Genomic DNA, 218,066 nt, shown 5'->3' on the forward strand with positions numbered 1-218,066 from the left:
TTCTAACTCTCTGACTACTTTTTGCTTAAAGCTAATACTATACCGGATCACCGTTTGGACATCTCTTGTCATGGTATTACAGATTTTTTTGTTCTTAAATCTGTCTACTTATGCTAGGACAAGACACCGACTGCTGATAGCTGACCGCTGAAAGCTGATAGCTATTATATCACAAACCCATCCGGCAGTATCGCGCCTTTCTTCACCACTACAATACCATCTTTAATAGTATATAAGGGATGGTCCGAATCCTGCAGGTGGCTGCCGCCGTTAATACGCACATCATTACCAATCCTGCAGTTCTTATCAATAATGGCATTGCGTATATAACATCTTTCACCAATACCCAGTTGCGGTAACCCTCTTTCAGAAGCATTGTTCATATCTTCAAGGGTTTCATAATAGTCGCAACCCATAATATAGGTGCTTACTATAGTGGTACCATAGCCAATACGCGAACGTATGCCCATCACGCTTTTTTCAACCCGCGATGCATTAATGATACAGCCTTCGGCAAGAATAGTTTTCTCCAGTGTTGTGCCACTCACTTTTGCAGGAGGTAACATACGTGGGCGAGTATAAATAGCTTGCTGACTGTCAAATAAATTAAACTGTGGAATATCCTCTGTCAGCGAAATATTTGCTTCGAAAAATGAATAGATATTACCAATATCAGTCCAGTAGCCATCGTACTGATAGCTTGCTACTTTACATGTACTAATAGAATTCGGAATAATTTCTTTGCCAAAATCAGTCGCATCTTTATAGGTATCAAGCAACAGATCAAACAATAATTTCCTGTTGAATATATATATACCCATTGAAGCGAGGTATATTCTGCCTGCTTTCTGCATTTCTTCGCCGGTATCACTTACCCATTCAGGTAACAGTTCTTTTTTGGGCTTTTCAATAAAAGAAGTGATAATATTCTCCTCGTTCGATTTTAATATACCAAACTCAGGTGCTTCTCTTGAACCAACGGGTATTGTTGCAATGGAAATATCAGCGCCTTTTTCCACATGGCTGTCCAGCATTTCGCTGAAATCCATCTGGTACAACTGGTCGCCGGATAATATCAGCACATAATCAAATTCCTGCTGCTGAAGGTGGCGCAATGACTGGCGCACCGCGTCTGCTGTACCCTGGAACCAGCCGGGATTATCAGGTGTTTGCTCAGCCGCAATAATATCTACAAACGCTTTACTGAACCGGCTGAAATAGTAAGTGTTTTTAATATGCTTATTAAGTGAAGCTGAATTAAATTGTGTAAGCACGAACATTCTGCCGATATCGGAATTAAGGCAGTTGGAGATAGGAATGTCCACCAGCCGGTATTTACCGGCAATAGGTACAGCGGGTTTACTCCTGGTTGCAGTAAGGGGCGATAAACGCGTTCCGGCTCCTCCTCCTAATATAACAGCAATCACGCTTTTTTTCATGGTAGAAAATTGATTATGGTGAATTATTAATTTATCTAAATACTTTTTTCCTCTGCCGGTTCATCAGCTTCTGATTCTCCTGTTTCCGGTTCATCAGTTTTTAGGGCTTCCTCCCGGGGCAGTATAGATTCGTACAGCGCTATATATTGTTTTACACTTTGCTGCCAGCTAAAATCTATCTTCATCATTTGTTCTCTTACCTCCTGCACCCGATCTTTATTTTCATATAATTGAACAGCGCGCCATATGCCCTGTGTAATATCACCAACCGCCGCCCAATTGTACACAATACCATAACCATCTTTTTCTCCATAATCAACTACCGTATCTTTCAAGCCTCCGGTTCTTCTCACCATCGGTATTGTACCATACCGCATAGAATACATTTGATTTAACCCGCAGGGTTCTACTCTTGAGGGCATCAGCAAAAAATCTGCGCCCGCATACATTAAATGGCTCAGCGCTTCATTATAGCCAATAAACACACTGTAATCTCCCTGTGATAATCTTTGCAACCCGTTTAACTGTGCTTCTACTTCAGGAAAACCACTTCCCAGGATCAGGAAGTTCATTCTTCTTCCGATATAATAAAAGCTATCGGCAATGGCAGCCGGTAAAATATCCGCACCTTTTTCGCCCACCAGCCTGCCTATAAATACGATCAAAGGCTTTTCTATATCAAGATTAAATCTTTCACAAAGCAATTTTTTGCTTTGTTCTTTTCCTTCAGCTACTGTTTCTACATTGTAATGATTTTCAATATAAGTGTCAGTAGAAGGATCCCACACATCAACGTCAATACCATTTAATATACCCGAGCATTTTCCCTTCTCATATTCAAACAATGCTTCCAGTCCATTAGCGGATTGGCGCATTTCTTCGAGATAGCTTTTACTTACAGTAGTAACCTTCCATGCGCATTTTATGGCAGATGCTAATGGATTGATATTATTCTGCCAGTCGAGCATTCCCCATTTCCAGCTATCCCATGGCGGAAGCAAATAGCTTTTTTCCCAATCCATTGTGCCCTGGTATTGCGCATTATGAATGGTTAATACCGTGCGTATACCTTGCAGGTGCTGATATTTATAACAATACTTAATGATGAAAGGTATGAACCCTGTGTGATGATCATGCACATGAATAATATCAGGATGGTGCGCCCAAACCGATATCCAGTCAACCACAGCAACCTGGAAAGCAGTGAATCTTTCCGTATCATCATCATAACCATATACTTTTTCCCTGTCGAGCAAACCGTTAATATCAACCAGGTAAAGATCGAAACCGAGTTTATTGGTTCGTTCTTTTATAATCGTATAGTCGAACCAGTAATCGCCGATATTTGTCCTGCCTTTATGAACAACATCCCATTCATTATTAATGAGAAACTTTGTTTTATACATAGGCATTACAACCTTGGCAATATGCCCAAGCTCGTTTTGATATTTTGGCAAGGCTCCTACTACATCTCCCAAGCCACCAGCCTTTGCTACAGGATAACATTCGGCACTTACATGAATAATTTCCATCTTGTATGATTAGGTGAGCATTCGTTAATTGAATATAGGAAGGTTTTTCATTTATACCATCATTACATAAAAAAATTATTGGAATAATAAATTACATGTTGTTACAACTTTATTTATCAGGTAAAAGAAAAAGGTCAGAAGAGAAGTTTTACTCTTTTGACCTTCTGCTGTTATTGAGAAGTTTATTGTTAAATCAGCGTGAGATGTGAAATCATAAACGTGAGTAGTTCAGGGTTATCTTATCGCGCCCCAGAAAGCTGAGTGAATACGTTCAACATAACGCTATGAAGCTTTCACCGTTTTTCCTGCTTTATGGCCGGAGATAGCAAAATATAAAATAAAAAGATAGCAGGGCACCATAATCCAGAATGCCTGTTGCAACCCGATTTTTTCACCGAGTCCTGCCCATAACTTAGGTAAGATGCCTCCGCCGGCAATACCAACTATTAATAAAGCCGATCCTGTTTTAGTGAATTTGCCCAGTCCGTCTATAGCTAATGGCCATACTGCAGGCCATATAAGTGCATTTGCCAAACCAAGTAATGCTATAAATAATACAGAAGTATAGCCACTGGTAAATATAGCGCCCAGTGTAAATAATATACCTAAAATAGCAGATAATTTAAGCACTGTTGATTGAGAAACATATTTTGGAATAGTAATAATCCCGATGATATAACCAACAAGCATACCTATCATAGTATAGGTGGTAAAATGTTTTGCCACATCAAGACTTATACCTATTGAATTACCATATAGTTGTATGATATCACCAGCCATTACTTCAACGCCTACGTACAAAAAGATAGATATAAATCCTAACCACAAATAAGAATAGCTGAAAATGCTATCTCTCGATTTCACGCCTGATGTTTCTGCCCCGTCTTCACCTTCAGCTTTTACTTCAGGAAGGTGAGAAAAGTATATGAACAGGGCGAGCAATATTAATACGATCGCAATAATAACATAAGGCATTATCACGCGGGATGCCAGCACATCAAGTTCTGCGGCTTTCTGTGTTGCATCCATTGTTAATAATTTTGTTTTTAAAGCTTCTGAATCTTTAAGCACTATTGCTCCTAAAATCAATGGAGCCAACGCACCCGCACATTTGTTACATATTCCCATTACACTGATACGCTTTGCCGCACTTTCAATAGGGCCAAGAATTGTTATATACGGATTTGAAGCAGTTTGCAAAAGCGCCAGCCCGGTACCGATTACAAATAATGCAAATAAAAACATGCCGAATGTACGGCTGTTAGCTGCAGGAATGAATAATAATGCGCCAGCGGCCATCACAGCCAGTCCGACCATCATTCCTTTTTTAAAACCGGTTAATTTTAACACCCATGAAGAAGGGAATGCCATTACAGCATAAGAGATATAAAATGCAAATGTTACTAATACGGCCTCTTCAGGCGTAAGTTCACAAGCTATACCGAGATAAGGTATTAATGTACTGTTTGCCCATGTTACAAACCCAAAAATAAAAAACAATGCGCCGATAATAAGCAGCGGACCTAAAGAGCTTTTTTGTGGTTGAGGTTGAATAGCGATACCAGAATTAGACATGTTTGATTAAAATTTCCCGAACTTAATAAAGAAATGCGGTAATCGCAGGGAGTTTTTTATTTTTTTTGCTGCAAACGATTGTTATGCTTTAATTTCACCGCCACTTTCTATATTTATCATTCTAACCAGTTTAAAAATGGCTCATCAAAAGCAACCTACTAACTACGGCGCTTTAAGCACGCTTGTCATTGTTTTCTTTTTTTGGGGATTTATTGCTGCCGGCAACGGTATATTCATACCATTTTGTAAACATTATTTTCATTTAGACCAGTTTCAAAGCCAGTTGATTGACTTTGCCTTTTATGGAGCATATTATGTAGGTGCTTTGGCACTTTTTGTTGCTTCCGCGGTAAAGAATAAGGATATAATGAACCACTGGGGCATGAAAACCGGTATTATCTATGGCTTATTAACCAGTGCGGCAGGAGCATTATTCATGTTGCTTTCTTTTAACTTTGGCGGGTTTGCAGGTATACTGGTGTCATTATTTATTATTGGTTTGGGCTTTTCATTGCAACAAACCTCAGCCAATCCTTTTGCCATCGCGCTGGGCGATCCTTCAACAGGGTCGCACAGGCTTAACCTTACAGGTGGTGTTAATTCTTTCGGTACAACTATTGGCCCTATCATAGTAGCCTTGGCGCTTTTTGGCAAAGCAACCGCAGACCAAACAGATATAGCCAATGCATCTATTACATCAATGAACACACTGTATATTGTAGTAGGTGTGTTATTCCTTTTATCTGCTATACTTTTCCGTATGAGCAAAAAACTGCCAAACGTAAAAGAAGAAGACAGCTTTGAACCTGCACCAAAAGCAATGTGGTTACTTATAGCCATCACTGTTGTAATGACAATTGTTTTTGGAATTATTTTCGCCAGTTACCGGGGACTGGCGGCTAATGAAAAATTAAGTCATGATGTGAGTTTGCGAAATATGTGGCTGCTGGTAGCCGGTTTGCTGGTAATGATCATTGGCTTTTTTGGCGCCAATGCCGGCGCACAAAAAAATTCATCCGGCTGGGGAGCAATGAAATACCCGCAATTGATATTGGGCATGCTTGCCATTTTTATGTATGTAGGCGTTGAAGTAACCATACAGAGTAATCTCGGCGAGCTTTTAAAACATCCTGATTTTGGAGGATACAGTGAAAATGATCTTGCACCATTTATTTCAATGTACTGGGGTAGTTTAATGATTGGCAGGTGGACAGGCGCCATAACAGTATTTAACCCTACCAAATCTATGCGCACTATATTATTTATTATAGTTCCTTATATAGCTTTTGGTGTTGTTATTGCAGCCAACCTGGTTGCTGGAAATAATTTCACGCCCTTATATGCGTATGCAGGAGTTGTACTTATACAGATAGCCGGTTTCTTTCTCGGGAAAGAAAAACCTGCTGAGACTCTTATGATATTTGGCGGGTTAGGCGTTGCTGCCATGCTCATCGGGTTATTTACCACAGGTCAAACAGCCATTTACGCATTCTTAAGCGGCGGATTATTCTGCTCAATCATGTGGCCAAGCATATTCTCGCTGGCAATAGCCGGGTTGGGTAAATACACAGCACAGGGTTCCGCATTTTTAGTAATGATGATCCTGGGCGGAGCCATCATTCCGCCATTGCAGGGAAAATTAGCAGACCTTCCTGCCATAGGAATTCATCATTCTTATATTATTCCGGTTATTTGTTTTGCTTATCTTGCGTTCTATGCTTTCAGGGTAAAATCTGTGCTCAAATCGCAGGGAATAGATTACAGCTCCATAGAAGGTGGCGGACACTAAAATTATCATCAGTTCAAACAACCAAACAACTATAAATTAACTATAGAAAGTATGAAGCAGCAGTATGCAATAGGCATCGATATTGGAGGAACAAACACCGTTTTTGGCATAGTAGACCACAGGGGAGATACGCTTTACCGTGGAGCTATTTCGAGTAGAAAACATCAAAATATTGAAGATTATATTCAGGAACTGTATGAAGCTCTTCAGCCCGCTATATTGCAGGTTGGCGGCATTGAAAATATAAAAGGTATTGGAATAGGAGCGCCTAATGGTAACTATTACAGCGGTACTATTGAATATGCGCCCAACCTGATATGGAAGGGCATTATTCCGCTTGCTAAATTAATAACAGAAAAATTTGGGGTGCCTGCGGCTTTAACCAATGATGCAAATGCTGCGGCAGTTGGTGAAATGATGTATGGCGCCGCTAAGGGTATGAAAGATTTTATTATGATCACGCTGGGCACAGGCGTAGGCAGCGGTATTGTAGCAAACGGTCATTTAATATATGGACATGATGGTTTTGCAGGAGAACTGGGGCATACCACTATTATTCCCGGAGGGCGTTTGCACCCAGGTACAAATATGAAAGGCTCCCTGGAAAGTTATGCTTCTGCTACGGGAGTGGCATATACCGCAAGAGAATTTCTTGAACAGCGGCCTGACCAGGATAGTCTTTTAAGAAATTATCCGTTAGACGGCATTGATTCACGTATAGTATACGATTGTGCCATACAGGGAGATACCATTGCTAAAGAAGTATATGAATATACCGGGCAGATCTTGGGGCTTGCACTTTCCAACTTCGTAATGTTTTCTTCGCCTGAGGCGATTATATTATTTGGTGGAATGACCAAAGCCGGCGATCTCATTCTCAAGCCTACACAAAAGCACATGGAAGAAAACCTGTTGCCTATTTTTCAGAATAAGGTAAAACTTATTTTCAGTGAATTAAAAGAAGCGGATGCTGCTATACTTGGTGCAAGCGCTTTGGTTTGGGAAATAAAGGATAGGGTGTAGGGTAAAAGGTGTAAGGAATAAAAACTACAAACAATAAACTACAAACCTCATTCCCCCCCGATTCTTCCATATTTTTTGTGATAAGCAATAATATCTCCGATTACTTCGCTATATGAAAGCATGCCGGATGGCTGCCTGTTTGACTGGAGATATTTACCGTATGCCCAGGTGAAATAAGGCTCAACAGGGTTCTGAAAACTGCGGTAAAAATCTTTCATGGTTTTAACGTCTTTTTTTACTTGCGGGCTTAGCTGTTCTGAAAATTGTTTAGCAGAAATAGAATCCGTTCTCCATAAATTTCTGTTGGCATAAAGGAAGATATCTAAATATGCAGAATACATAAATAGTGAATCGCCTGATGAGGTTGCAGCAATATATCCCACAAAATTGGCTTCGTTTTCTTTAGCATATCCCAATTGATGTGCCACTTCGTGACAGCTCACATAAGGCTGCAAAAAAGCAGGAATGGTAGTGTTTACCTGTGCCTCGCCGGTAAATGGATTATAGTAACCGGAAAAGCCGAGATAATTGCCAATAGTTCCAAAAAACGATGATTTAACAGACTTGTTTTTATATTGCAGAAAAGGATATTGTACAGATGCTTCCTGGTATATGCTGTATGTTTTTTTGAAAACATCAGCAGGTGTTGGGTACGATATCTTTTGATTGATTGATCCTGTTTTACAGGCGTTAACCTTATCAATCAGCAGCATGTTAATTTCTTCAAGCGCTTCCTTTGAATATTCCTGTTGTTCAAGCATCAATTGCGATCTGATACCACTGCGGTCATAATTTAACCCCCATAACATATTGAAGATAATATACAGCATCAAGATTTTTCCAAGTATCCCAAACAGGTATGTTCTTTTAAAAATTGCACCTATACTTTTATTCCGGATATATTTTGTGAGGATTATACATTTCCATATGAAATATAAAATGGCAGAAATATATAGTACATCACCTGCACTAAATGGTATCCAGCCAAAAACAAACCTGAAAAAGGTGCTGATATTACTGTATAATGATGTTGAATAATATTTTTCTACGAGCTGATCATTTGTTGCGAACAGTCGTATACATGCCGCAACACAAAATAGTATTATAACGGATATTCTGTTGTTATTTCCGGGAAATGGTTGTTTCACCTGATGATGATTTAATTAAGCTTCTTGCCGCAATAAAAATAGCCCATAATTGAATGTTACCATTTACGGGATCTGCGATAATTTGTTTTAATGGGGGGTAACAAAATCATTTGATGTTTGTTAATATGCCGGTTACTATTTTTTTAAATGACTAAGTGTGAGATGACTAAGTAAAAGGAGATGTGAAAACTAACATATTAAAGTATTTTAATTTAGTAATTCCTGCAATTGACATCGGGAGTATTATTCCTATACATGCAAGATTACAGCAATAAGAAGAACGATTTTTCGCTTTAACTTAAAATCTAATATTTGTAAATATGTATGCTTCCTTATACCAGTTTGCATCTCTTTTTGCGGCTGTTTCTTTTTTTATACCAATATTACTCCTGTGGGTAAAAGGGCTTATGAAGAATAGAATATTGGTTTGGTTTGGGCTGTACTGGTGTTGGGCCGGACTGGTCAATATTGTTTGTTCTGCAGAAGTGATCAAACAGTCAATGGCTTTAAATATTATTGAACGCTTGTATAATCTTGCAGATATTCCTTTTATGCTTTTCATTTTATATTCCACAACCGAAATTGATGGAATCAGGAAAAGTTTGAGAAAAATTTTAATTCCATTACTATGTGTTGAGATCGGCGCTTCAATTGTTTCTTGGTTTATGAGCGGGGTTGAGACTGTAATTGTGTTTGGAGGAGTGCTGCTTGTATTATACTATGTTTTATGGACAATAATCAGTTATTCCAGGAAGAATTCATTCAGTGAATCGCATACATCTTACCAATATATTTATTACGCTTTATTGTTTGAATATGCTACATCCATCATTACTGTTATTTACAGCTATATTATGCCAGAAAGAGCGAATACGGATGATAGCTTTATGATTTTTTATATTTCCACGATTATAGCTATTGCAACAGCTTCTGCCGGCATACTTACTTACCAGGAACAAAAACCGCAAGAAAAAATAAAGGGGCAAAAATTTCAACCGGAAGCAGAAATAAGATATCTGTAAGCAGGAATATTAAAAAAGCCGTACAACCGTAGAGTCGGGCGTATCTTCATGCTTTCTTGTTTGCTCTTTTTTCTTTTTCAGGTTTTCAGGATCAAATTCGGTTCTGAATGAAATACTTCCTCCTGCGCGGTTGCGCTTACCTGTAGTAGAGAGTGCATCAAAATTACTTCTGTAAAAACAACTTACCCTGAATTTACCGTCCGGGGTAATTTTATATTCGGCAGTAACATCAGGCAAAAAAAGGAAGCTTGTATTTTGAGCATTAAGCGCAGCCTGGGAACCACTGCTTACAAAATTGAAGTCGCTTCCAAAAGTTATGACAAGCTTATCATTCAGTAAGGATTTTATAAACTGCAGGCTAACATTATCCCTTGTAAGATTAACCGTATTACCTAAACCTGTTCCTGTGCCGGTTGGATCTATGGAAGCCCTGGTGTAACTAAAATTTACACTCAGGCTTGGATCTTTGAAAAGCCCATACAACAATGTTTTAAGTGAACTGCTCAGATAGCCGGAGATATATTCTGTAATGGTATTAAATGCAAAAGTGGTTGCATCAGTTTGTTGAACATTGTACTGCCCGATAGGAGCAAAGCTTTTAAATACTATAAGGTATGCTACCTGCTTATTTTTTTCATTGTCATCGTTATTTATACGTTGCAGATCCCCCAGCAGGCGCTGGCTGTTTCTCACATCGCTGTTTCCCGGAAGACTAATATCGAAGCGTATATCCGGTTTGCCAAGTGAACCGGTGAGTGTACATAAAACATCTACATCTGTTCTTTCTCCTCTGAGGCGGGTTACTTCCGGATCAGTAGTTTGTCCTTGCTGTGAGTATAAAGAACTTAATTTTACATCTGTAGCTGCATACTTCGCTTTCAAATTTATTTCTGCCTGGTAAGGATCTCCATCCCATCTTATATAACTTCCTTCATCCGGCATTAAAACAAAGGGCTTTTTAAATATCTCCTGGAAGCTGAACCGGTAGTATCCCCTGTCAATGGTGTATTTGCCATTAATGGTGAAGGGGGCATTAGTTCCGGTTCTCATTCTTAAGTTACCATTACCGGTCGCTTCAATAATATCACCGGTAACTTCATCAAGTACCATATACATCCTGGTGAAATTATTGGCAGTAAGATTCAGGTCAACATTTATTTCAGATGCCAGGCCACTTAATGAATCAAGATTCATTTCCCTTCCATATTGCTTCCAGATAATATAGTCTGCACCGGCGCTCTCTTTTGATGACGATGAAGTGATGAATATGCTTGAGCTATCTACAGGCTCACCGGTTATAGACATGCGCATATCATAATCCGGGCCGCGTAATCTGAAATTAGCTTTTCCCACAGCTTTGCCGTAAAATGTACTGTTGTCTGTTCGTGTAGTATTTAGTAATAATAACCTGTTGGTATTAATGCTGATATTATACACAAAATCTTTAAAGTTATTATGTTCCATATCCCCTGTAAGGATCGCCGCATTAGCCGGAGTTCGGGCACTATGGTGCAGTGTATCATGTAATGTAACCGTGCCAAAATCAATTTTTCCGGGAGAAAATACAATAGTAGCACTATCAATGGTATAGTAGCATTGCGTATATTTTACCCTGAGCCCTGCATCTTTGAGTTGAACGGTTCCTACATATTCCGGGCTGTTTACATTTCCAATCATGCGAAGATTTCCTGTTGCTTTTCCTTTCATATCACCAAATACAACACTCAAATATTGTTCAAGAAAATGAATATTGGTTTTGTCAAAATTTGCCCCGGCATTGATCTGGTGATTTAAAGAATCTGAAGCATCATAGGAACCCGCAATACTGAAATCATAATTGGGATTGCTTGAAATTGCTTCATAAGTGGCTTTTTTGTTCCTGTCATCCCAGGCTCCTGTAATGTCAACCACACCGATTGAATCGTTTTCCAAACGGAATTGCTCGGTCTTCAGGTTGGCAGAAATATACATATTGCGGAATGCATCTTCAAAAGTAACAGAGCCGGTAGCAATACCCTCAAGTTTTGGTTGCTTGGCAATAAAGGGCATAAAATCGCCAATGTTTATTTTTTTCAGTTCTACTACTATATCATCCCATGTGCCCACATCCGAATGGCGGGTTACTACCGATACCTCCTGTTCTCCATTACTGAATTTTACATTTTTAGCATCAACATAAGTTTTACTCAGTGTCAATTCTCCGCCATCATCTATTTTCCATGTTTTATCATTCAATACAATGCTTGAAGGATCAAGATGGATTTTTACGCCATCCTGCAGGTTGGTGATCACTGCTGATAATTTTGCATCATTAATAGTTTGTGTTGCAGCAGTGCTGATATTTAGCTGGGAAACATTATTGGCAGAGGCAATGGTTATTTTGCTCCCAGGGAACTGGAGGCTGTCGTTAACAATAGTATTGCCTATAACGCCGGTTATTTTTAAGCTATCCATATTGCCTAACCCCGTTAACCGGAAGTCCTGGACACCTATATTTTTATAAGAGGCATATGGTATCATGGCGCTGATAGCCATTAAGTTTGTTTGTGAATTCAGTGATCCTACAATAGTGCTGTTATTAAATCCTTTCAGAGCCGGATTAATAAGCGTTAAATACTGATCAATGTTTTTTACATCAAGCTGAAAAAGGAAATTTTGATCATTAATAGGTTTTTTCGGAGGAGGAATGTAAGCAGGGTAGTATTTATTTAAAAACTGTTTTACAACGTCCGGCAATTCACGAATAGTGAAATTCCCCATAAGGAAGGCTGAAGCTTCCGTATTACGTAGTTGCAATATTTTTTGTCTGTCTATTTCATGGGAACTAAGTGTGAGGGTATCAAATACAAAAGTTTGATTGCTTTTTGTTACAGCCACATCATATAGAGAAACTGTTCCTAAAAAATTATCAATATTATCTCCTTTAAAATTCATGTCGAATTTTCCTATCACATTCATATCTGCGGTAGTAAATCCCAAAGTCTGCAGATTGCTTCTTTGTATATCTGCAAAAAAATTAAATTCCGGTTTATCTCCTGTAAAATTAATATCACCATTCAGGTCAATAATCAAATTGGGATCTTTGGCGTTTACTACACCTTTAAACATTTTTTTTTGCATTCTTCCTTTTACGGCTATATCCTGGTAATCATAATTGTTAAATTGCAATTGAGAAAATTTCCCATCTAATTCCGCATCAAGTGAAGAGGAGCTGAAACCTGTTCCCTTAACATCGCCTGTAAACGATACCAATCCCAGATCATCCTCTCCAACTAATTTTCCTATATCGAATTTATTGGTTGAAATTTTACCTGAATACCTCACTGCCCCCCCGGAAGGTATCTTCATATTAATGTCGGAGGTAATAGTGCCAAGATTGGTTTGTATGGTGCCGTATGTAACAAAATCACGGAGAAAGCCGGTAAAGGTTCCTCTAAAACGCAGGTCAGTAATCTGGCTGAGATCTGGTTCTGTAATTTCTTTAAGAGAAGGAACAATGGCAACAACATCACTGTAATTGGTTCTGAAATCATTAGCCCTGAAATCTATATACGTGGAATCTATATCAGGTAAGCCATTCATTTTCAAATTGCCATTAAGGCGGGTGCTTCTCCCGGCTTCTGCAACAAAATCATTTGCTTTAAGATTATCAATTGTTCCGGTTACATTCCCGTCTATTCTTATAAGTTTATTCCATGATTTTAGTTCGGGTGCAAAATAGGCTATGTCGTTCGTGTGCACATTGCTGTTATAGAATCTGCCCTCAAGGCGAACATTGCTGATGAATGATTGCATATCATCATCAAAATCATTGTAGCGCATGGAGTAATACCTCCGGAGATGACTGTAGGGGGTTTTTATATCAAGATTTTCAAAGATCATTGCACCGGGTTCCATCCTGAACTGAGATGTGAGCGAATTCACTACAAAGCCCGACCTTTCTTTTGTACTTAGTGTCATATCCGCAAATAATGTATCCTGTTTAAGCGCTACCTTTTTAAAGTCGCCATTAATGACAAAGAAATGAATATGACTGTCATCAAAATAATCGTAAGTTGCTCTTTTTGTTTTTCTGTCGCTTTTAAATGCACCGTTGGTAATATTCATCTGCTTCACGGTAATATCCCAGCCATCTTCATTAAAAGCAATCGGCAACGAATCCATCTTATTCTTAAAAGCGGCAAGCCTGGGATTTTTGGGGCGTAATGCCGGGTAGTCATATATGGCAAAAACAGGCTCGTTTATATTAAGATCATTAACGTGAATGAATTTTTGCTGAAAATTGATTTTGTCTGCTGTTAAATTAAGCTCTTTTAAATAAAGCATGAGGTCCTGCCCCCGCCACTCATCTATTCTTTTAAAACTAATATTTTTTAAATCAACTTTATCCAGCAATAACGCAAACTGCTTTTTCTTTTTTCCTGTTGAAGGACTTGAAAAATAATCAACCAGGAATTCATAGTTCCATACCGAATCCGTGCGATGCATGTTTACAATTGCATCTTCAAGCCCGATATATTTAATTTCTGCCTGGTCTTTTACAAAAAACCAATCGGTGATGTTTACTTTTATTTTGCCTGCATAGAGCAGCGTATCTTTTTTGTTCTGATCCTGGATGTATACGCCTTCAAGATTCATCGTATTGAAGAGCGCAAAATTTACATGCCGGATAGACACTTCCGTCTCCAGGTCTTTTGATAGTTGATTTGCCGCTATTTTTACAAGAAAATTTTGAAAGAAAGTAGTGTTGATCAATACTGCCATCAAAACTATCAGGAACAGTAATGACAGCACAGTTGTTTTTAATATTTTGAATACAGTTTTCAGGCTGGAGAATTAAGTGTAAAAATAAGTAAATCAAACTGATGGGCAAATTCAATGCCAGCAGTAAATTGCAATTTTTACATTTTTAAAACAGCTTATCGCTGCGTTTTACATTATCGTTAACTTACCGCAAATTATTGTCATGAAATATATTGTTTGGGCTTGCCTGCTTTTAGGGACTTTTGGGGGATACGGACAGGTAAAAACCAGGAAATCAGATATTGTGTTGGTGGTACATGGAGGCGCCGGCACAATATTAAAAAGCCAGATGACACAGGAACTGGAAAAGGAATACACTGACGGATTATCTGAGGCTTTAAAAAAAGGGTATGATATACTTGAAAGAGGAGGTTCTTCTCTTGATGCAGTGGAAGCTGCCATAAAAGTGCTGGAAAACAACCCCTTGTTTAATGCCGGCAAAGGCGCTGTATTTACCAATGAAGGCAAAAATGAGCTGGACGCTTCTATTATGGATGGAAAAACTTTGTCTGCAGGCGCTGTGGCAGGGGTTACAACGGTAAAAAATCCCATCACTGCGGCAAGGGCAGTAATGGAAAAAAGTAATCATGTGATAATGGCTGGTGCAGGCGCGGATAAGTTTGCGGCCCAGGCTGGTCTCGAAATTGTTGACCCATCTTACTTTTTTACCGGGCAAAGATGGAAGGCGCTGCAGCAGGTAAAGAAAGAAGATTCCCTGAAGACAGAATTGGATCATTCCGGCAAAAAAAGTTCATCATACTACTTCACGAATAAAGATTCCAAGTTCGGTACGGTGGGCGCTGTGGCGCTGGATCAATACGGAAACCTTGCCGCTGCAACAAGCACAGGGGGCATGACGAATAAACGGTTTGGAAGGGTAGGGGACTCACCTATTATTGGCGCCGGCACTTATGCTGATAACAATACCTGCGCTATCAGTTGCACGGGTTGGGGAGAGTATTATATACGGCTGGTAATGGCCAAAACCATCAGCGATATGATGGAGTTTGGAAAGATACCTTTAAAAAATGCTGCCGACGAAATGGTAATGAAACGCTTGCCTGCACTCGGTGGTGATGGCGGGCTTATAGCGGTAGACAGCAAGGGTAATATTGCCATGCCTTTTAATACGGAAGGTATGTATAGGGGATTTATGAAGGATGGAAAAGCAGAGGTAAAGATTTATAAGGAGTGATATGCCCACAACTCTTTATAATGCCCGTTTTGTAAAATAAGATATTCGTGAGTGCCTTCTTCTACTAATTTCCCGTTTTTTAGCACCAGAATGGTGTCGCAGTTTTTTATAGTGCTTAACCTGTGAGCGATAATAATGACTGTTTTGCCTGACTGCTTAAACCAATGGAGCGTTTGCTGAATTTTCTCCTCACTTGCGGGGTCGAGGCTGCTGGTGGCTTCATCTAATATCAGTATCTCCGGGTTGCGGTACAATGCCCTGACAATGGCAAGCCTTTGCTTTTGTCCGCCTGATAAATTAGTGCCATGCTCACTTAATACAGCATTATAGGTGGCGGGTAACTTTTCTATAAAGTCATTAACGCCGGTAAGCCGGCACAGGAAAAGGAGCTTTTCCATATCTGGTTCAGCTTCTCCAATAGCAATATTTTCAATGATGGTGCCGGCAAAAAGGTCAATGTTTTGCGGAACAACACCTATCACTCTTCTCAAACTTTTTGTATCTATGTATTGAATATTATAATCACCAATACTGATCTGCCCTTCTTTTACAGGATATAAGTTTTGTAATAACGACATTAAGGTAGATTTACCGCTTCCGCTCTCTCCGACAATAGCCGTACTTTGTCCTTTTTTAATGAATAAGCTGAGTTTTTCAAATACCGTTGTTCTTGTTCCATACCTGAATGTAACATCGGTAAACTTTATGTCGCCGGTAAGGTCAGGCTTTAACATCATTTTGTTTTTATCATCCGCTTCCGTTTCAAGGTCAATGATTTCAAAAAGCCTGTCGGCAGCAATAAGCGCATCCTGGATGTTTTTATTGGCGCCAATCAGGGCTCCGGCAGGGCCGGTTAAATAGCCGATCAAAGCATAAAACGACAGTAGCTCCCCGGGAGATAGCTCGCCTTGTATCACAAAATAACTACCTGCCCATAAAAGAATTATGGTAAAAAGTCGCGTAAAAAAATCAGAGATATTGCCAAGGTGTAAACTATATATACTGGTTTTATAAATAGTTTGCAGCAGCTTATAAAACCGGTTTTCTGTTTTTTCGTTGGCATACTCTTCGAGTCCAAACCGTTTTATGGTTCCTGCCGCATTTAAGCTTTCCACTAACTGCGTTTCCAGTTCGGCGCTGTCTTCCATTAAGGTTCGCTGCCATTTTTTATTAACGATATTGCTTATAAAGTATATCAGGGTATATACCGGTATAATCAGGAGCATGATCAGTGCAAGCTTCCAATAGTATAAAAACATAACCGCTATGGAAAATGCAATGATCAATACGTTTACCACAAGATTTAAGGAAATGTCATTTACAAACATCCTGATCTTTACTGCATCATTTACCCTGCTTATAATTTCACCAACGCGCATGGTATCAAAAAACCTCTGCGGCAGCTTCAGTAAATGTTTGTAATACCCCAATATTAATCTTGCATCTATGCTTTGCCCGGTTCGTAATGCAAATAGTGATTTATAATATCCTATAACCACAGAAAAAATAAGTATCGCGATCATGGCAACACTGAGCAAATTAAGCAGCCGCACATTGCCTTCTATCAGCACAAAGTCTATGAGTTTTTGTAAGTAAATGGAAGAAGATAGCCCCAGGATAGTATATACGACAGCGCCAGCCAATGCCTGTATCATTACAGCGCTATGTGGTTTTATAAGTTGCCAGAACCTTTTTATGTTAGATGTTTTTTGGTTGCCTGCCGCAAAATCATCATTAGGCAATACTAAAATGATCACGCCACTCCATGTTTCTTTAAACGCTTCATGTGTTTGTCTTTGCAGCCTGCCATCTGCCGGATCCATGAAACAAATATGTTTTTTGGTTGCTTTATAGATAACTACATAATGGTGCAACTGGTTTTTTAAAACCAGGTGTGCGATAGCTGGCAGCGGAATTTTAAAAAGACTTTCAAACGGTCCTTTGGCGCCTTTTGCCTGTAACCCAAGCTTTTCAGCAGCTTCAATTAAACCTAAAACATTGGTGCCCCGTTTATCTGTACCCGCATATTGTCTTATACGGCTTACAGGTAATCGCAGTTTATAATGGGCTGCTATTGAGGCCAGGCAGGCTGCCCCACAGTCTGTTATATCTCTCTGCTTAACTTTTATTGCTTTTTTCATAGGCAGCTGTTGGTGGTGCGGCAGGGTTCAGCCAGTCGTCAATTTTGTCAAATAATAACTGCCACAGCGTTCTTTCTGCAACAACAAAGCGGGCTTGCAGCGACAATCCTTTTTTCAGGCGCCCGGTAAATCCGTTTTTTAAATGCAATTGGGTAGTATCAAAAGAGCAACGTACTTTAAAAACCGGTTGGTTATCTATTAGTGTAAAATCGTTATCAATGCTGATTATTTTTCCTGTCAGGATACCGAAATAATTGTAGTCAAAAGCATCCACCTGGAATCTTGCAGGCTGATCGTTTTTCAACAGCCCTATATCCCGGGTATTTACATAACATTCCGCTATTAAGTTACTTTCAGGTGATATGGTAGCAATGGTTTGCCCGGTTTGTATCATATTGCCGGGGTATAAGTTATTTATGCCCTGGATAATGCCGGTAACAGGCGCTTTTATTTCATAATTTTTTTTGTCGGTAAATATTTTAACCCTGGCGGCGCTAAGCTGCGATAACTCAGCTTCATACTTTGACAGTTCCTGCTGCCAGGCGCTGGTCTGCTCTCTTTTTAAAGCCTGGTATGTAGCCTTGAGTTTTTCGCTCTCTACTTCTTTATCAAACATTTCCTTGGGAGCTATTACTTTTTCTTTGGCCAGCATTCTGCTCATCTCCACTTCTTTATTTACTTTCTTTAATGAGGCTTCATGGTCGGCAAGTCGGTAGAGATACCTGGTAAGCTGTTGTTTGTAAACAGGGCTGCTAAGGCTGCTGGCCATTGTATTGCCATGGCCGGAAGTAAGTAACTTCAGGTCGTGTATAAACTGTTTTCGTTGTTCAATATCATAATCATTCGTTATGGCTTGTAAAGGGGTATTGTCGTCTTTGATTTGTACAATTACAGCACCCGATAGCACAGTATCGCCCTCGCTGTAATAAATATTTTCAATGATGCCGGTGGCTAAAGGTTTTATTTCCGTGCGTTCAGTAAATGGCCGCGTAATACCATGTGCTTTGGTGGCAATGCTGGTGTGAATGAATGGAAGTGAGGTTAAGCCTGTTATTACGATAAGTATAATAACTATATAAATAGCGGAAGAAAACGATGGCTGCATTGGTAATAAAATTTAGTACTACTTATACTGCACAGAATTCCATCCATTCTTAAATCCACGTTTTATCTCACCCCAATTTGCAATAAGGCAAATTGCAGTCACAAATAGAATAATTATAACTACAATAGGCCTGGTGTTTTTCCTATTCATAAAATTTTATTTGATCTGTTTGGAATAAGCAATTTTATGTTAAAATGAAAATTGAAACTACTAAAGCGACTATTAACACCCATGTACTGACTTCATTTGAGTTTGTATTGTCACTAATTTCAGTCATTGGTGTTCGTATTGCCTTCAAATAATTTTGCCATATGTAAAAAAGTAAAAGCACGATACTGATGCTTGTTAATATCGAGTTTTGAATGGCTAATTTTTGCTTTACTGAACAATTCATATAGAAAAGCAAAGATTTTCCTGGTAGGCTATTCCAGAATTGGTCTGTTTTATGGTAAGAAATATTCAGATTATCTCCAGATTTACTATCAATTGTAACTTTTCTCAAAAAAAAACCAAAGGCAAAATTTTCAATTGTTACAATTATTTTGCTAAATATATATATAAGTGGAAATGCAAAGCCGGAATAAGCCAGAATTCCCGATAGCCCGTTTTTTATTTTTTTCCAAGTTACTGTTTCATGAGGGTAGTTTTTAAAATATATTTTAAGAACCTCGAAAAACGAGTTGCTATTTCTGAACTGATACTTAGGTTCATTATACTTAAAGCATAGGAACCAAAGTGGAATTGTGTTGAGCACTTGCATTATTATTAAAACGGTAATCAATCCCTTAAAATTTAATGATAATAGCCTCACCCATTTATTACCTTCATATTCTAATGTTGGAGAAACATAATAAGTAGATATGATGTCAAGTATATTGCATACCGTCATTATGCCTATTATTATCCCAAAATATTTACGAGAGTTGTTGTTCATAATTCAATTAGAAAAATATAATCAAACAAGGGGCGTAAATATAATTCACCTTCCCCTTGTTGTTTATAGAGATTAGTACTTAGGAGTTACTATAACAGTATCTCTCTTCACAGTAACAGAACAATTTGTACATTGAACGTTGATTTGCGTACTATTCCCATTACTTTGGCTGGATTGACCGGAACAACCTGCCAATAAAATTGCAGCCCCAATAATTAAAAGGGGGAGAAGCCCACCGTCTATTTCCTGCATTTCGTCTTCCGTCAATGCAGTAAGTACCAGGCATTGCATTTCTATGTTTTTCATTTTACTACTAAGTTTTATTGAAAATATAGTTTTCTCACTGGTACTTAAGGTACTGGTGTGATTTGTAATGTACCGTGATTTGAGTTTGAAATAGAATCTCCAACATTTTGCGCATTAACTTGTACGTTAGTTTGACTAGAGCTTCCATTACTCTGATTGGTTTGCACACAACCTGCCAGTAAAACCACCGCCCCAATAATTAAAAGAGGAAAAATACCACCATCAATATTTGCAGAATCCTCGAGTGAAACGGGAAATAATCCCATTTTTTGTAAGTCAATTGTTTGTGTCATAGTTTTAGCTTTGAAGTGTTTTTAATACCCGTCTTAAGTGTGTTGCGCACACAGGGCATACGGCGGCTCTCCCTTATAGCTCGTCAGCTAATCTTAATGCCTGTTTGCAATTGGTCTTTGCAGGCGGGCAGCCACTAAGGTTACCAATCTTAGCATGCTGAAATTATACTTTAAAATTTGTAATAATAATTTTTCCCATATTTTTTTGTTTGACTATATCAAACTTTGTTTACTTTTAAATCTATCAATTAAATTCAATTCACCTAAAAAGCTAACCATGAATTTAACTGCTGCAATAGGTAAAAGCATAAGACATTACAGGCTCTTAAAAAGCATTAAGTTAGAAACCCTTGCCAAACAGATTGAAGTAAGTAAAGCTACCATGAGCCAGATAGAAAATGGTCAGGTGGAAATAACCATTAGCCGTATTGAGAAAATAGCAAAAGCTTTGGAAGTGGAATATACCACATTAATTACCGTAAAAAACGGTAACATTAAGATATTGAATAAGCCGCTTGATCAGGAATCTGCCGATTATAACCTGAATGTTGACAAAACCATTATAGAAAAAATACTGAACCTTACCGAGGAGGTGATGAAATTAAAGACAAATGAGTAACTAACTATTTGCTCTTATCAGAAACCAACAGGTCATAATCTTTTTTACGAACCAGAAAGTTATCTAAGCTTTTTAATGAAAAAGGTACATTTTTTAATTCAAATATTTTTGAGGAATTGGTAAGCTTTATTTTGTCGAATGCCTGATATTTTATTGTTGTAAGCACTGTGGTATCATTTATGTACGTAGCAACAATATTTGTAAGTATATATATATTCCTGTCGTCTCTGGTTGCTTTAAACGCCCGGAAATTTGTTGATGAATCCTTGGAAAAACTATAGTGTTTATTGTTAAGGTTTAATTGAATAACAGTGTCCTTAAAACTTTCTGCGGTTAATATAATTTGGTCGGGTTTAAAATATTTTATCGAGTCAATAGTAACTAATTGACGCGGTGTGATGCATACAAAAGATGAATTAGTTATTAAAGCAAAAAATAGAAATAGCAGGATAAAGCAACCCGGTTTCATGAAATACTTTATTAGATGGAAGTGAAACGTAATTTATAACTTTCCCGGAAAGAAAAATCCTGCGCTCACAGTTATCATCCTGGGCGCTATACCCGGGCTTAAATCATCATTTACAATATTGCCTAAACCGAAAGCATAACCACCGGTAACAAACCATTTATCTTTTACCTGATAACCAATTTTGCCAACAAGATTCATTTCAAACCTGCCATAAGCCGTATTGGCAAATTTCATTGGTGTTTTTTTTTCTTTACCATTTAAAAAATTTTTTTTATCCGTACCTGCAACAGCAATTGAAACAGAAGGCCCGAACTGAAAGAATAAACCCTCGCCATTATTCCTGGTATCAAATTGTAACAATGCGGGAATTTCAATAAAATGTATTCCCAGTGTATTATTTGCTACAGAATCCCGGAGCACATCATTGTATTGTACAGTAAAACCTTTTAAGCTGTATAACAATTGGGGAACAAAGTATAAATTTTTATCGAAAGGAACTTTCAGAAAAGCACCAACATGTAAACCATATCCGGGCTTTACCGGCACGACGGGCCCTTCAAAAACTTTTACCCTTGCATCTATTTGTTGCAAACCTCCCATAACGCCATAGGATACCTGCGCACCTGTACATAAACTACAGAACAAAACAGCAGAACAAAGAAGTATCTTTTTCATTGAGGTTCTACAAAATTTGCGCAAAAGTAATGGATTGGTGCAAAGTAGGCGAATATAATTCTCAGTTGAATTTTTGATTCATTGTCTTATTAAAATTATCGGATTTTCCTTTTTCTATAGAGAGACTTTCCCATTTGTTTCCTCTAAGCATTTTGCCGATATAAATGATTTGCCCTACATGATGAGGATAATGTGCCAATTGCCTGTTGATGGCATCTGCTACAATTAATGGCTCGCTCCGTATGTAAATAGTTTTTAGAAGATCGGCTTCTTCCAGGCTTTCTAAAGCGTTTAAAAAGCAATACCATCCATTTTTCCATAACTCCAGCAATGCTTCCTTACCGTAATGCTGGTCATTAAATTCTTTATCGCGGTTTCTCCAGGTCTTTTCTCCATCTTCTGTTAAGAAATTAGTCCATCGGCTCAGCATATTACCGCTTACATGTTGAATAATAACAGCCACGCTGTTGGATGATTCATTGGGCTGGTAATAAAAATCCTTCTCATCTAATTGTGCAAAGGTTTTATCTGCCAGTTCCTTGTAATACTTTACTCTTGTTACGGCAGATTGCAGAAATATTTTTGAAAGCGTTTCCATAATAATTGCTGGTTAAATATTATTTGATCGGTAATAAAAGCTTTGCCACATCGTTAATATAATCTTATATATCCCATTTTAATGTTTTTTGATAATGCTTTAAAAATCTGTCATACTCTTCAGTAAAACTTACTTTTTTATGATGTTCAGGTTGATTAAGGATGTATTTGCACACTTTGTCAATATCATTTTTTGAGACAGAAAAAGCCGATGCAGATTGTTGCCAGGCAAATCTCCCCGCACAAAGTTTTTTGTCGTTAATAAATTTTGAAGAACTGTCTCCTACGATTGAAACAAGGGCGGCTTCAGAAATCTTGGGTGAACGGGATACCAGTAAATGAATATGCTCAGGATTAGCATAAATGCTATACATTTTTGAGTTGTTATTGTTAATAATACCAGTAATATATTTTTCTAATTTTTCCCGGAATCTTTCAGTGATCAGCGGCATTCTGTTTTCAGTAATCAGAATAAAATGAGTATAAAGATTGTGGTATTCTACTTTCATGATTAGCTATTAATAAGATAATAAGGTGGACTTATATTCAATTATAGTTACTAAGGTAATAAGGTTTTTAGAATTTACTTCTCTCTTATATAAAAACGGGGCGAAGATTACGGTAGTTGATTTTTGAGTAGTTAATAAGATAATAAGGTGGACTTATGTTCGATTATGGTTACTAAGGTAATAAGGTTTTTAGAATTCACGTCGCTGTTATAAAAAATAGGTGAAGATTACTGTAGCCTATTTTCAGGAGTAGAGGGTGAATGAGTTAATAGGATGGATTTATACTCCAGTTATATGTATTGACCAGTATTTGAATCCACAACTCCGTTGAGTTTAGCTACTTGTTGTCAGACAGTTTATACTTTTTCCTGCAACCCACTCTGTAGCGTGTGGGAGTGGATTGCAGGAAAAAATATTTTAGTAAGAATTTGTAATATTAACTATAACTCTTCTTGGATGTCAGATTAGATCAAATATTAGCTTTTACATATTATATTATACTTAGTAACAAAGCTATACCACATTAATCAACCTTATTATTTTATTCCTGCAGAAGTATTTATCCTTCTGCTTTGCATTGTTATCAAGCATAATTAACACTCAGCCGTACACTGTTAATCATTTTTGTAGAAATACTTACAACGTATAAATTTTATTACCTTAGTAACAAAGCTATACTACACTAATCAACCTTATTATCTTATTCCGGCAAAAGTAATTACCCTCCTGCTTTGCATCAGTATCAAGCATAATCAATGCTCAATGATATGCCGTTAAATATTTTACAGAAATATTACAACGTATAAATTTTATTAACTTAGTAACAAAGTTATGCCGCATTAATCAACCTTATTATTTTATTTCTGCAAAAGTATTTATCCTCCTGCTTTGCATCATTATCAAACATAATTAATACTCAGCCGTACACTGTTAATCATTTTTGTAGAAATATTTACAATGTATAAATTTTATTACCTTAGTAACAAAGCTATACTACACTAATCAACCTTATTATCTTATTCCGGCAAAAGTAATTACCCTCCCGCTTTGCAGCAGTATAAAGCATAATAAACGCTCAATGATATGCCGTCAAATATTTTGCAGAAATATTTACAACGTATAAATTCTATTAACTTAGTAACAAAGCCATACCACACTATTCAACCTTATTATCTTATTCCTGCAAAAGTATTTATCTTCATTATATTAAAGACTATACAGCACCGTTATGAAAAGAATCATTATTTACACTTTACTCGCCAGTGCAGTTTCCGGAATAATATCCTGTGGTGAAAATGGGAAAAAGCCAGATGCTGCTCAAAATGACAGTGATACTTCCATCACCTCTCTTGTTACGGGGAAATATTTTGATAGCTGTATTACGATATTAGCATCTGATGAATTTGAGGGACGAAAGCCTTTTACTTCGGGAGAAGAAAAAACCGTAAGCTATCTCGAGACGCAATATAAAAACCTTGGGCTGCAACCCGGTAATGGTAACAGTTATTTCCAGGAAGTGCCAATGGTTGAAATAACATCTCAACCTTCAGATAAATATTCCATCTCAGGTGCTAAAGGAAAAGTGGAATTAAAATATCTTGATGATTTTGTTGCTGCCACACGTCGCATACAAGACCAGGTAAAAATAGAGAACGCTGAAATGGTTTTTGCAGGATACGGTATTGTGGCGCCGGAGTTTGGATGGAATGACTATGCAGGGTTGGATGTGAAGGGTAAAGTGGTATTGGTGCTGGTAAATGATCCTGGCTTTTTTGACAGCAGCCTGTTTAAAGGCAGAACAATGACCTACTACGGAAGATGGACTTATAAATTTGAAGAAGCTGCAAGGCAGGGTGCAGCAGGCATCATAATCATTCATGATGATAAGCCAGCAAGCTATGGCTGGAATGTTGTTCGCGGAAGTTGGTCAAAATCGAGGTTGTATTTGCAGGCAGAAGATAACAATATGTCGCGTGCCGCAATGGAAGGATGGATCACTATGCCATCGGCAAAAAAAATATTTACACTGGCAGGCATCCCGGATACTCTTATGAAAGCTGCCGGGAAGAAAAATTTTAAAGCTGTGCCGCTTGGTTTAAAATCCTCAGTTATCATCAACAGTACTTTCAAAAAGTCTACTTCTAAAAATGTGCTGGCTTTATTACCGGGAACAGAGCAAAAAGACGAATATATTATTTACACAGCGCATTGGGATCATTTTGGCAAAGGAGAACCGGTAAATGGCGACTCAATATATAATGGGGCGGCTGATAATGCCTCAGGCACTGCCGCCCTGCTTGAAATTGCAAATGCGTTTACTCAGCTTAAAGAGAAACCTAAGCGCTCTGTATTGTTCCTCTCAGTTACCGCGGAAGAACAGGGGTTGCTTGGCTCTGAGTATTATGCGAAGCACCCGGTTTACCCTTCTGAAAAAACAGTAGCGGATATTAATATTGATGTATTGCAACCTTTTGGTAAAATGAAGGATATAGTTGTGGTTGGCAAAGGACAATCTGAATTAGATGAATATATAGAAGCAGCGGCTAAAAAGCAGGGTAGGTATACGCGGGGAGAACCTGATCCTTCCGGCGGCTGGTATTTCAGGTCTGATCACTTCAATTTTGCTAAAATTGGTATACCTTCCTTATATGTTGAGAATGGAAGTGTGTCTGTTGAGCATGGAGAAGAATGGGGAGAAGCGCAAAAAGAAAAATATAACAATGAAAGATACCACAGTCCTGGGGATGAATATAATAAGTCCTGGGATCTGTCTGGCATTATAGATGATATGCGTTTACTCTTTGATGTTGGTTACAGGCTCAGCAATGAGAAAAGTTTTCCTGGATGGAAACCTGGCTCGGAATTTAAAGCCATCAGGGAAAAATAAATATCCACCATACAACGCCAGCATCCTAAAATACGACTCATCTTAAAAACATACAATCATGCTCGAAAATTTATTAGACCTCGTAAAGCAAAATGCAGGAAGTTCAATTATTAACAATCCTGCCATACCCAATGATCGCAATGAGGAAGCGATTACTGAAACTACACATTCTATTGCCGGTGGTTTGCAGGGGTTGCTTTCCCAGGGCGGTGGATTAAAAGATGTATTGAAAATGTTTGGCGGACAGGATGCTGCTACCAATAGTATCAGCCAGCAATTGTCGGGTGGTGTTATTCAAAACCTTATGGACAAATTCGGATTAGACCAGGGGTCAGCAGGAAGCATAGCCGGCGGACTTATCCCTTCTGTGCTGAGCAATCTCGTAGGCAGAACCAATGACCCTAATGATAATGGTTTTGATATTCAGAGTATTTTTAATTCCTTATCGGGTGGACAAACTTCTAATATGAATATCGCAGGTTTATTATCAAAAGTACAGGGTGGGGGATTGGATGTTGACGGTGACGGCGATACAGATTTGCAAGACCTGATGGCTTTGTTTTCAAAAGGTAACAGCGGCGGTAGTATACTTGATAAAGTAAAAGGGCTGTTTGGTAATTAATAATATATTTGCAACTTAATTTTTTAAGGGAATAACCAGTTATTCCCTTTTTTATTGAATGTATTTAACAGTTTAAAAATATAGTGTTATGGCCTGGTTTATATTGATAATTGCAGGATTGTTTGAAGTAGCTTTTACAACCTGTTTAAAAATGAGTGATAACTTTAAAAATCTATGGTGGAGTATTGGCTTTTTTGTTTCCATTACACTTAGTTTTTTGCTGCTTAATAAAGCCATTCAAACTATTCCCATCGGTACCAGCTATGCCGTATGGACTGGCATAGGCGCTGTTGGATCTGTTATAGTAGGCATCGCGCTTTTTAAAGAACCTGCTTCTTTCTGGAGAATGTTTTTTATTTTTCTTCTGATTGCATCTATCGCCGGGCTTAAAATTTCAACTACGGAAGAAAGCTGAACTGAATTACAGTTTCCTGAGTTGTTTTATTTTTTCAAGGTATTCTACATCAACCTGGTCTTTTTTTCTGTTTACTATTTTCTTATTTTGAATGAGATGATTGATGTGCAGGAAAGGGATATGTACATCTTCAATGCTAACAATATTGCTCATGTTATAGCATTCCGAAAATGATAAATCTTCCAGCCCCTTCATCTCTGTCATTATATCCAGCACTATACCTGCAGCATGAAAACTTGTCCATCCCGGAACAAACTGCATGGTTTCAATAGAGGGAAAATCGCCGTAATCAAGTTCTTTGAAAGCTTTGCGCAGGTTAATCCTGTTTTCCGAAGTATCTTCCAGCCACATATCAATATCATCAGTATTGCGATTATAGCCGTAAAAGCGGGTAGCTAAACCGCCAACCATAATAAACCGAACATTGTTATTATTCAATTTTCGCCAGAAATCAAGAAGGTCTTCATCCATTACATCCATAACCAGAAATATTATGATGTAAATTATTGAAGTTTTTTGAACATGGCATTGCGGCGTATCATGCGGGTAAAACTCATTAATTTTTCAACAGGAGCAGCTTCTGCATCCTTAAGTAATCTTTGTTCTTCAGATTCGAAAACAAAACCCGCAGTGCTTTTTGCCGGGGGAGCAGTATACAAAGCGTCAGGTTCATTAACCTGCTCTGGTTGGCTATCGCTGGTATATTGCTTATTTGCTGCCATGCCACAAATTTAAGCCTTATTGGTGTGTTTTGCAATGGGGGTGCATTTAAAATTCACTTCCAATGCTCATATTCGTTAATACGCTTCCGCGTCATCATCTCCTCTTTTGTCAGCAATGGCTTCAAATGTATATGCAGAATCTGTACTTCCTTTATGTATTCTGATTAATTCTGTTCTTCCAATTTGGCCTCGTTGTTCAATGGTATATCCCATTGCTTTAAGTGAATCAATAACAGGTAAAGGAAAATCTCTTTCAACATATACCACGTCCGGCATCCATTGATGATGAAATTTTGGCTTGTTTACAGCGTCTTCAGCGTTGAGCCCAAACTCAGTAACATTAAGTATTGATTGAAAAACAGAAGTAGGTATAGTTGTTCCACCTGGTGTACCTACCACTATAAAGGGTTGATTATGCTTTAAAACTATTGTGGGCGTCATTGAACTAAGCATGCGTTTGCCTGGCTGGATAGCATTGGCTTCAGTGCCCAAAGCACCGTACATATTTGGCACGCCTGGCTTTACGCTGAAGTCATCCATTTCGTTGTTGAGAAAAAATCCCGCACCGCCTACAACAGTTCTGCTGCCGTAACCACCATTAAGTGTGGTGGTTACGGCAACCATATTGCCCCATTTATCTACGATTGAAAGATGTGTTGTTTCTTCACTTTCTTTACCGGTTGTTCCTGCTTTTGTTTGCTGGCTGCTGCCTGCTTTACCCGGTATAAAATCTTTCATTCTTTCTTTTGTATAAGCATCGCTGACAAGTGTTTTAACCGGCACTTTTACAAAGTCGGCATCACCCATGTACTCCGCCCTGTCTGCATAAGAGCGCCGTTCAGCCTCTATCATCAATTGCATGGCAGCGGCAGAGTGAAATCCCATAGCGCCGATATTTTTATCTTCAATCATTCTTAAGCATTGTTGTATAATAATACCACCACTGCTGGGCAAAGGCATAGATATTATTTGATAATCTTTATAGTTAAATACAACAGGATTTCGTTCAGCCGCTTCGTAGTTTTTTAAATCTTCAGGCGAGATAATTCCGTTGGCCCTTTTCATTTCCTCAACAATCAGTTTTGCTGTTTCTCCCTCGTAAAACCCTTTTTTGCCTTCATCACGTATACGCGTTAATGTTAGCGCCAGGTCTTTTTGCAAAAGCGTATCTCCTGCTTTCCAGGCTGTTTGTTTTTGAAAAGCATTAGGCTGCGTATTTAATGCTTTTAAATCGGCTTGTATACTATTCAGGCTGGCAGCCTCGGCTTCAGTTAAGGCAAAGCCATTTTGCGCAAGTTCAATAGCGGGTTGAATCAATTGTTTGAAAGGTAGTTTTGCGTATTGCATGGCAGCAAATAATCCGGCAACGGTTCCCGGAACACCTGCAGCAAGATGGCCATTCTGGCTTTTGTCTAACAGCGGATTGCCGGCACTGTCGAGGTACATATCCCTGGAGGCCTTACCTGGTGCTTTTTCGCGGTAATCTATAGCAATATTTTCTCCGTTGTTTGTTCGTGCCACCATAAAACCCCCGCCTCCAATATTTCCCGCACCTGGATATACTACCGCCAGCGCGAGTTGCGTGGCAATGGCAGCATCAAAAGCATTTCCACCTTGTTTTAGTATTTCAGTGCCCACTATGCTTGCCAGTGGATGTGCGGATACTACTGCGCCATTTGAAGCCGTAATTTTTTTCTGGATAGCATAGGCATACGGATTGACAGTTAATGCACCTGCTTCTTTTTTAGTAACATACTTACAGGAAAATACTAAGACGAGTAACGTTGAAACAAAAAAGTATTTCTTCATCAGATACAATTAATGGCGGAAGTTACGTAAAGAATTTTTTACGAAACAATCCTTTGAGCGTCGTTTCTCCTTAAATTGCCGTATAAAAATTGCAGCATGAGTAAACGGATACTTATTTTATTCTTTTTCTTAATCTCTTTTACAGGGCTGATTGCACAGGTACAATCTCCCGGCGATTTTTTAGGTTATAAGCTTGGTACAAGGTATACTCCACATTTTAAGATTGTAAATTATTTCAATTATCTCGCGGATAAATTACCGGGAACAGTTAAGTTATTGCAATATGGAGAAACCAATGAAGGACGCCCTTTAATCGTTGCATTTATATCGGCACAGGAAAATATTCAGAACCTTGAAAATATACGAAAGAACAATTTACGGTTAGCCAATATGGCTTTGGACAAAATGGCGCCGGTTGAAAACGCTCCGGTTATCGTTTGGCTAAGTTACAATGTGCATGGCAATGAAACTTCTTCTTCCGAAGCTGCCATGAAAACGATATATGATCTTGTAAATACGGATAATGCTTCTGCAAAAGACTGGTTGAAAAATACTGTGGTTGTGATTGACCCCTGTATTAATCCTGATGGGCGCGACCGTTATGTAAACTGGTTTAACAGTGTTGTGGGTAAAAATTATAATCCGCGGATTGATGCAAGAGAGCATCGTGAACCATGGCCCGGCGGAAGAACCAACCACTATAATTTTGATTTGAACCGCGACTGGGCATGGCAAACACAGGTTGAAAGCCGGCAACGGTTGAAATTATACCGCCAGTGGATGCCGCAGATACATGTGGATTACCACGAGCAGGGCATAAATAATCCCTATTATTTTGCACCTGCCGCGCAACCGTATCATGAAATTATTACACCGTGGCAGCGTGAATTTCAATTGAGTATCGGCAAAAACAATGCAAAGTATTTTGACCGGAATGGCTGGTTGTTTTTTACCAAAGAAATATTTGATCTTTATTATCCATCTTACGGTGATACATACCCGATATATAATGGCGCTATTGGTATGACGTATGAGCAGGCCGGCGGCGGAGCAGGAGGATTAGGCGTTTACAAGCAGGAAGGTGATACACTTACGCTTGAAGACCGCATTGCTCATCATTATACAACCGGAATGAGCACTATTGAAATTTCTTCTAAAAACGCGGATAAGCTTATAAAGTCTTTCCGTAAATTTTTTAATGATGCGGTTACAACAGGTACCGGTACATATAAAGCTTTTGTAGTAAAAAACACAGCAGGCACATCTCAAAATATTAACGCTTTACTGGAACTTCTTGATAAAAATGGCATACAATATTCTTCAGGATCTGGTACTGCCAAAGGGTATAATTACTTTAGTGGCAAAGATGAATCATTTACTATCGGTAAAGAAGATGTGGTGATAAGCGCGGTACAACCCAATTCCACACTCGTAAGTGTATTGTTTGAACCCAAAACCGTATTGGTTGATTCTGCTACTTACGATATTACCGCGTGGTCTTTACCATTCATTTATGGCGTTAATGCGTATGCCGTAAAAGAAAAGATCAATGCTGCTGCCGCTTATCCGCAGCCACAAAAAATCAATAATGTTACATCTGAAACTTACGGATATGTAATTCCGTGGGAAGGGATGCAAAGTGCTAAAACAGTGGCGGCACTTATACAGCAAGGTGTTAAATTGAGGTTTGCTTCGAACGAATTTGAAGTAAATGGCAAAACATTTAAACAAGGGTCAATTATTGTTCTTAAGACTGCAAACAATGCAATAAAAGATAGTATATGGAATATTGTAACAAGAGTCTCCAATGAACAAGAGGTTACCGCATTTCCGGTAAATACCGGTTTTGTTGATAAAGGCTACGACTTTGGCAGCTCTAATGTTCGTTATTTAAAACCACCGAAAGTGGCTTTGCTTACAGGCGAAGGAACGGGATCAAATGCAGCAGGCGAAATTTGGTTTTTTCTTGAAAGAGAGTTGAACTATCCTGTTACGCTTATTAATGTAAATGATTTGGCAAGAGCGCAATGGAATGAGATTGATGTATTGATAATGCCTGATGGAAATTATGCGGCGCTCAATGAAAAAGGACGCTTTGATAATATAAAAGACTGGGTAAATAAAGGTGGAAAAATAATCGCGATGGAAAACGCAGTTGCATTCCTGGTAAAAATGGATATTGGGTTGAAATTTAAAAAAGATGAGGATTCTTCTGATAAAAAAGACCCTTACGCGCCATTGAAGAAATTTAGTGATTTTGAACGCGACTATATTTCTTCCACAACACCAGGTTCTATATTAAAAGTACAATTAGATAACAGCCACCCGCTGGCATTTGGCTACCCGGATTACTATTATACTTTAAAGATGGATGATAATGTGTATGAATTCATCAATGAGGGCTGGAATGTGGGTGTAATTAAAAAAGACAATATTGTTGCCGGCTTTGTAGGTGCAAAACTCAAAAAGAAGCTGAATGACGGATTAGTATTTGGCGTTCAGGATGTAAACCGGGGAAATATTGTTTATCTCGCGGATAATGTATTGTTCAGAAATTTCTGGCAGAATGGTAAACTCCTGTTCTGCAATGCCTTATTTATGGTAGGCAGGTAAGCAACATATTATTACCTTTGCGCCCCGATGAAATATACAGCAGAAATCAGCAAGCGGAAAACATTCGCTATTATATCTCACCCGGATGCGGGTAAAACAACGCTTACCGAAAAGCTTTTGCTTTTTGGTGGTGCTATTCAAACAGCAGGAGCTGTAAAAAGCAATAAAATCAAGAAGCATGCTACCAGCGACTTCATGGAAATTGAAAAGCAGCGTGGTATATCTGTAGCAACGAGCGTAATGACTTTTGAATATGAAGGTAAGCTCATCAACCTGCTGGATACGCCCGGTCACAAAGATTTTGCTGAGGATACCTACAGAACGCTCACTGCAGTTGATAGTGTAATACTTGTGGTTGACAGTGTGAATGGGGTAGAAGAACAAACAAGAAGATTGATGGAAGTTTGCCGCATGCGTGATACGCCGGTAATTGTTTTCATCAACAAAATGGACCGCGATGGCAAGCTGCCTTTTGACCTGCTGGAAGAAATCGAAAAGGAACTGCATATACAATTGCACCCCATGACCTGGCCAATCAATAATGGTAAAGAGTTTAAAGGGGTATATAATCTGCACGATAAAAACCTGTTGTTATTTACAGCTAACACCAAGGCCAATGATGAAGATGTTGTGCATATTACGGACTTGTCTGATGCCGCCCTCACTGAAAGAGTAGGGGATAAGGATGCAAGCCAGCTTCGGGAAGATGTGGAATTGATTGACGGCGTATACGGAGAACTTGATGTTGACACCTACCTGCGGGGTAAAACCGCTCCTGTGTTTTTTGGTAGTGCGGTAAATAATTTTGGGGTAAAGGAAATGCTGGATACATTTATCAGGATTGCACCATCTCCTTTATGCCGCCCGACTTCAATTGGCGAAAACTGCCCGGAAGAAGAAAAGTTTAGTGGGTTTGTTTTTAAAATACACGCCAATCTCGATCCGAAACACAGGGACAGGATTGCTTTTTTAAGAGTATGTTCCGGGAAATTTGAACGCAATAAATATTATCACCATGTCCGTCTTGATAAAGACGTTCGGTTCAGCAACCCGTATTCATTTCTTGCCCGGCAGAAAGATGTAATTGAAGAAGCTTATCCCGGCGATGTGGTAGGTTTATTCGATACCGGAAATTTTAAAATCGGTGATACACTTACCGAAGGCGCTGATTTTTATTTTACAGGCATCCCAAGTTTTTCTCCGGAATTATTCAAAGAAGTAGTGAATAAAGACCCGATGAAAACAAAGCAACTGGAAAAAGGGTTGCTGCAATTGACGGATGAAGGTGTTGCGCAATTATTTACACAGCATGGTGGCAATCGTAAAATTATTGGGTGTGTAGGTGATCTCCAGTTTGAAGTAATACAATACCGCTTATTACAGGAATACGGCGCATCCGTTCAGTTTAATGCATTGCCTTTTTATAAAGCCTGCTGGATTACTTCAGACGATAAAAAGAAGCTGGATGATTTCACACGGTTTAAAACCGGTAATGTGGTGATTGATAAAGATGATCAACTGGTATACCTTGCCCAAAGCGAATGGTTCCTGAATACGGAAATTGCCAACAATCCTGCTATCACTTTTCATTTTTCAAGTGAAATACATAAATCGTAAGGTTGATCAGGTAAAACAGGTGCATTCAATAGTAATGGAATGAAGCAATTTTTCAATTCATGTAATTTCTTTCTTTTAATCATTGTGTTGAATGCTTTGTCATGCAGCTCTTCCACCAATAAAGAAGCGATCAAAATAGTCCATCAAAAAGACCAGGAACATAAGCCTGCTACAGCAGCAGACGATATTGACCGTTTTGCTACGCTTACTAAAGAAGATATGCAGTATATTGATCTCATGATAGAAGATGACGCGATGGTTGAAATATATTACAAAGCCAGCGCCGGTGTGCCGGATTATATTGAAGAAATAAAGGCATATCTCAAAGCCAAAAGAACAGGCATAAAACTGATTGCAGTTGAAAATTTCCCCGAAAATATTAAGAAGGAAGGGAAATTTTATATACACGATACCGGCGATCACAGGTATGTGTTATATGTGTTACATTAATGTTGTCTGTAATGTTTACATTCTTTCCGGCACTTCAATACCAAGCAAAGCCATTCCCGATGCGATAACATTCGCCGTCATACGGCAAATACGCAGCCTTAGCTGTTTTTTATTTTCTGATTCTGCTTTAAGCACCCGGTGTTCTGTAACAAATGAATTATACGTTTTGGCAACGTCATAGCAATAATTAACGATCGCGGAAGGGTTATGCTCAGCCGCTGCCTGCGAAATAATTGCCGGATATTTTTCCAGCAGGATAATGATATTTTTTTCCAGGCTTAAAAGTGTTTCGCCAGGCTGCAGCTGGTACGCTGTATCTTCAGCTTCATTCCGCAATATGGCTTTTGCTCTTGCATAAGAAAACTGAACAAATGATGCGGTGAATCCGTGAAAGTCAATGCTCTCTTCAGGGTTAAATACCATTCTTTTTTTAGGGTCAACACGAAGTATGAAAAACTTTAATGCCGCGAGCCCGATGGTATTGTATAATTTTTGCAGTTCTTCTTCTGTAAAATCTTTAACCTTGCCAAGCTCGGCGGTTTTTTCTGCAGCTACTTTTATCATTTCATCTACTATATCATCTGCATCAACAACGGTTCCTTCACGGGTTTTCATTCTGCCGGTAGGTAATTCCACCATACCATAGCTTAAGTGATAAATTCCTTCAGAGGAAGGCAAGCCTAACTTTTCGCAAATCAGCTTAAGCACTTTAAAATGATAGTTTTGTTCATCACCTACCACATAAATGCTCTGATCATATTTAAACTCTTCGTATTTATTTACAGCCAAACCAATGTCCTGGGTAATGTATACTGCGGTACCATCTTTACGCTGTAAAATTTTTTCATCTAATCCGTCAGCAGTAAGGTCTATCCATACGCTGTTATCTTCTTTTTTAAAGAAAATTCCCCTTTTTAATCCGTCATCTACCAGTTTTTTGCCGAGCAGGTAAGTATCGCTCTCGTAGTACATCTTATCAAAATCGCTGCCTATTCTTTGGTAGGTCACTTCAAATCCATCGTAAACCCAACTGTTCATTGTTTTCCAGCATTGTATCACATCAGGTTTCCCGGCTTCCCAATCTACCAGCATTTGCTGCGCGGCCTTCATGATCGGTGCTTCTTTTTCTGCATCTTCTTTGCCCAGTCCATTGTCCACTAATGCTTTTACTTCTTTTTTATACTGCTCTCCAAACATCACATAATAATCGCCCACAAAATGATCTCCTTTTATTCCTGTGCTTTGTGGTGTGGCACCATTGGCAAACCATTGCCAGGCAACCATACTCTTGCAAATATGTATGCCGCGGTCGTTGGCGATGCAGGTTTTTATAATGTCATATCCCTCTGCCTTTAGTATTGCAGCAATGCTCCATCCTAAAAAATTATTGCGCAAATGCCCAAGGTGTAAGGGCTTATTGGTATTGGGAGAAGAGTATTCTACAACAATCTTTTTACCATTTTTTGCTTTGCTGCCATACTGCGCATCAGCATAATTACCTGATAAAACATTATTCCAGTACGCATCTGAAATGGTAAGGTTTAAAAAACCCTTAATCACATTGTATGATGAAAACAGGTGGGAATTTGTATTGATAAGCTGCTCTCCAAGCGCTTTGCCCAAAGCATCCGGCGATTGCTTAAGGGGTTTCAGCAAAGTGAATAAAACAACTGTATAATCACCCTCAAATTCGGGTTTTGTTTGATTGATCTGGAAATCCTTAGCGCTGAATGTTTGTGTATATAATGCTTCCAAAGCCCTGATTACTGCTGATTGTATACCTGGTATAACCGACATTTCCTGTGTTTTAAAGGACTGCAAAAATAAGGATATGTGCGTCAAACGAAGTCAATAGAGCAGAGATTTCACATTTAGAAAAATCTAAAGCGCTTTCAATTGCTAAAAGAGCAAGAGGGTTGTTTAAAAAAATATAGCCTCTTGTGCCGCCATGTATTCCCAATTTCTGAAGCTTATATGAGACTGTTTTACCCGTCGCAAAATGCTTTTAACTGAAATCCGCATGCCTGTGGATTCGCAATATGACGCCATGTGTTTGAGTAATGTACACTTTTCTTTAGCGCTGATTGTAAGCCTAAACAATTTTAGCCTGGAGCAGCCTCTTGCAGACACCAAATAATAGCATAACTTCTTTTTATATACAAAGATTCTCTCAACAGGCAGGCGTTATAAAAGGGGCGGTTTCCCTGAATTTCTAAAGGATAATTAGTACTTTGCTTTTTAAGCCAGGCTTAATAGCAACACAGGCGCCGGGTTCAAAAATTAATTTCTTCTATATTGTTTTTGATTTCCATCTTCCACTTTTAATATACAACCAGGAAAAAGTAAACATGATGATCCAGTACAGCCATTCAGATGCCCAACCCCAGGTAATCGGCATATTGAATTTTTCAAGTACCAGCCAGGTATAAATAGTATATGCCGTTATGGCAATAAATTCTATAGAAAGATTGATGAGGGTATTTCCTGTTCCGGTAACAGCGTTGAGCCATACTGTAGAAAACGACATAATAATCAATGCCGTTGATACTACGCGCAATACCGGGATGGCAGACTGTATAAAAACTTCATCTCTTCCATAAATGGATAAAAACAGTTCGGGAAACAGGTTGAGGAAAATGCAGATGAGGATAGCGAGTCCGGTACTGATATGCACTATTTTATTGATAAGCGGAATAACTTTTTCTTTTAATCCCTGCCCTATAATATTGCTTACCATGGTATTGCTGGTTGCAGCAAAAGCCCAGGTAAATACGCCGAAGAAACCGAAAATATTACGCATGGTATTGGAGATGGCAAGATCTCTTTGCCCATGATGCTCTATCAGGATGTAAAAAAATTCCCAGCTGATTATACTGATGGCGTATTGCAGAATAAGTGGTGATGCCTGTACCAATATCAGTTTGGCGGAAGGCTTATCAATATGAAAGTGATTGTACAGGTGAAATGTTTTGTGAAATTTTTTTGCATGGATTACGGCGAATACTACAAACATTCCGAGGAACTCCGCAATGATTGATGCAATAGCTGCCCCGTTAAAACCAAGCACCGGAAATCCCCAATGCCCGTAAATAAGTGTGTAATCAAGAAAGATATTAGATACAGCTTCAGCAAGCGTGCCTATAATAAGGTAGCGGCTGTTATTAGTGCCAACCAGTAAGGCATTTCTCATCTGGTAGAGGTATAGGAACGGAAGTCCCCATATCCTGATGCGCAAAAATTCAATGCACATTTCATAGGTTTCCTGCGAATGAATGGTATGACGGAATATAACCGGTGCTAAAAAGTAAGTAATAGCGATGCCCATTGCCGCAATACCCAGCGCAATAAATATACCCTGTGAGAAAATTTTACCTATATCATTAATCCTGTTTTCGCCTGCACGCCGCGAAATGAGTGCCTGCAATGCATTGTTCAATCCAAACCCTATACCTCCGAATATCAGGTAAAACACTCCTGTTATACCGGCGGCTCCCAGCTCTTTTTCGCCAAGGCCTGAGAGAAATATATTGTTGGTAATAAAATTAATCTGGGGTACAAGCAGGGATGCGGAAATGGGTAAGGCAATGGTAATGATCTGGCTGTAAGAAAGAGAAACTCTGAGATCAATATTATTGGAAGCTGTAGCCATAAGCAGGCGACAAACCTAAATAAAAAAACAGGTAATTGAATTAAGAGGATCTGTTTAGTCGTAAAATTTATCAATTTATCTTAATCTGTACCGTATGGGCAAGATAACATTAGATAGTTACGGCAGGGTGATAAAAGATGAATATATATGGGCTAATGAGACGGATCCTCCTACATAAAAAAAGCTGGTCAATATGAATTGACCAGCTTTCAGAACTTTCACTAATCATAGAAAGAACGCTTGAATTCAAGCGTTCTTTAAAAGCCAGCATACACATTTAAAATCTAATACTGCCATTGCGTAAAAACCTGAAATGATCCTCATACTGTGTCTGTTCATTTTTACTGTATTGTATACCATGTATAACTTTCCGGCTCAAGCGCAAATGTAAATTCGGCTTCATGTTTCCCGTTAAGCTGCACTGCCTGTTTTTGCTTCCCTTCTTTACTTAGTGTAGCCGTTTGCTTAAGTCCGGTATAATACAGTGGCAGTTGAATAGTGCGGGTAATTTTTTCTTTTAAAGGATTGTATAACATGATCAGCCCCTTGGTGGGCAGCTGAGGATTTACGTGCATAATGCCATCCCAATCTCTTCCATCGGCACGCCTCAGGTGTATAATATCAGCATTAAGAATATCCCTGTACTTTTTATACCAGCTTACTACATTGATAACCGTTTGTTTGGTGGCATCCGTATCATACAATCTCGGGCCGCGATAACAAGCCTGTACGCCTGCACCATAGTATTGCATCATCAGTTGTTCGTAGTCTTTTAAATGATCATGTAATGGTTCAAGTATAGCATCCGGCCCGCCGCCCTGGTATTTGGTAAGCGGTACAAATCCCCAGCTCATTGATGGCGTTTTCTCCCATAAGCCATCATAGATATTCTGGCGGTTCAATATTTTTTGATTTTCTCTCGGCAAAGAAAAATTCACTTCCCGGTAGCCGATCGCTATTTTGTGTGTGCCATCCAAAAAATACCAGTCAGGGGCATTGATGTATACAGCTCTTTCGTTCAGCCACCGGTATAATTCTTTTTGTATTTCCATTTGCCGCCATTGACTGTCATCTAAACCTTTATGCCCGGGGTGTGTTGTTGATGCGCAAACGTCTCCCGGATAAGGGCCATCATTCTCCCATATATTAAAACCGGTTTTAGTAAAAAATAGTTTGATCTTGTCCCGGTATGCCAATCCCCATTTGCTGCCAAAGCAGGGCGCATTACCAAAAAAAGCGCCGCCCGGCTTACCGGTTTTGGGGTCAATTACATCTGTTTCGTCATCTATACGCCGGCTGCTGAATAAGGAATATCCGCCTATCTTAATGTTTTTGCTATGCGCATAATCTGCCAGTTTTTTCCATTTTGCAAGATTAGCTGCTGAAGAATCTTCCATATTCAAATGGCTGCCAAAACTCAGTATCAGCGCTTCATAGCCTGTAGCAGCACATTGATCAATGGCGGTATATACTTCATCATCATTTTTGCTTACCAGATGCATGAATACCGGATTTTCGGTTACCCACGGTGCTGTTATGCGATACATTTTTCTTATTGCCAATCCCCTTCTTTCCCTGTCGTAACTATCCATTAAAAGTTCGTGCGTGCGAACAGAATTAAATGTTTCTCCCGGCTGCAGCTCAATACCCGGAGCTTTTTCCGGGTATATTTCCAGCAGGCAGGGCGTTTGGTAATTGTAGTTTACCTGCGAGGTATATGTACTGTCGGTTTTCCAATGCGTGGTTTGATCACTGATATCGTAACGCATCGCATTGTTAAAAGCATAATTGGTTTCTACATATATACCATGTTGCTTTTTCATTTCTTCCGGCGAGCCCACTACAGCGCTTTCTTCCTCTACCGTGGCTAGAATCTCATTCACCACACGGTTTATTTTAAGTGCGGTTACTCCGTTGTTTTTTATGCTTAGCCATTTTACTATTAAAGGAGCGTTATCATATATTTCGTAGTTAATGATAACGGTTAAGCCGGCTAATTCAGGCAATGTATTATTGTAGATAAAGCTCAGCATTTTACCATCGCCCTTTTGTGTATGAGTTGCCCACCATTTTCCGGGTTTCCAGTTAACGTATTGCGGAATATTGTCCACGCTATATTCTTTTAAATAGAAGCCGGATTGATTTGCAGTAAGCTGCGGCAGCCATTCCGGTAAAAAATAGGCCTGTTCTTTTTGTCCGTATAACCCGCCAACATTATAATCCCTGTCATTGATGGTTATTCGGGCTTCAGCTTTTACGGCACGCAGCAATTGCTGCCCGTTGATCATATTCTGATAATCATAGCACGCAACATCAGGTGTTAACCTGAATATACGTTTTACCAGGCCATTGTATAAAATGATGTCTTTTTTGTCTGCACTTATCCATGCCCCTGCTTTTTGCAAAACGGGAGATATGAGCCAGTCGGTAGTTAATTTCTTTTCATTGGCTTTTTGCCAGACCGGTAAGTTTTGTTGTGCCCTCAGCCCGCCGATAACAACATACAAAAATGAAATCAGCAGTATCCGTTTTTTTGTCATAAAATGCATTGAGTTAGATGGGTTGTATTTTTTTCCGTAATTATTATTCGTTCAATATTGCCCTGGCTTCATCAACCATTTGTTGCGCAGGAATAGTTTTCAATTTTTGAATATCAAACTGTTTTAAAGCCGCTTCTAATTTGCTTAAAGCAACCACATTGCCCAGCCTGGTATATTCATCACGTAAAATCCTTATTTTTTCAAAATCCTGTATGCCTTCAATTAATTTTTCAAAACGTATCGAAGTTTTCGGCCCGGGATAAACCTGGTAGGTATCTCCTGCCGGCCAGGCTTTAAAACGGGAATCGGTTAATGGGTTTACCACCCAACTATTGTATGCCCATCTTAAATAACCTGTAAAACCTTTAGCAGCCGCATACCAGCCAATCCAAACATGCTCTGCAGGAGGCGAAAAGGTAAAGCCATTAGGATAGTTTTCCGTACAGCAGGTATAATATGTACTCGGCTTCCCTTCGGTAATACGCTTTTTTAACACCGCATCAGGAAAAGTAAGGTTAGATGCGATGCAATAGTCGTAAATGTATTTTTCTATTTGCGGATGATAATTGCCGGCAAGCGCGATCTTCCAGTTTTTATCAATGGTTTTAAGTATGCTTATAACCATCTGCATTGATTTCATAGGGCGTTCATCCATCGCGATGGAGGTAATGTCAAACCAGCCTTTTGCTTTAAGGTGTTGTGTAAAATCTCTCAGCATATTCGTCCAGTGCAGGTTATATTCCGCTGTGCCTATTTCGGTTTTTAATACAGTGTCTTTACCGGAAGCTTCATCAAAATAACTGAATGACAGTGCCCAGGGTACCATGCTGTAACAATTGATGCGCTGTTTGATGCCACAGTCCATTACAAAAGCAATGTATTTATCAAATACCGTATAGTCATATCTCCATGAGCCGTCTTTTTGTTTTATCCATCGTATGAGGCTGGGAAAATCATCGTAGGTTTGATGACCCCAGGGTTCATTCATAATGCTTGCTGTAATGCATTTTTGTCCTGCATTTGCAAGCATGGTATAATAAGACCGCATATACTCAAAATGTTTATCACTCCATAACTCAACATTGTGTACACGGGCAATTGCCGCAGGATGTTGCCAGAGGTCAAGATCAAATTTCCATTCAGCGGGTGGGGGTAATACGCGATCTTTTACAAGAATATTATAGTTCAGTGTATATGATTTTCCTGCATTGATTTTTATGGAACCGGAATATTTACCAGGCTCTGCATCAGCAGGCACAGCTACTGTTAACCAAAGCGGCCGAACATTTTTAGCGTTTAATGCAATTTGAGCAACGGTGTCTATCGCATCTGCAATGATAGATGAATCAAAGTCCTGTGGCTTACGGTAGCCGCAGCCACCTGCAAATTCATCTGTAATAACATAGCGAACAAAGCCTGCCTGTATATTGCCGGCGGGTATAGCTTTGTTTTTGCCATTCTTTAATTCGGTTAATGTATAAGTGATGCCGGAAATATCCTGCTTTGTCCATACCAGTATTTGTGTATGTACTTTTTCACCCCTCCATGCGGCGGATGTCCATGTTTTTTGTAGTTGTAATTGTGGCATTACATCTTTGGCATAACGCTGATTACTGCTGGCAAAGCTTACCTCGGTGTTGCTGGTCATTTTTGCCCAGCTTTCTGCAGCCTGAGGCGATGGAATAAAAGGCTCTTCAAATGCTGCAGCGGCAGGTTGGCTGTTTTGCGCTGAGACCGTGGTATACAGGCAGACGGCGAAAATGCTCAGTATCTTTTTCATCAGTATATCAGTTTCTGTTGGTGCTAAAACTACAGGTTTTACCCCGAATATCTCCCGGCAAACGATTGCATTATTTGTTTTATACAAATCAATTATGTTTTACCTTCATGCCATGAGTGAAAAAGTACCTACCATAAAGGAGATTGCCAGAAAACTGAATATTTCTATTTCCACTGTTTCAAGGGCATTGCACGATCACCCCAGCATTGGGTTAAGAACAAAGATGCAGGTGCAGAAGCTTGCTGCTGAAATGAATTATGAGCCTAACCAAACCGCTATACAATTCAAGCAGGGTAAAACCTTTACGATTGGACTTATATTGCCCAACCTGATGGAAGAATATTTTTCGCTGGCGATTAACGGGGTAGAAGAACTTGCTTTTAAAAATAACTATAATGTGCTGATAGGACAAAGTCATGACGACCTGGAGCGTGAGAAAAAGATTGTTGAAACCATGCGCAAGCATCGTGTTGACGGGCTGCTGGTTTCTATCTCAAAGCAAACCGGCTCTATTGAACATTTTGAGCAACTCGATAAATATAAAATACCGGTTGTTTTTTTTGATCGTGTGCCCAATGTGCCGGATATTCATTCTGTATGGTGCAGCCTGTATTACAGTACTATTGATGCCGTTGAACTGTTGTTTAAAAAAGGGCATCAGCGGATTGGCTTTATACAAGGTCCTTTGTCACTCAATATTAAGAATGAAAGATTAGACGGATATATTGAAGCGCATAAACGGAATAAAATCACTTTGCAGGAATCGCTGATAGCCACTACCGATCTGTCTAAAGAATCGACCACGCAGGCACTGGAAAAGTTATTAAGTCTGAAGAATAAACCTACCGCAATACTGGCTTTTAACGACACTGTTGCTTTGGATACTATTCAGTATGCGAAGAAGAAGAAAATGAAGATCAATAAAGACATCAGCGTGGTTAGTTACGCCAATTGGCCTATTACAACCTATCTTGATTATCCGCCGATAGCATCTGTTGAACAGTTTCCATATGAACAGGGAGCCAGGGCAACAGAACTCTTATTCAAACTGCTTAATACAAAATCAGACCAAACCATTCCTTACGAAAACGTGGTTTTAAAAAGCGAGTTGATCATACATTAGGCATATAGCAGGAATAGTAAGGCGCAGTAGAGCATTAGGGGAGTGGTGAGAAAGAAAAATATGTTTTTAGCTGCATTTTCAATATTTTTATTGAAATAGTAATCCTGTATCATTTGTTTTAATCCCGCTTAGTTAAACCTGTTATTGTTTCAACCATTAAATATTGCTTTGCTTCTATGAGGTTTCGCCTTGTTATTATAGCTGCTTTTAAGGAAAGCGTTATTCCCATTAATTACCAGTATCCTTTAAGCGCGGCCATTTACAAAATTATTGAGCGGGCAGACAGCATGTATGCACAGTTTCTGCATAATACCGGTTACCGGCAGAGCGGCTCGCTCAAATCATTTAAGCTGTTTACCTTTTCAGATATAAAAGTGCCTTTTAGCATTAATGGCGACCGTCTTTGCCTGCACTCACCGAAGGTTGAAGTGCAGGTATGCTTTCACCTGCCGCAGGCGGCAGAAAATTTTATCAGGGGTATATTCATAAAGCAGCAACTTGATATTGCGGATAAAAAAAGTAAGGTCCGGTTCGAAATTCAATCTGTGGAATCGCTGCAGGATCCGTTGCAGGTATACAAACCGAAGGAATTGATCAGTATTATACTCAAACCATTGTCTCCCGTTGTGGCAGGTTTGCCTGATGAAAAAGGGAATTATGTTTTTTTAGAACCCGGGGACACCCGGTTTACTGAAAGTTTAGTATACAACTGGCGCAGTAAAATATCTGCCTGTTATGATGCTGTAACCGGCGATGGAGCATTACTGATGATGGAAGTAGTTGCAATAAAAGAGCCTTTCAAATCTAGACTAATTTGGATCAAGGCTGATACACCTGCAATGACAAAAATACGTGGCTGGCTGAATTTTGAATTAAAGGTTACTGCGGAAAGGAGATTTGTGGAGCTGTTGATGAATAGTGGAGTTGGAGTGTATAATAGTATGGGGTGCGGGTGCATGGAGGTGGTTCCCTGAAGGTGATCATCAATTAGGCAATCTCTGCAGTTGCATATTGCCTGGCTGCTATTTTACCATCCGCTACCGGTAAATTACTGCAGGTATGTAATAGCCATATTCTTATATTTGTAGCACACCGAATAACCACCAATTATGGAAAAAACAATACACCAGAAACATTAAGCGCTTTAGAGAAATGATGGGCATCAAGCAGGAAACACTCGCATTGGAGCTGGGCGATGACTGGAACCAGAGAAAGATTTCGCTGCTGGAGCAAAAAGAAGTGATTGAACCTGGTTTACTGGAGCAGGTTGCCAGGGTGTTGAAAGTATCAACTGATGCCATTAAAAATTTTGATGAGGAGAAAGCCGTAAATATTATTTCTAATACTTTTCACGACGAAGCTGTAGCATATGCAGAGCAATACAAATGCAATTTCAATCCTTTAGATAAGTGGGCTGAAGAAATTGCAGAGAACAGAAAACTATATGAGCGCTTACTACAAGCGGAAAAAGAAAAGATGGAATTGCTTCAAAAGCTTTTAGATAAGCACGCATAAAATATTTTGATTACACTTTGTAATTATAAAAATCAGTATATTTAATACTGATTTATCAGTCAACCCTGATCCATTCTATCTTCAGACAAGCCTTGCAATAACCCGCATAGTTGGTTATTAATTATTATTATTATTATTTGTTTTCTGAGGTTGCATTTCAAAATGGCAATAGTTTGCCTGGTTTGAGTTACAGCGGACAGAAAAAATTCTTTTAAATAATGCGTTTCAATATAACCCTTATAGCCCTGCAACTGGCAGCCAGTATTCCAGTCGCTTTGGCTGATGATGATTGCGCCTCTTTATTATACGATCAATACTATAGGCAGAAAGGCAGCTTAAAATCCTTTAAATCTTTTATCTTCTCAGATATACACACCCCTATTAAAATTGTCGATGACAAGCAATATTTATTAACACAGCATGCAGAACTGAAGGTATGTTTCCATCTGCCACAAGCTGCAGGAAATTTTATTAAGGAATTATTCATGCTTAAGTAATTTGAAATTAAATCCGTTGCATAGAAAGAAGTGCAAAAAATGGTCATAAGTGCACATTGGGGTGTGCAGAAAAGACAAAAGTATTACACAATTAAATATGAAGGAGTTTTTCAAAAAGCAGCTCGGTTATTATCCTTACGATTATCAATTAAAAGTAATGGAGGTTTTATTGGCTGGTAGAAATATAATCTTGTCAGTGCCAACTGGAGCAGGCAAAACCTGGGCATCTATTATGCCATTTTTGTATGCTAAGGAAAATACAAACATTCCTTTCCCCAGAAAAATGATATACAGCTTGCCGCTAAGAACTTTGGCGAATTCTATATGTGAGGATGTATCAAAAATAGTTAAAGGCACTTCTATTCAAACGGGTGAATATTCGGAAGACAGATTTTTTGAAAGTGATATTATATTTTCTACCATTGACCAGACTTTGAGCAATTTTTTATGTTTTCCCCTACCGCTCTCTCAAAGGCAAGCTAATGTCAATGCCGGAGCTTTAATCGGTAGCTATTTAGTTTTCGATGAGTTTCATTTGTTGGACGAGAAGTTATCGATGGCTACCACAATCGGCATGTTGAAGATGTTGGAAAATTTAAGCCGGTGCTGTATTATGACCGCAACGCTCAGTGATGGATTCATGCAACTGCTCAAAGAGAACCTAAGCAATTATGAGATAATTACGCTTGATGATTTTCCGGAGGATAAAATAAAAATAGGTTCATTAAAACCTGAAGTGAACAAGAAAGCAATTACCGTCTCTCAGGGAAAGCTATCTGCTAAAAGCATTCTTCAGTCGCATAAGAAAAAGTCAATTGCTATTTGCAATAGGGTGGAAAAAGCACAAGAGGTATATAATCAGTTAATAGAAGAACAGAAACAAAGTTCAGATAACAGAATTAAAAATACTAAAATCATTTGTTTGCATTCCCGCTTTTTCGACAAGGACAGAAAACAAAAAGAGGCACTCTTAAAAGAACTGTTTGGAAAAGACGCTAACGATGAATCTGCCATTCTAATATCTACACAGGTTATTGAAGCAGGTATGGATATTTCCTGCGAGGTTTTGCACACGGAAATTTCTCCTATCAGTTCCTTCTTGCAAAGAGCGGGCAGGTGTGCGAGATTTATTAACCAAACAGGCCTGATATATATCTATGATGTTTTGGAAATTGAGGAGAAAGAAAAACTAACTATTGAACCTGAAGACAAGGAAGATAAAGACGAAATCAGAAAACTTAACAATCAATATTTACCTTACAAGGCTGATGTTTGCAAAAAAACATTTGATGAATTACAGAAATACGCTACACTTGACGGCGACATTCCCAAACTGTTGATTGAAGAAATACTGGGTGACGAAAAGGAAATGCTTACCGGAATGACAACCGGTCAAGATGGCGGCTTTAATCAATCTAAAATAAAACAAAGCTGGGAAAGCTGTACAAAGAACAATTACAGAAATACCATAAGAGATATTCAAAGTGTTGAAATCACACTCATTACTGATGAAATGATTGATGATGTGGTCAAATCTCCCTATCGTTATCAATCCCTCGGAATGTACAAATGGAGTATGGTAGGTTGGCTGAATAAAATCTATAACTCTGAGGATTTTGATGAAGATGATTGGTTGGTTAGAAAATTGGAAGAGTCAAACTTTTTTGATAATGATGAAGGGATAAGCTATACGCTTGCTAAAATTACGGATTTTAATAGTTTGCCTAATCAGATATATGTAAATGCAAAATATTTTGGCTATCACGCTGATTTTGGTTTTAATTGGCAATACCGAAGTAGTTTTAAGAGCATTTCGCCCGAACGAGAATGGAAAGAAAAAGAAGATGAATTTAAACCTCTCCAAAAGGATACTTTTTATCAACACAATATTGGTTTAATGGGCGTGTTGGAAAAAGAGTTTCTAAGAAAAGACAAAAGCAACCTGGATTTTATATTTAAAGAAATAGCTACTTATATAGATGAACCTTCTTTAACCAAAGAAGATTTTATCTGGTTAATTCAACTGATGATAATTCTGCACGATTACGGGAAGCTAAATGAAAGCTGGCAAAAACCGATGCAAAAGTATCAAGCCCTAAAAGAAAATCTTCGTGATGTTTACCACAACGAAGTTTTGGGACATACAGACTATAATGACAAAGATGAACAGGATAAAGCATTAGCCAAACAGGCATTGTTATTTACACGACCTGCCCATGCGGGGGTTGGAGCTTATGCCATGCAGGAAATTATAAGTGATTTGTATGATAATGACTATTTGAAAAGCGGCATTTCCCTGGCGATTTCCCGGCATCATAGCCCATTATCTCTGAGTTATCCAAAATTTGATATTTCAGATAAAAATTACTCAGCAATAAAAGTGCTTTTAAAGAAATTTGGTTTTGACACTATTGATTTACCAAAATTGAATAGGATTGAGAAGATTATTGGCGGACACCAATTTGATGATTGGGAAAAAGAACATTTAGTATATCTTTTTTTTGTCCGGATTCTTAGGCTTTGCGACCAAAAAGCAACTGAAAATTTAAGTTTATACTATAAAGAATTTGATAATGTACAGTAATTTTTACATAAATAAACAGTCCGGCACTTATTCCGAAACATTAGAAGCTTACGGATTAGGAAATCTGTTGTATGAAATTTTACATAGAAATAATGTTAGCGGCATTAAGATTACCATTGAAGATTTGGGTTATCAACATCTAATAAAGACGAATAAGCCCATTACCGAAGCATATATTGACAACCTGCCTTTTTTTCAAATCTTTAAATTCATTAAGAAAGAAGTAAATCAATCAATGCCTACAGGTATTGCGGAATACTTTGACTATCCTGCAAATAAAGCTATACAGGATGATTACAAAGCTAAATTCGCTCAAATTGAAAAGCTAAAATCAGAAGGAGAAAAGAAAGCTGCCAAAAAAGCGCTAAATGAAGAAAAATTATCAGAGTTTGGGAAAAGCATGGACCCGGAGTTTGATGTTTATCGAGAGGCTCAAGGAAATATAAATTACCCTAATTTTCTTTCCTTATTCAGTAATTATTTTGATAATAAATTAAATTTTAAAGAGCTAATTAGGTTAATTATTGTCAACTATTCTGACTCCAACTTTCTATTTGAAAAAATAAAGAAGTTGATTCCAGATAGTTCATCAACTTTCAGCGACTTTATAAAACCCGTTCAGCTATATAATCCAAATCAAGGAAAAGGGAATAATAAAATCAAAGCAAATGGATTTGATTTTTCAAAAGCTACTATTCAATCTAATTGGATTTCAGAATCAATGAAAATATCCGGTGCATTGTCGTATATGGTATGTCAGTATGTAAAAGTTGGTTCCTCCTATGATATGAAGATTTATGTACCTGAATTTAATCAAGTAAGCCTAAAAGGAGCGAGGGATGTTTTAACAGACTTTAAAAAGTACTTAAAAAGTACTTCGCCTATTAAATTAGATATTTTGAATATCCTTGACTTTACAGCTAAGTTTATCAAATATTCCGAGGAGTATAATGGTAAGGTCAATAAAACGCTGAAAGGATTTCATTCTGTTTATCAAAAGGATTTAGGACAAAATAAAGCAGTTGCCAATATTGCATTTATCAACACTCCTGACTTTGTAGAATATAATAATCAAGAAGAAGCACTTGAATGGATAGAGATTTTAGAACAACAGCGAAACCTGATTTCGAATATCAAAGAACTGGGAGATTCCATGCAGGGGTTACAAGCCTATCGAAATTTCTTGGGAAGTATAGGCAATATGGCGTTGGATTATTTTAGTCATTTTTCCTACTGGTATGGTAACTATTTAATGCAACAACTTACAAAAGGAAACAAGTTTGTCAGGACTTTTAAAATTGAACACTTAAATAAATTTTATCAAAATATGAGTACACAAGAATTGAATCTCACTGAGATTATCAAAAACGACGGTTTTGAGGCGGTTGCTAAAGCTATTCGTAAGAGTACAGTGTCTTTGCAGTACACCCCAAAAGATCAACGGAAATTTGAAATCCGTTATGGCTTGGCACAGCAACTTCAAAACAAAGCAAAGTCAAAAGAAGATTTAGCCACATTTATCGGGGAGTTTATTGGAACCTATAATGCCGAAACTGCCCGAAATGCGGAAAAGAATGGCGGAAAGCCTTCAAGAGCTAATGTAAAAGATGAGGAATTAATACAGTTTTATTCGCTTTTGGATAAAAATCCGCCCCGTCTGATCGGAGCATTATTGTCATCTTATGGCTTTGCCTTAAACAAAAAAGAGGCACCTGAAAGTGAAGTTCAGGATGATGAAAACAACCAGGAAGAAAACTAATTTTTAAATTCAAAAAACAAATAAAATGTCAAGCGATACTAAAAAAATAATAGCATCTATCTCTATCAGTGGAGAAATTACATTAAACCTGCATTCTTTAAATAATGAAGGCGGGGAAGGAAATCAAATTATCACACGCCAGGTAACGATTGTAGATAAAGAAGGGCAAACGCATACCGTCAATGCCATTTCTGGCGATATGTTTAAGCATATTCATGCGGTACACCTGGCTCAGATTGCTAAAGAGCAGGGTTTGCCATTAAGTAAATATGCCGAAGCATTAAATCCCAATCGTATTTCGACAGAAGAATTAAAAACATATACAAAGAATGATATTTCAAAAAGTACTGGAACTTCTGCCGATGTGGTTTCAGCTTTAATTGATTTATGTACAGTTTGTGATACACACGGTATATTGATAACCGATAAAGTGGGCGAAAATAAAAACAGTTCAAATACGCCGAGGAAATCTACCATAGAATTTGGCTGGACAGTCGGCATTCCGGGCAAAACAAATACCGAAAGCTATCTGCATACAAAATTGGTAGCAGATGCTTCCGGTGTTAGAGGAGAAAGCAGTAATGAAGGACAAAATATTTTTCACAGACCAGCCAATCATGGAGTATATGCTTTTGTATGCAGCATTGATGTTTATAGAATAGGTTTTAATGATATCAATAGACATTATCCTGATGGTGTGGATAGAGTCAAACGCTATAAAGCTGTAATCCAAAGTCTTTTAAGTTCTTTTATCAATCCTAAAGGAGCTATGACAAGCACCCAGAAACCTCATATCACAGATTTTAAAGGTGTAGTAGCAACTTCAAGCAAATTAACTCCGGCTCCTACAATTAGTGCTATTAATGAAGATTATAGAAGTGAAATAGAAAAGATAGCTGCAAGTATAAATAAGATTGAAAGCAATGCAATTGCAGTAAAAGAATTTAATGGTTTGGGAGAATTGTCTGAAATTCTATCGGAACTGATAAATGCAGAGCCTTATAAAATTTAATAACTATGAGGTTTTCAGTAAAATATCTACCTACTACATTGTTCTCATTAAAAGATAGTAATGCTACCAACTCAGGAGCTAAGTCACTGTTTCTGCCGTCACCCTATGCCATAAAGATGGCTGTATTGAATCAGGCTATAACCGTTGGTGGAGATTTGGAACAATTGGAAGAAAAGAAAAGTAAAGTTTTTGGGTTTATAAGAGATGCCAAAATCAGTTATTACATACAAGATAATAGTTTTTTTAGTGTCAATAATTCGTTTGTTAAGATTCTTAAGCCCGCCCGGGATGGAGGTGGATTTGGACAAACGGTAGCTTTTAGAGAATATCTTTTCTTATCACATGCGTTAGAAATTATTTTTGATATAGACTCTGATGAGCAAAAAGAGTATCTGAAAAAATACCTGCACAAGATTAATTATTTTGGCAAAAAGGGGTGTTTCTTTCAGTTTGTGACATACAATGATAATCCGAATGAACCCAATGTAACTGATTTTGATGCTAAACGGCTCTTACCCGGTGTTTTGCAGGAGTATGACGACTTTGACAGCAAATGTTCATTTGATAGAGTAAATAATTTTTCATCAGCAACTACTAAAAGAGGCAAAAGGGTTATGTTAATTCCGGTTCAAAAAGCGAATAGTTCGAAATCTTACAGTATTTATAGGAAATAAATTCCGACTAAGGTGTGAAATAAAATACAAGATGATTAATATTCTATAAATGCAAATCACCGGTACACATATCGTCTACCTGCACACCTGCCACCGGAAGCTCTGGCTCTTTGCCAGTGGTATTCTGAGAAGTGGCATTCTTAAAGTATTTATTTTTCCATGAAAATCGTATATTTAATATTCATTTTACATGGTAAATATGGAGTTAAAAAGAAACATATACAATGATTTTCAGGAATATATGAAAATATTCCCTGCTACGGGCATTATTGGCCCCAGACAGGTGGGTAAAACCACTTTTGCCAAACAAATGGCCAAAGGCAATAACAATCTGTACCTCGATTTGGAAACCACTGCCGACAGGGAAAAACTTTCCGATCCCCTATTCTTCCTGTCGCAGTTTACCGACCGCTGTGTAATACTGGACGAAATACAGTTTATGCCCGAAATGTTTGCAGCGTTAAGAGGAATAATAGATGCCGACAGGCGGCCGGGCAGGTTTATTCTGCTGGGGTCTGCCTCGCCGGATATTATGCGCAATAGTGCCGATACGCTGGCAGGTCGTATTGGTTATCTGGAGCTAACGCCATTCACCCTGGCAGAAGTGGATGATATGCAAACATTGTGGCTGAGGGGTGGTTTCCCACTTTCTTATCTTGCCGCTACGGATCGTGCAAGTGCTTTGTGGCGACGTAATTTTATTGCAACATATATACAGCGGGATCTGGGACTGCTTGGCCTGCAAACGGATGTGCAAATAATGGATCGCTTCTGGCGGATGTTGGCCAGTATGCAGGGGAATCTGCTGAATGCCACAGACCTGGGGAGGTCACTGGATATTAGCCGTCCCACTGTAATGCGGTATATTGATTTTTTAGAAGGAGCGTTTATGCTTAGGGTATTGCGACCCTGGTTTTCCAACATCAACAAGCGGTTGGTAAAGTCGCCCAAAATTTATATTCGCGACACCGGGTTGCTACACAGTCTACTTGGGCTTGCTACTACCGAAGCATTGCTGAACCATATACAGTTGGGCGCCTCGTGGGAAGGTTTTGTGATAGAACAAATTGCCGGTAACCTGAAAGAAGATGTACAGGTATATTTTTATCGTACCCAGCAGGGGGCGGAATGCGATCTGTTGCTCGAAAAAAACGGGCAGGTTGTAGCGGCCATCGAAATAAAACACGGCCATCATCCTGCAGTAGGCAAAGGTTTTCGTATTTCAATGGAAGATACCCGGGCAAAACATGGGTATATCATTGGTAATGGAGCGGATACTTTTAAAGCAGATGAGGGAGTTACCATTACCAATCTCCCCTATTTTCTAACAACCATTTTACCGGAATTATAATGCAAATCACCGGTACACATATCGCCTACCTGCACACTTGTAACCGCAAGCTGTGGTTATTTGCCAATGGCATCCAGATGGAACACACATCGGAAACGGTAGCTGAAGGAAAACTAATTGCCGAAACTACTTATACCGACAGGGCAAGGAAGTATACGGAATTGTCTGTAGAGGGCATTAAGATAGATTTTTACGATGCAAAAAACAAGGTAGTCCACGAGGTAAAAAAATCTGACAAGGTAGAGCATGCACATATGGCACAGGTGAAATACTACCTGTATGTGTTACAAAAAAATGGCATCGAAAACCCGGAAGCGATTATCGAATATCCCAAATTGAAGCAGACGGAAATGATTGAATGGAATGATGATATTATAAATGAAGCGCAGGAATGGGAACACGCTGTTGCCGGCATTGCAGGGGCTGAAATTTGCCCGCCATTGGTAAAGAAAAACATTTGTAAGAGTTGCAGCTATTATGAATTGTGTTATGTGGGGGAAGATTAATCTGGAAAATGTCTGAACAGGGATTTATGTGATGATGGGATGTAATGGATATATTTTGAAATTGATACCAGGTTGATTTTTCAGGACACCTATTTTTGTCTGGCATCCCAAAACCTAAATGTCCACTAAATCTTTACGCTGATAATAAATAAAAAACAACCATGAAATACGCTGACCTTACAAAAACATAATAGGCTGTGCTTTTAAAGTACATAATACATTAGGTAATGGATTTCAGGAAGTAATTTATCAACGGGCTTTGGAAATAGAAATGCGGAAGAACCACCTGACCTTTTCACGGGAGTTTGAGATGCCGATTTATTATGATAGCATACATATTGGTACAAGAAGAGTAGATTTTTTAATAGCAAACATTATAAGTGTGGAGCTAAAAGCAATTATCAAACTGGAAGACGTTCACCTGGCTCAGGCATTAAATTACCTTGAAGCGTATAACTTGGAAATAGGATTACTGATAAATTTTGGCGCCAGAAGCCTGGAGTATAAGAGACTGACCAATAAAAAACATCCGGATTATCCATCATCCCTACAATCTATTAATCCCCATCATCCCCGTCCAGACAAATGAAAAAGACATACTATCTCTTCAACCCCGGACGCATGAGCCGCAAAGACAATACCCTTAAATTTACACCGGCAGATGAGGAGGGTAATGAATTACCACCAAAATATATTCCCGTGGAGGGCGTGAGCGACCTGTATTGTTTTGGTGCTTTGGATGCCAACAGCGCTTTGTATAATTTTTTAGGTAAGGAGCAGATAGCTGTTCACTTCTTTGACTATTATGAACATTATACCGGCAGCTTTATGCCTAAAGATTATCTGCTGGCCGGAAAAATGCAGATAGAACAGACAAAGCAATATAGCCATGCCGGCAAGCGGATGATCGTTGCGAGGAAATTCGTGGAAGGCGCCGCATTTAATATATTGAAAAACCTGCGCTATTATCAATCGCGTGGAAAGGACTTGCAGACCTGCATTGAAACAATTGAGCATTTCAGCAATAGCATTGCGGGTTGCAACGATGTTGATACGCTGATGGGCGTAGAGGGAAATATCAGGCAGACCTATTATGATGCCTTTGATATTATACTGAACGATTTTGCTATGGATGGTCGCAGTAAACAACCGCCAAAGAATGAAGTGAACGCCCTGGTGTCTTTTGGTAATATGATGTGTTATACCTTATGCCTGGGACAGATATATCATACACAGCTTAATCCCACCATTAGTTTCTTACATGAGCCCGGCTATCGCAGGTATTCATTAGCGTTAGATTTAGCAGAAATATTTAAGCCTATTCTGGTAGACAGAACGATTTTTAAAGTCCTCAACAAAAAAGAAATTCAGGCAAAAGATTTTGATGTGCAGGTAAACAGTGTAATGCTGAAAGATGGTGCCCGCAAAACATTTGTGAGAGCATTTGAAGAAAGACTGAATGAAACCATTAAACACCGATCATTAAACAGGAGTGTGAGCTATAAACACCTGGTGAAATTAGAATGCTATAAGCTGACCAAGCATATTTTGAACATGGAAGAATATAAACCTTTTAAAGCATGGTGGTGACGGGAATTTGAGATTTGAGATTTTAATTTTATAATCAGATGATGTAAAATATTGCAGATGTATATAATCCTGGTATATGATATAGGAGAAAAGCGGGTAGGTAAAATGCTTAAATTGTGCAGGCAGTACCTCAACTGGATACAAAATAGTGTATTTGAAGGAGATATTACTGAAGTGAAGCTGAAAGAATTACAGTATAAAGCGAAAGAGATAATGAATACAGAAGAGGATAGTATGATTGTTTTTAAAAGCCGTGATGCCAAATGGCTGGAAAAAGAAATTGTTGGTAAGGAGAAAAACGAACTGAATACATTTTTATAGTCGTCGGTGACGGTAAAAATTAACGCAAAAAGGTCTTTGACATATTGGTAAAATTCGTATAACCTATGCCATGTAAAAGTTTTAATAGGTTGTCGATGCCTAAGGTGAATCATACTATCAGGCATCGACAATTTTTTTTGATCAAAATCAGTATTTTTGAGATCATAAAGCCTTGATAATAGGCTCTTTTTAGTCGTCGAAGAGGCGACTTTTAATCGAACCAAGTGGAATTGAAATGCGAATAATGATAATTTCTCCCTATTAGATAATGACATCTTTTAATCGAACCAAGTGGAATTGAAATTCCGTTTAAATGACGAATGCAAAAACGGGCACCAACTTTTAATCGAACCAAGTGGAATTGAAATCTACAAAAAAAGGAACGTTTAACAATGTTGTATAGCTTTTAATCGAACCAAGTGGAATTGAAATCACTGTATTATGATGAAGATTAATAGAACTACCATATACTTTTAATCGAACCAAGTGGAATTGAAATCAGGTGAAATCTTACATTGATTCAGAAAGAAACGCTGCTTTTAATCGAACCAAGTGGAATTGAAATTGAACATTAAACTAATTGAAAAACAGGGTAATAATTCTTTTAATCGAACCAAGTGGAATTGAAATCTCCGTCAGAACTTTATGACTGTTTGGTCAATGGCTTTTAATCGAACCAAGTGGAATTGAAATGTGACGGTGATGTTGTTTATTACGGCGATTCCGGCACTTTTAATCGAACCAAGTGGAATTGAAATATACGTACTTCACCACAGTCACAGGCAACGAGGTTCTTTTAATCGAACCAAGTGGAATTGAAATACCCAAAGAAATCTTCTATCAGGATTAGGCTTGCGTTCTTTTAATCGAACCAAGTGGAATTGAAATGACTGCAAAACATTCGGCGAGCTTGCAGATTATTTATCTTTTAATCGAACCAAGTGGAATTGAAATAAAAGAACGGGTTTGGGAAGATGATAGACGCAATTCTTTTAATCGAACCAAGTGGAATTGAAATTGCAGGCGTTTTGATACTTCTTTATATTCTTTACCGCTTTTAATCGAACCAAGTGGAATTGAAATAGACGCGCCGCGCCGTTTTCTGTTTTAAGCACAACCTTTTAATCGAACCAAGTGGAATTGAAATTAAGGATGGCATATCCGCTGTTGTGAGATGGGAACCTTTTAATCGAACCAAGTGGAATTGAAATTAAATTGAGAAAGCTGAGAATGACCAAAAATTGTTTCTTTTAATCGAACCAAGTGGAATTGAAATATGTAATTATAGAGGATAATACTTTTGATGAAATACTTTTAATCGAACCAAGTGGAATTGAAATTTGCAGCGTTATTAAGCTCCCTGCTATGGAGGCGACTTTTAATCGAACCAAGTGGAATTGAAATAGATAAAAGGGGCGGTAGATTTTATAACGAGAAATGCTTTTAATCGAACCAAGTGGAATTGAAATGCCTTTCACTATAGCCAATTAAACCACCGTTAATACTTTTAATCGAACCAAGTGGAATTGAAATTTAGTTGGTTCAATCACCAGCGAAAAGGTACTTATACTTTTAATCGAACCAAGTGGAATTGAAATAATTGTCTGCTTGATATTCTGGCGCTGATTCAAATGCTTTTAATCGAACCAAGTGGAATTGAAATGGGATATTGCAACCTCAGCGGCTTTAACAGGCTTTCTTTTAATCGAACCAAGTGGAATTGAAATGGCTATCCCTCAGCCATATACAGGGCAACCTTATTAAACTTTTAATCGAACCAAGTGGAATTGAAATCAGCGTGAATTAATTGTAACTGGTAATACATTCAGTCTTTTAATCGAACCAAGTGGAATTGAAATGAACCATCATTTAAGTCTGTGTTAAACAGGTCTATTCTTTTAATCGAACCAAGTGGAATTGAAATTGGCAGATATAAAATGTCTACAGTAGGTGAGTGGACTTTTAATCGAACCAAGTGGAATTGAAATAAACCTTTCACTCCTGTTGCGAAAGATGCTGTTATACTTTTAATCGAACCAAGTGGAATTGAAATAAGCGGTTGCGGAAATATTCAATATTGTAGCTATCCTTTTAATCGAACCAAGTGGAATTGAAATAAGTATCAGGGTGGCGTTATTTAAAAAGCACTCATCTTTTAATCGAACCAAGTGGAATTGAAATAGCTCTCCGCATATTCTATTTGACGCTCCTGTAGCTCTTTTAATCGAACCAAGTGGAATTGAAATAAGGCACGGGCAGCAATGTAGACAGCACACAACTCTTTTAATCGAACCAAGTGGAATTGAAATCAAGTAGTAGTGTAGTTTCTGTTACGCTCAACTTTGGCTTTTAATCGAACCAAGTGGAATTGAAATTGTCGACACACAGCGACTCCTTATTTATGCTTACTCTTTTAATCGAACCAAGTGGAATTGAAATGTTTCTGTATCGGGTAACTCAGTAACGGAATACAAACTTTTAATCGAACCAAGTGGAAAAATCACTTTTAATCAAACCAGTAGAATTGAAACTGAATACAGAACATATCTATCGTAACGCTGGATCAAATTATTAATTCGTCCATTTTATCCCTCCAAACCACTGTTTCATCACATTTATCAATTATTACTGGTAGCTACGCTATATTCTTGCGTAAAAAACGATAATAAATGAAGGTACGCTGGCGGCAGCAGGAAATTATTTTTGTAACAGTTGTTGCCTGTTTTCTCTTTCTTCACTTTTTTAATATAAATATAGTTGTTTCGAGAGGGGAGATGGCAGAGCGTGTTGGCGCGGGCTATAATAACCTGGTAACCCGCTATTATTACTACTATGTTTTTCCAAAGCTTATTCCCGCCTTTGCTTTATATGCTTTTTATCTCCTGCTCAACCTGTATGTAATTCCGGTGCTTATTTTAAAGAGGAGATTTTTTATACTCGCTGTCATTACCGGAATATTTATCTGGCTGGCACTCCTCGGTATATATGCGGTGTCTTATTATAGTATCAATATTTATACCTTACTGCAAAATTCCGGTATACCGCTCAGGCGTATTTCGCTGCAATATAGTTTTTCAATAACCGGTATGATTGTTATATGCTATGGAATATATGCCTATGTACGAGAACTGATGATCAGGTCTGTTTCCGCGGATAATGGTAACCGCCCATTCCGGGTAATGCTGATCAATAATATTACCGCGACTGCATTTGCATATATTGCCATACTTTTTCTACTGTTTAATTTCGGATCATTACGCAATGATGGTGTGGCAATATTTTATGTATTTGTTCTTCTGCCGGCTATTGTTATTTGTTTTATTAACGTATACCGGATATTTCCCTACAGGCAGAAAAATGCAATACCGTTCAGGAGGATTATCCCGCAATTGCTTATTGCTCCAACAATATGTTCGCTGCTGGGCTGGCTGCTTTTTTCATTAGGCAGAAATGAATTAACGCCCGGCTTCCTTTTTTTCCTGTTCGCCATATTACTGTTTATTGTTACTCCCATATCCTGGTTGCTTTATGTGTTGCATAAAGAAAGGCTTTCGGAAATGTTAAATCTTCAGAAAGATTTTGGCAAAACCACGGCAGACCTGCAGTTCCTCCGTTCACAAATAAATCCCCATTTTTTGTTTAATGCACTCAATACTATTTATGGAACAGCTTTACAGGAAAGCGCGGATCGTACAGCTGAAGGCGTACAGAAGCTTGGCGATATGATGCGGTTTATGCTGGAAGAAAATCAACAGGATAAGATTCCGCTTGGCAAAGAGCTTACCTACCTTACAAACTATATTGAATTACAAAAATTACGTACGCAAATTTCACCAGACATTGACATTTCTTTCACATCTAAAACCGAACAATGTCATCATGAAATTGCGCCGATGTTGTTAATTCCTTTTGTAGAAAATGCATTTAAGCACGGTATCAGCCTGCAGGAAAAATCATGGATAAGAATTAACATTTCATGCGATACTGAACACCTTTATTTTGATGTTTATAACAGCGTTCATCCCAGGAAGGAAACCGATCCTGAAAAAAACAGGTCGGGCATCGGGCTGGAGAATGTAAAACAACGTTTATCACTTTTATACCCACATCAACATGAACTACAAATCAGATCCACAGCAACAGAATACTTTATTCACCTCACCATCAAACCCTGAGCCTGAACCATCTTCCTGGGATAAAACCCTTTGGTGGATGGCGGCAGCGGATGCTTCCCTGATGAAAGATTGCGGCCCGGATAAATTTCGATATACTGTAATCGGTTATACGGTTATGGCAACATGGTTATTTGCCACCTTAGCCTGGGGTTATTTTTTTTCTACTTTGTTTGATGATATACTGATCATACTTCCTGCAGCCGTTTTTTTTGGTTTTGTTATACTTACGATAGACAGGGGACTGATAGCAGGCTTAAACAGTAATGGTGGTAAAAATAAATGGTTATCGCTTTCATTAAGATTATTGCTGGCGCTTACTATCGGGTTCTTTATTTCGCAGCCTGTTGTATTAATGTTATTTGAAAAAGATATTAACGCGCATTTACCTGTGGTGAAAGAAAAGAAGATAGCGGCTTATACCAAACAGGTGCATGATGAAAATGCGGTAACACTGCAACAGGCAAGAACAGAAATTGAAAGAATACGCAATGAACAAAAAGTAAAGGAGCAGGAAATATCAGACCTTAAGAATGCATACATCAGGGAGACAGATGGCACAGGCGGCTCAGGAAAAATAGGAGAATACACTATTGCAAGGGTAAAAAAAATGGCCTACCTGAAATCTGAAGAGGATTTGATTGCCTGGAAACGCGGTGTGCAGCCGGCGCTCGACAGTGCTCTTGCAAAGGAAAAGGCTACAGAAGCGGTCATACAGCAACGCATAGTCGAATTTGATAAAGGGTTGACCGATGGTTTTTTAACCCGGATTGAAACGCTTGATGACCTGATGATTGTTCATCCTCCTGTTAAATACAGGTATCGCCTGGTTATTATGCTTATCATGATGATCGAATTAATGCCATTGCTCACTAAACTGATGATGCCATCAGGATTATATGAGGAAAAGGTACAGGACGCCATACAGCAAAGAAAGCTATTATGGCAAACAGAAAGAGCCGCCCTGAAAGAAGTAGAAAGATCTTTTTATGAAACCGCGCTAACTACCGACAAACAATTACAGGCTGATGTAATGCACGAAATAAATGAATTGAGAAGAAAACAGGCGGAAGAAGCATTCAGCAGCTGGAAACAAAACCCGGGTAAAGTGCGCCAGTTCTGGGAGCAGCTAAAAAGCAGGTTATTGTATTTTAACAGGAATTAGAAACAACCAGATCATAATGAAATTGCACCGTGATGGAATGAAATTGGAAAAGAAAGCGGGTGCACAAATTTATACCCGACATTTGTGCTGTTTGATAAAACCGGTAAGATGATACAGCCAGGTGCAAAACGTTCAGGAGACGGAGAGCTTTTATATAAAGCACCGGAAGCGGCCTTTATTAAATAATTCAACCAGGAATATTCATGCTTAAAGCCATTGCAATAGATGATGAGCCCATTGCGCTGGAAGTAGTAAAATCTCTGTCAGGCAAAGTTCCTTTTATTGAATTAAAAGCATGCTTTACTAATGCGTTTGAAGCGCTTACCTATTTGCAAAGGGAAAAGATTGATCTTGTTTTCCTTGATATTAAAATGCCTGATATAACAGGCATTGAATGGCTGAAATCGGTGCCGCAGCCACCAATGGTTATCTTCACCACTGCCTACAGCGAACATGCAGTGGAAAGTTTTGAATTAGATGCAGTAGATTACCTGCTGAAACCGTTTTCACTCGCAAGGTTTTTAAAAGCGGCTAATAAAGCAAATGAGCTGGCAAGATTAAAAAACAGGGCTGAAGCAGAGGATACAAAAGATGAATCAGTTTTTATTAAAAGTGGCTATGAGCAGGTAAGGATTTTGCTGAATGAATTGCTGTATGTACAAAGCGCGGGCAATTACCTACATTTTATTTGCACGGGTCAGAAACTGCTTGCCCGTCTTACCATGAATGAAGCGGAATCACTGCTGCCGGCATCTAAATTTACCCGTGTACATCGTTCATATATTATAGCCAATAAGCGTGTTACACGTATTGATAAAAATTCGGTATGGATTGAGCAAACGACTATCCCAATAGGAGCAGGGTATAGCGCTGCACTGGAAAGAATAACAAAAGATAAGTATAAGGTGTAGTTTCTGATAGCTGATAGCTGAAAGCTAACAGCTAACAACAATAACACCCATCTCATCTTACCGGCATTTTCCTATTTTCGCTCTATGCCTAATAACTATTTTCAGTTTAAGCAGTTCACGGTATATCACGATCAATGTGCCATGAAAGTGTGTACAGACGCATGTATACTCGGTGCATGGTTCGCTGAAAAAATTCCGGACAAAAGTCTTGTGCTGGATATTGGTGCCGGTTCAGGATTGCTTACACTGATGCTGGCACAAAAAAATAATGGACATTTTCATGGCATAGAAATAGATTTGCCATCCTTCGGACAATTGCAGCAAAATATCGCGAACAGTAACCGGCATAACCACATCCTTGCTTTTAATGGTGATGCATGTACATACTCATTTCCTACAAAATATAATTTCATTATTACGAATCCTCCTTTCTTTGAAGGAGATCTAAAATCGCCTGATGCACAAAAAAATCTTGCTATGCACAGCACTGCGCTTACGCTCGAAAAGCTGACCGACGTAATTGATGAAAACCTAACCCCAGATGGATCTTTTGGTATATTAATTCCTTATCACAGAACCGAAGCATATATCAGCATTGCCAGGGCAAAAGGTTTTTATCTCTCTGAAAAATTATTGGTTAAGCAAACTCCCGCACATAATTATTTCAGGAGTATTCTGCATTTTACCAGGAAGAAAACTGATGCTGTTCAAACTCATGAGCTTACCATAAAAGATAATAATAACACATACACCGAAGCATTTACAACATTGCTGAAAGACTATTATCTCTATTTATAGTCCTGCATATGTTTTAAGATAATTGTAGTGCATAGTAAGCCTGCCTTTATCTGTTATAGTGGCTTTTTGTATAACCGGTGAGCTCTTGGTCAGCAGGTCTTCCAGTATATATTTTATCAGTTGCTCTCCAAAATATCTTGAGGCGTCTCTCGGTAATTCGTTTGGCAGATTTCCGACAGCCATTACATCAATGGAATTGGGAAGATAAGGAGCTGTTTTTTGAAAAGTATCTCTATCAATGCCATATATAGGGTCTTCGATGGATTGATCACCCATATTAATAGGAATGGAACCACCGGCATCGTCTGTAATATCTGCAATGGTTTGGATAATAAAATCATCATGTTGTATCATTTCTTTTTCAAAAAGCCTCGGCACATCCTTATCCCAGAAAATGCCATTCAATAAAATATCTGTTTGCCTGGAGTAAGGTGAAAATATACTTTCGAATAATCCAGGGTATTCGTGAAATTCAGTTCTGCTATATTTTCCCGTTTTCCTGTTTTTATAAAGATCGGCTCCCTTCAATTGTGTGTATACAGGATATGAAAAACGTTTGGTAAGATATTCGTCAGGCTCCACCTCATGTATACCTACGAGATTCATAATTTCCAGTATACCGTGCGCCACTCTTCCGGAGCCGGTAACCGCTATTTTCACATTCGGTATTCTCAGTCCAAAATAAGTATGGATCAATTCTCTGAAGCTTCTTTGCTTATATACCCTTTCAAGGTTATACAATCCTGTTCGTTTACCATAAGCCATCAGGCCATTATGCGCACCTACCACGCCTGCAAAAAAGCCAAACCCTATTATACGTTGCCCATCATCATGCTCCAGGCATTCATAGTCGATGAGCGTAATATTGTTTTTGATGATAGCCTGTAATAAGTTTTTGTTATGCGGCTGCTCTTTTTTTGTGTGAGAAAAAAAAAGGTAAGTTTTGCCGGCAATTAATTTATGCACCGGTACTTCCTTAATACCGAAAAGAAAATCGCATTCACTCATATCCTCTTTTACTTCAACGCCTGCAGCTATATATTCATTATCTGTAAAGCAGCGGTGTGGTGAAGATTGTGCAATGATCTTTACCTGCTGGTTTTGCTTATGTATCCATTTGCATTGAGCAGGGGTTAAAGCTACCCTGTTATCTGCAGGAATTTTACCTTCACGTATAAGTCCGATCTTGACCATATTCACAAATGTAATGAAAGGCACTACCATAAATTGTTGAAATAGGAACAGAAAAATATTGCAGTTCACATGATAAACTGTAATATTGCACCCCATTTAATGCCCAGATGGCGGAACTGGTAGACGCGTCAGACTCAAAATCTGGTATTCGCAAGGATGTGCAGGTTCGATTCCTGTTCTGGGCACTGTAAAAGCTTTGTAAGTCATTGATTTACAAAGCTTTTTTGTTTTATGCTTGTCAAATAATTGTCACTTTTTTACGCTTTCTACCGCTGTTTTTGACAATCAAATGACAAGCAGCATGACAAGCAGTTTTCTCACATTCTCAGCGCTACTTTTTCTGCGCTTTTTAGAATTACACTATTTAATAGAACACTGCGAATCGTTACCACCATAGTTTCGAATTGAACGAGAGTGTCATCTTCAACTCCATTTTACATTAGTCGATAAACTTGATGGGCAAAAACTAAACATCTCAAAGTCGCTTCATTTTATTTTATTTGAAGATTATCAATGAGGTGTGATTTACTCAGATTTAAAATTGCGCGCATGAACTTCATTCAAATACCAAACAGAAAAAAAGATAAAATATTTTACTACTACGATCTAGGTGGAAGAGGTAAAGGACAAAGACCTGCGACTGGCATATTTACCTATATAAAACCTAAAGACCAGATCCAAAAAAATCATAACAAGGAAGCACGTTTAATATTAGAGACCAAGAAAAGTCAATTTATTATTGAGTCTCAAGCGGTCGGTACCCCTTATATGCCACAACACAAATTCAGAGATAATTTCCTCGACTACTTTGCAGAATATGTGAAGCTTAACAGGAAGAATGACAATAGACACCTGTCCTGCTGCTTTACAAAATTTAAATGCTTTGTAGGTAAAAGTTTTATTTCTCCTATTGAAATAACTGAAAATTTTTGTAAGCGGTTCAGACAATACCTTTTGGATCAATTAACTGGAGAAACTCCGCAAAACTATTTTGCCCGGTTCAAATGGGCTATTGAAGCAGCTACAAGAGATAAATACTTTCTCGTAAATCCAACAAATAAGGTAAGTGCTATAGCCAATCCATCAATTGCATTAAAAGATAATTTAGAAGCAGATGAATATATCAGTTTGCTTGGAACGCCCTGTTGTAACGAAGATGTAAAAGCAGCTTTTACTTTTTCACTTTACACTGCATTAAGGTGGGTAGATGTAAAACATTTAAAATGGTCTGACATTAAAGAGGGTGTGCTTGTTACCCGTATTATCCAACGTAAAACGGGAAAGCCGCTCGTGCTAACGCTACATACTATTGCACTCCGTATTATTGAGCAACAGAGAAAAAAACAAGCAGTAATGCCTCAGGGAAATGATCTTATATTTCATCTACCTACGGCTAACGGTGCAAATAAAATTTTAGGCGAATGGATAAAGAAAGCAGAAATTAATAAAAAAATCACTTGGTCTTGTGCCAGGTTGAGTTTTTCAATTTTGTTACAGGATGAAAGAGTAGATGAGGCTACCGTAGCAAATCTATTAGGACATACAACAACGACTCAAGTCCGTAAAACTTACAAGCGACATCGTCTAAAGCCTCAAACGGAAGCAATAAATGTTCTTCCAACACTAGTTGATGTTCCTTTAGCTCAACCTCAATATAAACAAACACAAAAGATGAAGTATGTTTATAACTATTCTTTAAAGCAAGCTAAATAAGAAATTGAGAGGGTACCCTCTCAATTTCTTATTTTATTTCTAATATGTAATATGTAACTACTACAGCTAGCTGCTAAGAACCATCTTCTTATTTCCCAATACCTTTGCATCTCCTTCCATCATTCTGTCCAACTCTTCTTTCTTATAGTAGCCATTGTTATTTTTATATACACAGTTCTCCTCACATTTTTTTGAAAATTGAGTTCTTCCCAAATTGCAATAGATTAATGCTTCCTCAGTTTTTAAAAAAGGTTTAAAGCAAATAGATATCGCCTTCATCACAATTAACTCCTCTTTTTTAATCATAACTCACTTTTTACTAGGTAATTAAATTAGAAATACTACTTGGCTTCTTTGCCATCGGCTAATACCCCTCGTATATCTCACATAGCGGCACTCATGTAAGTCTCTTAGTAATTTAAAATACGTACGTGAACTGCAAATTTTCGATAATTGTCTTAACTCCCTTCCATAAAATCTTGCAGTCAGGTTATCTTTACTCATCTGCACCATTGCCGCAAATAGAGCAATATGTACAGCACCTATACGCGCATCGGATTGAATAAGATCGAAAAATCTATGTAACAAATTACTTTCCAAAACTTGAGGTGAAAATAAATGTTCGTATTATATGTATTCGCATAATTGCGCACCGTTTCTTCGTTTGGCTTGTGGTGTCTTTTAAACAATCATTTAATGCATAGAGTTAAAGTTCTAGCTCTTTATAAAAAATATATATTTTCAATTTCAACTGAAAATGGTGTTGGCAGGCGATTCATCCTTGATATATACACAAACTAGATCAAATTTCATCTTTCAGTTTTAGCATTTTTGGGAAACCAATTTGTTTAATTATAGTATCTCTATTGCGCCCTGTCTATTGGTACTTTCTTCAATCAACCGCTCTTATATCAAAGTAATAAATCATTATATATCTGTCTTTCGCTTGTACGAAAACGGGCCAAAGCGAAAGCGAAGTTAGCGGTCTATGCACTAACCAAAAGGTTCGTCATAAACACATTGCCTTCCCAAATCTCCCTTCTTTTAAGCCGCGTTCCTTTTGGTGTCTCTCCTTTCTCACATCCGCTTTCTCAGTGCTTTCTTTTTTTCCGTTTTTCTTTTACAAGCCAATTTTTTCACACACGAACACAAAAACAAACAATCATGGAAAGAAAACAAAAAATAAAACTGATGCGGCTTTCATGAGAGATACAAAGGAAACGAAATGCTACCCGTTCAAAGTCCCTGCTATATGCATGGGCAATTTATCTCAATGAAGATATCACCGTTTTTCACCTGACCCGAAAGCACAGCCACCAGCATTATAAAAATAATGTGCAACCCGGTTCACTCACTTTATTCAATTAATAATCAATCATTCATATTTAAAATTTACAGTTATGGAAATCATCGGAAGAGTAACAGCAGACGCAAAAGCAAACACACTTAAAGACGGTCGCACCGTGGTAAATTTTACAGTAGCCATTAACGACAGTTACAAAGCCAAAGGAGTTGAAACACCTGTTAAGGTAACGCAGTTTGTAAACTGTGGTTACTGGATTAATCCCGGTATTGTGCCACACCTCACCAAAGGAACATTGGTAGAGCTATATGGCCGCATAGGGGTAAATGCATGGACAAACACCGAAGGAGAAGCCAAAGCCGGATTAACCTTTCATGTAAACAGTATCAAACTACATGGCGGGAAATATTCAAACCCAACTCCCAAAGAAGCAGCACAACCCGAAGCAACAAAAGAAGATTTACCCTTTTAAACTAATTTCCTTTACCGCTCCGGGAGCATAAACAAAGGAGCGGTTACTATGCAATATTTTAAAAACTGTACAACCATCATAGAAGTAAAAAGCCTGTACAAAAAATTGGCGATGGAACACCATCCCGACCGGGGCGGAGATACGGCTACCATGCAGGTGATTAATACAGAATATGCTTTTGCATGTGCACGACTGGCAAAGGGTGCCGGGTTATCGGATGAAGAAGCCGATACAGAAATAAAGCTTTCCGAAGAATACCGGCAGGTAATTGAAAAGATTATCAACCTACCCGGTATTGTCATTGAGGTAGTCGGTAACTGGATATGGGTTACAGGCAATACCCGCCCCGTTAAGGATACATTGAAAGCAGCCGGATTGTTTTATGCTTCCAAAAAGATAGCCTGGTATTACCGAAATGAAGCCTTTAAAACAAGTGGCAATAATGCACCACTGGAAGAAATCCGTAAACGCTACGGCTCTGAAACCATCCGCACCGGATTTAAAAACAAATCAATTGAACAGCATTAAAACAACGATTATGCAAAAACTAAATCAATACAGCACAAAAATATTTTGTCGTTTGTTGCACAAACTGAACGGACAGCAACACATGAAATTACAGGCCTCCGAATTTATGCCGCTTACTATGGAAAGATTAGACGAGGATATACAAACACCCTACGGTAAAGGCACGTTATACAGTCTATGCCATTACTATGAGCAAAACGGAGATTTAATGAGAGACCCTGAAATGTGTTTTTTGGTAGTAGATAACCGGAAAGAAGAAACAGATTTTGATTTTATTGGTATTTATGCGCAAATGTACCAACAGGATAATTTGGGCTTATATGAAGAAAGTATTCGTATTGATAGCGGCAAACTTACCAGCTATATTAAAGTTTGGCAAAGTGGACATTGCCAATTTGCCAATCAATGGTTAAAGAATATCAGTCAACAGGGATTTTTAAAATAGCCTTATAGACGTTACACGAGCCGGACAATAACAACGCATTGTTCCGGTTTTCGTGCACCCGGCGCACTTTTCTTTTTACAAACGCCACAAAAAGAAAAGTGAACAAAAGAAAAACGCTGAAGCCGGAAGGTAACCGGAGGTTGGCATTTATATTTTTTAAAAGTTATTGCATCTATTATTCCAAAAGATCGGTTGATGGCTGGCTGTACCGGACAAGGAATTTCCGGCATAAACACAGAACCTTTCCACAAGCCCAACATGTATTCCGTTCCTCGCTTGTCCCGGTAGCTGCCACAACCGGGTGGTACTTCCATAATTTTTTTAAACTTTTAAATCTTGAAATTATGGAACAGACTAACACACCTGCCTGGACAGTAGCATCTGAAGTGGAACTAATCTACAAATCAAAAGTAAAAGCATCCGAACGTCCCGCTATCAGATCTTCCAGAGACTGCTATCAGCTTTTTATCAATCAATGGGACGATAATAAGCTGGACTTTGTAGAACAATTTAAAGTCGCATTACTCAACAGAGCAAACCAAGTGCTGGGAATCTATGAAGTGTCCACAGGCGGAGTAAGTGGAACGATTGCAGACCCCAAGTTGATTTTCGTTGCAGCTTTAAAAGCAAACGCTTGCGGAATTTTACTCTGTCACTGCCATCCGTCAGGAAACCTTGCTCCCAGCAAGGCAGATATTAGACTTACTGAAAAAATAGTTGCGGCAGGAAGGTTCTTGGATATAAACATCCTCGATCATATTATACTGTCGAGAGAAGGGTATCTGTCATTTGCAGATGAGGGGTTGTTGTAACCCTTTTTTATGCAATTGATTATTAGATACCTGATGGCAATATGCCATCAGGTAAAATCAAGATCAGCTTATAGAAATAATTCCAATTGAACAATTGAATACTAATGAAAAATATAGAATTGATCCAAGTATTTGGAAAACATTGAAATGAAACATCAACTTACAATGGTATAGATTTGAAAGTAAAAAGGAATTTAATTGTACTCGAAATTTTGATCGTTAGATTTCCCTAATTTGTTATGTTATGACTGTTAAATTAGCTTTTGACGTACTTATCTTTTTTTTGAGACAGTCTATTCAGCCAAAACATTTGTGTGGTATCTTTAATTCTGAAAAGGCTTCCGTATCAAATAATGGTGCTACAATCCCTATATTTTCTTTGTATTAAAGCAAATTTTCGCTCTGCTCCAAACCCCAGTAGATGAATGGCTCCATTCTTTTAAACTCATTTCCGTAACACTGTACCTGGTCATTTCTTTACCGTCATTATATTATTAGTTCAAAACAAAGCTTGGTGTTAAAATAGGTGTATTCATAAGTATTTGCCATATCAAGCTACCTTGTGTTTAGTCGAAACTCAAAAACATATCTTTAATCGGCCTGGCTTTAATCAAATCCGAGTTTTTAACCTTCAAGATTTGCTTTCTTCCACCATTCTTTTCAAAAACTTCAATTACAAGTATCTTGTCGTTTGCAAGCGTAAATTGATCCATCAGAAAAATATTTTGATCTGCGCTGTTGTCTGCAATCTTATCAGCTAATTTATACATACGTAAAGGAATTAGAGACTTCTCCTGAATTACTGTACGTTTTCCTAATTTCCTATCAACCACCTTGAATGTTATAAAATCAACATTGAATGGGATGTTACTACAGTTTTTCAAGTCGGTATGAAAGTAGAGCAACCCGTTATGAATGTAGATTCCTTTTAGCTGGAAGCGGATTCCAAAGGCATCAGCACTGATATGCCTGATTAGCCTCTTGTTCTTTTTGTAGATTCTTTGCATGATTAATCCTGTTAGTGAAGGAGCATTGTTGCCTAATTCTTCAAACAAAACATCATTGTCATTTTCTCCAACAGATTTTTTTTGCATCCGCAATAAGCCATAATTTAATATTGATGGACTTGGATTAAATACAACATTGAAATTGTAAAACCTTCCATCATCAGTGATAACGGAAAAATTGGTTTCTTCTGTAAAATCTTTCTTAGAAGCCTTTATACGTAATACATTTTCTGCGCCTTCAGCCTTTCCTGCGATAAGAAGCTCGCTACCCAGATCCACATACCGGATAACTGCAGGAAAAATAAGGTGAGAAGTTTTGTTATAAGTCACTTCCATTTGGTAAGATTCCACCTTACCAAGTTCTAACTTGGTGACATGTGAAACTGTTTGTGCTTTTGATAAAAAGTACAGACCAATAAGCAAGGTCAGTATCATAATTACTTTGATAATTGGTTTCATATTTCTAATAGTTTTTGATAATTATTTTTTAGATACAAGCAGTACCTCTATTCCCGCTTTTAAGGTCACTTTTTCTGTTTTTATTTTTTTTGATAAATAACCTGATACACCCTGTATAAAACCACGACTCAGATCACCCGCGACCTGTTGTCCAGCCGATTGTGTCATCATGAGGCTTGTACCTGTGGTCTGCCCCATATTGGATGCTACGTCTTTGAGTGCAAGCCTTTCGGAAGAATATGGCACAAATAAACCCGGCTGCCCATTAAGATCGTATGCGGATATATCAACAAGCATAATATTACCCTCCATTTCAATGGAAGATACTTTGAGTTCTATGCGTCCGTTTTGAAATCTTGCATTTGCTGTAAATACAGTTCCTACCGGTATAGTTTGTTTAGATATGATACCCGACTCCAGTAGTCTTAATTTAACTATGCCTTCGCCAGTAACTACAGAAGTTTCTTGCACAACTGCCCGTATACTGTTTCGGGGCTGAGTGACATCCTGCTGTACACCATGCATAACAGCAGTATAAAAATTTCTGTTTCTGTTTTCCATAATACTTACTACAAAAACGCTATCCTCTAGCTCTTGATAAAGCGCTGAAACAACATTCTTTTTGGTAGGATTAAATGCGGAAAAGCTTTCTTTAACTGTGACGGGAGTAGGTGTTTCATCCTTCAATATTTTTGGCTGTTCTGTACTGCTCGTACCCGATGGGAGATATTTGGCTGCCATTTGGTAAGACTTTTCCATAAGCGCCAACTGATTGTCTATATTACCTTGGGGAGAATACTCCTTTTTATCTGAAAGTTGCTGCTTGAGTTCTTCTATTTCCTTGCGCAGTTCTTTGGTTTCCGTATGATCATCCTGGTAGAAAGTATTCAACGCATCTTGGGTATTTTTGTAGCTGTTCAAAACGACATTCTCTTTATTGTGATTATACATATCTGTAGATACACTTTCATCTATTTCATCCCCGGAGATATAGCCTTCTTTCACTTTTACAGTATCTTCATTCCAGTAATCTGATAAAGAAGCAAGAGTGCTTTGCTTTTCCTCGTTCTTTTGCTCCATTTTTGCCTGTTCATAAGCTTTTTGTTTGTCGGATTGCAATCCTGCATCTGTTGCCTCTGGCACTGCATCATTAAGCCCTACATCCTCTACTGTTTTCTTACCATCTGATGGTTTAAAGATCAGGTAAATACAACCTGCAAACACTACAGCCATCAAGGTAAATATGATGGGTTTCTTTAGTAGCTCAAACCTGCCTTGCAAGCTATCATTCAAGTTTTCTTCCTTTTTCTGCTGTTCACTTTCTTGAGTCAACAGGGTTAGTTCTTTATTGCTATTTACGTTCATACACTTTACCTTTAAAGATTTTTGAAATAGAATCAGTTGAATTAATTTCTGGATTTCGGAGGAGCAAGATGGGATTCTCCATATGTTCAATATTCATCCGTTCACCGGGATGCAGTACACTATACCATACTTTTGATAAAACAGTTACATAAATCAATAGGTATACCGCAAATAATAGCAATATGTATTTTTGCTGCTTTTCCAGCGCTAATCCCTTCCAACGATGCCCCAATTTATTCAACCATATACTCAGCTTTCTTTTTGTTGCTTTCACTTTACTTATTTTATCGTTCTATTACTTCCTCATCCTTATTCTGTATCACCCTAAACTTTTCAATATTAAATCCCTGCGGGTTTCTGTCAGAACGAACCGAATTAACGAGATAACAAGATGTTATGAGGCCGCGCTTCGTAATATTGCTGGATCGAATAATAAATTGCTTTGCATAAGTGGTAGTAGCGTATGGATAGTGATCAAAATTGCAAACAACACTATCCACTTCAATACGTTGCTGCACATTGCCCGATATAATACGGTTATAATATCCCTTTTCTGACAGGTCTTTATAGTAATCAAATACTGATTTGTCGGCGAGATTAAAAGCTCGTTGCATATTACCTTCAATAGCATTCTTATCCGGCGCCAGCGTGAAGAACAGTTCATGAAAGCGCCTTACATGCTCTCTTGCTTCCACAGGACGATTTATAGATGCGTCCTGTGAAAGTGCTACTATAAGTGATTTGCCATTGTCCATCACATATACTTTCTGACGTTGCAATTCTGCAAAGTGATAAGACTGCCAAACAGCGTAACTCGTGACGAGAATGCACAATATGGCAAAGACTATAGCATATAATCTGATTTGCTTAAAGCTGTTTTCAACATTTCTTAGTGTTTTAAATTCCATTTGTTAATAATTGAGTTGTTATTTCAATAGTCTGCCAGCGATATTGCCGGTGGCGGATCCGGTACCTGCTCCTGCTATATTTCCTGTTTTCATGGCTGTCTGGTTCACATTACGGGTAAAATTTCCTGCTCCGCCGGCCTGTATGATCCAGCCTGTTACAGTGGGAATAGTGAAATACCCTACAATGCCTATAATCATAAATATGATGTACACCGTGCTGGATGAATCAGGAATAAAATTTGGATCAGATAAGCCATCTATATCTTTTTGAACGATAAGCGACTGTATCTTAGCCAGCATAGAGCTGAACAGATCAGCCACCGGAAGCCATAGATAAACACTGATATACCTGGTAAGCCATTGCGTTAATGTGGACTGAAATCCATCCCATACAGAGATAGCAAATGCAATAGGACCAAGTATAGATAGTACAATTAAAAAAAATGTTCGTATCGTATCTATTACCAGTGCCGCTGCCTGAAAAAGAATTTCCAACAGATCACGAAACCAGTCCTTTATTGCTTTTTCCATTTTATAGGCTTGCCGGTCAATATACATTCCCGTCATAGTGGCGAGATCAGATGGTGACCAACCTAGCTCCTCTAATTTTTTATCAAACGCTTCATCGCTTACGAGATAAGCCGTTTCAGGGTTACGAAGAATAGCTTCCCGATCCAACTGATCCTTTTGCTGCTGTAATTTGTTCAGATCAAGCACCTGGCTTTCTAGTATAGCATGTGTGCCTTTCACTACCGGGCTAAGAATAGCATTCAGACTACCGAGTACTATTGATGGGAAAAACATAATGCAAAGACCTAACGCAAAAGGTCGCAGTAAAGGAAATATATCAATTGGCTCAGCCCGACTGAGTGCCTGCCAGACTTTTAACGCCACATAAAACAAAGCACCAAGCCCGGCAAGTCCCTTAGCTATTGCCGCCATATCCGCCGATAGCGGCAGCATTTCATCATACAATGAGCGCAATAGTTCATGAAGATTATTGAAGTTCATAGCTACCAGTATTTTTGTTCAGCAGTTCCATAGAGATCGATCACTCTTTTAGCATTGTCCTGTTTTTTAGCCCTCAGGTAGCTGACTGAAATGTTCTTATTGGTGTAGTAGCGAACCAGATTGTAATAGTCTTTTACCTCTTGATACACTTTGTCAATAACATCCATTCGCTCCTTGTCGTTAAGGGAGAGGCTGGAAGAAGAAATGATCTGCTTAAGTTCTTTGAGTAGGGCTGTGCTTTCATTGAGCAGTATGGCGTAGCCATTGGCGATAGCAGATAGCTCCTGTGCTGTGAAATTGGGATCATTCATCATCTTCTTAAAACTGGTAACATATAAATCGGCAGCCTCACCCACCAAGAGCACCGTTTGCTGCACTTTTCGCGCATCTTTTACCAGGTCGTTGACGGCCTTAAGTTTATCATAATACTCCTTACCCTGTTTATACACTTTTTCCACCTCCTTAAAATTTTTGATCACATTAGATACAGTGGAAGAAGTTTGGACGATTTCGTTGGCGCTGTTAAGTATACCAGAGATGAGATTACCCGGATCTGTTACAATAAATTGTGCGTTTGCAGATACAGATACTAACAGCATTACATACATTGCTACTATTGCTTTTTTCATTGCTTTACATTTTTGATGATTATTTGATTAATAATTATTGCTTTAGATTTTCCTGCCCCTTTTCCTATAGATTTCCGAGGGCAGTTTCTGCTGGACTTCATTAAGCAGGATAAAAAATTCCTGTAAGCTTTGCGGCTTCTTAGTTGCAACTTTCTGGCAGAGTTTCGCAAAATCCATATCAGACTTACTACCAGGATCAGCTTCAAATACTAGCGCTTTGTCACTTCCAATAGCCAGCGTTATCTTTTCCTTTTCCAACTGATTTGATTTTTAAAATGATTAATAATTGCTTGCCTTTTCACGCCTTTGGAGGGCGATGCGTTTAATGGCTTGTTCTACATTGCCGTCCAGTTCGGACGCCAGTTGCATCACTTCCAGCTTTTCAGTTTCTTCCGTGGTGTAGGCCAAGTATTCTTCGAGCGATACCTCCGTGGCATATACGGCTGAATGCGTACCGCCCAAGCCTATCCATACTTCTTTGTAAAGCCTTGACGGGTCGTTGTTCATATTGATGGAAAGTACCTGCGCCTTTTCCTTGTCCGTCAGTCCGAGCATTGCTTGAATGTCATCGAACTTATTCATGTACTTGCGCTGGTCTAGCAGTATCTTACAGTCGCTGTTGTTAATGATACTTTCTTTGACTATCGGGGATTGAATGATGTCGTCCACTTCCTGCGTAACCACGATGGCTTCACCAAAAAATTTTCGGACGGTCTTAAACAAATACTTGATGTATTCTGCCATGCCCTCTTTCGCTATCGCTTTCCACGCTTCTTCAATCAATATCAGCTTACGCACGCCTTTCAGCCTGCGCATCTTATTGATGAAGACCTCCATAATAATGATGGTCACTATGGGGAATAAAATTTTGTGGTCTTTTATCGCATCAATTTCAAACACGATAAAGCGTTTGGAAAGCAGGTCGAGTTGCTTATTAGAGTTCAGCAGGTAATCGTATTCGCCGCCCTTGTAGTAAGGTTCCAGCACGTTCAGAAAATTGGCGAGGTCAAAATCTTTTTCCCTTACCTGTTTTTCTTCCAGCACCATTTTGTAATCGCCTTTCACATACTCATAGAAGCCGTTGAAAGAGGGATATTCATCGTCTTGCTTAATGCGGTCTATGTAGCCGCTCACAGCATTGGAGAGCGCAACTTCTTCCGAACGTTTCGGCGGTTCGTCATCCCGTTTCCACAGCGTAAGGATGAGCGTTTTGATGCTTTCCCTTTTTTCAATGTCGAATACACCATCATCGGTATAAAAAGGATTGAACGCAATCGGGTTGTCTTCGGTATAAGTGAAATAAACGCCGTCTTCGCCTTTGGTTTTTCCTTTAATCAGTTCGCATAAACCCTGATAGGAATTACCCGTGTCCACGAGCAGGACGTGTGCGCCCTGTTCGTAATATTGCCGCACCATGTGGTTTGTGAAGAAAGATTTCCCCGAACCTGACGGACCAAGTATGAACTTGTTCCGGTTCGTGATGATGCCCCGCTTCATCGGCAAGTCCGATATATCCAGGTGAATAGGTTTCCCCGTCAATCGGTCTGCCATCTTGATACCGAACGGTGAGGGCGAACTCTGGTAGTTGGTTTCTTCGGTGAAGAAACACAACGCAGGCTCAATGAAAGTGTAAAAACTTTCCTCACTCGGAAAGTCGCCTGCATTGCCCGGCATTGCCGCCCAATACAGCGCAGCAACGTCAATGGTATTGTGTCGTGTCTTACATTCCATTAAAGCCAATGCACTACCCGTATCATTCTTTATCTTCTTTAGTTCGTTCGGATCATCCGACCATGCCATTACGTTGAAGTGCGCCCGGATGGAAGACAAGCCAAATGAATGCGCTTCATTCAGGTACTTTTCTATCCACTCTTTATTGATTTGGTTTGCCCGGCTGTACCTTGCCAGCGAGTGCATATTCCTTGCGGACTTTTCAAACTTGCGCAGGTTCTCATCACTGTTATCCAAAAACAAATACTGGTTGTATATGTGGTTGCAGCTTAGCAGCAAACCTACCGGGGCAGCGAAAGACAAAAGGCAATCGCTTCTATCAGTGGATAGCTTTTCGTAACGGGTATTTGCCGATACTGTTCCGGGCAAATCGTCCGTATCGGACAAGGTGTGCAGGCACAGCCTTTTGTTGCCGATACGCACATCTTCGCTTCCCAAAGCGATGTCCTGCATAGCGGTTCCCGCTTCCCTTGACAGGGTAAGGTATTGTTCCAGCAATCCCTGTTTATCGCTTGCGCCGATAATGTCGTCTTCGGTCAGCCGTTCCAGTTTGATAAAGCCGCTATCATTAATAATGCGCTCAAACTGCGCTACCGCTTCCATGAAACGGCGAACGGCTTCTTTATCCCTTATTTCTTTCGGGATAAGAACGCCTTTGCAAAGCGAACTAAAGTTGCTTTGCATCCGCATCCGTTCCTTTGTGGTCTTTGTAAGGAACAGGTAACAGTAGTGGTTTAAAAAAGGACGTTCGTTAAAATGCTGCTGGTAGGACTTCGCCAAAAAACTTAATCCGTACTGCGCAATATCGGGCGCATAGCTTTCCTTAATGTACCAATCCTGTTTGTGGATAATGGAATAATCCGGTAACGTCTTAATAGCCTTGTGCCATGCTGAATGGATGGCATCGTACTCCGCAGAGGCTACCGTAAACAGTTCCGGCAGGTGTACACGAAAGCAAGCCGTGATGTCTGCATCTTTTGAGATGATACAGTTGTGTTCCACCGCCAGTAATGGAAACCTGCTTTCCAGCGTTGTGGCTTTTCCCGTGTTTCTCATAGGGCATCGGGTTTAGGAGTGAACTTCATATAGCGGTGTACAGCCTTGCGGCAGATGATGTATTTCGGGTGCCTTTTCTTTGCGCCCAGCTTCATTAAGCCGTGTTCGCCGTACCTGCCGTTGAGTGAGAATGTTTTCCAGACGATGAGCGATGCACCGCCAGCCCCGATGAACAGGCAGATGTAGGAGTTTGCGCCTGCCATGTACAGTACCATTACGAGGATAAGCACGCCGAGCAAGCCGCCTGCGAAGATGAACAGGTATTGGGCTTTCAGCCCTTTGAACTCAACCGTTCTTCCAATGCCTTTATTGATGTTGTAATTACTCATAGGGCATCGGATTAAAGGAAGAATGAGCGCAGGATGGTAGCTGCAACAATTAAGAAGATACATGCACCAAACCAGCTTGCCGCCGTTTTGGATGTGTCAGGGTCGCCACTGCTGAATTTGTTGTACACCTTTACGCCTCCGATAAGCCCAACCACCGCTCCGATGGCGTAAATTAATTTGGTTGCAGGGTCGAAATAAGAGGTTACCATCTGCGTTGCTTCGTTGATGCCCGCACCTCCATTGCCCTGGGCAAATACACCATAAGCTGACAGCAACGCAACGCCTGTCAGCAACACTTTTTTGCTTTGTCTTTCCATAATTAATCTGAATTATTTTGTTACTGATTTCCCGCTTCCTGCGGGCTTGGCAACAAAAATGTTATGGAAAACAAGGCGTGATAGTGATGTGTCTTTCGGTGGAATTACTTGGCAGTTAGTGGCTGCTAAGGGAATTAATTTATATCTTAGAGGGCTGTGTAAACCCTTGTTAAATTATTATCGGTGTATCTATCTAACATAAAACTTTGGAATTTTAGAAAATTCGGTTCAGAGAGGGAAATAGACCTTGAAAATCCGAATTTGAATTTAAACCTCTCTAACGGTTTGAATGTAATTATTGGCGAAAACGATTCTGGCAAAACAGCTATTATTGATGCTGTTAAACTTGTACTTAAAACTCATAGCTATGATTATATCAGAGTTGAGGATAAAGATTTTTATAGTACTACAAGTCGCTTTAGAATAGAATTGATTTTTGAAAACTTAATACCTGATGAAGCCAAAAACTTCACAGAATGGTTGGGTTGGACAGGAAATAGAGAAAACGCAAAGCCCTTTTTAAAATTAAATTATGATGTAAGGAGGCAAGGAGAGAAAATATTACCTGCAGATGTAAAAGCTGGTGCTGATGATGATGGATACCTTTTAACGGCTGAAGCAAGAGAATATTTAAAGACCACTTACCTAAAACCCTTAAGAGATGCAGAAAATGAATTAGTTGCTAAAAGAAATTCAAGGCTATCACAAATTCTTTTGGGTGATAAGGCATTTAAAGGGAGGGAAAGAAATCATGAACTTGTGCAGATATTTTGCAGTCTTAGCGAAGAACTAAAAAAATATTTTGATGGAGAATTTGAAATTAAAATACCTAATGAATCTGGGGAAGTGCATATACATAAGCCAAAAGAAGGAAAGCAAATCAAAGATAAAATAGACGGTTATATTAAAGAATTTTACGGCAATGATTATGAGACGCAATTTCATGCTTCATCTAATGATATAAAAAGCATTCTTGAAAAACTTACTTTACTTCTGAAAAATGAACTATATCCAGGTTTAGGAACCTTAAACAGATTATTTATGGCAGCAGAACTGCTTCATTTGAGCAAGGAAAATTGGAGTGGTTTACGTTTAGGACTTGTGGAAGAGTTGGAAGCGCATCTTCATCCTCAAGCACAAATGCAGGTAATCGAGACTTTTCAAAAACAAGATGCTATTCAACTTATCCTCACAACGCATAGTCCAAATTTAGCCTCTAAGTTAAAATTAGAAAACCTGATTATTTGTAACAATGGAAATGCCTTCCCAATGGGAGAAGCATATACGCAATTAGGCAAAGACAACTACAAGTTTTTAGAAAAATTTCTTGATACTACGAAATCAAATTTATTTTTTGCCAAAGGTGTGATTTTAGTCGAGGGTTGGGCGGAAGAAATTCTTATTCCGAGCATTGCAAAAGCTATTGGAATTAATCTGACAGAAAAGGGTGTTTCGGTTGTAAATATCGGACACACGGGTTTTGACCATTATGCAAAAATTTATCTGCGAAAGGCAGAACCAAATATGATAATTCCTGTTGCAATAATTACAGATTCTGATATTAGAGAATACGAGAAACAACTGCAATTAGATAATGATGGTAAACCAGTAAAAGATGTAAAGGGTAAAAATCAATATGAATTTATAAAAATTGATGAAGAAACTATTAAGAATGAATCAGGGGATGCGATTAAAAAGATAAGCGAGCAAGGGAAACAAAATGTAAAATACTTTCCTGCACTAAATTGGACGTTGGAATATTCGTTGTTCAAATCGCCGAGTTTAACAAGGGTGTTTCAGACTGCGACAAAAAAAATCCATTCTGATAGCCCTTGGGATAATGACTTTGAAAAAGAGCTTGCTAAAAAACTAATCAATAAAAATTTTGAGAAAACAAAAATTGCTTATGAAATAGCAAATGCTATTGATGAAGATTTAGAGAAGTTCGGAAAGAAAGAAATTGAAGCTAAAACAATTACAATTTCAGAAGACGAAGACGATACGGTTAGTTATCTTGTAAAAGCGATTAAATATGCCACAGGAAATTAACATATCGGATGATGATATTCGCTATGCAGAAAAAATACTTTTATCTGACGGAAAAGAATTTGACGATGAACGAAAAGCATTTATCCGCAATCTTAGTACAATAGATTTACAAGCCGTTCCAGGCAGTGGGAAAACAACAGCTTTGTTAGCAAAGTTGCTTATTATAGAACGGAAACTGCCATTTCCCGATGGGTCAGGAGTTCTTGTTATATCTCATACTAATGCAGCCGTTGACGAAATAAAAGAAAAAATTCAGAAGCATTGCCCCAAACTTTTTTCTTATCCAAATTTTATTGGCACAATACAAAGTTTTGTTGATGAATTCTTGGCTATTCCGTTTTACATTTCAAAGTTTAAGAAAAAACCTATAAGAATAGACAATGAAATATACAACGAAAAGATAAAAAGTTGCCTTGATAAAATTTGGCTACATAGGTTTAATTTAAGCCAAGAAGTCAACAACAAGGTTGCTCATATCAAAAACAACAATGAGGCTTTGTTTTATAATTTTAGGTTTCAATTTTCAAACGAAATCCAATTAGTTAAAAAGTTAAACGATGATATTTTAGAAATTAAAAAGCCGAGAGGCAATACAAGACCTCAAAACTATCGTGATTATACGCAGCAAGAAAAGCGAGACGTGTATAATTGGTTTTTGGAGTTCAAAAAAGTAATTCTCAAATCGGGTATTTTACACTTTGATGACGCTTATTTTTTAGCGGATGTTTACTTGAACAAGATTACAGCTATAAAAAACATTTTACAAAAACGTTTTGCGTATGTTTTTGTAGATGAAATGCAGGATATGGATACTCACCAATATAATTTGCTGGAAAAGACTTTTTATGATGACGGCAACGGCGTTTCGATAATTCAAAGAATTGGCGACAAAAATCAAGCAATTTATCATTCTTCAAATTCTGTTAAAACTGTAGAAGTTTGGCAACTAAGAGCAAATCCTGAAAATATTTTAAACTTAATAGGCAGTCAAAGACTAAGCAAGCCAATTGCAGATGTTGTAAAAAAATTCGCTTTATATAATGATGCCAATTTTGATATAATAGGGTTAAATGAATGTGATATAAAACCACATATTTTAGTTTTTGAAACTGAAACGATTGCAAGTATCATTCCTTGTTTTGCTCAAATAGTAAAGAAATACAAAGAAAATAGCAGGCTGAAATCAAAAAGAGATTTTAAAGACATTAAAGTTGTTTGTTGGAATACAGACTGGAAAGAAGATGAAACAAGTCGCAACGATGCAACAAAACTACGTTTAGAAGATTTTTATAAAGGTTTCAAAAAAGAAAAAGGGAAACCAAAACAAGACTATAATAACCTGAAAAGCTATTTATTATATTACGAGAAAAGGCAGACATTAGAACCTGTTCGGAAAAATGTATTAAACGCTTTTTTGAAAATATTACGACTGGAAAACATCAACACTACAGACGACAGACCCTACACAAAGAAAAAACTAATTGACGTTATACGTGAAAAAGACATTGAAAAAGGCAATAAAAAATATGACGAATTAAATTTTAACCTTTACAATTGGGCAATCGGAATAATCAGAGAAAAAACAAACGAAGTTTGGGAAGGAATAAAAGCATACGTTCCGACTTTGCTTGAAATGTTTGACAAAACAATTTCCAATAGTTCAGATTTCATCAATAATGACAATGTTGAAATTCTCCCAGAAAATGCTGAAGTTTTAGCAATAACCAACCATTACAGAGAAGAGGAGCTTGAAATTGAAATTACAAGCGTTCACGCAGTGAAAGGGCAAACGCATTGTGCGACTTTATATTTAGAATCATGTTATCAAGGGAAACACGAATCTGAAAGATTATCAACACAATTTTTGGGTAATAGTTTTAATGATACAAAAGTTCATCATAAAAGTTCCGTCAAGATGGCTTATGTCGGCTTTTCGCGACCAACGGATTTGCTTTGCATTGCTATTCACAAAGACAGATTTGATAAATTTCTTCGGGATATTAACATTGAGGAATGGGAAATAATAAATGTTTCTTGAAAAGGTAACGAAGTATGATTGATTTTTTTACAAAAGGTGATACGCTGGTTCTACGCTATATTGCTGAATTTGCAAACTCACCTGATTGGGTAAGAGAGACTATTAAAGTCAAAGGTTACGTGAGGCTTAAAAAGACTTTTTATTTTGAAGAAGACGACATTCTAAATGATAGTGAATTTGGCGAGGAAACTAAAATAGATGATTTTGATGACCCTGATACGGAACAAGTCACTTACTTTCTATTCGCAAAACTTACCGGAGATTATTATAAGGTCAAAAAAGGAATACTCATTGATGACTTCGATATATTTATACACAAGGATGTTTCATTAAGTACAATTTTTTTTGTCGCTGATTCAGACGTATCAGTTTTTAGGGTAATCAAGAATATATCCTTAAACAATTTATACTTAGGTGGTGATTATCCAAGTGCTGTACCCATTGAGGAATTTGAAAGGCTCTTAAAATATTTCCCAACTTCTTATGAAAGGAGAAAATATGTTGAAGCACGAATTGCATCCCTGCTAAGGAATTATTTAGACGGCATCAAGGATGCCGAAAAGATATATCAGAAGCATCTAAATACAAAGCTATCTAAACAAGGTACGGATTTAGCTAAAGTTTTTCAGAATGTTGAACTCGTGAAATATCAGACAATCCTTGAAAAATTACAGGAAATGCTAAAAGACGAAAATCAGTATAATGAGCATCAGTGGCAGGAAGAAATTTTACAGATTATTTTGTTACTCTATCCGAAATATATTTTTGCTTTTAAGTCAGTTCCAATACAAGCAAAATTGGCAGATGGAATAAGAGATAAACAGCTTGATTTTCTTTTAGTGGATTCCAATGGATATGTTGATGTTATTGAAATAAAGAAACCTTTTGAGAATGCCATTATGACTAAAGGTTTTTATCGTGAAAATTATATTCCTCTTAGAGAACTTTCAGGAACAGTTATGCAAATTGAAAAATACATTTACTATTTAAACCGCTGGAGTTTAGAAGGAGAGAAATTTTTAAGTACAAAATATAAAACACAATTACCCGAAGGTTTTGATATTAAGATAGCAAATCCAAGTGGAGTAATTATTATGGGGAGAGAAAACAATTTGTCGCCTGGACAAAAAGATGATTTCGAGGTGGTTAAAAGAAAGTATAAAAATATTGTTGACATTATTACTTATGACAATTTATTAGAACGATTACAGTTTACAATTGAACAAATTCGGAAAATTTAATTTTAAATAGCAAATCAAATATTTATTGGATTGCAAACTGAAACGATACTGAATAGAAAACAATTTTTAAACGATTTTTTTAAATGGCGAATTATCAATTACCACCTTTAAAGGACGAAAGATTATTTGAGGAGCTTACCTGCGACCTGTTCAATTTTGTAGAAAATACATCGTCATACGAGAATATAGACTTTCAGACATTTGGTGTGAAAGGTCAAAACCAAAAAGGGATTGATGTCTTTTCCAGTAAAACAAAAACAGTAGTGCAATGTAAGTTGAAAAGCATTGGAAAAAAAGATGAGATTATCAGGAAAAATCTAATTCAGGATATAAATGCCGACTTAGAAAAAGTAAAGGATTTAAGAATTGATTTTGATAAGTTTGTTTTTGTTTCAACATTCCGCGATGATACCCAAATACAGGAATATTTAAGTCAGCTTAAAAATGAACAACAATTGCCATTTCATTTATATTATTGGGGATGGGACACTATAACAAAACATATTGAGCAGTCAGAAGGTCTATTGCAGAAGTACTTCCCTAAGTTTATAAAGAAGACTAAACCAGTAAAGCCAAAACTTGAATTGCCAGAAGGCGCTTTAGGCAAAGAGCTTTCCAAGAAAAACTACATTGATTATCTTAAAAAGAGATATGGAGATTGGAAGCAAATTGAATTAAATAAGAAAGGAGAAAAATTTAATTGGGCAGCATTTACTATTTCGTTATCCAAAAGATATAAGGCTTCCGGGATTAATTATATTGATGTCCGATATTTTGATGATTTTGTAGCGTATCTGAAAAGTCGCATTGACGGAACAATAATGGGGAAAGTAAATAAATCTAAAGGAATAAAAAACTACTCATCGTTTGAAGAGTTTTTAGAAAATCCGATATAAACAAAGGGAAGCTGTCTTATCAGACAAACTCCCCAATGTCGAAACCCTCCAAATCCTTATTCCGCAAATTGGAAGAACTGAAATCCGTCCCGGCGGGGAGGCTCTTATCCAACAACGCTGCAATCTTTCGTGAAGCCCCCTCCATTGAGTTTTCGAGCAGACTAAACAATTCGGTTCCTTGTATGAGCTGAACTATATTGACCGCTTTTTGTTGCAAGGCAGGTTCCAGCACATCCTGCTGTAACAATGCCCCCACGGTGCTTAGTTCATCAAAGGTAACCCCCGTGGCAAACCCATTGTCGCTGTCCGCATTCCCGTATTCGCTCCATTCTTCTTCTTCGTCTTCCAAATCGGGCATACTCCCGAAAACTTCATCCAGTTCTTCCTGCGGAATGACTAACCCCAAAGCCTTTTCTTCGGTTTCTGTTTCAAAATTATCCGGTATGTTTTTGCTTTTATCTGTTTGTCTTTTGCTGGCATTCATTGGCAGTGCGTGGCGTTCCACGGGCTTAGGCAGCCCTATAATATCCGGCAGGTCAGGCGTTTTACTTTCCTGCTTTTCCTGCCTGCGCACCGGCTTATGAATAACTACCTTGTCTTTCAGTAAAAGAACAATGACAATGAGCAAACAGATAACAATTATTATTTCCATAGCTGCACTTATAAAATAGGTTTATACTTATCATTGAAACTTTTGGTGATGTCATCGCCAAACTCATGAAAGTGGTGTTCCAGCACGTTATCGAGATAGGCGTATATGGTTATCTTGTCTTCGCCGATAACCTGTACAATACGGGACAGCCGTTCGTGAAAATCAGGGCGTATGTACACCGACTTCCCATTACGGGCATTGGTTTCCGCTCTTTTGAAAAATGTCTTTTCATAATCCGCTTCGCTGGTTTTTCTGGAACGGCTTCGTTCCCTGCCCACAGGCTTTTCCTGCTCTTTTTCTTCCTGCTTTTGGGATGCTTCGGGCGGTATGTTTAAGCCGTCCTTTTTCACACCATCGGCAATAATGTTCATCAAAAATTCTTCGTCTATCTCCGGGGTGCTTTTCTTTTTATTTTCTTTTTCCATACGGCTTACAATTTCACAGTCCTTAAAAATTCTTCCATAAACAAATCCAGCCGGCAGGCTTTCATTAACCGTTCATCGGCAGGTAGCAAGGTGGAACGGAATACCGTTTTTGCATCGGCTTCGCCCTCCTTGCGAAAACGCTTGCTATCCGTAATGTTGGTGCGCATCAGATGTATGCCCAGGCTGTTGATTAAATCTTCATAGATGCTGTACAATGCCGATTTCTCTCTGCCGTCCACCTGGTTCCAAAACAGGTTGATGCTTTGTATAGCGGTCGTTCCCTGCTTTCGGATAACATCGTTCAATACCTGCGTAAAAATCAACGTGCTTTCCATGACTACACGGTCAGCTATGATAGGCGTAAAAATGTGGTGCATCCCCGCCAGCGTTTTTAATATCCCTGTGGAGTTTACCGTTCCCGGCAGGTCGAAGAAAACCACATCCACCGCAACGGGAGAAGATTGCAGGAATTGCGCTACCTCGTTCAGCACACCGTCTGCCCGGTGCTGCATAACCGGGTAGGCTTTCTTGTTGATGCTCGTAAATTGCTTATGCGCCATTTTCTTAAACACCTCATTACCCATAATGCTGCTCATATCCCTTGCCCTCATTTGCATGAGGCTATGCTGTGGAAAATCGCAGTCGAAGACGGCTACATTATATCCGAGCCTGTAATGTAGCAGACTGGCAACAAGCGTGGTAAAGGTGCTTTTGCCCACGCCTCCCTTTTGGGAGGAAAAGGCGATAAATAAGGGTTGTTTCTTAGTGTCCATTTGTATAACTGTATTTAATTATTCATTTGTTTATATATCGCTATCTGTTTAGAATTGCTTATCTATTCAGGTGCATTGCTACAAAAGCACAACTGCACATTTTTATGTACAGACTTTTGTAGGCAGGTATTTTTGTAAAAGCATATATGCCGTTTTATGCTTGCAACCATATCCGTATGCGGAGAAATGTAGCTGTACATTTTTGACTGCTTATTTGCATGACTGCTTACCTAATCGCATACATCGTTGCTTAACTGCTTATGTATTTCGGTAGCTATGCAGCTACGTTTATACATACCTATCCAGTTAATGCCGGATGCTGATACAAAAGAATGCAGATAGATACCTGCTATTTTAAACCTGTCCTGCTTTGGCGTTTCGTGGAAGCCTTTGGCAGTGTGGCACACTGCAATGCTTTGAATAAGCTCCGCTTATTTTGTAGTGGCTCCAATACAAAAGGGTGAATGGAAAAATCATTACATGATACAGGCAACAGGTGGAACGGCTTGCAGCCGTTTTTTTCTGCTATATCTAATCCCGCCCAAGCGGGATTTTCTGTTCACCCGAACAGAGCAAGTTGTGTTTTGAGGCACTCGGAACGCATTCCGTGCCTCAAAACAACTTGCCCTTGCATGGGGCTTTAAAAACACCCTCCGAAGTCGGGGTTTTGTTGAATTTTAAAATGGATTGGTGATGAGTGAACAGCAGAAGAAAAAACATAACAAAGGTGGTCGCAACCCTAAAGAAAACCCAAGCATCCACCGTTATGTTTTTCGTCTTACAGACGAGGAAAACGCCAAATTCCTTTCGCTTTTTGAAGCATCGGGAGCAGGTAACAAAGCCCAGTTTGTTACCTCCTTACTATTCAGTAAGCCGGTTAAAAGGGTAAAAGTGGATATGGCTGCAATGGATTATTACACCCGGCTAACAACTTTGTTTGGTCAGTTTAGGGCAGTTGGCGTTAATTATAACCAGGTGGTGAAGATACTGTACCGCAATTTTTCGGAGAAGAAAGCCGCCGCATATCTGTTTAAGCTGGAAAAGCAAACGGCAGAACTGGCAACAATATGTCGTGCTATTATGGAACTGACAAGGGAGTTTGAAGCCAAACACCTGAACAAAAGTGGTGAAAGATGATAGCAAAAATAGGTCATGGTGCAAATATGATGGGCGCACTTTCTTACAACCAGCTTAAAGTAGATAAGGAAAACGGGCAGGTTTTAGCCACGCAAAGAATAATGGAAACGCTGGACGGCAGCTATTCGGTGGCACAGTTCTACCGTTCTTTTGAGCCTTACCTCATAGCAAATAAAAGAACGGAAAAACCCGTACTGCATATATCACTTAATCCCGACCCCAGCGATAAGGTAACGGATGAGAACTTTAGGCAGATTGCCAAAGATTACATGGAGCTAATGGGCTACGGCGAACAGCCGTATATCGTATTCAAGCACACCGATATTGAGCGCACCCATATTCATATTGTTTCTACCTGCGTTGACCGTTACGGCAAAAAGATACCCGACACGTTCGAGAAGCTGCGCTCAATGGATGCTTGCAGGGCGTTGGAGCAAAAGTATAACCTGATACCCGCAAAAGAAAAACAGCGCACCGGGAATGAGCAAATATTCCGTCCGGTAGATTATAAAGCAGGGGATGTTAAGAGCCACATGGCATCGGTAGTGCGACACCTTCCAAAGTATTATCAGTATCAAAGTTTCGGTGCGTACAATGCTTTGCTTTCGCTGTTTAATATTAGAGCAGAAGAAGTGAAAGGGGAACTACAGGGGCAGCCCAAACAGGGCATGGTATATTTTGCGCTGAACGAACAGGGCGAAAAAGCCAGCAATCCTTTTAAGGCTTCCCGCTTTGGCAAACATGCAGGGTTGAATGAATTGCAAAACCACTTTGCAGAGGCTAAGGAAAAAATGAAGACAGACCCCGCAAGAGCCGTTTTAAAAAATGCCATTGAAGCAGCGATGCACCTTACCACCAATGAAACTGATTTTAAAAAGCACCTGGTTGAACAAGGCATCAATTCCGTTATACGGCGTACCGATGAGGGGCGCATTTACGGCATAACCTTTATAGACCATGAAAGCCGTACCGTTTGGAACGGTTCAGCTTTGGATAAAAATCTTTCTGCCAATGTGTTTAATGAATGGTGGAAAGAGCAGGCGGTTGAGCAACGCCAAAATGCAGAACAGACCAATACCGCAGATATACCAGCCACAGGTAAGAACATTGCGGATGAAAAAGAAGAAGCCCACGAGCTGTTCGATTTCCTGAATGCAGCACAACCCGGTTATGCTACCGATGATTTAGGATTGATAGACGGATTAGGAGGTTTGCTACCGGAAGTACAGGGCGAGGATTACGAGGAACAGGCATTTGCCAATAAGATGAAGAAGAAAAGAAAACGTAAAAGAGGTCAGTAAGTTTTGCTGTTCATTATGCACTTACGGTTATGAGGACACTTTCAATCCCCAGGCATAGCTCCAATACAAAGTCTCCGGAGCAGTAGGTGTTTTGAACTGATAAATGCCATAGATGTATAATGCAAAAAGTATAAAAGCCCCCCAACTAATCCCAAGACACAATATACCCTGTCGTTCTGCCGGATTGAACATACCTGCAACCAATGATTTTACTATGAATGAGGGAACAATACAGCATAATAACACACAGATTGCCCACGGCAATATCCATAACTTCCGGTTCTTTGCCCGCAGTCCGATAATAGTTCCTTTAAGGAAATAGACAATGCAGAAAATAAGGTAGGTAAATAATAAGGAGAACCCCCAAAGTTTAAATTTGTCGGTTTCGCCTCCCCATAATTTTTGCGACAATAAAAATCCGGCATAAAAGAACACGCCGAAAAGGGCAGCTATTTTTAATACGAAAACAAAAATCTTCACGACCACAAAAATTAGTCCCGTGGCAGATTGACTTTCTTTATTTTTCCGGGCTATATATTCATCTTCACTTTCTCCCGGATAAGCATCAGGATTATTCAAATTCATATCATCCTCCCTTTAATGTCAGTTATTCAAATTGATGATATACTCCAAATGATTTTCAAGTTTATAAATTTAATAAAAATAAACTGTTGTAAAATCTGAACCTGCTTTAAAGCCGCTTAACACCAAACACCGCCACGCAACGCCAATACCTGCCAAATTCTTATAGCCACTATTCAGAGCCTCGAAATTCACCTGCATCACTTCAATTATTGAATTATGCAGGGAGAAGACGATTTGAGAGGGTTAGCCAAAATCATGGCTTTTATGAGAGCCGTAAGCATCATCATGGTATTGATGCACTTTTATTGGTTCTGTTATGGCTTCTTTGCAGAACTTGGCTGGACACTGGAAGTTATCGGAAAGATACTCACCAATTTTAATCGCACCGCCGGACTTTTTTCCAACACTATTTACACCAAAATCTTTTCGCTGGTATTGCTGGTGTTAAGCTGTTTGGGAACAAAGGGCGTAAAGAATGAAAAAATAACATGGACAAAAATCAATACCGCATTAGTCATTGGTTTTGTCCTGTTTTTCCTGAACGCACCCTTACTGAAACTACCGGCAGAGATTGCCATATTCCTGTATATCCTCACGACCTCTTTAGGCTACATCGCTTTAATGGTAGCAGGCGTATGGATGAGCCGGTTACTCCGCAGCAACCTGATGGACGATGTTTTCAATAATGAAAACGAAAGTTTCCAGCAGGAAACCCAACTGATGCAAAATGAATACTCCATTAACCTGCCCACGAAGTTTTATTACAAAGGCAAATGGAACAACGGTTGGGTGAATGTGGTCAACCCTTTTCGTGCCTCAATCGTGTTGGGAACTCCTGGCTCCGGTAAGAGCTATGCCATCGTAAACAACTACATCAAACAACACATCGAAAAGGGTTTTTCGATGTACATATACGATTTCAAGTTCGATGACCTTTCCACCATTGCCTACAATCATTTACTGAAGCATACCGACAAGTATAAGCTAAAGCCGAGGTTTTATGTTATCAATTTTGACGACCCACGCCGGAGCCACCGATGCAACCCGCTTAATCCTGATTTCATGACGGATATATCGGATGCCTATGAAGCAGCCTATACCATTATGCTTAATCTTAACAAGTCGTGGATTTTGAAACAAGGGGATTTTTTCGTGGAGAGCCCAATTATTTTATTGGCTGCAATAATATGGTTTCTTAAAATCTATGATAACGGCAGGTTCTGTACGTTTCCTCATGCTGTTGAATTGCTGAATAAAAAATACGCAGACGTATTTACTATACTCACTTCATACCCTGAACTGGAAAATTATTTATCACCCTTCATGGATGCGTGGCAGGGAGGCGCACAAGACCAATTGCAGGGACAGATAGCATCGGCAAAAATTCCTTTGTCCCGCATGATTAGCCCGCAACTCTATTGGGTAATGACGGGCGATGATTTTTCATTAGACATCAACAATCCCAAAGAGCCGAAAATACTTTGTGTAGGCAACAATCCCGACCGCCAAAATATTTACTCCGCAGCATTGGGCTTGTACAATTCCCGCATTGTAAAACTCATCAACAAGAAAGGGCAATTAAAAAGTTCTGTTATCATAGACGAATTGCCCACGATTTATTTCAGGGGGCTGGATAACCTTATCGCAACTGCACGTAGCAATAAGGTGGCGGTATGCTTGGGCTTCCAGGATTTTAGTCAATTAACCCGTGATTATGGCGACAAGGAAAGCAAGGTTATTCAAAATACAGTCGGTAATATTTTCTCCGGTCAGGTAGTTGGCGAAACCGCCAAAAGCCTAAGCGAGCGTTTCGGTAAAGTGTTGCAGAAACGGCAAAGCATGACCATTAACCGCAATGATAAATCCACTTCCATCTCTACCCAAATGGATAGCCTGATACCCGCCTCCAAAATATCCACACTCACACAAGGCATGTTCGTGGGTGCAGTATCGGATAACTTCAATGAGCGCATTGAGCAAAAGATTTTCCACGCTGAAATTGTGGTGGACAATGACCTGGTTGCCGCAGAAACCAAAGCCTATCAGAAGATACCGCAAATCTTATCCTTTACAGATGAAAAAGGGGAAGATAAAATGAAGCAGGAAATTGAAGCCAATTACAGAAAGATAAAACAGGATGTAGTTCTGGTTATCGAGAGTGAGATGGAACGGATCAAGAACGACCCGGATTTACAACACCTGTTAAGCAATAAGTAAATCTGGCAAAAAGTTTTCACAAACTGTTTTGGCAGTAAAAATATATTATCGTTATATTGCGATAAATAATAGAGGCAATGGGAGTTACAAAGACTGAAATATTTACCGAGCAGCAAAATCGTTTGGCTATCACTTTAAAGGCACTGGCCCATCCTGCACGTATAGCCATCCTGCAATATATCGTTAAGCAAAATGCCTGTATCTGTAATGATCTGGTAGAAGAACTTGGGTTGGCACAAGCAACCATTTCCCAACATTTGAAAGAACTGAAAAGTATAGGCATCATAAAGGGGAATATTGAAGGTACAAGTATTTGTTACTGTATTGATGAAAAAGTATGGCAGCGGGTTAAAAAGGAACTCAATATCTTCTTTGCAGATAACGTGGGCATAGAGAAATGCTGTTGAGCATTTTTTTTGAATACATTAATCGTAATAAAGCAATATAGCAATCAAACAAAAATATCATGAAACTGTCAGAAATCAAAAACATCCTACCAACATTAAATAATGTTGAATTTCAGTTAGAAGACGGAACATTTGTTCCCGAACACTTCCATGTTACCGAAGTAGGAACAGTCACAAAACATTTTATTGACTGTGGTGGAACCATCCGGGATGAGAAAGTGGTAAACTTCCAATTATGGAATGCAGACGATTACGAACACCGTTTGAAGCCAACAAAGCTGCTGAACATCATTAAGCTTTCCGAGGAAAAATTAGGAATGGAAAACGTTGAAATCGAAGTGGAATACCAAAGCAACACCATTGGGAAATACGATCTGGATTTCAACGGTAAAAACTTCGTACTAAAAAGCAAGGCAACAGCTTGTTTAGCGCAGGACGCTTGCGGCATTCCTGCACAAAAGCAAAAAGTAAACCTTTCTGAACTGAAAAACAGTGCTTGCTGCGCACCTAATTCCGGTTGCTGTTAACTAAACCATATAAACAATCAGAGATATGAAAATTGCATTGTTCAGTGACATTCACGCTAATCTTCCTGCATTGGAAGCCTTTTTTAAGGATGTAGAAACAAGAAACCCCGATAGCATTTATTGCCTGGGCGATTTGGTGGGTTATAACATTTGGCCTAACGAAGTAATAAACGAAGTCCGTAAACGTAAAATCCCAACTATTGCGGGCAATTATGATTTTGGCATCGGGCGCATGAGCAATGATTGTGGCTGTGCCTACAAAACCGACCACGAAAAAGCCAACGGCAACGTTTCCATTTCGTTTACCAATTCCATTATACAAGACGAAGAAAGAGCCTTCCTGCGTACACTTCCGGCACACATCAAGGTGGAATTTCAGTTGAACGAAGACAAACTGAACCTGTTTTTGGTTCACGGAAGTCCCCGAAAAATAAACGAGTATCTGTTTGAGGACAGAGAAGAAAAAAGTATGCTTCGCATTATGGAACAGGCGGACGCAGACATTATGTGTTTCGGTCATACGCACAAACCTTACCACCGGATTTTAAATTCAGGCATTGACGGGCAAGACCATTTCCGCCACGCTATAAATATTGGTTCGGTGGGCAAACCCAAAGACGGCAATCCGCAGGGCGGTTATGTAATGCTCACTATCAACAGCAATAGTTCTATCCTCGACAAAGAAAGTATCCGGGTAGAATTTATCCGTTTTGACTATGATATTGAAAAAGCGGCAAAAGCTGTAGAGGAAAGCATACTGCCTGATGAATATGCTGAAAATCTAAGAAGGGGTTACTAAACTAAAATTAAAAGCAATGGAATTTCCAAACGATTTGTATTACTCAAAAGAACATACCTGGTTGCGTGTACAGGATAATACCGGAACCATTGGCATTACGGAATTTGCCCAAAAAGAATTAGGCGAAATAGTATATGCGGACTTATCCAATATCGGGTACAATTTTCAGCAGGATGAGGTTTTCGGTTCTGTTGAAGCCGTAAAAACTGTCAGTGATTTGTTTATGCCTGCTTCGGGAAAAGTCATTGAAACCAACCAACAACTTTTAAAAACACCGACCTTTATTAACGATGATCCTTACGGGAACGGTTGGTTGGTTAAAATAGAAATTCAGGACAATAGCGAACTCAAAAACTTACTTACCGCAGCACAATACGTACAAGTCACAAACAATTAGAACCGATGCAGCCAAAACTAAAATTCCTTGACAGGTACTTAACGCTATGGATTTTTCTTGCCATGATTTTAGGTGTGGGATTAGGTTATTTGTTTCCCAATATTTCAAACGTAACCAACTCCCTTTCCGTAGGTACAACCAATATTCCCTTAGCCATAGGCTTGATACTGATGATGTACCCGCCATTGGCAAAAGTGGATTATTCGCTATTGCCAATGGCGTTTCAGGACAAAAAAGTAATGTCCTTATCCTTATTGCTGAATTGGATAATCAGCCCCGCCTTAATGTTTGTCCTGGCCATCATTTTCCTGAAGAACGAACCTGGTTATATGACCGGCTTAATATTGATTGGATTGGCAAGGTGTATTGCAATGGTTATCGTTTGGAATGATTTGGCGGGCGGTAACAGGGAATATGCGGCTTTATTGGTAGCGTTGAACAGTATCTTTCAGGTAGTGTTTTACAGTTGTTATGCCTGGCTGTTCATCAATGTACTGCCTGCAAAATTAGGCTTGGGGAATTTCAATATTTCCGTACCGATTAAAGATGTTACGGAAAGTGTTTTGATTTATTTAGGCGTACCTTTTTTAGCAGGCTTTTTAAGCCGTTATTTCCTCATAAAATCAAGAGGCAAAGAATGGTACAACAGAAAGTTCATACCTGTTATATCTCCCATTACGCTGTATGCTTTGCTGTTTACCATTGTGTTGATGTTCAGCTTGAAAGGTGACAAAATATTGGAACTACCCTTAGATGTGTTGAGAGTAGCTATTCCGTTAGTCATCTACTTTGTATTGACATTCTTCGTCAGTTTCCTTATCGGTAAGTCATTGAACATCCCTTACGAGAAAAACGCTTCCGTTTCCTTTACGGCCACAGGTAACAATTTTGAATTGGCAATAGCCGTTGCCATTGCAGTTTTCGGCATCCATTCGCAACAGGCATTTGTAGGCGTAATTGGGCCTCTGGTAGAGGTTCCTGTCTTGATCCTGTTGGTACGGGCAAGTTTATGGTTAAAAGGAAGATTATACACACGTAATTAAAGAGAAAAGCTGCTCTATGGGCAGCTTTCTTTTTGTTCTCTTGTCACATGGCTTTCAATCGCGGAGAAGTCCTGTCCGGCACATCATTGATGTTAACCGTTTTGGTTTCCTCTACTGGTGTTTGGGTTTGCGGCTCAGGTGTAATGGATAGTTGTATTTTCCTGTCAATGGCAGCTAATTCCGTTTTGAGTTCACTTAGCTTGTGTTCCTTTGTCCATACACCATTTACTACTTCCCGAAGTACGGGCAGGTCTTTTTGCATAACCTCTACTTTCTTTTGTTCCTGTTCCATCAGTCCCGGTATCTTTTCCAGCGCATTCAAAAAATTAAAAGAAGCTGTTTTGGGATCGGTTGCCATATTTCCGTTGTTGTAGGTGTATTTGATATTGCCTTCGCCCTGAATAAAGAATCGGTTATCCTTAATATCAACACCTTCCTTTTGCGATACTTCCGTTTTCACCAGCAAGGTAAAACCGTACAGGCCGCCGATTTCCTCATACTGCCCTTCAGTGCGGGCTTTTTCCGCCAGTTGGTTCAGCCTGGTGCCGATCTGCTTTGCATCGGCATCAGGCGGCAGGCCGATGAGCTGCACCGGGTTACTTATCGTTCCGTCCTGTGTTTTTTGTATGCGCTTTTGCAGATTTCCCCAATCCATACCCATACGTTCCAGCCGGGAGGTTGCAGCATCCAATGAAGCTGTAATATCTTCCAGCTTGTAGCGGGATGTAAGTTTAGAGCGGGTAAACGCCTGCCGTTCGCTCTCCAGTGAGGCAATCTGTTTCTCCAGTCTTGCCTTTTCCAGCAAGTCGGTATTACCGGAAAGTATCGCCACATATTCCGAGAAGTTCATGCCGGATTTTTCGTCTATGCCGCCCTCATCTATGGTACGCTTGCCGAGGTTATTGCTCTTTAACTGGTCAATGAAAAGCTGTTTGTTGTACAGCAGGTTGAACTTATAACTGTCCAGCGATTTTTCAACGGCATAAATAATTACGTCCACTTTGTTATCGGCAAAGAATTTAGCAATCTCATTGCCTTTGCGGACGGCACGGCCATCCCGTTGGGCAAGATCACTTGGTCGCCACGGGGTATCCAAATGGTGTACGGCTACCGCACGTTTCTGTGCGTTCACGCCGGTTCCCAACATATCCGTAGAGCCGAACAGTACCCTGATCTTGCCTTCGTTCATCGCCTCGATGAACTCTTTGCGCATTTTATCGTTCTTGGCCTCCTGTATAAAACGGATCTCATGGGCCGGAATGCCACAATCCTGTACCAGCTTGCGTTTGATCTCCGCATACACATTCCATTCACCGGACTTGTAGGTTCCCAGGTCGGAAAAGACGAATTGCGTTCCTTTCTGCGCACTGAACTTCTGGTAATACTTCGCTATGTTGGCGGCACAGTGGGAGGCTTTGTTATCGGGATGATCGTCATACTTCGCGCTGACCATCCGCATATCCAATGACATTTTGCGGGCATAGTCTGTAGCGATGAGCATTTTGGCCTTTTCCTCGCTTTCTGACAATTTTGGCCTGCCGAGCAATGTGGCATCACCCGTTTTAGCAAACTCCATCAGCTTTTTGATGAAGACTTCCTGATCCGGTGTAGGCGAGATATTATGCAGTACCTCTTTCTTTTCCGGGCGGTCAATGCCAATATCCTTAGCGGTACGGTAATCGGTTATTTCGGAGTAGAATTGCGCCAGCTCCGGGACTTTAATGAAATAACGGAACCGTTCTTTCTGTACAATGTTGTTGGCTACCGAAAATTCGTAATCGGTAGTCTTCCTTGCATAAATAGCTGCCCAGGCATCAAAGCAATTAATGTCCTGTTTTTCCATCGCCTTCGGGCGCAGGTATTTGAACAGCAGATATAGTTCGGTCAGTGAATTACTGATGGTCGTTCCTGAAAGAAAGGTTGCTCCTAAATCTTTGCCGGTACGTTCCTGAATAGTGCGAATGCCAAAGAGCAGGTTCAGCGCTTTTTGACTGCCCTGCATGTTGCCCAATCCCGCTACACGATCATGCCGGGTATTGAACATCAGGTTTTTGAATCGGTGGCTTTCGTCCACCAGCAGATGGTCAATGCCCATCATCTTAAAATCAACCACATCATCCTTACGGTTGGCAATATCATGTTCCAGTGTTTTGAGCCTTACTTCAAGGTTCTGCTTACGGACGATCACACCTTTGAGCATCGCCCGCGATACCTCTTTGCCCTGTGCGTGTAACGCATCGAGATTCTGCTCCACACTATCCAGCTCCGTTTGCAGGATTTCCTTTTGCAGTTCGGGCGATTGAGGTATCATACCGTATTGGTCATGGGTAAGGATCACGCAATCCCAATCGTTGTTTTTAATATCGCCAAAAATGCGCAGGCGCTTTTGTGGTGTAAAATCTTCCTTGCCAGGATAGAGGATTTTGGCATGAGGGTAAGCCTTGCGGTAGGTTTCCGCTATTTCGTGTACGTTGGCTTTAAGGCCGATAATCATCGGCTTATGCGCCATGCCCAACCGTTTCATTTCCTGCGCCGCAGTACACATGATAAGCGTTTTGCCCGCACCTACTTCGTGGTCGCAGATAGCGCCGCCATTCAGCTTTATCATCCATACAGCATCCTTTTGGCTTGGGTACAAGTCTGCAATGCCGAGCGCTTTCCTGTCCAGTCCCGGAAAGTCCTGATGGCTACCGTTGTATTGAGGACGTACAAAGCAGTTGAAGGTATCGTTGTATTTATCGGTAAGCCGTTTTTTAAACTCATCATTTTGGGCATGGAGCCAGTCACTAAAGGCTTTCCGGATTTCATCAATCTTGGTGTTCGCCATTTGTATGGCTTCCATATCCCGCACTTTTACCTTCTGCTCACCCATCATTACCTTTTTAGTAATATCGGGCGTAGTATTTACCAGGGCGTGTTTGAGCAGGGCTATACCATCATAGGTGCGGCTTTCAGATTTTATTGCATATTTATCCCGTATAAGGACGTTCTTCTGATCGCAGATAACAGAAAAGTCGTCCGTGTTTTCCGTATAGTGTATGCGGACTGTGGTATCAAATAAATGCGAAGCAAAACGGTTATATATTCCTGTGGGTATCCAGCGTTCACCGAGGTTAAAATCCAGTTCTTCAAATTCAATACGCCGTGGCCTTGCTTCAACAAGAGCAGCAAGGCTTTCTCTGGCTTCCGCGTCGCCGGGATGAGCGGACACATACGTTTCTACCTCCTGCGCTTTTTCTACCACATTGCCGGAAATCCACCTTTCGGAAATTTCATATCCCTGTTCTAATGGGTTGAAGAAAATACGCCCGTGCAAGGCCGCTTTCAGGTCATCGGCATTGATGCCACTGATGTGTGACATATAGCCCAAATCCACGTTACCGTATTTGTTCAGTGAGGTGGCCAGCGCCTCATCGGGGTTATCTGTAGCCAGTGTTCCCGTTGAAAAGCTTACAGGGCGCTGGAATATATCGGCTTTGTGTACCACGCCGCCTACCACACGCTCCAGGTAAGGGACTTCCTTGCCGGCACTGTCCGTCTTAATCAGCTTGATGTTTTCGGCACTACTAAAATTGCCGTAACGCTTTACAAAGGCATCGTATAGTCTGTTAAGCGTTTCCCTTTCCTGCTTATGTTCGGTCTGCTGTTCCGCTTCTTTCTGGTAGAGGTCGAGATAGGTATCGCGTATGCCGATATAGGCTTCAGCCTTTGTCTTTTGCATGGAAGGCAACTGCAATGGATGGAACATTGCCTGCCCTTTATCTGTATCAATATCTTTCAGATAGCCAACAAGCCCTTTATCTATGGCAAGGCTATCGTTACGGTGGAATGATTGAATCGTTCCCGCATAAAGAGCGGGTTCAGGCAGGGAATTAACCGCCGCTGGTTTAATCTGTTCGCTGTCATTCAATCCCGAAAACAGATCGCCAATAGCAGCTTGTTTGTTTTCATTTACCGGCTTATTGCCGCCAGCGGGTACAGGGTTGGGTGCAGGTGTAAAAGGTTGCCGTGCGGTGCTGCTAAATAAATCCACCTGACGATTAGTAATGGGTCGTTTCCTTGCGACGGTCTGCTTTTTTGCAGTTGTGATTGTCCTTGCAGGACTGGCAACTGCCACTGCTTGCGCTTCACTTCCAAAAAGATCAAACAAGCTAAGCTGCACCCGCTCGGTAGCAGTATCAGTATTGGTGGAGGAAAATAAATTTTGCGGTTCCTGTTTTATTGCTGCCGCTTGTGACTGTTGTATAATGGGCGGCTGTATAACCTGTGGTGTTTCCGGAATTTGTATTACCGGCTCGTCTTTACGCTGGCCATTGTATAGCCGGACATCCAACCTGTTGGAGAAATCATCGGCAAGCATCTGCTTTAAATCCTGTGCAATGCCTTTTACACCGCCTTCATGTTCGTAGATCCAGGCAGGCTTGCCGTACATATCGGTGTCCCGGTACGGGGAGGTATGTACAATACGTTGCAGGTTCTCAAAGAGAACATTGTTGGTTATATTTTCAGATATAGTGTAGGTCTGGCAAAAGCGTTCTTCCGCTTCTGAAAGCCCTCGTTTACCCGTGTCTTTTTGCAGGATGATTAAATCGCTGCCGACTTCTGTTCCGGCATAATCAGTAAATAGATTGTTAGGCAGGCGCACCGCTGATACAAAGTTATTATCCTGCATGAGCGCCCGGCGTATCGGTTCATTCTTCGGGCTGTTGAGTAAGCCCTGTGAAGTGATAAAGGCCAGTATGCCGCCATCACGCAGCATATCGGTTCCTTTCAGGAAGAAATAATTATGTATGCTTCGGGCGGCCTGTATGCGTGCTGTGTCCTTACTTCTGGAAAAGGAAAGATCGAAAACGGAAGTATCCCCGAAAGGGATATTGCTGGCGACTATATCGTAGCTGTTTTGCTCCCTTTCCGGGATTTCTTCAAAGCCGTTGACACGGATATTCCTGTCCGGGTAAAGCTGTTTTAAAACTTTGCCCGTGAGCAAGTCCTTTTCATAGGCGGCAACATGCTGTGTTTTATTATCTGCGAAGGACTGAATGAAGGAACCTATACCGGCAGAAGGTTCCAGAAACCGTTGAATGCCGATCCCACTATCACGTAGCGCACCGACAATGGTATCAATTACCGCAGGTGGTGTATAGAAGGCAGTAAGCACCGAGCCGCGCATACTGTCCACGTAGCGGTAGTATTGCTTGTCGTCGGCAGCATTTTCGTGTAATAGCTGGTGAAGTTGTTGTGTAAGGGGAAACAGATCCTGCTCCGATTTTACCCATTGGTTAATGGCTCCGGGTGTCTCTATGGGATTAAGCACGAATTTGAGGCCACCGAAACCACTGTATTGAAGGAGCTGTTGCCTCTCGGTTTCGGTAGCCTGGCGTTTCTCTTTTTCTAATGTGAATGCTATGCGTAACGCCTCAATATTCTGCTTCAGGTGTTCCCGTTTACTGAAGGCCATTGTCCTCTATCCAGATTTGAATGGTTCCTGTCAGTTCGGTGTAGAGCAGCTCGTATTCGGGGCTGTCGGCAAACTCTTCCGTGAGCGGGTACTGCTCAAAAACAAGATCGCACACAGGCAGCATCTTCAGGGCAAAGGGGCGTAGTTCCTCATCCGCCATGTTGGTGTCGAACTCATTGCAAACGACCTTGAAAACGGTATCGAATTTTGAGAAGTGCAATCCTTCAAAGAGGATATAATCAGCAATCCCATCGCATTGGGCTATGGGATTGCCTGCCCTGAACGCGCCTTCATAAGCGCTTGCAGCCCACTGTGAACGTTGGTTGATAAAGGTTCTGTCACCTGATAATTCGGGGAAGCTGGTATTGAGCAGCTCTTGCAGTCTTAATGAGAAATAAGACAAGTCTTTTTCTATTGTTGCCATACACGAAATGTTTTTTATTTCTTGATTTTAAAATTAGAGCGGTTAGGATGCGCTTTTGGAGAATGGGCTCGAATTGGCTTTGACTGGCAGCTTTTGACTGAAGGGAAAAGAGGCATGATGAACTAATTTGTATTTTTGTGATTTAAGGTGGCATTAAATACAAATTGTATAATCCTCAGAATTTCATAACTATTATGGCTTTAACAATTTCAATTGTATCTCTACTGATTTCCATGTTGACGTTTTGGTTGACGAGAATTAGAAAAGGTAATTTAAAAATGACACGCCCATCGCTTATATGCTTTCTTGGGCAGAATGGGAATGATGAGCCAAAGGTCTTCATGCGAACATTACTTTATGGGACTGCCGATCAAGGGCAATACATTCAAAATATGTTTATCAGACTTCATCAAGCCGATACAATTCAAAATTTCAATATTTGGGCATACGGTGACAACGGGGTTGTTCGGGGTAGTGGCCTATTTATAAGCAAAAGCGGTATTTCACTCTATCATCATTTTTTACTTCCTAAAAATGGGCAATGGAGCTTTCTGCCTGGCGATTATAAACTTGAAGTGTTTGCTGAAACAGTTAATGCTTCAGCAAAAAAAATATTCGAGCAAAACTTAACTCTGGCTACAGAACAAGCTAACGATATAAAGCAAGGCAAAGCAGTATATTTCGATTGGGCACCCGATACAGAAAAATATGTCTCGTACTCGGACGATAGAAAATATGAAAGTAAATTGAGCAGGAGTGTCTAAATACCATTTAGAAAACTAAGCATTTTGCCGACCTCCGTATCCATCTTAGAGAAAGCAAACCATTTTTTGCCCAGGTCTTTCAATGATGCTCCTATATGATACAGCTCCGTTCCGTCTATAATCAGGAACCGATCATGGGCGTGGGTAAATATCTGAACATCAATAACGGGATATTGGCTGTTATATCTCTGCAAGTCCAGTCGTAGCTGGTTAGTAATGGTCTTTGTGTAGATTGTTGCAGAAATATTTGCATCGCGTTTTCCCAATAGTGTGAGTACAGTATCGTCCACATAGTTGTCGATCAGTATAATAGCCCTTTTTGCACTGCGGATAATATCGCTCACGAAAGTGTAGGCGTCAAATATCTGCCCATCGTAAAAAACTCCTTTCTCAATTTTTAATTGCCCACCTTCAAGGGCTTTAAAGATCTCTTCAAATTTCAGATCGGCTTCCAGTTGTTTCAGTTCTACCTTATCCAGCCTGTGGAACAATGCTGCATGGCTCATGAAAGTTTTACGCATTTCCACAAAAGCATTCATAATCTCAATGCTGACTTTTACAGCCACATCACTTCGCAACACGGCTGATAGCATAGCTATCCCTTGCTCGGTAAATACGTACGGCAAATAGCGCCGGCCCCCTCTGCCAGTGTTTGAGGTTCCAAATTGGAACCTCAAACTTTCTGTTTCGTCATCGGTCAATTGAAAACAGAAGGTTTCGGGGAAGCGCTCAAAATTCCTTTTTACAGCCTTGTTCAAAATTTTAGTTTCAACCTGGTAAAGCGAAGCAAGATCGCTATCCTGTATTACCTGAACACCACGGATGGTATATATCAACGGCTTTATATCTTTTGGGGATATGATAAGACTATTGTTCATTATTTATTCGCTTCGTTGTTTTCAAATTCAAAAGAAGATTCAGCCTTTTCATTCAGAACGATATAGGCATCAAACTTTTTCCCCGATTTGCTTTTCATGCCTTTGATGAGATTCGTTTTTCCCTTTCTGATAAGTTGCTCAATATCCTGTACACTTAACTGTACGCCGCAGATATTACGGAACTGTACCCAACTACAAGCCTCATCGGGGCATTTTACAAGCTTGTCCCTTATGATGAGCTGATGGTTTTTGCACTTCGGGCAAACTACCTCCGGCAGCTTGCCCATGTTTACGGATGTACTGAATAGCTCACGGGTAATAGACGTGGCATACACTTCCATTTCTTTTTGAAAAGAAGCGGCATCCGCTTCACTGTTTTCAATTTTTTGCAAGGCCAGTTCCCATTCGGCAGTCATGGCTACATCGGCAATCTTTTTGTCCTTTACCAGATGGTACACCTGCAATCCCTTTTCGGTAGGGATAAGGGCTTTCTTTTCCCGCTGGATATAGTTGCGTGTAAACAAGGTTTCAATGATGGCGGCCCGTGTAGCAGGCGTACCGATCCCGATGTTCTGCAATGCCTTACGTTCCTCTTCATTCTCTATTTCCTTTCCGGCTGTTTCCATAGCGGATAGCAGGCCCGCTTCGGTATAGAGAACGGGCGGCTTGGTTTTCTTTTCCAACGCCACCGCATTTTTAATTTTCAGCTCATCATCTTTTTTCAGCTCAGGCAGATCCTGCACGGGTTCGGTGTCTTCATCGGAGAAGTTACCTTTGATTGCACGCCAACCAGGTTCAAGAATTTTACAGCCCTTCAATGTGAAGTCATAATGCAATACCAGCACATTCACGTCGGTTATTTCTTTGGAGCAGGCTTGTGAAATGGCCTCCAGCAACCGGAGGGCGATCATATCATAAATGGCATTTTCCTTAGCGGGCAATGCCGAGGGGATTTTATCTGTAATGAGCAGCCCGTGATGGTCTGTTACCTTCAGGTCATTGACAATGCGTTTATTGAAACGCCCCCATTTCATTTTCGATACAGCTTCCTTACAGGAATCCCTGTCGTTCAATGCCCGGACAAGACCGGTGATTTCCGGCCACATATCTTCAGGTATATGCTTGCTGCCAGTGCGTGGATAGGTAATAAATTTCTTTTCGTACAGGCTTTGAGCAATATTCAGCGTTTCTTCGGCAGAAAAGTTCAGCCTTTTATTGGCTTCTTTCTGCAAGCCTGTAAGGTCAAATAACAATGGCGGCTGTTCCGAAACGGTTTTGCTTTCAATGGAGGTTACAGAAGCTGTTCCGCTACGCTGGATGGCCTTCAGTACATCTTCCGCCTGTTTCTTATCGTTCCATTTTGTTTTGGAAAGGCTCTTGAAATCAATGAACTCTTTACGGTGTTCCAACTGGATTTGCCAATAAAGCTGCACATTGAAATTCTTATTGTCGAGGTAGCGTTTGCAAATCAGGGCCAGTGTCGGGGTCTGCACCCTGCCCAATGAATATATACCGCTTCCGGCGGCAATGCTCAATGCCTGTGAAGCGTTAATCCCCACTAACCAATCGGCACGGCTTCTGCCTTTTGCCGCGTGGTACAATCCATCAAATTCGCTACCGGGTTTGAGGTTATCAAAACCTTGTTTAATTGCCTTTTCGGTCAGCGAACTGATCCACAGCCGTTCAAAGGGTTTCGTGCATTTCAGGTATTCATAGATATAGCGGAAGATCAGCTCCCCTTCACGTCCGGCATCGGTAGCCACAATGATACTACTGCAACGGTTGATAACCTGCTCAATAATTTTCAGTTGTTTCAAAGCGCCTGCATCGGACGTATAACCTTTATCCTTTTTTACTTTCCTTACTGTTAATAAAAAGGGATTGGGCAATATCGGTAAGGCGGCTTTCTGAAAACCTGAAAGCCCGTAATCTTCCGGCATACCCAATCCCACCAAATGCCCCAATGCCCAGGTAACATAATAGCCATTACCGGTGAGGAAACCATCTTTCTTTTCAGTAGCTCCTAACAGGCTGGCTATTTCCCGCGCCACACTTGGCTTTTCTGCAATCACTGCTTTCATAACTCATCGTTTTATGTGATTACATTTTTCTACCCCTGGACTTGGCTGGCGTTTGGGGTTTCTCTTGTTTTTCCTGTTGCTTTTTGCTGTCCGGCTCTTTCTGTCCTGATTTCAGCGGCTCCTTAATATTCTTTGTAGCCTCATTGGTCTTGCCTTCAGAGTTAACCGCAGTCTGCGTTTTATGAGCTTCGGCAGGCTGTATCTTCTCTTTCATCTTATTTGGATTGCTGAAAGAGAAATCGGTTCTGCCGGTATCCTTGTTGAAGGTCAGGTAACCTTTGTATTCCTTGCCTTGCTTGTCCATCAATCCGGCTACGTAAATAGTCTGGCCTTCTTTGAACTTCTGGTATTGCTCATTGTCCAGCTCTTTGCCTCTTACGGTTCGCGGCGCTTCCGTCGGCTGACCTTGCGTATTGCTTTGTGTCTGGCGGTTGTTATTGCTCCTGTCAAACAGAAACTCTACATAACGCTTATCAGCATTGAACTGAACATTTGCGTTGAAAGGCTCACCTTTTTTGGAAATCATGCCTTCTATATAAAGCGGCTTGCCTTCCATCAAAGTTTGCTTTTGCTGTTCACTAAGCATTACACCTTTAATTTCATCCGGGATTTTTATCCTGTCGGTACGCAAGGCAACCAGTTCGTTGGTCAGCCTGTCCACGCTGATGATAGAAGGCATGGTTTCACCTGTTTTGGGATTGGTCAGGTCAACAACGCGGCCCATATTGCCGGTTTTAAGCAGGTTATCTTTATCTTCTTTAGTGAACTCATAGCCGAAAAACGGGAAATTAAGATTCGGCTCCTTGCGGATGCCGTGAATAGCAACTACTACTGCTCCCTCGTCATTTTGTTGCAGCGAGAGCCTTGCATCCATACGCGTGACAGCGGTTCCCAGGTTAAGGCTTACCGGCACCAGCTCATTCGTTTTAAAGCCTTTTAATAGAGGATCGAGCAGGTTCAGCTTTTCAAGTCTTTCCTTACTCAATCCGAGATTGGACATAGTTTCCCAATCAATCTGTTCCGGCTTGTAGCGATATTCGCCGGTAGCCGGTGTCGTTTGTGTTGTTTCCATATTACTTTTATTTTCTTGTTTTTGTTCGGGCTTTTCTTCCGGTTTTATTTCAGGCTTTACTTCGTGTTGCTTCATTAGCTGCTCACCCTGTTTGGTAGGTGTGTCAATGTGTTTCTGCATTTCATGTGCAGTATCGGTTGCACCGGCGGCAGATACTTTGAAAAAAGTAAAGTGGGTCGGGTTCTTTAGCTGCCTGAGAAAATTGGAAAAGAAGTTGGAGAAGATGTCACCGTGCTTGTCCACACGCATGAATTCGTTTTGATTTTTCTTATCAGCATCTACGGTTTCGAGTTCGCCATTTTTGCCAATGCCCTTAACCGCTTGGATTTTCTTTTTGTCCTTTTCCAGCACCAGCAGAATATCAGATAGCTGATCCGGGGAATTCTGCTTCACTACGGTTTGATCACTCATAATTTTAATATTTAAAATTTCATTTATCCGAAAATAGAAGTAGGGGTAACATGGATGTTCTGTTGACTTTCTCTGACTTTACTTGTCAGGTATTGTCCTTGGTTTTTCGCAGTGGAGTACTGAATCCATCACGGATAAATTGATGAACATCCGAGAGCTTATAGTAAAGTTTGCCACTAATCGTATAATAGGGCAACCTCCCGGATGAACGATAACGCTGTAATGATCGGTTGCTGATCTTTAACATCTGGAGCAAATCCTGATTGTCCAGCAGTTCTTCTCCGTCAATTACTCTCAATTTATTTTGATCTAATGTGATCTGCTCTTTTAGTATGTCAAAGCGCTCCATAATACGCTGCATCCATGTAATAAATTCTATTCGATCGATATTCATTTAATCAGATTTGAATGAGTTGTTTCTATTACCCCGTAGTCATTTCCGATTGCAAAAAAAATGATTCTGAGAAGTGTTGTCAAGTCCAGAAGGTTCCTGTACCTTTTTGTACCTTATAGGGTAACCGAAAAGATATCCTTAAGGAAATTTAGAATATTCAAACACTGATTGCTGGCAGAGTAGTTAAAGCAATTGAGAAGAATTTAAAAATCCTTTATTTTCCTAATAAGCTTTTCCAATGTCTCAATGGCAATTCTTTTATCTTTTTCTTCGGCTGCATACGCTTTACTACGCATGCCATCATGGGATAGACTTTCCTTAACAGGAGTAGACATGTATGGAACAATTGTCTTAAACAATTCATTTAAGGACTTTGAAATAATTACTTTCTGATCACTAGCTGCCCGTAATATTAATCCTATCTGATCGGAAGAAAGCAGACAAATAATCTTGTGGTTTTTCTCTGACGATGTCGTTAATTCCTTTGCTTTCTCTTCTTTACTTTCAGATTGGGTTTTTGTTGTATTGAGTTTTTGCTGATACGAGATCTCATGCCTGAACCAGTTGTTTATAACAGTTTCGATACTGTGAAAATTTTTATTGTAACTTATATTCGGGATTTTATGAAGTTGGTTAAATGATTTATACAGAAAAAGCAACTTCGCTTTTTTTTCCTCTATGGTATTTTTTTTTCTAATGCTTGATTCAATATATCCAATAAGATAATTGATGTACTCAACACTATTGAAGTTAAGATAAATCAATACAGCATCAATCAATGTGTAAGCTGGTGGACTTTTCTCAGCAAAATCAATTTTTTCAATTTCAGATAACAATTTTTCTTTGTAAATAATATTGCTATGAGTAGTAGTATATTCAAACTTACCTGTATTAATAAAGCTGCTTATTTTATGCGCAATAATATTGAAAGGAATTTGTTGAGGGTTATTGACAGGTACTTTGCCTTGCAGTTTATTTAACCTTAATGACAACTCTTTGCAGAATTTAAGAAAATATGTTTGGGAAACAAACTCATTCATGCTTAAGTATTCAAAATACTTGTATTCAATTAATAATATAAGTTCTTCGGTCAATTGTAATAATGCTTTTGCAATCCTATGAATAGCTCCTTTCTTTAAGCGAACCATCTCAAGATTTAAAATGCATTGTCTTAACATCGTTGTCAGCGTTGAGTAATAATTCCTTATTAATAGCTCTGCTTCACTTCTTGATTGAACTGAGAATACCTGCGTCTGTATTGTTAGGCTTATTTTCAGAAATTCTTCTTCTATTTGATAGAAGATTTTTGTTTCTTCATCTTTAGAGATTCCCAGGAGTTTCCCTTTTTTCGGATTTAGAGTATGGTATACTAAAACATCCAACCAATCCAATGCATATTTCTCCTTATCAGCATTAACATGAATTTCTTTCCAATCCCTATGTTTTATTTCCTGATTGTTTAGCATTAGCTTAAAATATTTGAAACAGTTAATTCATCACTCATCCGTTTATATAATTCATTTAAAAGAAACCAAGGTTTCTTTTAAATAGAATGGCATCAATGAAAGCTATTACAGAGGAGGTGTATTCACTTGCTTTTACAAATGAGTTAAGATTGTTTTGACACAACTAGTATCAACTCAACAAAAGTGGGTACGAAGCATATTCAAATGCTGACAATAAACAGGAGGATGTGAACCTTTTATAGCAGTTGTGAGTTTGTCTTCAGACCAGGGAAAACAAATTGAGCAGATATTAAATATCAAAGTGTTTTAATCCCTACATTTAGCATGTTGTTAAATTACGAAAATAGCTACCTAATTTAATTTTTTTAAGGTATGCGAACTGCTCAAATTGTTATGCGATTAGGATAATATTGAACGACAAATCTCAATATGTTTTTAAAAGAAAAAAATGCTAAAAGGATGGATATTTTTTGCGAATTACTTCCAGCCAGTAAAGCAATTGTTCAGCCTGAAAATTTTTCAGGTCAAAGTTTTGAGAGGTAAATCTGATTGTTCTGTTTTTATTGTTACTGATATATATATAATTTCCACCTGAATAAATTGTATAATCTCCGAGAATATTTTCCGCAATCTTTTTATAATACTGTTGAAATTCACTTTCGGGAAAGTCTGTAAGAACACTTATATTCTCCATTCCGCAAATATACAAACAAAGCAGCAGCGGTAGATTTCAGAGGACGAAAAAACCACTGCTGCCTTGTTGATCATAATTGGTGCCGGACATACTTTTTAACTATTTTCCCAAAACCAACTGCGAAATAGCTATAATGCCCGGACTTAGTATTTTATTCGAATGCAATATAAAAGTAAAACATTAATGACTGTTTCGTTTGTGGGAATTAAATGGAAAATCCCCGCAGAGAACTACAGGGACTTTGAGGTTTTTAGCCTCATTAAACCTTATCCTATGAAAACATAGGAGATGATTAACTTCCCATTTTAGTTGCAAGTAGAAACAAAAGATAACCCTGATAGTTTGTTGCTGTAGATATAACAAACGACATGTTTATAATAAAATAAATAATATTCCTATAACTTGGTTATAGATGTTTTCATAGGTTAGCTAACGCGACTTCTTTAAGTCGAGTTTTATTTTACGAGAATAGTACTGGATTTCTTGATTTTACTAAAAAAATCAATGTAATAAAGGGATATGTGATGGTAATTAGATGGAAAAAAATAAAGCTAACGAAGGGCTGATACCTAGATTGGACCATAACTTCATTTATTTCAAACCTTGGTCTAAAAATAGTATTGACTGCTCTTATATTTCTTAACTGTCAATATAGATTCTATGGGATATCAATAGTGTAACGAACATATTGCATTGAAAACATAGCTAAACATTCATAATCATTTATAATTATTCTTTTTTGTTTTACTGGAATAATTTAATTCTTTGAGTATAACATCAATAATTAGTTGGGGTTCTATATCAAGCAAATTAGCTAAATCAATTACATGTTTAATTGAGAACTCATCAGGTCTGTATAACTTTTGAATGTATCGGCTATGATTAATGCCAAGAGCTTTAGCAATCATAGTTGGATATAATTTTTCTATATCCTTCATTCGCTTAATACTAAAGCTTTGAAACATCAAACGAATTACTTTGTACTGCGTTTCATTTTCTTCCTTGGCCATACCATTATAAAACGAAAAGGTACAGTTGTGAAAAAATGACGTAAGCAATAATTTACTATACGTATTTAATTACTTACGTTTAGTATCTTTTTTAGTATTTTTACTTCGCTATAGATATTTTGCGAATCTTCATAAACTAATTGAAGCTTTCGCTTTGAGTCTCGCTATTGAAACGTCGGAAATTTCAAGACCATGAGACGATAAGCAAGGGCTCACGTTTTGGCGTGGGCTCCCTTATTCGTGGTCAGGCCTCCGACGGCCTCAATAGCGGTAAGTGGAGTTCCATGCCATACTTTTTTAGCATACTTCCGGGCTCAAATTCACTTTTATGCAGCACAAATGCCACAGGCGCAACCATACCATGCAGATGATTATGCCATTGCCTTTAGTAAAGGCGACGAACAGGCGCTTGCCCATTATTTTAGGGAGTTACACCCTGCTCTTACGCTCTATGCCAATCAGTGGGTTAAAGATTTTCCACTGGCGCAAGAAATAGCATCAGAAGCATTTGTAAAAACCTGGCAAAAACATTATAAGTTTAATAGATACGAAGGCATAAAAGCATATTTATATACCATTGTGCGAAGAGACAGCTATAAAGCCTCCAAAAAGTTGTGTCGCTCTGAAACATTTACCAGTGATGTTGTTGATATTGATACACCATTCAGCTTTCTTGTACGTGCAGAAACCTATCACTTTTTGTATGCTGCATTGCAAAAATTATCTCCCGGCAACAAAAGGGTGATCAGCATGTATTATCTTGAAGGTAAAACCACCGGCGAAATTGCACGAGAGCTCAATCTCCATCCACATACCGTACAAACCCAAAAACTTAGGGGTATTAAAGCACTTCAAAAACTACTCTATCCGGGTATTTTAGGCGTTTTGTGTCTGCTGGAAAAAATTTTCTTTTCAACTTTGTAGGGCATTTCTTCATTTGCATACTTTACTATAAAAAGCATGCGCTAATTTAATGTCATGAACAACAATCCATACAGTCATATGGATAAGGACGCCCATCGTGTGGCCTACCTTATTGCCGGATATATACGCAACACACTTAGTAAGGCTGAACATGAAGAGTTGGATGATTGGGTGAATACGAGCGATGCCAATATGAAATTGTTTGAAGACCTGACAGACGAAAGAAATATTGAAGCTAATCTGCAAATGATGGATGGAGCGCAGTCTGAACAAGTTTTTAAAGAGCTGCAGCAACAAGGCCGATTTGAAAAACCAAAAGCCGGGAGGAAGATCAATATGGTATGGATGTCTGCCGCTACGGCAATTATATTATTAGGTGTGTTTCTTTTGTGGCGTTCAACCAATACTTCTTCCTCCCAAAATACCACGCCCCCCATAGCACACAATAATGTGTTGCAGCCGGGAGGTAATAAAGCTACGCTTACGCTACCCGATGGTTCGGTTATAGATCTTGCCAGTATGCAAAATGGTTTTCTTTCCGGTAATACCGCTCAGCATATCTCAAAAGAAAATGATAGCAGACTGGTGTATCAACACTCAAAATATAATAGAGAGGAAGGAATGCATACGCTTACAATTCCTGCTGGTGGGCAATTTCAGCTAACACTAAATGATAACACAAAAGTGTGGCTTAATTCAGAAACGATTTTACGTTACCCTGCCGCATTTTCCGACAACGAGCGCAAAGTTGAACTTACAGGTGAAGCGTATTTTGAAGTATCACCGAATGCTCATGCACCTTTTAAAGTAGTAATGGGTAATAATGATACTGTATCTGTATTGGGCACTCACTTTAATGTGCAAACATACCCCGGTGATAAAGAAAAAGCAGTAACACTTGTTGAAGGCAAGGTGCTGGTGCAAAACAAGATTAATAAAAAAGTATTATTACCAGGCATGCAGGCACGAATTCAAGGTAACTCAATTAACACTATACCAGATTCAGATGTTGAAGAGATTACAGCCTGGAAAAAAGGATTATTTGTATTTCACGATGCACCCATTGAATACATAATGAACCAGGTGGCAAGATGGTACAATGCAAAAGTTGTGTATGAGGGTGAAATTAAGCACCAGTTTAATGCTACTATTAACAGGAATGAGCCTTTGGAAAAGTTGCTTCGCCTCTTGCAGTTAAATGGCTATGTAAAATTTAAAACTGAAAATAATATTATTTATGTATATCCCTGACGACTAATGCAAAAAAGGTAACTCAAATAAAAACCGGAAGTGTAGCGAGCACCTCCGGCGAATGTTCGGGTCAACCCAAAAATCAATTGAGCAAACAACTGTATTAAATAAACCCAAACACTGCAAAAGTATGAAAATAGAAGCTCGTGTTCGAAATCACCTTACCTTATTCTATATGAAACTAATTCCTATGATGTTACTTCTCGTTTGCTTACAGGCTACAACGAGAGGATATGGACAAACAACTGTTACCCTTAACTTAAACAATTCATCTCTGGAGAATGCGCTTAAAGACATAAGTAGTCAGACAGGATATTCATTCATCTACACCCGGGCACAGTTAAAGCATTCTCAAAATATAACAGCTCAGTTAAAAAATATAAGCCTACAGGATGCATTAGATAAATGCTTTTTCAACCAGCCGTTACATTATACGATTGAAGATAAATATGTAGTTGTAATAGATAAACTGGCAAATGGTTCTCCTCTGTCTGAGCAAACTATAGATGTATCTGGAAAGGTTGTTGATGAAAAGAGCAATGCACTTCTTAGAATAACCGTAACTACGCTCAGGTCTAAAAAATCAACCTATACAAATGAAAAAGGAGAGTTTACATTGAAAGATGTTTTTGAAAACGATATCCTTGTATTCACTTCAGTAGGTTATACGAAGGCTGAAATTCCAATTGATAAAAAGACATTTCATAATATAACAATGAAGTTGGTGATAGGGCTACTTGACGAAACTGTTATAATGGCCTATGGCAAAACAACACGTCGTTTGAACACGGGAAATATTGGAAAAGTTAGTTCGGATGTAATCAGTCAACAACCAGTACTTGACCCACTTTCAGCATTGCATGGAAAAGTTCCAGGATTAGTTGTTACACAATCAAGCGGATTGCCAGGCGCTTCAATAAAAATACAGATACGAGGTCAAAACTCATTGACACAAGGATCAGAGCCGCTTATCATTGTTGATGGGGTACCTCTTGCTACAAATAACCAGCCCGTTAATGCTCTCCGGTCTTTACTAAGTGGAGGTGGGCAAATTGAAGCAGGATTAAGCCCAATAGCTGGTATCAATCCGCTTGATATAGAAAGTATAGAAATTCTGAAAGATGCTGACGCAACTGCTATTTATGGAAGTAGAGGAGCAAATGGTGTGCTGCTTATTACTACCAAAAGGGGAGCACCAGGGAAAACTATGGTGTTTGCGAATTTTTACACTTCATGGAGTAAAGTTCCAAAGTTGCCAAAGATGTTAAATACTACAGAGTATTTACAGATGCGCAGAGAGGCATTTGCCAATGATGGCTTAGCGCCATCGGAAAACCCTTCATCACCGGGCTACGCTCCAGATCTCTTTCTTTGGGATACAACAAGAGAAACCAATTTCAGTAAAACAATGCTTGGCAATGCAGCACACAGCTACAACGGGCAAGCGGGACTTTCTGGTGGCAGTGAAAATATGAAGTTTTTCTTTAGTGCCGGACATAACAAAGATGGTACGATCTTCCCGGGAGATATGGGTTCAGATAGAATATCACTTAGCAATAACCTGAATTATAGTACGAATAATAAGAAATTGACATTTCAATTATCTACAAACTACTCCAGTTTAAAAAACAATTTAATTGCATCTTCTTCTCTTAATTCTTTTCTGGCTTTACCGCCTAATACGCCATCACTCTATACTCCTGATGGTAAGCTAAACTGGCAGGAAGGAGGTTATTCATTTACCAACCCATTGGCGTATTTATTGCAAAAATATAATGCAGTAACCGACAATCTCATAAGCAATTTGCAGATCAACTATAAAATCACAAAAGGGCTTTCGATCCGTAGCAGCTTCGGATATAATTCGATACAGGTTTCAGAAAAGTCACTTATGCCTATAGCTTCGCAGGACCCTGCATATAACCCACAAGGTAGCCAGACAATAGCAAATAGCTCTAATAAAGGCTGGATTATTGAACCTCAAACTGAATACGAAACTACAATTGGTAAGGGGAGGCTGAATCTTTTGGTTGGTTCCACTTTTTCGCAACAGAGGCAAAATGTTATAGAAATTAATGCCAGCGGTTATAACAATGATCAATTGATTGACGCTCTTAGTGCAGCATCTTTTATTAATAGTACTAATCGATTTTCTGATTATAAATACACCGCTTTATTTGGAAGAATAAATTATAACTGGCGGCAGAAATACATCATAAATTTTACAGGAAGAAGAGATGGATCAAGTCGCTTTGGACCGGGAAAACGTTTTGCAAATCTTGGGGCAGTAGGGGCTGCCTGGTTGTTTCAAGAAGAGCACCTTATCCAAAAAATATTGCCTTTTCTTAGTTATGGTAAAATACGTGCAAGCTATGGTTTAACGGGGAATGATCAAATTGGGAACTATAAATATTTGGATATGTGGGCAATTGATTACAAAAAATACCAGGAGACCACCGCACTATATCCTTCTGAACTTTTTAATCCGCAATATGGCTGGGAAACAAACAGAAAATTTGAAATATCTTTAGATTTATCCTTTTTAAAAGACAGGATATATTTTTCTTCAACCTACTTTAATAATAAAAGCGGAAATCAATTAGTCAATTACTCATTACCGGCACAAACTGGTTTCGGGAGTATTATCAGTAATTTTCCTGCTGTTGTGGAGAATAAGGGTTTTGAATTTGTGCTTGAGGCAACACCAATTGATATCAAAAATTTTAAATGGTCTTTTGCAGGAAATGTAAGCGTTCCATCTAACAAATTATTATCATTTCCTAACCTAAATACATCAAGTTATCAAACAACATATGTAGAGGGTAAGTCACTGAGCATTATATATAAACTTCACTCACTGGGAGTTGATCCAAGTACCGGAGTTTTCTTATTCGAGGATACCAATAATGATAATATTATATCAATGGGGACTGATTATCAAGTAACGGGAAAAACCGATCCCCGCTTTTACGGAGGAGTCAGAAATACACTTGCATTCAAAAAAATAGAGTTAGACATTTTCTTTGATTTTAGAAAGCAAACAGGTTTTAATTATCTCAATGCCATCTATGGAAACGCTCAAATACCCGGGTTTGCTACTAATCAACCAACATATGTGCTTGAAAGATGGCAGAAGCCGGGAGATTTAAGCATGATTCAGATGTTTACAACAAATAGACGTAGTGCCGCTTATCAAACCAGATCAAATTACAGGTATTCTGATGCGGTCTATAGTGATGCCTCATATATAAGACTAAGAACAATTTCCATCTCCTGGAGACTGCCAACAATAGTATTTAAAAAAATCAGCACAAACAGTTCAAGAATATTTGTATCGGCGCAGAACCTGTTTACCATTTCAAATTATAAAGGCACAGATCCCGAAATACAAAACTATTATTCATTACCATCATTAAGAACTATTGCAATAGGTGCTAAATTAAATTTCTAACAATGAATACAAAAAATCATATAACATTAACCCTCTTCATATTCTTTACAAGTATTACCCAATCATGCAAAAAATTTGTAGAGGTTGACCCACCTATAGATAAGATGAATGCTACAGCAGTTTTTAAAAATGATGTTACGGCGACATCTGCCATACTCGGCATTTATACAACAATGATGGGACCAACATCTCCTGTAATCTCTACCGGAGGAGTGACTTTATATACGGGCTTATCAGCTGATGAGCTTTACAATACGAACCTATCTGATGCAGCAACTTCTGAATTTTTTGACAATGCATTACTCCCTAATAATTCTGTTTTGCTTAACGACTTTTGGTTTAAAGGATACAACATTATTTATGGCACCAATGCCTGTATTGTGGGATTAGAGTTTAATAATGACATTTCAACACCCTTAAGAAATCAGCTTTTGGGAGAAGCTCTCTTTGCAAGATCTTTTATGTATTATTATCTTGTAAATCTATTTGGTGATGTACCTCTGTTGTTAAGTACAGAGTATATTGAAAACGGAAAAAAACAAAGAACTCCGGTATCTCAAATATATGCTCGCATTATTGAAGATTTAAAAACCGCAAGGGACTTACTAGAAACTTCTTATCCTACCAGCGGTCGCGTCCGGCCTAACAAATGGTCAGCAACTGCTCTGCTTTCACGAATCTACCTTACCCTTGGCGAATGGAGTTTTGCTGAGCAGCAAGCGTCTTCTATTATTAATTCAGGGGCTTATTTACTTGAGCAAAATCTTAACAACGTTTTTTTATCGGAAAGTAGTGAGACCATTTGGCAGTTAATGCCTGTAACTTCTGGCTACAATACAGCTGAAGGAAGAACTTTTATACCAACTACATCAGCCACGAACATTCCCACCTTCCCATTAACAAATTATTTGTTGGAAGCATTTGAAAAAGATGATATGAGAAAAGAAAATTGGGTAGGTTCAAAAACCGTATCAGGGCAAACTTATTATTATCCATATAAATATAAAATATGGGATTATGGGCAACCTGTAAGAGAGTATTATGTAGTTTTCCGTTTGGCAGAGCAGTACTTAATACGAGCTGAATGTTATGCACGGCAAGATAAAATCATTGAATCAAAAAACGATCTTAACATAATCAGAAATCGTTCGGGATTAGCTAATACTTTAGCTAACACATCTAAAGAACTCGTGTCTGCAATTGAGAACGAAAGACGCATTGAACTTTTTGCAGAATGGGGACACCGCTGGTTCGACTTAAAAAGAAATAAAAAAGCCTCCGAAATTTTGGCTCTAATAAAACCCGCATGGCAGGTAACTGATACTCTGTACCCTATTCCTTCTGGCGAAATTTTAAAAAATTCTTCTTTACAACAGAATAAAGGTTATTGATAACCGGGAGCTGTTTACAATAATTTAATAAATGATGAAAATTGCATTAAAGGCACAAGCATATATCTGTGAAATAGTTATATTGCTTCTACTAACTATAAGTGCCAAGTCTCAAGGTTTGCAAATTGGAGATAGAATCTCAGATTTCGAGCTAAAAAAAATCATAAACTATAAATCGTCTAGTGCTCGTTTAACTGATTTTACCAACGGCAAAGCACTTTTGATAGACTTTTGGTTTAGTTCTTGTAGTTCTTGTATTGAAAGCTTTACGAAACTCGATTCCTTACAAAATGAATTTCAAGACAATCTAAATATACTCCTAGTCACATACGAACCTAAAGAAAAAGTATTCAAAACATTTAATACGATAAGAAGAATAAGTCATGTAAAACTGCCCACGGTAGTATCAGATACCTTACTACATCTTGCTTTCCCGCATCTCTCTGCTCCCCATCAAATATGGATAGATAAAGATGGGAAAATTATAGCAATTACTGACCATAGCCAACTTATTCGTAAGAATATTCGTGCGTTAATTACAAGCGAAGAGCTAAACCTCCCATTGAAAAAAGATGATTTTAAGTTTTCTTTTGAGTTGCCGCTTGCAAGTATCTTTGCTAACAACAATACAATAAAATATTCTTTTTTCTCCAATTATCAACCAGGCATTCCCTCCTCAAGTGGATTTTACATAGATCCAGAGAGTGGTCTTTTAATAGCAAGGAGCACTAACGTTGATTTTCAAAAATTATATGTACAGGCTTATAATCAATGGGGTAACGATTTTAATTATAATAGAATAATTTTAGAAGATAATGTTTTAGATCGACTTAAACCCAATGGTCAGTCCATTAATTCCTTTTGCTTTGAAATTTGGTGGAAGGATACTTCGAAAGTGAATGCATGCTCAGAAATGCAAATCGAACTAGATCGATTTTTTAAGATTAGAAGTTTCTCGGAAAAGCGGAAAATGCAGTGCATTATTCTAAGAGAAATTGGAGAAAAAAAAAGATATCAATCTCAGCTTGCTTCCGGAATAACAGATGCATATAGTAAGAATGATACGTTATTTTTAGATAATGTTAAATTACGATATCCAATTAAAAATATCCTTAACTATGGCCGTTATGCATGGTCTCCATTTCAATTTATTGATGAGACAAATTATAAAGACCGAGTGAGCATTCAATTGCCTAAGAGATTTGAGAGCATAACTCAGGTGAATCAATTCTTAAAAGATTTTGATCTTGAAGTAAAAATTGAGGATAGATTAATAGATGTTATTGTAATTAAAGATGCTGTCGAAACCCAATAATGTTAAATATTATTACAGAAAAATAATGGCAATTATTGTAAAATGAGTTTTCTCATGTTCCAGTTTCAGAAAGAGGCTACTTCATATCTGAAGTAAGCCTCTTCTAACAAATGTCATTCAAACCTATTGAGGTTTTTGTAAATCCTGAAGTTGAGTTCCCGCGGGTTCATTGTTTACGGTTTTAGATGTCCAAACTTCTGCACAGAATATTTGATCTGCGCCAGGACAAAGTCGACTTTTCAACTCCGCTCTCGTACCAGCACTATCCATAAGAATGCCAGAAGAACTAAATGCATATACTGTACTCATTGATGCTTTTTTTGACAAATCAGAGGGAGTAAACGCAAATGTTATTGCCGACACTGTCAGTGCGAGCAATGCAAAACGATACTTTTTCATTTTTGATTGGTTTTAATTAGAAAAGATGCCTACTATTTTATACAGGTGTTCAGCTATTCCTGTTTATTGCAATAATATTCTTATTTGTTTTTGCAATTATCCAAGCCCAAGCTGCCAATACAATCAAAATTATATTCACTAACAAATGTTGTTTCCACGAAAGAGCTTTCATTATACCTCCGCAATTACATGGCAATTCGCGAGCGAAAAGTATCAAACAGCTAATATATAAAGTGAATACCGTAATCAGAATGAGCGAAAAAAACAAACCCATTGCTCTGGTATTTGAAAAAACAAGCAATCCAACCACAAACAATTCAACTATCGGAATTGTTATTGCTATAAAATTTGCATGATTTACCAAAACAGGTGATTGAACCAAGGCAAGTTTAAATGTTCGGTAATCGATAATTTTATTTACTGCAGTATAGGTATACAGAATAATAAATACCGCGGTGGCTATTTCGGTTATCTTTACTTGCTTAAAACATGAGATCATAAGCATCAGTTTGATAGTATAAAGTTCGACAACATCTTGTTTTATACTACTACAATATAGTTTGCAACTGGCGCTAAAAGTTTTGCGATTGGTATTATTTACGCCTGAGATCCCCGGGAGTAACCCCAAATCGTCTTCGGAAAGCGGTAATAAAGTTTGTTGTGAGAGGATACCCTGCCATCGTGCAGATTTCTTTGATGGGCTTATTGGTATTTAAGATGAGTTCTCGGCTATATTGAAATTTTTGTTCCTGCATCCACTTTCCGATACTTGAGTTAAAATATTGTCGGAAACCTTTCTTGAGCTTGTACTCATTGAGTGCAACAAGTCTGGATAACTTTCTGACAGATGGAGGTTTGCTCGAAATATGGTTGAGTAAAATGTTTTTTGCCTCGTGAATACGATTGATTTCCCATGGAGTAAAGGATAACTTACTAATGTCTTTTCTATAGGCGTTTTCAAGCATGTGATATAATACTTCTCTAACTTTTAAATCAAAATAAAATTGTCTTGTTTTTTCATCATACGGACAACTTAGTATCTGGTTAATTAGTTCCTTGATGGTTACCGGTAACCAGAAAGGTTTTTCTGTAATAAAAGTTCCCCGGTCTGCATTTATGATTGATTTTAAGGCAGGAAAAAAGGGAATTAATTCTCCTAGTAAAATTGGAGAGTAGAAAATATCCATCATACGAAATTCCTTCCCTTCTTTGAAAAAAGAACTACATTCAGACGGTTTTGTATAATAGCAGTTATACTGCCCCTCACGCAAATGAGTTTCTCCGAGGCTAATTATCTTCTTTCTTGCATCATTTTTAAACATCAAGCTGCTATATAAACCTTCTGTATTAATCCATCCTTTTGCATAAAGTCGTTTAAGAAATTTCCCTAGAATAAGTCTTATGCTATATTCTTCCCCCCGAAGTTCTTGAAGTACTAGCTCTGAAAGATTAGATTTAGAAGTATAATATGCTGCTCCAACTATTACTGGCCCATTATAATTTCGGGGAAGGCTTTTAACAAATTCAAGCGGATTGCCACTTTCTGATGTAAGGTTAAATAAATTTGACATAGACAAGGAGATTAAGTGATCCTGGGTATGTAACCAAGTTACCTCTATGCTTTCTTTTTATAATTATTCAAATGACAAGCCTTCAATTTCATTAAATTATAGTCATTAAATTTAGATGTTTGCGATCTAATAGATTATTTTTCGTTTTCGTATGACCCAAAACTGATAAACTTTCTATAAAGCCCCAATCGTATTTCTATCATATTTTTTTTGAGACTATGTTAAGGTGCCCTTTTTAAACCCTCCCACTTTATTACCCAGGAGCCATCTTTAGGAAAGCCGGGTTCAGATACTCTTCCATCATTATCCCATCCTGCAACCATTAAAGCAATCGCATATAATAAGCTTCCGTTCGTAGGAAGATACGGGTATGGATTTCCTCCACCCACAAAACCATGAATATCGAATCCGTTTTTAGGAGAGCCGTGTAGTAACATATCAATTGCAGCTGCAGGTTCACCTAATCTGGCTGCGCTCATTGCAGCCATCGGAAAATCCCAACCCCAGCCGGTATCGAATCTCCATTCGGCTAACACTTTATGGAAAGTTTTTTTCATAATCACACTATCTATGCCATCACCTGGCAGCAATCCGTAAATACCTAATAATGCAGGATGTTCATAATTAAACTTATTCCACATACCCGATACATTTTTCCATTGCACATATAAGCTATCCTGTACCGGAATAGGCTCCAGGCTGGATATTATCTTTTCCCAAAAGGGATCATGTTTACCATTGGTGTTGTATATTAATTGTTGCGCTGTTTTTAATCCATAACGCCAGTAAGCCAACTCAAAAGCACCGCTGCTATCTTTATAATAATCATTATTTTCCGGAACAAATACTATAGGCGGTGCTAATTCATATTGTTTTTTTACGGAATCGTAAACTGCATACGATGCTAAAAAATCAGCAGAAGCGCTAATGATATCTGACCATTTATTGAGGGTGGCTTTTGTAGGGTGAGCCCGATAATCAAGATTGGCAAAGAATATGGGATGGGGCTGTTGCCAAATTAAAAATGCATGTATAGGATGCGGCCATTCATGTCCGTCAGGACCAGTACATTTAGGATACCTGGCGCCGGCGTAGCCTTGCAGTTTAGCCCGTTCTTTTGCTCCTGCAAGGTTTGTTTGATACACTTCCAGGCTTTTATTTAACAATGACCATCTGTTCCAAAGTGCAAAATGTGCACCATGCCATAGTATCATTTCGTAATGAAAACGCCCATACCAACTGTTGTTAACCAAACCCGTTTCTTGTGCTGGATACTGACCTGAAGTATTCAATTTAGTAAGATACTGAGATAGCACAACCCTACGTTCTAATTCTTTCCACCTGGGATCTTTACTACCAGAAAAATCCATAACTCCGCCACTTCTCCAAAACGTTGGCCAATATCGTTCAGATCGTTTTTTTACAGCCAAATAAGATGGAAGAATTGGAAGTGCCCCTACAGGAGCAAATTGAACTACATAATCCAGACTATTATTATCAGACCCTATAATATAATATCGATGTTGCTTCTCTCTCTTCATCTCAACATTGCCTGTCCAATTCACAACAACTTGATATTTCGTACTATCAAGCCTACGATCAAAAACGACCTGCCCCTTTTTATTACTAACCAGTTTCGTACTATGTAAATCAGGCTTGCCGTAATTAGATCCGTTACTAAAAACTTCAAGACTGGCATAAGGAAATTCAATAAATATACCCAATCTTTTTTCCTTTACAAGTGATGATTCTATTCTAAAAGCAATAATATCCTCATTGGGATCTCCTACCGTAGTTACAATTACAGGATTCCCGTCAATTTCAAAACGGCTTACCACGACCGATGTCCATAAATCAACATACTGGTCTGCCCGGAATAAATGTTTTTGTTGCAGTGGCTCACCATTTTCATCTTTATACCAAAGACCAATTCTGCCCAGGTTAAAACGATGCGGATTTCTTTGCAACCATTGGGTAAGCAAGGCCTGGTCAGAATTAGGTAAATCATATGGCACCATTCTACCATTGGTATTAATCATCGTCTTTTTAAAGTCAGTAGCAGACATTCCAACCGGAAGTCGTTCACTATGCCAACTCCAGTTTGACATAGTAGAGAATCGGCTATGTAGAGTTTGCATTCCCGTAATATCAAAACCATAAGCAAAGTCACCATTTCCTACCTGAGATGGACCTTGCTCATCAAGGTTATTTACATGGAAATTATGTCGTTGAACCAACACTTTCCGATCGATAGTTCCATTTTTAAGTTCCTGCCCGCTCACATATACACTACTTGTAAACAAAAAAAACAACATACATATTCTCTGCAATTTCATTCCATCCATCATAAATACAAATTTTAAAAGCAAAGCGTTCCATAACGGAACGCTTTGCCAGCCTATTAATTCCAATCAAAAGTTATTATTTTCTTGTCGAGCTTCCATTTAGCCGGAAATTGATTTTCTAACCAATCTAACGGTTCGGCAACGGGTAAATGACGGGATGCATCAGTAAATGATTGCTTAATAAAATCCTTTTGCTCAACACCTACAGCCTCCGGTTGTGCAGATATAAATAACGGTGTACTGCTTTGCGCAAGCAATTGCATCCATTGCTTATTTTTCTCCCATGGAACAGCAGTAGTTAATCCCACACAATCTCCGTCAGTTTCATAAAAAGTTCGATGCTGTAGCATTCTGAACCCCATTGTATTAACGCCCATTTCTTTAGTACGAATCCATTCCTTTCCGCTTGTATCATCACCCGTTCTATATATCTCAAAAACACCTGCAGACAAATGGCTGATAGTATTACAGCCAATAAGATACATATCAGGTGATGCTTTACGAATTGCTTGATACAAATTCAATAATATCTCTGCATTTGTTTTGGATCTATCATTAAACTGCCAACCAGACTGCGTAATCGACTGACTCATTTCTTTTCCCCATCGTCCGAAAATATCAAAAGTCGTATAATCGTGCTTTACCAGATCAAATCCCCAAACTTTATACAAACGGAAAAGTTGTTGTATATAATTAATGTTTTCATCAAGAGTAGGATCAAGGATTTCACCCCTGTCCTTAATAAATAGTTTGCTATTTGTACCAGATTTTGCCAACAACGGTCTTGTCCATAAACCGGGGCGCATACCCAACTGTCTGATATCTGCTACAAGTTTGGACATATCGCCAAACTTTTCATTTGTTTTACCAAAATCAGTTCCCAATTGCCAACCGTCATCAATAACAGAGAACGGTCTGTTTGAAGTATTTACAGCAAGGGGTGACAGTAATGCTGTATGTTCCAATATGAGCTTTGCTGAATTATTACCGTAAGCAAAATACCAGTCGTTGATGCCATAAACAGGTTGCTTAACCGTAAGAGGTTTATCACACATGAGTTTACAGAATCTTCGGGCTGTAGCGTATACCGTTTCATGGGCACGGCCGGTTGCGGTAACAATATCTACAGCATGTAGCGTTCGGTCACCCAGCAAAACTCCCATTCCACCATTCCTGGTATCAAGATGCAGGTGTAAATTGCCAGACTCCACCTGCCAGGCGCCAAATACATTGCATCCGGTTTTCACACCAAAACAGTTGGTTCCTTTACGACTGTACTCAATACAATACCAAGGCATTTTGCCAGTTGATGAAACGGATTGAAAACCAAGATCTGCATAAGATCTTTCCCATGTATCTCCAAGTATTTTTGCTTCTGCAGAAGTTGAAAAATTCCAGGAAATGCGAATTTCTTCAAGAGAAGATTTGGGAGCCTGAATAAATACCTCCATCACTTTCTTCGCTGCTTTCAATTCCACTACTATATCCTGATATATCCACCTTTGTGAGGATAATGATTGCATTGGAATGTATTCACTCCCCTGCAGGATACTTATGGAATCAGGAAGTTGGATTTTGGTACCTGTTTCTTCATTAGCTTTTGCATATTGCGAAAGCAAAAGGGCGCTTGTTGAGGTGCCCGTAAGCCGAATAAAATTTCGTCTGTTCATTAATAGCCGGTATTTTGTGTAAGTGATCCTTTACTCTTATCTATTTCCGCTCTGGGTATAGGCATCAGATAATTAGCATCAACAAAAATTCTGCTTGCAAGCGTTGTGATAGCATAAGTCTTTAAAGCTCCACTCTTTTTAATATCCATACTAAGCAATGGAGTAGCCTCAGTCTGTAAGGCTATTTTCCACCTGCGCACATCGAAAAAGCGCTGACCTTCAAAAGCAAATTCCACTCTGCGTTCATTTTGGAGACGGCTTCTCAGGGCATCTCCTGATTCGGTAACATCTGGCATTTCCACACCTGGTCTTGAACGTACCATGTTAATATATTCTCTTGCAGTTACTTCATCACCTAACTCTAATTTAGCTTCGGCATAGTTTAATAAAATTTCAGCATAACGGAAGAAAATCCAGGGATTGGTAGGTCTAACTGTAGAGCCGGAAGGAGGAATATTCTCATTCATGAATTTTTTCATGTAATAAGAAGTAAGTGAAGCGTTCCACCCTGCAGTTGCAGCTTCTGGAGAATCTTTACCACCTTCAAAAGTTTCTGTTTCACGCCCTGCCCAAACCGAACCATCGTGCAATATGGATGCATCAAAACGAGGATCACGTCCGGCGTATGGATTATTAGGATCATATCCGGAAGCTGCATTAAGGGTTAGCGAACCGTCTACAGCTACATTATAAGGCAGCAAACCGGTTGCTTTCATCTCGTAAGCGTTAACTAAATTTTGTGTAGGATTGTTTGCGCCAAAACCATCAGAACCATTGCGTCCCTGCCACTGATTAAAGGATGTAGAATTTGCCTGACTAAAATAGCGGGCGAAAATTACCTCCGAAGTATTGCCAAGAAAAGTTAACTGATAATCGCCATTTAAAGAAAATCCAGCATTCAGTAAATCCTCCGCTGCATCTGCTGCAGCTTGCCATTTGGCAGTATTGTGGTCAGGATTATTTTGTATGCTGGCAGCATAAAGCAGCACACGGCTTTTTAGCGCCTTACAGGCATTGGCCGAAGCACGACCCATTTGAGCCGATGGTTGATTAGCTGGCAACAAGCCCGCCGCGTTATCCAATTCGCTTACTATAAAACTTACACATTCATCGTAAGATGCACGGCTTACAGTAAAATCGCCATTCAGTTCAAACACATTGGTAATAATAGGAATACCACCATAACGCCATATGAGATTAGCATAAATATATGCCCTCAGAAAACCCATTTCGCCCTTTACTTGCTTTTTGAAAGCGTCATCGCCCGGAGCGGCCTCAATCTTTTCAAAAAAAATATTGATATCTCTGATATAACTATAAGCGAAGTTGAAATAATTTATCTTGTTAGATATATTAGATACGTTATCGGCTGTTATTTCTCCATTTTGAGCCATACGCATATTAGCCCAGTTGTGAATGTTGTAAGTCTCATCACAAGCTGCTGACATAAGATCCTGTTGAAACTCATGTAATAAAGAACTATAAGAACCATTAACATACAATTGAATAAGAGAAGGATCATTCCAAACATTGGCTTCCGATAATCTGTCGAGCGGAGCCAGTTCAAGCTTATTACAGGACGTCCCCATAACAGCTATGTATACTATATAAAACAGTTTTTTCATTATTTAAGTAGTTTTAGAAAGTGATAGTTGCACCAAAATTTATAACTCTTTGTGGAGGATAATACCAATAGTCAGTAGTTTCAGGGTCGAAGCCAAGTTCCTTCATATGATCAGATAAAATCAACAAATTACTACCGCTTATGTATAAGCGCATCTTTTGCATTCCGGCCTTTTTAACAAGATTCTGAGGTAAGGTGTATCCTAGTTGAAGGTTTCTTAGTTTCAGGAAAGAAGCATTAAAAAGCCATTGAGTTGAACCAGCAGTATTATTATTAAAAACATCATATGAAGCCCGTGGTTGGGTAGCGTTAGTATTTTCAGGAGTCCACCGGCCATTAGCTCTCCAATCCAGAAAGTTGCCTAGAGAGTAACTCATTACCGGGAAATAATCTCCGAAATATGATTTAGCCTTAGCCTGTCCCTGAAGCAAAAATGAAAAATCAAATCCTTCGTACTGAAATGAAGCAGAGAATCCGTAAGTTATTTCCGGTGTAGAAGTCTGGTTAATTCTGATGCGATCAAGCGAGTTAAGTTCACTATCACCATTTACGTCCTCATACTTCAGATCGCCTGGTCTGGCATTAATAAAATGCGGGTACTTGTCAATGTCTGCCTGATCTTTAAACACACCAATTGCATTATAATATAACCCTGCTCCCATAGGACGTCCTGTAGCAAACTGGTAAGGCTCCGCAGCCGGCTGTTCATCACTGAAAACCACCTTATTTCTTACAAAAGCAAAATTCCCTGATAAATTATAGGTCAATCTGCCTTTTCTATCTGCATGATTAAGCACTAACTCAAATCCTTTGTTGTCAACTATTCCGATATTTTCATCAGGCAATGATAAACCTGTATATCCGGGAATAACAGCAGCCCTTTTTGTAAGAATATCTGAGCGCCTGGTTTTAAAATAATCGAAAGTAATGCCGAGCTTTCCGCTCCACAAATCTGCATCAAAACCTATATTAGTGGTTTTGGCTGTTTCCCAGGTAATTCTTGGGTTAGGCGCACCTGACTGAACCAAACCGCTTACATCATTATTGCCGATTACATAGCTGTTGCCGTAGCTGTAGGTTTGTAGATATTGGAAGGCATTAACCAAATCATTTCCCATTAGCCCATAAGACGCCCTTACCTTAAGCAGATTTACAAAACGGATATTATCAAAGAAATGCTCCTTGGAAATTACATATCCTACAGATGCACTTGGGAAATTACCCCAGCGATATTCTTTTGCAAAGTTGGGCGAACCATCCCGGCGAAAAGTGAATTCTGCCAGGTATTTTTCTGAATAATTATATGCAAGTCTCGCAAAGTAATTTTTGCGGGCTCCCTGTGATTCAGAGCCATTGTTGGACTGCTTAGTTTTATCAGTGCTACCCGCAAAGATTTGTGGTAGCGCAGTAGAAACATAATCACTTCTTGAAGCCGTTATATAATTACCACGGTTAGTTTGCTGTTCATAACCGGCCATAGCACTTATATTATGATTCCCAAACTTCCTGTCATAATTTAATCGGCTGGTTAAATACAATCTTGATGCAAATTCTGCCTGATCATTCAGATCCGGATAATTAGCACCTCGTCCTGCTCTTCCCCTTGTTAACTCGCCTGTGTTTGCATCTTTATAATATACATAGGTAGGCAACCTCCATGCTTTGGAAAAGGAATTTGTAGGATCATAGCTACCACTGCCATATAGAGAAAGCCCCTTAATATACGGAATCTTGATAGTGCCGAACAAAGTTGTTTGTAAAATATTTGTTCGGGATGTCTTATATCCATTAGCATCACTTACCCAATTTATAATATTATCATTATCTCTATTAGGTGTTAAATAATCCGTTCCAGGCCAATAAGGAATCCAATTGGGTTGATAAAGGAAAATATGACTATTCAATTCATTCGCACTTTGATATGGATAGTGACCATTATCAAAACGGGCGGCAAGATTCATACCTACTTTGATATTTTCAGACACCTGTACATCAATGTTGGAGCGAAGGTTATATTGTTTAAGTTCAGTCGATCCAAACTTATATTGCCCCTTCTGTCCGATCTCACCAAATGAAATAAAGTATTGAGTTTTACTTGTACCGCCAGACACCGAAACATCTGAACGATGTTGGGGAGTCCAATCTTTCACAATAAAATCATACCAGTTAAAATTTGCAAAACCCTCTTCTGTACCTGCTTTAAATTTTTCAAGATCACTTTCGGAATAACGTGCAGGACGTCCTTCTCCTCTTTCTATCTCATTAAATACATTAAAAAAGGTATAAGAATCTGCCATTTTGGGGTTTCGGGTTGCAGTGGTATATCCCTGATTGTAACTTAAGTTAACTGTTGGCGCATTATTCGCAGAACCTCGTTTAGTTGTAACCAAAATCACACCGTTTGCAGCTCTGGCTCCATAAATGGCTGCCGACGCATCTTTTAATACCGAAATGCTTTCAATATCATTCGGATTAAGCTGACCTATTCCCGAACGCTCTACCCCATCTATAATAACAAGTGGAGAAGAATTCCCTGTAGTACTTCGCCCCCTTATCAGGATATTAGGTTCATCTCTCCCGGGCTCACCCGAACGGTTATTAATAATAACACCGGGTAACTGACCAGCCAATGAATTAGCAATGTTGGTATTAGGATTTTTTACTACATCGCCTCCTTTTAGACTTGTTACAGCTCCAGTAAGTGTAAGTTTTTTCTGCTTACCATAACCAACTACTACAACTTCATTTAATGCAGCCATTTCAGGCTCAAGTTGAATAATAAGGTTTGCCTGATTTCCAACCAATAGCCTTTTAACCTGGAAGCCAATACTTGAAATCTCAATGGTAACAGAGTCTGTATCTTTTGGAAGACTTAAAGTAAATAAACCATTTTTGTTGGAAACACTTCCTGTTTTGGTATTTTGAATAATTATAGATGCATTATCTACAGGATTATTTTTTGCGTCAATGATTTTCCCGCTGACAACCTGTTGTGCATTTACATTCAGGCAAAAAAGAAACATGAGGAGAAACAGCATAATTAAGTGCGGTTTCAAAATCAATTGTACCCATCTTTTGGGTAGGCGTTGAGTCTTTACATTCATTGCAGTAATTTTGTTTTAGCTGGGAAAGTACAGTACTTCTGAATATTATATAGAGCAAGTATATATTTAAGCTATTTGAGTTAATACCTGGCTTTTAAAAATTGATAACCTCAAACAAGGACATTAAAACTTTGCAAACATCAACTTAAATAATCCAGTTATAAGATCAAAACAACCAGGTGTTAACACGAACCTTTTAGCGGTTGTTGATTCTGTATATTTGTAGTTTTTATTATATACACAGTATAAATATCGAAATAATTTTTTCATGCAATTGTCTTTTGGCTTATTTCTTAAAAGTAGGTTACTACAGTTATTTGTGGTAGTTTGGACATTGCAAACCGTTAAGGCACAAGACAGTGCGATTAAGCCTTTTAATAAATTAAGTATTACAGACGGACTTCCTCAATCGTTTATCAGTGGAATGGCTCAGGATAGCGTAGGCTTTGTTTGGGTTGGGACAAGAGATGGATTAGCAAGATATGACGGAAAGAAATTTAAGCTCTTTATGCACAAGCAAGGAGATACGGCAACGTTATCCAATAATATTATAGAAAGTCTATTTCTGGATAGTCGTGATCATCTTTGGATATTATATGAAACAGGAGAAATTGACATATTAAACACCCGGACTGAACATTTGTTTCATCTCTCAAAAGACCCTGTATTAGGCATAATTACTGGAATGATAAAGCCTGGAAAGTCAATAGCGGAGGACAAATCAGGTAATTTTTGGTTAATAACTACCAATGGTGGTGTATTTGTTTATAATCCAAGAAAAATCTCACTGCGTTTTTTTAGTGAACAAAAACTCGGGCTGTCACAAAATAGCATTACTGGAATATTCCCGCATGAAGGCAGTATAGGTTTAGTAACTGACAAAGCGCTTTTTTTTATAAATGACAAACAGGAAATTATTCAAACATTACCCTACACATTTAACAATCCTCATTTGTATGATTCTACCCGTCCATGGAAGGACACTTATACGATCACTACAAAAAATGGCAGTATATTAATAAGAGATTTACACAGGCTAATTCTTTATGATAATCAGGCAAAGCAATTTAAAGAAATATTGCCACCCTCAAAATATAAAGAGGAGGATTACCACATTGCAAAAGACGAACAAGGGCAAGTAATCGTAATATTCCCCCAATATATTTACACACTTTCAAATGATTATAAATTAATTCCCTGGAGAATGCTATCTCGGGAAAACAACTCCTCCGCTATTTCCCTATTTGTAGATCGGTCAGGTATTTTGTGGCTTGGAGGTAATGGCTCAGGAATACAACTGATTAATCTTCGATCATCCGGACTCACTGGTATATCGTATACAAAAAGCTATCATGAAGATCTCCTGAAAAAATATCTGCATGTGCCTGATGCAGATATCAGGAAAAGCTTTCTTGATGGAATGTATCCTTATTATTTTCGTTCTCTTAAAAGCTCTGATGGTAAGATCTGGATCTCAAAAAGCACCAGAGAAACTACAGAAAAGTTATCTCTTCTGTATTACAAAGACGCACATCTGGTATATCCGCCATGGCACTACAGTGAAAGTTTTGAAAATCTCCCGGTGGAAATAAACGCTCTGGCAGAAAGTGCATCTGGAAAATTATGGGGAATGGATTTTTTTTTACATCCTGTTCTATTTAACACAGTGTCATGGGAGGTAACCATTTATCCAGCCATTATTAAAATCAATCATCAATATAATACAACTAGTGTAAGCAGCTTACTCATTGACGGTGAAGATAATTTCTGGATAGGCACAGCATTCGATGGTCTTTTCTATTACAATCACACTCGCAAACAACTAAAGCATTTTACTGCTGCTGACTTACCCGGATCATTACCTTCTAACCAATTAATGAGCATGCTGCAGGATCCTGATAGCAGTAATATTCTATGGATTGGTTCACTTGGCGGTGGGTTAATTAGGTTTAATAAACAAACAGAGAAGTGTCAAACCTTCACCATAAATGATGGATTGCCTAACAATACTATTTATGCAGTTTTGGCAGATCAACAGGGAAATTTATGGTGCAGTACGAATAAAGGAATATTTTCCTTTGGACGAAAAAATTATGCGGTCAGGAGCTTTTCTTCGAGTGACGGTTTACCCTGTGATGAATTTAATCGCTACCACTATTTCCAATTTCCTGACGGGAGAATCAGCTTTGGAGGTATTGAGGGCTTTACGGTATTTTCGCCAGACCAAATTTCTAATGATTCTTTTCAACCAAATGTTGCGTTAACAGGCATCAGCATTAATAACAAAGCAAAAGACTTTGGTTTCGGGGAATCCCCTTTCTCTGCAGCCATTAATAGTCTGCAAGAAATTAGGCTTCCTTATGACCAAAATTTTTTAAGTTTTGAAATGGCTGCTCTTCAGTATAACAATACACAACGACAGCAGTATAGATACATGCTTGAAGGATTTGACAAACAATGGGTCTATGCAGGTACAAATAGTAATGCTACATATACTAATATTCCTCCTGGTAATTATCAATTAAAAATAAACGCAACCAACACTGCTGGTACATGGAGTAATCATTTTAAAAATCTTAAGATAGAAATACAACCTCCTTTCTGGAAAACAAACTGGTTTATAATAACAGCCATTGCTCTGTTAACAGGTATTATCTATTTAGCAGTTCTTTTAAGAATAAAATATGTAAGAAAAGAAGAGCAGCAATTTGCAAACTTTGAAAAACAGGCTACAACGTTAAAAGAACAGGCGTTGCGTGCTCAGATGAACCCTCATTTTATTTTCAACTGTTTGAACTCGATAAAATCTCTGATTCAAGAGGATAGGAAAAAAGAGGCAATCATATATCTTACCACATTTTCCCGGCTAATACGGAATCAACTTAACAATGCACAAGAACTAATCAGCCTTCATTCTGAATTAGAAACCTGCAAACTATATACACAATTGGAAGCGCTTCGCTTTGGGGAGGCAATAACCTGCAATTTTGAAGTTAATAGTAATATTGATCTTTTTTCAGTACAGGTACCACCACTAATTCTCCAACCTTTTATAGAAAATGCCATATGGCATGGAATACTTCCCAATAACGGCGGTTGCGTAACAGTTACCATCTCACAACAGAGTAATCAAATCAATTGCGTAATTGATGATGATGGTATAGGAAGGAAAAGGTCATTAAAAAGTAAATCTAAAGAAATGTCCTCTCATGAAAGTAAAGGGATGCAGCTTGTACAAAATCGTCTAAACCTATATAATGCCGTTAGTCGATATGGTAGTTCAATTGATGTAATTGATAAAACTGACGAAGAGGGAAATGCTACAGGTACCCAAATAATATTAACATTTAAACAAGAGCAATGATCAAAGCCCTTATCATTGATGATGAACTTCCATGCATTAAATCACTGCAAAATGATCTTAGCATTTTTTGTTCACAGGTAACTGTTATTGACACCTGCAGGTCTGCAAAAGATGGTATATTATCTATTAAACGAAATACTCCTGACCTTGTCTTTCTGGATGTAGAAATGCCGTGGATGAATGGTTTCGAAATGCTTGAACTGCTTTCCGATATCAATTTCCATATTATTTTCACAACTGCGTATGACCAGTTTGCTGCAAAAGCATTTAGAGTGAGTGCTATTGATTATTTGTTAAAGCCTATTGATGAAAAAGAATTACAGGAAGCAGTTGAAAAAGTAGAGAAAGCTATTAAAGAAAACCATGACAATGCACGCATCAATAATCTGTTGAACAATTCCAAATCTCCTGTTACTGAGCAAAAAATAGCTATCCCCTATAGAGAGGGATTTGACTTCATCAAAGTAACCGATATAATATATTGTAAAGCAAGTGGGGCATATACTGAAATAATTCTGGGAAATGGAAAAACAATCCTATTATCCCGATCACTCGGCGAAACCGAAGAACTGTTACCAACAGAACTCTTCGATCGGATACACCATTCATACATGGTAAACATACAGCATATTAAACAACTAATGAAGAGCAGTGGCACATTTGTAGTTATGAACAATGGAGATGAATTAAGCGTATCCAAGTCAAGAAAAGAGCAATTAATGGTTAGACTCGGTATTAAATAATGGAGAATCGCAAAAATAAATACGTTTTTTTCCAGGTCTATATTATCCAATTGTACACATATTAAAATTAGAAGTTTGAGAATGTTAAGCACTTAATATATTACGTCATTTTTATCTACAAGTGGTATCTTGAAATTTATGGATCTAATAAAATTATTAAGCATTGAAAAAAAGTATTGTCTTTAATAAAAAAATATTTAAGAAAATAAAATTACTACGATTAACTAAAACTAATATAATTTCTATACTAGGTATATTATTATTGTCTTTTACGTATGAAAAACTCAAAGCGCAAAATCAAACAGACTATAACATTATTCCTTATCCAGCCAAATTGCATCCCAAGCCCGGCAATTTCATCATTGATACCGAGACGACCATTATTGCAGCTGCTGACAGGTTTAGTAATGAAGTAAGACTTTTGCAAAACTATTTAGGTGTAAAAAATTTGAATACAAAAAAGAATGGCACAGGTAATTCCATTGTATTAAAGTATGATACAACTCTTACAACAGAATCCTATACTATCAACATAGATAAAACGAAAATCACTCTTGCAGCAGGGGATAACGCCGGAATGTTTTATGCAACAGAAACCTTGCGCCAGCTATTGGTTACTACTAATAAAACAGCAAAAGAAAATAATTTAATAATACCATGTGTACAGATTGCTGACAACCCTGCTTTTCCCTGGCGCGGTATGATGTTGGATGTATCAAGGCATTTCTTTTCAATATCTTATTTGAAAAAATTTGCTGATATAATGGCAAGGTACAAATTAAATAAGTTACATCTTCATTTAACTGATGATCAGGGATGGCGTATTGAAATAAAGAAGTATCCGCGATTGGCTTTGGAAGGAGCATGGCGTACTTTCAATAATCAGGATAGTGCCTGTATAGAAAAAGCTGTTGCAACAGGAAATACTGATTTTGAATTAGAGAAACAGCATATAAGGGAAAATAACAAAAAAATATTGTATGGCGGCTTTTATACGCAGGAAGAAATGCGTGATTTTATTAGTTATGCAGCAAGTCGTCATATAGAAATAATACCGGAAATTGATATGCCTGGTCACATGATGGCCGCAACTAAAATATATCCGGAACTTACATGCGACACGCTCATCGGCAGCACTGTTGGTGTTTTTTCTAACCCAATATGTCCTTGCAAGCAGGAAGTACTTGAATTTGCACAAAACGTTTTTACCGAAATTACCGAGCTGTTTCCTTCTCGTTATATACACCTTGGAGGAGATGAAGTAAACAAAAAAAACTGGCAGGAATCATCCGTTGTACAAAATTTTATGAAGCAAAAAGGGTTTATAAAAGTAGAACAAGTACAAAGCTACTTTAATAATTATATGCAGGATTTTTTTGCGTCAAAAGGGAAAGTCTTATTAGGATGGGATGAAATCATAGAAGGTGGTGTGGACTCGTCTGCTGCTATAATGTACTGGCGAGGTTGGGTTCCTGAAATGCCGTCTCTTGCTGCAAAGAGACACCATAAAATAATTATGTCACCAAGTGGTCCATTATATTTTGACGCCATTCCGGATGCATTAACGCTACCCGCGGTATACCATTATAATCCTTTTGATAAAGTGTTATACAACTTTAAGAAAACCGATAAACAACTTATATTAGGAGTGCAGGCTAACGTATGGACAGAAATGATTCCTTCCGAAAAAAGGCTCGACTATATGATTATGCCCCGGATGACAGCTTTGTCTGAAATTGGCTGGACGTACAGGTATAATTATACCTCTTATTTAAAAAGATTGGATACGCAATACCGACAATGGGATGAACAAAATATAAATTATCGCCTGCCTGATCTTACAGGATTGGTTGAAAATTATGCCATAATAGGTAAAACGGTTTTTTTTACATCTGCCCCTGATCCTTATTTTAAAATACATTATACAATAGATAGTACTTCGCCCAATATGACGTCCCCAATAATGGACAGTCCCCTTTCTTTAAATAAAGCCACAATGATGAAGATAGCACTTTTTAGCCCCGGGGGGCGCAGGGGTGATACTTATACACTTCATTTTAATGAGCAGCAGTATGCAATACCAGAGACTGTAACCAAACTTAAGGATGGGCTTAATGCCACCTTGCATATAGGCTATTTTACGCTTACAACCAATATTAAAAAACAAGTTGATAGCGTATTTATAGCTAAAGAAATTACAGTTCCACCGCCAATTAAAGTACCGGCTTTTGGATTAAAATTCAAGGGTTACATACAAGTACCCAATACAGGTGTTTATACTTTTTATCTTACCTGCAATGATGGAGCTGTATTGTACATTGGCAACCAGCAGATCATTAATAATGACGGATTACATCCAGACAGATCCAAGGGTGCCCAAATTGGTCTAGAAAAAGGATTACATGCTATTGCGCTTGATTTTATGGACTATGGTGGCGGCTATGTTTTAGACCTTAAATACAGTTTTAATGGAAGTACACCCAAGCCCATTCCGGCCTCATGGCTCAAATCCGGAGAATAATATACAGCAGAAGATAGACCAATAAATACAACAAGTACTTGCTAGCATTTGTTGACGAGATATTATAATAATACTATTATTATTTGTTTAACTCAACCCATTACTATCTGGTGCTGAAAACAACTTTACCTTCCTTCTCTAACTTAGCTTCACGATGCCATTCTGTGTATTTGTATGTTTTATTAGAATAAGAAATACCTGAGGCAGTAGTATCTTGTTTCAAAAGAACTGTATCGCGGTCTAAAACTACTACAACTATATTCTGCACATTGTCAAAACTCAGGTGAATTTTATTTCCATCTGTTCCTTGGAGAGTTGTGTCTACTATATTGTCAAAACTATTTGAATTATTTTGCCCGTCCCCTTTTAACCGAAGTTCTTGTTCGCCTTGTTCTTTTTTGTACGCAGTACAACTCCATAAAGAAAACATAAATGTGATTAATATAAACCATCCTGTACTTCGTTTCATTTTGTTTATTTCAAATTATTGTAAAATTCGGGCAAATAACAGATAACTGGTTATTAGCAGCTATATTTTTTTGCATAACTCAAGAATACTATGAAATAAGAGTTTCCCTTTATAAATACGTCTTAAATATTATTGACAGCTCTATCAAAAATGTTGCAGGTCCTTTTCATAATGTGTCAATTCTTGGGTTATTGAAGGATGCAACAAAATTTACAGCATTTTCAACAATGGATATAATCGCAATAATATCCAGACGGTAGTTTTGATGCTGCTTAAAACAACCGCTATATGTCTCACCGTCATACACAAATTATACTGGCAGATATATTCTTATTAACTGCGTTACCAGTGCTGTCAGTTATTGCAGAACACCAGTTTCATCATACTGATGTTAATACTATTCTTGTAGGAAGATGGTTCATTTTCTGGACGGTAGGAATTCGGCTGTTGGTTGCCGGATTTACACAGGTGATAACCGCTCACAGGCAAGGCAACACTATTTTGTTACGGGGTGATCCTAACGGAGATACTCGTAAAATAATTGGATTAGTAAAAATACTACTTGCCGGACTTGGCTTCTTGTGTATGATTAATAACGAATGGTCGTTGCTTGCTGCTATTACAGTAGGGCTTTATATAGGTCTGGCCGGGTTCCAACATGATTTTAAAAAACCAATTACATGGGAAGACTGGATATATATGATCTACGATCTACTTGTATTCTTAATGATTACGTGTTGCCTGGTATTTTAAAATATTCAATATGACATCCTATAAAAGTGCTGAAAGCCGATTTCACCATATGGGTATTCCTACAACCCAGGTAATGCCTGGAGAGCGATACAGTGCTGCATTTAAAATGTATACATCTGATAGTCCCGGCCAGTTCAGGATACAGTTTCACCGTTTTGAAGAAGACTCTCCCCTTCATCCTATCATCCAGAAATTACCCCATGTAGCTTTTCAGGTAGATAACCTTTTAACTGCAATTGCTAATAAAAAGATATTACTTGGTCCGTATGAACCTATTGCAGGCTATAAGGTAGCTATTATAGATGATGCGGGCGTACCTGTTGAACTAATACAAACCGACCTGACAGCAGAAGCATTATGGAGAAAATCCAGCTCACAAGAAGATCTTGATACAAGCGGATTATCTATTTGAACAATTTTCAACATGGCTCAGCATCTCCCACTCCAAGTAAAATACATCAGGCAAAAAGCACATATATGTTGAGTATAACATCTAATTTTTGGAGTATTTGCCTTGTAGTGCTTAATATTTTTAAAAAAATTAAAACGAAGCAAACAAAACCCCAATTGATGAAATAACTGTTATGGTTATTATTTTATTTACACCATGCCCTTGATTTTCTTTCCATCATGAAAGGAGATATAAACCAAGAATGGATATTTGAAATTATTGCTGACACTATTTTTATGTAGGATTTTCATTACTATTTTTCGATATTATTATTTGTATCAAATATTATATGCTACTATGGGTAAACAGCTCTTATCACTGGTTATGGGTTTTCTGGTTTTAAATTTTTCGCAGGCGCAGGTAAACAAATTAACCTACACCTATACCATAAAGAATGCAGATACACTACAATTGGATATGTATGCCAACGCAGAAAATGGAAATGTTAAAAGCCCATGCCTATTATTTCTTTTCGGTGGCGCGTTTGTTGGCGGACAAAGAAACGACAGCAATTATCATCAATATTTCTATGTACTTGCCCACCATGGCATTAAGGTGATTGCAATAGATTATCGTTTGGGGTTAAAGGGGGTAACTAATCTATCAGTATTTAACACTACTCCTTTAAAACATGCCATTAATATGGCGGTTGACGACCTATTTGATGCTACAAACTGGATATTAAAACATAGTGATAGTGTAGGGATAGATACTTCTAAAATTATATTATCCGGATCAAGCTCGGGCGCCATTACTGTATTACAATCTGAATACATGAAAATAAATGAACAGCAGGAGAGCAAAAAGCTCCCTCCGCAGTTTCAATATGCAGGTGTAATCGCGTTTTCAGGAGCTATACTCAGTTATAAAGGGAAGCCTGCTTATAAAGTAAAGCCTGCCCCCACGCTTTTTTTTCATGGTACCGCCGACAAAATAGTACCGTATAAAAGCATTCGTTTGTTCAATAAAGGAATGTTTGGTTCGTCCAGCATAGCAGATACATATAAAAAGGAGAACTATTCTTATTATATATACAGAGCAGAAGGATTAGGGCATGAAGTTTCTGTAATTCCAATGATTACACAAATTCCATTGATATTAAATTTTATTGATCACTACATTGTAAAAAAACAGCCTTTACAGACCGATATGCTAGTGAATGATCCAAATGAAAAACCTATGCTTACTATTTCTGCCAATGTCTTATTTAAAAAACTGGCAGGTAAATAAACAATGAAATAATATTTACAGTTTTTGCAACACAAGATATATGCGGCGGGTATGGAACAAGCTATTTTTGCAATATCAACAGGAGCTTTTAATGTCATTATAAACAGATTAATTCCGGTTTATCCGAGAGTCAATCATGGGATTACAATACACCTCTATTTTTATGTAAGCAGTTGGTTTTGGTTAGCCCGGGTCTCTACCCGGGCTTTTTATTGCATTAAGTAGAGAGTATTTAATTAACTGAACATCTTACTTTTTTGAATACCATTACATTGGTATAGCCTGGCATCGAAAAATATTTGCTTCAATTTCAATAGTGATTGCAACGGTTGGTATACTATTAATCTTTACTCAAATGTAATTTTGTATCATTAACCGGAGCTGGTTACCAGCTTTAAAAATCCAAACCGTTTCAACGTATCATCCCACCAGGATGCCACACACATCCTCAACTTCCTACCCGGCTTTTGCCGGGATTGTCTTTTCATGAGAAGAAGAGTGGCCTGACCGCCTTTATCCAGTGCCATTCGTATACTACACGTAAGACTCTATTTGTGCGATGAATGGAATACCGATGAAATGGATATGACAAAAATTTATGGAGGGTAACCATGTTATTCAATATCATTCCGTGTGCTATAAGCTGTTGAAGATAATATTTGTCCTAATCAGGCACTAACATAAGGCATGAGTAAATTAGTCAAACCCTCCTTTCAATATATTTTTCTACAATGCACTACCACATTGTACCAGAGTGATTGCGGGAAAATATATATTAATGTTAAGTTAGTTGTGAAAAGTCAGACGATAAAAGTTATAATCTCACGCCTACCCGCTATGTAAGATATAGAGCTATTAACATCAACAGTACCTTGGATTTAAGCAGCAATCAATAAATAAGTCAAAAAACCGGCTCCTTTCGAAGCCGGCTGACCCTATTCCTATCATTCTTAATGAATCTCTTACAAACTCTTGGGGAAGAGTACTGACTCGTCTTTTGTTATTTGAAGTACAATAATTTTACAATTTTTAACCATTTCGGCAAAGTAATTATCAACATCAGGAAATTGCCTTCCATATAACAACATCAGTATCATTTACCTCGTTGTCCTCAAAGAATATGACTTTGATTATGGTATAACCCGGATGATTTTTCTCAATGACCTTCAACACTGTTTCAGACAAATCTGAAACCTGTTTATCCGTACTTGTACCAATCAAATAAAATCATTTAACGGAATTTCCAGCTTGCACCAATATTAACGCTAAGTGTTTGAATATTGTTGAGGTTGTAAACACTTGCCTTATTGGTGGCATACAGGTACTGGGCAGACGCATTCAGGCTCCATTTACTACCAGGTATAAAACTTATTTTTGCACCAACTTCAGGAATAACAGTAAAGCCCCAGTCTGTTGTCCTATCTTCGTATATATTGTAATACTGGCTTTGTTCACCATACAAAGCTCCTGCGCCTACTTTGATATATGGGGATACAAATTTTCCGGCATTAATATATTGGGTAGCAGTTGCCATAATAGGCAATGCAAAAATATAGGTATACATATCGGTGGTAATAGCGCCGGTTTTTGTATGGTAAGTTTGCCTTTCATAATAAGTGTTATAGTTATTCCATCCTATTGCGCCACCCACTGCAAAATTTTTGCAGATAAAAGTGTTGTATCCTATGCTGCCACCGGCCGCATTAAACCCTGTAGCAAAACTGTTGTTCAACGGGGCACCAAGGTTCCAGTTAAGGTATACTTCTGAGTGTCCCTTTTGCTGACCATAGCACACCATGCCTGAAAAAAGTATTAATGAGAATGTTATTATCTTTTTCATAAAAATGATATGTTGTTGTTGATTGTATTATTGTGTACTTTGATGTAAGTAAGGAGACTGTAAAAATGCCTGGTCAACAGTTTTAATACACTGGTCGAGTACAAATGACTTAGAATTTCCAATTTGTCCGCTTCCAATGCCAGTCCATATAATATTTAACTTCTGGTTGGCCACAGCATCTTTCAGATTAGCCATTTCCACAATAAGACTACCTGTTTTTATGGAGTAGCTATACCAATAAGAATTCCAATAAGGATAACCATAAAAATCACCCCAGTAATATGGATCACCATAGCCAGGAAAACCCCACCAGTATCCGGGCGTAACATTAAAAATAGTTCTGTTGCGTATGCCAATTAATTGAATTCCTAAATCTGCGCCGCCTTTATCTCCTGGCATTACCTGTGTATATCCAACGGCTTTCATTTGTTTAGCAACTTCATTAATAATAGTTTGAGCATCCGCATCATACCAAACAGAATCTTTTGGATTTTCGGTAGCCACAGTTATCGTATCACGTATGGCAAATGTTTTAAACGTTGTGAAATGTACAGATGTATCGTATTTTGTTTCTACTACAAAATCACTGGAAAGATTGTCTACCGGAGGTAATTTTTTGCACGATGCAAACGCGGCGAACACAAGTAGTAATGAACTTAAATAGCCACGATTCAACTTTTTCATGTTTACTTAATTATTTTAATGAGGGAAAATGTGTCTGCTTCTTATTTACGAAGCCTTACGATTATTCATTGCGCAATAAAATATCGAGATGCAAAATTGAGAACAAGCCGTTTGGAAGGATATACGTTTTGTGGCGGAAACTATAAAATTTGTTGCTCGGCTATTACATATGTTGCGGGGCTGTAACATATGTTGCAGAAAAAGCGCCCACTAGCGGATCGGGGGAAGAAAGAAATAATAACATTGGCAAAATTACAGCATGGGTTTAACTAGGTCAATAGCTAAAACAGGCTATTGTCTATAAAATATATAAAGCATGTCACCTGATATTATATCTTTTCAGCAATATCCCACCAGTAACCAAAAGGGTCTTTAAGTCGTGCTTTTAAATCACCCCAGAATTGTATTTCAGGTTCAATTAAAATTATGGCGCCAGCATCTCGCATTTCCGTTGTCATTTTTTTTACATCATCTGTGTATAAATAAAAAATGAATGAAGGTACCTGGTTTGTATTAACCGGGGAAAGACGTGTAGAATTCTCCTCCGCTTTATTTACTATAAAATTTGAACCACGGTATCGTATGCGTGCAAAAAGCAGTTCACCATTATCATCCTCCAGTTCAAAAATTGATACCATTTTCATAACCTCTGTATAAAAAGATACAGCTTTGCAAACATCTTCCACGTAAATAGAAGTTGTAAGCCAGTTTAGTCCAGGCCAAGGATGAGGTCGTTGCTCAACATTATCAAACCAGTTTATGTTCTTCATCATTCATATTAATTTAATAACCAATAAAAAGTAATTTAAACAATAATACCCACTTGACACCTATTTGGAACAATAGTTATAATAATTGCGACAAGAATAGTTAAATACCCATTAAACACAGGTAGCGAAATAAAATGGACGCCACTATTATAGTGACGTCCTGGTCAAGGGATAAACGGATTACCTAAACCGTCCCGAATCAAATAATTATAGTAGCATTATTTCATCTCCCATTCTCCCATATCGATCCAATTTATGCGGCGGCCTGAGTGGGAGGTAATATAGGCGCATCTGTTGCAGAATTTTGCTGCTGCACCTGGGGAGGATCATTTTCTTTTGTTTTAAGCACAAGATATGTTGCACTGCTAATACCGGTAAGTGCAAGAAGGGTATCACTTAGCTCGGGTAAAGCTGACACTGCATCAGCACCAGCCAATTTGTATAAGTATACAATGATTGCTATCATAGTCCATGCAAAGTTTTGAAACCGATGCAGACTTATTCCATTATCATCCGAAAGAATGTCTATGAAAAAGCCCTTCGATGGCCTGTTCTGATGGCGAGGACGGTTATCATTGATCTCATTTTTATCGATAACAGAAGATGCTACAGTGGTACCGGCAAAGATTCCCATTAACACTAATGCCGTCTTATTGATAGAATCAAGATTGAGATCACCTTTGCAAAGTGATAAATAAATATAAGCAGATGCAATAATTACTGTCCAGATACCAAACTGTACTTTCGTAAGACTAAATGGAGCATTTGTATGAGAGAGTTTCCATTTTTTATTTTGCTGCAATTGTTGCGCATTTGAATCGAAAGCATCCTGGTCACTAATCTCCTCACGAAGCAGGTTGCTGTAAACAGCAAGAATAAAAAATACAAAGCTGATCAGCGCAATTGAAGCATACATAATTATATGCCTGGCATCGGTAAGCGCTGGGTTGAACAATAAAGATGTCATGATATAAATATTTAAAAATTAAAAAATATGTTTTAAATTTTGATAAAGGAAGCAATTGTGCCGAGGATTGTATTGATGATGGCATTCTTAAATTCATCTATACGTATTTCGGTTATGCCGGCTTGTTTGAGCGCTGCTAGTTCTTCAAAAGCAGATTCTTCCTGCAAAAGGAATTCCAGGTCTTCCTTGGTAAGCGCACCATTTTCTGCTTCCTGCGCCCAGTGCAGCAGGTTCACTTTCATATTGTTAAGTGCGGCCTGCCCTGCTGTTTTAGCTTCTGATAGATAATCCTGCAGGGATTGCTTGGCTACACCTTCCACCCCTGATTTTAAGTCTTCGTATATCTGGTCAAAATTGATAATCATTGTTGAATATTTAAATTTTTAAAAGATGTTTGATTAATTAGTTACCTGCTGTGGTTTAATTTTTCCACTTTCCAGTTGAGATATCTGATCGAAAGAGGCCCCTATAACAATCTGTGATTCTTTTACAAATACATCGTCAAGTTTGCCGTCCTTTTTCCAACGGCTTACAAAACCTCCAAATAAATGGCCCGTGGAATCTTTAAGCAGAACCCACATTTTTTCCGAAATCATGTTTTTAGGGCGATTCTTTTCGTATTCATAGATTTTGTCAATTTCCGTTTGAACTCTTGCAACTTCATCAGCATGCAAAACGAAACTATCTGTAGCATGACTCATTACATTTAGCGCATCTACTTTAATTGCGGTAGTTTGCGAATACGCATATTGATCGAATTTGGAAATAGTGGAACAACCTATCAAAACCAGGAATATTCCAATAATAGTCAAAGATGTTTTTGTCATTTCATTCTTTTTATAGTTAAAAATTATATAGTTGCGTTACTCCAAAGCAATGCTTAGGAAAAAAAACTTTTTTTGTAAAAGATGGAAAAAAATAAAGCAATGAAAAATGAGAATGATTAAGAACCGAATAAGAAGGCCAGATTTTATTGCTTTCCGTTTCCTGTTTGAATAAGCAAATTTATTGCGACTTTCAAAATTGATCAATAGCTATAATAGGCTATTTAATATAATCATTTGCTTAAAACAAAAGAGCTCATTAACACAAAGCAGAGTACTCTAACTTAAATATCTCTAAATAAAAACAAAAAAATCTCTCTCAAATTTTATCAATGTCGATTTGTGTTTAACTCATCTGAATCCTAGACTATTACAGTAATAGCTGAGGATTTTGCCATAAAAAAGCACATCATAATATCAAAACTGACCATTTTAATTACTACTGAAAACAGAAAGCCCCATTTTATAACGATGTAGTCTATCTTCCAATCCATTATATCCACCATTAATGCGGCGAGTAATCAATTTAAAATTCTCAAGATTCATTCCTCCATCAATTGGCTGGTATATATTAATTTTATTGGCTATTGTACTGAGATTTGTTCTCCACCAAAACCAACCAGCACTTAGCGCCGCATACTTCAATTGATCAGGAGAGCACAGATGGATATTTTTTCCACCGAGTAAGGTGGGGTTGTTAACAAAGTCTGCTTGTAATGCAGCACTAAGTAGTTGATAATTATTTCTTCCTGTAATTTGTATTAACCCACGCCCTTTGAACTTTATACCATCACCAGGATACATATTGCCTAAGTCTTTTCGTCCTTCATATGCTTTGCCGCTAGCGAGTTCTTCCGTATAAAATAAACCACCACTTTCATGACTTACCTGTGCAAGAAAACAGAGTTGTTCTACCGGGGTATTAATGTTGTATTTTACAAACACCTCCTTAAAATAAGGTAGGAATATTTCAGCATTTGCGTTTGTAGTACAGGCTGCGACCTTTAATTGATTTATTGTCATAAAAAATCATTTAATTACAAATAATGGAATTGGTTTTCTGTAAAATCTGCTGTATCTCCATATAAGGCTTGTTGCTTACCTGAATATGTTTATGGAAAGGATGATCAAGTGACCATACCAAAAAGAGGCACATTCCCAGACAACCCGAAAAAAACGATAAATATATCCGCTTGAGTTTTAATGAAGCAACATGAAAGAAATATGAAAATACAATGAGTAAAACACTTCCATACTGAAGGATTTGCCAGACTATACCCGGTATCTGGGAACGATTATGGCTTAACCTACTTCGCCTCAACTCAGTTATCTGGCTTAAATCCTCATCCACTACTTTAAAAACATTCCGCTGCAATTCGTTTTTCGGATCAAGTGTCAACAACATCAAACGAATGCAGGGTATTGCGCTCGACTGATTATCAACACCCTCACTTTGCATATTCCACTCATCGTCTCTAACCCGCTGACAATAATTGTATAAGGCTTCATGAATTGGTTGGCGTATAGAATCAGGCATCGTAGAAATATGAGTAATAATATTATTCATCTTATCAGATTCAGCCTGTATCTCCTTTTCAAGATCTTCGTATGCTTCCCATGCTGCCACTATTACAAATGCAAGTATTAATGAATAGATAAGACTGATAGCACCAAACATTACACCCGCCACCTCATTATTTGGGAGTAGTTTCGTATGTCGATGCCATTCGTTAAAAATATATAACCCTAACAAAGAACATAAAATGACTACTGTTACAAATAGAAAACATAGTAACCACGATGGCATCAAATTGGTTATATCATTAAATGTTGCAAGTAGCATATAATATATTTTAGCTTCTGGTAAATACAACCAGACCGATTAAAAATGATAAAAGGGAAATAAGAAAACAAGTGAGAAATGGTTAGCTAAGTGTGATTAATTGCTCGTGTATCTCCTTGTCGGTAACACAAAATTAGAAAGGGGAGATGTGCATCGCAATAGCTAAAACATGCTATTCGGAATATTTATCATAGTAGGATATCTTGATAAAAAAATTATGGCTTGTACAGAAACCCTCTATTGTTATCTTCTGAGTAATGGGTGCATTCCAAATTTTGCACCAATATTCTCCTCCTCAATGTGTGGAGAGAGGATAAATGGGTGAGGGCAGACTCAATATATTATGATAGCTTATGCAACCATTTGATGCTACCACAGATATAATCAGATAAGATGATCATTATGCTGTCTGTATTTCCTGACAATAAAACAAAAAATTGTTGAACACCAATTAAGTTAATTGTTGAAATATAAATACACAAAAAAACACGAGAACAATAAATACTGTACTGTCGTATACTAACACTATGTACTCATTAAAAGTATCGGACTTCCGTGAAAAATTCTGTAATGCCATTAATCCGAAAAAGATAGCCGAAGTAATGGCAGCAAGTAAGCGCCAGTGTTCGTTAATCAGCGAAAGTATTCCCATACATCCCAACGCTATATTGGCAATCCCCAGTTCCCTTATCATCGCATAGTTTTCATTAATATTGATTCTGAATACTTTAATAGCAATATACTCAGGATCGGATACCCGCCAGATTCCCGCAATGAAAAGCCTTATACCCGATGCCCAAAACAAAAACCATTTACCGAACAAAATCCAATGCAGGGTTGTTTCTTCTAGCTTCATTTCTGCAACAACTGAGGCTAGCGGCAATATGCATAAAAATGAAATAGAAATTATTATATTCTGCATATTCTTTTGCTTTGCAATCGGACTGATGGGTATATTATCCTTGCTCTCAAGCTTCATAAAAATCAATTTTAGGGTGGATTAACTTATTTAAAATACAACAATGGCATTTCCTTTAGTAGCATAGTAACACTAAAATTACTATAGAGGTTGACCTCAGGCTTATATTACATGTTGCAGAAACTGTAATTATTGTTTCAATATTGAAAATCAATGGGTAGTTAAAAACAGCGCCGGAAAAACCGGCGCTTTGTGTTTTACACATGAACAATTGCCATGCGATTATCCCCCGTCCTAATATTGTTGACTTGTTTTGAAATACTATAGCGGCTTATTCTAAAAGCTGATACAAAAAAACAAAACATGCAATAAGAGAATTATACGGTTTGTTGCATATTTTATAATATATGGGGTATGAGGTGCTAATATAACCTCAACAAGGCTGCAAGTACAAGCTGAGTACTTATTTCGATTAAAAAAGGGGATGCTCAAATTCAAATCTCTGAAACAGGTTTTGTTTTGATTTTGTGGATATAGTCGCCCGGTGTAAGACCGTACAATTCCCGAAAGCATTTGGTAAAATAAGCGGCACTACCAAAGCCTGATTTATAAGCAGTTTCAGAACTGCTGAAACCTTGCTGTAAGAATAAAGTTGCTTTTTTCAAGCGATAGTTGCGTACCACCTCGGTAGTAGATAACCCAGTAAGGGCTTTTAATTTTCGGTGTAAGCTGCTTCGACTGATATTCATAATACCAGATAATTGATCTACTCCAAACAATGCATCATCCATATGCTCCTCGAGTAATGAATACAATTTTATTAGGAAAATATCTTCTACCACTAGCTCAGGTTCTTGCACCTGTTGACCAGAAGACAACAGTACGCCCTGAAGGAAGTGATCCCTTAGCCTTTGTTGCCTGGCAAGCAGGTTTTGTATACGCAATATTAATTCAGCAGGATGGAAAGGTTTGGTAAGATAGTCATCGGCTCCTATAGAAAGCCCTTCTATAAGATGCTCATGTGCCGTTTTTGCAGTAAGCAAAATTACAGGAATATGTGCTGTTCGGATATCTTCCTTGATTCTTGAAGTAAATTCAAAACCATCCATTATAGGCATCATTACATCGCTGATAATCAGATCGGGCATGGCCGAAAGTGTATATTCCAACCCTTCTGCTCCATTTAATACATGTATTACGTGATACCGCTCGTCTCTTAATATATCCATTACAAAAGCTGCCAGCTCTGTGTTATCTTCTACTAGTAATACATGAGTTGTATTGTCTGCAGTAGCAGCCTTTTCTTCAACCGGCAGATCAGAGTAAGCTTTAGATGCAGTTATCCCCCATTTAACGGGTTCTGCCTCTCGGTATGGCAACAACAATCCAAAACGAGTTCCGGAAGGAGCTGTTACCTGGCTCTGAACCTCTATCTCACCCTGCATCTGATTCACCAGTTCCTTAACCATTGCTAAACCAATACCGGTACCTTTATCAGTAGTTTCTTTCGCAAGCCCGGTAATGCTACCAGCTTGGTAAAAACGGTCAAAAATAAAAGGTAATTTTTCTTCAGCAATGCCTATACCAGTATCAGTAACCGCTAACTGTAGTTGATTGTTTTGTGCGGTAAGGAGCACCTCCACCCGTCCAGTTGCAGGTGTAAATTTTAGTGCATTTGAAACAAGGTTGTATACAATACGTTCTACTGCATCAGGATAAAACCAGCAATCGGTTAAACCCGATTGATCTGCAAAAAACAGATCAATCTGTTTTGATTCTGCATCGTTTTCAAAAGAATGAACCACTGCACCTACTACGTTTCCGGGACTACCCCTTTGTTCATGCAGCTTCATAGCTTTTGCTTCCAACTTTGACAGATCCATAAGCCGGTTAATCAATATGAGTAATTGTTTGGCATTACGTAAAATTATATCTGCCAGGCTATTTTGTCTGCCTGCGTCCACACTAGCAGTTTTTAATTGTTCTGCTGGGCCCAGTATCAGCGTAAGCGGCGTACGAAATTCATGGGTAATATTAGAAAAAAACCTGGATTTCATATCGCCCAGTTCTTTTAGTTGCTGGGTTTCTTTTTCCTTCAGCAGCATTTCTTTCTGCAACACCGCTCTAGTTACTTTAAACCGGATGAACGTCCATATCAACCCGGCAATGATAATACCGTAACATAGGTATGCCATCCAGGAAGCCCACCAGGGCGATTTTATCTTGATGCGAAGTGTTTTAATATAAGGACTCCATTTGCCTGTGGTATTACTTGCATTTACAAGTAAAGTGTAATTGCCTGGCGGAATTTTAGTATAATCTGCTTCACGGTCTTTACCCGCTATAACCCAGTCTTTATTGTAACCTTCCAACTTATACCTGTACAATAAGTCCTGCGGTTGGGTATATTCTAGTCCTGCAAAACTAAAACTAAGCGTATTTTTTTCATATGGCAAAACCAGTTGCTGTGTTGCATTTAGTGGAACAGCCAGGTAGTTATCCTTATCTGATATAGCTATTTCTTTATTGTTGATCTTTAAATTGGTGAGAGCAACAACAGGTTTATAATCATCGTCTTTCATAGAGAGTGGATCAAATTTGATCCAGCCTTCTGTACCGCCAAACACAAGGTGCCCATCGGGGAGCCTTAGATGGTGAAACCGGTTAAACTCCTCACCCGGTAATCCATGTTGGGTTCTGAATATACGCAGGTGCTTGGTGCGCGTTTCAAACTTGCAGATTCCCCGATTGGTACTAAACCATAAATTACCAACAGAGTCGTTTAGGATAGAATAAATAGTATTATCCGGCAGGTTTTCTGCTAGTGAAAACACCTCGCATTGCTGTTTGCTTTTGTCGAAGCGAATCAATCCCTGGTAACTACCTATCCACAAAATATTAGTGTTAGCAGGGTCAGGATGAATGCTTAATAGTTGGTTAGTAGGCAGTGAGCCACGTTTATGCTCCTCTTTGAACTGTTGTATTTGTTTACTGCTTAAATCAATTTGCAGCAATCCATCGTTTTCTGTGGTAATCCAGCAATATTTGCTATCGGCACATATATCCAACGGCAGAAATAATTCGCCAAAACGATCTCTTAACACATGTGGCTCAATAAACGGCTGCCACTTTGAAGATTCAAAATGATATACAAACATCCTGCCATTGAATCCAATAATTAATGGAGAGCCGTCCGCAACGGTGGTGATGCCTTTGATGCCAATTCCTTTTTCTGAATCACTATCGGTAATCGGCACACGAGGCAGTGATACGGGTTTCCTTTGATCCCAGTCGTAATAACATACATACTCTTTTAAAGCGAGGTACAAACGTTGTTTAGAATCGTAAGTACTTCTTAAATGATAGCTTCTTGAAGTAAACACCTGATCGCCGGGCGTCCAGTTAAATTGCTTTTTTAGATCAATACCAAATTCCTGCATCAGCATGTCGGTAGCAAAATCTTCTCTATATTGATAAGAACGAAAGAAAGGTGTTTCAATATCTATCTGTTGAATCCCTTGTGCGTTGGTTCCTAGCCAAATTACACCGGAATGATCTATTAAAAAAGATTTTACATCACCAAAAGAATGCGTAAGCGTATTTCCAACAGAAGCAATACCAGAAACATCGTTGTATGAATATACCTTCCCAAAAGTTTCCAGGTAATCATTTCCATCATTGCCAGAACGTATCCATCGAACACCCAGGTAACCAGCAGACGGGATAGGAATGTTCCTGAAAGTATGCGCAACAGGATTAAAAAAATAGAGCGAACTGCGATCGCCCCACATCAGTTCGCCATTCTTTCTTTCATGAAGGTTGATTGCCACTGCATCAGACTCCGCAAAATCACCATAATCCTGATGATATGGAATTGGCCAGTTAATAAATTTGTTTTGCTTCCTGTCGAATAAACTAATTGCCCGCTGGCTCACCAGCCAAACTTCACTCTTTGAAGTTTCCGTGATAGCTTTCACAGTATCGCCGGGCAGGCTTGAATTAGCACTTGTAAATTGTTGTAACTTTCCTGTACTCCTGTTCCATGTATTAACACCCTGACTTCTGATGATTCCCCAGAAAATTCCTTTGCTATCAATAAGCCACCCCCGGCGCACAAAACGCACACTGTTATCAGAGGGCAGGTTGCCTCTTAATAAATGTGTAATTTTTTCTGTAACCGGGTTGAACATATCAATATGGCCGGATTCGTGCTCAATCCATAACCGGTTAAGTGGATCTTTTTGCATCCAGATAATTACGTTAGAAGCAAGCGAGGAACTATCATAGGGCTGATGTTGAAAAATTCGATAATGTATACCATCAAAACGTGCCAGCCCGTTGCGAGTTCCTATCCAAACAAACGAACTATCATCCTGTACCAATCCTGATACAAAAGATTGTGGTAGTCCGTCTCTGGTGGTAATAGTACGTATAGATTGCGCAGGCAACTGAAAAGAGAATATTGTAAAGAAAAGCACATACAACAATAGCCGTCTTACAAAAGCCTCACCGGACAATTGTTGAGAAAATTTTGTCATGCTATAAATATATTATACTATATTTTTCTGTAGTGCTGTGGCTACCGCTTCGGAGGCACTATGCACTTGTAATTTGTGATAAATATTCTTAATATGATTATTAACCGTAAAAATGGAGATGTTGAGTTGTGCGGCTATCATTTTATGACTAAACCCTTTTACCATATGGGTGAGTATATCCATTTCTCTTTTGGAAAGATTATAGTCTTCATTATTTGAAGTACTTTTTTTAGAGCCGAAATGTTGCAATACACGACGGGCAATAGTGGGTGTCATAGGGGCACCCCCACTCACCACATCACGAATGGCTTCAGTAATTTTGTTATTAGGTGTTTTTTTGAGAATGTATCCATGCGCCCCTTCTTGCAGACATCTAAAAAGATTATCATCATCGTCAAAAACGGTTTGCATAATAATCAATACCTGAGGGTAATGCTGTTGTAACAATTTAACACCTTCAATACCGTTTACCCTTGGCATGTTAATATCCATAAGAACCACATCAGGCGCTTCAAGAATAAAATCTTCAACTATACCAGAACAGTCTTTGAAGTCGCCGATGCAAACCATATCCGTTTCCAGACTTATAACTAATTTAAGTGCTTCACGCCTTTCAGCATGATCGTCAAATACCGCAATTTTTATCATAATAATTCATTAATAATGCGAGCCACCTTTCTTCTGGCATAACAGCTCAAAAAAAGTCTACGAATATTTAAATAATAGGCCGCTGTTTACAAACTCAAATGTTATTGGAATAAATTGGTGACTATAGGTGAGGTACCAGATTGTGTAGTTAATGAACGCAAGTTAAATCAATTACAGCATTATTCAAGTATGTTGATAAAAGGATTATTGTCATAAGAATAAACACTTATATTTTAGTATGATTGGTGAACTTCATTTAACCTATAAAATAGTATGCAGGATTCAAGGCAAATCTCCCTGGAGATAATTTTCTTACCAGTTACAGTATCGTGTAGCCGAAAAACAACACTGCATGCAGTTTAGAATCGTTAGCTCATTAGGTCATAGGTAAACCAAAAAAGTATCACGCAACTTGATGTCTTGGCGATTTCTCCTTTTATATTTTCATATTACCAACCTTTATCTCTTTAATACCATCATTGTAAAGGTGCTACACTAAAGTTAAAACAAAGCAATATACAGATCAAATCACCTATTAATAAATAGTGGCTTACCGTTGTAACATTTCTTATTCGCATATCATTTTCCCATGCATAACCTGTATTACTGATTTCAAAAAATGGCTCATTTAAGCTATTGTCACTGGTTTTGTCTAAAGGTACTTTTGCAATGTAACCTATGGATGCGAATAACAGAATGCTGTAATTGATATAACTCTGCTACTACGCTACAACAGATCGCTCACAACTTGATATCACTTATACATCTGCAAAACTGAGCCACCTATGGATAGAAAGTATAAGGATGCTGCTGCATGCTAGGATATACTATTGTTCGAAAACAACAAAATATTTATGATAGAAAATATAAAATTTAAAATAATTAACGCGACATCAGAACTACCGAAGGATATAGTAGTGATAAATGCTTCAGTTAAATCTGATAATCCAAAAACGTTTTATTATGATCAGGATATTAGCATTGTTCCCTTCGTGTCAAACAATACTTTCCTTAAGTCGGGTAATGTTGATGAAATCATTATTCCTGATGTTAAAAGAGATGATAAAGGAAACAGTCTTCCTTATACTTTTATTATAGCAGAAGCACAAACACTCGCTCCAATAAAATCAGTAACGTTCAAGGCAGACCTGTCTGACTTGGCGGAGTTTACTATTAATGATTTAACCATAAATAAAATTGATGTAGTATTTGATTTTAATAAAAACATCACAGCACTACCAACTTCTGAACTGGCATCGGAATTTGCCGTTTTAGATTACACAAACGATGAAGCGACCAAGGAATATTTTGCTAAAACAAAAAATTACAAGGAGGTTACATTGGATGACTGGTACCTCATTCGCAGTTATTATAACGCATTGCCTTATGGCTGGGCTAATGGAGAAGATCTATATATATACCTCTATGATGGAAGTTTTAAGGACAACCTGGATACAGATATAGCCAAAGCAATTGGTACAATTAAAATAACCAACAATTGGTCGTTACCGCTGCCCTTGGATAAATCCGATGAATTTAAAGTAGAAATTCAATTACACGATGGCATTGTAAAAAAAATGTTTTTTGACAATGGAGTTTTTTATGATACTGAAGAAATAGAGACTGCCAGAGTGCGTCTCGCCGGTTCTTTTATTATTCCAGATCAAATTACTACTGAGCATAAAAAAAATGAAATAGTCACATTTCTCCCAGGTACCATTAATAGCATTCAGGCATTTGGAATTGCGGGGGATGCGCCAAAGGAAGGACGGCAAAATGATGGCGGCTTTCTTGGCCTGTTCGATACGCAAACCGTTGAACAAGTAGGCATCCTCGGAATGTGTTTTATCGGCATTGGTATAGGAATCGGCATTTTGGTGAGGCTCGGGCAATTTATTAATTGGTATAAAAAATACGGTAATCCGGCTATTTCCCAGCAAGAGAGATATGCCCAAACAGAAGCGCTGAAACAATACATAAAAGAACAAATGGTACAGCTTACATCTAATATCCATGAATCTGTTAAAGTTCCTATGCAAAGTGAAATACCGGTAGCGCAGCAGGTGTTTAAAACCTATCAGCTAGAACTCAAAACTTATCAGGCTAAAAATAACATTCGCCAAATGGCAGATGCGCAATCCTATGCTTTGGAATTGATAACAGATAAATATGTCAGTAAAGATTTGGAAATAGCTTCAGATAACCTGATAAGGGTCGGAGAAAAAATTGCGTGTGGCGATGTGAGTGATTTTGAAGGCTGGGTTAGCGAGTCATTGAGTATTCTTGATCACAATGTAGCTACAATTACAGCTGCATATGTTTTCATTGCAAGCGAACTCTATGCAAGTGAAGTAAAGGCTTACAAGAAGTTTATGAAGACATGCGATGATGCACGGATTATTTTAGAGAAAAATCAGAAAGAAGTGAAAGATATTAATTCCGGAGCGGATGAACGTGAAATTATTGAAGAGGAATAGAAAAGAAATATTGTTATATCAGTTTACACAATTACACATAGTCATTAAATATTTATTCAACATTAAATCAACAATCATGGCAAATTCAGCATGGAAGGTTACCAATGGCACAACAAAAAAGAATATTGTAGTCATTAACGCTTCTGTAGACTCAGACTCGCCAAAAGCGTTTTATTACGATCAGAAAATTACTTTGCTCTCTTTTGCTTCAGCTAAAGTTTTAGCACCGGGCAATAGTGACACCATTACTTTACCCGATGTTAATAAGGACAACAGCGGTTACAATCTGCCCTTTACATTTATAATAGCTGACGCGGAAACGCTGGTTCCTCTTAAATCGGTAACATGCAAGGCAGACCTTTCCGACCTTAAGGACTTGATCGTTGACGATAGTGCTGTAAGTGATATAGCCCAGAGTTTTGACTTTCATAAAAATATTGCAGCAGTACCGGGCTCCGAACTGGCAATTAATTTTGCAGCCCTTGACCTGGCGGATGAAAAGGCAGTCAGCAATTTTTTTAATAGCACAGATGATTATAAAAAAGTTACGTTGGACGCCTTGCACCTGGTACAAAGCTACTACAACGCCTTACCATATGGATGGGCAAACGGAAAAGACACTGTTATTTACCTGTACAGCAAAAAAGATGATGACGGATCAGAAGAAGGTACTTTGAGGTCTATCGGTACAGTTAAGATCACCAACGACTGGTTGCAGCCGGTTCCTGTTACCCCAGCGGATCCATTCAAGCTGGAATTGAAATTAGATGGAGAAGATGCAAAACCTTTATACTTTAATAAAGGAATTTTTAGAGATACTCAGGATGCCAGCAAGGCAAAGATATGCCTGGCAGGTTCATTTTTTATACCGAGTTTACTTTTAGATGAAGAAGGCAATGAACAGATGTCCACATATTTAGTAGGCAGTAAAAATGGCATTAGTGTATTTGGATTTGAGAGCGTTGAGCCTGATGGTATTAATGATGATGGGAGCTTTTGGAAATTACTGGATGTAAATAATTTCAGGGATGGATTTACCCTGGCAATGTATGGAGTTGGTATAATTGCTGCCATAGCACTGCTGGTTAAGCTCGGACAATTTTTAAAATGGTGCAAAGAACGAGGTAACCCCGCCATTGATGCAAAGCAGAGAGCCGCACAGGCAGAAAAACTTGAGGGAGAGCTTATTACTGAAATTCGTAACGAGGTACAACAGGTAAATGACGATATTATCGTTCCTCAGCACGACAATATTCAGCCGGCCCAAGCTGATTATAACGTCGAGCAGCTTCGGACAAAAACAAACCAGGGATTCAGGAATATACAGAGAATGTCGGCCGCCCAGGAAAAAATTTTGCTGGCGATAGGATCAAAATGTTCAAGTGCCGTTTTGGAAGACATAACAGATTGTATAGAGCTGGTTAGAAAAAAATGTTTTGCTTTTGATACGGCAAATCCTCAAAGCGTTACGGAATTTCGTTCACAGATGCCTGACATCGTAAAGATGTTGAGAGAAAACGCGTCCCGAATTGTTCTTGCAAAAACAATGGCCATAAAAAGGTTAACTACCACGGAACTGAATGGCTATGAAAGAGCAATGGAAACGTTCGATAACATATTTACTGCGCAGCAAAGGCTGGATAAAGAAATAAAAGACGTTGAGGAAGGAAGGGATGAAAGGGAAATTATTGAAGACCCCGTTATTGAAAATTAATCTTCTTTTTTTTTAAAACAATCAAATTATTAGCAATGGTAAATACAACATGGAAAGTTACCAATAACACGACAAAAATTAGTTTGGTAATCATCAATGCATCGGTTGATTCAGATGCTCCTCAAGCATTCTATTATGATCAAAGTACTTCGCTGCTTCCTTTCTCAGCGTCGAATATTTTAGCACCAGGCACCAGCGATACGATTACTGTACCTGACATAAACAAAGACAAAAATGGATATAGCCTTCCTTTTACATTTATTGTGGCTAATGCTATAACCCTTGCTCCGCTGAAAGCGCTAACATTCAAAGCTGACCTTTCGGATATCAGAGAACTTAGTATAGACGATACTACGCTGAGTGATATTGCTGCTGTTTTTGATTTTAATAAAAACATTACGGCATTTCCGGCATCTGAATTGGCAACAGAATTTGCTGCAATTGATTTTTCCGATGAAGCTGCAGTAAATGAGTTCTTTGCTGTTCATGAAGATTATAAAAAGGTTACATTGGATGCTTTGCACCTGGTACGCAGCTATTACAATGCTTTGCCGTACGGTTGGACCAACGGGAAAGACACTACTATTTATTTGTACAGCGGCGATTATGAAAATGTATCTGACACAGAAAAAGTAAGATCAGTCGGTACTATAAAAATTACAAATGACTGGACACAGCCACTTCCCCTAAGTGTTCCTGACATATTCAGCATGCAGATAAAACTTAATGACGATAGATCAAGGAAGTTGCTATTCAAAGATGGCGCTTTCTGGGACTCTGCCAACACATCATCAGCGAAAGTTGCCTTAGCGGCTTCATTTGTAATTCCAAGCCAGTTAACGCTTGATGATGCAAGTAATAAAATCTGTACATCACTCACCGGTACATTAAATGGAAAAGATGCGTTTGGGTTGGAAGGTGTTTCTCCAACCGACCCTGACGGTAACGGTGGTTTTTTGGAATTATTTGATGTGCATAGTTTTAAAGATGGACTTACACTTGCCATGTATGGTATAGGCATTGCCGTTGCGATAGGACTGCTAGTTAAACTCGGCCAGTTTATAAAATGGTGTAAAGATTATGGCAATCCAACTATTGACCAGAAGGAAAGAGCTGCACAAACAGAGGAACTTAAGTTGCAAATTGATGAAAAAGCCCGATTGGTGGTAAGCAAGGTAAATGAAATGATAGGTATTCCTAAACCAGAAGACATTCCCGCCAACCAGCAAGCTTATAGCGAGCAACAGTTAACCAGCAAAACACTTCAGTCTATAGAGAATGTAAAGAAGATGCTGGCTGCCCAGACTGATCAGTTAGCAATTGTCGGGGATAATTTTACAACAGGAGACATGCAATTGCTGGCAGACAATCTTGGGCGGGTACAACTCAGGATAGATAGAGGAACAAGCCCTGAAGCACTTGCGCAGTTTCGTACAGACTTAAAAGATACTTTAGATATACTTAGCATTAACAACACCAGCATATTTGTTGCTAAAACTAAAATAAACAATTTGTTAGTCAGTGAAGAAAGAGTGGCATACGACCGGGCATTTGAAGCCTTTGATTCCACGCGGCGTATACAGGAAAGGATAAGAGAGGAAATTGAAGAGATTCAGGCTGGCGATGATGAGTTGGAAATTATTGATGATGAGGGTGCCGGACCCAGCGAGCCTATCATTGAGAGATGATCTGCATAACGGGAAATTAATTCTTCAAAGATTTAATAAAATACCACATATCGTGGAAATAGCCTACCTGCATGAAACGATGCAGGCAGGCTATCTCCACTATTTTTTACGCCCACCCTTCACCATTTTTTACTTCAAAAAAAAATATAATGTCAACAAGCACTACTATACCAGCCATTTCATTTGAGAATGACCTGGATTATGATATTATCATTTATGATTCTTTCGGAGATGATGAAACGGACTCTGACGACAACACAGATGATAATTATTTTGGAACGCTTACGTCACTGGGAACAGTAACGGCGAGATCAACATCAAGTATTCAACCTATTCACAGTACATCAGCTTTCATAGTAGAAAACAAATCAACTCAAAAGCCTGTGAAACGGTGTACAAAAATGTCCTTTCAAAAAAACATTACCTCATTTGTGGTAAATCAGGATGATGAAGACGCTATGACAGCGGTCTTTAAATTCATAGACTTTTATCTGAAAAACCCCAATGATGATATGTCGAAAGCTTTTACCGCAATCTTAAATGAAGATTCAAGCAACTGGTTTTCGGATATTCCTGATTTCTTTTCAAAATATCCTGCTTATTCAAAATGTACCTTCCCGGATTATATGATGGGGATTACTTATAATGCTATGAACCCACCACCAGTGCCATCCTCAAACCCTTCTTCGCCGCCTCCACCGCCAACCTACTCATTAAAAAAACTTACCCTAGCAATGGGAGCTCAATGGCCGGAAGGATTGCCGGATATAGCTGTATCAAATTTTTCCTGCACCAATAAGAATAGCAATATATTAATCGTTGCCGAAATTGATATTGCGGGGTTGTGTTTTGAATCGGACGTTATTGCAAGGAATGTAACTACCATCATGGGGGGAGATAAGAAATTTACAGTTGCCATTCAATTTAATTATGCAGTTAGCCTAGGTATTTTTGGTACCAGACTCAGTTTTTTACCAGAAAACTTCAGTATTCCAGTAGGCGGTAATAATTCCATATCGGTAACAAAGCCCGCCATCACTTTTGATATCAATCCTCTTTTCAAGTTTGTGCTGTTTACTTTAAAAGGCACCATTCCTTTTAATATCAATAATAAAACCTTTGATGCATTAGTTTCAGTAGCGGTAGATAATGATGAAGCATCTATAGGAGTTACCATTGAAGGTGACCATGGTTCTCTTCCTGCTCCTCCTGGCTTAAAAGGGCTATTCTTTGATGAGTTTGGTGTTGGTATTGGTGTATTCTTTGAACCACTTTCCTGTATTATTGGCATTGACGGCAAGTTTCATATTGGCAGTAACAACAGCATTGTATCGCTGGATGATGATACGTTTGCCCTGGTGTGCAAAATTACCGGTGATGCAATTACACCGGCATTTGCATCCTTCTATATACCAAAACTTGATCTGGATACTGTCATCGCACTCTTTACCAATGTAAATGTACACCTCGACGTTCCTGTATCATTTGAGGATTTGTCATTTCGTTGGGTAGACTCTTTAATGTCAGGATATGTAATGCCCGATGGCACCCTTTCCGATAGTGGATACGGTTTTTCTGCAGCCTGCAACATCGGTTCTTTCGGTTTTTATGGCGACGTGGAACTCGATTTGAATAATGGGCTTACCGCCAATGTTGAGGTATCACCCATTAACTGGAAGAATGTTTTCAAACTTACTGGAGATGGAAAAGGATTTAATATTAAGGTGGATCCTCATGGTAATCCTATCCGCAACAATTTTGTTCCCACTACACAAGAAGAAAAGAATGCTGTTGCCAATGCCACCGAAAAGATAATTACCACACCAGGGGGGGCCTGCCTTATCATCAATACATTAAGTATGCCCATTCTTCACCTTAATGCAAAGGCGAGTTTGTTTGACCTGCTCGAATACGATATTACAGCAGATATTAATAAAGATGGTATTAAGTTCGAACTTGACTTTGGTGCCGTACTAATGGAAAAAATGGTATGTAACCTTACCGACTTTCATAACCTTTATGCAGAATTTGGTTATTATATCGATAAATCGATACCATTGCCCAAGATGGCTGGAGTAAATATAGGATCTATTCCCTTAAAGGCTGATGCAGCACTTCACTTATCTGTTAAAACATCGCTTACGGATATTGTGATCTCTACCGGTGGAAAATTTGACTTTGAAGATTATCATTTCACTTTTGGTGATTTTACCGTTGATATTAGTATCAGCAAAATAACCGACTTTCTTGGCGCGGTTGTTCAATATCTCATTGCTGAAGCAGAATCAATTTTTTCTACTGTAATTGATTCTGCTGAGCATTGGGCTGTAGCTGCAGGCAAGGGCATCGTTACGGAGTTTGATGATGCGGGTAAAGTAATGAATAACGTCTACAAAAAAGCAAAAGAAGATGTTCCAGCTATACTGAAAACAGCGGGTTTTGCGGCTAACGACATAGCAAAAAGCTTAAAGAATGGTTATAGTGCCACCCAAAAAGATATTGCGGTTGCATTGAAAGCAGTCGGATATTCTGCTGATGATATTACAAAAAGTTTGAGAAGTGCCTTTGATGCTACTACAAGCGCCGTTGCTGATGCTCTAAAAACAGCAGCTTTTTCAATATCGGAAGTGGCTAAAGCTATAAAGATCAATTGGAACGCAGCACAAGTAGATATTGCCTGGGCCATGATGATGGTAGGTTATACACAAATAGAAGTGGCCAATGGATTGAGAGGTGCATTCGACGCTACCACAGATAGTGTTGCTGATGCGATGAAAAAAGTTGGTTACAAAGCAGAGGATGTGGCTGTAGCGATCAAGGGGGCGTGGGGTGCTTTGCAAACCGATGTATCCTGGGCTATGATGATGGTGGGATTCACAGAAACAGAAGTTGCTAATGGACTGAGGAAAGCGTTTGATGCAACTACTGACAGTGTTGCTGATGCCATGAAGAAAATTGGTTACAAAGCAGAAGATGTAGCCATAGCCATTAAAAATGCATGGGGAGCTCTACAAACTGATGTAACCTGGGCCATGATGATGGTAGGGTTTACAGAAACGGATGTAGCTAAAGGATTACGAAAAGCGTTTGACGCTACTACTGATAGTGTTGCTGATGCGATGAAAAAAATTGGTTATAAAGCAGAAGATGTAGCGAAAGCAATCAGGAATGGATGGAATGCTGAGGAAAAGGATGTAACCTGGGCTATGATGATGGTTGGATTTGCTGCCAATGATATATGCAAGGGATTACAAAGTGCTTTCGGTTCGGGTTCACAAGCTGTAGCAAATGCTTTTAAAATAATCGGGATAAGAGCACAGGATACAGCCAATGCTGTTAAGGTTGTATTAAGTTCCACCATTAATGAAACAGCGGCTGTATTAAAACAGGCTGGTTATGCAGCCAATGATGTAGCCTCCGCTCTTGGAAATGCTTTTGGTGAAGGGGCGAGTGCTGTAGCCGATGCCATGAAACAAGTAGGTTATGCAGCGAATGATGTAAAAAATGCCTTTGAAGAGGTGGGAGGCGACTTTAAAAATTTTGCTGAGAGTGCATGGAATGACGTAAAGAATGCATTCAATCCCTCCAATTGGTAACATTCAACAGGGGGCAATCCTATGGGGTTCCCCGTTGCTATAAAATAGCCTGTTTAAGCTATTGAATAGTGTAAAACACCATATTAAATTTGCATCTGTAAATAAACACTGAAACACCTGGATACAACTCTAGATAAGGAGATCTTAAAGTATACAAACTGTTCTTAGTTTCCAGGTATTATAAATGTCTCTTCCATTTTTGCATGCAGCGAAAGCTGTAAGTGTAGCTGACAGGCTAAATATACCTGTGAGGAAGCCTTCTTATTTGATAGCTATTATAAACAATTTAAAAATTTAAAGCATGGCAAACGGTTTTAAAGTAACCAATAACATTTCAAAGGAGATCAACCTGGTAGTGATTGATACATATACTACGGAGGTTATTCCGACTCAATACTTATACGAACAAAGCTTGCAGCTTATTACTTCTTCTACTTCCCAACGTTTCATTAGTCCAAAGGGTGGGCAGGAATTATTTGAGTTTCCAGCCGTGCATACAGATAAAAATGGCACGGAATTGCCTTATTCTTTTATTATTGCAGTAGCGGAAACCCTGGCGCCGGTTTGTGTTCAGACAGTAAGCCTCAGCGAGGTGCAAACCTTAGATGGTTTTACCATCACAGATGAACAGGTAACCTATATCAACAAGGTGTTTGATTTTATCCAGAATATTGCTGCGTTTCCTACATCGGACCTGGCAGTGGACTTTGCAACAGTACTTAAAGCTGGGACTGACGCTGACATTGCTGCTTTCTTTGCAGCATCAAAAGGTTACACGGATGTAAAAATAGATGATGTAATGCTTGCGCAGAGTTATTACGATGCGTTACCTTATGGATGGGTTAATGGTAAAAATGCTAAATTCTACCTATACTCTAAAGACTACAAAAACAATACAGATACTGATGAACCCATAGGGCATATCGAAATAACCAATGATTGGAGTGTACCCATTACTGTAACGCCGGATCCTGTCAAATTTAAAATATCATTAACCACCTATGATGATAGCAAAACAATCCCCCTCGAATTTAAAGATGGTACGTTCTGGGATTCAATCCAAAAAGATATTCCGTTAGTAGCCCTAAAAGGTTCATTTATTGTACCCAGCCAATTTACCATGGATAATTCTCGTACCGACATTGAGCCTTATGTGATCGGTAATATGAATGGCTATGATGTATTCGGTCTAAATGAAAAAGCACCGCATGATCAGGATGGCGATGGAGGTTTTCTCGACGTTTTTGAGGTACATAACTTCAAAGAAGGATTAGACCTGGCACTTTATTTTGTGGGCATAGGAACCGCTATTGCCTTTTTCGTAGGGGTGTACTATGGAATTAAATATGTAAAAAATAAATTCAGATCAGACGATACGATTGAAACCCAGAAAAAAGCAAAAGAAGTAAAAGAAGCAATTCAGGCAAGTGTTGAAAAAATTTTAAAAAAGGTAGTGAGGCAGGTGGAGCAAAATGATTATTTGGGTGATGTAAACGAAATCCAAGGTGCTGCCAAGACACTAGCTATAAACAAAAGATTAAGAGTTGCCAGAACCAACCTGCAGGACGCGGCTAATTCGTTAACAGACTCAATAACTGCGCTGGGCAGTAATCATGTAGATGCCGGAATGCAGAATATATTGGATGCCCTCACCCCCATACAAACCCGGCTTGCCAATGGTAGCCTGGAGGACATTTCCGGTCTTATTGATCTGAACACATCGGACCTGTTACAACAATATAACACGCGGATAAATGCCAGAAAAATCGCTGTTGTTGACAGAATGAGCAATGAACAGAAAAAAGCATTTAAGGAAGCGCAGGATGCTTATGACGAAGTGATGGAAGTAGAGCGTTTTATTGAAGAACAACTGGTAGAGCTTTCGGAGGGGAACGATGCAGAAGAACTTGAAGGGCATATTGAGCATGAGGAAGTAATAGTTCCTCGGGGCGGTGAATAACCGCAGGTGTTACGCAGTCCGCTTTCACCAACACAACTTATCATTTAATGGTAATAATACAACTCGTTATGCATGATACTGCGAAACCATTTTTAAACCAAATAAATATTAAATAACATGTCAACAAAAACAACAAGCAGCCCGTCGCCCAAAAAGGTATCGGCGGCGGCTGTTACAACAACTCCTACACTCAACAAAAACCTAGTAATAACCAATAATTCATCAATAAATCTTGCTATTATTGATGCCGCAGCAACAGATGATAACCAGGTAGTGTTTGAGCAAAGCCTTAAACTTTTACCTACTATTGATGGGAAGCAATCCATTGCAGCAAATAGTTCAGGAACCGTAGTGCTGGATGATACGCATGACAATAATGGTACACCTACATATACCAAATTGTATGATATCATCTATGCAAAAACCGATACGCTTTTCCCTGTAAAATCGCAGGGTGCAATGCTGAATTTTAAAACACAGGATTATGCACCTGTTGCTGTTACTGACGATGAAGCAAAGATAATGCAGGAGACAGAGGTTTTTACCCAGACGATTGCTGCTTATCCTACCTCTCAGTTAGCAAAGGATTATATTGCCGCGCTACAAGGGTCCACAAATAATGCATCCTCAGAGGATGATATTGATGATGCGGTCGCAAGCTTTTTTGCTTCAACCAATAGCTATAAAGATGTAACGCTTGATTCACTTATAGCACTCAAAAGTTACTATAATACCTATCCCATGGTATGGACCGGCTACCAAAGCAGCAAAACATATTATCTGTATTCCAGCGACGGAACAACTGTTATCAGCAACGGCAGTCTCACGGTTACTATTCCATCAACAATTGGTTTGGACAAATCGTTACCGGGTTTCAGTTTCACTTACAAAGACGCCAACAATAATACCAAGGCGCTTCATTATGCAAATGGCCAGTTTGTGGATGATCCAAATGCAGATGTGCCTAATATTTGCCTGGTGGGTACTTTTATATTAAAAAGTACCATTACAAAAGTTGATACAGATACAGACATCATCACTATATTATCTGGTAATGTGTATAACAATACAGTGATCGGTTATGAGACGCCACTGCCCGATAACAGCAACAATGGTGGTGGCGGAGACTCAAGCGGCAACTGGAGCGGTTTATATACCCTCCTGCATCCTAAAGATGCCGCGGGATGGATGCAGTTGTTCCTCACATTTGTAGGTGTTGTAATGGGGATAGACTTTTTACTTAAGGGAGTAAAATCTGCTAAAGATTCAGTGCTGGAGGCAAAAGATAAACTTGGAGATTTATTTACAAAAGCAGATGCTGATAAAGCTATCAGTGAGGCGAAAGCAAAAAGTGGTTTAAATGATCCTAAGTATAAGTCTGAAATGAAAAAAATAAAAGCAGACAACGCAGCGAATAAAAACCTTGACGATCAGATAAAGGATGCTGATACTATATACCAGGATCGTGTTACAGAAGACTGGAGAACTTCAACAGATGAGAAGCTGGATTCTATTGGCGACATGCTTCAGAAAATGCTGGATAGTGGTCACGCTACCACCGATATGGAAAATGCGGGAGATGCATTGGGGGATGCGTACACCTCTACTGATACACCTTCAACCTCCGATCTATCCAGCCAGATTGACGGATTGAATAAAACAATAGAAGGCTTACAGTCTACTCTTAATGCGCAATATGAAACCATAATAAATAAACTAAAAGGGGAAGCACAGACTGAGCTTAGCGAGTCTAAAGCTGCGGCGGATAAAGCGAAAGAAGTAACCGACAAGGTTAGTGATGATCTAGAAAAAGCCAAAGAACGTCAGGCACCGGAGGATGTGAAACCTGAGAGATCGGGAATGGAAGTTGAGGCGTAATGGTCATATTAATAAAAAGGCAACCTTCAATTGAAGGTTGCCTTTTTATTAATAGTAATTATAAAAAACATCTGTTTTTAATGATTGATTGGTCAACAATAAATAAGCCTAGCAAATGCCCCACCGTAACGGCTAAAACCATTTTGCAACAGTTGCAAAATGGGATAGGAATTTCATTTTCCAGGATTCTGGATCCTATAACGCGGTTTGCAGAAAATTTCCCTGCTTTATCAGGCAATATACTGGAAATGCATTTCGCCAGGTATGCCCACAGCATAGATTTCGCTATACGTGTTAACAAACAGTTTGATCAAGGAATAGCCTTCTCACCAAATGATTATAGATTTCATTTAAACGTCTTACCTACGGAATTATTTAACAATGCTGTAGAAAATGTTTGGTTTGAATATGATGCCCCATTCAAAAATAAACCTTCAGTTTTTTTTGATATAGGCAGAAATAAGGATTTTTGTCCTGAAAAGGCTTATTCATATTTTCGGGATATTCTTTTCAAATACGGATTGCCTGAAAAAAAAATATTTAATTTCCTCCAAAAAATAAAGGAACAAGATGCGCGAGTAGTTTATTATGGGTTGATGTTTTCAAGACCATCGTCCTCTGTTCGATTAACAATCAACGATATTAAGCCAAAAAATCTGGTCCAGGTACTATTCAAACTGGGCTGGAAAGGAAACTATAATGCTATAGAAAGAATATGCAACCGATACATACATGAGGCACAAAAAATTGTAATTGCCGTTGATGTTGAAGATAAATTGCGAAATCGTATTGGCATTGAAATTTTCGACAATGATTCACCAAGACTTATAAAACAGTTTTATACTGACGATTTAATCAACTACCAGCAAATTTGTTGGTTAAAAGATTGGGAACGTATTATTGATTTGCCGAGTCATTTGTGCTATTCGTTATCAAAACAATATCGCCGGAATATTAAGCAACTACATACCCGCATTAATCATTTTAAATTTGTAGTCAATGAAACAGAAAATGTGTTGCTAAAAGGATATCTCTACTATTGTTTTTGACGAAACTACTTTTAAAATTCAAGTTTAATAATTGTACCCTTGCCTAATTCTGATTCAATAGTAAGTTTTCCATTCAACATATTTGCCCGGTCTTGCATATTGGAAAGCCCGTTACCTCCTTTCCCTTGCCTGGGCGTATCTTTATCAAAGCCCTTACCATCATCTTTTATAACCAGTTGAATGCCCGCATCAAACGGGGTAACAGTTATCCAGACATTCTTTCCATCTGCATATTTAGCAATATTATTAATAGCTTCTTTATATATCAGGTAAAAATCCCTTCTTTTTTCCATAGGTAACTGCATTTGAAGTAAATCTTCACTAAAATCAAAATGAAGGTCATAGTCTTTTGCTTCCAGTATCTGGAAAGCCTGTTCTCTCATCCGGTTAATAATATTTTCAAATGCATCATTTTTTGCATTGATGTTCCAAATGATGTCATTCATAGATTCCATGATTTCTGTGGCATGGTCCCCAATCTTACCCAACAACGTTTCATTGTTAAATGTTTTATTCTGCATTTGCTCGCTCAGTATCTTTGAATATATAGCAATTGTACTTATAGATGACCCCACCTCATCATGCAGGTCGCGGGCTATACGGTTGCGAAGGCTATCGAACAGGGTAAGCTGGTGTATGCGATACCTGTACACTGCGTAGGCAGCAGATACAGTTCCTATAATAACAAACATTTTAAACCACCATGTCTGCCACCAGGGCGCCATTATAAATATATCCAGCATCTTAGGTTGTCCATTCCAGTTATTTAAATCAAATGATGATTCAATTATAAAACGATATTCTCCGGCATTTAAATTGGTATATGTAGCTTCATTCATGGTACCGCTGTATATCCAGTCCTTATCAAAGCCTTCCATCTTATATCTATAATGTATATTTTCATGCCTTCTATAGTCAGTTGCTGCAAATTTGAATGTAATTACATTTTGTTCGTATAAAAGCTCAAGTGTGTCGGTAAAAATAATATCCCTGCTTAAAGGAGAACCATATACTCCCGGTGATATGGCTTTATTAAATAGTTTGAGATCAGTTATCACTACATCCGGCGAGGGCAGCGGTTGTATTTTTCTCGGGTTAAAAATACTTATACCGTTCATTCCGCCAAAGGCAATCATGCCCATAGTGGTTCTGCTGTGTGCATACCTGTTAAATTCATTGCCCTGCAAACCATCGAAAACATCAAAATTCCTTGCAGTTCGTAATACAGTGTTAAATGATGATATACCTCTATTAGTACTTAACCAAAGGTTTTGATCATAATCTGGCTCTATGCCGTATATCACATTATTAGCAAGCCCGTGTTCAGTTGTAAAACGTTCAAACATGCCAGTAAATTTATCTAATCGGTTAAGCCCTCCTCCTTTTGTACCTACCCACAAATAACGACCTGGCATTGATACATCGGCACAAAAAGATAAGATAAAATTATTGCTAATGGAAGTGGTATCTTTTTGATCAAACAAATAAGGCTGCTTAATGTAACCGCTGTCTGGATCGTAACAAAAGAGCCCATTTGCGGTACCCAGCCACATAATCCCGTCATCATCATAAACACGCTGAAGGAAATCATAATCATAAACAATCTGATGATTCGGATAAGCATATCGGCTGAAAGTGCCAGATGAAATACTATATTTTACAACCCAGTTTTTATATCCCATCCATAAATTATTCTTAGCATCGGCATAAATTGGATACGGTATTGAGATAACATCATTATAAGGTATTGAGATTTGCACAGTCTTTTTTGTTTGAAAGTTATACTGCACAATTCCCTTATCTATTCCATACCATATATTTCCAACAGTATCTTTTGCTATGGAAATTATATGAGGCTGCAATAAGGAGGGGGTATTTCTAATCTGCAGTTGTATACTGCTGTCAATAACAGGAGAGGCTCCATTAAGATCAATAGTTGTAAAGAAATTAGTGATTAGTTTGCCAGGCTTATATTCAAGAATTTGATACACAGTTTCTCCTGAAAGCAAATGACTGAATTTTTCCACCTCAGGATCAAATTGTACTAAGCCGTGCCCCCCTGATCCTAGCCAAACTACGCCGGTACGATCCGTATAGTATTGGGTAGGTGTATTTATCACCTTCATTTGAACATCAGATGCGGAAATAATACTTCGCAGGTTACCCGTACTAAGATCCAATTGCAGAATACTATTTCTATCTCCCAGCCAAAGTCTGTTTTGCTTATCAATGGTCCAGGAAATATCTGTTCGCTGCGATCGGTACAGGTATTGAGGATAATTGAAATTGTAGTCAGGAAACCGAATAATATTACTGTTGTTTAATAACAAGCAATGATTAAGTGTATCTTCTATAATACGAGGAATAAATGAAGGAGAAATTGTCGTAAATTGAAATCGCTCAATGAGTTTGTAATTTCCTTTCCTGTTAATTTCCATTAATTCCAACACATTGGTTGGGGTAGTAATAAAAATCCTATCACGGCTATCTATAAAAACATCTTCGGCTCCTTCGCGCCATTTACGTTCTAATATGATGGGAGTGAATCGATATACAATTTGCTTATTATTAACATTATTAATAGTTTCCAAGCGATCTATTCCTGTAGCGGTTCTTATCCATAACGATCCGTCTTTGCTTTCGGAAATACCTAATATGGCATTTGACCGGATGCTGTTAACGCCGCTGTGTCTGAAATGTATAAATGTATTTGATGCCCGATCAAACAGATCCAACCCTTCGTTACGCGTTCCGATCCACAATCTTTCCCGTGAATCTTCAAATACACAGGTAAGGTCGTTGCTGGCCATTGAGGTGGTATCTTCAATATTATGATAATACACTTTAAATGAATAGCCATCATACCGATTTAACCCATCACCGGTAGCAAACCACATCATACCCGCTTGATCCTGAGTAATTCCACTAACATAGCTCTGTGAAAGCCCTTCGTTAATGGATATGGTTTTAAATTTTCGAGAAACAACGGTTGGTTGCGCTAATGATGGTATTACTATTATCATCGTCGCCAATAATAACGAGACACTCAATCGCAATATAAAACGAACATTTTTGCAATAAAGCACAGGCATACGGGGGGGATAAATTTAGCAGAAATGCATATTACCCACCAATTAATTTATTCAGATTTACTAATATTTTGTGGATAACCATACGAAAAGAGAGAATTGGTCAACCTTAAAATGCAATTAAAATCTTGGGATAACACGCCATAAACAGCGACACATGTAATGTTGAATAAAGCAAGAGAAGAGAAAAACACTTACTTAAGGTAAGGGTTTTGTTGCCTGAATTATCGCAGGAATATTGCAATTTTTGGGCTACTTTAACCTAAATCTTTACATTTGCAACAGTGATGCAAATGCAAAATTGACTATTCAATAAAAATACAGGCAAGTTATCGCAGCTATACTTCTTACAGTATACGCATTTATTGTTACCTCTATATCACTCTGGCATCATCATGATATTAACCGTGAAAAAGAGCAGACAAACCATTCAGATATGGATATTATTGCTCACCACAACGAAGTATCTTCTGAAACGAGTTGTGCTGTTTGTGCGCATAAATATTCTGTATACTATGGGCTATATCACAATTACAGAAATAGCGGCAGTAATTTTTTATAGCCTGTTGGAAAATGGGTATTATCTGGCCAATCCTCTTTCTTCCTCTTGTTTTCTTTTTTCCAATAAAAGTCCTCTTGTATTATCCTGATTCGCAGGTTTTAATATCATACTGCTTTCTGCTGCATGGGTTGATGGCATTCAACCGCTATTTCTCATTTTAATATAACATAAACAATAGGCTTGTATTGTAAACTATACAGCCTGGCAAGTAATATAATAGTACGACTAAGAAACTATATTTTATCTTAGTTTTATAATCCTCTTTTTTTTTCGGCATTCTCCCAGTCAGACGCTATAAAAGGAAATTTTTATTTAGAAAGCCAGGTGCCTTTACCAGGGATTACAAAACTGCTTGTCAGGGATTTTAATTCATTTGATTTGTTTAAAACACAGTTTGCAGATACTGCTAAAAACCGCTTTGGCAGCGGTTGGGCATATTTCATGGAGAACTGTTGAGATTATTATATTCTCCCTATATACACACTGAACTTAGGATAAATAATATTCAGATAAAATCTTCCACGGCTGTCCTAAGATTTGCTCAATCAAACTTATTTTTTCGAAACTAAGAGCAAAAGGGAAACTGCATTTTTTTATTTTTTCAAATATTTCATCAGTACAGGTTGAATTCCTTGGATGCATTAATGTGATATGGGGCTCATGAAATTTTATTTTTGCGTTTGCATTTTTTAGGATTTCCTCTCTCAGTTCGTGATATTCAGTATTTATTTTGGTCGCTGAAATCAATACGCCTTTTCCATTCGAAAACCCTACAATTTTATCAAAATTTATTATAATGGATTTATGGCTTAATGATTCTAAACTTTCTATAATAGTCGAAATATTTTCGATCTCATCTTCGCGGCACAAAGTAACATGTGCTTTAATTAAAGCATATTGCGCGGGATTATACTTTCCGCGAATATCTTCTATTGTTTCTGCATGTTTTTCGGTTATAAACAAAGTAAGTTGTTTTCTTTTGTTCATTGCCAATTTTTAATCACTTGCATTTTTCGGCTTTACGGGTATCCAGATTTCTTCTTCCGATGTTGGGTCGTTGTTTTTGTATTTGGCACCCAATACTTCGAAGTGAGGACGATTGTCTAAAACATAACCTGAATCCGGCAACCAGTTCCCGAATATATATTCATACACAGCGTTATCGGTATTCAAGCCTTGGTAGTTAAACACAGCATAAAGCCCTCCCGGCAGCATGAATGTTTGCATTTCATCTGGTACGTTATCAAAATTGGCGACTTCAATAGCGGCCCATTTTTCAAAAGTGTTGGTAGGGGCAAAGTGTTCAAAATGTGTCTGCTTATACACTGACATAGAGATTAACTCGTCAGTCAACCTGTTGATTATTTCTTTTCGCCTTGGCATAAAACTTTTCCAAAGTTCGTTTACCCTGTAATTGGAGAAACTAACAATTAGTGGCATACCGATTAATTTCTTTTCGCCTGATATTTTAAATGTTGGTATCATTTCAAAAGAATCAAATGTTCCATTCTGTTATAGTGCACTGTAAATATTACGTATAAACAATGGAAGCTCTATTTCTTTAAGAAATTGGTCTCCAGAAAATCAAATATTTTATCAAAATGTTTTGTTGGTTCTGTATGCGAACCTTCATAAATGGCATGTTGGTAAGGATGTTTAAAATTATTATCCTTAAATCGTTGCATCATTTTATTTCCCATTTCTACTGCGGGTATCATTTCATCTTTGGTAGCGGACAGTAAGAGTACAGCTCCATTTATGTTTTCTACTTTGATGATTGACCTTTGTTCAGCAATAGTATCTTTCAGCATTGCCTCAAAAGTGCCCCTCAGGTCTCTTTTCATTAGATATGGAACAGCTTCTTCGTTTACCGGGATAAAAGGAAGTTCTTTGCCTTTAAAAGTCCAGCAGGAAGTGGTAAACTCCTGCGTATGACCGGGAAAGACAGCATGGCTGGATGACATGCCTATAACACAGGAGATATCCTTGTAATAACTGGCCAAAAGCAAGGCCAGGTCCGCCCCTCTGGAACCGCCGATCACAGCAATTTTATTGCGGTTTATTTTTGGACTCTTTTTAGCCTGGGCAATAGCGTTGTAAACATCATCAATTGCAATCCTATCCAGTATCTTTGGTGTTCCCTCGCAACCAAAATATCCAATGGCTAAGAATGCATAACCTTTATCCAAAAACTCATTTCTTGTTTTTTCCCAGCGGTCGCTAACCCAGGCATTCCCGCCTTCCGAACCTCCAATACCAACAATCAGTGGCAGATCTTTACCCCCCCGGGTGTACAGGACAGCTACAACATTTTTAGGTCTGATTGTGTCCTGTGCCTGGCAGATTAGAGAACTTAACAAGATCAACCAAATCCCTATTGATTTTGAAACAATCATCTTTGTTTTGTTTTTTGCAAAGTTGAATTAAATAAATTCAATAGCTTTTGACCTGCGTCAAAAAATCATTTTTCAGATCTTATCCTGCTTAATGTTTCTTGGGCAATGCCAAGATAGGATGCTATCATCCCTAATGGTATGCGGTGGTGAATTTCCTGATAAGTTTTTATAAAGTGGTCATACTTTTCCTTTGCAGTAGTAAATCGAAGTGAGGCTATCCGCTCCATAAGATGGCCGAAAACAGTGCCCATGGAAAGTCTAGAATAGCGCTCCATCTCAGGGAAATTCTCGAAAAGGTATACCAGGTCATCTACCTTCAGGCAAAATGCTTCAGTGTTTTCAATAGCATCTATGTAGTACATGTCCTTTTGTCTTGTAATAAAGCTTTTGGGTGAATTACTCCATTCATTTTCAGCGGGAAAGTACTCGCTGATCTCTTTTCCATCCTTTATAAAATAGGTACGAAATAATCCTTTTTGAATAAAAAGGGATCGTGTACAAACTTTATCAGCATCATGTACAAGTTCGCCCTTATTGAAAGAAACAAAGTTTATCCTGGCATCCAATGCTGATTTCAGTTCATCGCTTACTCTGATGTACTGTTCAAAGTGCCGGAATAGCAATTCTTTATTTCCTTCAATCTGCTGGCTAAGGTTTGATTCTTTCATAATGATTATATCAAAATTAGGAAATTCGATTCAGGGATTATTTGATCATTAAGATGGAAAGGGCTTTTTATATTGAGCAATTCTGTCAAAATTGACCTACAACAAAATAGGTTACCGCGCAATGTTTATCTACGTCTAGCCATAATCATTTTTGCAAGGGCTCCCACCTGCTTCAATTTATTATATAATTCATTTGCCCGTGGTAAACCGATGCAAAGACGCATACAGTGTTGAAATTGATCTTGAAGCGTAAACATTCTCCCAGGAGCAATGCCTATTTTGTGCGTTAAAGCATAATCATATAATTGTGTTGTGTTGATTTCTTTAGGAAACTCCACCCATAAAGCTAATCCGCCTTGCGGTTGGCTAATTTTTGTTCCTTCTGGAAAATGTTCGGAAATGCAATGTGCATAAAATTTGTAATTCCTCAGCAACGTTTTTCTTAGATTTCTAAGATGATTATCATAACGACCTGTCATTAAGAAATTGCCAATGGCTTCGTGTATGATAGTTGTTGAAGATATAGAATGTACGAGCTTTAACTTCGTTATTCTTTCTAAATATTTCCCCGGAGCTACCCAGCCTACTCTGTAACCAGGGGCTAATGTTTTTGATACGGATCCGCACCAAAGCACCGTTCCATTTTGATCAAAAGACTTACAGCATTTAGGTCGCTCATCATTGAAAAACAAATCTCCATACGTGTCATCTTCAATCAACGGAATATTGCTTTTATCTAGCAACTCTACAACTTTCTTTTTATTCTCATCAGGCATACAATATCCTAGTGGGGTATTGAAGTTAGGTACCAAAAGACAAACATTTATCTTAGGCAATAAGGTTGTCAGTTTATCAATATTAATGCCTGTTACAGGGTGTGTAGGTATTTCCAAAATTTTCAAACCCAAACTAACAGCAAGCTGTAATATGCCCGGATAGCAAGGGCTTTCCAATGCGATTACATCACCAGATTTTGTTAATGCCATTAAACACAGCGCCAAGGCGTTCATGCATCCATTTGTAGTTATAATATCATGCTCGTGTAGATTTCCTTCCCAGGATAAAGAACGACTGGCAATCATCCTTCTTAGTTTTGCATTGCCCTGTAAAGGTTCATACTCTGTTCCACCTTCCCTCAATTCCCTAGTAGCTAAAACAATTTCTTTTTTCAGTCTGGCAAGTGGCAACAGGTTTCCAGAAGGTATGCCAATTGAAAAAAGGGTCAAATCATTTCGCCCCATATTAGAGTAAACATCATTAATCAATTCATTCGGCTCTTTATAACCAAATGTGGGTTTAGGGTGGCTTGGTTTAGATAGCGGGATGTTTAAAAACTTCAGCGAATTCACAAAATATCCTGATTGAGGTTTAGCCTCAACCAGTGATTGTGCTTCCAATTCAAGGTAAACCTTTTTTGCCGTGTTAACACTTATCCCGTGTTGTTTGCTTAAGGTTCTTACAGAAGGTAACCTTTCTCCGGATTTTAACACACCTGCCTTAATCTTTTCAGCAATGTTTTTTGATATTTTGTCGTAAATAAAAGTCTTATTCATTCTACAAAAATAACTGTGTCTATTCAGATATTAAAAACTGTGACTGTATTCATTTTCATTTATTGCTGAAGTTTGCAGGAGTATATCATCAAAAATCAGGATACAACTATGAATAAAGTAGAGGTGAACGCCACACAAGGTTGGCTAAATGGGTTAATTGGTGTAATCTTATTTAGCGGTTCATTACCTGCTACCAGGGTGGCAGTGCTGGAACTGGACCCTGTTTTTCTCACTGCTTGCAGAGCTTCAATTGCGGGAATATTTGCTTTTAGTGCTTTGGTTATTTTTAATGCAAAACGTCCCAACCGCCAGCAGTTTTCCTCTTTAGCTATTGTCGGCATCGGCGTGGTGGCAGGATTCCCTTTACTCAGCGCTTTGGCATTGAGATATATTACTTCAGCGCATTCTATTGTCTCCATTGGTATATTACCGGTGTCCACGGCTGTCTTCGGTATTATTCGTGGAGGGGAACGTCCTAAACCTATTTTTTGGATATTCTCTCTTGTTGGTAGTCTTTTGGTAATAGGTTATGCAATGGCACAGGGAGCTACAGCTTCACCTGTGGGCAGCATACTAATGTTTGGTGCTGTTGTACTTTGTGGGTTGGGGTATGCAGAGGGTGCAAAACTTACAAAATTTTTAGGTGGATGGCAGGTGATTTCCTGGGCATTGGCCCTTTCTTTTCCGGTAATGCTGCCGCTTGCATTTATTTATATGCCATCCTCATTTGAAGGCGTTAGCAGTGAAGCATGGATTGGCTTATCGTATGTATCATTATTCAGTATGTTTATCGGTTTTATTTTTTGGTACCGGGGTCTGGCACAAGGTGGAACGGCAACAGTGGGGCAACTGCAATTATTACAACCTTTTTTTGGCTTGGCATTAGCTTCTTTATTACTTCATGAAAATGTGAATACTGGAATGATATTTATAACTATAGCTGTGATTCTATGTGTAGTAGGTACCAAGAAGTTTGCTAAGTAATAAGAAGTACAAATCTCAGTTTTTTTTACAGGTTTTATGAAATATTGTTCTGCAATTTTATTCATAAATCATGAACTTAAAAGAGTTTTTACAAGAATTATATTTCTCAATAGCGCATAATTATTTGTTATCGTTTGTTGCCCTCGTGTCTAACCTGCTCAGAAAGTTTTTGGGAGCAGTTTCACAATAAGCTTTTTACCACTGTTAATTTGAAAAGCCATTTGTCCTTCTCTTTTTCATAAACATCCATAATCCACTCATCCAATTCTAGTTATTTTATCTGTCGTATTCCCGTATTTTGTGTATAATCTATTATTAGTGCCATAATCTCCGTTTAATATATTCTACTTTAAACTGATTAACAATAAGGAACCTACAACGATGCATCTTTGACAATTAATATTAAAGTAAATAAAAAGACATGAAACATCTCAGAATAACGATTGCCCTTTTACTGATGATTACTTTTAATTCTTTTGGGCAGAACAAATACAGATTACCTATACCCGCCGCTATCCTTCCTGAAGAAATAGTCTATTCTATATCTACGGACACAATTTTCAATGCAGGAGTTATATTTCATGCCAATAAAGAGTTAACGAAACAGGTAGCCATTATCTGGGTTCACGGATGGGGAGTAAATTTTTACTCACCAAGCTACATTGCTATCGGGAGATCTCTTGCTGAAAAAGGTTACACCTGTATTTCGGTGAACACTCGTATGCATGATCTCGGAAATATAGAAGGACATAAAAAGGGCGTAAGATTAAGGGGCGGTGGCTATTGGGGTGTGGCTGGAGATGAAGTAAAAGATATTTCGGGCTGGATTGACTTTGCCGAGCTCAAAGGTTTCAAAAAAATAATATTAGTAGGGCATAGTGCCGGTTGGGCTGCAGTGCGCAGGTATCAGTACGAAAAACGAGACACACGAATAATAGGTTTGGTTTGTGCTTCAGGACAAGTGAGTGCCGATACAAGACTTGTTGATTCCGCGCAATACTTACAGGCTGTTCAGTATATGTCCGAAAACAAGCCGGATAAACTTATAGAAGACCCGAAACGTTCTTTTCCCTCGTATATAAGTGCTGCAACTTATATGGACATTGTAAATACACCACAAGAAGAGAAAGATTTTTTTGGTTTAATCACACCACAGAACGCAGGCATTTCAAAAGTGAATTGCCCAATCTTGATTTTTTATGCGGCAAACAATGATATAGGAAGCGAAGAAGAATTGAAATCTTTGAAATCAAGCATTGAAAAGAATTTTAGACATGTCCAATTAACGACAACAATGATCAAAAATACAGACCACATGTATATGGGAGAAGGAAAGCAAGTAGCAGACATTATTATTAACTGGATTGCTATACTTTGACAAACACGAAATAATTTAATAAAAACGATTAATTCTTGTCTATCAGCAGCAGCTGGACGCGACAGATTTAAAATTCCTAAACTATAGCAACAAGCTAAGACAACATAGTTGATTGGCAAAATATCGGATTGAGTATTAGAACGACAACCCCATTGTCAGCCCGGGCTAGAAAACTACAACTAATGCCAGAAAGTGCCATTTGAAGGCCTGCAAAAATTTAATTTATAATCCTATGTCCTCTTTTTTCCTGATTGTCTACAAATAATTTTCTGGCTAAAGCTTACTGATCAAATCTTCTTTGATAACAATTATTTTTATTGCGATTAATTGAAGTGTCCGGTTTAATAAGCAATTCTTTGTCAAAAACTACCTGAAGGATAATTTCAGCGAATTTCCTACAGGATAAATTCGTCCGATATACCCGGAGTTATATAAATAGTGTTAACAAATGAACGTAAATTCACCTCTGTTTCTAAGTGTAAGATCGGCTGTTAATTAAAAAGAAGAGTAGTATAGACGTAAGAGCACCTGTAAGAATTCTCGGTACGGTAACCTCTCGCATAATAATCAAGCCTGCACCCTCCATTAGCAGATATGTTCCGTATTGCCACCAGCATGCCTCATAAAATCATGTGAATGATGAATAATGTTTTTTATAGATCACATTGTTGACGTATAGGTTGTAGAACCATGCACACCTGCAAGGGGCACTATAAATACCTGCCATTTTTTGAAGAAATACTCAGTACCCAAAAGGCATATATAGAATGATACGACTGAATGGGACAGTAATATCATTCTATAAGAACACTAAAACCTAAGACTCTATTCTTTTGAATTCTCATCACGATAAAGACAATTATTTTTCAAGTTTTCCATCTTTCAGATCATCGTAAGATGGATTGTAAGCATTGCCGACAGCGGACCATTCTTCGGGTGTAAACGAAGGAAATGCGTTCTTAATGCCATTGTAATCTTTTACTTCTATGTCTTTTGAAAAAATCTGGCAGTAGTTAACTCTAAAATCGAACTCTCGTTAAAATTTGTATCTTAACTCTTATATTTTACCTTTGTAGAGAGGCGTTAGAAACGTGCATATAAAGTGTATTTACATTTTGTGACAAGCATTTGACAAGCAATAGCTTTAACATATTGAGAATGAGAATGAAGGAGTTCCTGTTCTGGGCACACAACCACCTTTTTCAGGTGGTTTTTTTATGCCCTGAAGTGATTGTCTGCAAAGGGTTTCAGCGAAATCTCCAATTTTATTGCAATCTATACGTACGTATGGGGGGGAGGTAAAAGAAGGCTACCCAATAAATTGTACTGCTGCCAGTTCCCTGCCCACCTGTTGCACTCCTTTTAAAATTCGCCGGGTTTGTATTGTGGATGGCTTTTTGTTCCCTTTAATATATTGGGCTAAAAGACTTTGGTTCATTCCTATGCGTTCAGAAAGTGCCTTTACATTAATTACTTTGTAAAATTTAAAAAATTGCGGTAAATCCAATGAAATTTTAAGATCCTCTGTAGATATTATTTTCCCCTTATCCTCAAAATACAGGTTTAATGCATCAACAATATTTTGCTTTAGTTCGTCTAATGAACTACCCACAGTATAAACAGGATATTTAGCAGCATAAGCCGAATAACCCGTTTTTGTTCTTTCTACAATCATTTCAATTTTCATAATACTATATTTTATTTGATGCCAGCATCTTTTTTAATCTTCTTTTCAAGCCCTTTACCTACTTCATGGCTGCCATGATTAGGGCAAACAATTTGTCCTTTTTAACCGGGTGTTCCATAATCATGTGGCTGCCTGACTGCCTTATTACAAACCAACCATCTTTTTTAAGCAGTCTTATTAATTCGCTGGATTTCATTATTAACTGTAAAACACAAAAGTAATAAATTTATTACCTTTTTAATAGAAATTATTATGCTGGCTGTAAAGGCAAAAAGTATCTATAATTACAATTTGTGTACCTCTATTGTACCTCAAATAATACCAAACTGATATAAATAATTGATTATCATTTAATAAATAACATTAGTATTGTTCCTGTTCTGGACACTTTAAAAACTCTGTAATTCATTGACTTGCAGAGTTTTTTTTTATGCCTGTCAGGTAACCGTCATTTTTTACATTTTATGCCGCTGCTTATGGCGATCAAATGACAAGTAATATAACAACCAGTTTCCGCTGGTATCAATCCACTGACTATCGAATTTTTTGTTTCAAATTTTATTGGAACAAATCTTTGCCGCCACCGCAATTCCAAAATCAATAAAATGCTAACTGAAGTAATCAACAGAATTTCCAGATTTCGAAAATCATTTTTAAACTACCAGCGATAAAGTGCCTGTCATATTTCTTTGCTACCATTGTTCGTATATGTTAATTATGCTATCGTCATGCTATTATCGTTAAATAACAGAAGTTATTGATGCTATAAAGAACATATTCTCCTTAAAATCCCTTCAACACATCATGTCAATGAATTTCCCGATTTCGTAATTATCATAGTTTGACCGGATTTTAACTTTGCAATTCTTTAACAAAAGATGATTTTTTACCAAAAGAGTGATGCAATGTCGAAACAAAAATTTATCAAATTTTCTATTTCTTTAGTTTTTGCTGTAATGCTTTTCGCAGTGTTTACAGCACAGGTTTCTGCACAAACAAAACAATCCGGGGTAATCGAAGGCAGAATACTGAATGCTGACCGTCAGCCGGAAGAAAATGTAATAGTAGTACTGATCCCGTCAGAAAAACAGACCATGTCTGACGACAACGGCTATTTCGAATTCAGGAATATTCCTTACGGGCAATATACGATATCCGTTAAATCACTGGGCGTAAATGCACAACCCGTTTCTGTTGAACTGAATGCTGAAAAAGTTTCTGTTGGTGAAATTCAATTACAGGAAGATGCAAAAGTTTTGGAAAAAGTGATCGTATCAACTTCTTACCGCCACGTAAATAAAAACAGTGTTCAGGTAGCCAGGCTGCCGCTTAATTATATTGAGAATCCCCAGAATTATGCCGTTGTTCCCAAAGAGTTGCTTCAAACACAATTGGTAACCACTACGGAACAGGCATTGATCAATATCCCGGGTGTGAGCAACCTGTCTATCGCCGGCGGAAGCGGAGGTTCAACACTTACATTTAAATCACGTGGGTTTTCCAGTGGTTCTATTATGTACCGCAACGGTGTATCTACAGGATATGTTTCGCTTACCGACCTGTTTAATATAGACAGGATTGAAGCCATCAAAGGACCTTCAGCCACATTGTTTGGCGGAAACCAGGGCGCATCTTACGGAGGTGTGTATAATCTGGTCACCAAAAAACCATTGGAAGTAAAACGTGGTGAGGTTTCTTTCACTACAGGCAGTTATGAAATGGCAAGAACAACGATTGATTATAACACGCCTTTAAACGAAGATAAAACAGCATTATTGAGAGTTGATGCCATGTATGACAGCAGGAATACATTTCAGCAGCTTGCCCAAAGCTCTGTAGGTTTCGCGCCGTCATTGCTGATAAAAGCCAATGACAGGCTGACTTTACATTTTGATGCTTATTACTACAGGAGCGCCCGCCCCATCTATCTCTTTGGCTTTAATCCTCCTCCAGGCGGAACTGGCGGAAACAGTACTTACGCCGGTAATGTTAAGGATCTAGACCTGGATCCTAAAAACGCTTATTTCAACGCTGACTTTAACAGCAAGCAACAAACATGGGCTGTTACGGGGCAGGCAGAATATAAATTGTCCGACAAATGGCTTTCTCAAACCAACTATTCAATAGCAAGAAGCAATAACAATACAAAATACATTTCACTGCTGGCAAATAAAGCTTCCGCTGCAGACACGACCGTTATTACAAGAAACATACTGGATCTGCCTTACAGCCAGCTATACACACAGCAATTCCAGCAAAATTTTATCGGTGATTTCAGGATCGGCAGCATGCGCAACAGGCTGCTGGTAGGGCTCGACTATTTCAGGACTGATGTTGCTTCATTCAGGGGCTCTGTTGCTTACGACAAAGTTCAGGTTACAGCCACACCAGCACAGTTACTGATAAGGGAGGCTAAGGTTGACAGTCTTACCGTAAGGGCAAATTATAGCGGTGGAAGAGATATTAATGACAGCTATGGCGCTTATATTTCCGAAGTACTTAATGTTACAGACAGGCTACTGTTAATGGCAAGCCTGCGCATCAACAGGTTTGTGGCGGTAAGCGGCGATTATAAACAAACTTCTTTTTCACCCAAGCTCGGTATTTCTTATGAAATAATCGAAAACGCACTTTCCGTATATGGCAATTATAACAATGGATACAATAATGTAAGCTATACTGATTCTCTGGGTAAATTGCTTAAACCTCAATATGCTAACCAGTTGGAAGGAGGTGTTAAGTTCAATATATTACAACATCGTTTAACCGGTACTGTTAGCGTATATGATATTAAGGTTACCAACATTGCAAGGTCGGTGCCAGGTACTATTTACTACGTGCAGGATAATACTCAAAAAAGCCGTGGTATAGATATAGATATCCTTGCCAACCCTGTTGCCGGTATGAATATCGCGCTGGGGTATGGCTATAACGACATACGGTATACTGCTGATAAAGGCAATGTTGGATTTTTGGACAACAGGGTTGAGAGTGCGCCTTATCATGCCGGAAATATCTGGGGTACCTACCAGTTTACTTCCGGAAAATTGAAAGGCTTTGGATTAGGCGCAGGCGGTAACGGGCAGAGCGCTTCTTATGCCAACAACCTGAACACTATTACGCTGGATGGTTTTTTTGTATATGGAGCAAGCCTGTTTTATAACACTCTTAAATTCAGGCTCAGCGCCAAAATAGATAATATTGCCAATAAAAAATATTATACTTATAACTCCTGGCTGTTTCCCGGTCAGCCCAGGATGCTGGCATTTAATATTACTTACCGGTTTTAATGAAATAAAATATCATAGTATAAGCACAACAGCGGTTGTGCTTATACTATTTAAAAGAAGTAGTGTATGAATAAAGGAAAAAGCAAATCCCTGTTTAGCAGGATCAATGCGTGGCTGCATCTGTGGCTCGGCATTTTTTCGGGGATCATCCTGGTTTTTGTTGCGCTAACCGGAACTATTATCGTTTATTGCGATGAAATTATTGACTGGTCTGCAGGAAAATCGCTCTATGCGGCAGAGGTGAAACTGCAACGGGTACCTGCAGAAACCCTGGTAGCCAATGTCAATAAGGCTTATCCCCAGGCCAGGATCTCGGAAATATCAGTATATAAAGATCCGGAAAGAACGGTGCGTTTTCGTGTTTTTGCTAAAGGAAAAGGACTTGCCTTTGTATATGCTGATCCATACACCGGTGAAGTGTTGAAATATGACCGCAATGCCAACTTTTTTTATATAACAGCACACCTTCATGCATCTTTTTTGTGGCATGGGCCGGGCAGTTGGATTGTGGATATTGCCACCATCATTTTTTTGATTGAACTTATTTCCGGTATTATACTCTGGTGGCCCGTTAAATGGAACAAGCATACCCGTGATGCCAGTTTCAAGATTAAATGGAATGCAAGGTTTAAAAGAGTTAACTACGATTTGCATAATGTATTAGGGTTTTATTCTTCCATTCTTGCGCTCATACTAACCATTACAGGTTTGCTCATTGCTTTTCACCCGCTTGCTGAATCTACTGTTAAACTTTTGGGCGGTGATCCTGATCATGAAAAATGGGAACAGGAATTGCCAAAGGCCGATTTCACGAAGAATGCAGTAGCAATGAATGCCGCTTTAGAAAAGGAATTTAACAGATACCCTGATCAAAAGGGCGGACGAATATGGCTGTATAATGCCGATTCATCCGGTTACTTCCTTATAAATACGGCTACAAAACTAGGTTTGAAAAGTGCGGAGAATTCCCGGCTTTCGTTCATAGATAAATATACCGGTGAAGATATCAATATACCAGCTAAGGGATTAAAAGGAGAGTATATTGAAAACTATATATGGCAACTACACATGGGTACCTGGATGGGACAGGCAGGTAAACTATTTACCTTTATCTGCGGATTGATTTGTACATCCCTGCCTGTTACCGGCTTTTTAATATGGTGGCACAGGGGCAGAAAGAAAAAGAAACCGGCTAAGAAAATTATTTCAAGAAACCTGGAAGCAGGAGTACCTGCTTAATGTAACAGTTAGTACCTGTTATTATAAATTATAACGAGCCGGGTATATGCGGATATTTTGCGGGAGCTGCAATGGTTTGCTTTGTGAAAAATAAGGCTCCGGCCGGCCTGTCAATGCTTTAAGCTCATTAAACGCTGTAGCAGTAATGGTCTGGTTTTCATCTTGGCGCGACCCGGGGTATGCCTGCCGTAATGTATAATGTATAATAACAAAGCAGGCTGTTGATACAATCAACGCCTGCTTTGTAGCGAGTATAGTAGTCATTCTTATTCTAAATATCCAACAACCTGGTATCCCCTTCCGTAAGATGTGGTCACCCTGTCGTAAAGTATACCGTTATATTCATAATATGTGTATCCATTATAAACAACTTTTTCGTAGTCTGCCGGCAGCGCGTCAACTATTGTTCCTATTTGAGGATTTACTACTTCATAAAATCCGCTACGATCAAAATAAAAAACGCCTTCAAGAAAATAGTATAGTGAGTTTCCAAAATTCACTCTCACATAATTAGAGGGTAAATTTTTTATGCGCATACCTCTGGGAGGAGGAGTCTGGATATATCTGCCATTGTTTTCAATATAGAATCGTCCATTATTATAATCGTATGTTCTGTTGTTATAAACAACACGTTCAGCGCCTGCAGGTTTTTGTCTTGTAGCTACTACTTTTACTTTTTCTTTTTTGAATTGTGCATTATCCCTGCTGATAGTGCCAACATTTCTCCTGCTATCTTTCTGGGAAGAAGCAGGTTGCCTGTCTGACCTTACTTCCGGCCTGCTGTTGGATTGTCCCCTGTTCCTTTCCTGTGCAGATACATGCAATGAACCTGCTGCGATAACGAACATAAATATCATACCAGTTAACTTATTCTTTTTCATAATAGTTCATTTTATATTTTATCAGATTGTTTTTTACTGCGATTGGTTTATTTGTACATCGTTAATTTTTGTTAATGATTTTAAACTGGCGGCTTGTTATGTTGTAAAGCATATAGATTCTATTTTTGTTTGTATTTATTTTTGTTTTGTTTGTATAGTAAATAATGTTCTATGTATATAAATGCACGTAATTGTCGTATATGCATTGGCGTTATATTTACTTATTTTAAGTATTTATAACGATAAGTATGCCTCGGTAGTATTTCAATAAAAACGCAACGGCTTAGCCTCGCAGTAATCAACATTACGTTTACCGACAAATATCCGGTGTTCACCTATTTTAGAATTTCACTGCAAACTGTGCCGGTAATTTTGTCGTATTAAACTCAGGCTTATGACGTGATTAGCTGTGCAGATGATATAGAACTATCAGCAGGCAATAAATAAGTTTTTATTTATCATCATTAATTTAATCTTTTACTTATGATCAAAAGAGGCATTATTATCACCTTGCTCATTACCGGTTTTACTGCCGTTTCTTCGTATGCCCAGGAAAAGCAAGAGCCCCCTAAGCGAGACCCGGAAGCCTTATTTAAGAAACTGGATACCGATGGAGATGGAAAGATCAGTAAAGACGAAGCGGATAAAGCCGAACATAAAATGATTAAAGATCATTTTAGTGAAATCGATACTAATGCCGACGGCTATATCAGCAAAGAAGAATTTAAAGCCTTTAAACCTAAAGGTGGCCCGCCGCGGAAAGGCTGATATCCGGCATTTACCCTGGAGGATGTAATGGTGAACAGGCTGGCCATGCCGTCGATGCTTTGGTGGTGGGTCAACAGGTTTGTTTATTCCTGTTTTGTGCGTGCAGCCTTCACCATTCCTCTGGCGTTATTATTATTTATTAATTAAAACTATTGTATTGGTTATATCTCTACTATTCAGCCTGTATGTTACAAGCTATACTGTTTTAAATATGTTTGTATGATATCAGCCAATAAGCATTTCGCAAAAAGCGCGCTTCTGCTATTATCTGTGTTATTGCCCGGAGTGTTATTATTTTTTTCCTGCAAAAAAGAAATTACAGGAAGTGAGTCTGTAGTATCAGATAGCACTTTAACTACCTATAATGCCATAAATGATACGGCCTGGTTATATACACAGGAAATTTATTTATGGTATAATTACCTGCCTTCTTCTTTTGATCCCCAAAGTTATAGCGATCCCAATGCAGTAATGGAGGCTATCCGTGCTTACAGCACAGAACAGGGGTTTAGTGATCCTGTGGATAAATGGAGCTTTGCTATTAAACAAACAGAATGGGATGATGTAAGCTCAGGCATAAGTGGCGACTTCGGGCTTGGTATTTTTTTTAATGCAGCCTATGATCTGCGTGTGTCTTATGTGGAGCCGGCATCACCGGCAGCAACAGCGGGTATTAAAAGGAGCTGGCGCATAGTATCCGTTGATGGTAATGCAACCATTAATACAGAAGATGCTACAATAGACCGGATTTCCACGGCCGTATACAGCAGCTCATCAACAGCATTTCTATTCAGGCGGCCGGATGGTACCGATACATCTATCACACTTACTGCGGCAACATATACTGCTGAACCTTTTTTGCTTGATACTGTTTATACTGCCGGCTCCAAAAAAGTTGGATATATGGTGTATAATTCGTTCCTGGGTGATGTTGATGCCGTAAAAAATCAATTCAGTACTTTATTCAGTAATTTCAGTAGCCAGGGTATTAATGATCTTATTGTTGACCTGCGCTATAACAGTGGGGGATACGTGGAGTTGCAAAATGAATTGGCGAACTATCTTGTTCCTGTTGCGGGCAATAATAGCGTAATACTTACAGAAGAGTTTAATGATAAATACAGCCGTTATTATGATACGACTATTTATTACGCAAAAAAAGGCTCGCTTGATCTGTCGAGGATATTTTTCATAACGGCAACGAATACTGCTTCAGCAAGCGAATTATTGATTAATAGTCTTAAGCCATATATGGATGTGAAACTTATTGGAAGAGATACCTATGGTAAACCCGTTGGTTATTTTGGTATTCCTGATGGTGATTGGTATATTTTTCCTGTATCATTCAGAAGTGTGAATAAGAACGGAGAAGGTAATTACTTTGACGGCATGGCGCCTGATGCAATAGTGAATGACGGACTGGAGAAGGAGTGGGGCGATGTAACAGAAGACTGCCTGGGAAGCGTGCTCTATTACATAAGCAATGGCGTGTTTTCCAATATTGCATCACGCAGCGCATCTGATGTATTAACCAATTCAGGCAACAAACAGCTTGGAGGCAATCGCTTTAATGGAGCCGTAACAAATCGCCGATTTCCCGGGATTGAATAATAAAGCTTATCCTGGAAGTCTAAACTTTTTCATGGTTTTGATTTTTTAATATCCAAAACTCACATAAAGTAATGTAATCTCCCGGGTTATTTCTATTGTTTATTATTCCTTTTTCCTGAATCTAATCGTACCACTCGATTTTTCTGTGGAGGTAATATACACTTCATAACGTTTGCCATCAATGGTAGCAACCATCAGCGCTGTATTAGGTGGTATGGAGCCAAGATTATCAGCATACATTACAAGTTCATTGTCTTCCCTGTCGGGGTCTAACTTTAAATTCAGCGACAACGGCTTGTCCGTCAATCTTTTTCCCGATAATATCAGCTTATTGTTAAAGAAAACGGAGATGGTATCCCCATCAATTTCGCCATTATCATAAAAGTCAACCCTGATTTCTTCATTGAATGATGGCACGTCTATTGTTTTCAATATATTTTTTGCTCTTCTTTCAAAACCTGGTATAGCCGGTATAAGCACATTCGGCGTGCTTGCTTTGGCGGAATCTTTAATAGTTTTTTCCGGAATCCTGGCAATATGTTGCTGATTGCCGGCAACAGGTTTTCTGCTGCTGACAGTATCTTTTTTAGCAGGAGCCGTTTTTATAACCGGTTTATTGGTTTTGGGAGCTGCTTTTTGCGCAACAGGCGGGGTGGTTTTTGGTTTTACCGGCGAAAGCGTATTGGTTTTAGGCTTTAAAGGTGCGGTATTAGTTTTGGGTTTTGCATTGGCAACGGGCGGATTAGCTTGTTTTGTTTGTGGGGCTGCTTTAGGAGGAACAACTTTGGTCAGCATTTTCCTTTCCAGCTCAGTGCTTCCGGCTCCGCAATCCCTGGGTAAATATCCCCTCCATCTGCCAACCAGCTTTTCCGTGCTTCCCTGCTTCATAAAAGTAAGGATATGGGTTTGCAGGCAGTCTCCCCATCCCATAGGTGTATTTCCCTTTATCCTTTCTTCTTCATTTACCACAACCGACTTGCTGGCTGCATCATATTTTCCTTCAAGCCTGCAAATCACATAATACTTCTTACCGGGATAGTTGAAATAAGAATAGGAATAACCGGTTATTTCCGATCCCTGGATCTCTAATTCCAACACATATTCCGTATCTCCCTCTTTGGCAACAACGTTTCCAACACTATTAAATGAGCCACGCCATTGACCGCTAAGGTTTTGGGCCGAACCGTAATTAAGGCTACACAACAAAATCAATACAAACCAGCCTTTCATCAAATTGTAAAACTTTTATCATGCAAAAATAACCTCAATACTAAGGAAATAGCCGCAAGAAATGAAATCATACGCCAAGAGTTCGTTAAATTTGCACCCCGTTTTGCAATGAGCGGGAATATATTATGATGAAAATAACTTTTCCAGATGGCGCGGTAAGAGAATACCAGCCCGGAACAACAGCGTTGGATATAGCAAAATCAATTAGTGAAGGCCTGGCAAAAAAAGTGCTGGCAGCCTCGGTAAACGGAGCGGTATGGGATGCAACGAGAGCAATTAACAGCGACAGCACGCTTAAATTGTTAACCTGGAATGAGGCGGAAGGAAAATCAACCTTCTGGCATTCTTCTGCTCACCTTATGGCAGAAGCGGTGGAATCCATCTTCCCGGGCGTAAAATTCTGGGTGGGGCCCGCTACGCAAAACCCTCCGGGTTTTTATTATGATATGGATTTGGGCGACAGGAAAATTACCGAAGAAGAACTGGTTGCGCTGGAAAAGAAGATGAATGAGCTGGCAAAGCAAAACAATCCTTATATCAGGAAAGAAATTTCAAAAACCGAAGCGGTAAAATACTTTTTTGATAAGGGCGATGAATATAAGCTCGATCTTTTACATAATCTTGATGATGGTAACATCACTTTTTATACCCAGGGTGGCTTTACGGATCTATGCCGGGGGCCGCATATCCCGCAAACCGGCTTAATTAAAGCCATTAAGCTTACCAATATTGCCGGTGCATACTGGAAGGGTGATGAAAAAAACAAGCAGCTTACCCGTATATATGGCATTACTTTCCCCAATCAAAAAGAGCTGGATGAATACCTTCAGTTGCTGGAAGAAGCCAAAAAAAGAGACCATCGTAAGCTTGGTAAAGAACTGGGCATTTATACCATGGATGATGATGTAGGCCAGGGACTGATCATGTGGTTACCCAATGGAACTATTGTAATAGAAGAACTGGAAAAGCTTGCAAAAGAAACAGAGAAAGCGGCAGGCTATAAACGTGTGGTTACCCCGCATATAGCAAAGGAGAGCATGTATATCACCAGCGGGCATTTGCCATATTATGCGGATAGCATGTATCCGCCTATGGAAATGGATGGTGAGAAATATTATCTTAAATCCATGAACTGCCCGCATCATCATAAAATATTTGCGGCAGAGCCAAAAAGCTATCGCGATCTACCTTATCGCATAGCGGAGTATGGTACAGTTTACCGTTATGAGCAAAGTGGTGAGCTATTCGGTTTGATGCGTGTGCGCTGCCTGCACATGAACGATGCGCATATATATTGTACCCGAGAGCAGTTTGCTGCCGAGTTCAGGGCGGTAAATGAAATGTACCAGAAGTATTTTAAAATATTCGGGATAGAAAAGTATATCATGAGGCTCAGTCTTCACTCGCCGGATAAGTTGGGTAAAAAGTATGTAAACGAGCCGGAATTGTGGAAGGAGACCGAAGCAATGGTCAGGGATGTATTGATCGAATCAAATATTCCTTTTGTAGAAGTGCAGGATGAAGCCGCTTTTTATGGCCCTAAAATTGATGTGCAGATATTCAGCGTAATCGGCAGGGAATTTACCCTGGCTACCAACCAGGTTGACTTTTCGCAGGGGCGCAGTTTTAAGTTGCAGTATACCAGCAAAGACAATATTGCCGAAACACCCCTGATCATTCACCGTGCGCCATTAGGCACTCACGAACGTTTTATTGGGTTTTTGCTTGAACATTACGCCGGTAAGCTGCCGGTTTGGCTGGCGCCGCTGCAGGTAAAGATTTTACCGATCAGCGACAAGTTTATAGATTACGCACAAAATGTTTTAGAATCTTTGAAAAAAGCGGATATTCGTGCTGAAATCGACGACAGACCGGAGAAAATAGGAAAGAAGATACGTGATACTGAGTTGGCAAGAGTGCCTTATATGCTGGTAATAGGTGAAAAAGAGATCTCGGAAAATAAAGTTTCCATTCGCCGCCAGGGAAAGGGTGACCTTGGAGCAAAAGAGGTATCAATATTTATTAATGAAATTTTAGAAGAGATAAAGACCAGGGCATCGGAATAGGCGAAAAGAATAAAGCGGAATGTAACACGTTTAATACAATATCTAGATTAATAACTTTAACAAAAACAATTAAAACCTCCGCGCAGGAGTATCACTCTAAAAAAAGTAAATGGCATTTCCACAGAAACCTCCATTCCAAAGGGGCGGCTTTAATCCCCGTTTCAGAAAAGAACAACAGCAGGAACATCGCACAAATCACATGATCAGGGTACCGCAGGTAAGGCTGGTTGGTGAAAATATTGAAGTAGGTGTATACTCTATTCAGGATGCTCTTAAAATAGCAAACGAACAGGGACTTGATCTTGTAGAAATATCTCCGAATGCAGATCCTCCGGTATGTAAAATAATAGACTATAATAAATTTCTTTACGAGAAGAAAAAGAAAGAGAAGGAAATGAAGGCCAACTCTAAAGTTTCTGAAGTAAAGGAAATACGGTTTACACCTAATACTGACGAGCATGACTTTAACTTTAAAGCTAAACATGCAGAAGATTTTTTGAAGGAGGGCAATAAGGTAAAGGCTTATGTTCAGTTTAAAGGCCGCGCTATTATGTTTAAAGAAAGAGGCGAATTATTATTATTGAAATTCGCTGAGCGCCTTGCAGAAATAGGGACAGCAGAAGGCTTGCCAAAGCTGGAAGGTAAACGTATGCTCATTATGTTTGCGCCAAAAAGCCAGAAGAAGAAAAAATAAATAAATTTTTTGTAGATAAAACCTGTTGGTTTTGCGTTGAAATAACTCAATCCAACAGGTTTTTTGTGTTATATAAATTATCATTAACCATATTTAACGTAGTGAAGTTTTAATCTCGCCGGCTTCGTTATATTTTTGAAAGATAATAAGCTGAGATTTAACCCCTTCGTAAACGAATTAAGATAAGCATGAAACCCGGAATGTTACTAGTTTTTACTTTTTTTTTATACGCTTTCGCTAATGCACAAACAGAAAGAACTGTTAAAGGAAAAGTGTATGATAGTGCACATGTGGTTTTACAGGGCGCAACAGTTTTGCTTTTTAAAAAAGATGGCGGCGATACTTTAAAAACAGTAACTGATAAGGCAGGGCAATATATTTTTTCTAAAGTTCAAGCATCTTCCTTTCGCATACGTGTTACCAATGTTGGTATGGAAGATGCGGAGCAGGATTATGATTTTGAAGAAAGCAAAATGGATATAACCCTGGGTAGCATTACCATGCAGCGTGCTATTAAAACATTACAGGAGATCATAATAGCGCCGCCACCCATTGTAGTAAAAGAAGATACTGTTGAATTTAAAGCAGATTCATTTAAGGTAAGACCTAATTCATCTGTTGAAGAATTATTAAAGAAATTGCCGGGTTTGCAGGTTGATAAAGACGGCAATATAACAGCGCAGGGGAAAACAGTTACCAAAATAAAAGTAAATGGTAAAGATTTTTTTGGTGGTGATCCTAAAACCGCATCCCGTGAGCTTCCTGCCGAGATTGTAGACAAGGTGCAGGTGGTAGATGACTACGGAGATATGGCAGCAATCTCCGGAATAAAAGACGGCGATCCGGATATTGTGATCAACCTCCAGTTAAAAAAAGATAAAAACCAGGGAGCTTTTGGAAAAGCATCTGCAGGATATGGAACTGACGATCGCAAACAATTTACATTAAGTGCAAACATGTTTCGTGAGAACACACAACTGTCGTTGTTGGGTAACATTAATAATATCAACCAGAATTTATTTGATTTTTCAAACGATGGCGGTAACCGGCGCGGTGGTGGCGGTGGCCCGGGGCGTATGATAAGCGGAAGCGGTGGTGGTAATACAACATCTGACTCTAACGCTGATCAGAATGGTATAACAGATAATAAATCCATCGGGCTGAATTTCAGAACTGATTTTCCCGAAAAGAAGGGTTCGTTTTATGGCAATTACAGTTTTTCAAACAGGAATACGGTGATTACCCGCAGCACTTCCCAGCAAAATCTTTTTGACAATGGCAACACGTTTATAAACAACAGGGATAATTTATCTGATAATATTGGCAGAAACCACAGGGTTAATCTCAATCTTGAATATAATATTGATTCATTCAATTATATTAAGATCCGCCCGAACTTTAATTACGGCTATGCTGATAATCGCAGTAATGGCATATTCAATTACCTGAACGGCGGAGATACAACACAGGCAGGGCACTCAGGCGATACTGTTTCCAGTAAAGCGCCCAACTTTAACGGCGAGATCAGCTATAATCGCCGGTTCCGCAAAAGAGGCAGAAATTTATCTGTGAATGTAAACCTGGGAACATCTTCTTCTTTGCGTGATGATGATAAAATAAATTTTACCCGTGAATATTTGAAAGCCGGCGGATATTCAGATACGTTTTTGGATCAGTTGATCACACAGGATAACCGAAATCGTAACTATGGTGTTAATGTAACCTATACCGAGCCGGTATCTGCACGGCGCTTCCTTGACATAAGCTATGGCTATAATTATTCATTTGCAAGAAATGACAGAAGAACCTATGATAAGAGTGATATAAACGGAGCGCTGGATTTTCTGGATAGTTTGAGCAATGCGTATGAAAATACTTTTATCAACCAGCGTGTTGGTTTGAGTTTGCGTACAGTTAATAAAAAGTATAATTATTCATTTGGGGTAAACCTTCAGCCTGCTAACCTCAACGGATACTCTATAACAAAAGACAGCGCGTATACACCGCAAAAGCGTTTGAATTTTTCTCCACAGGCGCGTTTGTCATACAATTTCTCCCGTACCAAGCGGTTGAATATGAACTATAGCGCCAACTTTAACCAGCCAGGTTTCAATCAATTGCAACCCGTGCGTGATGTTTCCAATCCACAATATCAAACGCAGGGTAACCCCGATCTTAAGCCGGAGTTCAGCCATAACTTAAGAGCAATGTTTAATAATTTTAACTTTACCTCAGGCCGTGTATTATTTGTTGGTATGAATGCCAATTTGATACAGAACAGGATTGTAAATAATAATATTCGTTTAGATAGCAGTGGTGCGCAATTGAGTATGCCGGAAAATATAAACGGTTATTATAATCTTTCAGGATTTTATAACTACTCTGTTCCGTTCCAGAACCGTACTTATGTAATTTCATTAAATGGTAATGTAAATTACAATCATGATGCCGGGCTGGTAGATAGTAAAAAGAATATCGGTAATAATTGGGTGACTACACAAAGGCTGAATTTTGAATTCAACTTTAAAGAATGGATTCAGTTTACTGCCGGTGGTTCATACAGCCTGAATTCTACTAAATATACACTTACTCAAAATGGTGAAAGATTAAATAGTAATGCCTGGGGTGCAAACAGCACAATGCGTCTTGATATTCCCGGGGGCGTTATACTGAGATATGATATCAGTTATGTATTGAATGAAGGGCTTGCATCGAATGTAAATTCTAATCCCACACTATTCAATGCATCAATAGAAAAAACACTGTTTAAAAATCAAAGCGGTTTCATACGCCTGTCTGGCTTTGATATCTTTAATCAAAATACAAGCGTTACAAGGCAGGTAACAGGTAATGCTATTATTGATAGCAGGGTAAACCGTTTAACCCGGTATTTTATGCTGACTTTTACATATAAGCTAATGAAGTTTAAGGGGCAGCAATCTTCGGGCAATACTCCCCAGGGTGGCGGCAACGGATCCATGAGAAGACGTCTTCCGGAATAAGGTGGAGTGAGCAGTGGGTGATCAGCTATCAGCCGTCAGCAATCAGCAGTTGGCTGTCAGCAATAAGCGCATAGATACAACCTGTAAGCTTATTACCTGCTTCTTCCTTTCCCTGCCTTCTTCCTATCTTTGCACTTCATAAATAATGGAGTGTGGAAAATAAACTTATCATCAAAAATATGGTTTGTAACCGCTGCATAATGGTGGTGCGCAGTGAACTGGAAAAGCTTGGCTATAAACCAGCAAGTGTTACGCTAGGCGAAGTAGTATTGGATAAGGATATTTCAGCAGATGAAAAAAATGATATAGCAAAAGTATTAGAGCCCATTGGCTTTGAACTGATTGATGATAAAAAGAGCCGTATTATAGAAAAAATAAAGAACGTTATTATTGATCTTGTACATCGCCAGGATGTTGAATTAAAAACCAGCCTGTCTGATTTGCTTAGCGCGGCATTGCATCATGATTATAATTATCTTTCTAATCTTTTTTCAGAAGTAGAGGGTACCACTATTGAAAAATATTTTATCGCACAAAAAATAGAGCGGGTAAAAGAATTGCTGGTATACGATGAACTTTCACTCAGCGAAATAGCATTTCGCCTTAATTATTCAAGTGTTGCATATTTGAGTAACCAGTTTAAAAAAGTTACCGGGCTAACGCCAAGTCATTTCAAACAGGTAAAAGAAGAAAAAAGGAAACCACTGGATAAGGTTTGATCTCCCTGGTTTTTCTGAAGTGAAACGAAAGATGTGAGCGTCTCACATTTGCCAGCTGTCAGCTTATCCTGTATACATATCTTATTTATTCAGACGCATTGCATTTGTATTGTTCCTCACGCTAATCCCTGAGCAGCGGGAGAGGATCCCAAATTCAAATCAGGCGGTTCTTTCGTTTCGTTCCAGTAGTAGCTGTCAGGGAAAGGTCTTTTCCCAAAAATAGCTGTTCCAACTCTTATCATGGTTGAGCCTTCCTCTATAGCTGTTTCCAGGTCATTGCTCATACCCATTGACAGTTCAGTAGCAGGTATGCCTGCATCCAGCAGTTCGGTTTGTATATGCTTAAGCAACTGAAAACATTTGCGTACTTTGGAAATTTCGGCAGAAAAAAGCCCGATGGTCATGAGACCTTTAATATGCAGCCTGTCCAGTTTGCTGAACTGTAATGCAAGTTCAACCGCATGATCGGGCAACATGCCAAACTTACTTTCTTCATACGAAGTATTGACCTGCAAAAAAATATCCATAGTCCTGTCTTCAAATTCCAGGCGCCTTTGCAGCTTCTCTGCTAATTCCAGGCGGTCTACAGACTGAATGCAATCAGCATATTTAATAACCTCTTTAATTTTATTGGTTTGTAAATGACCAATGAAATGTGTTTGATGAGCTACCGGTTGCAGTGCGTCAAATTTTTCCTTCAGCTCCTGTACCTTGTTCTCCCCAATAATTGTTTCCCCTTCTTTAAGTGCAACCAGTATATCATTTGCAGAAACAGTTTTTGTTGCTAACAACAGCTTTATTTCTCCGGGTTGCCTGCCTGCTTTTATACAGGATGCTTTGATCCTGTTCTTGGTAACAGCAATATTATTTTTAATATCTGTCATGATATAAATTCATGCTCAGGGCAATCTATTCTTAACCTGCCTCCGGCAAGTGTGGTTTGCAGGAGCTTACAATAATGCGTTCCTTTATCAAATTGATAATTGGCACAGGTAAAGCACATCCGTTGAATATTGATCACACCAGCCCTGTTCAGTTCGTAAATCAGTTTCAGCAGTCCGTCCAGCATTGCTTTCTTTTGTTCATCGCTGAGCCTGCCTATCGGTTTTTCAATAGAAGCGGTGAAGAAAGAGGCTTGTTCCGCTATTTTTTTTCCTTCGGCAGTAAGCGAGATAGTAAAGCTTCTTGTATCTAATTCATCTCCTGTTTTTTTAATCAGCTTTTTAAGAAACAGCACCTTTACACTGTCGCTTATGGTTGCTTTTGTCATATTAAACTCAGCGGCCAAATAGCTCACTTTGCATTTTTCCCCCGAATGGAAAAGCAGGAAAATTAAAATCTGAACCTGTATAGGACTGAGTGCATTGCTTTTGCTTTCATTCCAAAGCAAAACCCGGAATGCTTCTGAAATACGCTCCAGCGCTACTACAATTTTACCCTCAATTTTATTTTCCTGCCTTTCAGGATTGAATGATGACATAAATGGATAATAATATATAAAGTTAGAGATCCTAACAATAGCGTATACATTTATCCTTTTACATCTGCCATAGATGCGCCGAAGTTAATGTGCAATACATTGCCATTCGGGGTAATCAAAGCAGGCACGGATTTAACGCCTTTTGTTTCCGCTTCTTCTATCCGCGCTTTTTGCTCTCCCAAATGAACAATTTCCACATTTTTTTCGCCAATCAGGGAAATGATGTCATGCTCGGCGCTAATGCAAACCGGGCAACCTGCATGATAAAATACTGACTTTGCCATGATGATGAGATTTGGTGAATAATATTGTTTGCAAATATAGTTAGGTTTCCTAACTAAAAAAATATTTCTATTCATTTGCCGGATAATAAGTCATGTAAATCTTACAAATCAATTATATAAAACTGTAATAACTGTTATTATGCTTCTTCTCATCTTTGCATTGTTTAAATTACTGGTTTATGATAAAGCAGGCTGAACTTACTGATAAAGTAAAAAATAACAGCACTGGTGCAACACTAAAGCAAACTTTCCCGGTTTTAAATATGAGCTGTGCCTCATGTGCGGTAAGTGTGGAGAGTACGTTAAAAGCTACGGATGGAGTTGTTGATGCGGCGGTGAATTTTGCAACAGCTACGGTAGCTGTGGAGTACGTGCCAGGCAAAACAAACCCTGCTGCTTTACGCAGTGCCGTGGAAGCTGTTGGTTACGATTTGTTGTTAACAGATGATAATGCGCAACAGGAAACATTTGAAGCCATACACGAAAAGAAATTCCGGCAATTAAAAACAAAAACAACCTGGGCGGTAATATTATCTGTGCCGGTTGTGGTTATAGGTATGTTCTTTATGAACCCGCCTGCCGGACGGGCAGGTATACCCTATGCCAATGAGATAATGTGGCTGTTTTCAACGCCTGTTGTATTATGGTTTGGCAAGGATTTCTTTGTGAATGCATGGAAACAGGCAAAACATCGCTCAGCGAATATGGATACACTTGTAGCATTAAGCACGGGTATCGCGTATATTTTCAGTTTGTTCAATATGCTTTTTCCTGAATTCTGGCATGCAAGAGGATTGCACGCTCATGTCTATTTTGAAGCTGCTTCGGCGGTGATCGCTTTTATTTTGCTGGGAAGGCTATTGGAGGAAAAGGCTAAAGGCAATACAGCCGCAGCACTTAAAAAGCTGATGGGATTGCAGCCTAAAACAGTAACGATAATTCAGCAAAGTGGCGTGCAGGTACAATTGCCGGTTGAAGAAGTTAAAGAAGGTAATATTGTGATGGTAAAACCCGGCGAAAAAATAGCTGTTGACGGAATAGTTGTTTCCGGCAGTTCGTATGTAGATGAAAGCATGCTGAGCGGAGAGCCTGTACCGGTATTAAAACAGGAGCATGAAAAAGTATTTGCAGGTACGATCAATCAAAAAGGGAGCTTTCAGTTCAAAGCGGTTAAAGTGGGCAGCGCTACCATGCTTGCCCAAATTATAAAAATGGTACAGGATGCACAGGGAAGCAAAGCGCCTGTGCAAAAGCTGGTTGATAAAATTGCGGGCATTTTTGTGCCGGTGGTAATTGGTATTGCAATGTTAACATTTGTATTATGGGTGATTTTAGGCGGTGATAATGGAATTGTGCAGGGATTGCTTGCAGCAGTTACCGTGCTGGTTATCGCCTGCCCATGTGCGTTAGGGCTTGCCACGCCAACAGCTATAATGGTTGGTGTGGGCAAAGGTGCGGAAAAAGGAATACTTATTAAAGATGCGGAAAGTCTTGAGCTGGCTAAAAAAGTAAATGCAATAGTGCTTGATAAAACAGGAACAATAACCGAAGGCAAGCCACAGGTTACTGATATCAGTTGGCATAACGGTGATGAATCGGGCCGGCAAATATTACTCAGTATAGAAAAACAATCGGAACATCCGTTAGCGGAAGCGGTTGTTCATTATTTTGGCGAAGAAAATAGTATTGCTGTATATGATTTTGAGAGTATTACGGGTAAAGGCGCAAAAGCAACCGTCGACGGCCAGGGGTATTATGTTGGCAATGCCGGGTTGCTGAATGAAAATAATATTATCATTCCTGCTGAATTGAAACAAAAAGCGGATGAATGGAGTAATAATGCAAAAACAGTAATATGGTTTGCAGATAATACAAACGCTTTAGCGGTTGTGGCAATTGCTGATAAAATAAAGAGCACCTCTGTTGCGGCAATTAAGGAGATTGAACAAATGGGTATTGAAGTATATATGCTAACAGGCGATAATGAGGCAACCGCCGGTGCAATAGCAGGGCAAACAGGTATACAACATTATAAAGCAGAAGTATTGCCCCAGCAAAAATCAGCGTTTATAAAAGAATTACAACAGCAGGGCAGGGTAGTGGCAATGGTGGGTGATGGCATTAATGATAGTGCTGCATTGGCACAGGCTGATGTAAGTATAGCAATGGGCAAGGGGAGTGATATTGCAATGGATGTGGCAAAAATGACAATCATATCTTCTGATCTTACCAAAATTCCGAAGGCAATACGGTTGTCAAGGCAAACTGTGAGCACTATAAAACAAAATTTATTCTGGGCATTTATTTATAATGTAATCGGTATACCTGTGGCTGCGGGTATTTTGTATCCGGTCAATGGCTTTTTGCTGAACCCGATGATAGCAGGAGCGGCTATGGCATTGAGCAGTGTGAGTGTAGTGAGTAATAGTTTGTTGTTGAGAGTGAAGAAATAATTTGAGAATTTGAAAATGTGGAAATGTGAGGATGTGAGAATGTGGAGGAATGGCAATATTAAAGTATTCCTTGTGGTTGCTGCTGCTTTGCACCTGCTGGGTGAACACATAAATACTGAAATGACAGAAAAGCCTCCATTAAAATAATTATTATGACATCAGAACAGGAACTGAAAGCATTAGCCGCACAACTAAGGCATCCTTCGGGAGAAAAGGGAGTAGGGATAGCGAATATGATGAATGAAACAAATATCGGGATGACAAATCATGCCGTCCGTTGTTTGAATATACATAAAGCAGATATGATACTTGAACTTGGGCATGGTAATGCGCGGCATGTGGAAAGCCTGTTTCAGCGATATAACAATATACATTATTACGGGCTTGAAATGTCTGAATTAATGCATGAGGAAGCAAGAAAAATAAACCAGGTATTTATTGCGAATAAGCAAGCCCATTTTTATTTATATGCTGGCAAACAATTTCCCTTTGCAGGTGATTTATTCGATAAAATATTTACTGTAAATACTATTTATTTTTGGGAAGAGCCTCAGAAAACTATTGGTGAATTATATCGTGTTATAAAACCTGGTGGCAGGCTATGCATTACTTTAGCGCTGGAAAGCTTTATGCAACAGTTGCCTTTTACGCAGTTTGGTTTTGAGTTGTATAATATTAAAAAGATTGAAAAATTAATAGCATTTACTTCATTCAGGATTAGCAATATAGAAACAGCATTAGAGAATGTGAAAACCAAAACAGGCGAAATAGTGGAGAGGGAGTTTGTGAGTGTTGTGGTGGAGAAATAAAATTTAATGTATTCCTCACCCCGTTCTTAAAAATTTCCTGTAAAAGTCTTCTCTCATCTTCGCGAAATCTTTTTCAAGATATATCATTTCATTGCGAAGTTTTTGTTGTTGTTTTTGCCAGTGCCTGTCAATATTTTTTGAAGGAAATTCTTTAATTTTTTTTTCCAGGCGTTTAACATCAATAGCGATATCCTTTATGTATTCATCCCGCTCAATAATAAGGTTATGAAAATTCTCTGCTTCGGCAATCAATGCTCTGTCGGTAGTATTGTTATCCAGTACTTCACTTAATGTGTTTTTAAGCTCATTACTTTCATCTTTTAGCAGGTTAAGTGAGGTAAGCCAGGCAACACATTCGCTGATCGCCTGGCTTATTTTTTCTTTATTATATGACAAATCATTAAGCAATTTGTATTGCGTTTTAATGGTTTATTGTTGTTAATGGTTAGGAGCACAGGTTGCTTTTTTACTGATGATATCTTCAGCCGGGCTTATATAAGGAATGCCAAGGCCCATACCTCTCAGGATCAGCAGGCAGGCCATCAGCATCATCATATAAGGATATATCCTGCGTATGCTTTGCCTTATGTTTACATTTATATAATTTCCCCAGAATGCAATAGTCCACATTACCGGCAGGGTGCCTGCACCAAAAGCTGCCATAAATATTACTGATCTCGCTATATCGCCTGTGGCTGTAGCGCCGGCTAAAGCAAGGTATACCAGTCCGCAGGGAAGTAATCCATTTAAAAAACCTATTGCGAAAAGGGTTGATTGATTTTTTTTGAAGAATAATTTTCCAAATGTTTTCCTGATCTTTTCGAAAAATACTGCGGCGATGTTTTTACCGGTAAATATTGAAGGGAAAAGTTTAGGTAATATTACCAGCAATAAAATAATACTACCTGCGGTAATAGATAATCCCTGTTGAAAACCTAAAAGAGATATGCTGTGTCCAATACTGCCCATCACCAATCCAAAGAGTGAATAGGTAACAATTCTGCCGCTGTTGTATAACAATGTGCCAATAAATTTTGAATACAGGCTGTTGTCTTTTAACGGCAGGGATAAAGCCAGAGGTCCGCACATGCCAACACAGTGAAAGCTTCCTATCACTCCAATGGTAAATGCTGCTATGGCTGTTTCTAACATATCACTTTAGTTGTTGATTACAGGAATATTTTTTCCTCAAAATAATATGCTCTGCCTGCATCGTTCCAGTCTATCTGCAGTTCATAAGCACCGTTTATACCCGAAGGCAGCACTATAGCTGTAGTGCTATTACTGGTAGTGAAATCCTTTTTAATATCCTTGCCATTATCCGAAGGGCGATATAATAATACTTCTCCGGTCAAATCCTTTTCATTAAACACGGCCGGAAGTGTAATGATCAATGTATTGTTCACTATCTCAAATTTTACTTTGGATGATAATGCATTGGTTCTTTTAATAGCATCGATCCTATTCTGGTGCTTCAACTCCTTTGCGTAATAGTCAGGCGTAACCAGGTCAATTTTTTCGTTTGATGATTTAAATACCAGCACTACTATTCCTGCTACAAAAGCGAGGTAAACGATCAGTATTTTATATCCCCAGTTCATATTAAGAGATTTATGGTTTTTAGTTTGTTGTTAATGGTAGCTGTCAGTGTTTAGCTATCAGCCGGCGTTAAACTTAATAGCTGACCGCTTCCTATTCATACACCTCGGGTCCGATAAATTTCGCTTCAATGGTTTTTAATTTTTTACCATTTTGATATAGTCCTATATGTATTACCTTCTTCCAGCTTGTCACATCTTTTCTGTTAAGTTTTACAAAGAACTGCAGGTTAGCATAATCTTCTTTTTTCACTATTGTTGTTCCACTGCCTACGGGGGTGATTTCTCCCTCTACGTCTTCAAGCCTTAGTTCAAAAGGAATATCCTTGTGTGTTTTATTAGCTAATTTCAGGTTGTAAAGATTGGCTACCCTGCCATCGGGCAATGAAGTATAAGTCATGCCGGCTGTACGCATTAACCTGGCGTCAAGGTCTGTTCGGGTAGCTATCAATACAACCAACAGGCTCATCAGCAGGAATAAAACAACACTATATGCTTTAATGCGCCTGGTAAATTTTAACTGTACACCATCATTAATACTTTTTTCAGAAGCGTACCTGATCAGCCCGGTGGGTTTGTTAATGCTTGTCATAATAGCATCACAGGCATCAATGCAGGCCGTACAGTTCACACATTCCAGTTGGGTGCCATTGCGTATATCAATACCCGTGGGGCAAACCCTTACACACGCGGCGCAATCAATACAATCTCCTTTGGCAGGCACAACAACCGGGGCTGCTTTTTTTTCCAGGCTTTTACATGCGCCATCATTTTTACAATCCACACATTTGCAATCGTGTGGTTCTCTTTTATCTTTTTTTGAAAGCTTTCCTCTTGGTTCTCCACGTTTGTAATCGTATGCAACAACAATGGAATTTTTATCAAGCAACACCCCCTGCAACCTGCCGTAGGGGCATACCACAATACATACCTGCTCCCTGAACCACCAGTACACAAAAAAGAAAACAGTAGTAAAAGTAAGTAATGATATGAGCGTGCCAATATGTGCTGAAGGTGTTTGGATATATTCTATCAGCTTATCCATACTGATAAAATAAGCGAGAAAGAAATTAGCAATAATGAATGACAGCAAAAAGAAGGCAATAAATTTGGTTGTTCTTTTTTTGAGTTTCGTGCTGTTCCAGGGCATTGCTTTTAACTGTCGTTGTTGCGCAGCATCTCCATCAATCCAGTATTCTATTTTACGGAACACCATTTCCATAAAAATAGTTTGCGGGCAAGCCCAACCGCAGAATACTCGGCCATAAATTACCGTAAACAAAACAATGAATACGATGAAGGCGAGCATAGCGATACCGAAAATAAAAAAGTCCTGCGGCCAGAATATCAAACCAAAGATGATGAACTTTCTCTCCAGCACATTAAACATCAGCAATGGTTCGCCATTTACTTTTATGAAAGGCAATGCAAAGAAGATGATGAGATATACAATGCTGAATTTAGTGCGTAAAGAATATAATGCACCCTTTGGCTTTTTAGGATGTATATAATTCCTGCTGCCATCTTTGGTAATAGTTGCTACCGAGTCTCTGAACGACCCTTTCTCATCATGTATTATCATTTCTTCTTCTGTCATTGCTTCCGGTTTCAGGGTGCTTTAGTTTAAAAGATTAGCATTGGTGAATGATGCATCAGCACTATTTTATTTTACAGCATCAGGTGCCGGCGCTGATCCCTTTTCTGTAAACAAATCTCCCTGCGGAGCCCTTGCACCGGGAGGATTAGTGCCATGCAATGTTTTAATATAACTTGCTATATAGCTCATTTGTATAGGGGTAAATTCTTTTACCCAGGATTGCATTCCCTTATCAGGATATCCAACTTTTATACTGTGGTAAATATCGTTGAGCGAGCCTTTGTGCAGCCAGTAATCGTCTGTAAGATTAGGTCCCGCACCACCTTCACCTGCTTTACCATGACAGGGCCAGCATTTGTTTGCATAAATTTCTTTTCCGGCCGCTATACCCGCTGCGTCTGCCATTGGTATATTGTTCTCGTCTACTTTGTCTTTATTGTTAGCCTCGTATGCTTCCTTCTCAACCCTGGCTTTTTCCATTTCAGCAAGATATTCCTGCGTTGGGTTTTTACCTATGCCGAATGCATGGTAATAACCCAAATAGAAAATGGCAACAAAAATGGTTGCATAAAAACCGTATTTCCACCACGGTGGTAATGAGTTATCAAGCTCCTGTATACCATCATAATCGTGGTCAATTAAAATGTCAGCTTCTTTTTCTACTGCTACGGCTTTGGTAAATACTTTTTTATCGAGTGATGACCACCATTCACTGAATTTGGAACTTTTAACAGGTGCCTTGGCCTTTTCAGGCAGTAACTCCTGGAACACGCGGCGTATGGAAAATGCAAGAAACAGGATAGCCGCTACTTCAATAGCAATTACCGCTACAAATGCATAAAAAGCGCCTGCTGTTAAGCCGCCGTAGTTAGGGATATCGGCTACAACAGAAGGGGGTTCCGCGGTTTGTGCAAAAGCGGTTTGAGAAATTACAGACAAACCAATGATGAATATTACGCTGGGCAGCTTGTTGCCATTCTTGTATTTTTCAAGCGCCAGCTTACTAACGCTTATCAATACCTGCCCCATGCCCCATATTACAAATGCAAGTACTATAGCAGAAACAGTTAGTAAAATTGCCAGCAGGTTACTGCTTTCACCTGGTGCGGCACTGGTTGCGGCCTCCTGCGCAATAGCCGGTAATATAGCGCACAGCAATAATGAAGTGCTGAATAGCTTTTTCTTTATGGATGTAAAACGGTTCATAGCTTTTGTTTACAAGGTTGAGTTAGTTATCTCTTCTGAATCGAGTGGTATGTTTGATAAACGCTCTATGCTCTCTTTCTTCATTTTTTTCACCAGCACCAGCAGCACAATAAAAAACAGGAAAAAAATGATGAGGGAGATCATGGGATATATATTAGCGTCATGCATCTTCTCTGCGTATTGTTTTATGAATTTGAACATGGCAATTAATTTTTAGCGTTTTCAGATTTTGATATATCGGTGCCAAGTCTCTGCAGGTAAGCAATTACCGCTATTATTTCTCTCTCGGGTCCTATCTTAATGCTATCTGATTTTAAATTGTTAGCTATATGCTGCGCCTGCGTCATCAAATCCTTGTTGGCTGTTGCCGGATATTCTTTTTCGTAAGGCACACCCAGTTTTATCATAGCCCTGATCTTGGCAGGTGTGCTTGCTGTATCGAGTTTATTTTCTATTAACCCTGGATAAGCAGGCATAATAGATCCTTCACTCATGGATGATGGCTCTCTCAGGTGGCGGAAATGCCATCCGTCGCTTTTCTTAAGGTTGCCTGCACCTTCTCGCGCCAGATCCGGACCGGTGCGTTTACTTCCCCACTGGAATGGGCGGTCGTATATAAACTCTCCGGCTTTTGAGTATTCACCATACCTTTCTGTTTCGCTGCGGAACGGGCGTATCATTTGTGAGTGACAGGTATAACAACCTTCTCTTACATAAATATCACGGCCCTGCAATTCAAGCGGAGTATATGGCTTAACCGAAGCAATGGTCGGCACATTTGATTTTACCAGGAAGGTTGGCACCATTTCAATAACACCGCCAATAATTACCACTATCAAACTTAAGATCATCATTTGCACCGGTTTCCTTTCAATCCACCTGTGCCAGTGCTCGCCTGCATGTTTTACATATTCTTTCTGAAGAGGCGCTGCTTCTGCTGCTTCATCTGCAACAAGCTTACCTCTCTTAACGGTTTTGTACACATTATAGAACATGATGAACACACCAATCAGATACAATGCTCCACCAAATGAGCGCATCATATAAAATGGTTTGAGGTAAGTAACAGTTTCGAGAAAGGAATATTTAAGTATGCCTGCCTCTGTAAACTGCTTCCACATACTGCTCTGTGTGAAACCAGCCCAGTATAAAGGCACTGCGTAAAATATTATACCAAGCGTACCAAGCCAGAAATGGTTGTTGGCTAATTTTTTGGAATACAATGGAGTGTTGAAAATTTTGGGGATAAGCCAGTAAAGTATACCAAACGTAAGCATACCATTCCAGCCCAAAGCACCTACGTGTACGTGTGCAACAATCCAGTCGGTAAAATGTGCAATAGCGTTTACATTCTTTAATGAAAGCATCGGCCCTTCAAAGGTTGCCATACCATATGATGTAACTGCAACCACCATGAATTTCAAAATCACATCATCTCTCACCCTGTCCCAAGCGCCGCGGAGTGTAAGCAAACCATTGATCATACCACCCCAGCTTGGAAAGATGAGCATGAATGAAAATACCACCCCGAGCGACTGGGCCCAGTTGGGTAAAGCGGTATATAATAAGTGGTGGGGACCAGCCCATATATACAGGAATATTAAAGACCAGAAATGTATAATGGAGAGTTTGTAAGAGTAAACAGGGCGGTTAGCCGCTTTGGGCAGGAAGTAATACATCAGCCCCAGGTAAGGTGTGGTAAGGAAGAATGCAACCGCATTATGCCCGTACCACCATTGCACCAGTGCATCCTGCACGCCTGCATACCAGCTATAACTTTTAAAAAGGGAAACAGGCAATGCAAATGAATTTACTATATGCAGCATTGCAACGGTAACAAAGGTTGCTATATAAAACCAGATAGCAACATACAGGTGTTTCTCTCTTCTTTTAATAATGGTTCCAAACATGTTCCAGCCAAATACCACCCAAATGAGTGTAATGGCTATATCAATCGGCCATTCCAGCTCTGCGTATTCTTTGCTGGAGGTATAGCCCATAGGAAGCGTAATTGCAGCTGCAACAATAATAAGCTGCCAGCCCCAGAAATGGATCTTGCTTAATGTATCGCTGTACATTCTTGCTTTGCATAAGCGTTGCAAAGAGTAGTACACACCCATAAAAATGCCATTGCCTACAAAGGCAAAAATAACGGCATTGGTGTGCAGGGGTCTTAACCTTCCGAATGAGCCATATTGCGTAATGTTTAGTGAAGGAAATATAAGCTGAAGAGAAGCCCATAAACCTGCCAGCATACCAACTGCGCCCCAGAGTATGGTGGCGTACGCAAAGTTTTTTACAATCCGGTTGTCGTAATAAAATTTTTCTGCCTGCATATAGATTTACTTGTTTTGGATTTTTGGTTCAGTGGAAGTTGAGTCGTTATTGGGGAGCTCATCATCAAAAAGTACTCTTACAGAAGGAGTATAGTCATCATCATACTGCCCGTTTTTTACGCTCCATAAAAAAGCGGTAAGAAAAGCGCCGGCTACTACTATGCTGATACCTATTAATAAGAATAATGCACTCACCAGTGGAAATTTTAACGGGACAAAAGTATTTGTCACCTGTGTGTTAAAAATTGATAGCTGTCAACAGGAAATATGATTAAAATCAGTATTGGTGGGGCAATAAATCAAAATGCATTATTTTTCTCCTTTCATTTAATGTAGAAGCATATTTCAAAACGATTGCTATGGAAAAGGTAATTCCTGTTGATGTTTCCCTGTTACGTCCATGGATTGAGGCAAAGCTTTCTCCTGCTGAGGTTGAAGCACGGCTGCACAAAGCCGGTTTTTCTGAGGAAACCGTTGCTGCCTACCTGCGGGAATATAAAAAAGAATGTTATGCGGCGCGCCGGTTTAATGGTTTTGTTTGTGCAGGTGTTGGCGCTTTTCTGGGGTTTGCGAGCTGTGTGCTTTCTATTATCAATCCAATACCTGAACTATACCATATTATATTATTCGGACTTACTTCCGTAGCTATATTGATTATTTGTTTGGGTCTATATTTTGTATTTGAATGATCTTTTTAAAACAAAATCCTCAAAAATAAATTTGAGGATTTTATTGTTTGGTGCAATCAACGGATCAAGGGATATGGACTTATGCTGAAACTATTTTGCCTGACCGGCAGATTGTTCAATCATTTTTTCTGCCATAGGAAAGAGCAGGTTATTTTCAAGATGTACATGCTTATGCAGATCTTCTTCAAAAGCCTTTAGCTCCTGTAATACTATTTTAAATGTATTGCATGCATCTTCAGGTATGGAATAATCACTGGTCAGTATTCTTATTTGTTCCATTATAGCGCCGGCTTCATCATGCTCGTGCACCATCATGGTAACAGGATCGCTTATGTATTCCTGTTGTTTATTTGTATTGGTTTTATTGTTAAAGGAAGTGGCAATTTCCTTTATCCTGGGAAATAATACCATTTCCTCTTTCTGCATATGCATATACATATCATTTTTTAAATAAGCGAAAAGGTCTTTTACGGTTCTCATATAAGGATATCTTTCGCCATGCTTTGCTGCTACTTTGGTTAAATGCGCTTCAATATCCGGCATAGACTGGCGGGTATAAAAATGATGCTTTATGAGTATATACCTGATCAGTTGTTCCGCGTTCATATCTGAAAAATCAACAAAAGCTTTTTGATCCTGTATGTCTGAAGTTTTAAGCTCCTTTATTATTGCTGTTATATCCAGCCCTCTTTCATTACAGGCTTCTGCAAGTGTTTGCTTTCCTCCGCAACAAAAATCAAGATGATATTTTTCGAGAACAGGCACAAGCTGATGGTGCTCAATTGCAATTGATGCCAGTGTTTGTTGTTGTATGTTCATGATGATAAATAATTTTTTACAAAGTTGCATACTCTGTAAATCTTATTTTATGATTGCAGTCAGCTTATCTTTCGTTGGCTGATGTTTAACAAAAAAATGCCGGAGACAAGTATGAATGCCGCAGCAAGCAAAAGCTCATTAATGTAAGGAAGCGCAATGAAACTTATAGCAGCAATACCCTGCAGCATCAGAAGAAATTCATTTAAAATAACACCGGCAGTAAAAATTTTTACAGCGGTCAAAGCCAATGGTTTGATCTGTATATTTTTTTCAACCATCATAAACGCAAGCAGGAAAAGTGTAATTACGCCAAGCAGTATGAGGTGGAGATAACCAATAACAATAGGGCGGAATCCAAAAGCAAGCTTACTTAGCGAAGGTATAACAGAACCTAATTGTAATAATAGTTTAATGGTTAGCGCTATGCCTGAAAGCGCAAACAACCATAATGCATTTTTAGAGATAAGGGGTTTTATTTGTGCAAACCTTTTTTTAATATGTTGCACCATTATTATCCAGCCCGCAATCTGGCTGAAAGCGGCCAGCACTACCAGCGCAAAACTCCATTGTGGGATGGGCAACCATAAAGCTGATAATACATAAGCCGGAATACAGGCGGCCGCAAACAACCAGAATATCTTTTTTTGAACAGGCACAGGAATGGTATATAGAAATGCAGCCGACGCCAGGCCCATACAGGCAAAAAAGAACCAGCCGTTGTATTGAAAATGCAGGAAGAAATATACCGCCGCCAGGTACCAGTTTTGATGGATGGTTTTTGTAGCCATCATAAATGCCAGCGAAAATGCTCCCACGGAAGAAAGTATATTAAAGAGCAGGGCCGCTTTTATCCACCAGTGGCTTATACTTTTTTCTGGTAAACTGTTTAAGTCTTTCCAGAACATATATGCAAACACATAAGAAACAAAAATAGATAGCGTTGAAAAGATAATAGAGTATAAACCATAGCCCTGAATAGGAAAACTGATCAGCATACCGTATGCTGTAATAAGGTTGGCATTTATTACCCATTTATATTTTTTAAAAACGGCTTCATTTTTTTGCTTTAAAAGATACTGCATGAGCAGTAACATCAATACATGTGTAACCCATCCTGAAAATGCGAAATGGGAATGCCCGTGCAATAAATGTTTCTGATCAATAAAAGGAAGCGAAAAAAGAATTTTATACCTGAGTATAAAACCCGCTAATGCAACAAGTAATAAATTCAATAATGCCAGCTTTGTATAACGATGTATAATAAACTGAGTAGTATTCATGTGGGGCAAAGTACGTTATGCCGAAGGATTTTTATTGTGATTGAGATCATATTAAGGTATCAGGTATCAGGTTACAGGTTACTGGTTGCCTGTGTTGCTGATTGCTGATAGGTGATTGCTGATAGGTGATTGCTGATAGCTGATTGCTGATAGCTGATTGCTGATAGCTGATTGCTGATAGCTGACCGCCATTAAAAATACACTTTCCCTTTATCAATTACCAGTTCCCCTTTTTCATGCAAATGCCGCATGGTGCGTATTACGGTTTCAACACGCAAGCCGGTCATATTGGCAATTTGCTGCCTGGTAAGCTTAACCTTATTGCATATGGTACAAACATTTTTTTTATTTTTCTTTAAATAGGTAAGTAATGTATTAATACTCTTTTCGGGATCATGGTGGGCGAGCTCCTTCAGCAGAATGAATTTAAACCGCAGCCTTTCACTTATTGTTTTGCTGAAAGCCATATGGATATCAGGTCTTTCAGCTAAAAGCTGATAGAATAGTGATTTATGCAGCCTTATAATAACAGACTCCGTATCAGCAATGGCGCTCGCAGCATAGGGACCATCATCAAACAGAGGTATTTCTCCGAAGCACTCCCCGGGCTCAACCATGTTTTGAATGAACTCATTACCGTTGTCATCAATGTTTATCCAGCGCACACTTCCGTTTACCAGTTGGTGGTAAAAAGAGCAGATACCACCCTCGTTGTATATTACTTCTCCGGCAGCTACTTTTTTATAAGTAGCTCCAAGTGTAAGCAGTATGTCAATATCAATCATCATATAGCCCGTATTTGATATCAAAACTATTAGTGCTTGTATTGCTGGTGTATGATTCTGGAAAGCAGGCATTATGATTATTGTCATGTTTATAAGCTAAAACATCGTTTATGCCTAACCGTTTACAAAACTATGATTCTACGCATAAATATGCAAAAAGAGTCTGTGTAAAATTGTGCATTCAAATTATATCAAACACAAAAAACATTGATTATGAAAAAACTGTTGATGCTGCTTTTTGCCGCCATATACTTAGCAGCCTGTGGAGGCGGCGGACAGAATAATAGTGCAGAAACTCCGAAAACCAATACTGATGCAAAAACTGAAAATGGTAATCCGTCCTATGATCCTAACAGGGGAGAGGGAAAATTCACTAAGGTTGAAGTAGGTGCTTCCCTGGATGTTGCAATGGCTGATAATGGTGAAAAAGTATACGGGGTAAAATGTGGTAGCTGCCATAAGCTTTCTGATGAGAAACTGGTAGGACCCGGATGGAAAGGCGTTACCAGCAGGCATACTCCCGAGTGGATAATGAATTTTGTTACCAATACAGATGAAATGCTTAATAAAGACCCGAAAGCACAGGCACAGCTGGAAATATGTTTGGTACGCATGCCAAACCAGAATTTAAGTGATGATGAAGCCAGGTCTCTCTACGAATTCATGCGCAAAAATGATGGCGTAAAATAAATTATTAAGAACGGACATAACCCCTTTAAGTAATAAATAAAAAGTCTTTTATGAAACGTATGAAATCGTTACTGCTGATCACTATGATGCTTATGACGGTAACAGAATATTTTTCCTGTAAACCTAAAAATGCCGGTACTGCCGTAAACTCCGATGCTGCATCTAAAGTATATGTAGCGCCCGGTAAATACGATGAATTTTACAATTTTGTTTCCGGAGGTTTTAGCGGACAGTTAAGCGTTTATGGTTTACCCAGCGGACGACTGCTGAGAGTGATACCGGTGTTTTCTGTTGATCCTGAAAAAGGATATGGGTATAGTGAAGAAACAAAACCCATGCTTAATACTTCTCATGGCTTTGTGCCCTGGGACGATCTGCATCATACTGATCTTTCTCAAACCAATGGAGAGATTGACGGTCGATGGATTTTTGTAAATGGCAACAACACTCCCCGTGTGGCCAGGGTTGACCTTACTACCTTCCGTACTCATGAGATTATTGAATTGCCTAACAGTGCTGGTAACCACAGTTCACCTTTCATTACAGAAAATACTGAATACGTGGTTGCAGGTACCAGGTTCAGTGTTCCTCCTGATAATGCAAACGGAGATATACCTATTAATACCTACAAGCAAAACTTTAAAGGATATATCAGTTTTATCAGTGTGGGTAAAGAAGATGGTAAAATGGATATCGCTTTCCAGATTCAATGCCCTGGTATAAACTTCGACCTTAGCCATGCGGGTAAGGGAAAATCTCATGGATGGTTTTTCTTTAGCTGCTATAATACAGAGCAGGCTAATACTTTGCTGGAAGTAAATGCTTCGCAAAAGGATAAGGACTTTATCATGGCCGTTAACTGGAAAAAAGCCGAAGAATACCTGAAAGCAGGCAAAGGAAAAAAAGTATCTGTAAAATATGCGCATAATACATACGATGAAAAAACGCATAGCGCTACTTCAGAAATCAGGAATGAAGTAATAGTGCTTGATTCAAAAGAGCTGAAAGATCTCTGTTACTTTATCCCCTGTCCTAAATCTCCTCACGGTTGCGACGTTGATCCCACAGGAGAATATATTGTAGGAAGCGGTAAGCTGGCTGCATTGATTCCTGTATTCAGCTTTGATAAAATGCAAAAAGCGATAGCTGATAAAGCATTCGAAGGGGAATATGAGGGTATACCTGTTATCAAGTATGAGGCAGCGCTTCATGGTGAAGTACAAAAACCAGGTCTCGGACCTTTGCATACAGAATTTGATGGCAGAGGAAATGCGTACACTACTTTCTTTGTGTCAAGTGAAGTAGTAAAATGGGGACTTAAAGATCTCCAGGTAATAGACAGGGTTCCTACTTATTATTCCGTAGGGCATTTAATGATTCCCGGCGGAGACAGTAAAAAACCTAATGGTAAATATCTCGTTGCGTATAATAAAATTACCAAAGACCGTTATTTGCCTACAGGTCCGGAATTATCGCAGAGTGCACAGTTGTATGATATAAGCGGCGATAAAATGCAGTTGCTGCTTGATTATCCAACCATTGGTGAACCTCACTATGCCCAGGCAGTTGCTGCAGATGTGATTAAAGATAAGTCGGTGAAATTTTTCAAAATTGAAGAAAATGCGCATCCTTATCTTACTAAAGGTGAAGGAGAAAGTAAAGTTGTAAGAGAAGGAAATAAAGTGCATATATACATGACTGCTATCCGTTCTCACTTTGCACCAGATAATATTGAAGGTATAAAAGTAGGTGATGAAGTATACTTCCATCTTACCAATCTTGAGCAGGATTGGGATGTGCCTCACGGCTTTGCGGTTAAAGGCGCATTGAACGCAGAATTGTTGATTATGCCCGGTGAAACACAAACTTTGAAATGGATACCTGAAAAAGTCGGTATCTACCCGATATACTGTACAGACTTCTGCAGCGCATTGCACCAGGAAATGTCAGGATATGTAAGAGTATCACCTGCAGGCAGCAATGTACCGCTCACTTTTAGTCTCGGCACAAATCAACCTGCCGCTGATAATACTGCTAACCCCGGTAAATAAAGATTAAAACCGGCTGATTAAGATTTGCCCTGATCGGCCGGTTTTATTTATTTGATGATGTAGATGCGGGATAACATTTTAAATCATAATAATGAAAGCAAAACTTGCCGCAGGCACAAAAATATTATTGCTGGTAGCGGCCGCAGCATTGGTTCTTGTTCTATTCAATCCCATCTGGAGAATAGAATTGAACGCGCCTCAATATCCTGAAGGATTGAGCTTAAAAATTCATGCCAATGGCCTGAGAGGAAATGTTGATATCATAAATGGTCTTAATCACTATATAGGCATGAAAACATTGCATAACGAAGACTTTATAGAGTTTAAAGTGCTTCCTTATGCAATTATATTTTTTGCCGTATTGTTTGTATTGACTGTTGTGCTCAATAAAAGAGGATTGCTGTATACATCTTTTATACTCTTTGTACTATTCGGTATACTGGCCATGTATGATTTCTGGCAATGGGAATACGATTATGGACATAATCTTGATCCTGACGCGGCAATTAAAGTGCCTGGTATGGCGTATCAACCTCCTTTATTAGGGTTTAAGCAGTTATTAAATTTTGGCGCATATTCTATTCCGGATACAGGAGGATGGCTTTTTATAGGAGCAGGCGTGCTGCTGTTAATTGCTGTTATTATGGAATGGCGGAAAGTTAAAGCAGGAAAATCTTCTGCGGCAGCTTCTGCACCTGCGATGATATTATTTGCCCTGTTTTTCAGTAGCTGCAATACCGGACCGGAAGCTATTGCTGTGGGAAGAGATAACTGCAGCCATTGTAAGATGAGTATAAGTGATATTAAATATGCTGCTGAAATTGTAACACAGAAAGGGAAAGTATATAAGTTTGATGATATTACCTGCCTTGTATCATTTGTAAAGGATAAAGCAGTTGATGAGAAAGATATTCAGCAAATATATCTCAGTGATTTTTCCGCGCCCCATAGCCTGGTAAAATCCGGCGAAGCTTTTTATCTGAAAGGGGGTACAATACATGCGCCTATGAACGGAGATGTAGCAGCGTTTGCTAATAGAGATAGCTTAACTAAAATGGTATCTGAACTCGGCGCTGCCGAGGTAAGCTGGCAGCAGGTAAGTCAATGAGAATTATATTATTCATATTGAGTTGTATTTCGTTGTCATCATATGCCGGTGTGATTAAAGTAGGCAGGGAGCAGCAGCATAAATCTATAACTGCAGCTATTGATGCAGCCCGCGCCGGTGATACGGTGCTTGTTGATGGAGGAATATATTATGAAAAAAACCTCGTTATTAATAAGCCAATAGTATTAAAAGGGGTTAATCAACCGGTACTGGACGCTGAGAAGAAATATGAAAATATTTCTGTAAAATCAGATAATGTAACTATACAGGGTTTTGTGCTGCAGCATACGGGTGTTTCAAGCATTGTTGATTATGCTGCTGTAAAAATTTATAACAGCCGTAATGTATCTGTTATTGATAACATTGTAAAAGATGCTTTTTTTGGCATATACTCCCAGTACGGAACACGATGTCTTATAAAAAACAACACGCTTACTGCATTTGCAAAAACCGAACAATCAAGTGGTAATGGTATTCATTGCTGGAAAAGTGATAGTATGCAGATCATAGGCAATACGGTTACCGGCCACAGAGACGGTATTTATTTTGAGTTTGTAACCAATTCGGTTATATGGCGTAATCAATCTTTTAAAAATCTTCGCTATGGGCTTCATTTTATGTTCAGTAATAATGATGCCTATATCAATAATGTTTTTCAAAATAATGGTGCAGGTGTTGCTGTGATGTTTTCGAAAGAAGTAAAGATGTTCAATAATTTCTTCCAGGAAAACTGGGGAGATGCTGCTTATGGCATATTGCTGAAAGAAATCAATGATAGTTATATAGAAGGGAACCATTTTGAGAAAAATACTTCGGCCATATACGCTGAAGGTGCTAACAGGATATTTGTAAAAAGAAATATTTTTAAAAACAATGGATGGGCGTTTAAGATACAGGCAAGCTGCTCAGAAGTAATGCTGGAATACAATAATTTTTTAGGGAATATTTTTGATGTTGGCACTAATGGTTCTCTTGTGCTGAACAGGTTTAATAATAATTATTGGGATAAATATGAAGGCTATGATCTGAACAGGGATAATATCGGCGATATTCCATACCGGCCGGTGAGTATGTACAGTATGATTGTGGAAAGAAACCCGCCTGCCGTGATTTTGTTTCACAGCATGATGGTGTCGCTGATGGACAAATCTGAAAAAATAATTCCCAGTCTTACACCTGAAAATTTAAAAGACGAACATCCTATGATGAAGCCTCTACTATTATGATCATCGCTAATAATATCAATAAAAAATTCGGCAGGCTTAAAGCACTGGATAATGTAAGCGTTAGCTGCAACAAAGGAGAATGTATTGCATTGATCGGTCCGAACGGCAGCGGTAAAACCACATTTATCAAAGCCATATTAGGAATGGTTTTGTGTGATAGCGGGTTTATTACTTTTAATGGAAAAAATATTTTGCATGATTGGGAGTATCGCTCAAAGATTGGTTATATGCCACAGATAGGCCGCTATCCTGATAATATGAGTATTGGGCAATTGATGGTAATGATGAAAGATATAAGAAAGCCCAAAAATATACAGTTGGATGAAGAGCTGGTAAACAAATTTGAGCTGGATAAGTTATATGATAAGCGCATGCGTACACTCAGCGGTGGCACCAGGCAGAAAGTAAGCGCTTCGCTTGCATTTCTTTTTAACCCCGAGGTTTTGATACTGGACGAGCCAACCGCAGGACTTGATCCTGTTGCCGCAGAAATTTTAAAAGAGAAAATTATTGCGGAGAAAGCAAAGGGCAAGTTGGTACTTATTACTTCTCATATATTGAGTGAACTTGACGACCTGGTATCGCAGGTAATATACCTGCAGGATGGTAAGCTCATCTTTCATAAAAAAATTGAAGCGCTCCGGGAAGATACCGGCCAGGAAAAATTATCAAAAGCGATAGCAACCGTAATGCTTAAAGGAAGATAAAATGGTGAAGATTTTTAAATACGTTATTATAGATATTCTCAGGAATAAGATAATACTGGCATATACTGTTTTTTTGCTGGTGTTGTCGTTAAGTATTTTTAATCTTGAAGACAGCAGCGCTAAAGGCATTTTAAGCTTACTCAATATTGTATTGATTATTGTGCCGATGGTAAGTATATTATTTGCGACTATTTATATTTATAACAGCGCCGAATTTTTAGAATTATTAGTCAGTCAACCGCTTAAAAGAAAAACTATCTGGTTAAGCATGTTTGGAGGATTGGCGTTTTCACTGGTCACAGCCTTTCTGGTTGGTGTGGGCATACCCGTATTATTATATGAAGCAAGCTCAGCAGGTATTATGTTAATTACATCAGGTGTTTTGCTTACGGTAATATTTGTTGCTATAGCATTGCTTGCCGGGGTTAAAATCAGGGATAAAGCAAGAGGAATAGGAACTGTAATATTATTATGGCTGTATTTTTCATTATTGTTTGATGGTATTGTATTGTTTATTCTTTTCCAGTTTGCCGATTACCCGCTTGAGAAATTGATGGTTGGTATTACTACGCTAAATCCTATAGGATTAAGCCGTATACTGGTATTGCTTAAAATGGATATATCCGCGATGATGGGGTATACCGGGGCTATATTTAAAGATTTTTTTGGAACTACTATTGGTATGATAATCAGTTTGCTCGTACTATTATTGTGGATCGTTTTACCGGGGTGGTTATCCGTACGAAAGTTTAATCATAAAGATTTATAAGCACGCATAAAATCAATATATATGAAAAGACATGAGGCACTGGCGCCGTTTTCAAGGGAGCATCATGGCGCGTTGATTCTTGCACAGGTAATGAAAAAAGGAGCTCCTGCATATAAGGGAATGCCTGTGGATACCGAGGGTAAGATCAGTTATGCGATTGAGTTTTTTGATGTGCACCTCACAGACCATTTTAACAGGGAAGAAGCAATGCTTGAAAAAGTAGAAAATGTGAATGAGGAGATTAAATCGTTGTCTAAAGCAATATTTGCGGAGCATGATGCGCTGAAAAATGATTTTATAAAATTAAAAACCGCAGATGATAAAATAATGGCGCTTGATGAATTGGGTAAGATGCTTGAGGCGCATATCCGTAAAGAGGAACGGGTATTATTCCCATTGATTGAGAAACACTGCGGTGAAGAAATATTAGCTTATTTATAAAGCAGGACGATATATGAAAAAAGATATCAAAACCCGTGAGGATATTGAGCTGTTGGTGATAAGCTTTTATGATAAAGTAAAAGCAGACGATACTATCGGATATATTTTTAATGATGTGGCAAAAGTGAATTGGGAGAAACATCTCCCTGTTATGTTCGATTTCTGGGAAAATATCCTGTTTTTCACCGGTGGATATGCCGGTAATCCAATGATGATCCACCAGCATCTTAATAAAATGTTTCCACTGACAAAGGAACATTTTAAAAGATGGGAAGCTTTATTTCTTCAAACAGTAGATGAGTTGTTTGAAGGAGATAAAGCGGAGCTTGCCAAACAGCGGGCATTAAGCATTTCAACGGTAATGCAGATTAAGATTGTGGGAGGGTGATTGATGGGGGACAGCTATGAGCTTTCAGCGATCAGCTATCGGCTGTCGGCAGGCAGAACCCGGTGACCAATAAGTGTTTGAACTTTTGAAAATATCGAAGGGATTACAGATTATAGAGTGGTTATTAAATTTTTGAAGGAAACCCTCGAACATCTCTGCTTACGACCTGAACCGCAACGTCCGCTGAAAGCTGATGGCTGACTGCTGATAGCTTTCACCACTCTACAGCCCCTTCATATTGGCGCTTGCTGATGAAAGTACTGCAGCCAGTATAACAATACTGATGCTGCTTGCAGGCATTAAGATAGCGGCAACCATCGGAGATAAAAGCGCCTGTGTGGCAAAAGATAATCCCACAATATTATAAAGAATGGATACGCTAAATATAGCGGTAATGATCTTCTTTCCGGAACGTGCGTATTCCAGGAATTTTCCAATAAGATGAACATTGCTGCCGTCCAGTATAGCATCGCTGGCAGGAGTGAACTGTGTATGATTTTCACTCACAGCTATACCTACAGTACTTTGTTTTAAAGCGCCAGCATCGTTCAGCCCGTCACCAAGTATCATAACCTGCCTGTGCTGTAACTGCAGTTGTTGGATATATTCCAGTTTTTGCTGTGGCTGCTTTTCAAAATTCATTTTTACATTACCAACAAATATTTTTTCCAGGTTATTTCTTTCCGTATCATTATCGCCTGATAATATATGCTGTTCATATTTGGCGTTGGATAATCCGGCTGACATTTGATCTAATCCCTCTCTGTACTGATTCCCGATCTTAAATACGCCGAGGTAAATATTATTCAATGCAACATGTACGTGTACCCCCGTAACTGCAAACGGCTGGCTGATACCTGCGGATCTTATAAAATCAGTGTTGCCCAATTTCACAGGAATCCCGTCAACCAATGCCTCAATACCTTTACCACTATACTCTTTAAAGGCTGTAATAACAGTATGCTGAATGCCAATATCATTAATAGACGCAGCGATAGCTTTGCTTAACGGGTGTGAGGATTGTCTTGCAACTGCTTTTATTGCTTTTAATTCACCAGGCATTAATTGAGTGCCTTCATATATTACGCTGGCAATATTGTTTTGTGTGAGCGTTCCGGTTTTGTCAAATACCAAGGTATTTACTGCAGCCATAGCTTCAATAACCGAAGCGTTTTTTAAATACAATTTATTCTTCCCGAAAATACGGAGCATATTACCATGTGTAAACGTAGCGGCAAGCAATAAAGAACATGGGCATGCTACAATTAAAACAGCTGTTACTGCCGGTAGAATTTTAGCAGGCTCACTTACCCACCAGTATACTGCGGTACTGATAGCAACAGTGAATAGAGCGAGTGTAAAATACCTGCTCCACGGATGAACAAATGATTTGTCAGCATTTTTCTTATCTGAAAAGATATCATTGTTCCATAACTGAGTAATGTAACTCTGCGAAGTTTCATTTACTACTTCCAGTTCTATCATCCCGCCAATCTGTTTGCCGCCGGCATATATCAGTTCTCCTTTTCTTTTTTGCAGCGGCGTATTTTCACCGCTGACAAAACTGTAATCTACATTGGCTTCTCCTTTTAATAATACAGCGTCTGCCGGTATCATTTCTTCGTGGCGTATAATAATATGATCTCCCTTTTTTATTTGTGTTACCGGAATATTTTTTTCCTGTTGTTCTTTTATAACGGTTACGCCTAAGGGAAAATAGGAAAGATAATCCCGGTCGAAAGAAAATGAATCGTAGGTTTTATCCTGGAACCAGCGGCCTATCAGCATAAAAAAGACAATGCCGGTTCCGGAATCCAGATAGCCGGCACCGGTTCCTGAAATTATTTCGTAGTAACTTCTTCCGTAAGTCACCAGTATTGCCAAAGCTATCGGCGCATCAATATTCAAAAATTTTTGCTGTAATCCTTTCCATGCGGAAATAAAAAATCCGCTTGCTGAAAAGAATAATACCGGGAGAGATAAGCCAAAATTCAACCATGTAAATGTTTCTTTCAGTCCATGCTGCTCAATATTTCCTGAAGAAAAATACTCCGGGAAACTCAGCATCATTATATTGGAGAAGCAAAATCCGGCCACCCCAATTTTATAAATCCTTTTTTTATTGAAACGAATTTCTTTTTTTGTTTTGGTGTCATTAAGGCTTATATAAGGCTCATAGCCAATAAAGGCAAGCAGCTCCACTACTTTGCGAAGCGATATTTCGTTATGATTGAAAATTATAAAAACCTCCTTGCGCTGAAAATTAGCCTGCGATTTTATAATGCCTTCATTAATACGATGCAGGTTCTCCAGCAAAAAAATGCAGGAAGAGCAATGCATCTTTGGCAGACTGAATACCGCATTGGTTTGCGTATCATTACTGAATTGCACTAATTTCCTTGTAACAGATTCATCGTCGAGATAGGCGAATTTTTCAGCAACAAATTTTCCCTTTGCTTTAATGCCAGGATTTTTATCAAAATTGTAATAGCTGCACAGGTTGTTTTCATTCAGCAGCAGGTATACCTGTTTGCAGCCTTCGCAACAAAAATTTCTGTCATTGGCAACAATTATTTCTTCACATTGCTCGCCGCAGTGGTAACAGTTGGTTTTTATGATGGGATCAGATACGATATGCTTATGATTTTACCTGCAAAAGTGGAGAACTGCATCCTGAGCCGAAATGACCGCCATCAAGGAGAATGATGATAGTTATCAGGGAGCAGGTATCAGGTGTAAGGTATCAGGTGTGAAAGGGATATGTCTTGTCCTAGCATAAGTAGACAGATTTAAGAACAAAAAAATCTGTAATACCATGACAAGAGATGTCCAAACGGTGATCCGGTATAGTATTAGCTTTAAGCAAAAAGTAGTCAGAGAGTTAGAAG

The 218,066-nt window shown here is 38.7% G+C and carries 176 protein-coding genes, 1 tRNA gene and 1 CRISPR repeat array; of the genes, 87 read left to right on the top strand and 90 right to left on the bottom strand.

The features are described from left to right. Nucleotides 1–164 precede the first annotated feature (164 nt). The 3 genes from DC498_RS10460 to DC498_RS10470 all read right to left on the bottom strand — a co-directional run bounded on the left by DC498_RS10460 (nucleotide 165) and on the right by DC498_RS10470 (nucleotide 4,546). Nucleotides 165–1,439, bottom strand: a complete 1,275-nt coding sequence (locus DC498_RS10460; RefSeq protein ID WP_116874102.1) for a glucose-1-phosphate adenylyltransferase — start codon at nucleotides 1,437–1,439, stop codon at nucleotides 165–167. Between the two features lie 35 nt (nucleotides 1,440–1,474). Next, complete coding sequence (locus tag DC498_RS10465; protein WP_116874103.1) at nucleotides 1,475–2,971, bottom strand: glycogen synthase; 1,497 nt, start codon at nucleotides 2,969–2,971, stop codon at nucleotides 1,475–1,477. A gap of 282 nt (nucleotides 2,972–3,253) precedes the next feature. Beyond that, nucleotides 3,254–4,546 (bottom strand): sugar MFS transporter, encoded by a 1,293-nt coding sequence (locus DC498_RS10470; protein WP_116874104.1) that lies wholly within the window; start codon nucleotides 4,544–4,546, stop codon nucleotides 3,254–3,256. Between the two features lie 136 nt (nucleotides 4,547–4,682). Here DC498_RS10470 and DC498_RS10475 point away from each other — a divergent pair, with 136 nt between their 5' ends. After that, nucleotides 4,683–6,335, top strand: coding sequence for an MFS transporter (locus DC498_RS10475; protein WP_116874105.1), 1,653 nt, complete (start codon nucleotides 4,683–4,685; stop codon nucleotides 6,333–6,335). A gap of 51 nt (nucleotides 6,336–6,386) precedes the next feature. Continuing rightward, nucleotides 6,387–7,358, top strand: coding sequence for an ROK family protein (locus DC498_RS10480; protein WP_116874106.1), 972 nt, complete (start codon nucleotides 6,387–6,389; stop codon nucleotides 7,356–7,358). Between the two features lie 47 nt (nucleotides 7,359–7,405). Here DC498_RS10480 and DC498_RS10485 read toward each other — a convergent pair whose 3' ends face one another. Continuing rightward, a complete protein-coding gene (locus DC498_RS10485; protein WP_116874107.1) occupies nucleotides 7,406–8,506 on the bottom strand; it encodes a DUF3810 domain-containing protein in 1,101 nt (366 codons plus the stop codon). 407 nt (nucleotides 8,507–8,913) lie between these two features. Between DC498_RS10485 and DC498_RS10490 the strand changes: the two genes are divergently transcribed. Then, complete coding sequence (locus DC498_RS10490) at nucleotides 8,914–9,528, top strand: hypothetical protein (protein WP_206197587.1); 615 nt, start codon at nucleotides 8,914–8,916, stop codon at nucleotides 9,526–9,528. 9 nt (nucleotides 9,529–9,537) lie between these two features. Here DC498_RS10490 and DC498_RS10495 read toward each other — a convergent pair whose 3' ends face one another. Then, complete coding sequence (locus tag DC498_RS10495; RefSeq protein WP_116874109.1) at nucleotides 9,538–14,292, bottom strand: translocation/assembly module TamB domain-containing protein; 4,755 nt, start codon at nucleotides 14,290–14,292, stop codon at nucleotides 9,538–9,540. Nucleotides 14,293–14,494: 202 nt separating this feature from the next. On the opposite strand from DC498_RS10495, the gene DC498_RS10500 reads away from it, so the two are divergent. Continuing rightward, nucleotides 14,495–15,526 (top strand): isoaspartyl peptidase/L-asparaginase family protein, encoded by a 1,032-nt coding sequence (locus DC498_RS10500; protein WP_116874110.1) that lies wholly within the window; start codon nucleotides 14,495–14,497, stop codon nucleotides 15,524–15,526. Here the strand turns inward: DC498_RS10500 and DC498_RS10505 are convergent. The 5 genes from DC498_RS10505 to DC498_RS10525 all read right to left on the bottom strand — a co-directional run bounded on the left by DC498_RS10505 (nucleotide 15,514) and on the right by DC498_RS10525 (nucleotide 20,305). Next, nucleotides 15,514–17,667, bottom strand: a complete 2,154-nt coding sequence (locus tag DC498_RS10505; RefSeq protein WP_116874111.1) for a peptidase domain-containing ABC transporter — start codon at nucleotides 17,665–17,667, stop codon at nucleotides 15,514–15,516. The two genes, DC498_RS10500 and DC498_RS10505, sit on opposite strands and share 13 nt — an antisense overlap. After that, a complete protein-coding gene (locus DC498_RS10510; protein WP_116874112.1) occupies nucleotides 17,645–18,772 on the bottom strand; it encodes an HlyD family secretion protein in 1,128 nt (375 codons plus the stop codon). Before DC498_RS10510 ends, DC498_RS10505 begins: the two co-directional genes overlap by 23 nt. A gap of 184 nt (nucleotides 18,773–18,956) precedes the next feature. Next, nucleotides 18,957–19,706 (bottom strand): hypothetical protein, encoded by a 750-nt coding sequence (locus tag DC498_RS10515; protein ID WP_116874113.1) that lies wholly within the window; start codon nucleotides 19,704–19,706, stop codon nucleotides 18,957–18,959. 72 nt (nucleotides 19,707–19,778) lie between these two features. Further along, complete coding sequence (locus DC498_RS10520; protein ID WP_116874114.1) at nucleotides 19,779–20,012, bottom strand: class IIb bacteriocin, lactobin A/cerein 7B family; 234 nt, start codon at nucleotides 20,010–20,012, stop codon at nucleotides 19,779–19,781. 44 nt (nucleotides 20,013–20,056) lie between these two features. Continuing rightward, nucleotides 20,057–20,305, bottom strand: a complete 249-nt coding sequence (locus tag DC498_RS10525; RefSeq protein ID WP_116874115.1) for a hypothetical protein — start codon at nucleotides 20,303–20,305, stop codon at nucleotides 20,057–20,059. 277 nt (nucleotides 20,306–20,582) lie between these two features. Here DC498_RS10525 and DC498_RS10530 point away from each other — a divergent pair, with 277 nt between their 5' ends. Then, nucleotides 20,583–20,924, top strand: a complete 342-nt coding sequence (locus DC498_RS10530) for a helix-turn-helix domain-containing protein (protein WP_165813812.1) — start codon at nucleotides 20,583–20,585, stop codon at nucleotides 20,922–20,924. Between the two features lie 4 nt (nucleotides 20,925–20,928). Here DC498_RS10530 and DC498_RS10535 read toward each other — a convergent pair whose 3' ends face one another. The 4 genes from DC498_RS10535 to tnpA form a co-directional block, all read right to left on the bottom strand. Continuing rightward, nucleotides 20,929–21,393, bottom strand: coding sequence for a hypothetical protein (locus tag DC498_RS10535; protein ID WP_116874117.1), 465 nt, complete (start codon nucleotides 21,391–21,393; stop codon nucleotides 20,929–20,931). Between the two features lie 33 nt (nucleotides 21,394–21,426). Then, a complete protein-coding gene (locus tag DC498_RS10540; protein ID WP_116874118.1) occupies nucleotides 21,427–22,068 on the bottom strand; it encodes a porin family protein in 642 nt (213 codons plus the stop codon). Nucleotides 22,069–22,129: 61 nt separating this feature from the next. Continuing rightward, the gene (locus DC498_RS10545) at nucleotides 22,130–22,666 is read right to left on the bottom strand and encodes a DUF1572 family protein (protein WP_116874119.1); all 537 of its coding nucleotides are present in this window, start codon (nucleotides 22,664–22,666) and stop codon (nucleotides 22,130–22,132) included. A gap of 64 nt (nucleotides 22,667–22,730) precedes the next feature. Next, nucleotides 22,731–23,174: an IS200/IS605 family transposase gene (gene tnpA, locus DC498_RS10550; protein ID WP_116874120.1), complete on the bottom strand. Its 444-nt coding sequence runs from the start codon at nucleotides 23,172–23,174 to the stop codon at nucleotides 22,731–22,733. Between the two features lie 1,228 nt (nucleotides 23,175–24,402). On the opposite strand from tnpA, the gene DC498_RS10555 reads away from it, so the two are divergent. From DC498_RS10555 to DC498_RS10565, 3 genes are all read left to right on the top strand, one after another. Then, complete coding sequence (locus DC498_RS10555) at nucleotides 24,403–26,061, top strand: M28 family metallopeptidase (RefSeq protein ID WP_116874121.1); 1,659 nt, start codon at nucleotides 24,403–24,405, stop codon at nucleotides 26,059–26,061. Nucleotides 26,062–26,119: 58 nt separating this feature from the next. Next, nucleotides 26,120–26,683, top strand: a complete 564-nt coding sequence (locus DC498_RS10560) for a hypothetical protein (protein WP_116874122.1) — start codon at nucleotides 26,120–26,122, stop codon at nucleotides 26,681–26,683. 88 nt (nucleotides 26,684–26,771) lie between these two features. Next, nucleotides 26,772–27,098 carry a DMT family transporter gene (locus DC498_RS10565; RefSeq protein ID WP_116874123.1) on the top strand — a complete coding sequence of 109 codons (327 nt, stop codon included), beginning with the start codon at nucleotides 26,772–26,774 and terminating at the stop codon, nucleotides 27,096–27,098. 6 nt (nucleotides 27,099–27,104) lie between these two features. On the opposite strand, the gene DC498_RS10570 is transcribed toward DC498_RS10565, so the two are convergent. The 3 genes from DC498_RS10570 to ggt all read right to left on the bottom strand — a co-directional run bounded on the left by DC498_RS10570 (nucleotide 27,105) and on the right by ggt (nucleotide 29,629). Further along, entirely contained in the window at nucleotides 27,105–27,578 is a 474-nt protein-coding gene (locus DC498_RS10570; RefSeq protein WP_116874124.1) for a hypothetical protein, read from the bottom strand. Between the two features lie 23 nt (nucleotides 27,579–27,601). Next, nucleotides 27,602–27,820, bottom strand: coding sequence for a hypothetical protein (locus DC498_RS10575; protein ID WP_116874125.1), 219 nt, complete (start codon nucleotides 27,818–27,820; stop codon nucleotides 27,602–27,604). A gap of 75 nt (nucleotides 27,821–27,895) precedes the next feature. Continuing rightward, the gene (ggt, locus tag DC498_RS10580; RefSeq protein ID WP_116874126.1) at nucleotides 27,896–29,629 is read right to left on the bottom strand and encodes a gamma-glutamyltransferase; all 1,734 of its coding nucleotides are present in this window, start codon (nucleotides 29,627–29,629) and stop codon (nucleotides 27,896–27,898) included. A gap of 96 nt (nucleotides 29,630–29,725) precedes the next feature. Here ggt and DC498_RS10585 point away from each other — a divergent pair, with 96 nt between their 5' ends. Genes DC498_RS10585 through DC498_RS10595 form a run of 3 tightly spaced genes read left to right on the top strand, consistent with a single transcriptional unit; the run spans nucleotide 29,726 to nucleotide 34,309 of the window. Then, the gene (locus tag DC498_RS10585) at nucleotides 29,726–32,242 is read left to right on the top strand and encodes a M14 metallopeptidase family protein (RefSeq protein ID WP_116874127.1); all 2,517 of its coding nucleotides are present in this window, start codon (nucleotides 29,726–29,728) and stop codon (nucleotides 32,240–32,242) included. A 27-nt stretch (nucleotides 32,243–32,269) separates the two neighbouring features. Next, nucleotides 32,270–33,859, top strand: a complete 1,590-nt coding sequence (locus DC498_RS10590; protein WP_116874128.1) for a peptide chain release factor 3 — start codon at nucleotides 32,270–32,272, stop codon at nucleotides 33,857–33,859. A 39-nt stretch (nucleotides 33,860–33,898) separates the two neighbouring features. Further along, entirely contained in the window at nucleotides 33,899–34,309 is a 411-nt protein-coding gene (locus tag DC498_RS10595; protein ID WP_116874129.1) for a hypothetical protein, read from the top strand. A 15-nt stretch (nucleotides 34,310–34,324) separates the two neighbouring features. Here the strand turns inward: DC498_RS10595 and argS are convergent, their stop codons facing one another. From argS to DC498_RS10615, 4 genes are all read right to left on the bottom strand, one after another. Next, complete coding sequence (gene argS, locus DC498_RS10600; RefSeq protein WP_116874130.1) at nucleotides 34,325–36,106, bottom strand: arginine--tRNA ligase; 1,782 nt, start codon at nucleotides 36,104–36,106, stop codon at nucleotides 34,325–34,327. 493 nt (nucleotides 36,107–36,599) lie between these two features. Continuing rightward, complete coding sequence (locus DC498_RS10605; protein ID WP_116874131.1) at nucleotides 36,600–37,958, bottom strand: MATE family efflux transporter; 1,359 nt, start codon at nucleotides 37,956–37,958, stop codon at nucleotides 36,600–36,602. Nucleotides 37,959–38,299: 341 nt separating this feature from the next. Then, nucleotides 38,300–40,498, bottom strand: a complete 2,199-nt coding sequence (locus tag DC498_RS10610; protein ID WP_116874132.1) for an alpha-galactosidase — start codon at nucleotides 40,496–40,498, stop codon at nucleotides 38,300–38,302. A 43-nt stretch (nucleotides 40,499–40,541) separates the two neighbouring features. Beyond that, entirely contained in the window at nucleotides 40,542–42,278 is a 1,737-nt protein-coding gene (locus DC498_RS10615) for a DUF4091 domain-containing protein (RefSeq protein WP_240627960.1), read from the bottom strand. Between DC498_RS10615 and DC498_RS10620 the strand changes: the two genes are divergently transcribed. The 17 genes from DC498_RS10620 (at nucleotide 42,259) to DC498_RS10705 (ending at nucleotide 62,256) form a co-directional block, all read left to right on the top strand. Beyond that, nucleotides 42,259–43,401 carry a LacI family DNA-binding transcriptional regulator gene (locus DC498_RS10620; RefSeq protein WP_240627962.1) on the top strand — a complete coding sequence of 381 codons (1,143 nt, stop codon included), beginning with the start codon at nucleotides 42,259–42,261 and terminating at the stop codon, nucleotides 43,399–43,401. The two genes, DC498_RS10615 and DC498_RS10620, sit on opposite strands and share 20 nt — an antisense overlap. Before the next feature lie 176 nt (nucleotides 43,402–43,577). Continuing rightward, a complete protein-coding gene (gene cas6, locus DC498_RS10625; RefSeq protein ID WP_116874133.1) occupies nucleotides 43,578–44,375 on the top strand; it encodes a CRISPR-associated endoribonuclease Cas6 in 798 nt (265 codons plus the stop codon). 178 nt (nucleotides 44,376–44,553) lie between these two features. Next, entirely contained in the window at nucleotides 44,554–44,916 is a 363-nt protein-coding gene (locus tag DC498_RS10630) for an XRE family transcriptional regulator (RefSeq protein ID WP_116874134.1), read from the top strand. 218 nt (nucleotides 44,917–45,134) lie between these two features. After that, the gene (locus tag DC498_RS10635; RefSeq protein WP_116874135.1) at nucleotides 45,135–45,413 is read left to right on the top strand and encodes a hypothetical protein; all 279 of its coding nucleotides are present in this window, start codon (nucleotides 45,135–45,137) and stop codon (nucleotides 45,411–45,413) included. Between the two features lie 97 nt (nucleotides 45,414–45,510). After that, on the top strand, nucleotides 45,511–47,997 hold the full coding sequence (cas3, locus tag DC498_RS10640; protein WP_116874136.1) for a CRISPR-associated helicase Cas3': 2,487 nt from the start codon (nucleotides 45,511–45,513) through the stop codon (nucleotides 47,995–47,997). Beyond that, nucleotides 47,987–49,756 carry a hypothetical protein gene (locus DC498_RS10645; protein ID WP_116874137.1) on the top strand — a complete coding sequence of 590 codons (1,770 nt, stop codon included), beginning with the start codon at nucleotides 47,987–47,989 and terminating at the stop codon, nucleotides 49,754–49,756. The genes cas3 and DC498_RS10645 overlap by 11 nt, the downstream gene beginning before the upstream one ends. A gap of 25 nt (nucleotides 49,757–49,781) precedes the next feature. Next, nucleotides 49,782–50,768, top strand: a complete 987-nt coding sequence (locus DC498_RS10650; protein WP_116874138.1) for a DevR family CRISPR-associated autoregulator — start codon at nucleotides 49,782–49,784, stop codon at nucleotides 50,766–50,768. 5 nt (nucleotides 50,769–50,773) lie between these two features. Continuing rightward, nucleotides 50,774–51,442: a hypothetical protein gene (locus DC498_RS10655; RefSeq protein WP_116874139.1), complete on the top strand. Its 669-nt coding sequence runs from the start codon at nucleotides 50,774–50,776 to the stop codon at nucleotides 51,440–51,442. 199 nt (nucleotides 51,443–51,641) lie between these two features. Continuing rightward, nucleotides 51,642–52,793, top strand: a complete 1,152-nt coding sequence (locus DC498_RS10665) for an ATP-binding protein (RefSeq protein WP_116874268.1) — start codon at nucleotides 51,642–51,644, stop codon at nucleotides 52,791–52,793. Then, nucleotides 52,793–53,299 carry a CRISPR-associated protein Cas4 gene (locus DC498_RS10670; protein WP_116874140.1) on the top strand — a complete coding sequence of 169 codons (507 nt, stop codon included), beginning with the start codon at nucleotides 52,793–52,795 and terminating at the stop codon, nucleotides 53,297–53,299. Before DC498_RS10665 ends, DC498_RS10670 begins: the two co-directional genes overlap by 1 nt. 190 nt (nucleotides 53,300–53,489) lie before the next feature. Beyond that, complete coding sequence (locus DC498_RS10675; RefSeq protein ID WP_240627972.1) at nucleotides 53,490–53,888, top strand: GxxExxY protein; 399 nt, start codon at nucleotides 53,490–53,492, stop codon at nucleotides 53,886–53,888. Further along, nucleotides 53,885–54,889 (top strand): type I-B CRISPR-associated endonuclease Cas1b, encoded by a 1,005-nt coding sequence (gene cas1b / locus DC498_RS10680; RefSeq protein WP_116874142.1) that lies wholly within the window; start codon nucleotides 53,885–53,887, stop codon nucleotides 54,887–54,889. The genes DC498_RS10675 and cas1b overlap by 4 nt, the downstream gene beginning before the upstream one ends. Nucleotides 54,890–54,946: 57 nt before the next feature. After that, nucleotides 54,947–55,210, top strand: a complete 264-nt coding sequence (gene cas2 / locus DC498_RS10685; protein ID WP_116874143.1) for a CRISPR-associated endonuclease Cas2 — start codon at nucleotides 54,947–54,949, stop codon at nucleotides 55,208–55,210. 208 nt (nucleotides 55,211–55,418) lie between these two features. After that, nucleotides 55,419–57,649: a CRISPR direct-repeat array (repeat unit 29 nt; unit sequence CTTTTAATCGAACCAAGTGGAATTGAAAT). Between the two features lie 230 nt (nucleotides 57,650–57,879). After that, a complete protein-coding gene (locus DC498_RS10690) occupies nucleotides 57,880–59,385 on the top strand; it encodes a sensor histidine kinase (protein ID WP_206197588.1) in 1,506 nt (501 codons plus the stop codon). Next, complete coding sequence (locus DC498_RS10695; protein WP_116874144.1) at nucleotides 59,324–60,547, top strand: DUF4407 domain-containing protein; 1,224 nt, start codon at nucleotides 59,324–59,326, stop codon at nucleotides 60,545–60,547. Before DC498_RS10690 ends, DC498_RS10695 begins: the two co-directional genes overlap by 62 nt. Before the next feature lie 203 nt (nucleotides 60,548–60,750). After that, nucleotides 60,751–61,458: a LytR/AlgR family response regulator transcription factor gene (locus DC498_RS10700; protein WP_116874145.1), complete on the top strand. Its 708-nt coding sequence runs from the start codon at nucleotides 60,751–60,753 to the stop codon at nucleotides 61,456–61,458. 84 nt (nucleotides 61,459–61,542) lie between these two features. After that, a complete protein-coding gene (locus tag DC498_RS10705) occupies nucleotides 61,543–62,256 on the top strand; it encodes a tRNA1(Val) (adenine(37)-N6)-methyltransferase (protein WP_116874146.1) in 714 nt (237 codons plus the stop codon). Here the strand turns inward: DC498_RS10705 and DC498_RS10710 are convergent. Then, complete coding sequence (locus tag DC498_RS10710) at nucleotides 62,251–63,450, bottom strand: NAD(P)-dependent oxidoreductase (protein ID WP_116874270.1); 1,200 nt, start codon at nucleotides 63,448–63,450, stop codon at nucleotides 62,251–62,253. The two genes, DC498_RS10705 and DC498_RS10710, sit on opposite strands and share 6 nt — an antisense overlap. Nucleotides 63,451–63,551: 101 nt before the next feature. On the opposite strand from DC498_RS10710, the gene DC498_RS10715 reads away from it, so the two are divergent. Together DC498_RS10715 and DC498_RS10720 are read left to right on the top strand one after the other, a co-directional pair. Then, nucleotides 63,552–63,635: transfer RNA gene (locus DC498_RS10715), tRNA-Leu, on the top strand. Nucleotides 63,636–63,999: 364 nt separating this feature from the next. Beyond that, on the top strand, nucleotides 64,000–65,163 hold the full coding sequence (locus DC498_RS10720) for a site-specific integrase (protein WP_165813813.1): 1,164 nt from the start codon (nucleotides 64,000–64,002) through the stop codon (nucleotides 65,161–65,163). A gap of 66 nt (nucleotides 65,164–65,229) precedes the next feature. Here DC498_RS10720 and DC498_RS10725 read toward each other — a convergent pair whose 3' ends face one another. Continuing rightward, complete coding sequence (locus DC498_RS10725) at nucleotides 65,230–65,469, bottom strand: hypothetical protein (RefSeq protein WP_116874148.1); 240 nt, start codon at nucleotides 65,467–65,469, stop codon at nucleotides 65,230–65,232. A 1,094-nt stretch (nucleotides 65,470–66,563) separates the two neighbouring features. Between DC498_RS10725 and DC498_RS10730 the strand changes: the two genes are divergently transcribed. The 4 genes from DC498_RS10730 to DC498_RS10745 all read left to right on the top strand — a co-directional run bounded on the left by DC498_RS10730 (nucleotide 66,564) and on the right by DC498_RS10745 (nucleotide 68,723). Next, a complete protein-coding gene (locus tag DC498_RS10730) occupies nucleotides 66,564–66,938 on the top strand; it encodes a single-stranded DNA-binding protein (protein ID WP_116874149.1) in 375 nt (124 codons plus the stop codon). Nucleotides 66,939–66,986: 48 nt separating this feature from the next. Then, nucleotides 66,987–67,466, top strand: a complete 480-nt coding sequence (locus DC498_RS10735; protein WP_116874150.1) for a J domain-containing protein — start codon at nucleotides 66,987–66,989, stop codon at nucleotides 67,464–67,466. Between the two features lie 10 nt (nucleotides 67,467–67,476). After that, nucleotides 67,477–67,911, top strand: a complete 435-nt coding sequence (locus DC498_RS10740) for a DUF6908 domain-containing protein (RefSeq protein ID WP_133176826.1) — start codon at nucleotides 67,477–67,479, stop codon at nucleotides 67,909–67,911. Nucleotides 67,912–68,009: 98 nt separating this feature from the next. Then, nucleotides 68,010–68,723, top strand: coding sequence for a JAB domain-containing protein (locus DC498_RS10745; protein ID WP_240627964.1), 714 nt, complete (start codon nucleotides 68,010–68,012; stop codon nucleotides 68,721–68,723). A gap of 566 nt (nucleotides 68,724–69,289) precedes the next feature. Here DC498_RS10745 and traN read toward each other — a convergent pair. The 9 genes from traN to DC498_RS10795 form a co-directional block, all read right to left on the bottom strand. Continuing rightward, entirely contained in the window at nucleotides 69,290–70,189 is a 900-nt protein-coding gene (traN, locus tag DC498_RS10750) for a conjugative transposon protein TraN (RefSeq protein WP_116874152.1), read from the bottom strand. A 21-nt stretch (nucleotides 70,190–70,210) separates the two neighbouring features. Next, nucleotides 70,211–71,644, bottom strand: a complete 1,434-nt coding sequence (gene traM / locus DC498_RS10755) for a conjugative transposon protein TraM (protein ID WP_240627966.1) — start codon at nucleotides 71,642–71,644, stop codon at nucleotides 70,211–70,213. A 194-nt stretch (nucleotides 71,645–71,838) separates the two neighbouring features. After that, entirely contained in the window at nucleotides 71,839–72,462 is a 624-nt protein-coding gene (traK, locus tag DC498_RS10765; RefSeq protein WP_116874155.1) for a conjugative transposon protein TraK, read from the bottom strand. A gap of 18 nt (nucleotides 72,463–72,480) precedes the next feature. Further along, on the bottom strand, nucleotides 72,481–73,473 hold the full coding sequence (traJ, locus tag DC498_RS10770; protein ID WP_116874156.1) for a conjugative transposon protein TraJ: 993 nt from the start codon (nucleotides 73,471–73,473) through the stop codon (nucleotides 72,481–72,483). A 2-nt stretch (nucleotides 73,474–73,475) separates the two neighbouring features. Further along, entirely contained in the window at nucleotides 73,476–74,102 is a 627-nt protein-coding gene (locus tag DC498_RS10775) for a DUF4141 domain-containing protein (protein WP_116874157.1), read from the bottom strand. 42 nt (nucleotides 74,103–74,144) lie between these two features. Continuing rightward, complete coding sequence (locus DC498_RS10780; protein ID WP_116874158.1) at nucleotides 74,145–74,360, bottom strand: hypothetical protein; 216 nt, start codon at nucleotides 74,358–74,360, stop codon at nucleotides 74,145–74,147. 21 nt (nucleotides 74,361–74,381) lie between these two features. Next, nucleotides 74,382–76,889, bottom strand: a complete 2,508-nt coding sequence (locus DC498_RS10785) for a TraG family conjugative transposon ATPase (RefSeq protein WP_116874159.1) — start codon at nucleotides 76,887–76,889, stop codon at nucleotides 74,382–74,384. Next, entirely contained in the window at nucleotides 76,886–77,218 is a 333-nt protein-coding gene (locus tag DC498_RS10790) for a DUF4133 domain-containing protein (protein WP_116874160.1), read from the bottom strand. The genes DC498_RS10785 and DC498_RS10790 overlap by 4 nt, the downstream gene beginning before the upstream one ends. 11 nt (nucleotides 77,219–77,229) lie before the next feature. Beyond that, a complete protein-coding gene (locus tag DC498_RS10795; protein ID WP_116874161.1) occupies nucleotides 77,230–77,535 on the bottom strand; it encodes a DUF4134 domain-containing protein in 306 nt (101 codons plus the stop codon). 183 nt (nucleotides 77,536–77,718) lie between these two features. Between DC498_RS10795 and DC498_RS10800 the strand changes: the two genes are divergently transcribed. From DC498_RS10800 to DC498_RS10815, 4 genes are all read left to right on the top strand, one after another. Beyond that, nucleotides 77,719–79,584 carry an ATP-dependent nuclease gene (locus tag DC498_RS10800; RefSeq protein ID WP_116874162.1) on the top strand — a complete coding sequence of 622 codons (1,866 nt, stop codon included), beginning with the start codon at nucleotides 77,719–77,721 and terminating at the stop codon, nucleotides 79,582–79,584. Beyond that, complete coding sequence (locus DC498_RS10805) at nucleotides 79,568–81,622, top strand: UvrD-helicase domain-containing protein (protein WP_116874163.1); 2,055 nt, start codon at nucleotides 79,568–79,570, stop codon at nucleotides 81,620–81,622. Before DC498_RS10800 ends, DC498_RS10805 begins: the two co-directional genes overlap by 17 nt. A 14-nt stretch (nucleotides 81,623–81,636) precedes the next feature. Next, nucleotides 81,637–82,863 carry a Shedu immune nuclease family protein gene (locus tag DC498_RS10810; protein WP_116874164.1) on the top strand — a complete coding sequence of 409 codons (1,227 nt, stop codon included), beginning with the start codon at nucleotides 81,637–81,639 and terminating at the stop codon, nucleotides 82,861–82,863. 83 nt (nucleotides 82,864–82,946) lie between these two features. Next, on the top strand, nucleotides 82,947–83,759 hold the full coding sequence (locus tag DC498_RS10815) for an endonuclease (RefSeq protein ID WP_116874165.1): 813 nt from the start codon (nucleotides 82,947–82,949) through the stop codon (nucleotides 83,757–83,759). A gap of 19 nt (nucleotides 83,760–83,778) precedes the next feature. On the opposite strand, the gene DC498_RS10820 is transcribed toward DC498_RS10815, so the two are convergent. The 3 genes from DC498_RS10820 to DC498_RS10830 are packed head-to-tail and all read right to left on the bottom strand — an operon-like array spanning nucleotide 83,779 to nucleotide 85,609. Further along, on the bottom strand, nucleotides 83,779–84,411 hold the full coding sequence (locus DC498_RS10820) for a conjugal transfer protein TraD (RefSeq protein ID WP_116874166.1): 633 nt from the start codon (nucleotides 84,409–84,411) through the stop codon (nucleotides 83,779–83,781). An 8-nt stretch (nucleotides 84,412–84,419) separates the two neighbouring features. After that, nucleotides 84,420–84,836 carry a DUF3408 domain-containing protein gene (locus DC498_RS10825; RefSeq protein WP_116874167.1) on the bottom strand — a complete coding sequence of 139 codons (417 nt, stop codon included), beginning with the start codon at nucleotides 84,834–84,836 and terminating at the stop codon, nucleotides 84,420–84,422. 5 nt (nucleotides 84,837–84,841) lie between these two features. Beyond that, nucleotides 84,842–85,609, bottom strand: a complete 768-nt coding sequence (locus DC498_RS10830; RefSeq protein WP_116874168.1) for a ParA family protein — start codon at nucleotides 85,607–85,609, stop codon at nucleotides 84,842–84,844. A 693-nt stretch (nucleotides 85,610–86,302) separates the two neighbouring features. Between DC498_RS10830 and mobA the strand changes: the two genes are divergently transcribed. Continuing rightward, nucleotides 86,303–86,746, top strand: coding sequence for a conjugal transfer protein MobA (gene mobA / locus DC498_RS10835; RefSeq protein WP_116874169.1), 444 nt, complete (start codon nucleotides 86,303–86,305; stop codon nucleotides 86,744–86,746). Beyond that, nucleotides 86,743–88,047 carry a conjugal transfer protein MobB gene (gene mobB / locus DC498_RS10840; protein WP_116874170.1) on the top strand — a complete coding sequence of 435 codons (1,305 nt, stop codon included), beginning with the start codon at nucleotides 86,743–86,745 and terminating at the stop codon, nucleotides 88,045–88,047. Before mobA ends, mobB begins: the two co-directional genes overlap by 4 nt. Before the next feature lie 27 nt (nucleotides 88,048–88,074). Here mobB and DC498_RS10845 read toward each other — a convergent pair whose 3' ends face one another. After that, a complete protein-coding gene (locus tag DC498_RS10845; RefSeq protein WP_116874171.1) occupies nucleotides 88,075–88,632 on the bottom strand; it encodes a hypothetical protein in 558 nt (185 codons plus the stop codon). Between the two features lie 216 nt (nucleotides 88,633–88,848). Between DC498_RS10845 and mobC the strand changes: the two genes are divergently transcribed. From mobC to arsB, 6 genes are all read left to right on the top strand, one after another. Next, nucleotides 88,849–90,849, top strand: coding sequence for a conjugal transfer protein MobC (mobC, locus tag DC498_RS10850; RefSeq protein ID WP_116874172.1), 2,001 nt, complete (start codon nucleotides 88,849–88,851; stop codon nucleotides 90,847–90,849). 77 nt (nucleotides 90,850–90,926) lie between these two features. Next, nucleotides 90,927–91,256: an ArsR/SmtB family transcription factor gene (locus tag DC498_RS10855; protein WP_116874173.1), complete on the top strand. Its 330-nt coding sequence runs from the start codon at nucleotides 90,927–90,929 to the stop codon at nucleotides 91,254–91,256. 59 nt (nucleotides 91,257–91,315) lie between these two features. Continuing rightward, nucleotides 91,316–91,783 carry a DUF6428 family protein gene (locus DC498_RS10860; RefSeq protein ID WP_116874174.1) on the top strand — a complete coding sequence of 156 codons (468 nt, stop codon included), beginning with the start codon at nucleotides 91,316–91,318 and terminating at the stop codon, nucleotides 91,781–91,783. Nucleotides 91,784–91,808: 25 nt separating this feature from the next. Continuing rightward, nucleotides 91,809–92,582 carry a metallophosphoesterase family protein gene (locus DC498_RS10865; protein ID WP_116874175.1) on the top strand — a complete coding sequence of 258 codons (774 nt, stop codon included), beginning with the start codon at nucleotides 91,809–91,811 and terminating at the stop codon, nucleotides 92,580–92,582. A 16-nt stretch (nucleotides 92,583–92,598) separates the two neighbouring features. Then, complete coding sequence (gcvH, locus tag DC498_RS10870) at nucleotides 92,599–92,979, top strand: glycine cleavage system protein GcvH (RefSeq protein WP_116874176.1); 381 nt, start codon at nucleotides 92,599–92,601, stop codon at nucleotides 92,977–92,979. 5 nt (nucleotides 92,980–92,984) lie between these two features. After that, complete coding sequence (arsB, locus tag DC498_RS10875; protein ID WP_116874177.1) at nucleotides 92,985–94,022, top strand: ACR3 family arsenite efflux transporter; 1,038 nt, start codon at nucleotides 92,985–92,987, stop codon at nucleotides 94,020–94,022. A gap of 43 nt (nucleotides 94,023–94,065) precedes the next feature. Here arsB and DC498_RS10880 read toward each other — a convergent pair whose 3' ends face one another. After that, nucleotides 94,066–99,480, bottom strand: coding sequence for an N-6 DNA methylase (locus tag DC498_RS10880; protein ID WP_116874178.1), 5,415 nt, complete (start codon nucleotides 99,478–99,480; stop codon nucleotides 94,066–94,068). Continuing rightward, on the bottom strand, nucleotides 99,467–99,904 hold the full coding sequence (locus DC498_RS10885) for a DUF1896 domain-containing protein (protein ID WP_116874179.1): 438 nt from the start codon (nucleotides 99,902–99,904) through the stop codon (nucleotides 99,467–99,469). Before DC498_RS10885 ends, DC498_RS10880 begins: the two co-directional genes overlap by 14 nt. Nucleotides 99,905–100,098: 194 nt before the next feature. Between DC498_RS10885 and DC498_RS10890 the strand changes: the two genes are divergently transcribed. Next, nucleotides 100,099–100,668, top strand: a complete 570-nt coding sequence (locus DC498_RS10890; protein WP_206197589.1) for a hypothetical protein — start codon at nucleotides 100,099–100,101, stop codon at nucleotides 100,666–100,668. Here DC498_RS10890 and DC498_RS10895 read toward each other — a convergent pair. The 7 genes from DC498_RS10895 to DC498_RS10925 all read right to left on the bottom strand — a co-directional run bounded on the left by DC498_RS10895 (nucleotide 100,665) and on the right by DC498_RS10925 (nucleotide 108,674). Beyond that, a complete protein-coding gene (locus DC498_RS10895; protein WP_116874180.1) occupies nucleotides 100,665–101,546 on the bottom strand; it encodes an ORF6N domain-containing protein in 882 nt (293 codons plus the stop codon). The two genes, DC498_RS10890 and DC498_RS10895, sit on opposite strands and share 4 nt — an antisense overlap. Beyond that, on the bottom strand, nucleotides 101,546–103,627 hold the full coding sequence (locus DC498_RS10900) for a type IA DNA topoisomerase (RefSeq protein ID WP_116874181.1): 2,082 nt from the start codon (nucleotides 103,625–103,627) through the stop codon (nucleotides 101,546–101,548). Before DC498_RS10900 ends, DC498_RS10895 begins: the two co-directional genes overlap by 1 nt. Before the next feature lie 19 nt (nucleotides 103,628–103,646). After that, nucleotides 103,647–105,110 carry a DUF3945 domain-containing protein gene (locus DC498_RS10905; RefSeq protein ID WP_116874182.1) on the bottom strand — a complete coding sequence of 488 codons (1,464 nt, stop codon included), beginning with the start codon at nucleotides 105,108–105,110 and terminating at the stop codon, nucleotides 103,647–103,649. Nucleotides 105,111–105,195: 85 nt separating this feature from the next. After that, nucleotides 105,196–105,504, bottom strand: a complete 309-nt coding sequence (locus DC498_RS10910) for a helix-turn-helix domain-containing protein (protein ID WP_116874183.1) — start codon at nucleotides 105,502–105,504, stop codon at nucleotides 105,196–105,198. A 203-nt stretch (nucleotides 105,505–105,707) separates the two neighbouring features. Beyond that, nucleotides 105,708–106,970: a hypothetical protein gene (locus tag DC498_RS10915; protein ID WP_116874184.1), complete on the bottom strand. Its 1,263-nt coding sequence runs from the start codon at nucleotides 106,968–106,970 to the stop codon at nucleotides 105,708–105,710. Between the two features lie 451 nt (nucleotides 106,971–107,421). Then, nucleotides 107,422–107,664, bottom strand: coding sequence for a hypothetical protein (locus tag DC498_RS10920; protein ID WP_116874185.1), 243 nt, complete (start codon nucleotides 107,662–107,664; stop codon nucleotides 107,422–107,424). Nucleotides 107,665–108,383: 719 nt separating this feature from the next. Then, nucleotides 108,384–108,674 carry a hypothetical protein gene (locus tag DC498_RS10925; protein WP_116874186.1) on the bottom strand — a complete coding sequence of 97 codons (291 nt, stop codon included), beginning with the start codon at nucleotides 108,672–108,674 and terminating at the stop codon, nucleotides 108,384–108,386. 339 nt (nucleotides 108,675–109,013) lie between these two features. Between DC498_RS10925 and DC498_RS10930 the strand changes: the two genes are divergently transcribed. From DC498_RS10930 to DC498_RS10950, 5 genes are all read left to right on the top strand, one after another. Then, nucleotides 109,014–109,598 carry an RNA polymerase sigma factor gene (locus tag DC498_RS10930; RefSeq protein ID WP_116874187.1) on the top strand — a complete coding sequence of 195 codons (585 nt, stop codon included), beginning with the start codon at nucleotides 109,014–109,016 and terminating at the stop codon, nucleotides 109,596–109,598. Between the two features lie 54 nt (nucleotides 109,599–109,652). Next, nucleotides 109,653–110,849: a FecR family protein gene (locus DC498_RS10935; RefSeq protein WP_116874188.1), complete on the top strand. Its 1,197-nt coding sequence runs from the start codon at nucleotides 109,653–109,655 to the stop codon at nucleotides 110,847–110,849. A 130-nt stretch (nucleotides 110,850–110,979) separates the two neighbouring features. Then, nucleotides 110,980–114,300, top strand: a complete 3,321-nt coding sequence (locus DC498_RS10940) for a SusC/RagA family TonB-linked outer membrane protein (RefSeq protein WP_165813815.1) — start codon at nucleotides 110,980–110,982, stop codon at nucleotides 114,298–114,300. A 2-nt stretch (nucleotides 114,301–114,302) separates the two neighbouring features. Beyond that, complete coding sequence (locus tag DC498_RS10945; protein WP_116874190.1) at nucleotides 114,303–115,691, top strand: RagB/SusD family nutrient uptake outer membrane protein; 1,389 nt, start codon at nucleotides 114,303–114,305, stop codon at nucleotides 115,689–115,691. A 31-nt stretch (nucleotides 115,692–115,722) separates the two neighbouring features. After that, entirely contained in the window at nucleotides 115,723–117,006 is a 1,284-nt protein-coding gene (locus tag DC498_RS10950) for a TlpA family protein disulfide reductase (RefSeq protein WP_116874191.1), read from the top strand. A gap of 123 nt (nucleotides 117,007–117,129) precedes the next feature. Here DC498_RS10950 and DC498_RS10955 read toward each other — a convergent pair whose 3' ends face one another. The 7 genes from DC498_RS10955 to DC498_RS10985 form a co-directional block, all read right to left on the bottom strand. Further along, nucleotides 117,130–117,405: a hypothetical protein gene (locus DC498_RS10955; protein WP_116874192.1), complete on the bottom strand. Its 276-nt coding sequence runs from the start codon at nucleotides 117,403–117,405 to the stop codon at nucleotides 117,130–117,132. A gap of 49 nt (nucleotides 117,406–117,454) precedes the next feature. Then, on the bottom strand, nucleotides 117,455–117,904 hold the full coding sequence (locus tag DC498_RS10960; RefSeq protein WP_133176827.1) for a MauE/DoxX family redox-associated membrane protein: 450 nt from the start codon (nucleotides 117,902–117,904) through the stop codon (nucleotides 117,455–117,457). A gap of 94 nt (nucleotides 117,905–117,998) precedes the next feature. Further along, a complete protein-coding gene (locus DC498_RS10965) occupies nucleotides 117,999–118,976 on the bottom strand; it encodes a helix-turn-helix transcriptional regulator (RefSeq protein WP_116874194.1) in 978 nt (325 codons plus the stop codon). A gap of 221 nt (nucleotides 118,977–119,197) precedes the next feature. Continuing rightward, a complete protein-coding gene (locus DC498_RS10970) occupies nucleotides 119,198–121,387 on the bottom strand; it encodes a hypothetical protein (protein WP_116874195.1) in 2,190 nt (729 codons plus the stop codon). Then, nucleotides 121,378–122,991: a hypothetical protein gene (locus DC498_RS10975; RefSeq protein ID WP_116874196.1), complete on the bottom strand. Its 1,614-nt coding sequence runs from the start codon at nucleotides 122,989–122,991 to the stop codon at nucleotides 121,378–121,380. The genes DC498_RS10970 and DC498_RS10975 overlap by 10 nt, the downstream gene beginning before the upstream one ends. Next, nucleotides 122,991–124,616, bottom strand: coding sequence for a RagB/SusD family nutrient uptake outer membrane protein (locus tag DC498_RS10980; RefSeq protein ID WP_116874197.1), 1,626 nt, complete (start codon nucleotides 124,614–124,616; stop codon nucleotides 122,991–122,993). The genes DC498_RS10975 and DC498_RS10980 overlap by 1 nt, the downstream gene beginning before the upstream one ends. 13 nt (nucleotides 124,617–124,629) lie before the next feature. Then, entirely contained in the window at nucleotides 124,630–127,719 is a 3,090-nt protein-coding gene (locus DC498_RS10985; protein WP_116874198.1) for a SusC/RagA family TonB-linked outer membrane protein, read from the bottom strand. Nucleotides 127,720–127,987: 268 nt separating this feature from the next. On the opposite strand from DC498_RS10985, the gene DC498_RS10990 reads away from it, so the two are divergent. From DC498_RS10990 to DC498_RS11000, 3 genes are all read left to right on the top strand, one after another. Next, the gene (locus tag DC498_RS10990; protein ID WP_116874199.1) at nucleotides 127,988–131,083 is read left to right on the top strand and encodes a sensor histidine kinase; all 3,096 of its coding nucleotides are present in this window, start codon (nucleotides 127,988–127,990) and stop codon (nucleotides 131,081–131,083) included. Continuing rightward, nucleotides 131,080–131,826 (top strand): LytR/AlgR family response regulator transcription factor, encoded by a 747-nt coding sequence (locus DC498_RS10995; protein WP_116874200.1) that lies wholly within the window; start codon nucleotides 131,080–131,082, stop codon nucleotides 131,824–131,826. Before DC498_RS10990 ends, DC498_RS10995 begins: the two co-directional genes overlap by 4 nt. A 163-nt stretch (nucleotides 131,827–131,989) precedes the next feature. Beyond that, entirely contained in the window at nucleotides 131,990–134,347 is a 2,358-nt protein-coding gene (locus DC498_RS11000) for a family 20 glycosylhydrolase (protein ID WP_116874201.1), read from the top strand. A gap of 103 nt (nucleotides 134,348–134,450) precedes the next feature. On the opposite strand, the gene DC498_RS11005 is transcribed toward DC498_RS11000, so the two are convergent. Further along, the gene (locus DC498_RS11005) at nucleotides 134,451–134,816 is read right to left on the bottom strand and encodes an MliC family protein (protein WP_116874202.1); all 366 of its coding nucleotides are present in this window, start codon (nucleotides 134,814–134,816) and stop codon (nucleotides 134,451–134,453) included. Nucleotides 134,817–135,104: 288 nt separating this feature from the next. Between DC498_RS11005 and DC498_RS11010 the strand changes: the two genes are divergently transcribed. The 3 genes from DC498_RS11010 (at nucleotide 135,105) to DC498_RS11020 (ending at nucleotide 137,250) form a co-directional block, all read left to right on the top strand. Beyond that, nucleotides 135,105–135,569 carry a hypothetical protein gene (locus DC498_RS11010; RefSeq protein ID WP_116874203.1) on the top strand — a complete coding sequence of 155 codons (465 nt, stop codon included), beginning with the start codon at nucleotides 135,105–135,107 and terminating at the stop codon, nucleotides 135,567–135,569. 10 nt (nucleotides 135,570–135,579) lie between these two features. Further along, entirely contained in the window at nucleotides 135,580–135,981 is a 402-nt protein-coding gene (locus tag DC498_RS11015; protein WP_116874204.1) for a hypothetical protein, read from the top strand. Nucleotides 135,982–136,317: 336 nt separating this feature from the next. After that, nucleotides 136,318–137,250 (top strand): alpha/beta hydrolase, encoded by a 933-nt coding sequence (locus DC498_RS11020; protein WP_116874205.1) that lies wholly within the window; start codon nucleotides 136,318–136,320, stop codon nucleotides 137,248–137,250. Nucleotides 137,251–138,481: 1,231 nt separating this feature from the next. Here DC498_RS11020 and DC498_RS11025 read toward each other — a convergent pair. The 11 genes from DC498_RS11025 to DC498_RS11075 form a co-directional block, all read right to left on the bottom strand. Beyond that, complete coding sequence (locus DC498_RS11025; RefSeq protein ID WP_116874206.1) at nucleotides 138,482–139,090, bottom strand: outer membrane beta-barrel protein; 609 nt, start codon at nucleotides 139,088–139,090, stop codon at nucleotides 138,482–138,484. 27 nt (nucleotides 139,091–139,117) lie between these two features. Then, nucleotides 139,118–139,774 carry a DUF4136 domain-containing protein gene (locus tag DC498_RS11030; RefSeq protein ID WP_116874207.1) on the bottom strand — a complete coding sequence of 219 codons (657 nt, stop codon included), beginning with the start codon at nucleotides 139,772–139,774 and terminating at the stop codon, nucleotides 139,118–139,120. A 329-nt stretch (nucleotides 139,775–140,103) separates the two neighbouring features. Further along, nucleotides 140,104–140,547, bottom strand: coding sequence for a VOC family protein (locus DC498_RS11035; RefSeq protein ID WP_206197590.1), 444 nt, complete (start codon nucleotides 140,545–140,547; stop codon nucleotides 140,104–140,106). Nucleotides 140,548–140,797: 250 nt separating this feature from the next. Beyond that, nucleotides 140,798–141,511 (bottom strand): hypothetical protein, encoded by a 714-nt coding sequence (locus tag DC498_RS11040; protein ID WP_116874208.1) that lies wholly within the window; start codon nucleotides 141,509–141,511, stop codon nucleotides 140,798–140,800. A gap of 32 nt (nucleotides 141,512–141,543) precedes the next feature. After that, nucleotides 141,544–141,876, bottom strand: a complete 333-nt coding sequence (locus DC498_RS11045; RefSeq protein ID WP_116874209.1) for a hypothetical protein — start codon at nucleotides 141,874–141,876, stop codon at nucleotides 141,544–141,546. 33 nt (nucleotides 141,877–141,909) lie between these two features. Beyond that, the gene (locus DC498_RS11050) at nucleotides 141,910–142,338 is read right to left on the bottom strand and encodes a hypothetical protein (protein ID WP_116874210.1); all 429 of its coding nucleotides are present in this window, start codon (nucleotides 142,336–142,338) and stop codon (nucleotides 141,910–141,912) included. A 429-nt stretch (nucleotides 142,339–142,767) separates the two neighbouring features. After that, nucleotides 142,768–143,358 (bottom strand): glycoside hydrolase family 19 protein, encoded by a 591-nt coding sequence (locus DC498_RS11055; RefSeq protein WP_116874211.1) that lies wholly within the window; start codon nucleotides 143,356–143,358, stop codon nucleotides 142,768–142,770. A 10-nt stretch (nucleotides 143,359–143,368) separates the two neighbouring features. Next, a complete protein-coding gene (locus DC498_RS11060) occupies nucleotides 143,369–144,178 on the bottom strand; it encodes a bestrophin-like domain (protein WP_116874212.1) in 810 nt (269 codons plus the stop codon). A gap of 451 nt (nucleotides 144,179–144,629) precedes the next feature. Further along, nucleotides 144,630–145,157, bottom strand: coding sequence for a hypothetical protein (locus DC498_RS11065; protein WP_116874213.1), 528 nt, complete (start codon nucleotides 145,155–145,157; stop codon nucleotides 144,630–144,632). Nucleotides 145,158–145,591: 434 nt separating this feature from the next. Continuing rightward, nucleotides 145,592–149,635: a hybrid sensor histidine kinase/response regulator transcription factor gene (locus tag DC498_RS11070; protein ID WP_116874214.1), complete on the bottom strand. Its 4,044-nt coding sequence runs from the start codon at nucleotides 149,633–149,635 to the stop codon at nucleotides 145,592–145,594. A 12-nt stretch (nucleotides 149,636–149,647) separates the two neighbouring features. Then, nucleotides 149,648–150,283, bottom strand: a complete 636-nt coding sequence (locus tag DC498_RS11075; RefSeq protein WP_116874215.1) for a response regulator — start codon at nucleotides 150,281–150,283, stop codon at nucleotides 149,648–149,650. Between the two features lie 854 nt (nucleotides 150,284–151,137). Between DC498_RS11075 and DC498_RS11080 the strand changes: the two genes are divergently transcribed. From DC498_RS11080 to DC498_RS11110, 7 genes are all read left to right on the top strand, one after another. Next, complete coding sequence (locus DC498_RS11080) at nucleotides 151,138–152,760, top strand: hypothetical protein (protein WP_133176828.1); 1,623 nt, start codon at nucleotides 151,138–151,140, stop codon at nucleotides 152,758–152,760. 76 nt (nucleotides 152,761–152,836) lie between these two features. Continuing rightward, the gene (locus DC498_RS11085) at nucleotides 152,837–154,474 is read left to right on the top strand and encodes a hypothetical protein (RefSeq protein WP_133176829.1); all 1,638 of its coding nucleotides are present in this window, start codon (nucleotides 152,837–152,839) and stop codon (nucleotides 154,472–154,474) included. A gap of 35 nt (nucleotides 154,475–154,509) precedes the next feature. Further along, entirely contained in the window at nucleotides 154,510–156,162 is a 1,653-nt protein-coding gene (locus tag DC498_RS11090) for a hypothetical protein (RefSeq protein ID WP_116874218.1), read from the top strand. Nucleotides 156,163–156,311: 149 nt separating this feature from the next. Beyond that, a complete protein-coding gene (locus DC498_RS11095; RefSeq protein WP_133176830.1) occupies nucleotides 156,312–159,758 on the top strand; it encodes a hypothetical protein in 3,447 nt (1,148 codons plus the stop codon). A 301-nt stretch (nucleotides 159,759–160,059) separates the two neighbouring features. Beyond that, nucleotides 160,060–161,718, top strand: a complete 1,659-nt coding sequence (locus DC498_RS11100; RefSeq protein ID WP_116874220.1) for a hypothetical protein — start codon at nucleotides 160,060–160,062, stop codon at nucleotides 161,716–161,718. Nucleotides 161,719–161,835: 117 nt separating this feature from the next. Then, a complete protein-coding gene (locus DC498_RS11105; protein WP_116874221.1) occupies nucleotides 161,836–163,596 on the top strand; it encodes a hypothetical protein in 1,761 nt (586 codons plus the stop codon). Nucleotides 163,597–163,676: 80 nt separating this feature from the next. Next, the gene (locus tag DC498_RS11110) at nucleotides 163,677–164,645 is read left to right on the top strand and encodes a hypothetical protein (RefSeq protein WP_133176831.1); all 969 of its coding nucleotides are present in this window, start codon (nucleotides 163,677–163,679) and stop codon (nucleotides 164,643–164,645) included. A gap of 11 nt (nucleotides 164,646–164,656) precedes the next feature. Here the strand turns inward: DC498_RS11110 and DC498_RS11115 are convergent, their stop codons facing one another. Then, complete coding sequence (locus tag DC498_RS11115) at nucleotides 164,657–167,668, bottom strand: ligand-binding sensor domain-containing protein (protein ID WP_165813816.1); 3,012 nt, start codon at nucleotides 167,666–167,668, stop codon at nucleotides 164,657–164,659. A 952-nt stretch (nucleotides 167,669–168,620) separates the two neighbouring features. Here DC498_RS11115 and DC498_RS26785 point away from each other — a divergent pair. After that, nucleotides 168,621–168,752: a Fe-Mn family superoxide dismutase gene (locus tag DC498_RS26785; protein WP_165813817.1), complete on the top strand. Its 132-nt coding sequence runs from the start codon at nucleotides 168,621–168,623 to the stop codon at nucleotides 168,750–168,752. A gap of 33 nt (nucleotides 168,753–168,785) precedes the next feature. On the opposite strand, the gene DC498_RS11125 is transcribed toward DC498_RS26785, so the two are convergent. From DC498_RS11125 to DC498_RS11145, 5 genes are all read right to left on the bottom strand, one after another. Next, nucleotides 168,786–169,283, bottom strand: coding sequence for a 2'-5' RNA ligase family protein (locus DC498_RS11125; protein ID WP_116874225.1), 498 nt, complete (start codon nucleotides 169,281–169,283; stop codon nucleotides 168,786–168,788). A gap of 9 nt (nucleotides 169,284–169,292) precedes the next feature. After that, a complete protein-coding gene (locus DC498_RS11130; protein WP_116874226.1) occupies nucleotides 169,293–169,781 on the bottom strand; it encodes a GyrI-like domain-containing protein in 489 nt (162 codons plus the stop codon). Between the two features lie 68 nt (nucleotides 169,782–169,849). Then, a complete protein-coding gene (locus tag DC498_RS11135) occupies nucleotides 169,850–170,692 on the bottom strand; it encodes an acyl-CoA thioester hydrolase/BAAT C-terminal domain-containing protein (protein WP_116874227.1) in 843 nt (280 codons plus the stop codon). Between the two features lie 65 nt (nucleotides 170,693–170,757). Next, a complete protein-coding gene (locus DC498_RS11140; protein WP_116874228.1) occupies nucleotides 170,758–171,360 on the bottom strand; it encodes a Crp/Fnr family transcriptional regulator in 603 nt (200 codons plus the stop codon). A gap of 125 nt (nucleotides 171,361–171,485) precedes the next feature. Further along, a complete protein-coding gene (locus DC498_RS11145; RefSeq protein WP_116874229.1) occupies nucleotides 171,486–172,913 on the bottom strand; it encodes an aminotransferase-like domain-containing protein in 1,428 nt (475 codons plus the stop codon). 108 nt (nucleotides 172,914–173,021) lie between these two features. Between DC498_RS11145 and DC498_RS11150 the strand changes: the two genes are divergently transcribed. Next, on the top strand, nucleotides 173,022–173,897 hold the full coding sequence (locus tag DC498_RS11150) for a DMT family transporter (protein ID WP_116874230.1): 876 nt from the start codon (nucleotides 173,022–173,024) through the stop codon (nucleotides 173,895–173,897). 421 nt (nucleotides 173,898–174,318) lie between these two features. Then, nucleotides 174,319–175,275 carry an alpha/beta hydrolase gene (locus DC498_RS11155; protein WP_116874231.1) on the top strand — a complete coding sequence of 319 codons (957 nt, stop codon included), beginning with the start codon at nucleotides 174,319–174,321 and terminating at the stop codon, nucleotides 175,273–175,275. 1,309 nt (nucleotides 175,276–176,584) lie between these two features. On the opposite strand, the gene DC498_RS11160 is transcribed toward DC498_RS11155, so the two are convergent. Together DC498_RS11160 and DC498_RS26790 are read right to left on the bottom strand one after the other, a co-directional pair. Continuing rightward, a complete protein-coding gene (locus DC498_RS11160; protein ID WP_116874232.1) occupies nucleotides 176,585–176,962 on the bottom strand; it encodes a type II toxin-antitoxin system HicB family antitoxin in 378 nt (125 codons plus the stop codon). 58 nt (nucleotides 176,963–177,020) lie between these two features. Next, entirely contained in the window at nucleotides 177,021–177,158 is a 138-nt protein-coding gene (locus tag DC498_RS26790) for a type II toxin-antitoxin system HicA family toxin (RefSeq protein WP_370443905.1), read from the bottom strand. A gap of 709 nt (nucleotides 177,159–177,867) precedes the next feature. Here DC498_RS26790 and DC498_RS11170 point away from each other — a divergent pair. Together DC498_RS11170 and DC498_RS11175 are read left to right on the top strand one after the other, a co-directional pair. After that, entirely contained in the window at nucleotides 177,868–180,252 is a 2,385-nt protein-coding gene (locus tag DC498_RS11170) for a TonB-dependent receptor (protein WP_165813818.1), read from the top strand. Between the two features lie 66 nt (nucleotides 180,253–180,318). Further along, nucleotides 180,319–181,491, top strand: a complete 1,173-nt coding sequence (locus tag DC498_RS11175; RefSeq protein ID WP_116874234.1) for a PepSY-associated TM helix domain-containing protein — start codon at nucleotides 180,319–180,321, stop codon at nucleotides 181,489–181,491. A 21-nt stretch (nucleotides 181,492–181,512) separates the two neighbouring features. On the opposite strand, the gene DC498_RS11180 is transcribed toward DC498_RS11175, so the two are convergent. Both DC498_RS11180 and DC498_RS11185 read right to left on the bottom strand, forming a co-directional pair. Continuing rightward, nucleotides 181,513–181,755, bottom strand: a complete 243-nt coding sequence (locus DC498_RS11180; RefSeq protein ID WP_116874235.1) for a hypothetical protein — start codon at nucleotides 181,753–181,755, stop codon at nucleotides 181,513–181,515. 2 nt (nucleotides 181,756–181,757) lie between these two features. Then, the gene (locus tag DC498_RS11185) at nucleotides 181,758–182,372 is read right to left on the bottom strand and encodes a DUF6515 family protein (protein ID WP_116874236.1); all 615 of its coding nucleotides are present in this window, start codon (nucleotides 182,370–182,372) and stop codon (nucleotides 181,758–181,760) included. Between the two features lie 483 nt (nucleotides 182,373–182,855). On the opposite strand from DC498_RS11185, the gene DC498_RS11190 reads away from it, so the two are divergent. After that, entirely contained in the window at nucleotides 182,856–183,140 is a 285-nt protein-coding gene (locus DC498_RS11190) for an EF-hand domain-containing protein (protein ID WP_116874237.1), read from the top strand. Between the two features lie 219 nt (nucleotides 183,141–183,359). Beyond that, the gene (locus DC498_RS11195; RefSeq protein ID WP_116874238.1) at nucleotides 183,360–184,751 is read left to right on the top strand and encodes a S41 family peptidase; all 1,392 of its coding nucleotides are present in this window, start codon (nucleotides 183,360–183,362) and stop codon (nucleotides 184,749–184,751) included. A gap of 102 nt (nucleotides 184,752–184,853) precedes the next feature. On the opposite strand, the gene DC498_RS11200 is transcribed toward DC498_RS11195, so the two are convergent. Further along, nucleotides 184,854–185,981, bottom strand: a complete 1,128-nt coding sequence (locus DC498_RS11200; protein ID WP_116874239.1) for a hypothetical protein — start codon at nucleotides 185,979–185,981, stop codon at nucleotides 184,854–184,856. Between the two features lie 125 nt (nucleotides 185,982–186,106). Here DC498_RS11200 and thrS point away from each other — a divergent pair, with 125 nt between their 5' ends. The 4 genes from thrS to DC498_RS11220 all read left to right on the top strand — a co-directional run bounded on the left by thrS (nucleotide 186,107) and on the right by DC498_RS11220 (nucleotide 192,462). After that, nucleotides 186,107–188,047: a threonine--tRNA ligase gene (gene thrS, locus DC498_RS11205; protein ID WP_116874240.1), complete on the top strand. Its 1,941-nt coding sequence runs from the start codon at nucleotides 186,107–186,109 to the stop codon at nucleotides 188,045–188,047. Between the two features lie 109 nt (nucleotides 188,048–188,156). Further along, nucleotides 188,157–188,741, top strand: coding sequence for a translation initiation factor IF-3 (gene infC, locus DC498_RS11210; RefSeq protein ID WP_116874241.1), 585 nt, complete (start codon nucleotides 188,157–188,159; stop codon nucleotides 188,739–188,741). 200 nt (nucleotides 188,742–188,941) lie between these two features. Continuing rightward, entirely contained in the window at nucleotides 188,942–191,743 is a 2,802-nt protein-coding gene (locus tag DC498_RS11215; protein ID WP_165813819.1) for an outer membrane beta-barrel protein, read from the top strand. A 152-nt stretch (nucleotides 191,744–191,895) separates the two neighbouring features. After that, on the top strand, nucleotides 191,896–192,462 hold the full coding sequence (locus tag DC498_RS11220) for a helix-turn-helix domain-containing protein (protein ID WP_441351063.1): 567 nt from the start codon (nucleotides 191,896–191,898) through the stop codon (nucleotides 192,460–192,462). A 116-nt stretch (nucleotides 192,463–192,578) separates the two neighbouring features. Here DC498_RS11220 and DC498_RS11225 read toward each other — a convergent pair whose 3' ends face one another. Genes DC498_RS11225 through DC498_RS11235 form a run of 3 tightly spaced genes read right to left on the bottom strand, consistent with a single transcriptional unit; the run spans nucleotide 192,579 to nucleotide 194,226 of the window. Beyond that, a complete protein-coding gene (locus DC498_RS11225) occupies nucleotides 192,579–193,346 on the bottom strand; it encodes a YggS family pyridoxal phosphate-dependent enzyme (protein ID WP_116874243.1) in 768 nt (255 codons plus the stop codon). Continuing rightward, nucleotides 193,343–193,942, bottom strand: coding sequence for a MarR family winged helix-turn-helix transcriptional regulator (locus DC498_RS11230; RefSeq protein WP_116874244.1), 600 nt, complete (start codon nucleotides 193,940–193,942; stop codon nucleotides 193,343–193,345). The genes DC498_RS11225 and DC498_RS11230 overlap by 4 nt, the downstream gene beginning before the upstream one ends. A gap of 50 nt (nucleotides 193,943–193,992) precedes the next feature. Beyond that, entirely contained in the window at nucleotides 193,993–194,226 is a 234-nt protein-coding gene (locus DC498_RS11235) for a thioredoxin family protein (protein ID WP_116874245.1), read from the bottom strand. A 179-nt stretch (nucleotides 194,227–194,405) separates the two neighbouring features. Here DC498_RS11235 and DC498_RS11240 point away from each other — a divergent pair, with 179 nt between their 5' ends. Both DC498_RS11240 and DC498_RS11245 read left to right on the top strand, forming a co-directional pair. Then, complete coding sequence (locus DC498_RS11240; protein WP_116874246.1) at nucleotides 194,406–196,679, top strand: heavy metal translocating P-type ATPase; 2,274 nt, start codon at nucleotides 194,406–194,408, stop codon at nucleotides 196,677–196,679. A 152-nt stretch (nucleotides 196,680–196,831) separates the two neighbouring features. Next, the gene (locus DC498_RS11245; RefSeq protein WP_116874247.1) at nucleotides 196,832–197,488 is read left to right on the top strand and encodes a class I SAM-dependent methyltransferase; all 657 of its coding nucleotides are present in this window, start codon (nucleotides 196,832–196,834) and stop codon (nucleotides 197,486–197,488) included. A gap of 15 nt (nucleotides 197,489–197,503) precedes the next feature. On the opposite strand, the gene DC498_RS11250 is transcribed toward DC498_RS11245, so the two are convergent. The 8 genes from DC498_RS11250 to ccoS all read right to left on the bottom strand — a co-directional run bounded on the left by DC498_RS11250 (nucleotide 197,504) and on the right by ccoS (nucleotide 204,420). Beyond that, nucleotides 197,504–197,884 (bottom strand): hypothetical protein, encoded by a 381-nt coding sequence (locus DC498_RS11250; protein WP_133176832.1) that lies wholly within the window; start codon nucleotides 197,882–197,884, stop codon nucleotides 197,504–197,506. 42 nt (nucleotides 197,885–197,926) lie between these two features. Beyond that, nucleotides 197,927–198,640: a sulfite exporter TauE/SafE family protein gene (locus DC498_RS11255; RefSeq protein ID WP_116874249.1), complete on the bottom strand. Its 714-nt coding sequence runs from the start codon at nucleotides 198,638–198,640 to the stop codon at nucleotides 197,927–197,929. A gap of 17 nt (nucleotides 198,641–198,657) precedes the next feature. Beyond that, nucleotides 198,658–199,089 (bottom strand): FixH family protein, encoded by a 432-nt coding sequence (locus DC498_RS11260; protein WP_116874250.1) that lies wholly within the window; start codon nucleotides 199,087–199,089, stop codon nucleotides 198,658–198,660. Between the two features lie 91 nt (nucleotides 199,090–199,180). Next, nucleotides 199,181–200,683, bottom strand: a complete 1,503-nt coding sequence (locus tag DC498_RS11265) for a 4Fe-4S dicluster domain-containing protein (RefSeq protein WP_206197592.1) — start codon at nucleotides 200,681–200,683, stop codon at nucleotides 199,181–199,183. A gap of 66 nt (nucleotides 200,684–200,749) precedes the next feature. Continuing rightward, on the bottom strand, nucleotides 200,750–201,889 hold the full coding sequence (locus tag DC498_RS11270; RefSeq protein WP_116874251.1) for a cbb3-type cytochrome c oxidase N-terminal domain-containing protein: 1,140 nt from the start codon (nucleotides 201,887–201,889) through the stop codon (nucleotides 200,750–200,752). A gap of 9 nt (nucleotides 201,890–201,898) precedes the next feature. Continuing rightward, nucleotides 201,899–202,090: a CcoQ/FixQ family Cbb3-type cytochrome c oxidase assembly chaperone gene (locus DC498_RS11275; RefSeq protein ID WP_116874252.1), complete on the bottom strand. Its 192-nt coding sequence runs from the start codon at nucleotides 202,088–202,090 to the stop codon at nucleotides 201,899–201,901. 5 nt (nucleotides 202,091–202,095) lie between these two features. After that, nucleotides 202,096–204,225 (bottom strand): cytochrome-c oxidase, cbb3-type subunit I, encoded by a 2,130-nt coding sequence (gene ccoN / locus DC498_RS11280; protein ID WP_116874253.1) that lies wholly within the window; start codon nucleotides 204,223–204,225, stop codon nucleotides 202,096–202,098. Nucleotides 204,226–204,231: 6 nt separating this feature from the next. Further along, nucleotides 204,232–204,420 (bottom strand): cbb3-type cytochrome oxidase assembly protein CcoS, encoded by a 189-nt coding sequence (gene ccoS / locus DC498_RS11285; RefSeq protein ID WP_116874276.1) that lies wholly within the window; start codon nucleotides 204,418–204,420, stop codon nucleotides 204,232–204,234. Nucleotides 204,421–204,584: 164 nt separating this feature from the next. Between ccoS and DC498_RS11290 the strand changes: the two genes are divergently transcribed. Further along, nucleotides 204,585–204,914 carry a hypothetical protein gene (locus DC498_RS11290; RefSeq protein WP_116874254.1) on the top strand — a complete coding sequence of 110 codons (330 nt, stop codon included), beginning with the start codon at nucleotides 204,585–204,587 and terminating at the stop codon, nucleotides 204,912–204,914. Nucleotides 204,915–205,004: 90 nt separating this feature from the next. Here DC498_RS11290 and ric read toward each other — a convergent pair whose 3' ends face one another. The 3 genes from ric to DC498_RS11305 all read right to left on the bottom strand — a co-directional run bounded on the left by ric (nucleotide 205,005) and on the right by DC498_RS11305 (nucleotide 207,801). After that, entirely contained in the window at nucleotides 205,005–205,733 is a 729-nt protein-coding gene (ric, locus tag DC498_RS11295) for an iron-sulfur cluster repair di-iron protein (protein WP_165813820.1), read from the bottom strand. Nucleotides 205,734–205,792: 59 nt separating this feature from the next. Beyond that, nucleotides 205,793–207,013: a hypothetical protein gene (locus tag DC498_RS11300; RefSeq protein ID WP_116874256.1), complete on the bottom strand. Its 1,221-nt coding sequence runs from the start codon at nucleotides 207,011–207,013 to the stop codon at nucleotides 205,793–205,795. 191 nt (nucleotides 207,014–207,204) lie between these two features. Beyond that, the gene (locus tag DC498_RS11305; RefSeq protein ID WP_240627968.1) at nucleotides 207,205–207,801 is read right to left on the bottom strand and encodes a Crp/Fnr family transcriptional regulator; all 597 of its coding nucleotides are present in this window, start codon (nucleotides 207,799–207,801) and stop codon (nucleotides 207,205–207,207) included. Nucleotides 207,802–208,011: 210 nt separating this feature from the next. Here DC498_RS11305 and DC498_RS11310 point away from each other — a divergent pair, with 210 nt between their 5' ends. The 8 genes from DC498_RS11310 (at nucleotide 208,012) to DC498_RS11345 (ending at nucleotide 215,178) form a co-directional block, all read left to right on the top strand. Then, on the top strand, nucleotides 208,012–208,488 hold the full coding sequence (locus DC498_RS11310; RefSeq protein ID WP_116874257.1) for a c-type cytochrome: 477 nt from the start codon (nucleotides 208,012–208,014) through the stop codon (nucleotides 208,486–208,488). A 50-nt stretch (nucleotides 208,489–208,538) separates the two neighbouring features. After that, the gene (gene nosZ / locus DC498_RS11315; protein ID WP_116874258.1) at nucleotides 208,539–210,539 is read left to right on the top strand and encodes a Sec-dependent nitrous-oxide reductase; all 2,001 of its coding nucleotides are present in this window, start codon (nucleotides 208,539–208,541) and stop codon (nucleotides 210,537–210,539) included. Between the two features lie 91 nt (nucleotides 210,540–210,630). Continuing rightward, a complete protein-coding gene (locus DC498_RS11320; protein ID WP_116874259.1) occupies nucleotides 210,631–211,647 on the top strand; it encodes a nitrous oxide reductase accessory protein NosL in 1,017 nt (338 codons plus the stop codon). A 17-nt stretch (nucleotides 211,648–211,664) separates the two neighbouring features. Further along, a complete protein-coding gene (locus tag DC498_RS11325; protein ID WP_240627970.1) occupies nucleotides 211,665–212,873 on the top strand; it encodes a nitrous oxide reductase family maturation protein NosD in 1,209 nt (402 codons plus the stop codon). Continuing rightward, a complete protein-coding gene (locus DC498_RS11330) occupies nucleotides 212,870–213,580 on the top strand; it encodes an ABC transporter ATP-binding protein (protein ID WP_116874261.1) in 711 nt (236 codons plus the stop codon). The genes DC498_RS11325 and DC498_RS11330 overlap by 4 nt, the downstream gene beginning before the upstream one ends. Nucleotide 213,581: 1 nt before the next feature. After that, the gene (locus DC498_RS11335) at nucleotides 213,582–214,349 is read left to right on the top strand and encodes an ABC transporter permease (RefSeq protein ID WP_116874262.1); all 768 of its coding nucleotides are present in this window, start codon (nucleotides 213,582–213,584) and stop codon (nucleotides 214,347–214,349) included. A 21-nt stretch (nucleotides 214,350–214,370) separates the two neighbouring features. Continuing rightward, nucleotides 214,371–214,790, top strand: coding sequence for a hemerythrin domain-containing protein (locus tag DC498_RS11340; RefSeq protein ID WP_116874263.1), 420 nt, complete (start codon nucleotides 214,371–214,373; stop codon nucleotides 214,788–214,790). A gap of 13 nt (nucleotides 214,791–214,803) precedes the next feature. Next, entirely contained in the window at nucleotides 214,804–215,178 is a 375-nt protein-coding gene (locus DC498_RS11345) for a group III truncated hemoglobin (RefSeq protein ID WP_116874264.1), read from the top strand. A gap of 222 nt (nucleotides 215,179–215,400) precedes the next feature. Here the strand turns inward: DC498_RS11345 and DC498_RS11350 are convergent, their stop codons facing one another. Beyond that, the gene (locus tag DC498_RS11350) at nucleotides 215,401–217,812 is read right to left on the bottom strand and encodes a heavy metal translocating P-type ATPase (protein ID WP_116874265.1); all 2,412 of its coding nucleotides are present in this window, start codon (nucleotides 217,810–217,812) and stop codon (nucleotides 215,401–215,403) included. Between the last annotated feature and the right edge of the window lie 254 nt (nucleotides 217,813–218,066).

Origin of the sequence: Terrimonas sp. (assembly GCF_003075435.1) — a bacterium.
Taxonomy (GTDB): Bacteria; Bacteroidota; Bacteroidia; order Chitinophagales; family Chitinophagaceae; genus Agriterribacter.

Excerpts from the sequence above, each read along its gene's own strand:
- DC498_RS10460 (WP_116874102.1), bottom strand. The coding sequence starts at position 1,439 with ATGAAAAAAAGCGTGATTGCTGTTATATTAGGAGGAGGAGCCGGAACG.
- DC498_RS10465 (WP_116874103.1), bottom strand. The coding sequence starts at position 2,971 with ATGGAAATTATTCATGTAAGTGCCGAATGTTATCCTGTAGCAAAGGCT.
- DC498_RS10470 (WP_116874104.1), bottom strand. The coding sequence starts at position 4,546 with ATGTCTAATTCTGGTATCGCTATTCAACCTCAACCACAAAAAAGCTCT.
- DC498_RS10475 (WP_116874105.1), top strand. The coding sequence starts at position 4,683 with ATGGCTCATCAAAAGCAACCTACTAACTACGGCGCTTTAAGCACGCTT.
- DC498_RS10480 (WP_116874106.1), top strand. The coding sequence starts at position 6,387 with ATGAAGCAGCAGTATGCAATAGGCATCGATATTGGAGGAACAAACACC.
- DC498_RS10490 (WP_206197587.1), top strand. The coding sequence starts at position 8,914 with ATGAAGAATAGAATATTGGTTTGGTTTGGGCTGTACTGGTGTTGGGCC.
- DC498_RS10495 (WP_116874109.1), bottom strand. The coding sequence starts at position 14,292 with ATGGCAGTATTGATCAACACTACTTTCTTTCAAAATTTTCTTGTAAAA.
- DC498_RS10500 (WP_116874110.1), top strand. The coding sequence starts at position 14,495 with ATGAAATATATTGTTTGGGCTTGCCTGCTTTTAGGGACTTTTGGGGGA.
- DC498_RS10505 (WP_116874111.1), bottom strand. The coding sequence starts at position 17,667 with ATGAAAAAAGCAATAAAAGTTAAGCAGAGAGATATAACAGACTGTGGG.
- DC498_RS10510 (WP_116874112.1), bottom strand. The coding sequence starts at position 18,772 with ATGCAGCCATCGTTTTCTTCCGCTATTTATATAGTTATTATACTTATC.
- DC498_RS10515 (WP_116874113.1), bottom strand. The coding sequence starts at position 19,706 with ATGAACAACAACTCTCGTAAATATTTTGGGATAATAATAGGCATAATG.
- DC498_RS10520 (WP_116874114.1), bottom strand. The coding sequence starts at position 20,012 with ATGAAAAACATAGAAATGCAATGCCTGGTACTTACTGCATTGACGGAA.
- DC498_RS10525 (WP_116874115.1), bottom strand. The coding sequence starts at position 20,305 with ATGACACAAACAATTGACTTACAAAAAATGGGATTATTTCCCGTTTCA.
- DC498_RS10530 (WP_165813812.1), top strand. The coding sequence starts at position 20,583 with ATGAATTTAACTGCTGCAATAGGTAAAAGCATAAGACATTACAGGCTC.
- DC498_RS10535 (WP_116874117.1), bottom strand. The coding sequence starts at position 21,393 with ATGAAACCGGGTTGCTTTATCCTGCTATTTCTATTTTTTGCTTTAATA.
- DC498_RS10540 (WP_116874118.1), bottom strand. The coding sequence starts at position 22,068 with ATGAAAAAGATACTTCTTTGTTCTGCTGTTTTGTTCTGTAGTTTATGT.
- DC498_RS10545 (WP_116874119.1), bottom strand. The coding sequence starts at position 22,666 with ATGGAAACGCTTTCAAAAATATTTCTGCAATCTGCCGTAACAAGAGTA.
- tnpA (WP_116874120.1), bottom strand. The coding sequence starts at position 23,174 with ATGAAAGTAGAATACCACAATCTTTATACTCATTTTATTCTGATTACT.
- DC498_RS10555 (WP_116874121.1), top strand. The coding sequence starts at position 24,403 with ATGAAAAGAATCATTATTTACACTTTACTCGCCAGTGCAGTTTCCGGA.
- DC498_RS10560 (WP_116874122.1), top strand. The coding sequence starts at position 26,120 with ATGCTCGAAAATTTATTAGACCTCGTAAAGCAAAATGCAGGAAGTTCA.
- DC498_RS10565 (WP_116874123.1), top strand. The coding sequence starts at position 26,772 with ATGGCCTGGTTTATATTGATAATTGCAGGATTGTTTGAAGTAGCTTTT.
- DC498_RS10570 (WP_116874124.1), bottom strand. The coding sequence starts at position 27,578 with ATGGATGTAATGGATGAAGACCTTCTTGATTTCTGGCGAAAATTGAAT.
- DC498_RS10575 (WP_116874125.1), bottom strand. The coding sequence starts at position 27,820 with ATGGCAGCAAATAAGCAATATACCAGCGATAGCCAACCAGAGCAGGTT.
- ggt (WP_116874126.1), bottom strand. The coding sequence starts at position 29,629 with ATGAAGAAATACTTTTTTGTTTCAACGTTACTCGTCTTAGTATTTTCC.
- DC498_RS10585 (WP_116874127.1), top strand. The coding sequence starts at position 29,726 with ATGAGTAAACGGATACTTATTTTATTCTTTTTCTTAATCTCTTTTACA.
- DC498_RS10590 (WP_116874128.1), top strand. The coding sequence starts at position 32,270 with ATGAAATATACAGCAGAAATCAGCAAGCGGAAAACATTCGCTATTATA.
- DC498_RS10595 (WP_116874129.1), top strand. The coding sequence starts at position 33,899 with ATGAAGCAATTTTTCAATTCATGTAATTTCTTTCTTTTAATCATTGTG.
- argS (WP_116874130.1), bottom strand. The coding sequence starts at position 36,106 with ATGTCGGTTATACCAGGTATACAATCAGCAGTAATCAGGGCTTTGGAA.
- DC498_RS10605 (WP_116874131.1), bottom strand. The coding sequence starts at position 37,958 with ATGGCTACAGCTTCCAATAATATTGATCTCAGAGTTTCTCTTTCTTAC.
- DC498_RS10610 (WP_116874132.1), bottom strand. The coding sequence starts at position 40,498 with ATGACAAAAAAACGGATACTGCTGATTTCATTTTTGTATGTTGTTATC.
- DC498_RS10620 (WP_240627962.1), top strand. The coding sequence starts at position 42,259 with ATGCTCAGTATCTTTTTCATCAGTATATCAGTTTCTGTTGGTGCTAAA.
- DC498_RS10615 (WP_240627960.1), bottom strand. The coding sequence starts at position 42,278 with ATGAAAAAGATACTGAGCATTTTCGCCGTCTGCCTGTATACCACGGTC.
- cas6 (WP_116874133.1), top strand. The coding sequence starts at position 43,578 with ATGAGGTTTCGCCTTGTTATTATAGCTGCTTTTAAGGAAAGCGTTATT.
- DC498_RS10630 (WP_116874134.1), top strand. The coding sequence starts at position 44,554 with ATGATGGGCATCAAGCAGGAAACACTCGCATTGGAGCTGGGCGATGAC.
- DC498_RS10635 (WP_116874135.1), top strand. The coding sequence starts at position 45,135 with ATGCGTTTCAATATAACCCTTATAGCCCTGCAACTGGCAGCCAGTATT.
- cas3 (WP_116874136.1), top strand. The coding sequence starts at position 45,511 with ATGAAGGAGTTTTTCAAAAAGCAGCTCGGTTATTATCCTTACGATTAT.
- DC498_RS10645 (WP_116874137.1), top strand. The coding sequence starts at position 47,987 with ATGTACAGTAATTTTTACATAAATAAACAGTCCGGCACTTATTCCGAA.
- DC498_RS10650 (WP_116874138.1), top strand. The coding sequence starts at position 49,782 with ATGTCAAGCGATACTAAAAAAATAATAGCATCTATCTCTATCAGTGGA.
- DC498_RS10655 (WP_116874139.1), top strand. The coding sequence starts at position 50,774 with ATGAGGTTTTCAGTAAAATATCTACCTACTACATTGTTCTCATTAAAA.
- DC498_RS10665 (WP_116874268.1), top strand. The coding sequence starts at position 51,642 with ATGGAGTTAAAAAGAAACATATACAATGATTTTCAGGAATATATGAAA.
- DC498_RS10670 (WP_116874140.1), top strand. The coding sequence starts at position 52,793 with ATGCAAATCACCGGTACACATATCGCCTACCTGCACACTTGTAACCGC.
- cas1b (WP_116874142.1), top strand. The coding sequence starts at position 53,885 with ATGAAAAAGACATACTATCTCTTCAACCCCGGACGCATGAGCCGCAAA.
- cas2 (WP_116874143.1), top strand. The coding sequence starts at position 54,947 with ATGTATATAATCCTGGTATATGATATAGGAGAAAAGCGGGTAGGTAAA.
- DC498_RS10690 (WP_206197588.1), top strand. The coding sequence starts at position 57,880 with ATGAAGGTACGCTGGCGGCAGCAGGAAATTATTTTTGTAACAGTTGTT.
- DC498_RS10695 (WP_116874144.1), top strand. The coding sequence starts at position 59,324 with ATGAACTACAAATCAGATCCACAGCAACAGAATACTTTATTCACCTCA.
- DC498_RS10700 (WP_116874145.1), top strand. The coding sequence starts at position 60,751 with ATGCTTAAAGCCATTGCAATAGATGATGAGCCCATTGCGCTGGAAGTA.
- DC498_RS10705 (WP_116874146.1), top strand. The coding sequence starts at position 61,543 with ATGCCTAATAACTATTTTCAGTTTAAGCAGTTCACGGTATATCACGAT.
- DC498_RS10710 (WP_116874270.1), bottom strand. The coding sequence starts at position 63,450 with ATGGTCAAGATCGGACTTATACGTGAAGGTAAAATTCCTGCAGATAAC.
- DC498_RS10720 (WP_165813813.1), top strand. The coding sequence starts at position 64,000 with ATGAACTTCATTCAAATACCAAACAGAAAAAAAGATAAAATATTTTAC.
- DC498_RS10725 (WP_116874148.1), bottom strand. The coding sequence starts at position 65,469 with ATGATTAAAAAAGAGGAGTTAATTGTGATGAAGGCGATATCTATTTGC.
- DC498_RS10730 (WP_116874149.1), top strand. The coding sequence starts at position 66,564 with ATGGAAATCATCGGAAGAGTAACAGCAGACGCAAAAGCAAACACACTT.
- DC498_RS10735 (WP_116874150.1), top strand. The coding sequence starts at position 66,987 with ATGCAATATTTTAAAAACTGTACAACCATCATAGAAGTAAAAAGCCTG.
- DC498_RS10740 (WP_133176826.1), top strand. The coding sequence starts at position 67,477 with ATGCAAAAACTAAATCAATACAGCACAAAAATATTTTGTCGTTTGTTG.
- traN (WP_116874152.1), bottom strand. The coding sequence starts at position 70,189 with ATGAAACCAATTATCAAAGTAATTATGATACTGACCTTGCTTATTGGT.
- traK (WP_116874155.1), bottom strand. The coding sequence starts at position 72,462 with ATGGAATTTAAAACACTAAGAAATGTTGAAAACAGCTTTAAGCAAATC.
- traJ (WP_116874156.1), bottom strand. The coding sequence starts at position 73,473 with ATGAACTTCAATAATCTTCATGAACTATTGCGCTCATTGTATGATGAA.
- DC498_RS10775 (WP_116874157.1), bottom strand. The coding sequence starts at position 74,102 with ATGAAAAAAGCAATAGTAGCAATGTATGTAATGCTGTTAGTATCTGTA.
- DC498_RS10785 (WP_116874159.1), bottom strand. The coding sequence starts at position 76,889 with ATGAGAAACACGGGAAAAGCCACAACGCTGGAAAGCAGGTTTCCATTA.
- DC498_RS10790 (WP_116874160.1), bottom strand. The coding sequence starts at position 77,218 with ATGAGTAATTACAACATCAATAAAGGCATTGGAAGAACGGTTGAGTTC.
- DC498_RS10795 (WP_116874161.1), bottom strand. The coding sequence starts at position 77,535 with ATGGAAAGACAAAGCAAAAAAGTGTTGCTGACAGGCGTTGCGTTGCTG.
- DC498_RS10805 (WP_116874163.1), top strand. The coding sequence starts at position 79,568 with ATGCCACAGGAAATTAACATATCGGATGATGATATTCGCTATGCAGAA.
- DC498_RS10810 (WP_116874164.1), top strand. The coding sequence starts at position 81,637 with ATGATTGATTTTTTTACAAAAGGTGATACGCTGGTTCTACGCTATATT.
- DC498_RS10815 (WP_116874165.1), top strand. The coding sequence starts at position 82,947 with ATGGCGAATTATCAATTACCACCTTTAAAGGACGAAAGATTATTTGAG.
- DC498_RS10820 (WP_116874166.1), bottom strand. The coding sequence starts at position 84,411 with ATGGAAATAATAATTGTTATCTGTTTGCTCATTGTCATTGTTCTTTTA.
- DC498_RS10825 (WP_116874167.1), bottom strand. The coding sequence starts at position 84,836 with ATGGAAAAAGAAAATAAAAAGAAAAGCACCCCGGAGATAGACGAAGAA.
- DC498_RS10830 (WP_116874168.1), bottom strand. The coding sequence starts at position 85,609 with ATGGACACTAAGAAACAACCCTTATTTATCGCCTTTTCCTCCCAAAAG.
- mobA (WP_116874169.1), top strand. The coding sequence starts at position 86,303 with ATGAGTGAACAGCAGAAGAAAAAACATAACAAAGGTGGTCGCAACCCT.
- mobB (WP_116874170.1), top strand. The coding sequence starts at position 86,743 with ATGATAGCAAAAATAGGTCATGGTGCAAATATGATGGGCGCACTTTCT.
- DC498_RS10845 (WP_116874171.1), bottom strand. The coding sequence starts at position 88,632 with ATGAATTTGAATAATCCTGATGCTTATCCGGGAGAAAGTGAAGATGAA.
- mobC (WP_116874172.1), top strand. The coding sequence starts at position 88,849 with ATGCAGGGAGAAGACGATTTGAGAGGGTTAGCCAAAATCATGGCTTTT.
- DC498_RS10855 (WP_116874173.1), top strand. The coding sequence starts at position 90,927 with ATGGGAGTTACAAAGACTGAAATATTTACCGAGCAGCAAAATCGTTTG.
- DC498_RS10860 (WP_116874174.1), top strand. The coding sequence starts at position 91,316 with ATGAAACTGTCAGAAATCAAAAACATCCTACCAACATTAAATAATGTT.
- DC498_RS10865 (WP_116874175.1), top strand. The coding sequence starts at position 91,809 with ATGAAAATTGCATTGTTCAGTGACATTCACGCTAATCTTCCTGCATTG.
- gcvH (WP_116874176.1), top strand. The coding sequence starts at position 92,599 with ATGGAATTTCCAAACGATTTGTATTACTCAAAAGAACATACCTGGTTG.
- arsB (WP_116874177.1), top strand. The coding sequence starts at position 92,985 with ATGCAGCCAAAACTAAAATTCCTTGACAGGTACTTAACGCTATGGATT.
- DC498_RS10880 (WP_116874178.1), bottom strand. The coding sequence starts at position 99,480 with ATGGCCTTCAGTAAACGGGAACACCTGAAGCAGAATATTGAGGCGTTA.
- DC498_RS10885 (WP_116874179.1), bottom strand. The coding sequence starts at position 99,904 with ATGGCAACAATAGAAAAAGACTTGTCTTATTTCTCATTAAGACTGCAA.
- DC498_RS10890 (WP_206197589.1), top strand. The coding sequence starts at position 100,099 with ATGGCTTTAACAATTTCAATTGTATCTCTACTGATTTCCATGTTGACG.
- DC498_RS10895 (WP_116874180.1), bottom strand. The coding sequence starts at position 101,546 with ATGAACAATAGTCTTATCATATCCCCAAAAGATATAAAGCCGTTGATA.
- DC498_RS10900 (WP_116874181.1), bottom strand. The coding sequence starts at position 103,627 with ATGAAAGCAGTGATTGCAGAAAAGCCAAGTGTGGCGCGGGAAATAGCC.
- DC498_RS10905 (WP_116874182.1), bottom strand. The coding sequence starts at position 105,110 with ATGAGTGATCAAACCGTAGTGAAGCAGAATTCCCCGGATCAGCTATCT.
- DC498_RS10910 (WP_116874183.1), bottom strand. The coding sequence starts at position 105,504 with ATGAATATCGATCGAATAGAATTTATTACATGGATGCAGCGTATTATG.
- DC498_RS10915 (WP_116874184.1), bottom strand. The coding sequence starts at position 106,970 with ATGCTAAACAATCAGGAAATAAAACATAGGGATTGGAAAGAAATTCAT.
- DC498_RS10920 (WP_116874185.1), bottom strand. The coding sequence starts at position 107,664 with ATGGAGAATATAAGTGTTCTTACAGACTTTCCCGAAAGTGAATTTCAA.
- DC498_RS10925 (WP_116874186.1), bottom strand. The coding sequence starts at position 108,674 with ATGGCCAAGGAAGAAAATGAAACGCAGTACAAAGTAATTCGTTTGATG.
- DC498_RS10930 (WP_116874187.1), top strand. The coding sequence starts at position 109,014 with ATGCCACAGGCGCAACCATACCATGCAGATGATTATGCCATTGCCTTT.
- DC498_RS10935 (WP_116874188.1), top strand. The coding sequence starts at position 109,653 with ATGAACAACAATCCATACAGTCATATGGATAAGGACGCCCATCGTGTG.
- DC498_RS10940 (WP_165813815.1), top strand. The coding sequence starts at position 110,980 with ATGAAAATAGAAGCTCGTGTTCGAAATCACCTTACCTTATTCTATATG.
- DC498_RS10945 (WP_116874190.1), top strand. The coding sequence starts at position 114,303 with ATGAATACAAAAAATCATATAACATTAACCCTCTTCATATTCTTTACA.
- DC498_RS10950 (WP_116874191.1), top strand. The coding sequence starts at position 115,723 with ATGATGAAAATTGCATTAAAGGCACAAGCATATATCTGTGAAATAGTT.
- DC498_RS10955 (WP_116874192.1), bottom strand. The coding sequence starts at position 117,405 with ATGAAAAAGTATCGTTTTGCATTGCTCGCACTGACAGTGTCGGCAATA.
- DC498_RS10960 (WP_133176827.1), bottom strand. The coding sequence starts at position 117,904 with ATGATCTCATGTTTTAAGCAAGTAAAGATAACCGAAATAGCCACCGCG.
- DC498_RS10965 (WP_116874194.1), bottom strand. The coding sequence starts at position 118,976 with ATGTCAAATTTATTTAACCTTACATCAGAAAGTGGCAATCCGCTTGAA.
- DC498_RS10975 (WP_116874196.1), bottom strand. The coding sequence starts at position 122,991 with ATGAACAGACGAAATTTTATTCGGCTTACGGGCACCTCAACAAGCGCC.
- DC498_RS10980 (WP_116874197.1), bottom strand. The coding sequence starts at position 124,616 with ATGAAAAAACTGTTTTATATAGTATACATAGCTGTTATGGGGACGTCC.
- DC498_RS10985 (WP_116874198.1), bottom strand. The coding sequence starts at position 127,719 with ATGAATGTAAAGACTCAACGCCTACCCAAAAGATGGGTACAATTGATT.
- DC498_RS10990 (WP_116874199.1), top strand. The coding sequence starts at position 127,988 with ATGCAATTGTCTTTTGGCTTATTTCTTAAAAGTAGGTTACTACAGTTA.
- DC498_RS10995 (WP_116874200.1), top strand. The coding sequence starts at position 131,080 with ATGATCAAAGCCCTTATCATTGATGATGAACTTCCATGCATTAAATCA.
- DC498_RS11005 (WP_116874202.1), bottom strand. The coding sequence starts at position 134,816 with ATGAAACGAAGTACAGGATGGTTTATATTAATCACATTTATGTTTTCT.
- DC498_RS11010 (WP_116874203.1), top strand. The coding sequence starts at position 135,105 with ATGTCTCACCGTCATACACAAATTATACTGGCAGATATATTCTTATTA.
- DC498_RS11015 (WP_116874204.1), top strand. The coding sequence starts at position 135,580 with ATGACATCCTATAAAAGTGCTGAAAGCCGATTTCACCATATGGGTATT.
- DC498_RS11020 (WP_116874205.1), top strand. The coding sequence starts at position 136,318 with ATGGGTAAACAGCTCTTATCACTGGTTATGGGTTTTCTGGTTTTAAAT.
- DC498_RS11025 (WP_116874206.1), bottom strand. The coding sequence starts at position 139,090 with ATGAAAAAGATAATAACATTCTCATTAATACTTTTTTCAGGCATGGTG.
- DC498_RS11030 (WP_116874207.1), bottom strand. The coding sequence starts at position 139,774 with ATGAAAAAGTTGAATCGTGGCTATTTAAGTTCATTACTACTTGTGTTC.
- DC498_RS11035 (WP_206197590.1), bottom strand. The coding sequence starts at position 140,547 with ATGATGAAGAACATAAACTGGTTTGATAATGTTGAGCAACGACCTCAT.
- DC498_RS11040 (WP_116874208.1), bottom strand. The coding sequence starts at position 141,511 with ATGACATCTTTATTGTTCAACCCAGCGCTTACCGATGCCAGGCATATA.
- DC498_RS11045 (WP_116874209.1), bottom strand. The coding sequence starts at position 141,876 with ATGATTATCAATTTTGACCAGATATACGAAGACTTAAAATCAGGGGTG.
- DC498_RS11050 (WP_116874210.1), bottom strand. The coding sequence starts at position 142,338 with ATGACAAAAACATCTTTGACTATTATTGGAATATTCCTGGTTTTGATA.
- DC498_RS11055 (WP_116874211.1), bottom strand. The coding sequence starts at position 143,358 with ATGACAATAAATCAATTAAAGGTCGCAGCCTGTACTACAAACGCAAAT.
- DC498_RS11060 (WP_116874212.1), bottom strand. The coding sequence starts at position 144,178 with ATGCTACTTGCAACATTTAATGATATAACCAATTTGATGCCATCGTGG.
- DC498_RS11065 (WP_116874213.1), bottom strand. The coding sequence starts at position 145,157 with ATGAAGCTTGAGAGCAAGGATAATATACCCATCAGTCCGATTGCAAAG.
- DC498_RS11070 (WP_116874214.1), bottom strand. The coding sequence starts at position 149,635 with ATGACAAAATTTTCTCAACAATTGTCCGGTGAGGCTTTTGTAAGACGG.
- DC498_RS11075 (WP_116874215.1), bottom strand. The coding sequence starts at position 150,283 with ATGATAAAAATTGCGGTATTTGACGATCATGCTGAAAGGCGTGAAGCA.
- DC498_RS11080 (WP_133176828.1), top strand. The coding sequence starts at position 151,138 with ATGATAGAAAATATAAAATTTAAAATAATTAACGCGACATCAGAACTA.
- DC498_RS11085 (WP_133176829.1), top strand. The coding sequence starts at position 152,837 with ATGGCAAATTCAGCATGGAAGGTTACCAATGGCACAACAAAAAAGAAT.
- DC498_RS11090 (WP_116874218.1), top strand. The coding sequence starts at position 154,510 with ATGGTAAATACAACATGGAAAGTTACCAATAACACGACAAAAATTAGT.
- DC498_RS11095 (WP_133176830.1), top strand. The coding sequence starts at position 156,312 with ATGTCAACAAGCACTACTATACCAGCCATTTCATTTGAGAATGACCTG.
- DC498_RS11100 (WP_116874220.1), top strand. The coding sequence starts at position 160,060 with ATGGCAAACGGTTTTAAAGTAACCAATAACATTTCAAAGGAGATCAAC.
- DC498_RS11105 (WP_116874221.1), top strand. The coding sequence starts at position 161,836 with ATGTCAACAAAAACAACAAGCAGCCCGTCGCCCAAAAAGGTATCGGCG.
- DC498_RS11110 (WP_133176831.1), top strand. The coding sequence starts at position 163,677 with ATGATTGATTGGTCAACAATAAATAAGCCTAGCAAATGCCCCACCGTA.
- DC498_RS11115 (WP_165813816.1), bottom strand. The coding sequence starts at position 167,668 with ATGATAATAGTAATACCATCATTAGCGCAACCAACCGTTGTTTCTCGA.
- DC498_RS11125 (WP_116874225.1), bottom strand. The coding sequence starts at position 169,283 with ATGAACAAAAGAAAACAACTTACTTTGTTTATAACCGAAAAACATGCA.
- DC498_RS11130 (WP_116874226.1), bottom strand. The coding sequence starts at position 169,781 with ATGATACCAACATTTAAAATATCAGGCGAAAAGAAATTAATCGGTATG.
- DC498_RS11135 (WP_116874227.1), bottom strand. The coding sequence starts at position 170,692 with ATGATTGTTTCAAAATCAATAGGGATTTGGTTGATCTTGTTAAGTTCT.
- DC498_RS11140 (WP_116874228.1), bottom strand. The coding sequence starts at position 171,360 with ATGAAAGAATCAAACCTTAGCCAGCAGATTGAAGGAAATAAAGAATTG.
- DC498_RS11145 (WP_116874229.1), bottom strand. The coding sequence starts at position 172,913 with ATGAATAAGACTTTTATTTACGACAAAATATCAAAAAACATTGCTGAA.
- DC498_RS11150 (WP_116874230.1), top strand. The coding sequence starts at position 173,022 with ATGAATAAAGTAGAGGTGAACGCCACACAAGGTTGGCTAAATGGGTTA.
- DC498_RS11155 (WP_116874231.1), top strand. The coding sequence starts at position 174,319 with ATGAAACATCTCAGAATAACGATTGCCCTTTTACTGATGATTACTTTT.
- DC498_RS11160 (WP_116874232.1), bottom strand. The coding sequence starts at position 176,962 with ATGAAAATTGAAATGATTGTAGAAAGAACAAAAACGGGTTATTCGGCT.
- DC498_RS26790 (WP_370443905.1), bottom strand. The coding sequence starts at position 177,158 with ATGAAATCCAGCGAATTAATAAGACTGCTTAAAAAAGATGGTTGGTTT.
- DC498_RS11170 (WP_165813818.1), top strand. The coding sequence starts at position 177,868 with ATGTCGAAACAAAAATTTATCAAATTTTCTATTTCTTTAGTTTTTGCT.
- DC498_RS11175 (WP_116874234.1), top strand. The coding sequence starts at position 180,319 with ATGAATAAAGGAAAAAGCAAATCCCTGTTTAGCAGGATCAATGCGTGG.
- DC498_RS11180 (WP_116874235.1), bottom strand. The coding sequence starts at position 181,755 with ATGACTACTATACTCGCTACAAAGCAGGCGTTGATTGTATCAACAGCC.
- DC498_RS11185 (WP_116874236.1), bottom strand. The coding sequence starts at position 182,372 with ATGAAAAAGAATAAGTTAACTGGTATGATATTTATGTTCGTTATCGCA.
- DC498_RS11190 (WP_116874237.1), top strand. The coding sequence starts at position 182,856 with ATGATCAAAAGAGGCATTATTATCACCTTGCTCATTACCGGTTTTACT.
- DC498_RS11195 (WP_116874238.1), top strand. The coding sequence starts at position 183,360 with ATGATATCAGCCAATAAGCATTTCGCAAAAAGCGCGCTTCTGCTATTA.
- DC498_RS11200 (WP_116874239.1), bottom strand. The coding sequence starts at position 185,981 with ATGAAAGGCTGGTTTGTATTGATTTTGTTGTGTAGCCTTAATTACGGT.
- thrS (WP_116874240.1), top strand. The coding sequence starts at position 186,107 with ATGATGAAAATAACTTTTCCAGATGGCGCGGTAAGAGAATACCAGCCC.
- infC (WP_116874241.1), top strand. The coding sequence starts at position 188,157 with ATGGCATTTCCACAGAAACCTCCATTCCAAAGGGGCGGCTTTAATCCC.
- DC498_RS11215 (WP_165813819.1), top strand. The coding sequence starts at position 188,942 with ATGTTACTAGTTTTTACTTTTTTTTTATACGCTTTCGCTAATGCACAA.
- DC498_RS11225 (WP_116874243.1), bottom strand. The coding sequence starts at position 193,346 with ATGACAGATATTAAAAATAATATTGCTGTTACCAAGAACAGGATCAAA.
- DC498_RS11230 (WP_116874244.1), bottom strand. The coding sequence starts at position 193,942 with ATGTCATCATTCAATCCTGAAAGGCAGGAAAATAAAATTGAGGGTAAA.
- DC498_RS11235 (WP_116874245.1), bottom strand. The coding sequence starts at position 194,226 with ATGGCAAAGTCAGTATTTTATCATGCAGGTTGCCCGGTTTGCATTAGC.
- DC498_RS11240 (WP_116874246.1), top strand. The coding sequence starts at position 194,406 with ATGATAAAGCAGGCTGAACTTACTGATAAAGTAAAAAATAACAGCACT.
- DC498_RS11245 (WP_116874247.1), top strand. The coding sequence starts at position 196,832 with ATGACATCAGAACAGGAACTGAAAGCATTAGCCGCACAACTAAGGCAT.
- DC498_RS11255 (WP_116874249.1), bottom strand. The coding sequence starts at position 198,640 with ATGTTAGAAACAGCCATAGCAGCATTTACCATTGGAGTGATAGGAAGC.
- DC498_RS11260 (WP_116874250.1), bottom strand. The coding sequence starts at position 199,089 with ATGAACTGGGGATATAAAATACTGATCGTTTACCTCGCTTTTGTAGCA.
- DC498_RS11265 (WP_206197592.1), bottom strand. The coding sequence starts at position 200,683 with ATGACAGAAGAAGAAATGATAATACATGATGAGAAAGGGTCGTTCAGA.
- DC498_RS11270 (WP_116874251.1), bottom strand. The coding sequence starts at position 201,889 with ATGAACCGTTTTACATCCATAAAGAAAAAGCTATTCAGCACTTCATTA.
- DC498_RS11275 (WP_116874252.1), bottom strand. The coding sequence starts at position 202,090 with ATGTTCAAATTCATAAAACAATACGCAGAGAAGATGCATGACGCTAAT.
- ccoN (WP_116874253.1), bottom strand. The coding sequence starts at position 204,225 with ATGCAGGCAGAAAAATTTTATTACGACAACCGGATTGTAAAAAACTTT.
- DC498_RS11290 (WP_116874254.1), top strand. The coding sequence starts at position 204,585 with ATGGAAAAGGTAATTCCTGTTGATGTTTCCCTGTTACGTCCATGGATT.
- ric (WP_165813820.1), bottom strand. The coding sequence starts at position 205,733 with ATGAACATACAACAACAAACACTGGCATCAATTGCAATTGAGCACCAT.
- DC498_RS11300 (WP_116874256.1), bottom strand. The coding sequence starts at position 207,013 with ATGAATACTACTCAGTTTATTATACATCGTTATACAAAGCTGGCATTA.
- DC498_RS11305 (WP_240627968.1), bottom strand. The coding sequence starts at position 207,801 with ATGATGATTGATATTGACATACTGCTTACACTTGGAGCTACTTATAAA.
- DC498_RS11310 (WP_116874257.1), top strand. The coding sequence starts at position 208,012 with ATGAAAAAACTGTTGATGCTGCTTTTTGCCGCCATATACTTAGCAGCC.
- nosZ (WP_116874258.1), top strand. The coding sequence starts at position 208,539 with ATGAAACGTATGAAATCGTTACTGCTGATCACTATGATGCTTATGACG.
- DC498_RS11320 (WP_116874259.1), top strand. The coding sequence starts at position 210,631 with ATGAAAGCAAAACTTGCCGCAGGCACAAAAATATTATTGCTGGTAGCG.
- DC498_RS11330 (WP_116874261.1), top strand. The coding sequence starts at position 212,870 with ATGATCATCGCTAATAATATCAATAAAAAATTCGGCAGGCTTAAAGCA.
- DC498_RS11335 (WP_116874262.1), top strand. The coding sequence starts at position 213,582 with ATGGTGAAGATTTTTAAATACGTTATTATAGATATTCTCAGGAATAAG.
- DC498_RS11340 (WP_116874263.1), top strand. The coding sequence starts at position 214,371 with ATGAAAAGACATGAGGCACTGGCGCCGTTTTCAAGGGAGCATCATGGC.
- DC498_RS11345 (WP_116874264.1), top strand. The coding sequence starts at position 214,804 with ATGAAAAAAGATATCAAAACCCGTGAGGATATTGAGCTGTTGGTGATA.